At 60.0% G+C, this 228034-nt stretch carries 216 protein-coding genes, 1 tRNA gene, 5 pseudogenes and 1 riboswitch (2 of these 223 running past the window's edge); of the genes and pseudogenes, 119 read left to right on the top strand and 103 right to left on the bottom strand.

Annotated elements, in window-relative coordinates; translation table 11 throughout:
* The 5 genes from ACK83U_RS11445 to ACK83U_RS11425 form a co-directional block, all read right to left on the bottom strand.
* Positions 1-456: the start of an acyl-CoA dehydrogenase gene (locus ACK83U_RS11445; protein ID WP_112604358.1), read on the bottom strand. It extends 726 nt beyond the left edge of the window; the window shows 456 of its 1182 coding nt (coding positions 1-456); the start codon lies at positions 454-456; its stop codon lies off the left edge, out of view.
* Between the two features lie 113 nt (positions 457-569).
* On the bottom strand, positions 570-1748 hold the full coding sequence (locus ACK83U_RS11440; protein ID WP_112604360.1) for an acyl-CoA dehydrogenase family protein: 1179 nt from the start codon (positions 1746-1748) through the stop codon (positions 570-572).
* Between the two features lie 4 nt (positions 1749-1752).
* A complete protein-coding gene (locus ACK83U_RS11435) occupies positions 1753-2604 on the bottom strand; it encodes an enoyl-CoA hydratase family protein (RefSeq protein ID WP_412474595.1) in 852 nt (283 codons plus the stop codon).
* A 3-nt stretch (positions 2605-2607) separates the two neighbouring features.
* Positions 2608-3387 carry an SDR family oxidoreductase gene (locus ACK83U_RS11430; protein WP_112604364.1) on the bottom strand — a complete coding sequence of 260 codons (780 nt, stop codon included), beginning with the start codon at positions 3385-3387 and terminating at the stop codon, positions 2608-2610.
* 7 nt (positions 3388-3394) lie between these two features.
* Positions 3395-5713 carry a bifunctional salicylyl-CoA 5-hydroxylase/oxidoreductase gene (locus ACK83U_RS11425; RefSeq protein WP_112604366.1) on the bottom strand — a complete coding sequence of 773 codons (2319 nt, stop codon included), beginning with the start codon at positions 5711-5713 and terminating at the stop codon, positions 3395-3397.
* Between the two features lie 298 nt (positions 5714-6011).
* On the opposite strand from ACK83U_RS11425, the gene ACK83U_RS11420 reads away from it, so the two are divergent.
* Positions 6012-7625 carry an AMP-binding protein gene (locus ACK83U_RS11420; RefSeq protein ID WP_112604368.1) on the top strand — a complete coding sequence of 538 codons (1614 nt, stop codon included), beginning with the start codon at positions 6012-6014 and terminating at the stop codon, positions 7623-7625.
* A gap of 34 nt (positions 7626-7659) precedes the next feature.
* Here the strand turns inward: ACK83U_RS11420 and ACK83U_RS11415 are convergent, their stop codons facing one another.
* The 6 genes from ACK83U_RS11415 to ACK83U_RS11390 all read right to left on the bottom strand — a co-directional run bounded on the left by ACK83U_RS11415 (position 7660) and on the right by ACK83U_RS11390 (position 13671).
* Positions 7660-8223: a VOC family protein gene (locus ACK83U_RS11415; protein ID WP_112604370.1), complete on the bottom strand. Its 564-nt coding sequence runs from the start codon at positions 8221-8223 to the stop codon at positions 7660-7662.
* Positions 8224-8292: 69 nt separating this feature from the next.
* Positions 8293-9147, bottom strand: a complete 855-nt coding sequence (locus ACK83U_RS11410; protein WP_112604372.1) for an ABC transporter ATP-binding protein — start codon at positions 9145-9147, stop codon at positions 8293-8295.
* On the bottom strand, positions 9144-10016 hold the full coding sequence (locus ACK83U_RS11405) for an ABC transporter ATP-binding protein (protein ID WP_112604374.1): 873 nt from the start codon (positions 10014-10016) through the stop codon (positions 9144-9146). Before ACK83U_RS11405 ends, ACK83U_RS11410 begins: the two co-directional genes overlap by 4 nt.
* Complete coding sequence (locus ACK83U_RS11400) at positions 10013-10906, bottom strand: ABC transporter permease (RefSeq protein ID WP_112604376.1); 894 nt, start codon at positions 10904-10906, stop codon at positions 10013-10015. Before ACK83U_RS11400 ends, ACK83U_RS11405 begins: the two co-directional genes overlap by 4 nt.
* Complete coding sequence (locus ACK83U_RS11395; RefSeq protein WP_112604378.1) at positions 10899-11906, bottom strand: ABC transporter permease; 1008 nt, start codon at positions 11904-11906, stop codon at positions 10899-10901. The genes ACK83U_RS11400 and ACK83U_RS11395 overlap by 8 nt, the downstream gene beginning before the upstream one ends.
* Positions 11907-12135: 229 nt before the next feature.
* On the bottom strand, positions 12136-13671 hold the full coding sequence (locus ACK83U_RS11390) for an ABC transporter substrate-binding protein (protein ID WP_112604380.1): 1536 nt from the start codon (positions 13669-13671) through the stop codon (positions 12136-12138).
* A gap of 357 nt (positions 13672-14028) precedes the next feature.
* Here ACK83U_RS11390 and ACK83U_RS11385 point away from each other — a divergent pair, with 357 nt between their 5' ends.
* Together ACK83U_RS11385 and ACK83U_RS11380 are read left to right on the top strand one after the other, a co-directional pair.
* On the top strand, positions 14029-16182 hold the full coding sequence (locus ACK83U_RS11385) for an indolepyruvate ferredoxin oxidoreductase subunit alpha (protein WP_112604382.1): 2154 nt from the start codon (positions 14029-14031) through the stop codon (positions 16180-16182).
* 9 nt (positions 16183-16191) lie between these two features.
* Positions 16192-17751: an indolepyruvate oxidoreductase subunit beta family protein gene (locus ACK83U_RS11380; RefSeq protein ID WP_112604384.1), complete on the top strand. Its 1560-nt coding sequence runs from the start codon at positions 16192-16194 to the stop codon at positions 17749-17751.
* A gap of 49 nt (positions 17752-17800) precedes the next feature.
* Here ACK83U_RS11380 and ACK83U_RS11375 read toward each other — a convergent pair whose 3' ends face one another.
* From ACK83U_RS11375 to ACK83U_RS11365, 3 genes are all read right to left on the bottom strand, one after another.
* Positions 17801-18307, bottom strand: coding sequence for a MarR family winged helix-turn-helix transcriptional regulator (locus ACK83U_RS11375; protein ID WP_112334973.1), 507 nt, complete (start codon positions 18305-18307; stop codon positions 17801-17803).
* A 27-nt stretch (positions 18308-18334) separates the two neighbouring features.
* On the bottom strand, positions 18335-19924 hold the full coding sequence (locus tag ACK83U_RS11370) for a phytoene desaturase family protein (RefSeq protein WP_112604386.1): 1590 nt from the start codon (positions 19922-19924) through the stop codon (positions 18335-18337).
* 62 nt (positions 19925-19986) lie between these two features.
* Entirely contained in the window at positions 19987-20769 is a 783-nt protein-coding gene (locus tag ACK83U_RS11365; RefSeq protein WP_112334971.1) for a cyclase family protein, read from the bottom strand.
* Positions 20770-21163: 394 nt separating this feature from the next.
* On the opposite strand from ACK83U_RS11365, the gene ACK83U_RS11360 reads away from it, so the two are divergent.
* On the top strand, positions 21164-22735 hold the full coding sequence (locus ACK83U_RS11360) for a phytoene desaturase family protein (RefSeq protein WP_112604388.1): 1572 nt from the start codon (positions 21164-21166) through the stop codon (positions 22733-22735).
* Positions 22736-22832: 97 nt separating this feature from the next.
* The gene (locus tag ACK83U_RS11355; protein ID WP_112604390.1) at positions 22833-23348 is read left to right on the top strand and encodes a MarR family winged helix-turn-helix transcriptional regulator; all 516 of its coding nucleotides are present in this window, start codon (positions 22833-22835) and stop codon (positions 23346-23348) included.
* A gap of 64 nt (positions 23349-23412) precedes the next feature.
* On the opposite strand, the gene ACK83U_RS11350 is transcribed toward ACK83U_RS11355, so the two are convergent.
* The 7 genes and pseudogenes from ACK83U_RS11350 to ACK83U_RS11320 form a co-directional block, all read right to left on the bottom strand.
* Positions 23413-24087, bottom strand: coding sequence for an amino acid ABC transporter permease (locus ACK83U_RS11350; RefSeq protein ID WP_112334969.1), 675 nt, complete (start codon positions 24085-24087; stop codon positions 23413-23415).
* A gap of 92 nt (positions 24088-24179) precedes the next feature.
* Complete coding sequence (locus ACK83U_RS11345) at positions 24180-24977, bottom strand: ABC transporter substrate-binding protein (RefSeq protein WP_112399211.1); 798 nt, start codon at positions 24975-24977, stop codon at positions 24180-24182.
* Between the two features lie 79 nt (positions 24978-25056).
* On the bottom strand, positions 25057-26265 hold the full coding sequence (locus tag ACK83U_RS11340) for a pyridoxal phosphate-dependent aminotransferase (RefSeq protein ID WP_412474594.1): 1209 nt from the start codon (positions 26263-26265) through the stop codon (positions 25057-25059).
* 188 nt (positions 26266-26453) lie between these two features.
* Complete coding sequence (locus tag ACK83U_RS11335; RefSeq protein WP_112604392.1) at positions 26454-27236, bottom strand: aldolase/citrate lyase family protein; 783 nt, start codon at positions 27234-27236, stop codon at positions 26454-26456.
* A 169-nt stretch (positions 27237-27405) separates the two neighbouring features.
* Positions 27406-28685 (bottom strand): annotated as a pseudogene (locus ACK83U_RS11330) (cysteine desulfurase-like protein).
* Positions 28686-28778: 93 nt separating this feature from the next.
* Positions 28779-29507, bottom strand: coding sequence for an FCD domain-containing protein (locus ACK83U_RS11325; protein ID WP_112604396.1), 729 nt, complete (start codon positions 29505-29507; stop codon positions 28779-28781).
* Between the two features lie 83 nt (positions 29508-29590).
* Entirely contained in the window at positions 29591-30538 is a 948-nt protein-coding gene (locus ACK83U_RS11320; RefSeq protein WP_112604398.1) for a DMT family transporter, read from the bottom strand.
* Between the two features lie 139 nt (positions 30539-30677).
* Between ACK83U_RS11320 and ACK83U_RS11315 the strand changes: the two genes are divergently transcribed.
* Positions 30678-31439: an AraC family transcriptional regulator gene (locus ACK83U_RS11315; protein WP_112604400.1), complete on the top strand. Its 762-nt coding sequence runs from the start codon at positions 30678-30680 to the stop codon at positions 31437-31439.
* Between the two features lie 2 nt (positions 31440-31441).
* Here ACK83U_RS11315 and ACK83U_RS11310 read toward each other — a convergent pair whose 3' ends face one another.
* Complete coding sequence (locus ACK83U_RS11310; protein ID WP_112604402.1) at positions 31442-32326, bottom strand: sigma-70 family RNA polymerase sigma factor; 885 nt, start codon at positions 32324-32326, stop codon at positions 31442-31444.
* A 133-nt stretch (positions 32327-32459) separates the two neighbouring features.
* Here ACK83U_RS11310 and ACK83U_RS11305 point away from each other — a divergent pair, with 133 nt between their 5' ends.
* The gene (locus ACK83U_RS11305; protein WP_112605576.1) at positions 32460-32918 is read left to right on the top strand and encodes a carboxymuconolactone decarboxylase family protein; all 459 of its coding nucleotides are present in this window, start codon (positions 32460-32462) and stop codon (positions 32916-32918) included.
* Positions 32919-32979: 61 nt separating this feature from the next.
* Here the strand turns inward: ACK83U_RS11305 and ACK83U_RS11300 are convergent, their stop codons facing one another.
* Complete coding sequence (locus tag ACK83U_RS11300) at positions 32980-33891, bottom strand: LysR family transcriptional regulator (RefSeq protein WP_112604404.1); 912 nt, start codon at positions 33889-33891, stop codon at positions 32980-32982.
* A 233-nt stretch (positions 33892-34124) separates the two neighbouring features.
* Here ACK83U_RS11300 and ACK83U_RS11295 point away from each other — a divergent pair, with 233 nt between their 5' ends.
* The 6 genes from ACK83U_RS11295 (at position 34125) to ACK83U_RS11270 (ending at position 44534) form a co-directional block, all read left to right on the top strand.
* A complete protein-coding gene (locus ACK83U_RS11295) occupies positions 34125-34937 on the top strand; it encodes an alpha/beta hydrolase fold domain-containing protein (RefSeq protein ID WP_112399207.1) in 813 nt (270 codons plus the stop codon).
* A gap of 170 nt (positions 34938-35107) precedes the next feature.
* Positions 35108-36298 (top strand): efflux RND transporter periplasmic adaptor subunit, encoded by a 1191-nt coding sequence (locus ACK83U_RS11290; RefSeq protein WP_112334957.1) that lies wholly within the window; start codon positions 35108-35110, stop codon positions 36296-36298.
* A gap of 120 nt (positions 36299-36418) precedes the next feature.
* Complete coding sequence (locus tag ACK83U_RS11285) at positions 36419-39616, top strand: efflux RND transporter permease subunit (RefSeq protein ID WP_112399206.1); 3198 nt, start codon at positions 36419-36421, stop codon at positions 39614-39616.
* Between the two features lie 326 nt (positions 39617-39942).
* Complete coding sequence (locus tag ACK83U_RS11280; protein ID WP_112604406.1) at positions 39943-40827, top strand: NAD(P)-dependent oxidoreductase; 885 nt, start codon at positions 39943-39945, stop codon at positions 40825-40827.
* 7 nt (positions 40828-40834) lie between these two features.
* Positions 40835-42619, top strand: a complete 1785-nt coding sequence (locus ACK83U_RS11275; RefSeq protein ID WP_112605579.1) for an IlvD/Edd family dehydratase — start codon at positions 40835-40837, stop codon at positions 42617-42619.
* Positions 42620-42764: 145 nt separating this feature from the next.
* Entirely contained in the window at positions 42765-44534 is a 1770-nt protein-coding gene (locus ACK83U_RS11270) for a GGDEF domain-containing phosphodiesterase (RefSeq protein ID WP_112604408.1), read from the top strand.
* 25 nt (positions 44535-44559) lie between these two features.
* On the opposite strand, the gene ACK83U_RS11265 is transcribed toward ACK83U_RS11270, so the two are convergent.
* Positions 44560-45579 (bottom strand): YeiH family protein, encoded by a 1020-nt coding sequence (locus ACK83U_RS11265; RefSeq protein WP_112604410.1) that lies wholly within the window; start codon positions 45577-45579, stop codon positions 44560-44562.
* A 115-nt stretch (positions 45580-45694) separates the two neighbouring features.
* Here ACK83U_RS11265 and ACK83U_RS11260 point away from each other — a divergent pair, with 115 nt between their 5' ends.
* Complete coding sequence (locus ACK83U_RS11260) at positions 45695-46576, top strand: LysR substrate-binding domain-containing protein (RefSeq protein ID WP_112604412.1); 882 nt, start codon at positions 45695-45697, stop codon at positions 46574-46576.
* A 15-nt stretch (positions 46577-46591) separates the two neighbouring features.
* Here ACK83U_RS11260 and ACK83U_RS11255 read toward each other — a convergent pair whose 3' ends face one another.
* Positions 46592-47401 (bottom strand): DeoR/GlpR family DNA-binding transcription regulator, encoded by an 810-nt coding sequence (locus ACK83U_RS11255; RefSeq protein WP_112604414.1) that lies wholly within the window; start codon positions 47399-47401, stop codon positions 46592-46594.
* Positions 47402-47710: 309 nt separating this feature from the next.
* Here ACK83U_RS11255 and ACK83U_RS11250 point away from each other — a divergent pair, with 309 nt between their 5' ends.
* Both ACK83U_RS11250 and ACK83U_RS11245 read left to right on the top strand, forming a co-directional pair.
* Complete coding sequence (locus ACK83U_RS11250) at positions 47711-48589, top strand: choline/ethanolamine kinase family protein (protein WP_112604416.1); 879 nt, start codon at positions 47711-47713, stop codon at positions 48587-48589.
* Positions 48590-48598: 9 nt separating this feature from the next.
* Positions 48599-51046: an FAD-dependent oxidoreductase gene (locus tag ACK83U_RS11245; RefSeq protein ID WP_112604417.1), complete on the top strand. Its 2448-nt coding sequence runs from the start codon at positions 48599-48601 to the stop codon at positions 51044-51046.
* Positions 51047-51151: 105 nt separating this feature from the next.
* On the opposite strand, the gene ACK83U_RS11240 is transcribed toward ACK83U_RS11245, so the two are convergent.
* Positions 51152-51646 carry a hypothetical protein gene (locus ACK83U_RS11240; RefSeq protein ID WP_112604419.1) on the bottom strand — a complete coding sequence of 165 codons (495 nt, stop codon included), beginning with the start codon at positions 51644-51646 and terminating at the stop codon, positions 51152-51154.
* Between the two features lie 319 nt (positions 51647-51965).
* Here ACK83U_RS11240 and ung point away from each other — a divergent pair, with 319 nt between their 5' ends.
* From ung to ACK83U_RS11225, 3 genes are all read left to right on the top strand, one after another.
* On the top strand, positions 51966-52667 hold the full coding sequence (ung, locus tag ACK83U_RS11235; RefSeq protein WP_112604421.1) for a uracil-DNA glycosylase: 702 nt from the start codon (positions 51966-51968) through the stop codon (positions 52665-52667).
* Positions 52668-52834: 167 nt separating this feature from the next.
* Positions 52835-53767, top strand: coding sequence for a VOC family protein (locus ACK83U_RS11230; protein WP_112604423.1), 933 nt, complete (start codon positions 52835-52837; stop codon positions 53765-53767).
* A gap of 15 nt (positions 53768-53782) precedes the next feature.
* Entirely contained in the window at positions 53783-54394 is a 612-nt protein-coding gene (locus ACK83U_RS11225; protein WP_112604425.1) for an alpha/beta hydrolase, read from the top strand.
* A 51-nt stretch (positions 54395-54445) separates the two neighbouring features.
* Here the strand turns inward: ACK83U_RS11225 and ACK83U_RS11220 are convergent, their stop codons facing one another.
* Positions 54446-54871: a hypothetical protein gene (locus ACK83U_RS11220; protein WP_112604427.1), complete on the bottom strand. Its 426-nt coding sequence runs from the start codon at positions 54869-54871 to the stop codon at positions 54446-54448.
* 247 nt (positions 54872-55118) lie between these two features.
* On the opposite strand from ACK83U_RS11220, the gene ACK83U_RS11215 reads away from it, so the two are divergent.
* From ACK83U_RS11215 to rutF, 5 genes are all read left to right on the top strand, one after another.
* A complete protein-coding gene (locus ACK83U_RS11215) occupies positions 55119-56015 on the top strand; it encodes a DMT family transporter (protein WP_112411484.1) in 897 nt (298 codons plus the stop codon).
* Positions 56016-56076: 61 nt separating this feature from the next.
* Positions 56077-56466 (top strand): RidA family protein, encoded by a 390-nt coding sequence (locus ACK83U_RS11210; protein ID WP_112415422.1) that lies wholly within the window; start codon positions 56077-56079, stop codon positions 56464-56466.
* Positions 56466-56972 (top strand): VOC family protein, encoded by a 507-nt coding sequence (locus ACK83U_RS11205; protein ID WP_112604429.1) that lies wholly within the window; start codon positions 56466-56468, stop codon positions 56970-56972. Before ACK83U_RS11210 ends, ACK83U_RS11205 begins: the two co-directional genes overlap by 1 nt.
* 126 nt (positions 56973-57098) lie before the next feature.
* Positions 57099-57827, top strand: a complete 729-nt coding sequence (locus ACK83U_RS11200; RefSeq protein ID WP_112604431.1) for a class I SAM-dependent methyltransferase — start codon at positions 57099-57101, stop codon at positions 57825-57827.
* A 180-nt stretch (positions 57828-58007) separates the two neighbouring features.
* Positions 58008-58547: an NADH-dependent FMN reductase RutF gene (rutF, locus tag ACK83U_RS11195; protein ID WP_112604432.1), complete on the top strand. Its 540-nt coding sequence runs from the start codon at positions 58008-58010 to the stop codon at positions 58545-58547.
* An 18-nt stretch (positions 58548-58565) separates the two neighbouring features.
* Here rutF and ACK83U_RS11190 read toward each other — a convergent pair whose 3' ends face one another.
* The 3 genes and pseudogenes from ACK83U_RS11190 to ACK83U_RS11180 form a co-directional block, all read right to left on the bottom strand.
* A complete protein-coding gene (locus ACK83U_RS11190; RefSeq protein WP_412474847.1) occupies positions 58566-59339 on the bottom strand; it encodes an alpha/beta fold hydrolase in 774 nt (257 codons plus the stop codon).
* Positions 59340-59344: 5 nt separating this feature from the next.
* Positions 59345-60348 (bottom strand): annotated as a pseudogene (locus tag ACK83U_RS11185) (NAD-dependent epimerase).
* A 71-nt stretch (positions 60349-60419) separates the two neighbouring features.
* Positions 60420-61742, bottom strand: coding sequence for a UDP-glucose dehydrogenase family protein (locus ACK83U_RS11180; protein WP_112604438.1), 1323 nt, complete (start codon positions 61740-61742; stop codon positions 60420-60422).
* A 321-nt stretch (positions 61743-62063) separates the two neighbouring features.
* Here ACK83U_RS11180 and ACK83U_RS11175 point away from each other — a divergent pair, with 321 nt between their 5' ends.
* The 3 genes from ACK83U_RS11175 (at position 62064) to ACK83U_RS11165 (ending at position 66928) form a co-directional block, all read left to right on the top strand.
* Positions 62064-62921, top strand: coding sequence for a GNAT family N-acetyltransferase (locus tag ACK83U_RS11175; protein WP_112605582.1), 858 nt, complete (start codon positions 62064-62066; stop codon positions 62919-62921).
* 271 nt (positions 62922-63192) lie between these two features.
* A complete protein-coding gene (locus ACK83U_RS11170) occupies positions 63193-64488 on the top strand; it encodes an adenylosuccinate synthase (RefSeq protein ID WP_112604440.1) in 1296 nt (431 codons plus the stop codon).
* Positions 64489-64549: 61 nt separating this feature from the next.
* A complete protein-coding gene (locus ACK83U_RS11165; protein WP_112604442.1) occupies positions 64550-66928 on the top strand; it encodes a hypothetical protein in 2379 nt (792 codons plus the stop codon).
* 84 nt (positions 66929-67012) lie between these two features.
* Here the strand turns inward: ACK83U_RS11165 and rpoH are convergent, their stop codons facing one another.
* Positions 67013-67921 (bottom strand): RNA polymerase sigma factor RpoH, encoded by a 909-nt coding sequence (gene rpoH, locus ACK83U_RS11160; RefSeq protein WP_015340865.1) that lies wholly within the window; start codon positions 67919-67921, stop codon positions 67013-67015.
* A 366-nt stretch (positions 67922-68287) separates the two neighbouring features.
* Positions 68288-69313 (bottom strand): RluA family pseudouridine synthase, encoded by a 1026-nt coding sequence (locus ACK83U_RS11155; protein ID WP_112604444.1) that lies wholly within the window; start codon positions 69311-69313, stop codon positions 68288-68290.
* Positions 69314-69362: 49 nt separating this feature from the next.
* Here ACK83U_RS11155 and ACK83U_RS11150 point away from each other — a divergent pair, with 49 nt between their 5' ends.
* The gene (locus ACK83U_RS11150) at positions 69363-69740 is read left to right on the top strand and encodes a hypothetical protein (protein WP_112604446.1); all 378 of its coding nucleotides are present in this window, start codon (positions 69363-69365) and stop codon (positions 69738-69740) included.
* Positions 69741-69750: 10 nt separating this feature from the next.
* A complete protein-coding gene (locus ACK83U_RS11145; protein ID WP_112605585.1) occupies positions 69751-70581 on the top strand; it encodes a TrmH family RNA methyltransferase in 831 nt (276 codons plus the stop codon).
* A 121-nt stretch (positions 70582-70702) separates the two neighbouring features.
* Here the strand turns inward: ACK83U_RS11145 and ACK83U_RS11140 are convergent, their stop codons facing one another.
* Together ACK83U_RS11140 and ACK83U_RS11135 are read right to left on the bottom strand one after the other, a co-directional pair.
* The gene (locus ACK83U_RS11140) at positions 70703-71914 is read right to left on the bottom strand and encodes a hypothetical protein (protein ID WP_112604448.1); all 1212 of its coding nucleotides are present in this window, start codon (positions 71912-71914) and stop codon (positions 70703-70705) included.
* Positions 71915-72100: 186 nt separating this feature from the next.
* A complete protein-coding gene (locus tag ACK83U_RS11135) occupies positions 72101-72712 on the bottom strand; it encodes a DUF1134 domain-containing protein (protein WP_112334931.1) in 612 nt (203 codons plus the stop codon).
* Positions 72713-73012: 300 nt separating this feature from the next.
* Between ACK83U_RS11135 and chpT the strand changes: the two genes are divergently transcribed.
* A complete protein-coding gene (gene chpT / locus ACK83U_RS11130) occupies positions 73013-73669 on the top strand; it encodes a histidine phosphotransferase ChpT (protein ID WP_015340859.1) in 657 nt (218 codons plus the stop codon).
* A gap of 201 nt (positions 73670-73870) precedes the next feature.
* Positions 73871-74233, top strand: coding sequence for a response regulator (locus tag ACK83U_RS11125; protein ID WP_112334930.1), 363 nt, complete (start codon positions 73871-73873; stop codon positions 74231-74233).
* A gap of 144 nt (positions 74234-74377) precedes the next feature.
* On the opposite strand, the gene ctrA is transcribed toward ACK83U_RS11125, so the two are convergent.
* Positions 74378-75079 carry a response regulator transcription factor CtrA gene (gene ctrA, locus ACK83U_RS11120; protein WP_069611718.1) on the bottom strand — a complete coding sequence of 234 codons (702 nt, stop codon included), beginning with the start codon at positions 75077-75079 and terminating at the stop codon, positions 74378-74380.
* Positions 75080-75520: 441 nt separating this feature from the next.
* Between ctrA and ACK83U_RS11115 the strand changes: the two genes are divergently transcribed.
* On the top strand, positions 75521-75877 hold the full coding sequence (locus ACK83U_RS11115; RefSeq protein ID WP_075851407.1) for a flagellar export protein FliJ: 357 nt from the start codon (positions 75521-75523) through the stop codon (positions 75875-75877).
* Between the two features lie 186 nt (positions 75878-76063).
* Here the strand turns inward: ACK83U_RS11115 and ACK83U_RS11110 are convergent, their stop codons facing one another.
* The 3 genes from ACK83U_RS11110 to cysQ form a co-directional block, all read right to left on the bottom strand.
* Positions 76064-76345, bottom strand: a complete 282-nt coding sequence (locus tag ACK83U_RS11110; RefSeq protein ID WP_112604450.1) for a GNAT family N-acetyltransferase — start codon at positions 76343-76345, stop codon at positions 76064-76066.
* 240 nt (positions 76346-76585) lie between these two features.
* Positions 76586-76861, bottom strand: coding sequence for a DUF1153 domain-containing protein (locus ACK83U_RS11105; protein WP_004107124.1), 276 nt, complete (start codon positions 76859-76861; stop codon positions 76586-76588).
* Between the two features lie 300 nt (positions 76862-77161).
* On the bottom strand, positions 77162-77956 hold the full coding sequence (gene cysQ, locus ACK83U_RS11100; protein WP_112604452.1) for a 3'(2'),5'-bisphosphate nucleotidase CysQ: 795 nt from the start codon (positions 77954-77956) through the stop codon (positions 77162-77164).
* Between the two features lie 327 nt (positions 77957-78283).
* Between cysQ and ACK83U_RS11095 the strand changes: the two genes are divergently transcribed.
* The 24 genes and pseudogenes from ACK83U_RS11095 (at position 78284) to ureG (ending at position 101826) form a co-directional block, all read left to right on the top strand.
* On the top strand, positions 78284-79534 hold the full coding sequence (locus tag ACK83U_RS11095) for a sarcosine oxidase subunit beta family protein (RefSeq protein ID WP_112604454.1): 1251 nt from the start codon (positions 78284-78286) through the stop codon (positions 79532-79534).
* A gap of 13 nt (positions 79535-79547) precedes the next feature.
* On the top strand, positions 79548-79823 hold the full coding sequence (locus ACK83U_RS11090) for a sarcosine oxidase subunit delta (RefSeq protein ID WP_112604456.1): 276 nt from the start codon (positions 79548-79550) through the stop codon (positions 79821-79823).
* On the top strand, positions 79820-82777 hold the full coding sequence (locus ACK83U_RS11085) for a sarcosine oxidase subunit alpha family protein (RefSeq protein WP_112604458.1): 2958 nt from the start codon (positions 79820-79822) through the stop codon (positions 82775-82777). Before ACK83U_RS11090 ends, ACK83U_RS11085 begins: the two co-directional genes overlap by 4 nt.
* Before the next feature lie 7 nt (positions 82778-82784).
* Positions 82785-83339: a sarcosine oxidase subunit gamma family protein gene (locus ACK83U_RS11080; RefSeq protein ID WP_112604460.1), complete on the top strand. Its 555-nt coding sequence runs from the start codon at positions 82785-82787 to the stop codon at positions 83337-83339.
* A 218-nt stretch (positions 83340-83557) separates the two neighbouring features.
* Positions 83558-85984 carry a GcvT family protein gene (locus tag ACK83U_RS11075; protein ID WP_112604462.1) on the top strand — a complete coding sequence of 809 codons (2427 nt, stop codon included), beginning with the start codon at positions 83558-83560 and terminating at the stop codon, positions 85982-85984.
* 304 nt (positions 85985-86288) lie between these two features.
* Positions 86289-87191, top strand: a complete 903-nt coding sequence (locus tag ACK83U_RS11070) for a branched-chain amino acid ABC transporter permease (protein ID WP_112334922.1) — start codon at positions 86289-86291, stop codon at positions 87189-87191.
* Positions 87192-87195: 4 nt separating this feature from the next.
* On the top strand, positions 87196-88620 hold the full coding sequence (livM, locus tag ACK83U_RS11065) for a high-affinity branched-chain amino acid ABC transporter permease LivM (protein ID WP_112604464.1): 1425 nt from the start codon (positions 87196-87198) through the stop codon (positions 88618-88620).
* The gene (locus tag ACK83U_RS11060; RefSeq protein WP_112604466.1) at positions 88620-89492 is read left to right on the top strand and encodes an ABC transporter ATP-binding protein; all 873 of its coding nucleotides are present in this window, start codon (positions 88620-88622) and stop codon (positions 89490-89492) included. Before livM ends, ACK83U_RS11060 begins: the two co-directional genes overlap by 1 nt.
* Positions 89492-90220, top strand: coding sequence for an ABC transporter ATP-binding protein (locus ACK83U_RS11055; RefSeq protein ID WP_112334919.1), 729 nt, complete (start codon positions 89492-89494; stop codon positions 90218-90220). Before ACK83U_RS11060 ends, ACK83U_RS11055 begins: the two co-directional genes overlap by 1 nt.
* 24 nt (positions 90221-90244) lie before the next feature.
* Entirely contained in the window at positions 90245-90598 is a 354-nt protein-coding gene (locus ACK83U_RS11050; RefSeq protein WP_112604468.1) for a DUF6867 family protein, read from the top strand.
* 185 nt (positions 90599-90783) lie between these two features.
* Positions 90784-91905, top strand: a complete 1122-nt coding sequence (locus ACK83U_RS11045) for a branched-chain amino acid ABC transporter substrate-binding protein (RefSeq protein ID WP_112604470.1) — start codon at positions 90784-90786, stop codon at positions 91903-91905.
* Positions 91906-92052: 147 nt separating this feature from the next.
* Positions 92053-93023, top strand: a pseudogene (locus tag ACK83U_RS11040) (2-hydroxyacid dehydrogenase).
* 119 nt (positions 93024-93142) lie between these two features.
* On the top strand, positions 93143-93838 hold the full coding sequence (locus ACK83U_RS11035) for a class I SAM-dependent methyltransferase (RefSeq protein ID WP_112604474.1): 696 nt from the start codon (positions 93143-93145) through the stop codon (positions 93836-93838).
* 222 nt (positions 93839-94060) lie between these two features.
* On the top strand, positions 94061-94882 hold the full coding sequence (locus ACK83U_RS11030; protein WP_112604477.1) for an urease accessory protein UreD: 822 nt from the start codon (positions 94061-94063) through the stop codon (positions 94880-94882).
* Positions 94883-94913: 31 nt separating this feature from the next.
* Positions 94914-95216 carry an urease subunit gamma gene (locus ACK83U_RS11025; RefSeq protein ID WP_112604479.1) on the top strand — a complete coding sequence of 101 codons (303 nt, stop codon included), beginning with the start codon at positions 94914-94916 and terminating at the stop codon, positions 95214-95216.
* A 7-nt stretch (positions 95217-95223) separates the two neighbouring features.
* On the top strand, positions 95224-95478 hold the full coding sequence (locus ACK83U_RS11020) for a DUF1272 domain-containing protein (RefSeq protein ID WP_112334915.1): 255 nt from the start codon (positions 95224-95226) through the stop codon (positions 95476-95478).
* 10 nt (positions 95479-95488) lie between these two features.
* Complete coding sequence (locus ACK83U_RS11015; RefSeq protein WP_112604482.1) at positions 95489-95794, top strand: urease subunit beta; 306 nt, start codon at positions 95489-95491, stop codon at positions 95792-95794.
* 15 nt (positions 95795-95809) lie between these two features.
* Positions 95810-96244, top strand: a complete 435-nt coding sequence (locus tag ACK83U_RS11010; protein ID WP_112604485.1) for a lysozyme inhibitor LprI family protein — start codon at positions 95810-95812, stop codon at positions 96242-96244.
* Positions 96245-96261: 17 nt separating this feature from the next.
* The gene (locus ACK83U_RS11005) at positions 96262-96885 is read left to right on the top strand and encodes a Urease operon accessory protein (protein ID WP_112604488.1); all 624 of its coding nucleotides are present in this window, start codon (positions 96262-96264) and stop codon (positions 96883-96885) included.
* 3 nt (positions 96886-96888) lie between these two features.
* Entirely contained in the window at positions 96889-98601 is a 1713-nt protein-coding gene (ureC, locus tag ACK83U_RS11000; RefSeq protein WP_112604490.1) for an urease subunit alpha, read from the top strand.
* A 273-nt stretch (positions 98602-98874) separates the two neighbouring features.
* Positions 98875-99735 (top strand): GGDEF domain-containing protein, encoded by an 861-nt coding sequence (locus ACK83U_RS10995; RefSeq protein ID WP_112604493.1) that lies wholly within the window; start codon positions 98875-98877, stop codon positions 99733-99735.
* A 77-nt stretch (positions 99736-99812) separates the two neighbouring features.
* Complete coding sequence (ureE, locus tag ACK83U_RS10990) at positions 99813-100313, top strand: urease accessory protein UreE (protein WP_112604496.1); 501 nt, start codon at positions 99813-99815, stop codon at positions 100311-100313.
* A gap of 6 nt (positions 100314-100319) precedes the next feature.
* The gene (locus ACK83U_RS10985; RefSeq protein ID WP_112604499.1) at positions 100320-101006 is read left to right on the top strand and encodes an urease accessory protein UreF; all 687 of its coding nucleotides are present in this window, start codon (positions 100320-100322) and stop codon (positions 101004-101006) included.
* 208 nt (positions 101007-101214) lie between these two features.
* Positions 101215-101826 carry an urease accessory protein UreG gene (gene ureG, locus ACK83U_RS10980; protein WP_112604502.1) on the top strand — a complete coding sequence of 204 codons (612 nt, stop codon included), beginning with the start codon at positions 101215-101217 and terminating at the stop codon, positions 101824-101826.
* Positions 101827-101864: 38 nt separating this feature from the next.
* Here ureG and ACK83U_RS10975 read toward each other — a convergent pair whose 3' ends face one another.
* The 6 genes from ACK83U_RS10975 to ACK83U_RS10950 form a co-directional block, all read right to left on the bottom strand.
* Complete coding sequence (locus tag ACK83U_RS10975) at positions 101865-105185, bottom strand: efflux RND transporter permease subunit (RefSeq protein WP_112604504.1); 3321 nt, start codon at positions 105183-105185, stop codon at positions 101865-101867.
* A gap of 14 nt (positions 105186-105199) precedes the next feature.
* Positions 105200-106390 (bottom strand): efflux RND transporter periplasmic adaptor subunit, encoded by a 1191-nt coding sequence (locus tag ACK83U_RS10970; protein WP_112411498.1) that lies wholly within the window; start codon positions 106388-106390, stop codon positions 105200-105202.
* Positions 106391-106884: 494 nt separating this feature from the next.
* Entirely contained in the window at positions 106885-107853 is a 969-nt protein-coding gene (locus ACK83U_RS10965; protein ID WP_112604507.1) for an ABC transporter substrate-binding protein, read from the bottom strand.
* A gap of 55 nt (positions 107854-107908) precedes the next feature.
* Positions 107909-109042, bottom strand: a complete 1134-nt coding sequence (locus ACK83U_RS10960; protein WP_112604510.1) for an ABC transporter permease — start codon at positions 109040-109042, stop codon at positions 107909-107911.
* Complete coding sequence (locus ACK83U_RS10955) at positions 109039-109926, bottom strand: ABC transporter permease (RefSeq protein WP_112334903.1); 888 nt, start codon at positions 109924-109926, stop codon at positions 109039-109041. Before ACK83U_RS10955 ends, ACK83U_RS10960 begins: the two co-directional genes overlap by 4 nt.
* A gap of 72 nt (positions 109927-109998) precedes the next feature.
* Positions 109999-110790, bottom strand: coding sequence for an ABC transporter ATP-binding protein (locus tag ACK83U_RS10950; protein ID WP_112604513.1), 792 nt, complete (start codon positions 110788-110790; stop codon positions 109999-110001).
* Positions 110791-110914: 124 nt separating this feature from the next.
* Between ACK83U_RS10950 and ACK83U_RS10945 the strand changes: the two genes are divergently transcribed.
* Positions 110915-111328 (top strand): cupin domain-containing protein, encoded by a 414-nt coding sequence (locus ACK83U_RS10945; protein WP_015340823.1) that lies wholly within the window; start codon positions 110915-110917, stop codon positions 111326-111328.
* Between the two features lie 135 nt (positions 111329-111463).
* On the opposite strand, the gene hydA is transcribed toward ACK83U_RS10945, so the two are convergent.
* The 3 genes from hydA to ACK83U_RS10930 all read right to left on the bottom strand — a co-directional run bounded on the left by hydA (position 111464) and on the right by ACK83U_RS10930 (position 114731).
* Positions 111464-112918, bottom strand: a complete 1455-nt coding sequence (gene hydA, locus ACK83U_RS10940; RefSeq protein WP_112604516.1) for a dihydropyrimidinase — start codon at positions 112916-112918, stop codon at positions 111464-111466.
* A complete protein-coding gene (locus tag ACK83U_RS10935; RefSeq protein WP_162708019.1) occupies positions 112915-113262 on the bottom strand; it encodes a hypothetical protein in 348 nt (115 codons plus the stop codon). The genes hydA and ACK83U_RS10935 overlap by 4 nt, the downstream gene beginning before the upstream one ends.
* A gap of 215 nt (positions 113263-113477) precedes the next feature.
* Complete coding sequence (locus ACK83U_RS10930) at positions 113478-114731, bottom strand: Zn-dependent hydrolase (protein ID WP_112604522.1); 1254 nt, start codon at positions 114729-114731, stop codon at positions 113478-113480.
* A 308-nt stretch (positions 114732-115039) separates the two neighbouring features.
* On the opposite strand from ACK83U_RS10930, the gene ACK83U_RS10925 reads away from it, so the two are divergent.
* A complete protein-coding gene (locus tag ACK83U_RS10925) occupies positions 115040-115684 on the top strand; it encodes a TetR family transcriptional regulator C-terminal domain-containing protein (RefSeq protein WP_112415444.1) in 645 nt (214 codons plus the stop codon).
* A gap of 148 nt (positions 115685-115832) precedes the next feature.
* Here ACK83U_RS10925 and preA read toward each other — a convergent pair whose 3' ends face one another.
* From preA to ACK83U_RS10905, 4 genes are all read right to left on the bottom strand, one after another.
* Entirely contained in the window at positions 115833-117146 is a 1314-nt protein-coding gene (preA, locus tag ACK83U_RS10920; RefSeq protein ID WP_112604525.1) for an NAD-dependent dihydropyrimidine dehydrogenase subunit PreA, read from the bottom strand.
* Positions 117147-117159: 13 nt separating this feature from the next.
* Positions 117160-118518 (bottom strand): NAD(P)-dependent oxidoreductase, encoded by a 1359-nt coding sequence (locus ACK83U_RS10915; RefSeq protein ID WP_112415446.1) that lies wholly within the window; start codon positions 118516-118518, stop codon positions 117160-117162.
* 481 nt (positions 118519-118999) lie between these two features.
* Positions 119000-120031: a sensor histidine kinase gene (locus ACK83U_RS10910; protein ID WP_112604528.1), complete on the bottom strand. Its 1032-nt coding sequence runs from the start codon at positions 120029-120031 to the stop codon at positions 119000-119002.
* A 147-nt stretch (positions 120032-120178) separates the two neighbouring features.
* Entirely contained in the window at positions 120179-120973 is a 795-nt protein-coding gene (locus ACK83U_RS10905) for a response regulator (RefSeq protein WP_015340816.1), read from the bottom strand.
* 259 nt (positions 120974-121232) lie between these two features.
* Here ACK83U_RS10905 and ACK83U_RS10900 point away from each other — a divergent pair, with 259 nt between their 5' ends.
* Both ACK83U_RS10900 and ACK83U_RS10895 read left to right on the top strand, forming a co-directional pair.
* Positions 121233-121439, top strand: coding sequence for a NepR family anti-sigma factor (locus tag ACK83U_RS10900; protein WP_112334893.1), 207 nt, complete (start codon positions 121233-121235; stop codon positions 121437-121439).
* Between the two features lie 11 nt (positions 121440-121450).
* Positions 121451-122002, top strand: a complete 552-nt coding sequence (locus ACK83U_RS10895; RefSeq protein WP_112334892.1) for an RNA polymerase sigma factor — start codon at positions 121451-121453, stop codon at positions 122000-122002.
* A gap of 202 nt (positions 122003-122204) precedes the next feature.
* Here the strand turns inward: ACK83U_RS10895 and ACK83U_RS10890 are convergent, their stop codons facing one another.
* The 7 genes and pseudogenes from ACK83U_RS10890 to hemP form a co-directional block, all read right to left on the bottom strand.
* Complete coding sequence (locus ACK83U_RS10890) at positions 122205-122609, bottom strand: hypothetical protein (protein ID WP_112604531.1); 405 nt, start codon at positions 122607-122609, stop codon at positions 122205-122207.
* A gap of 9 nt (positions 122610-122618) precedes the next feature.
* Complete coding sequence (locus ACK83U_RS10885; protein ID WP_112604534.1) at positions 122619-122969, bottom strand: glycine zipper domain-containing protein; 351 nt, start codon at positions 122967-122969, stop codon at positions 122619-122621.
* Between the two features lie 163 nt (positions 122970-123132).
* Positions 123133-123924 carry a heme ABC transporter ATP-binding protein gene (locus tag ACK83U_RS10880; RefSeq protein ID WP_112334890.1) on the bottom strand — a complete coding sequence of 264 codons (792 nt, stop codon included), beginning with the start codon at positions 123922-123924 and terminating at the stop codon, positions 123133-123135.
* Between the two features lie 7 nt (positions 123925-123931).
* The gene (locus ACK83U_RS10875; protein ID WP_412474846.1) at positions 123932-125023 is read right to left on the bottom strand and encodes a FecCD family ABC transporter permease; all 1092 of its coding nucleotides are present in this window, start codon (positions 125021-125023) and stop codon (positions 123932-123934) included.
* Positions 125024-125042: 19 nt separating this feature from the next.
* Positions 125043-125977 (bottom strand): annotated as a pseudogene (locus ACK83U_RS10870) (heme/hemin ABC transporter substrate-binding protein).
* A 10-nt stretch (positions 125978-125987) separates the two neighbouring features.
* Entirely contained in the window at positions 125988-127043 is a 1056-nt protein-coding gene (locus ACK83U_RS10865) for a ChuX/HutX family heme-like substrate-binding protein (RefSeq protein ID WP_112604542.1), read from the bottom strand.
* Between the two features lie 9 nt (positions 127044-127052).
* Positions 127053-127226 (bottom strand): hemin uptake protein HemP, encoded by a 174-nt coding sequence (gene hemP / locus ACK83U_RS10860; protein WP_112604556.1) that lies wholly within the window; start codon positions 127224-127226, stop codon positions 127053-127055.
* A gap of 191 nt (positions 127227-127417) precedes the next feature.
* Between hemP and ACK83U_RS10855 the strand changes: the two genes are divergently transcribed.
* The 5 genes from ACK83U_RS10855 to ACK83U_RS10835 all read left to right on the top strand — a co-directional run bounded on the left by ACK83U_RS10855 (position 127418) and on the right by ACK83U_RS10835 (position 130247).
* A complete protein-coding gene (locus tag ACK83U_RS10855; RefSeq protein WP_112411514.1) occupies positions 127418-127870 on the top strand; it encodes a hypothetical protein in 453 nt (150 codons plus the stop codon).
* A 4-nt stretch (positions 127871-127874) separates the two neighbouring features.
* On the top strand, positions 127875-129110 hold the full coding sequence (locus tag ACK83U_RS10850) for a TonB family protein (RefSeq protein ID WP_412474593.1): 1236 nt from the start codon (positions 127875-127877) through the stop codon (positions 129108-129110).
* Positions 129111-129241: 131 nt separating this feature from the next.
* A complete protein-coding gene (locus tag ACK83U_RS10845; RefSeq protein ID WP_112604559.1) occupies positions 129242-129634 on the top strand; it encodes a DUF2325 domain-containing protein in 393 nt (130 codons plus the stop codon).
* Positions 129635-129662: 28 nt separating this feature from the next.
* Positions 129663-129914: a hypothetical protein gene (locus ACK83U_RS10840; RefSeq protein ID WP_112604562.1), complete on the top strand. Its 252-nt coding sequence runs from the start codon at positions 129663-129665 to the stop codon at positions 129912-129914.
* An 18-nt stretch (positions 129915-129932) separates the two neighbouring features.
* Positions 129933-130247: an antibiotic biosynthesis monooxygenase family protein gene (locus tag ACK83U_RS10835; RefSeq protein WP_112604565.1), complete on the top strand. Its 315-nt coding sequence runs from the start codon at positions 129933-129935 to the stop codon at positions 130245-130247.
* 35 nt (positions 130248-130282) lie between these two features.
* Here the strand turns inward: ACK83U_RS10835 and ACK83U_RS10830 are convergent, their stop codons facing one another.
* The 3 genes from ACK83U_RS10830 to ACK83U_RS10820 all read right to left on the bottom strand — a co-directional run bounded on the left by ACK83U_RS10830 (position 130283) and on the right by ACK83U_RS10820 (position 132189).
* Positions 130283-130660: a DUF423 domain-containing protein gene (locus ACK83U_RS10830; protein ID WP_112604569.1), complete on the bottom strand. Its 378-nt coding sequence runs from the start codon at positions 130658-130660 to the stop codon at positions 130283-130285.
* A 7-nt stretch (positions 130661-130667) separates the two neighbouring features.
* On the bottom strand, positions 130668-131057 hold the full coding sequence (locus ACK83U_RS10825; protein WP_112334881.1) for a group II truncated hemoglobin: 390 nt from the start codon (positions 131055-131057) through the stop codon (positions 130668-130670).
* Positions 131058-131145: 88 nt separating this feature from the next.
* The gene (locus ACK83U_RS10820; protein ID WP_112604572.1) at positions 131146-132189 is read right to left on the bottom strand and encodes a substrate-binding domain-containing protein; all 1044 of its coding nucleotides are present in this window, start codon (positions 132187-132189) and stop codon (positions 131146-131148) included.
* Positions 132190-132324: 135 nt separating this feature from the next.
* Here ACK83U_RS10820 and ACK83U_RS10815 point away from each other — a divergent pair, with 135 nt between their 5' ends.
* From ACK83U_RS10815 to ACK83U_RS10750, 14 genes are all read left to right on the top strand, one after another.
* Positions 132325-133368 (top strand): Gfo/Idh/MocA family protein, encoded by a 1044-nt coding sequence (locus ACK83U_RS10815; protein WP_112605591.1) that lies wholly within the window; start codon positions 132325-132327, stop codon positions 133366-133368.
* Positions 133369-133372: 4 nt separating this feature from the next.
* A complete protein-coding gene (locus ACK83U_RS10810) occupies positions 133373-134266 on the top strand; it encodes a sugar phosphate isomerase/epimerase family protein (RefSeq protein WP_112334879.1) in 894 nt (297 codons plus the stop codon).
* 234 nt (positions 134267-134500) lie between these two features.
* A complete protein-coding gene (locus ACK83U_RS10805; RefSeq protein ID WP_112604574.1) occupies positions 134501-135769 on the top strand; it encodes an ABC transporter substrate-binding protein in 1269 nt (422 codons plus the stop codon).
* 71 nt (positions 135770-135840) lie between these two features.
* The gene (locus tag ACK83U_RS10800; protein WP_015340796.1) at positions 135841-136746 is read left to right on the top strand and encodes a carbohydrate ABC transporter permease; all 906 of its coding nucleotides are present in this window, start codon (positions 135841-135843) and stop codon (positions 136744-136746) included.
* A gap of 1 nt (position 136747) precedes the next feature.
* A complete protein-coding gene (locus ACK83U_RS10795; protein ID WP_112604577.1) occupies positions 136748-137623 on the top strand; it encodes a carbohydrate ABC transporter permease in 876 nt (291 codons plus the stop codon).
* A 91-nt stretch (positions 137624-137714) separates the two neighbouring features.
* Positions 137715-138803 carry an ABC transporter ATP-binding protein gene (locus ACK83U_RS10790; RefSeq protein ID WP_112399191.1) on the top strand — a complete coding sequence of 363 codons (1089 nt, stop codon included), beginning with the start codon at positions 137715-137717 and terminating at the stop codon, positions 138801-138803.
* A gap of 95 nt (positions 138804-138898) precedes the next feature.
* Positions 138899-139462 carry a TetR/AcrR family transcriptional regulator gene (locus ACK83U_RS10785; protein ID WP_112411521.1) on the top strand — a complete coding sequence of 188 codons (564 nt, stop codon included), beginning with the start codon at positions 138899-138901 and terminating at the stop codon, positions 139460-139462.
* Positions 139463-139481: 19 nt separating this feature from the next.
* Positions 139482-139823 carry an SMR family transporter gene (locus ACK83U_RS10780; protein ID WP_112334874.1) on the top strand — a complete coding sequence of 114 codons (342 nt, stop codon included), beginning with the start codon at positions 139482-139484 and terminating at the stop codon, positions 139821-139823.
* A 164-nt stretch (positions 139824-139987) separates the two neighbouring features.
* Positions 139988-140773 (top strand): ThuA domain-containing protein, encoded by a 786-nt coding sequence (locus tag ACK83U_RS10775; RefSeq protein ID WP_112604580.1) that lies wholly within the window; start codon positions 139988-139990, stop codon positions 140771-140773.
* A gap of 8 nt (positions 140774-140781) precedes the next feature.
* A complete protein-coding gene (locus ACK83U_RS10770; RefSeq protein ID WP_112334872.1) occupies positions 140782-141825 on the top strand; it encodes a Gfo/Idh/MocA family protein in 1044 nt (347 codons plus the stop codon).
* Between the two features lie 41 nt (positions 141826-141866).
* Entirely contained in the window at positions 141867-142697 is an 831-nt protein-coding gene (locus tag ACK83U_RS10765; RefSeq protein ID WP_112604583.1) for a class I SAM-dependent methyltransferase, read from the top strand.
* A 43-nt stretch (positions 142698-142740) separates the two neighbouring features.
* Positions 142741-142829: riboswitch (Fluoride riboswitch) on the top strand.
* Between the two features lie 112 nt (positions 142830-142941).
* Complete coding sequence (locus ACK83U_RS10760) at positions 142942-144309, top strand: voltage-gated chloride channel family protein (protein WP_112604585.1); 1368 nt, start codon at positions 142942-142944, stop codon at positions 144307-144309.
* A gap of 23 nt (positions 144310-144332) precedes the next feature.
* Positions 144333-144725: a fluoride efflux transporter CrcB gene (crcB, locus tag ACK83U_RS10755; RefSeq protein WP_112605594.1), complete on the top strand. Its 393-nt coding sequence runs from the start codon at positions 144333-144335 to the stop codon at positions 144723-144725.
* 299 nt (positions 144726-145024) lie between these two features.
* On the top strand, positions 145025-145870 hold the full coding sequence (locus tag ACK83U_RS10750; protein ID WP_112334869.1) for an aspartyl/asparaginyl beta-hydroxylase domain-containing protein: 846 nt from the start codon (positions 145025-145027) through the stop codon (positions 145868-145870).
* A gap of 111 nt (positions 145871-145981) precedes the next feature.
* Here the strand turns inward: ACK83U_RS10750 and ACK83U_RS10745 are convergent, their stop codons facing one another.
* The gene (locus tag ACK83U_RS10745) at positions 145982-149305 is read right to left on the bottom strand and encodes a thiamine pyrophosphate-dependent enzyme (protein WP_112604588.1); all 3324 of its coding nucleotides are present in this window, start codon (positions 149303-149305) and stop codon (positions 145982-145984) included.
* 214 nt (positions 149306-149519) lie between these two features.
* Complete coding sequence (locus ACK83U_RS10740) at positions 149520-150515, bottom strand: sterol desaturase family protein (protein WP_112604591.1); 996 nt, start codon at positions 150513-150515, stop codon at positions 149520-149522.
* Between the two features lie 130 nt (positions 150516-150645).
* On the opposite strand from ACK83U_RS10740, the gene aac(6') reads away from it, so the two are divergent.
* Positions 150646-151086: an aminoglycoside 6'-N-acetyltransferase gene (aac(6'), locus tag ACK83U_RS10735; RefSeq protein WP_112604594.1), complete on the top strand. Its 441-nt coding sequence runs from the start codon at positions 150646-150648 to the stop codon at positions 151084-151086.
* Between the two features lie 21 nt (positions 151087-151107).
* On the opposite strand, the gene ACK83U_RS10730 is transcribed toward aac(6'), so the two are convergent.
* The gene (locus ACK83U_RS10730; protein ID WP_112604596.1) at positions 151108-151770 is read right to left on the bottom strand and encodes a GNAT family N-acetyltransferase; all 663 of its coding nucleotides are present in this window, start codon (positions 151768-151770) and stop codon (positions 151108-151110) included.
* A gap of 29 nt (positions 151771-151799) precedes the next feature.
* Positions 151800-152483: a pyridoxamine 5'-phosphate oxidase family protein gene (locus ACK83U_RS10725; protein WP_112604599.1), complete on the bottom strand. Its 684-nt coding sequence runs from the start codon at positions 152481-152483 to the stop codon at positions 151800-151802.
* A 94-nt stretch (positions 152484-152577) separates the two neighbouring features.
* On the opposite strand from ACK83U_RS10725, the gene ACK83U_RS10720 reads away from it, so the two are divergent.
* Positions 152578-154002: a PLP-dependent aminotransferase family protein gene (locus ACK83U_RS10720; protein WP_112604602.1), complete on the top strand. Its 1425-nt coding sequence runs from the start codon at positions 152578-152580 to the stop codon at positions 154000-154002.
* On the opposite strand, the gene ACK83U_RS10715 is transcribed toward ACK83U_RS10720, so the two are convergent.
* The gene (locus tag ACK83U_RS10715; RefSeq protein ID WP_112415463.1) at positions 153992-154855 is read right to left on the bottom strand and encodes an AraC family transcriptional regulator; all 864 of its coding nucleotides are present in this window, start codon (positions 154853-154855) and stop codon (positions 153992-153994) included. The genes ACK83U_RS10720 and ACK83U_RS10715 overlap by 11 nt on opposite strands.
* Positions 154856-154989: 134 nt before the next feature.
* On the opposite strand from ACK83U_RS10715, the gene ACK83U_RS10710 reads away from it, so the two are divergent.
* Entirely contained in the window at positions 154990-155925 is a 936-nt protein-coding gene (locus ACK83U_RS10710; protein WP_112604605.1) for a phytanoyl-CoA dioxygenase family protein, read from the top strand.
* Positions 155926-156013: 88 nt separating this feature from the next.
* Here ACK83U_RS10710 and ACK83U_RS10705 read toward each other — a convergent pair whose 3' ends face one another.
* The 6 genes from ACK83U_RS10705 to ACK83U_RS10680 form a co-directional block, all read right to left on the bottom strand.
* Positions 156014-156595: a histidine phosphatase family protein gene (locus ACK83U_RS10705; RefSeq protein WP_112604608.1), complete on the bottom strand. Its 582-nt coding sequence runs from the start codon at positions 156593-156595 to the stop codon at positions 156014-156016.
* A 233-nt stretch (positions 156596-156828) separates the two neighbouring features.
* Positions 156829-157035 (bottom strand): hypothetical protein, encoded by a 207-nt coding sequence (locus tag ACK83U_RS10700; protein ID WP_112415466.1) that lies wholly within the window; start codon positions 157033-157035, stop codon positions 156829-156831.
* Positions 157032-157778 (bottom strand): COG4280 domain-containing protein, encoded by a 747-nt coding sequence (locus ACK83U_RS10695; RefSeq protein WP_112604611.1) that lies wholly within the window; start codon positions 157776-157778, stop codon positions 157032-157034. The genes ACK83U_RS10700 and ACK83U_RS10695 overlap by 4 nt, the downstream gene beginning before the upstream one ends.
* 132 nt (positions 157779-157910) lie before the next feature.
* Positions 157911-158459, bottom strand: coding sequence for a MurR/RpiR family transcriptional regulator (locus ACK83U_RS10690; RefSeq protein ID WP_412474592.1), 549 nt, complete (start codon positions 158457-158459; stop codon positions 157911-157913).
* Positions 158426-158809, bottom strand: a complete 384-nt coding sequence (locus tag ACK83U_RS10685; RefSeq protein WP_412474591.1) for a MurR/RpiR family transcriptional regulator — start codon at positions 158807-158809, stop codon at positions 158426-158428. The genes ACK83U_RS10690 and ACK83U_RS10685 overlap by 34 nt, the downstream gene beginning before the upstream one ends.
* A 151-nt stretch (positions 158810-158960) precedes the next feature.
* On the bottom strand, positions 158961-159998 hold the full coding sequence (locus tag ACK83U_RS10680; RefSeq protein WP_112604617.1) for an LLM class flavin-dependent oxidoreductase: 1038 nt from the start codon (positions 159996-159998) through the stop codon (positions 158961-158963).
* A gap of 214 nt (positions 159999-160212) precedes the next feature.
* Between ACK83U_RS10680 and ACK83U_RS10675 the strand changes: the two genes are divergently transcribed.
* Positions 160213-160590 (top strand): cupin domain-containing protein, encoded by a 378-nt coding sequence (locus ACK83U_RS10675; RefSeq protein ID WP_112334855.1) that lies wholly within the window; start codon positions 160213-160215, stop codon positions 160588-160590.
* Positions 160591-160646: 56 nt separating this feature from the next.
* Here ACK83U_RS10675 and ACK83U_RS10670 read toward each other — a convergent pair whose 3' ends face one another.
* Positions 160647-162326: a phosphoethanolamine transferase gene (locus ACK83U_RS10670; protein WP_112604620.1), complete on the bottom strand. Its 1680-nt coding sequence runs from the start codon at positions 162324-162326 to the stop codon at positions 160647-160649.
* A gap of 229 nt (positions 162327-162555) precedes the next feature.
* Between ACK83U_RS10670 and ACK83U_RS10665 the strand changes: the two genes are divergently transcribed.
* On the top strand, positions 162556-162942 hold the full coding sequence (locus ACK83U_RS10665; protein WP_112415471.1) for a response regulator: 387 nt from the start codon (positions 162556-162558) through the stop codon (positions 162940-162942).
* 12 nt (positions 162943-162954) lie between these two features.
* On the opposite strand, the gene ACK83U_RS10660 is transcribed toward ACK83U_RS10665, so the two are convergent.
* Positions 162955-163662: a phosphatase PAP2 family protein gene (locus ACK83U_RS10660; RefSeq protein ID WP_348648112.1), complete on the bottom strand. Its 708-nt coding sequence runs from the start codon at positions 163660-163662 to the stop codon at positions 162955-162957.
* A 267-nt stretch (positions 163663-163929) separates the two neighbouring features.
* Entirely contained in the window at positions 163930-164307 is a 378-nt protein-coding gene (locus ACK83U_RS10655) for a VOC family protein (RefSeq protein WP_112415473.1), read from the bottom strand.
* Between the two features lie 358 nt (positions 164308-164665).
* Here ACK83U_RS10655 and ACK83U_RS10650 point away from each other — a divergent pair, with 358 nt between their 5' ends.
* Both ACK83U_RS10650 and ACK83U_RS10645 read left to right on the top strand, forming a co-directional pair.
* Complete coding sequence (locus tag ACK83U_RS10650) at positions 164666-165058, top strand: YciI family protein (RefSeq protein WP_112604625.1); 393 nt, start codon at positions 164666-164668, stop codon at positions 165056-165058.
* Positions 165059-165089: 31 nt separating this feature from the next.
* A complete protein-coding gene (locus ACK83U_RS10645; RefSeq protein ID WP_112605596.1) occupies positions 165090-166361 on the top strand; it encodes an RNA polymerase sigma factor in 1272 nt (423 codons plus the stop codon).
* Between the two features lie 32 nt (positions 166362-166393).
* Here ACK83U_RS10645 and ACK83U_RS10640 read toward each other — a convergent pair whose 3' ends face one another.
* Entirely contained in the window at positions 166394-167794 is a 1401-nt protein-coding gene (locus ACK83U_RS10640) for an MFS transporter (protein ID WP_112604628.1), read from the bottom strand.
* Positions 167795-167914: 120 nt separating this feature from the next.
* On the opposite strand from ACK83U_RS10640, the gene ACK83U_RS10635 reads away from it, so the two are divergent.
* Both ACK83U_RS10635 and ACK83U_RS10630 read left to right on the top strand, forming a co-directional pair.
* The gene (locus tag ACK83U_RS10635; protein WP_112604631.1) at positions 167915-168910 is read left to right on the top strand and encodes a LysR family transcriptional regulator; all 996 of its coding nucleotides are present in this window, start codon (positions 167915-167917) and stop codon (positions 168908-168910) included.
* Between the two features lie 19 nt (positions 168911-168929).
* Positions 168930-169448, top strand: a complete 519-nt coding sequence (locus ACK83U_RS10630) for a GNAT family N-acetyltransferase (protein WP_112604634.1) — start codon at positions 168930-168932, stop codon at positions 169446-169448.
* Here the strand turns inward: ACK83U_RS10630 and ACK83U_RS10625 are convergent.
* The 6 genes from ACK83U_RS10625 to xylF form a co-directional block, all read right to left on the bottom strand.
* Complete coding sequence (locus ACK83U_RS10625; protein WP_112604637.1) at positions 169445-169906, bottom strand: cupin domain-containing protein; 462 nt, start codon at positions 169904-169906, stop codon at positions 169445-169447. The genes ACK83U_RS10630 and ACK83U_RS10625 overlap by 4 nt on opposite strands.
* A gap of 555 nt (positions 169907-170461) precedes the next feature.
* The gene (locus ACK83U_RS10620) at positions 170462-171655 is read right to left on the bottom strand and encodes an SH3 domain-containing protein (RefSeq protein ID WP_162708020.1); all 1194 of its coding nucleotides are present in this window, start codon (positions 171653-171655) and stop codon (positions 170462-170464) included.
* Between the two features lie 278 nt (positions 171656-171933).
* Positions 171934-172010 (bottom strand) — tRNA-Arg (locus ACK83U_RS10615).
* Between the two features lie 161 nt (positions 172011-172171).
* A complete protein-coding gene (locus ACK83U_RS10610; RefSeq protein WP_015340760.1) occupies positions 172172-172954 on the bottom strand; it encodes an ATP-binding cassette domain-containing protein in 783 nt (260 codons plus the stop codon).
* A 15-nt stretch (positions 172955-172969) separates the two neighbouring features.
* The gene (locus ACK83U_RS10605; RefSeq protein ID WP_112604646.1) at positions 172970-174298 is read right to left on the bottom strand and encodes a sugar ABC transporter permease; all 1329 of its coding nucleotides are present in this window, start codon (positions 174296-174298) and stop codon (positions 172970-172972) included.
* 288 nt (positions 174299-174586) lie between these two features.
* The gene (gene xylF, locus ACK83U_RS10600; protein WP_112604649.1) at positions 174587-175627 is read right to left on the bottom strand and encodes a D-xylose ABC transporter substrate-binding protein; all 1041 of its coding nucleotides are present in this window, start codon (positions 175625-175627) and stop codon (positions 174587-174589) included.
* Positions 175628-175849: 222 nt separating this feature from the next.
* Here xylF and ACK83U_RS10595 point away from each other — a divergent pair, with 222 nt between their 5' ends.
* Entirely contained in the window at positions 175850-177091 is a 1242-nt protein-coding gene (locus ACK83U_RS10595) for an ROK family transcriptional regulator (RefSeq protein ID WP_112604652.1), read from the top strand.
* A gap of 57 nt (positions 177092-177148) precedes the next feature.
* Here the strand turns inward: ACK83U_RS10595 and ACK83U_RS10590 are convergent, their stop codons facing one another.
* The 4 genes from ACK83U_RS10590 to iolG all read right to left on the bottom strand — a co-directional run bounded on the left by ACK83U_RS10590 (position 177149) and on the right by iolG (position 179634).
* Positions 177149-177772 (bottom strand): ATP-dependent Clp protease proteolytic subunit, encoded by a 624-nt coding sequence (locus ACK83U_RS10590; protein WP_015340756.1) that lies wholly within the window; start codon positions 177770-177772, stop codon positions 177149-177151.
* 45 nt (positions 177773-177817) lie between these two features.
* Positions 177818-178177, bottom strand: coding sequence for an SRPBCC family protein (locus ACK83U_RS10585; protein WP_112604655.1), 360 nt, complete (start codon positions 178175-178177; stop codon positions 177818-177820).
* Positions 178174-178488: an ArsR/SmtB family transcription factor gene (locus ACK83U_RS10580; RefSeq protein WP_112334207.1), complete on the bottom strand. Its 315-nt coding sequence runs from the start codon at positions 178486-178488 to the stop codon at positions 178174-178176. Before ACK83U_RS10580 ends, ACK83U_RS10585 begins: the two co-directional genes overlap by 4 nt.
* A 153-nt stretch (positions 178489-178641) precedes the next feature.
* Complete coding sequence (gene iolG, locus ACK83U_RS10575) at positions 178642-179634, bottom strand: inositol 2-dehydrogenase (protein WP_112604658.1); 993 nt, start codon at positions 179632-179634, stop codon at positions 178642-178644.
* Positions 179635-179862: 228 nt separating this feature from the next.
* Between iolG and ACK83U_RS10570 the strand changes: the two genes are divergently transcribed.
* On the top strand, positions 179863-180126 hold the full coding sequence (locus tag ACK83U_RS10570) for a hypothetical protein (protein ID WP_112334209.1): 264 nt from the start codon (positions 179863-179865) through the stop codon (positions 180124-180126).
* Here ACK83U_RS10570 and ACK83U_RS10565 read toward each other — a convergent pair whose 3' ends face one another.
* The gene (locus tag ACK83U_RS10565; RefSeq protein WP_112399161.1) at positions 180127-180588 is read right to left on the bottom strand and encodes a hypothetical protein; all 462 of its coding nucleotides are present in this window, start codon (positions 180586-180588) and stop codon (positions 180127-180129) included.
* Positions 180589-180659: 71 nt separating this feature from the next.
* Entirely contained in the window at positions 180660-181667 is a 1008-nt protein-coding gene (locus ACK83U_RS10560) for a LysR family transcriptional regulator (protein ID WP_112334211.1), read from the bottom strand.
* A gap of 274 nt (positions 181668-181941) precedes the next feature.
* Here ACK83U_RS10560 and chvE point away from each other — a divergent pair, with 274 nt between their 5' ends.
* The 6 genes from chvE (at position 181942) to araD (ending at position 190277) form a co-directional block, all read left to right on the top strand.
* Positions 181942-183006: a multiple monosaccharide ABC transporter substrate-binding protein gene (gene chvE / locus ACK83U_RS10555; RefSeq protein ID WP_112334212.1), complete on the top strand. Its 1065-nt coding sequence runs from the start codon at positions 181942-181944 to the stop codon at positions 183004-183006.
* 104 nt (positions 183007-183110) lie between these two features.
* Complete coding sequence (gene mmsA, locus ACK83U_RS10550) at positions 183111-184649, top strand: multiple monosaccharide ABC transporter ATP-binding protein (protein WP_112334213.1); 1539 nt, start codon at positions 183111-183113, stop codon at positions 184647-184649.
* Positions 184646-185854, top strand: a complete 1209-nt coding sequence (gene mmsB / locus ACK83U_RS10545) for a multiple monosaccharide ABC transporter permease (protein ID WP_112334214.1) — start codon at positions 184646-184648, stop codon at positions 185852-185854. The genes mmsA and mmsB overlap by 4 nt, the downstream gene beginning before the upstream one ends.
* Positions 185855-185970: 116 nt before the next feature.
* Positions 185971-186969: an AraD1 family protein gene (gene araD1 / locus ACK83U_RS10540; protein WP_112605599.1), complete on the top strand. Its 999-nt coding sequence runs from the start codon at positions 185971-185973 to the stop codon at positions 186967-186969.
* A gap of 66 nt (positions 186970-187035) precedes the next feature.
* Positions 187036-188469, top strand: coding sequence for an aldehyde dehydrogenase family protein (locus ACK83U_RS10535; RefSeq protein ID WP_112604662.1), 1434 nt, complete (start codon positions 187036-187038; stop codon positions 188467-188469).
* 62 nt (positions 188470-188531) lie between these two features.
* A complete protein-coding gene (gene araD / locus ACK83U_RS10530; RefSeq protein WP_112411546.1) occupies positions 188532-190277 on the top strand; it encodes an L-arabinonate dehydratase in 1746 nt (581 codons plus the stop codon).
* 66 nt (positions 190278-190343) lie between these two features.
* On the opposite strand, the gene ACK83U_RS10525 is transcribed toward araD, so the two are convergent.
* The 3 genes and pseudogenes from ACK83U_RS10525 to ACK83U_RS10515 form a co-directional block, all read right to left on the bottom strand.
* Positions 190344-191168 (bottom strand): transglutaminase family protein, encoded by an 825-nt coding sequence (locus ACK83U_RS10525; RefSeq protein WP_112334217.1) that lies wholly within the window; start codon positions 191166-191168, stop codon positions 190344-190346.
* Positions 191169-191180: 12 nt separating this feature from the next.
* Positions 191181-192121: pseudogene (locus ACK83U_RS10520) on the bottom strand (alpha-E domain-containing protein).
* A gap of 6 nt (positions 192122-192127) precedes the next feature.
* Positions 192128-193537 (bottom strand): circularly permuted type 2 ATP-grasp protein, encoded by a 1410-nt coding sequence (locus ACK83U_RS10515; RefSeq protein ID WP_112604667.1) that lies wholly within the window; start codon positions 193535-193537, stop codon positions 192128-192130.
* Positions 193538-193935: 398 nt separating this feature from the next.
* On the opposite strand from ACK83U_RS10515, the gene ACK83U_RS10510 reads away from it, so the two are divergent.
* Complete coding sequence (locus ACK83U_RS10510; RefSeq protein ID WP_112604670.1) at positions 193936-194829, top strand: DMT family transporter; 894 nt, start codon at positions 193936-193938, stop codon at positions 194827-194829.
* A 51-nt stretch (positions 194830-194880) separates the two neighbouring features.
* Here the strand turns inward: ACK83U_RS10510 and ACK83U_RS10505 are convergent, their stop codons facing one another.
* From ACK83U_RS10505 to ACK83U_RS10495, 3 genes are all read right to left on the bottom strand, one after another.
* A complete protein-coding gene (locus tag ACK83U_RS10505; protein WP_112604673.1) occupies positions 194881-196527 on the bottom strand; it encodes a DEAD/DEAH box helicase in 1647 nt (548 codons plus the stop codon).
* A 375-nt stretch (positions 196528-196902) separates the two neighbouring features.
* A complete protein-coding gene (locus ACK83U_RS10500) occupies positions 196903-197217 on the bottom strand; it encodes a hypothetical protein (protein WP_015340735.1) in 315 nt (104 codons plus the stop codon).
* A gap of 146 nt (positions 197218-197363) precedes the next feature.
* Complete coding sequence (locus tag ACK83U_RS10495) at positions 197364-198950, bottom strand: trimethylamine methyltransferase family protein (protein WP_112604676.1); 1587 nt, start codon at positions 198948-198950, stop codon at positions 197364-197366.
* Positions 198951-199167: 217 nt separating this feature from the next.
* On the opposite strand from ACK83U_RS10495, the gene ACK83U_RS10490 reads away from it, so the two are divergent.
* Positions 199168-201981: a response regulator gene (locus ACK83U_RS10490; RefSeq protein ID WP_112604679.1), complete on the top strand. Its 2814-nt coding sequence runs from the start codon at positions 199168-199170 to the stop codon at positions 201979-201981.
* Between the two features lie 68 nt (positions 201982-202049).
* Here the strand turns inward: ACK83U_RS10490 and ACK83U_RS10485 are convergent, their stop codons facing one another.
* Positions 202050-202877: an oxidoreductase gene (locus ACK83U_RS10485; protein WP_112604682.1), complete on the bottom strand. Its 828-nt coding sequence runs from the start codon at positions 202875-202877 to the stop codon at positions 202050-202052.
* A gap of 82 nt (positions 202878-202959) precedes the next feature.
* Here ACK83U_RS10485 and ACK83U_RS10480 point away from each other — a divergent pair, with 82 nt between their 5' ends.
* On the top strand, positions 202960-203889 hold the full coding sequence (locus ACK83U_RS10480; RefSeq protein WP_112605602.1) for an AraC family transcriptional regulator: 930 nt from the start codon (positions 202960-202962) through the stop codon (positions 203887-203889).
* A gap of 39 nt (positions 203890-203928) precedes the next feature.
* Here the strand turns inward: ACK83U_RS10480 and mnmD are convergent, their stop codons facing one another.
* The gene (gene mnmD / locus ACK83U_RS10475; RefSeq protein WP_112604685.1) at positions 203929-204663 is read right to left on the bottom strand and encodes a tRNA (5-methylaminomethyl-2-thiouridine)(34)-methyltransferase MnmD; all 735 of its coding nucleotides are present in this window, start codon (positions 204661-204663) and stop codon (positions 203929-203931) included.
* Between mnmD and ACK83U_RS10470 the strand changes: the two genes are divergently transcribed.
* The 8 genes from ACK83U_RS10470 to ACK83U_RS10435 all read left to right on the top strand — a co-directional run bounded on the left by ACK83U_RS10470 (position 204662) and on the right by ACK83U_RS10435 (position 210395).
* Positions 204662-205846 carry an NAD(P)/FAD-dependent oxidoreductase gene (locus ACK83U_RS10470; RefSeq protein ID WP_112604688.1) on the top strand — a complete coding sequence of 395 codons (1185 nt, stop codon included), beginning with the start codon at positions 204662-204664 and terminating at the stop codon, positions 205844-205846. The genes mnmD and ACK83U_RS10470 overlap by 2 nt on opposite strands.
* Positions 205847-205949: 103 nt before the next feature.
* Positions 205950-206657, top strand: coding sequence for a DUF1045 domain-containing protein (locus ACK83U_RS10465; protein WP_112334229.1), 708 nt, complete (start codon positions 205950-205952; stop codon positions 206655-206657).
* Between the two features lie 118 nt (positions 206658-206775).
* Positions 206776-207699 (top strand): allantoinase PuuE, encoded by a 924-nt coding sequence (puuE, locus tag ACK83U_RS10460; RefSeq protein WP_112604691.1) that lies wholly within the window; start codon positions 206776-206778, stop codon positions 207697-207699.
* 1 nt (position 207700) lies between these two features.
* A complete protein-coding gene (gene uraD / locus ACK83U_RS10455; protein WP_112604694.1) occupies positions 207701-208198 on the top strand; it encodes a 2-oxo-4-hydroxy-4-carboxy-5-ureidoimidazoline decarboxylase in 498 nt (165 codons plus the stop codon).
* Between the two features lie 229 nt (positions 208199-208427).
* Positions 208428-208790, top strand: a complete 363-nt coding sequence (locus tag ACK83U_RS10450; protein WP_112604697.1) for a HepT-like ribonuclease domain-containing protein — start codon at positions 208428-208430, stop codon at positions 208788-208790.
* Positions 208791-208797: 7 nt separating this feature from the next.
* Entirely contained in the window at positions 208798-209298 is a 501-nt protein-coding gene (locus ACK83U_RS10445) for an ureidoglycolate lyase (RefSeq protein ID WP_112604699.1), read from the top strand.
* The gene (gene uraH / locus ACK83U_RS10440) at positions 209295-209651 is read left to right on the top strand and encodes a hydroxyisourate hydrolase (RefSeq protein ID WP_112604702.1); all 357 of its coding nucleotides are present in this window, start codon (positions 209295-209297) and stop codon (positions 209649-209651) included. Before ACK83U_RS10445 ends, uraH begins: the two co-directional genes overlap by 4 nt.
* A gap of 3 nt (positions 209652-209654) precedes the next feature.
* Positions 209655-210395 carry a metallophosphoesterase family protein gene (locus tag ACK83U_RS10435; protein ID WP_112604705.1) on the top strand — a complete coding sequence of 247 codons (741 nt, stop codon included), beginning with the start codon at positions 209655-209657 and terminating at the stop codon, positions 210393-210395.
* Here ACK83U_RS10435 and ACK83U_RS10430 read toward each other — a convergent pair.
* From ACK83U_RS10430 to puuD, 3 genes are read right to left on the bottom strand one after another with little or no spacing between them, the layout of a single operon-like run.
* Entirely contained in the window at positions 210392-211531 is a 1140-nt protein-coding gene (locus ACK83U_RS10430; RefSeq protein WP_112604708.1) for an alpha-hydroxy acid oxidase, read from the bottom strand. The genes ACK83U_RS10435 and ACK83U_RS10430 overlap by 4 nt on opposite strands.
* Positions 211532-211578: 47 nt before the next feature.
* A complete protein-coding gene (guaD, locus tag ACK83U_RS10425) occupies positions 211579-212886 on the bottom strand; it encodes a guanine deaminase (RefSeq protein ID WP_112604711.1) in 1308 nt (435 codons plus the stop codon).
* Positions 212883-214121: a urate hydroxylase PuuD gene (gene puuD / locus ACK83U_RS10420; protein WP_112604714.1), complete on the bottom strand. Its 1239-nt coding sequence runs from the start codon at positions 214119-214121 to the stop codon at positions 212883-212885. Before puuD ends, guaD begins: the two co-directional genes overlap by 4 nt.
* A 216-nt stretch (positions 214122-214337) precedes the next feature.
* Between puuD and ACK83U_RS10415 the strand changes: the two genes are divergently transcribed.
* Positions 214338-214673, top strand: a complete 336-nt coding sequence (locus ACK83U_RS10415; protein WP_015340716.1) for a hypothetical protein — start codon at positions 214338-214340, stop codon at positions 214671-214673.
* A gap of 3 nt (positions 214674-214676) precedes the next feature.
* Here the strand turns inward: ACK83U_RS10415 and ACK83U_RS10410 are convergent, their stop codons facing one another.
* Positions 214677-215573: a LysR substrate-binding domain-containing protein gene (locus ACK83U_RS10410; RefSeq protein ID WP_112604717.1), complete on the bottom strand. Its 897-nt coding sequence runs from the start codon at positions 215571-215573 to the stop codon at positions 214677-214679.
* 102 nt (positions 215574-215675) lie between these two features.
* Here ACK83U_RS10410 and ACK83U_RS10405 point away from each other — a divergent pair, with 102 nt between their 5' ends.
* Complete coding sequence (locus ACK83U_RS10405) at positions 215676-215879, top strand: hypothetical protein (RefSeq protein ID WP_112604720.1); 204 nt, start codon at positions 215676-215678, stop codon at positions 215877-215879.
* Positions 215880-215911: 32 nt separating this feature from the next.
* On the opposite strand, the gene xdhB is transcribed toward ACK83U_RS10405, so the two are convergent.
* The 3 genes from xdhB to ACK83U_RS10390 all read right to left on the bottom strand — a co-directional run bounded on the left by xdhB (position 215912) and on the right by ACK83U_RS10390 (position 220823).
* Positions 215912-218248, bottom strand: a complete 2337-nt coding sequence (gene xdhB / locus ACK83U_RS10400) for a xanthine dehydrogenase molybdopterin binding subunit (RefSeq protein WP_112604723.1) — start codon at positions 218246-218248, stop codon at positions 215912-215914.
* Positions 218249-218508: 260 nt separating this feature from the next.
* Entirely contained in the window at positions 218509-219975 is a 1467-nt protein-coding gene (gene xdhA / locus ACK83U_RS10395) for a xanthine dehydrogenase small subunit (protein WP_112604726.1), read from the bottom strand.
* A gap of 71 nt (positions 219976-220046) precedes the next feature.
* Positions 220047-220823 carry a 3-hydroxybutyrate dehydrogenase gene (locus ACK83U_RS10390; RefSeq protein ID WP_412474590.1) on the bottom strand — a complete coding sequence of 259 codons (777 nt, stop codon included), beginning with the start codon at positions 220821-220823 and terminating at the stop codon, positions 220047-220049.
* A gap of 222 nt (positions 220824-221045) precedes the next feature.
* Between ACK83U_RS10390 and glpK the strand changes: the two genes are divergently transcribed.
* The 10 genes from glpK to map form a co-directional block, all read left to right on the top strand.
* Entirely contained in the window at positions 221046-222542 is a 1497-nt protein-coding gene (gene glpK / locus ACK83U_RS10385) for a glycerol kinase GlpK (RefSeq protein ID WP_112604732.1), read from the top strand.
* A gap of 184 nt (positions 222543-222726) precedes the next feature.
* Positions 222727-223530, top strand: coding sequence for a membrane-anchored protein (locus tag ACK83U_RS10380; protein WP_112604735.1), 804 nt, complete (start codon positions 222727-222729; stop codon positions 223528-223530).
* A 99-nt stretch (positions 223531-223629) separates the two neighbouring features.
* Positions 223630-224085: a S66 peptidase family protein gene (locus ACK83U_RS10375; protein ID WP_412474589.1), complete on the top strand. Its 456-nt coding sequence runs from the start codon at positions 223630-223632 to the stop codon at positions 224083-224085.
* Positions 224085-224543, top strand: coding sequence for a hypothetical protein (locus ACK83U_RS10370; protein WP_412474588.1), 459 nt, complete (start codon positions 224085-224087; stop codon positions 224541-224543). The genes ACK83U_RS10375 and ACK83U_RS10370 overlap by 1 nt, the downstream gene beginning before the upstream one ends.
* Positions 224544-224623: 80 nt before the next feature.
* A complete protein-coding gene (locus ACK83U_RS10365; RefSeq protein WP_015340707.1) occupies positions 224624-224998 on the top strand; it encodes a YciI family protein in 375 nt (124 codons plus the stop codon).
* Positions 224995-226251, top strand: coding sequence for an RNA polymerase sigma factor (locus ACK83U_RS10360; protein WP_112604740.1), 1257 nt, complete (start codon positions 224995-224997; stop codon positions 226249-226251). Before ACK83U_RS10365 ends, ACK83U_RS10360 begins: the two co-directional genes overlap by 4 nt.
* A gap of 99 nt (positions 226252-226350) precedes the next feature.
* Entirely contained in the window at positions 226351-226821 is a 471-nt protein-coding gene (locus ACK83U_RS10355; protein ID WP_112334248.1) for an SRPBCC family protein, read from the top strand.
* A gap of 30 nt (positions 226822-226851) precedes the next feature.
* The gene (locus tag ACK83U_RS10350) at positions 226852-227280 is read left to right on the top strand and encodes a DoxX family protein (RefSeq protein WP_112604746.1); all 429 of its coding nucleotides are present in this window, start codon (positions 226852-226854) and stop codon (positions 227278-227280) included.
* A 51-nt stretch (positions 227281-227331) separates the two neighbouring features.
* A complete protein-coding gene (locus ACK83U_RS10345) occupies positions 227332-227844 on the top strand; it encodes a GNAT family N-acetyltransferase (protein ID WP_112604749.1) in 513 nt (170 codons plus the stop codon).
* Positions 227845-227993: 149 nt separating this feature from the next.
* A protein-coding gene (map, locus tag ACK83U_RS10340) for a type I methionyl aminopeptidase (RefSeq protein WP_112604752.1) crosses the window boundary here: on the top strand, positions 227994-228034 show its start. It continues 712 nt past the right edge of the window; 41 of the gene's 753 nt are visible here — the first part of the coding sequence; its start codon is at positions 227994-227996; its stop codon lies beyond the right edge, outside the window.

Raw genomic sequence — 228034 nt, 5'->3', positions numbered from 1 at the left:
TGTGACCATCGAGCCGGGATCGGAGCCGTGGTTCGGTTCGGTGAGGCCAAAGCAGCCGATCCATTCGCCGGTTGCAAGCTTCGGCAGATATTTCTGCTTCTGCGCTTCCGACCCGAAGGTTTCGATCGGCACCATGACCAAGGAAGACTGAACACTCATCATCGAGCGATAGCCGCTATCGACACGCTCGACTTCGCGGGCGATGAGACCATAGGCAACGTAGCTCAGGCCAGCGCCGCCATATTCCGGCGAGATTGTCGAGCCGAGCAGGCCGAGCTCACCCATTTCGCGGAAGATCGCCGGATCGGTTTTTTCGTGGCGGAAGGCTTCCAGCACGCGGGGCGCGAGCTTTTCCTGCGCGTAGGAATGCGCGGTATCCAACACCATGCGTTCGTCGTCGCTCAGCTGCTCCGTCAGCCGGAACGGGTCGGCCCAGTCGAAAATCTCGCGGCTCATGTGCTTATCTCCCATTGGAGCGGTTCAGTTTTACAGAGCGACTGAACCGCTCAATTTGTTTGTTCTACGCAATTCCGGACGGAAAACCGTTTCACACTTTTCCTGGAATTGCTCTATGCCTTCAAAAGTTCGCGCGCGACGATGAGTTTCTGAACTTCCGTCGCACCTTCATAGATGCGAAGCGCGCGGATCTCCCGATAGAGTTTTTCCGTTATCTCGCCCGATTTCACGCCGCGCCCGCCAAAGAGCTGAACGGCGCGGTCGATGACGCTCTGCGCGGTTTCCGTCGCCGTCATCTTCGCCATGGCCGCCTCGCGCGTCGTCGGCAACCGCTGCACGTCGCGGCGCCAAGCCGCCCGATAGGTGAGCAATGCCGCAGCGTCGATGCCGGTCGCCATATCGCCGAGGGCGGCCTGCGTCAACTGAAGGTCGGCAAGAGTGGCACCGAACATCGGGCGCGACCGCGCGTGGGCAAGCGATTCATCGAGCGCGCGGCGGGCAAAGCCGAGGCCGGCAGCCGCCACCGAGGCGCGGAAAATATCGAGCGTGCGCATGGCGATCTTGAAGCCTTCGCCCGGTGCGCCGAGGCGGCGCGAAGCAGGAATGCGGCAATTGTCGAAACGGATCGACGCCAGCGGATGCGGCGCGATCACCTCGATGCGTTCGGCAATCGAGAAGCCGGGATCGTCGGCAAAGACGATGAAGGCCGAGATGCCGCGTGTTCCAGGCGCTTCGCCGGTGCGCGCGAAGACGGTGTAGACGTCGGCTATGCCGCCATTGGAAATCCAGGTCTTCTCGCCGTCGAGAACATAGTGGTCACCATCGGAACGGGCAGCGCAGCTCATGGCGGCCACATCGGAGCCGGCGCCCTTTTCCGATAGCGCGAAGGCGGCGAGCCAGTCACCCGAGCGCACCTTGGGCAACACGGCGGCCCGCAATTCGGGCGAGCCAGAGAGGCCGATGGCGCCGGTGCCGAGCCCCTGCATGGCAAAGGCGAAATCGGCAAGGCCGTCATGCCAGGCCAGCGTTTCGCGGGCGAGGCAGACCATGCGGGAATCGATCAGCGGTTCGCTATCGGACGAACCGGTTGCGGCAGTCAGGAGCCCGGCTGCGCCCAGCGCCTTGACCAACTTGCGGCATGCGCCATCGACATCGGCGTGATCGATGGAAGCCATGACGCTGGACTTTGCGAAGGCATCGACCTCGGCGGCAAACCGGTAATGGCGCTCCTCGAAGAAAGGCCAATCCAGATGGTCGCGGGTCGGGCCGGGGAGGCTGCTTGCCGTGGACATGGCCTCAATACCCCTGGAATTCCGGCCGGCGCTTGGCCGCGAAGGCTTCGAAGGCGCGGCGGAAATCCTGCGTCGCCATGCAGATCGCCTGCGCCTGCGCTTCGGATTCGATCATTTCGTCGATGCCCATCGCCCATTCCTGGTTCAGCATGGTCTTGGTCATGCCATGAGCGAACCAGGGCCCGTCGGCAAGCGAACGGGCGAGCTTAACCGCTTCGCTCTCGAGGTCGGCGCTCGCGTGCAGTCCGTTATAGAAGCCCCAGGCCTGTCCTTCCGCTGCCGTCATCGAGCGGCCGGTAAGAAGAAGCTCGGCGGCACGGCCCTGGCCGATGATGCGGGGCAAGATGCCGCAAGCACCCATGTCCGCACCGGCAAGGCCGACACGGGTGAAGAGGAAGGCCGTCTTGGCTTCGGGCGTTGCGAGCCTCAGATCGGAGGCCATGGCAAGGATGGCGCCAGCGCCGGCGCAGATGCCGTCAACCGCCGTGATGATCGGTTGCGGGCATTTGCGCATCGCCTTGACGAGATCTCCGGTCATGCGCGTAAACGCAAGAAGCTCGGGCATTGCCATGCGCGTCAGCGGCTCGATGATCTCGAAGACGTCGCCGCCGGAGGAGAAATTGCCGCCGGCGCCGGTCAATACGATGGCGCGGATATCCGATGCATAGGTGAGATCGCGGAAGAGATCGCGCAGCTCGGCATAGCTGTCGAAGGTCAGCGGATTCTTACGTTCCGGGCGATTGAGGCGGATGGTGGCGACGCGGCCATCTTCACTGACATCCCAGAGGAAGTGCTCAGGCTTGTAATCCTTGAAGGGCTTCAAATGCCCCTTCATCGTCATGTCCCGATCGTTCATCCCTCAAATCTCCCCACCGGCAACCGCAATTGCCTGTCCATTGATCGATGCCGCGGCCGGCGAGGCCAGCCATAGCACGGTGTCGGCGACCTCTTCCGGCTTGACGAGGCACCCCTGCGGATTGGACTTCGTGAACTCGGCAAGCGCCTGTTCGGCCGTGCGCCCGGTCTTGGCGACGATCGTCTCAATCGAGCGCTGGATGATCGGCGTGTCGGTGAAGCCGGGGCAGACGGCGTTGACGGTGATACCGGTTTTCGCCAGTTCCAGCGCCAGCGAGCGGGTCAGGCCGACGACGCCATGCTTGGCAGCGACGTAAGCCGAGACGTAAGCGTAACCTTTCAGGCCGGCCGTCGAGGCGATGTTGATGATGCGTGCGCCGTGGCCACGAGCCTTTAGGTCGGGAAGGGCGGCCTGAGTCGCCAGGAAGACGCCGGTGAGGTCGACGGAGAGGACATGGTTCCAGGCCTCCAGCGTCGTCTTCTCGAAAGAGGCGCTCGGCGCTTCTCCGGCATTGTTGACGAGGATATCGACCGGGCCGAACTTCTCACGCACCTTGGCAAGGCCCTGGGCAACGGCGTCGAGGCTGGTGACATCGAAGCCATCGACGACAAAAGCGTGCACGCCGATTTCGGCGGCAACCGCTTCCAGCGGCTCTCGCCGGCGACCGGCGAGGCTGACGCGCGCACCCTCGGCGGCAAGCGCCTTGGCGATCGCGGCACCTATGCCGCTGCCGGCCCCGGTGACGAGGGCGTGACGGCCGCTGAGTTTGCCCAAAGTCGTCATATCTTCCTCACTTAGCCGGTGCTGCCGTGGCTGCGCGGGCAAGGTTGGTTTCATATTGCGTCTTGCCGGAAAGATATTGCTTCGGCCAGGGAATGGAAGTCAGCCCGATCTTGGCGGCTTCGTGCAGTGACCAGGCGGGGTCCGCCAGATGTGGGCGGGCAATGGCGCAAAGATCGGCGCGGCCCGCCGCAATGATCGAATTGGCGTGATCGGCCTCGGAGATTGCACCGACGGCGATCGTCGGGATGCCGATCTCATTGCGGATCTTGTCGGAGAAGGGCGTCTGGAACAGGCGGCCGTAAACCGGCTTTTCCTGTTTCGATACCTGGCCTGAGGAGCAGTCGATCAGGTCGGCGCCGGCTTCCTTGAACATGCGCGCGAAGATCGCCGCATCTTCCGGTGTGTTACCGCCGTCAGTCCAGTCATGGCAGGAGAGGCGGATCGAGATCGGCTTGCCCGCCGGCCAGATCGCGCGCATTGCACTGAATATCTCCAGGGGATAGCGGGCGCGGTTTTCATGGCTGCCGCCATACTCGTCGTCGCGCAGATTGGTCAGCGGCGACAGGAAACTCGACAGCAGATAGCCGTGGGCGCAATGGAGTTCCAGCCAATCGGCGCCGGTCTCGACCGCCAGTTCGGTCGAGCGGACGAAGTCGGCCTTGACGCGATCCATATCGGCGCGATCCATGGTCTTCGGCACCTGGCTGTTCTTGAGATAGGGAACTGCGGACGCCGAAATCAGCGGCCATTCGCCCTCTGGTAGCGGCTGGTCGATCCCTTCCCAGGCGAGCTTCGTCGCGCCCTTGCGGCCGGCATGGCCGAGCTGGATGCCGACTTTAGCGGCGCTGCTCGTATGGACGAAATCGACGAGCCGCTTCCATTGCGCGGCCTGCTCTTCGTTCCAGAGGCCCAGGCAGCCGGGGGTGATGCGCGCATCCGAGGTGACGCAGGTCATCTCTGCAAAGATCAGGCCAGCGCCGCCAAGCGCGCGCGAGCCGAGATGGACGATATGGAAATCGTTCATCACGCCGTCTTCAGCCGAGTACATGGCCATCGGCGAGACCACGATACGGTTGACGAGCTGGACCTCGCGCAGACGATAGGGCGTGAACATCGGCGGCAGGCAGCGGTCGTTACCGACCTCAAGGCCGGATTTTTCGGCAAACCAGCGCTCATAGCCTTCAAGCCAGGTCTTGTCGCGCAATCGAAGATTTTCGTGGCTGATGCGCTGGGAGCGCGTCAACATCGAATACATGAATTGCGGCGGCTCGAGCGTATCGGCATAGCGGCGGCCGACGACTTCGAACCATTCCATCGCATTGCGGGCGGCGTTCTGGATGCGGGCGACGTCGACGCGGCGGATTTCTTCATAGGTCTCAAGGACTGCCGGAATCTTGTCCTTCTCGTGCCCATGGATCTGGAACTGACGGGTCAGCTCGATGGCATCGTCAATGGCAAGCTTGGTGCCCGAGCCGATCGCGAAATGCGCGGTATGGGCGGCATCACCCATCAGCACGACATGAGAGTTGCCGTTGAAATGGCTCCATTTGCCGCAGATCAGGCGGTTGAAATTCAGCCAGGCCGAGCCGCGGATGTGGCGGGCATTGGTCATCAGCGAAGCGCCTTCGAGCACTTCGGAAAACAGGTTTTCGCAGAAGGCGATGGAGCCGTCCTGATCCATCTTGTCAAGGCCGTGGGCGAGATAGGCCTCTTCCGTCGTCTCGACGATGAAGGTCGAGGTCTTGTCGTCGAACTTGTAGATATGCGCCTGGAACCAGCCGTGATCGGTGCGGCGGAAATCGAAGGTGAAGGCGTCGAAAAGCTTGTTGGTGCCGAGCCAGATATAGCGGTTCGGCCGGGTGATCATATCCGGCTGGAAGACCTCCGGATAATGGTTGCGAATGCGCGAATTGAGGCCGTCCGAGCCGACGACCAGATCGGCATCCGGATAGTCGAGATCGGAATTGACGTCCGTTTCGAAGATAAGCTCCACGCCGAGCGCCTCGCAGCGGCGCTGCAGGATGTTCAAAAGCTTCTTGCGGCCGATACCGACGAAGCCGTGGCCCGAGGTGCGTTGGCGCGTCCCCTTGAACAGGACCTCGATATCGTCCCAATGGTTGAAGGCGTCCTCGATTTCGGCGGCACTTTCCGGGTCCCATTCCCGCATCGAAACCATGGTCGCATCGGAAAAGACAACACCCCAGCCGAAAGTATCATAGGGGCGGTTGCGCTCGACGACGCGGATGGAGTGCTCGGGATGGAGCTTCTTCATCAGAAGCGCGAAGTAGAGCCCTGCGGGGCCGCCGCCGATACAGACGATGCGCATCGCTTTTCCCTCCTCGTCAGACCGAAGCCGACCTCAAAATCATTTAAACTTAAAATATCTTGTCGATGCCATTCGTCAAGGCTTTTCCTGTTCGGATTTGCGGAGGGCTGATGGTCACAACATCGTGAAAATTGAGAATTTTCTTTCTAAATCAATGGGAATTTAAAAATAGTTTATGCTTAAAATTTCTTGCTTGAACATTGCGGGCTTCGGTGCGATCTTTTTTAGCAATGCCACATGCGCCGCGGGGAAACGGCTGTCGTGGCGATTTGATCGAGAAGAATGCGGGAGCAAGGCGATGCTGGGACCAACCGGTCATACCGATACATTCACGCGAGACAATCTGCCGCCTTTCGACGAATGGCCCGAGCTACGGATGGAGGGTTTCGACTATCCGGAATGGCTGAATGCCGGCTTCGAGCTGAGTGACCGGATGGTTGAGAAGGGTTTCGCCGATCACGTTGCCCTGATCGGCAACGGCCGCCGCCGCACCTACAAGGAGCTGGCGGACTGGACCAACCGCATCGCGCACGCGCTCGTCGAGAACTTCGGCGTCAAGCCCGGCAATCGCGTTCTCATCCGCTCCGGCAACAATCCCGCCATGATCGCCTGCTGGCTGGCGGTGACGAAGGTCGGCGCTGTTGCCGTCAATACCATGCCGATGCTGCGGGCAGGCGAGCTTTCGAAGATCATCGACAAGGCGGAAATCTCATTCGCGCTGTGCGATACAAGACTGCTGGAAGAGCTTGTCGCGGCGGCCAAGGACAGCCAGTTTTTGAAACAGGTTGTCGGCTTCGACGGCACCGCCAACCACGATGCGGAACTCGACCGCATTGCGCTCAACAAGCCCGTTCGCTTCGAGCCGGTGAAGACCGGGCGGGATGATGTGGCGCTGCTCGGTTTCACCTCCGGATCGACGGGCGTGCCCAAGGCGACCATGCATTTCCATCGCGATATCCTGATTATCGCCGATGCCTATGCCAAGGAAGTGCTGCAGGTGACGCCGGATGACGTCTTCATCGGCTCGCCACCGATTGCCTTCACCTTCGGACTCGGAGGTCTGGTCATCTTCCCCTTGCGCTTCGGCGCATCGACGGCGCTGCTGGAAAACGCTTCGCCGAAGAACATGGTCGAGATCATCCAGGAATATGGAGCGACCGTCAGCTTCACCGCACCGACGGCCTATCGTGCCATGCTGGCGGCGATGGAGGAGGGGGCGGATCTGTCTTCGCTTCGCATTGCCGTTTCCGCCGGTGAGACGCTGCCGGGGCCGATTTTCGAGGAATGGACGCGCAAGACCGGCAAGCCGATCCTCGACGGCATCGGCTCGACCGAGATGCTGCATATCTTCATCTCCAATCATCTCTCCGACGCCAAGCCGAATTGCACGGGCAAGCCGCTGAAGGGCTATGAGGCCCGTGTCGTCGATGACGGGATGAACGAGGTTCCGCGCGGGACCATCGGCAAACTCGTCGTTCGCGGGCCGATCGGCTGCCGCTATCTCGCCGACCACAGGCAGGCCGATTACGTGCGAGATGGCTGGAACCTGACGGGCGACAGCTTCATTCAGGATGAGGACGGCTATTTCCATTTCGCCGCCCGTTCCGACGACATCATTCTTTCGGCCGGTTACAATATTGCCGGGCCGGAAGTCGAGGCAGCCCTTCTTTCGCATGCCGACGTGCTCGAATGCGCTGTGATCGGCAAACCGGACGAGGAACGGGGTTATATCGTGCAGGCGCATGTCGTGCTGGTGCCTGGGGTCACAGGGTCGGATCTACTGGCTAAGGCGCTGCAGGATCACGTCAAGGCCGTCATCGCGCCTTATAAATATCCGCGCTCCATCGTCTTCGTCGACGCTTTGCCAAAGACAGAATCCGGCAAGATACAGCGCTTCCGCCTGCGGAACTAGGAATGCCGCAAGGCGAACGTCATGACGCGTTGATTTATTTGCCCGGATCTTTCGGGCTCCACAGCACGGTTTCGGCGTCCTTTTCGTAAGCCATGCCCTTGGGGTAGCTGATAGCCTCGAACTGCAGGCCCCAGGGTGCCTGGAAATAGAGGATCGAGTGGCCAGCTGCTGGACCGTCTGTAATGTGCAATGGCCCGAAGCGCGTCGCAACGTTTCTGCTGTCTAGATAAGCTTTTGCGGCGTCGATATCGTCGACATAAAGCGAGATGTGAAACGCGCCGATATCGCTGTTCTTCTGCTTGAGGTCCCGCTGATCGGGCGCCGAATATTCGAACAGTTCGATGTTCGATCCGAAACCGCATCGCACCTGGGTTATCTGCTTGATTTCAGCCTTGGGATCGACACCAAGCAAATCGGTCATGAATGTGCCCATATCATCGGCAAACGGGCCGAACGACATAACGACCTCGCAGCCGAGTACGTTTTCGAAGAAATCGACCGCCTGCTTCATATCTGGCACCGTCAGTCCTGTATGGTCGTGGCCACGAAGACCGGGTAAGCCCGTGGTTTTTGTTGCTGCTGAAACAGGATCCGTCATGGGGTCTTTCCTTTCCATATGCCGATGTTGTTGCAGTCTCGCTAACACCTGCAGCACAATTAATAACCTTTACGCAACGGGCGCTTCTTCCATCAGGTTTTCGCGACCAAGCCAGTGCGGGTCGACTTCCGGCAGGGGAATGGCGTCGAGCAGCATGCGGGTATAGGCGGAGGCGGGTGCGGTGAAGACGCGCTCGCAATCGCCTTCTTCTTCGACGCGACCGTGGCGCATGACATAGACGCGGTCGCAGACGGCGCGAATGACGGAAAGATCATGGCTGATGAAGGCCATCGAGAGGCCAAGATCGCGCGAAAGTTCCTTCAGCAGATTGAGAACCTGTGCCTGCGTCGACACATCGAGGCCGGAGACGATCTCGTCGGCGAGCACGAAATCCGGCTTCAGCAGAGCCGCGCGCGCGATGCCGATGCGCTGGCGCTGGCCGCCCGAGAGCTCATGCGGATTGCGGTCGAGGCAGGCCTGCGGCAGTGTCACGCGTTCGAGGATTTTGGCGACATGGCGCTCTGCCTCTTTTCTGTCCGAAGCCAGCCTGTGCAGCAGCAGTGGCTCGACGAGGATGCGGCGGATCGTGTGGCGCGGATTAAGCGAGGCCATCGGATCCTGAAAGATCATCTGCATGCGGCGGCGCAGCGGCCGCATCTCTGAATCGGGCAGATGCGTGATGTCTCGGCCGTCGAAATGAATGCTGCCTGCGGTCACATCGATCAGCCGCAGCAGGGCGCGGCCGAGCGTCGTCTTGCCCGAGCCGCTTTCGCCGACAATACCGATCGTTTCACCACGACGGATATCGATATCGACGCCGTGCAGCACTTTGATGCCAAGGCCTGGTGGTCCGAAAAGATGTCGCTTGGCACCATAAATGACTTCGATGCCCTTAGCGGACAGCAGATGATCGGAAATGCTCATCGGCCGCCCTCCGAAATGCCGATTTCGCGGCGCAGTTGTTCGAAGACTGCTTGCGGCACCGGCGTCAGCCCGGCATCCGGCCGATCGTAACGGGGGCCAGCGGCAAGGAGCGATTTCGTGTAGACGTGCCGTGGATGCGCCAGCACGTCGCTCGTGCGCCCCTCTTCGATCACCTTGCCGGCGTAAAGCAGGGTCACACTGTCGCAGATCTGGGCGACGACGCCGAGATCGTGCGTGACGAAGATAACTGCGGTGCCGTGCGCTTCCTGCAGGCCGCGGATCAGCCGCAGGATCTGCTTTTGCACCGTGACGTCGAGCGCCGTGGTCGGCTCGTCGGCGACGACCAGCTTCGGCTCCAGCGCGAAGGCGGCGGCGATCAAGATGCGTTGACGCATGCCGCCCGACAATTCGTGGGGATAGGCGCGCAATACACGCTCGGGATCGCGAATATGCACTTCTTCCAGCAGCTTCAGCGCTCGACGGTGGGCATCACTTGATGACATGCCCCGCTTCAACCGTAGTCCGTCGGTCAACTGAGCCTCGATGCGGCGACCGGGATTGAGTGCCGTCTGCGGGTCCTGCGGGATCAGCGAGATCTCGCTGCCCATGATGTCTCGCAATTCCTTGGCGGAAAGCGTGAGTAGATCGCGGTTTTCGAACAGGATCGAGCCGTTCGTGACGCGGACGCCGCGCGGCAGGATGCCGAGCAGGGCCTTGGCGATGGTCGATTTTCCGGCGCCACTTTCGCCGACCAGCCCGCGCACTTCGCCGCGTTCCAACGTCAGGGAAACATCGCGCAGGATCGGTGCGCCGCCGTCGCGGTCGGATACGGCGTTGAGGCCGGTAATGGAGAGGAGTGGAGATGTCATCGGCGCATCACCGGATCGAGGGCGCGGCGCAGGCCATCGCCGAGTTGATTGAAGGCAAGCACCGTCGCAAAGAGCGCGATCAGCGGCACGACCAGCACCCACCAACCTTGATAGATCATCTGACGCCCCTCGGCGATCATGCCGCCCCAGGTCGGCGTGTCGGAGGCAACCGAAAGGCCGACGAAGGACAGGATGGCTTCGACGATGACGGCGATGCCCATTTCCAGGCTAACGAGGGCGATCAGCACCGGCGTTACATTGGGCAGAATTTCGCTGAAGAGGATTCTCACTCGTGAAAAACCGATCGTGTGGGCTGCGGTCACATAATCCATCCGCGCCTGCGCCTGTGTTTCCGAGCGCACGACGCGACAGAAGCGTGTCCAGTCGATGATGACAATGGCCGCGATGACCGAATGCACACCGGAGCCGAAGACGGCGACGAGGAGGATCGACAGCAATACAGGCGGGAAGGCCATCCAGATATCGACAAGGCGGGAGATCACCTTGTCGATCCAGCCGCCGTACCAGCCGGCGAGAAGGCCGAGCAGCGTGCCGATCAGGGCCGCGAGCCCGGCGGCGACGAAGGCGACAGTAAGCGCGATGCGCGTGCCGAAGATGGCGCGGGAGAGCACGTCGCGGCCGAGATCGTCCGTGCCGAGCAGGAAGCCGGGATCGGCCCCCTCGATCCATGCCGGTGGCAGAGTGCCGGACATCAGATCCTGCTCCAGCGGATCTTTCGGCGCGATATAGGGCGCGAAGATCGCAAGGATGAGGAGGATGAGAATAAAGCCGCCGCCGAAGATCACCTTCGGCTCGGAAAGCAGCGCCTGAAAGCGTTTCGCCATTCTGGAGGGCGGCTGCGGCATGGCGGGCGAGGTGATGTCAGCCATGGGCAAGCCTCGGATTGAAGGCCGCGACGAGAAGGTCGACCGCCAGATTAACGAGGATGAAGAGGGCGCCGAAGACCAGTACCAGTCCCTGGATCAGCGGCAGGTCGCGGTTGATGACGGCATCGATCGCCATGTTGCCAATGCCAGGATAGGCGAAGATGCGCTCGACGATGACGCTGCCGCCGATCAGGAAGGTGAATTGCACGCCGGTGAGCGCGATCGTCGGGCCGACGGCATTGCGTAGCGCCTCCTGCAATACCAGTCGCAGCTCGGACATTCCTTTCAATTTGGCGAGCAGGATATAGTCCTGCACCATGGCCTCGGAGAGTGCGGCCTTGAGCACCCGGGCGATGATGGCCGCCAGCGGCAGGCCGAGCGCCAGGACTGGCATGACCATATGGGCGCAAATATCGACGAAGATCGCAAAGCGAAGCGTCACCAGGCTTTCGATCAGATAGAAGGGCGTTGTGAATTGCGCGTCGATGCTTGGGTCGATGCGGCCGGAGAGCGGAAAGAGTGGAAAAAGAACACCGAGGACGAGCACCAGCGCCAGCGCCCAGACGAAATCCGGAACGGCAAGAAAAAGGCCATTGAGGCTATCGATCACAGGCTCAAAAATCGTGCGACGGGCAAGGGTGCCGATGATGGCGACCGCGCCACCGAGAAGAATAGCCAACGCCAACGCAGCAAAGGCGAGTTCCAGCGTTGCAGGGAGGCGCTCTCCCAAGAGAGACAGCACGTCACGCTTTAGGGAAATCGATATCCCAAAATCGCCTGTCAGAACCGATTTCAGCCAGAGCCAGAATTGGGTCGTGAGGCTTGCATCGAGACCGTAATGGGCGCGCAGTGCGGCGATATCGGCAGGGCTAGCGCCCGGCGAGATCATCATCGCGATCGGATCTCCGGGTACGACGCGCAGTAGGACGAAGACGATCACCGCCACGCCGAAGAGGGTGATCGTGGCCATGATCAGCCGGTTGAGAATGGAGACTGCTATCATGCGTTATGAGTTCCGATCGCATGTGCTGACTGTAACATGGAGAGTACAGGCCCCTCATCCGGCCTATCGGCCACCTTCTCCCGTTTTGACGGGGAGAAGGGGATAGAAGCACCCGGAGCCTTCCTTCCGACCGTTTTTCCAGACGAGGGTACAGAGGTCGTCCCCTCTCCCCGTCAGAACGGGGAGAGGGCTAGGGTGAGGGGCAGCCACATACTCAAAGCCTGATGCATCAAGCCTTCGACACGAGCGTCGGCTGCAGGGCGCCGGAGACGTTCGGCGTGACCTTGAGGCTCGACTTGTAGACGATCGGCTGGGCATATTGCAGCAGCGGGATCACATAACCCTGCTCGGCAATATATTTGATCGCCGCCTTCCAGCCGGCAATGCGCTTCGTTTCGTCCTTTTCCACCCAGAGCGGTCCCAGCATGTCGTCGACATCCTTGGTCTTCCAGGCAGAGTGCGGCGAGGGTCCGAACATGGCGAAGCCGGTCGATGTCGTCGGATCGCCGATGGCGTTGCCCCAGTTGTAGAAGGCGGCCGGCCCGAGCTGATGGGCGGCACGCAGCTCGTAGTGCTTAGCGATTTCGTAGACTTCGATTTCAGCCTCAATGCCGACCTTGCGCCACATGCCGACGATCGCCTGGATCATCTCGTAATCCTTCGGCTTGAAGCCGCGGGTGGTCTTGATGGTGAATTTCACCGGCTTTTCCGGCGAATAGCCGCTGGCGGCCAGAAGCTTCTTGGCCTGTTCCGGATCGTAAGGGGTTTTGACGGAGGCGTCGTAGGCCTCATATTCCGGCGCTTCCAGCGTCGATAGCGGCTTGCCGTAGCCGCGCAGCAGCCGCTTAATGATCGCTTCCTTGTCGATCGCCATATTGGCGGCAAGACGGACGTTCTTATCGAGCATCGGGTCGACATTGCTGATGAAGATCATGCCGATGTCGGAGATGGGGGTGGCGACGCCGGCGAGACCTGACTTCTTCTTCAGCCGGTCGAAATCCTCATAGGGTATTTCCAGCGTCACGTCGGATGAACCGGACTCGATTTCGGCCACGCGGCTCGTCGTATCCGGCACGAACTTGAAGATGACAGTGTCGAAGGCGGGCTTGCCGCCGAAATAGTTCGGGTTTGCCTTCAGGCGCAGATAGGAATTGCCCTCATAGGCGTCGACCATATAGGGGCCAGTGCCGATCGGCTTCTTTTCGAAGCCCTGTGCGCCCACCTTGGTATAATAGTCCTTCGGCAGGACGTAGCCGGTGAGGAAGGCCATCCATTTGAAATAGGTCGGCTCGAAACGGACGACATCGCCGGTGATGCGGTTGCCTTCCACCTTGTAATTGTTGGCGGTCGACCAGATGAACTGAATGGGGTTGCCCGTGTCCTGCTGGGCGGCGCGCTCCAGCGACCAGACGACGTCGTCGGGCGTAAACTTGGAGCCGTCATGCCAGGTTACACCCTCGCGCACGTCCATCCAGACCTTGGTCTTGTCGTCGTTCCAGCCCCAGGCGGTCAACAGGCCCGGCTGGAATTTCAGGTCCGGTCCCTGGCCGATATACTGGTCGAAGATCGAGCGATAGATCGCCTGGATCGTCGGGTTGACGGCGGATGGGCCTGTCGTCGGATCGAAAGAGGGCAAATTGACGTTGAAGGCGATGATCAGCGTGCCGGCTTCCGCTGCTTCCACAGGCGTTCTGCCGGCTAAAATCCCAGTCATGAATGCGGCCGCGCCGAGGCTGAGTGCCTCGCGCCGAGTAAGCTTAGTCATGGTCACTCCGTTCCCCTGTTAAGCGGCAGAAAAGCACGGCGCTCAACTGTCGCTGGCGATTTATTGTCGGAATGTTTTAATCTTAAAATACATATTTTGGAGCGGCAAGCGCTTTCTCTGGTGCTTGTAAAGAATCTGATGCTTTTTTGGCATCCATATTAAATGCGTACGCATATATCTGCGCTGCAATCCGGGGAGCGAAGATTCCGATTTGGAAGAAGGAAGGCAATGGCTTGCCGCTTCGAACTTACTCCATCGAGCCGGATTTCATATTTGTTCGTTGACAGCTCAAGGAAGTTCAAAATATGATTTTGCAAATGATTTAAAACGAGCCCACAAGGGCAAAGGGGTAACGTCATGGCCGAGCGATCGTTTGCGCGCGAGGTCGAGGATCTGAAGCTCGGGGAAGGCGACATCTTCCGCGGCGAGGGTATTCTCGCGATCACCAAGGCACTTCTGCAATCCGGTGTTTCCTATGTCGGCGGCTATCAGGGCTCGCCGATCTCGCATCTCATGGACGTGCTGGCCGACGCCAAGGACGTGATGCAGGATCTGGGCGTCCATTTCGAGACATCGGCATCGGAAGCGGCAGCTGCCGCCATGCTCTCCGCCTCCGTCATGTATCCGGTGCGCGGCGCCGTCACCTGGAAATCGACGGCCGGTACCAATGTCGCCTCCGATGCGCTTTCCAACCTATCTTCGGGCGGGGTCACGGGCGGCGCACTCATCATTATCGGTGAGGATTACGGCGAAGGCTCCTCCATCATGCAGGAGCGCAGCCATGCCTATGCGATGAAATCGCAGATGTGGCTGCTCAATCCGCGCCCGAACCTGCCGTCGATCGTGCAGGCGGTCGAGGAGGGCTTCGAGCTTTCCGAGGCCTCCAATACGCCCGTCATGCTGCAGGTCGGCATCCGCAGCTGTCATGTGCACGGCCAGTTCGTCGCCAAGGATAACAAGCGACCGCCCTATACGCTGAAGCAGGCGCTGGAAAATCCTATTCGCGACGTCGACCGCATCGTGCTGCCGCCGGCATCCTTCCTGCATGAGAAGGAGAAGCTGGAGAAGCGTTGGCCTGCTGCGGTCGATTTCATCAGGAAGCGGCAGCTCAACGAGTATTTCGGACCCTCCGAGGGTGATGTCGGCATCATCCTGCTCGGCGGCATGTATAATGGCGTGCTGCGCGCACTGCAGCAGCTCGGACTTGCCGATGTCTACGGCAATTCCGCCGTGCCGCTTTACGTCCTCAACGTCGCCTATCCGCTTGTTGACGACCAGATCGCCGAATTCTGCGCCAGCAAGAAGGCGGTGCTGATGGTCGAGGAGGGGGCGCCCGAATATATCGAGCAGTCCCTGAACACCATCCTGCGCCGCCGCGATATTCAGACCAAGGTCGCGGGCAAGGACGTGCTGCCGATGGGCGGCGAATATACCGCGCCGGTGCTGATGAAGGGCATTAAGAATTTCCTCGAAGTCCATCAGCGCGTGCTGCTCGGCAACCAGCCGCCGCTGCCGGACCCGACACCTATCCTCAACGATCCCAAGATCAAGGCGCTCGCCGAAGTCGTGCCGCCGCGGCCGCCGGGTTTCTGCATCGGCTGTCCCGAGCGGCCGATCTTCGCTGCCATGAAGATGGTGGAGAGCGAACTCGGCCAGCATCACATATCAGGCGACATCGGTTGCCACCTCTTCTCGATCCTGCCGCCCTTCAATATCGGCAGCACGACCATGGGCTACGGGCTCGGGCCGGCGGCCGCTTCGGCCTTCAATGTCGCGGCGGATAAGCGCGTGATCTCCGTCATGGGCGATGGCGGCTTCTGGCACAACGGCCTGGCGACCTCTGTCGGTAATGCCGTCTTCAACAAGCAGGATGGTGTCATCCTCGTCGTCGACAACTATTATTCGGCAGCGACGGGCGGGCAGGACATACCGTCGTCGCGTGCGCTCAACCCACGCCGCAAGACCAACAATTCCATCGTCAATGCCGTCAAGGGCATTGGTGCGACCTGGGTGCGCCAGATCGACCGGACCTATGATGTCGCCAAGATGCGCGATACGCTGCGCGAGGCCCTGACCTCGAAGGAGCCGGGGCCGAAGATTATCGTCGCTTCCTCGGAGTGCATGCTCAACAAGCAGCGTCGCGTGAAGCCGCAATTCGCCAAGGCGGTGAAGGACGGCAAGCGTATGGTCAAGGAGCGCTTTGGCGTCGATGAGGATGTCTGCACCGGCGATCACGCCTGCATCCGCCTTTCCGGCTGTCCTTCACTGTCGGTCAAGCATACCGACGATCCGCTGAAGGACGATCCGGTGGCTGCGATCGATAATAATTGCGTCGGCTGCGGCAATTGCGGCGAGGTTTCCGAGGCGGCGGTGCTTTGTCCCTCCTTTTATCGTGCCGATATCATCCATAACCCTACGGGTTGGGATCGCTTCGTCGCTCGCATGCGCTCGAGCATCATCGGCTGGCTGCAGGCGCGTCGCCGCGCCGGCCGCATCGTCTTCGCAGATTGAGAGGGCGATATGAACGAGCATGTGAGCATGAGCGATCTCGGCGCCAACAGGCTTTCGACAGACAAACCGCTGTCGCTTGCCATCCTCGCCATGGGCGGGCAGGGCGGCGGCGTGCTGGCCGACTGGATCGTCGGCCTTGCGGAAGCCGAAGGCTGGATGGCGCAGACGACGTCTGTGCCGGGCGTTGCCCAGCGCACGGGCGCGACGATCTACTATATCGAAATGCTGCCGGCGAAGGATGGTCACGAGCCGATCTTCTCTCTGATGCCGACGCCGGGTGATGTCGATGTCGTCATGGCAGCGGAGCTGATGGAGGCTGGCCGTTCGGTGCTGCGCGGCCTCGTCACGCCGGACAAGACGCTGCTGATCGCCTCGACGCACCGCTCCTTTGCCGTTGCGGAAAAGGAAAAGCCGGGCGACGGCATCGGCAATGCCGAGGTGGTGGTCGATGCCACGGATTTTGCCGCCAAGCGCACCATCGCCTTCGACATGGAAACGATGGCCGTCAAGAATGGCAGCGTGATTTCGGCCTCCATGTTCGGCGCTTTGGCCGGCTCGGGTGCACTGCCGTTCGGCAAGCAGGCTTTCGAGGCGATGATCCGCGCCGGAGGCAAGGGTATCGAGCCCAGCCTGAAGGCGTTCAATGCCGCCTTCGACAGGGTCAAGGAAAAGCCGCGCGATGCGGTTTCCGCGACGCCGCCGAAGCATTTCGATGCGCTGCCTGAAACCGCCGGTCATCCGGCGCTGGACCGGCTGGTTAATCGCATCCGATCCGAATTTCCCGAAGTTGCCTGGCCGCTGCTGTTTGCCGGTGTCAAGAAGCTGACCGATTATCAGGATCCGGCCTATGCCGATGAATATCTGGGCCGTGTCGCGGCACTTCATGCGCTGGATCGAAAGGCTGGCGGCGCGAATAAGGATTTCGCCTTCATCGTGCAGGCGGCGAAATATGTCGCGGTCGCCATGGCTTACGATGATGTCATCCGCGTTGCCGATCTGAAGGTGCGTAGCTCGCGTTTCGAGCGCGTCCGTAAGGAAGTCGGCGCCAAGGACGACCAGATCGTTTACATGACCGAATACATGCATCCGCGCATGGATGAGGTCTGCGGCACGATGCCGAAGGCGATGGGCCTATGGATAGAAAACAGGCCGCGGCTGTTTGCCCGGCTGGACCGCTTCGTCAACAAGGGGCGGCGCGTTCAGACCGGCACGCTGTTCTGGTTCCTCGGCCTTTACATGGTCTCGGCGCTGCGCCGTATCCGTCGCGGCACGCTGCGGCACGCACGCGAGGTGGAACATCGCGAGGCCTGGCTTGCGGCGGCATCCAACCTGCTGGCCGCGAATTACGATCTCGCCGTCGAGGTGCTCGGCAACCGCCGCCTCGTGAAGGGCTATTCCGATACGCATGCGCGCGGGCTTTCCAAGTTCGATCGGGTCATGTCGGCGCTGCCGCTCCTGCGCGACCGCGAGGATGGAGCCGCCTGGATGCGGCGGCTGCGGCAGGCTGCATTGCTGGACGAGAAGGGCACGGCGCTCGATGGCGCTATGAAGACTGTGGAGACGCTGTGAGGTTGCTGAGAGCACGGTGGCTTATTTCGCCCTTGGGGGCATAAGCCGCTCAGATTTCATGCTTCCTGATATTGTGCAGCACCTTGTGCAGTGTCGAGATGAAGGTGCGGTATTCGGCCTCGTCGACGCCGTCGAACATTTGCAGGAAGAGGTCGTACATGGTCGGCCACACCTTCTCGAAGGCGGCGCGGCCTTCCTCGGTGATGGAGACATCGCGGATGCGCATGTCTTCGGCGCGGGGCTGGCGGCGGATGTAACCCTGTTGTTCGAGCGAGTCCAAAGTGCGGCTCATCGTCGATTGCTCGGTCACGGCGAAGACGGAGAGCTCGTTGATGGTGACGCTGGAGGAGACGCTGAGGACGGCAAGCGCACGCATCTTGGCGGTCGTCATATCGTATTCGCGCAGCTCTTCCGAAAGATTGGCGTTCCAACGCGCCATCAGCCGGTTCATGAGATAGGGCGCGAAGTGATTGAGGCCGATTTCGCCCATGGTCGGGCGCTTCGCGTTCTCATCCCGCGTGCGCCTCAAAACGGTGCCTGAAAACCGTTCCTCCATCGACGAAACTCCTCCTTCGGAAACGTGTTACTTCAGCGATGATGCGAGCAGGAAGCCGGAGCCCCCACCAAGGCCCGCACCGGGATGCGCCGAAGCGCCGATGTGGTAAAGGCCTGATATGTGGGTGCGGTGGTTAACAGATGACTTGAAGGGACGCCAGATGAAAAACTGGTCGAGGCCGCAATAGCCCCCGTAGGGGTCGCCACCGACGAGGTTCATGTTCATCGCTTCCAGATCCGCCGGAGAATAAGCGCAGCGCGCGAGCTTGATGTTTGCAAAATCCTCGATATGGCTCGCAAGCAGAGCTTCGATGCGGTCGGCGTAGCGCTCGCGCACCTCTTCCGTCCAGCGGCCGTCTTCAGGCGTTTCGATTTCGCCCGCGGCATCGCCCTTGATGCGGCGTGGTGCTTCGGGAAGTTGCAGCCAGAGGATCGATTTACCTTGCGGGGCGCGGGTGGGATCGAGTGCGACGGGCTGGCCCACACAGACGGTGGGTTCGGCGGGCAGAAGCCCGCGTTCACATTCATTGGCGGCGCGCGAGACGCCGTCGAGGCCAGGGGTCAGGTGCAGCAGCGCCACCTTGCCGAGTTCGGCATTGGCCTTCCAGCGCGGCGGCTCGGAAAGCGCGTAGTGGATCTGCATATCGCCCTTGCCGTAGCGGTAGCTGGCAACGCCTGATTTGATCTCCGGCGGCAGCGGATCCGGCCAATCCTTCATCAGCCGCTCGTAGAGCTGGTTGGGGGTTACCGAGCAGATCACGCCGGCTTTCGCCTTCAACGTTTCGCCGTTCGCAAGACGCACGCCGTCGGCGCTGCGATTGTGGTCCGGAATGATGGCCGCGACATCGGCACTCACACGAATTTCACCGCCATGATCGGCAATCAATCGTTCGAAGGCCTTCAGCAGCTTCTCGGCGCCGCCCTTGACGATCGGCGCGCCACCCAATTCCAATGCAAAGCCGATCACCTTCAGCATTTCGGCGGAATAGGCGCTTTCGGGCCCGAGGCCGCAATGGAGCACCCAAGGCGCCCAGAGCGCATGGATATCCTCGGACCTGTAACTGGTTTCGAGATAGCCGCGTGCCGGCGTCAAAGCATCGCCAAACCAGGCGGCGAGCTTGCGCAACCCGCGGTTCCAGCCCTGCTTTGCAACAGTCTTCAGGGTCGATCCTGACCATAGCGCACCGCCAAGCAGGGAAAACAGGAATGGCGCGTCGGCCGCAAGTGCTTCCATCTCACGGGAAAAGGTCTGCCCGTCGCCGGGCGACAGTTTGTCGAAAGCGGCGATATTTCGCTGTCTGTTCTTGGAAAAGATCACATGCGAACCGTCGGGACGGAGCACGCCCGTGGGGAGCTCGGCATGGGCGAATTCCAGGCCTCGCGCCTCGAGATCCTTGCCGATGGCGCCATAGGCCGGCGAGGTCAGGAACAGCACCATGGTCGTTGCCATGACGTCGTGGATGAAGCCGGGCTGGGTGATCTCCTCGGTGCGCAGGCAACCGCCGATGCGGTCGTTGCGCTCGAGGACGAGCACCTTGTGGCCCTTTTTGCCGAGCATGGCGGCTGCGACGAGCGCATTTATGCCGCTGCCGACGATGATGTAGTCATGATCGCCCATTGCTGCCGCCCCTCATTGGCAAGATGAACAGAAAGGAGGAGCCTGCCCCAGGCTCCAGCCTATCATGCGATCAATGCCAGTGCGCGAACCGGCGAGCCCGTGCCCTTGACGAACTTCAGCGGTGCGGCGATCAGCACTGCGCCCTTGGCCGGAAGCTGGTCGAGGTTGGAGAGGCTGGCGAGGCCATAGCGATTGGCCTTGTGCATAAGGTTGTGCGCCGGGAAGGGCGGGTTCATGCCACCAGCAGAACCGGCATCGGTGCCGATCGTTTCCGAACCCCAGCCGATGATACCCTTGGTGAGCAGATATTCGATCGCTTCTGCTGTCGGGCCGGGAGAATGCGGGCCGTTTTCATCAGCGTTCAGGAAGGTTTCGGTCGAACCGTTCCGCTTGTACCAGTCTGTGCGCAGCAGCACCCAGCTGCCGGGCTCGATCGCGCCGTTCTCAGCTTCCCATTCCTTGATGCTTTCGACCGTCAGCAGATAATCAGGATTGGCGGCGGCTTCCTTGGAGCGGTCGATGACATTGACCGGCGCCACGAAGTTCTGCGGCGGGATGGTGTCGGTCGTGTTGTTCGGATTATCCTTGCCGGTGATCCAGTGGCAGGGCGCATCGAAATGTGTGCCGGTGTGCTCGCCGAGCTCCAGCCAGTTCCAGGCCCAGAAGGGGCCGTCCTGATTGTATTCCGAGATCGTATGGACCTTGACGTTCGGCGTGTTCTTGCCGAACTGTGGCGGCAGGTAGAGCACCGGTGTGTCGGGTCCGAGCGGCGCGGTGAGATCGACGACCTTGACGGAGCCCGAAAGCAGGGCCGAGGCGAGGCTGGCGAGTGTGGTAGCGGTCATTTTTTTGCGTTCCCCTTGTTGTTGCAGGATCCCGTGCGAAGAGCCTTTTTGCAGGTCTTTTGTTCAGGATCAGGCATGAAATCGACATCGCCAGACGCGGGTGCCTTTCCTCCTGGCACCGGGTCCGCGTGGCGGCGGAATGAAGGGAGCCTATGTCACAATATATGATATTGCAAGCATTCGGCTGGGGTTCGCGGCGCCAATTTTGACATAAAATCGCCGGCCATCATGAGTTTGTAAGTTACTGAAGTAAAACGGCATTCCTCGGCGTAATTCGATGAAATGTTACCAATGGTTGCTTGCGTCCCCTGTGATTCGCGCCAACGGATACTTGAAGCTTAAAACTCAAAATGTATGCATGTGATAATAATAACCACAAATCAGAAAGGGGCTGATGATGAGCTATGATGCGATCATAGTGGGGGCCGGCCATAACGGTTTGGCGGCGGCAGTGCATCTGGCTTCCAAGGGCTGGAAGGTTGCCGTCATCGAGGGAAATTCGGAGCCCGGCGGTGCAGTCAAGACGCGTGAGGTGACGCTGCCCGGTTTTCGGCACGATCTGTGCGCCATGAACCTTTCGATGTTCGCCGGCTCGGCCTTCTTTGCGCAGTATAAGAACGAGCTTCTGGCCGAAGGGCTGGGCTTTGTGCCCGCCGCGGATTGCTTCGCCAGCGTCTTTCGCGACAACACCTATCTCGGCGTCAGCACCGATCTGGAAAAGACCGCGGGAGCCATCGCCGATATCTCGCCGCAGGACGCAGCTGCCTGGCGCAATATGCTCTCGCAGTTCGGTGCGGATGCGCCGCATATTTTCGGCCTGCTCGGCTCGCCCATGCCTTCGATGGCCGCCGCCAGGGTCGTTTGGAAGGCATGGCGCGAAAAGGGAATGGGTTGGATTTATGAGACCGCGCGCATGCTCTTTGCATCGCCGCGCGATTTTCTCGATGCCCGTTTCCAGAATACCAAGCTCAAGACGATGATGGCTGCCTGGGGGCTGCATCTCGACTTCGCGCCCGACGTCGCCGGCGGCGCGCTGTTTCCCTATCTCGAATCCATGGCCAATCAGGCATTCGGCATGGTGATCGGCAAGGGCGGTGCCGATACGATCATCAAGGCGATGGCGGCCGTGCTGAAAAGCAAGGGCGGCGAGCTGATGCTCGGCACGCGCGTGGACAAGATCACGACCTCGGGCGGCAAAGCGGCGGGCGTTGTGCTGGCCGATGGACGACGTTACGAAGCGAAGCGTGCGGTCATCGCCAATGTCCATCCGCAGATCCTGTTCGGCAAGCTTCTGGATCAGGATCCGTCACGGCAGGAGTTTGACGGCAGGATCAAGCGCTTCCGCGCCGGACCGGGCACGATGATGATCCATCTGGCGCTGTCGGGCCTTCCGGATTGGACTGCGGGTAAGGCGCTCCAGAATTTTGCCTATGTGCATATCGCGCCGGATCTCGAAATGATGTCGCGTGTCTATGCCGAGGCCATGGGCGGGCTGCTGCCGGCTGAACCTGCCCTGGTGGTAGGCCAGCCGACTGCCATCAATCCGTCGCGCGCGCCCGACGGGCAGCATGTGCTTTGGATACAGGTGCGCGTCCTGCCGGCGGAATTCCATGGCGATGCTGCCGGTCAAATCTGCGGCGCGGGTTGGGATGAGATCAAGGATATCTATGCCGAGCGCGTTTTCGATATCGTCGAACGTTATGCGCCCGGCTTGCGCGGCAAGATATTGGGGCGCTCGGTCTTTTCGCCCATCGACCTGGAGCGCGAGAACCCGAATCTCATCGGCGGCGACAACCTCTCTGGCAGTCATCATCTCGACCAGAATTTCCTGTTCCGCCCCGTTGCTGGCTATTCGCGATACAAGACGCCCGTGGCATCGCTCTACATGTGCGGGGCCTCGACATGGCCTGGCGCAGGAACGGGTGCAGGTTCCGGTTTCATGCTGGGGAAAATGCTGGCCAAGTGAGCGCCATATGACTTGACGTTCAAACCTTTGACATTTCAAATATCGTCCCCTAGATCGCTGGGATTAGCGATGCGGAACGATAGGCCGAGGCGACGTTATGACAGAGTCCGAGAGTGCAAGCGTTGATCTGGAGATCATCGTTCAGGGCGCGCAGGAAGGCAAGAAGCTCGAACTGCGGCTCTGGCTGCGGATGTTGTCGACGACCAAGCTGATTTCGCAGGAAATCCGCCGCCGGCTGCGCAATGAGTTCGGAGCGACTTTGCCGCAGTTCGACCTGATGGCGCAGCTCTATCGCGAGCGAGAGGGCTTGCGTCTTGGAGAGTTGTCGAAGCGCACCATGGTCACCAACGGCAACGTCACCGGTCTTGTCGAGAGGCTGGAGGCGGATGGCCTCGTGCTGCGTGTGACACCCGATGGCGACCGGCGCGTCACGGTCGCGAAGCTGACGGAAAAGGGCGAGACCCAGTTCAGCGCCATGGCCGCCGCCCATGAAGGCTGGCTGCGCGACATGATGGCGGATGTGGAGCCCGCGATCGTCAGTGAGCTGTGGCGGGATATCGGCGCGGTGAAGTCATCGGTCAGCAACCATCTTTCCGGCGCCGACTTCGATTGATGGTAAAGCATGTCACGCAAAAGTGTGTAGCGGTTTTGCGGTAACGACATGCGTCAACGAGGGACTATCTCGCCCGCTCGTCCTTGAACTTCTTTTCGAGCACGCTGACGAGGCGGACCATTGGCCAGAGCAGGATGATGTAGATCAACGCGGCCATGATGAGCGGGGAGGGGTTGGCGTAGAAGCCTTGAGCGTTCTGTCCTTCCTTGAGCAATTCGGGAAGGGCCACAGTCGAAGCGAGCGACGTATCCTTGAACATCGACACGCAGTTGCTCGTCGTCGGCGGGATGACGATACGCACCGCCTGCGGCAGCACAACCTTATAGAGGGTGATCAGGAAGGGGATGCCGAGGGCTGCGGCCGCCTCGAATTGCCCGCGCGGCACACTTTCGATCCCTGAGCGAAAGACTTCCGCCGAATAGGCGGCAAGCACGATCGAGAACCCGAGGATCGCCGACCACCACGCGGAAAAGCTGATGCCGACAAAGGGTAGCGCGTAATAGATCAGGATCAGCACGACCAGCATGGGCATGGCGCGCATGATGTCGATATAGGCAATCGTCAGGAGCTGCAAAGGTTTGGGAGCATAGAGGCGGATCAGGCTGATGACGAGGCCGCCGGTCACGCCGATCAGGATGCTGACGACGCCGAGCGCAATGGTCATCCAAAGCCCGCGCAGCAGCTGTGGGAAAGCCGAGATCATGACGTCGGAGTTAAGGAAGGTGTCGACGAAAGACATTGGCACTCCCGCGTGTGAAACGAAGACGAGGTTCTTGCAACCACGCCGGTCGTTGCGACCGGCGTGGTTTCATTTCGATAATGATCTTTTGATCACGCTTTGGGGATAGGCAGTTCGGTGACGGTCGAGGAGCCTGCCGGCGCCTTGCCGCCGAACCACTTCTCGTGGATCTTTTCCAGCGTGCCGTCCTTCTTCATCGCGGTGATGGCATCGTTGATCTTGGCGACGAGTGGCGAATCCTTGGTCATCATCAGGCCATACTGCTCGCCGGTCTTGATGCGATCCTTGATGGCGAAGCCCTTGGTCTTGACGAAGAGATATTGCATGCCGGGGATGTCGCTGACAACGGCATCGATGCGGCCGGCGCCGAGATCGAGGAACATATCCTGCTGCGAGTTGTAGCCCTTGACGTCGGCAAAGCCCTGGGCGGCCTTGTTGTCATTGACCCATTTTTCACCCGTCGAGCCCGACAGTACGCCGATGGTTTTGCCCTTGAGATCGGCAAGCGCCTTGATCGAGCTGCCGTCCTTGGCGGCGACGCCCATATCGGAGTCGTAATAGGGCTGGGTGAAAGACTGCGACTTCAGGCGTTCCGGCGTAATCGTGATGGACGAGATCGCCACGTCGATGCGCTTGGAACTGGTTGCGGCAAACAGGGCCTGAAAGCCGTAGTCGGCGATGTTCGTGGTCATGCCCGCGCGCTTGGCCGCTTCGTTGACGATATCGACCTCGAAGCCTTCGAAGCCGCCATTCGCGGTCTTATATTCGAAGGGCGGGTTGTTTGGATAAGAGCCGACGTTCAAGACATCGGCGGCATAGGCAAAATGGCTTCCGCCGGCGAGGCCGACGGCGGTCGCCAGGATTAGCAGACCGCGACGAGTAATGGACATTTTTTAGTCTCCCTCTGGTTATGGCCGCGGGCTTTTCCTCTCACCCGCGGTATTCCCGTCCGCCCGACCGGCGGCCGTATCATGTCATCGCGTTGACCATGCGATCGAGCGCGATGCGCATCTGTTCGGTTTCGCGGAAGGTGCACATGCGCAGGAATGCGCGAGACGCCTCGCCGAAGTGATATCCCGGCGCTAGGCCGACGCGGGCCGTTTCGAGAATGCGCTCGCAGAGCGCCGTCGCATCGGGTTCGCCCTGCAGCGCGAAGAAGGCATACATGCCGCCGCGCGGCTTTTCGGGCAGGATGATGCCCGGTATCTTCGGCAGCTTCTCATAGGCAAGATCGAGGCCGGCCTTGATCCGGCCGCGGATTTCTGAAACCAGCGGCTCGCCTTCGCGCAGAGCGGCGGCGGCACCCGCTTGAACCATGGCCGAGGTGCCGCTGTTGATATACTGCGTCATGGCGCCGAGCTGGTCGGCGACGGCCGATGGGTGCGTCAGCCAGCCGACCCGCCAGCCGGTCATAGCCCAGGCTTTCGAGAAGCTATTGATCGCGATGACGCGATCGCCGTCTTCGGCCACCTGCAGGATTGAAGGGGCGATGTCGCCATCGAAATAGAGGCGGGCATAGACCTCGTCGGAGATGATCCAGATGCCCGTGCGGCGGCTGAAATCGAGCAGCGCCTGCATCTCTTTGCGCGAGGCGGTCCAGCCCGTGGGATTGGAGGGCGTCGACAGGAAGATGGCTCGGGTGCGGGCATCGCAGCGGGCGAAGAGCTTGTCGAGGTCGAGGCGCCAGTCGGTATCGAAATCGAGTGACACGGCGCGCGGCTCGCCGCCGATGAGGTGGATGGCGTTATGGATATTCGGCCATTGCGGCGCGACATAGACAACATTGGTGCCGACATCGACGAGCAGTTCAAGCGCCATATAGAGCGCCTGCATGCCGCCGGGGGCGACTGTCGTGCGCTCGATCGGGATGGGGCGGCCATGCCAGTGTGTCTGATAGTCGGACAGCGCTTCGTTCAGCGTCGCCAATCCGCGCATATTCGGGACGTAGAAGGTTACCCCATCGTCGAGCGCCTTTTTCGCGGCATCCCGGATGAACTCCGGGGTCACGATATCCCCTTCGCCGAACCAGAGCGGAATGACGCCGCCGAGTTCGCGGGCGCGCTTGGCAAGCACGGCGATATTGTCGGTGTGCATGTCGCGGATCTGGGCGCGAATGCCTTCGAGAGCATCGCGGCCCGTCATCACGTTCGGCAGGTTATGCTGCGATAGAAGAGACAAGAAATTTCCCCTGGGAATTCTGCATTGGAGGGTTCAAACGGCTGCGGCAACTTTCGCTTTTGCAACCCCTCAATTTCGAATGGTTATCCAAAAACAACGGCATTTCAAGGACAAATTTTAAGCTTAAAAAGTCTACCTTCCTGCTCAATTTCGCTTTGCCCTTTGAAATGGTAACGCACTGATAGAAATCAGCTTTCCTTGTTCCATGGCGCATGCTTACCTTGTTTTGCGGCATCGACGCCGGCAGCCAGGCTGGCGCCCAGAAACATCGTATCGCTTGCCAGTATGAAGAAGCTGATGCCGGCTTCCGACCACGCGCCGACATCGTCTGCCGAAGGTCGAAAGACGCCGACCGCGCGACCGGCGGACAGTGCGGCTTGCGTGATGGTTCTGATCGCCGCATCGAGCCTGTCCTTGCCAGTAGGACCCATGGCGTCGATCGAAACGGAGAGATCGCCAGGACCGATGAAGATGAGGTCGACGCCATCGACGGCGGCGATCTCGGCGATATTGGCAAGCCCTTCGGCTGTTTCGACCTGGATGGCAAGCACGAGTTCGGCATTGGCCTTGGCGAGGTAATCCGGAATACGATAGCCATAGGCGGCCGCACGACCCGGACCGACGCCACGGGCGCCGAGCGGGGGATAGCGGGTGGCCTTGACGACTGAGCGCGCCTGCTCCGCCGTCGAAACACGGGGCACGAGAACGCCTGCCGCACCTGCATCCAGAACGGCTGCAATATCCTCCGCCGCATGTCCGGGCACGCGGACCATGGCCGGAACGCGATGGACATCGGCGGCGCGGATCAGATCCTCGATGCGCTCGCGGCTGATCTGCGAATGCTCCCAGTCGATGCAGAGGAAATCGACGCCTGAGGCTGCCGTGACTTCGATGGCGACGGGATGCGGAATGGCCGCAAATGTACCGATGAGCAGCTTCTGCTCGATACAGTTCCGGCGAAAATCGCTCATCGTCATCCTCATTTTAGCGGTCTCTCAACGAGGGGTAGGTCGAAAGATACAACTGCGAAACGGCTATTTGCTCCGTACTCAGAACAGTTTTCCGTACCGATCCGGCACCGGCACGGGGGCATTGCGGTGGCGGAGTTGTTCGGGCGCCGCCACCGCTCACAGGCACGGTCTACTTGCGCCGCGCCATGATCTCGGTCAGGACCGCGTCAAACCGGGCGATCTCCTGACCTTGTTATAATGCACCAGCGACACGCGGATGGCACCCGTTTCCATGGAAAGGCCAAGGCGTTTCATCAGGCGCGGTGCGAACATGTGGCCGTCGCGCAGGCCGATGCGCTGCTTGCCCATCTCATCGGCAAATTCCTGCGGCGTGATATCGGGCATGTTGAAGCAGATTGTGGGCACACGCTGTTCCAGGCGGTTTTCGTCGGAGATGCCGTATATGGTGGCGCCGTGGTGCTTCAAAACGGCAATCATCTCACGCGAGAGCATAAGTTCGTACTGACGGATCGCGCCCATGGCGGCGGCAAGCGCCTCGCGGCGACTATGGTCACCGGTCGGCATGAAACGGCGGCCAAGGCCTTCGAGATATTTGACCGCCGCGTTCATTCCGGCGACGTTCTCATAGGTGAAGGTGCCGACTTCGATCTTGTAGGGCGGCACGTCCGGAATGAAGTCTTCCTTGAAGGTGGGAAGCTTGACCAGCGCGTCATAGCGGCCCCAGAGGAAGCCCATATGCGGCGAGAAATTCTTGTAGCCGGAGCAGACGAGATAGTCGCAGCCCCAGGCCTGCACGTCGATCAGGCCATGCGGGCCGTAATGGACGCAATCGAGGAAGGTTTCGGCGCCGGCAGCTTGTGCCAGTTTGCAGACACGAGCGACATCGACGATCGTGCCAATGGAATGCGCGGTGACGGTGCAGGCGACAAGGCGGGTCTTGTCGTTAAGCAGCGGCTTCAGGTCTTCCACATGCAGCGTGCCGTCGTCGCGCATGCGCCACCAGACGATCTTGGCGCCATCAGCTTCCAGCGCCATCCAGGTGGCGATGTTGGCATCGTGATCCATGTCGGTGACGACGATCTCGTTGCGCTCGCCCAGCAGCTTGGCAATGCCGAGGCTGACAAGCCGAATGAAGGAGGTGGCGTTCTGGCCGAAGGAGATTTCTTCCGGGCGATAGGCGTTGACCAGCATGGCGACGCTTTCGCGCGCTTCTTCCAGATTGCGGTCGACGCCCTGGCTGTGCTGGTATTTCGCCATGCGCTGGACGTTGAAATCGATGAGGTGATTGGCAACCGCATCGACGACCGACTGCGGCACCTGTGCACCGCCCGCATTGTCGAGAAAGACGAAATCGCCAGCCTTCCGGATGGCGGGGAACATGGCGCGGATCTCGTCGACCGGGAAGCTGTTGTGGCCGGCGAATTGCGATGCGGAAGGGGCGGAGCTCATGGGATCTCGCTCTGAATATTGGGATTGAAATCTGATTTTGATCATTTGATCACAAAATACTTTAAGGTTCAACCAAATTCCTTGGTCTCTTGTTTAGGCCTGGCGGCGACCGGAGCTAGAGCCCTTGCGGGGCTCGTCCTGCGTGGCCGGGCAGTAATCCTGCAGGATTTCGTGGGTGCGGCTGATATCGGCGACAATACCGTCGCGGGCGGCGGCGAAGTCTCCGGCCTTCAAAGCATCGACGATGGCAACGTGCTCGCCGGCGGGATCGAGTTCGCCGCTGCGCATCAAAGGTTCTGCCGAGGCGGAGAGCATGCGCATATAGGGGCCGAAGCGCAGCCACAGGGTCTCGATCAATTGGAGCAGCACCTCGGAGCCCGAGGCGCGATAGATGGTGAAGTGGAACTGCTGGTTCCTGGCCATGAGATCATAGACATTAGCGCCTCGGCCGATCACATGCTGCTCCCCGGCGATGCGATCGAGCGTCGCTATGTCGCTGACAGTGAGGTTCGGAAAACCGAGCTCTGCGGCCAGACCTTCGACGGCAATGCGGGCACGGCAAAGATCGTTCAGCCGGGCAAGAGTAACGATCGGGATGCGGGCCGAGCCGTTGGCTGCGACCTCCAAAGCATTTTCAGCCGCCAGACGGCGCAGAGCCTCACGCACCGGCATATTGCTGGTTCCAAAGGTTTCAGCAAGCGAGGCGATGGTCAGCGTCTGACCGGGATCGAAATTGCCTACCATGAGCGCGTTCCGCAACTGCTGATAGACGCTCTCCTGGATCGTCGTTCTGGAGGACACCGGTTCCAGGGCTATGCGCACGCTTGCTTCCTCTCCGCTTCTCGGGACTCGTTCATGGTAGAACGAAGGGCGAGCGAAAGGAAAGGGGCCTCTCGGAGTGGCGGTCAGGCTTCCTCGGTTTCCCAGCTTTCGTCATCGGCCGGATCATTCTTCGCCCGAGGCTTGTGTAAGCCGAGCCCAACGCCGATGAGGGCAAGCGCACCGCCGATCGCATGATAGGAATGCAGCTGTTCTCCAAGCAGCGCCCAGGCCAGCGCTGCAACGACGATTGGCAGGAGATTGATCAACAGCGAGGTGCGGCTCGCGCCGAGCCTCTGGATACCGATCATCCAGCAAAGCGGCGCGAGGAGGGAGGTCGGGATTGCAGCATAAAGGATCAGCGGTAGGTTGGCGGTAGTGATTGGCGAGATATCGCCCATCAGGAAAATCGGGATCAGCAGCAAGGTTGAAAAGCCGATCTGCCAGAAAAGCTGCTGCCACATGGGAAGCGGCATCGCCCAGCGTCTCAGCATAACCCCATAGAGCGCATTTGAGAGAACGGCGATGATCATCAGGCCGTCGCCAATGTGGAAGCCGCCATTCACAAGGCGCATCGGATCACCCTGCGATGTCAAATAGACGAGCCCAATCAGCGAGATGGTGCCGCCTGCTAGGCTCGCCACGGTGAGCTTTTCGCCCGCCAGCAGGCCGGCTAGCACCGTCGAAAGAAGCGGCATTAGAGCGATCGTCACACCCATATTGACAGCTGATGTCGTCTTGGCCGCCTCGTAGGCGAGGCTCTGATAGATCACCATGCCGAGGGCACCGAGGGTGGCGAGCTTCAGCCAGTGCTGCCGTAGCAGGGAACGATTGCGCCATGCCGCGCGTCCGACAAAGGGCATGAGCACGAGAAAGGCCAGCAGCCAGCGATAGAAGGAAATCGAGCCCGGCGAAATCAAGCCCGCCGATGCCTTGGTGACGACGGTGTTACCGGACCAGATCAGCACCGTCAGTAAGGGCGCAAGGCCGGCCGTGCTGACGATGGATGCGGAAGCATTCTGCTCGGTGCTCATGTGAATGGTCTCTCGTCGTCTTGTGGCTTGGGGCGAAACGAAGGAGGGCGGATTGGGTTCGCCATCCCAAAGGCTTTGTACTGCCTGTCCGAATTCTGGTATATAGCGAGAATAAGACAGTCAGTAGCGAAATGAGGACATGTCCGGCAGGCCTCCACGCATCGAGGGTGATCCGCCCAACCCGGTTTCCTTCCGAACCGAGAATTACAGAGCGGGTACGGTTTTCCCCAAAAAGAGTCAGCCGTGGGGCGAGCTTAATTATGCGATTACCGGCATCTGTGAGTTCGATATCGAAGGCATGCGCTATCTCTCGCCGCCACATTATGCCATCTGGCTGCCGCCGCAGACGATGCACGGCGCCGCCATCCAGCACGATCTGCGCTATGCGACCGTCTATGTCGAACGCGCTCTTTGCGCGAACTTGCCTGACAAGCCATCGACGCTCAGCATCAGTCCGCTGCTTAAGGCAATCCTGGCGGATTTTGCTGCGCGTGATGTCACCATACCTGAAACAGCCGAAGATTTGCGGCTCGCACAGGTTCTGGTCGATCAGATTCGCCTGGCGCCGCGGTGCGAGAGCTACTTGCCGCTTTCCGACGATCCGTTGCTCGGCCCGTTACTGAGCGCCTTGCAAGCCGATCCCGGCGACCGGCACTCCCTTGCGGAATGGGCGCGCCGGATGGGGACGACCGAGCGCACGCTGTCGCGCCGGTGCCAGGATGATCTCGGCCTTTCCTTCAATGAGTGGCGGCTGCGACTGAAGCTTGTTGCTGCACTGTCGATGATCGAGGCCGGAGAGCCCGTGTACCGGATTGCAACGCAGCTGGGTTACAGCAACGCGTCGGCCTTCATTGCTATGTTCCGCCGGCTCACAGGCACGAGCCCGACGCAGATGCGCTAATCTCAGGTTTCAATCAAAACGATCTCCAGCTTGTGCAGTTCTTCCGGATCGGCCATCGCGTCGATGACGGCAATCATGCCATCTGCATTGAGGGTGCAACGAAGGGCGATGCGTAGCTGTCCGTCGATGACGACGATGGCACCGACCGCGCCGTTGATGACCGCCAGCCGGGCTCCCCGCGCACGGCCCTGGAAGGTCTTGGCGACATCCATGCGCCCGCGGATTTCGCCTGCCGCCCCCATGCGGGCGGCAACCGCATCCGGACGGAAGACGGCTTCGGGATCGAGGACGGCGAGCAGCGCCTGCAGATCGCCGTCACGCGAGGCGGTGAAGAAGGCGTCGACGACGTGGCGCTGGCGGGTAAGATCGGCCTCCGTCGTTGATGGCGTGTCCTGTACGCGGCGGCGGGCGCGGCTCGCAAGCTGGCGTGTCGCGACCGCCGTGCGCCCTAGAATCGGGGCAATGTCATCGAAAGGGACGTCGAACATATCGTGCAGGACGAAGGCCAGCCGTTCGGCCGGGTTCAGCTTTTCCAACACGACCAGAAGGGCGAGGCCGACGGAGTCCGCGAGCAAGGCATCCTGCTCCGGGTCGGTGCCGTTGCCAGCCTCATGCACCACGATCGGCTCTGGAACATGGATGGTCAGCGGCTCCTCGCGACGCGATTTGCGTGATCGCAGCAGATCAAGACAGATGCGCGCCGTGACAGTCGTCAGCCAGCCGCTTAGATTTTCGACGCCGGACGTATCGCTCCTTATCAGGCGCAGCCATGTCTCCTGCACCGCATCTTCGGCCTCAGCGCGCGAGCCGAGCATGCGGTAGGCGACGGCGCGCAGATGCGGCCGCTTCGCCTCGAATTTCTCTGCCTGCCACTTTTTTTCGTCCATCGGTCACATCTCCTCATCCTCATCCGTCAAACCCATGACGAACGAAATCCGGCCGGTGTGACATCGGATCGGCAGGAAAGTGCATCGTCGGGAAATGAGCCGCAACAGGCTCTGATAAATGGAGGAAAGAAACATGCAAGCTCGTATGAAGAACCCAGTCCTTGTTCTGCCTGAAACGCTGCAAGCGCTTCTGGCCGTCAGCAATTCGATCAAGGATCAGGGTCTCTCGGAAAATATCATGGACCTCGTGCATCTTCGCATCAGCCAGATCAACGGCTGCAGCGTCTGCACAGATATGGGCTTTCGCAAGCTCCAGAAGGCCGGCGAGACGATGGAACGAATCGTCGGCGTTACGGCGTGGCGCGAAATGCCCTATTTTTCGGATGCCGAGCGCGCGGCTCTGGCTCTCGGGGAAGCGGCCACCCGGCTTGCCGACCGGTCCGATGCCGTCAGCGACGAGATCTGGAACGAAGCAGCAAAGCATTTCGACGAAAAGGCTCTGTCGGCCCTGATCGTTTCGATCGCGATCGACAATGTCTGGAACCGGCTGAACGCCACGGTCCGGCAGCAGGCAGGCGCATCCTGGAACTGATCGTCCGCAATGAGCGCCACCGTCTTCCCACTGCATGGTCAGAAGACGGTGGTCCGCATTTTCAAGCCTCGCCCACTCGCGAGGTCACCAGCAATTTGGCCATCCAGTCCACGAAGACACGCACCTTGTTGCTCAGGTGCCGGTTGGGCGGATAGACGATATGCAAGGGCAGCGATGGTCGGGTCCAGCCGGAAAGAATGGGGACGAGCTCGCCGCGTGCAAGCGCATCGCGAGCCATGAAGCTCGGAACTTGCGCGATGCCGAGCCCCATCAAGGCCGCCTGGAGATAGCTGCGGCTGTCATTTACCGAAAGAATATAGCGCGGGCTGATTTCCAATGCCTCGTTGCCGTGTTCGAACAGAAACGGAATCGTACGGCCGGTTTGCGCGCGGAAATAGGCGACCGCATAGTGGTTGGTCTCAAGATCTTCCGGCCGTTCCGGCGTCCCATGCTTCTCGATATAAAGAGGGGCTGCGCAGGTGATGAGGTGGATCTCGCCGACGCGGCGGGCGATCAGCGACTGGTCGCTCGGCATGCCGGCGCGCAGCGCACAATCGACATTTTCGGCGAGATAATCGACAAGCCGGTCGCCGACACCGAGATCGATATGGATGTCGGGATAGCGCTGATGGAAATCGCAAAGCGCTGGCATGACGATTTTTTCGGCAAAGGCGCCGGCCATTTCCACGCGCAGGCGGCCGCTTGGCAGGCTCTGCGAATTGCTGATGCTGCCGTCCAGCTCCTCGATCTCCGAGAGGATCTGAATGGCGCGCTCGTAATAGAGCGCGCCATCGGTCGTCACCATGACGCGCCGTGTGGTACGATTGAGAAGCTTGGCGTGCAGATGCGCCTCAAGCGACTGGATGAGCGTCGTCACCGTCGCTTTCGGCATGGAAAGGGCTGCCGCGGCGCGGGTAAAGTTACCCGTCTCCACCACACGCGCGAATGCCCGCATTGCTGACAACTGGTCCATTCCATGACGCCCCTCGGCCGAAAATGAAGAGGCCGATTGTTTGTTATTCTGAATAGTCTGATCGAATGTAGGCTACTTATTCTCAGAGCGGAATAACAATATGTTGTTTCGTAAGTTGTTGCAATGCGGCATGGGGGCGCCAAAGACCGCATTTCGAGAATATGGTCACAAAGCGTGGTAAACCGCTTTTTGGATTGGGACATATTCGCTCGAGCAGACAGGGATTTGGGTTGATGAGTGCGCCGTGGAAAGATGTTGTGCTGGAAAACGTGCCTACAGGCCCGGTGGCAGCTCGGATCTACAACGGTGATGGTTTGAAGAAGGCGGCGCCGCTGGTGCTTTACCTGCACGGGGGAGCCTTTCTCGATACCGACCACGCGACCAACAGACCGGTGGCGGCAAGCCTTGCTGAGGCAGGCGCCATCGTGGTTGCAGCGGATTATACGAGCTGCAATCAGAATGCCTTTCCGAAGGTGCTGGAATGCGCCTACGGACTTCTCGCCTATCTCAGCAACAAGCGGAACATGCTTGCGCTGGGCGGGGCGAAAAAATCGCTGCTGTTTGTCGCCGGTGAGGAATCGGGTGGCAATGTCGCAGCGGGCGTCGCTTTAAAGGCGCGCGATCAGATGCCCGGTTCGTTGGACGGACAGGTGTTGATTTCGCCTTTGCTTGATCCGTTCATGGGATCGAAATCTTTCCTCCAGGCGGAGGAAAGCGGCATGCGCGAGCGCTGGACGGAGGGTTGGAACCGTTACCTGGGTTTCCTGGGCGGTGTCTGTCACCCCTATGCAGCGCCTCGATACTGTTCGCGGCTTTCGGGCCTCGCGCCGGCATTGGTGCTCACGGCCGAGGACGACCCGCTCCGCGACGAGAGCATGGAATACGGCAGTCGGCTGAAAGCGGCTGGCGTCCGTGTTCGCCAGCAAGTCCTTCCCGCCGGGACAGGCTGGCCCACCCTCTATGGCGGGCAGTCGAAGGACAAGCCTTCGTGGCAGCAGGATATCTGCTGTTGTTTCAAGGGTTTTGTCGAAGACGTGCAGGCTTGATCGACTAGGAGATCCCGTTCGCGAGGGATGAGCGCGGACTAGATCTATGTCGAAGGCATGAGACCGGAGCGATGGTCACGCGGATGCGCGGTGCTTCGGCCCCTGATTTTATTGAGACGATAGGAATTTGCGGTCCCGTATCCCAAGACGGGGCCAAAGGAGAGACTGACATGAAGTCCAACGATAAGCGCTGGGCCCTGTGGGGTGCTGGCATGGGTGTTGCTGCGGCTGTTGCAGGTGCGGCCTTCTATCTGGATTTGCCGCGCGGCGCCCAGGCGACCGAGGCGGCAAGCCAGGCTGCGAAGCCGGCGATCCCCGTTACGGTTGCCGCTGTCGAGCAGCGCGACGTAACCTCCTGGCAGGAATTTTCCGGCCGTCTGGAGGCTATCGACCGTGTCGAGATCCGTCCGCGTGTCGCCGGGGCGATTCAATCAGTGCATTTCCGCGAAGGCGCGCTGGTCAAGCAAGGCGATCTGCTTGTGACGATCGATCCGGCGCCCTATGAGGCGGTGGTTGCCCAAGCTCAGGCGCAGGTCGGGGCGGCAAAAGCCAAGCTCGATCTCGCCAAAGTGGAAATCGATCGCGGCCGGAAGCTCTTCGACAACAAGACGATTTCGCAGAGCGACATGGATACCCGCACCAGCAACTCTGCCGAGGCAGAAGCCAATCTGAAGGCAGCGCAAGCGGCCCTTCAGACTGCGCAGCTGAACCTCGACTATACGCAGGTCCGTGCCCCGATCGCCGGCCGGGTCGGCAAGATCGCCGTCACTGTCGGCAATCTCGTGGCGGCCGGCTCGACCTCGCCGGCATTGACGACGCTGGTTTCGGTCGATCCGATCTATGCGAGCTTCAGCGCCAACGAGCAGACCGTCACCCAGGCTCTGGCCGAACTGCCGACAACCGGAGGCGCTTTTCCACCGGTCGAGCAGATCCCGGTTCAGATCGGTACTGCAAGCGACAATGGCACGCCGATCAAGGGCAAATTGCAGTTGATCGACAACGAGGTCGATGCGGCGAGCGGCACCGTCAGCGTTCGCGCCGTCTTTGATAATCCGGGCGGCCGTCTTATCCCCGGTCAGTTCGTGCGGGTCCGTATGGGGCAGCCGAAGGCCGAGAATAAGATCGTCATCGATGATCGTGCAGTCGGCACCGACCAGGACAAGAAGTTCGTCTTCGTCGTGGATGGCGAGAACAAGGTCAATTACCGGCAGGTCCAGCTCGGATCGCTGGTCGACGGCCAGAGGGTGATCGAGAACGGCCTGAAAGCCGGCGAAAAGATCGTCGTCAACGGATTGCAGCGCATCCGTCCCGGTGCAGTCGTCGCGCCGCAGTTGGCCGAGAAGGTTGCGACCGCGCAGTAAGGCTTCGCCTTCTGCCCGTGGGCAGAAGGCTGACATTCCGAAATCACATGATCCGCCGGCGGCTCTCAAACCGTCGGACAGGAATTTTGCATCCGTTCTCACCCCAGAGGGGGCTTTGATATGAACATCTCCAGATTCTTTGTCGACCGTCCGGTTTTTGCCGGTGTTCTTTCGGTCCTCATCGTGGTCGCCGGCCTGATCGGCCTCAGAGCGCTGCCTATCTCCGAATATCCAGAGGTCGTGCCTCCCTCGATTGTCGTGCACGCCACCTATCCCGGCGCCAACCCGACCGTCATCGCCGAAACGGTGGCGACGCCGCTCGAAGAGCAGATCAACGGCGTCGAGGGCATGCTCTATATGTCCAGCCAGGCGACATCAGACGGCGCTCTCAACGTGACGGTCACCTTCAAGCTCGGCACCGATCCGGACAAGGCGCAGCAGCTCGTGCAGAACCGCGTTTCGCAGGCCGAGCCGCGCCTGCCCGCGGAAGTCCGTGCCCTCGGCATTACGACCATCAAGAGCTCGCCCAACTTCATCGTGGTCGTCAACCTCGTCTCGGACGGAGCCGACCACGACATCACCTATCTGCGAAACTATGCGACCCTGAACATCAAGGATCGCCTCGCCCGGATCGAAGGCGTCGGGCAGGTGCAGGTCTTCGGCGCCGGCGACTATTCCATGCGCGTGTGGATCGATCCGCAGAAGGCCGCCGAGCATAATCTTGCCGCCAGTGACATCAGCAATGCGATCAGCTCCCAGAACGTCCAGGCTGCGGCTGGCATCATCGGTGCCTCACCCAGTCGGCCGGGCGTGGATCTGCAGCTTAACGTCAATGCCCAGGGCCGCCTGCGCACACCTGAGGAGTTCGGCAACATCATCGTCAAGACGGGCGCCAATGGCGAAATCACCCGCCTTCGCGACGTCGCCCGCGTCGAGCTCGGCGCGGAAGACTATACGCTGCGTTCGCTGCTCGACGGCAAGCCGGCCGTCGCCGTCGCCGTTCTCCAGGCGCCTGGTTCGAACGCGATCGAGATCGCGAACAACGTGCGCTCGACCATGGACATGCTGCAGCAGGCCATGCCTGCGGGCGTTAAGTACGAGATCGTCTACGACACGACGAAATTCGTCCGCGCCTCGATCGAGAAGGTGATCGACACACTGCTCGAAGCCATCGCGCTCGTCGTCCTCGTCGTCATCCTGTTCCTGCAGACATGGCGTGCCTCGATCATCCCGCTGATCGCCGTTCCGGTCTCGATCATCGGCACGTTTGCGGTGATGTATGTCTTCGGTTTCTCGATCAACGCGCTTAGTCTGTTCGGCCTGGTGCTGGCGATCGGCATCGTCGTGGACGACGCGATCGTGGTGGTCGAGAACGTCGAACGCAATATCGAGAACGGGCTCAGTCCGCGAGACGCCACCTACAAGGCCATGAAGGAAGTCTCCGGTCCGATCATTGCGATCGCGCTGGTCCTCGTCGCGGTATTTGTGCCGCTCGCCTTCATCTCCGGCCTGTCCGGCCAGTTCTACCGCCAATTCGCGCTGACGATCGCCATCTCGACCGTCATCTCGGCCTTCAACTCGCTCACCCTGTCTCCGGCACTGGCATCCCTGCTCCTGAAGGGTCATCATGCGCCGAAGGATCGGTTGACGCGGATCATGGACGCGGTCTTCGGCTGGTTCTTCCGCGGCTTCAACCGGGCGTTCGGAGCCGGTTCGAAATACTACGGCAAGGGCGTCGGCGGCCTGCTGTCGCGCAAGAGCATCGTCATGGTGGTCTATCTCGCGCTGGTAGGAGCGACCTATAGCCTGTTCACAACGGTTCCAGGCGGTTTCGTGCCGTCGCAGGACAAGCAGTATCTGATCGGCTTCGCACAGTTGCCGGATGCCGCAAGCCTCGACCGTACGGAAGACGTGATTAAGCGCATGACGGACATTGCGCTGAAGCAGCCAGGCGTCGCCAATGCGATCGCCTTTCCGGGCCTATCGATCAACGGCTTCACCAATTCCTCGAATGCCGGCATCGTTTTCGTGACGCTGAAGGACTTCGAAGAACGCAAGACGCCCGACCTTTCGGGCGGGGCGATCGCCATGGCACTGAACCAGAAGTTCGGCGCCATCCAGGATGCCTTCATCGCCATGTTCCCGCCGCCGCCGGTCAACGGTCTCGGTACGACAGGCGGCTTCAAGCTGCAGATCGAGGATCGCGCCGGCCTCGGCAACCATGCGCTCGACCAGGCGGCCAAGGCGGTGATCGGCAAGGCCTACCAGACACCGGAACTCACCGGCATCTTCTCGAGCTTCCAGATCAACGTGCCGCAGCTCTTTGCTGATCTCGACCGCGCCAAGGCCGAGCAGCTCGGAGTCTCCGTCACCGACGTCTTCCAGACGCTGCAGATCTATCTCGGTTCGCTCTATGTGAACGACTTCAACGCCTTCGGCCGCACCTACAGCGTCCGCGTGCAGGCCGATGCCAAGTTCCGCGCTCAGCCGGAAGATATCGGCCAGTTGAAGGTTCGTTCGGCATCGGGTCAGATGATCCCGCTTTCAGCCCTGCTGAAGGTGGATGCCACGACCGGTCCGGAACGCACGAACCGCTATAACGGCTTCCTGGCGGCTGACATCAATGGCGGCCCGGCGCCCGGTTTCTCGTCCGGCCAGGCACAGGCGGCGATCGAGAAGATTCTGCATGAGACGTTGCCCCCCGGTATAGACTTCGAATGGACTGATTTGACCTACCAGCAGATCTTGGCCGGCAATTCCAGCGTCGTCGTCTTCCCGCTGGCGCTGCTCCTGGTCTTCCTCGTGCTGGCCGCCCAATATGAGAGCCTGACCTTGCCGCTCGCCATTGTCATGATCGTGCCGATGGGCGTCTTGGCGGCGCTGACCGGCGTCTGGCTCACGGGTGGAGACAACAACATCTTCACTCAGATCGGCCTGGTGGTGCTCGTCGGTCTATCAGCCAAGAACGCGATCCTGATCGTGGAATTCGCCCGCGAGCTGGAATTCGAGGGTCGCACGCCGGTTCAGGCTGCGATCGAAGCCAGCCGCCTGCGTCTGCGCCCGATCCTGATGACCTCCATGGCCTTCATCATGGGTGTCGTGCCGCTGGTCACCTCGACCGGTGCCGGTTCCGAAATGCGTGCCGCCATGGGTGTTGCGGTGTTCTCGGGCATGATTGGCGTCACCTTCTTCGGCATCTTCATGACGCCGGTCTTCTACGTGCTGATTCGCAGACTGACAGGCAACCGTCCTCTCAAGCAGCATCACCACAACGACAACGAACATTCGGCGGAGGTACTCCCGATCGCCGCCGAATAGGGGCCGTGCCGAGACTTAACTCCAGTACTCGACATGCCAGGGCGGGGCCGAAAGGTCCCGCCTTTTCTATGTTCATATTTTCGTTTTAGCTAATTTACCCTTATTTCGAAGAATTTGCTGGTGGTCGCTGATTTCCTTTGCATGATGGCACCAGAGGTTTATCAAGCTTTGGGAAGAGTTGATTGACGTACATCGGGCGTGGAGGCGCCCGTGGAATTTGGGAGTTGAGGCCACCGCAACCGGAAGACCGTCGCCGCATTCGCACGGCGAAAAGGCTCCCGTTATTCTGTTTCGGTGTCCGATGCGTTCCATTCGGAGGATAGTTTATGCACGGCAGGAAGATCGCTTTTCTCGGAACGGGATTGATGGGCGCACCGATGGCGCGGCGGCTGCTCGCTGCTGGTTTTGCGGTGACGGTCTGGAATCGCGACCGGAGCAAGGCCGAGCCTCTGGCTGCCGATGGTGCGACGGTCGCCGATACTGCCGTAGAGGCTGCTCGAGGAGCGTCCGTTCTTTTCACCATGCTGACCAACGGCGGCGCCGTTGGTGAAGTCCTGTTCGGCAGCGGTGTCGCCGATGTGCTGGAGGCCGGGACGATCGTAATCGACCATAGCTCGATATCGCCGACCGTTGCCCGCGAACACGCCTTCAAACTCGCCGAGCGCGGCGTCAGGCACATCGATGCGCCGGTCTCCGGCGGTGTGGTCGGGGCGGCTGCCGGGACGCTTGCGATCATGGCCGGCGGCGATGCTGCGGTCATCGACAGCGTCCGCGATATAATGGCGCCCCTCGGGCGTATAACCCGCGTTGGTCCGAGCGGAACAGGCCAGCTCGCAAAGCTCGGCAATCAGCAGATCGTTGCAGTAACCATCGGGGCCGTTGCGGAAGCGATGCTGCTGGTCGAGGCCGGCGGCGGTTCGCGTGAGGCGTTTCGGGATGCCATTCGCGGCGGCTTTGCGGAAAGCCGGATTCTGGAGCTCCATGGCCAGCGCATGATCGAGCGCAACTTCGAGCCGGGCGGCACCGCTCGCAACCAATTGAAAGATCTCGATACGGTCCTGGCGGCGGCGCAGAACCTGTCGCTTCATCTGCCGCTGACCGAAGCCGTCCGTGCCGAGTTTGCCGAATTCGTCGAGAATGGCGGCGGCGAGCAGGATCACAGCGGTTTGCTGCAGCATCTGGAAGACAAGAATGCCCGAGGAAAGGCTTGAGGAAGAGATGAGCGATAAGGGTGCATCCAAGCGTCGTCTGCGTTCGCAGGACTGGTTCGACAATCCCGATCATATCGATATGACGGCGCTTTATCTCGAACGCTTCATGAATTACGGGATCACGCCGGAGGAGCTGCGGTCGGGCAAGCCGATCATCGGCATTGCCCAGAGCGGTAGCGATCTTACGCCCTGTAACCGCCATCACCTCGATCTCGCCAAGCGCGTGCGTGACGGCATCCGCGATGCGGGCGGCATTCCGATCGAGTTTCCAACCCATCCGATCTTCGAGAACTGCAAGCGACCGACGGCGGCGCTCGACCGCAATCTCGCCTATCTCGGCCTGGTGGAAGTGCTCTATGGCTATCCGCTCGATGGCGTCGTGCTGACGACCGGCTGCGACAAGACTACGCCCTCGGCGCTGATGGCGGCTTCGACCGTCAATATTCCGGCGATCGTTCTGTCCGGCGGCCCGATGCTCGATGGCTGGCATGAGGGCGAGCTTGCCGGCTCCGGCACGGTGATCTGGCGTTCACGCCGCAAGCTGGCGGCGGGCGAGATCGACGAAGAGGAGTTCATGGAGGCGTCTCTCGCCTCGGCGCCCTCCATCGGCCATTGCAATACGATGGGAACAGCCTCGACCATGAACGCCATGGCCGAAGCGCTCGGCATGTCGCTCACCGGCTGTGCCGCCATTCCCGGCGCCTATCGTGAGCGTGGCCAGATGGCCTATCGCACGGGCCGGCGGGCCGTGGAACTGGTGCTGGAGGATATCAAGCCTTCGGATGTGCTGACGCGCGAGGCCTTCCTCAATGCCATCAGGGTCAATTCCGCCATCGGCGGCTCGACCAATGCGCAGCCGCACCTGGCCGCCATGGCGAAGCACGCCGGCGTCGAGCTTTATCCCGACGACTGGCAGGTGCACGGCTTCGACATTCCGCTGCTTGCCAATGTGCAGCCGGCAGGCGCCTATCTCGGCGAGCGTTTCCATCGCGCCGGCGGCGTTCCGGCTATCATGTGGGAGCTGCTGCAGGCCGGCAAGCTCGCTGGTAGTTGTCCGACGGTTACGGGTCGGACGATGGCGGAGAACCTGAAGGGCCGGGAGGCGACAGATCGCGAGGTCATCCGTCCCTTCGCCGAGCCGCTGAAGGAGCGCGCCGGTTTCCTGGTTCTTAAGGGCAATCTCTTCGACTTCGCCATCATGAAGATGAGCGTCGTCTCGGAAGAGTTCCGCAGCCGCTACCTGCAGGAGCCGGGGCACGAGGGCGTGTTCGAGGGCAGGGCGGTCGTCTTCGATGGCTCTGAGGATTATCACAAGCGCATCAACGATCCCGATCTCGATATCGACGAAAAGACCATTCTCGTCATTCGTGGCGCCGGGCCGATCGGCTGGCCGGGATCGGCGGAAGTCGTCAACATGCAGCCGCCCGATGCGCTTCTGAAGCGCGGCATCCGCAGCCTGCCGACGATCGGCGACGGACGTCAATCGGGCACGGCCGACAGCCCGTCGATCCTCAACGCCTCGCCGGAAAGTGCGGCCGGTGGCGGCCTTGCCTGGCTCAGGACCGGCGACATCATCCGCATCGATTTCAATCAAGGGCGGTGCGACATGCTGGTGGAAGAGGCGGAGATTGTGCGTCGCAAGGGCGATGGAATTCCGCCGGTGCCGCCGGATGCGACGCCGTGGCAGCGCATCTATCGTCGTTCAGTTACGCAGCTTTCCGATGGAGCGGTGCTCGATGGGGCCGCCGATTTCCGCGACATCGCCGCCAATCCGCCGCGGCATAATCATTGACGGGGCATGGCCGGCGGCAGGGATTGCGGCGTTGCTGTTAATTTGGGTAGCTTGCGCAGCCATTAAAGTTCGCGAAAGGGAGTAGTGCAACTATCATTGGCTGCGGTTAGCTAGTCTCTTCTATTTCCGAAGGGGGTGGAGCTCTTTGGCAGAGACGATATCAGGGCGAAGCGAAGAAGAGTTCCAGGACCTTTTGAGGAGGCTGGAGCTGGCGCTGGAGGCGTCTCAAATCGGCGTATGGCAGCATAACGTCAATGAGCAGCAACTGCTCTGGGACCAGCAGATGCATAAGCTCTACGAAACCGGGCTCCAAGAGCGCAAGGTTTCCTCCGACGTCTGGATGAATGCGTTGCATCCGGAGGATGTCGAAAGGGCCATCCAAGACTTCGATGCCGCGCTGGCCACGAAGGGTTTCTATAATTCCCAATTCCGCATCATTCTGCCAGGAGGCGAGGTGCGCCATCTGCGTTCGCGCGCGCATTACTATGAGGACGCCGAGGGGGCGCCTTCCTTCATCGGCGCGGAATGGGATGTCACTGCCGACGTACTGCTCAATCGCGAATTGTCCGGCCAAAAGGCTATCGCCGAAGCACGCGCCGTCGCCTTGGAGCACAGCCGTGCGCGAATAGAGCATGCCGCCGATCACGATTATCTTACGGGTCTTCCGAACCGCCGCTATTTCGACCGGCGTCTGGCCGAGCTGCGCAAAGACGCCTCTATCGAAACTTTGGCGATACTCCATATCGATCTCGATGGATTCAAGGAGATCAACGACAAATGGGGCCATGCGGCCGGTGATGCTACGCTGCAAAGCGCTGCCGCCCGCATTTCCGGAGCGATCACCGCCAACGATGTCGTTGCCCGCATCGGGGGCGACGAGTTCGTCGCCGTGCTGGTCAATATCAGCAGTATCGAACGGATCCAGGTGATCGCTGACGATATTTTATCGCGCTTACGCCGAGAAGTGCGTTTCGGCAACGAGATGCTGCGGATCCGTGCCTCCATCGGCGTGGCAGTAGGCAAGACGAGCGGCACCGGCAATCTTTTGGCAGAATCCGATGTCGCTCTTTTCCAGGCCAAGAAACTCGGCCGCAACCGGGTAGAGTTTTTCACACCGCAGCTCCAGTCCGATCTGCATGCGGAACGCCGTCTGGCCGACGAGCTGCGATTGGCGCCGATGCTGCGGCAGATCGAACCTTTCTATCAGATCCAAGTGAATGCGCAGACCCGGCACATCGTCGGACTGGAGGCGCTGGCACGCTGGCGCCACCCGGTGAGGGGATTGCTCAGTCCCGTCGCCTTCCTCAAGGTCGCAGACGAATATGGGATTACAGCAGAAATCGATGCGGCCGTGTTGAAACGGGCGCTGGCGGATCGGGCAGCTTGGGTTTCGCGGGGGCTTTCGCCGCCACGCATTGCCGTCAATATCTCCGGCCGTCGCCTTGCCGATCCCGATCTGATCGATGGATTGCGTGCGCTCAGAATACCGCGCGGCGCGATAGCCTTCGAGCTGGTGGAGACCATCTTCCTGGATGAGCCGGACGAGGTTGTGCTTGCCAATATCGCTGGTATCAAGGCGATGGGGATCGATATCGAGATCGACGACTTCGGCTCGGGTCACGCGTCGTTGATCGGGCTCGTCAAGCTGAAGCCGAAGCGGTTGAAGATAGACCGGCAACTGGTGACCGCCGTAACGGTATCCGAAGAGCAGCGGCGTCTTGTCGGCTCCATCGTTGAAATAGCACGCGCATTGAATGTCGAGGTGGTTGCCGAGGGGGTCGAGACCGAGGACCACGCGCGCGTTCTGGCCGAGGTCGGTTGCGATGAGCTTCAGGGCTATGCCATCGGCTATCCTTCTTGCGAAAGTGAGACCGCTGCTTGGCTGAAATCAGCCGAAGCATCAACCGCGAGCTGATCCTCTTTCAGGAATGCGTCCTATGCTACTGGATCTGCAGGGCGGCGATCAGACCATAACTGATGGCGCCGAGAGCTAAAAGCGATAGTGTCGCCGCAGCGATCACCTTGCCACCGGCATGGGCGACCGAGCGAATGTTCACCGACAGGCCTAGAGCCGCCATCGCAACGACAGTGAGAATGCCGGAAGCCGTTTGCATCGGGGCCACCAGCGCATCGGGAATGAGCCCGAAGGAGCGAAATGCCATCAGCCCGAGAAAGCCGCAGATGAACCAGGGAACCAGCGAATGATGGCCGCTGCGTCCATCCGGCACTGTCATCTCGGTCTTGGTGAGGATGCCGAGCAGAAAGATGACCGGGCCTAGCATCAGAACGCGGACGAGTTTGACGAGCGTGCCGGTCTGGACGGCGAGCATCCCGACAGGGGCTGTCGCCGCCAGCACCTGCGGTACGGCATAGACCGTCAGTCCGGCGAGGGTCCCATATTGCGGTACGCTCATGCCGAAGTGGAAATAGAAGAGCGGCAGGAGAAATACGGCGGCAATGCCAAGCACGGCGGTGAAGGCCAGTGCGGCGGCGATCTCCTGCGAGTCTGCTTCGATCACCGGCGCGACGGCGACGATGGCGGAATTGCCACAGATCGAGTTACCGCAGGCGATCAAGGTCGCGAGCTTCGGCGGCAGGCCGAGCGCCCGGCCGATGAGATAGGTGGCGGCGATCGACAGCACGACGACAATGGCAATACCGGCGATCAGCCAGACGCCGGCGCCGCGGATGGCCGAAAGGCTGATGGAGGCGCCGAGAAGCACGATGGCGATTTCCAGAAGGAACTTGGCGCTGAAATCGATGCCCGGCTTCATGGCCGGTTTTAGCGGCTTGATCGTGCAAACCGCAATGCCGAGGGCGATGGCAAGCACCAGGCTTTCGATCCACCGCCCACCGAGAAGACCGGTTTCCACATGCTCTGCAACAAAGGCCAGAAGGGCAACGGCCGAGCTAAGCGCGAGGCCGGGGAGAATTTCATTTGCGCGTTGAGCGAGAGACATCGCGTGCCGTCATTCGTTTCTGATGATTGCTGATAGCTGGAAAGTCTCATCTGTCGATGTCGACATCCATCGAATATTATCCTATGTTTCGTTCGATAAATTAGAATGATTTCCCATGACTTTCGAACAGCTCGCAATCTTCGTCGCCGTCGCCGAGCGAGAGCATCTGACCAATGCCGCGGAAGCCATCAACCTGACGCCTTCCGCCGTCAGCTCGGCGATCAAGAACCTGGAAGCCTATTATGGCGTGGAGCTATTTCATCGCGTCGGCCGGCGGATCGAGCTGACGGAGACGGGACGATCCTTCCTCGGAGAAGCCAGGGCGACCCTCGCACGCGTACGTGCGGCGGAACTCATGCTTTCGGAATTGGGCGGGCTGCAGCGCGGCCGCCTTGGCCTCTATGCCAGCCAGACCATCGCCAGCTACTGGCTACCGCCCTTGCTGATGCGGTTTCGTCGCGAATATCCCGGCATCGAGCTGGACCTTACGATCGGCAATACCAGAACCGTCACCGAGGCTGTTATCGACGGTGCGGCCGAGCTGGGTTTCATCGAGGGCGAGGTGGATGCGCCGGCATTGTCGATGAAGATCGTTGCGGAGGATGCGCTTGTCATCGTCGTCCCGCCACACCATCCCTGGGCGGACGGGCGACAGCTCACCGCCGCCGACCTCATAAGCAGGACATCCTGGGTAATGCGGGAAGAGGGGTCGGGTACGCGTTCCGAATTCGAAAATGCCGTCGCAAGGCTTGGTGCTTCACCGCGTGACCTCGACGTGACGCTGGTCCTTCCCTCGAATGAGGCAGTGCTCTCCGCAGTCTGCGAGGGGCGAAGTGCTGCCGCCATTTCGAATGCTGCGGCCAAAGCCTATCTCGGGCAAGGGCTGCTGGTTCAGGCAAAATTCGATCTGCCCGCCCGGAGTTTCCGGCTGCTTCGCCACAAGGAGCGCCATGCGAGCAAAGCCGCGCAGACGCTCGAGGCGATGTGTAAGGGCTGAGTATCGGCGAACCCGCTATCGCCGTTCGTCCCGTTGCCGGTTGGCGATGATGAGCTCGATCTCGTTGCGCTTCAGCATGGCGCGAATGTCTGCCGGCGGTTGTTCGTCCGTGACCAGAACGTTGAAGTTTTCCGGCTCGTTCAAAACGATCGGCGCGCTGCGGCCGAACTTGGCGCTGTCGGCAACGATGATGCAGTTTTCGGCGCGGCTGGCCGCCTCCCGCGAATATTCCGCTTCTTCGAGATCGTGCAGCATGAAGCCCGAGGCAGCGTTGATGGCGCCGACCGAAAGGATCGCGTGGCGCACATTGAAACGACGCAGGAAATTGGCCGCTTCCATGCCGAAGGTGCCGCCATCATGACCCCGCAGTTCGCCGCCCGCAAAGAAGACGCGATTGCCGTTGCGGGTGGCAAGCGCATGGGCGACCGCGACGGCGTTAGTGACGACGAAGAGGTTCTGATGCTTCTGCAGCGCGACGGCGATGAAGGCAGTCGTCGAGCCGACATCGAGGAACAGTGCATCGCCATCCTCGATCATGGCGGCGACCGAGGCGGCGATCATCCGCTTGGCTTCGGCATTCTCGTTCATCCGCAGATGCAGCGGCGGCTCGATCATCGAGTCCTTGATATGGACCCCGCCATGCACCTTGGTCACGATGCCGTTGGCCTCAAGGCTGCGGATGTTGCGGCGGATGGTTTCTTCGGAAACGCCGAGCCGTTCGGCCAGGAATTGTATGCGGCTGGCGCCGCCGGCTAACCGCAATTCCTCGAGAATCTCGCGCTCGCGATGGTTGGAGTGCTGCGGTGGCTGGGATGTGCCCGGCATGGTTCCTGATCCTGTTGTGGGTATTGATCCCAAACTTCTGTGGCTCCAACTGGCTGTCCTACCGCAGTTGGGGCCATAATGCGCGCAGCATCTATCCGGTTGCTTCGCGCCTGAGTTTTTAAGACAAATCTCACCTACGGTGAAGCGCAGTCTTTAGGATATCCATAGCTCATCCGATTGGAGACGGCCGTTCGCTTCCAACAAAAAACCAAATATTCGTTTCATTTTGTGGGCTGCTTCTTGACAGCTTAACGTTTGTGGGGAACCTTCCACATCTGAAAGATGCTCAGCAGCAGGACCGGAGGGGGAATGACTGCGACAGCGGAAGACAGGATACATTCTCTCAGCCTCTGGCGCGGACCGATCGACATCGAACCGCTTGTCGGCGGCATTACCAATCGCAACTATCTGGTCGGCAATGATGGTCGCCGCTTCGTCGTGCGGCTTGGATCGGACATTCCCGTTCATCACATCAGCCGCGCAAACGAGGTGGCTGCGAGCAGGGCTGCGCATGCCGCCGGTCTTTCGCCTGCCGTCATATATCACGAGCCCGGCATATTGGTGCTCGACTATATCGATGCAAAACCGCTATCGGCCGATGATATAAGAAAGCCGGCAATGGTGAGCCGCGTCGTGCCGCTCGTCCGGTCCTGTCATCGGGACGTCGCCCGGCATTTTCGCGGACCGGCAGCCATCTTTTGGGTCTTCCATGTGGTCAGGGACTATGCGGCCGTTCTCGAGGCTGGTGTTAGCCGGCACAAGTCGCGGCTGATTTCCTTCCTGGAAATTGCCGAGCGGCTCGAGCGTGAAGCCGGTCCTTTCGAGATTGCCTTCGGTCACAACGATTTGCTGGCGGCGAATTTCCTCGACGACGGCAAGCGGCTCTGGCTGATCGATTGGGATTATGCCGGGTTCAACACGCCGCTCTTCGATCTTGGCGGCCTTGCCTCCAACAATGAATTCTCCGAGGCGCAGGAAGAGGAGATGCTGGAGGCCTATTTCGAAGCTCCCGTCGCCGACGAACTGCGTCGGCGTTATCAGGCAATGAAATGTGCTTCGCTCCTGCGCGAGACGATGTGGAGCATGGTTTCGGAAATCCATTCCGACATCGAATTCGATTATTCTTCCTATACAGCTGAAAATCTGCGGCGCTTCGAGAGCGCCTGGCAGGATTTTCGCAATTCTTGAGGTGACACGATGAAGGAACTGCCGGCTACAGCAAAGACCGTCGTCATCGGCGGCGGCATCATCGGCTGCTCGACCGCATACCATCTCGGCAAGCTCGGTTTTACCGATACGGTGCTTCTGGAGCGAAAGAAGCTGACCTCGGGCACGACGTTTCATGCCGCCGGCCTCGTCGGCCAGCTGCGCACCAGCGCCAACATCACGCAGATGCTCGGCTATTCCGTCGATCTCTACAAGAAGCTCGAGGCGGAGACGGGGCTTGCTACCGGCTGGAAGATGAATGGCGGTTTGCGTCTCGCCTGCAATGAGGAGCGCTGGACGGAGGTGAAGCGCCAGGCGACGACGGCACAGTCCTTTGGCTTGCAGATGCATCTGCTGACGCCCAAGGAGGCTTTCGATCTCTGGCCGCTGATGGATATCGACGACCTCGTCGGCGCCGCCTTCTTACCGACCGATGGCCAGGCCAATCCTTCCGATATCACCCAGGCGCTGGCAAAGGGCGCCCGCATGAGCGGTGTGTCGATCTTCGAGGATACGGAAGTTCTCGATCTGGAGATCGACAAGGGGCGAATCCGCGCCGTCATCACCGAGAAGGGACGCATCGAATGCGAGCGCGTCGTCGTCTGCGCCGGGCAATGGACGCGGACCTTTGCCGGCCGCTTCGGTGTCAACGTGCCGCTTGTCTCCGTCGAGCATCAATATCTCATCACCGAATCCTTCGGCGTACCCTCCAACCTGCCGACACTGCGCGATCCCGACCGGCTGACCTATTACAAGGAGGAGGTCGGCGGGCTTGTCATGGGCGGCTATGAGCCCAATCCCATTCCCTGGGCGCTCGATGGCATTCCAAAAGATTTTCATTACACGCTGCTCGACAGTAATTTCGATCATTTCGAGCAGATCATGGAACAGGCGCTGGCGCGCGTGCCGGCGCTGCAAACGGCCGGTGTCAAGCAGCTGCTGTGCGGCCCGGAGAGTTTCACGCCGGACGGCAATTTCATTCTCGGCGAAGCGCCGGAACTGCGGAATTTCTTCGTCGGCGCCGGCTTCAACGCCTTCGGCATCGCGTCGGCCGGCGGGGCGGGCATGGCGCTTGCCGAATGGGTCGCCAAGGGCGAGCCGCCTTACGATCTCTGGCCCGTCGATATCAGGCGCTTCGGCCGTCCGCATTTCGACACCGACTGGGTGCGCACGCGCACGCTGGAAGCCTATGGTAAGCATTACACCATGGCCTGGCCGTTCGAGGAGCATTCCAGCGGCCGGCCGTGCCGCAAGTCGCCACTCTATGATAGGCTCAAGGCGCAGGGTGCCTGCTTCGGTGAAAAGCTCGGGTGGGAGCGGCCCAACTGGTTTGCCGATCTCTTTGCCGGCGAGGAGCCGAAGGACGAGTATACGTATGACCGGCAGAACTGGTTCGACGCCGTTGGCCGGGAGCATAAGGCTGTGCGCGAAGCGGCCGTCATCTTCGACCAGACATCCTTCGCCAAATTCGTGCTGAAGGGCAGGGATGCCGAGGCGGCGATCTCCTGGATCGCTTCCAACGACGTCGCCAAGCCCGTCGGTTCTTTGACCTATACCCAGATGCTGAACGACCGCGGTGGCATTGAATGCGACGTCACCGTTGCCCGCATCGCCGAGAACGAATTCTACATCACCACAGGCACCGGCTTTGCCACGCATGACTTCGACTGGATCGCCCGCAATATTCCGTCCGAGATACATGCGGAGCTGGTGGATATCACCTCGGCCTATTCCGTGCTGTCGCTGATGGGGCCGAAGTCGCGCGAGATATTGCAGGCCGTGACCTCGGCCGACGTTTCGAACGCCGCATTCCCCTTCGGCAAGGTGAGGACCGTCGGCATCGCCGGCTGCCCTGTACGGGCGCTACGCATCACCTATGTCGGCGAACTCGGTTATGAGCTGCATGTGCCGGTGGAATATGCCACCACGGTCTACGATGTGCTGATGGCGGCTGGGCGCGAGCACGGCCTTATCAATGCGGGCTATCGCGCCATCGAGAGCTGCCGGCTGGAGAAGGGCTATCGCGCTTGGGGCTCGGATATCGGGCCGGATCATACGCCGGTCGAGGCCGGGCTTGCCTGGGCTGTCAAGACGAGGAAGGATGTCGCGTTCCGCGGCAGGGAGGCGATCGAGCGGCAGCTGGCTTCCGGTGTGAAGAAGATGCTCGCCTGCTTCGTGCCCGACGATCCCGAAACCGTGCTTCTCGGCCGCGAGACGATTTATCGCGACGGGCAGCGCGTCGGCTGGCTGTCGAGCGGCGGCTACGGCTATACGATCGGCAAGGCCATCGGCTACGGCTATGTCCGCAATCCCGATGGCGTGACGGAGGCTTTCGTGCTTTCGGGGCGCTATGAGCTCGATGTCGCGCAGAGCCGCGTGCCGTGCCAGGTGTCGCTGAAGCCGCTTTATGATCCGCAGATGGAGCGGATCAAGGGGTGAGGTGGAAGGACTTGTTTCGACCGATGGTGACATTGGTTGGTGTGCGCCTGAAGTTGCCACTGGGATGCTAACAATGGGTTCTCATCGAGGACGAGGGGCTGTAGTTCAGACAGGGTCTTTGATATCTGGGCCGTACGTGTAAGTGACGTCACCTTCGACAAAGTCTTTTGGCCGAACCCACTTGAAATGGGATTTTATGGGTAACCCCGTATCAACTGATATCCAACTCTTAAAGTTATCCACCTGTTGGTACGATAAGTGGTGGTAGGACCAGATTTCGGTCTGGACGCCATCTATCGTTTCGCTGCCAAGATGTTCGCAGCTCTCGATATTACTGGGTTTTGAATATTGGCGTGGTTTTATGTGCCACGGTCCAGAATCATTATGCCACCACTGCTTGGTGTCAACATACAGCGTGGTGAAATGGGTCGTCCCGAGATAATCTGTGCCGACCACCCGGATTCGCGGTGTCGCATTAAATTTATCCACCATCGCCCTGATGGATGAGCATGCATCGTCTGCAGCAAAAGCGGGTGTCATTTTGGCGATGTGGGCGTATATCGCAAGTACCGCCATCAGAGCCAAAACGTGTTTTTTCATGAAAGTCTCTCTTAGCGTGAGCGTCGATCATGGAATACCAGAGGTAGTAAAAGCTGTCACGTGGCTGATGAGAATTGCCGTCGCCCGCAGCGTCGCCGTGCAATCCACTAGTTGCTGCCTTGATTGAGAATAAATAGCTAATATGCTGTCCGCTTGCGCCAAAGGTCACTGCTGATGGCAATTTGCTCCATCGGATCGGGATAAGTCACGTCACCCTTCTAAAACCTGTGATCTCCCCATCCCATCCCAGCCATTTTCTTGACACGCCGGCGCTTTCATCCTCAATCGACAGGCTGACAACTGACGGAGGCGAAGAGCGATGGCTGAGGCGAATATCAAGCTGGAGGAGAGCTGGAAAGAGGCGCTGTCTCCGGAGTTCGAAAGCCCCTACATGCAGCAGCTCAAGGCTTTTCTCGTCGAGGAAAAGCAGCGCGGCAAGGTGATATTTCCCCGTGGCAGCGAGTATTTCCGGGCTCTGGATCTGACGCCGCTTGACGAGGTGCAGGTCGTCATTCTTGGGCAAGACCCCTATCACGGCTTCGGGCAGGCGCATGGGCTCTGCTTCAGCGTACGCCCCGGCGTGCGCATTCCGCCATCTCTGGTCAATATCTACAAGGAACTGGAAACCGATCTCGGCATTCCGCCCGCTCGCCACGGCTTTCTGGAAAGCTGGGCGAAGCAGGGCGTGTTGCTGCTTAACAGCGTGCTGACGGTGGAGGAATCCCAGGCCGCGTCGCATCAGGGCAAGGGCTGGGAGCGCTTTACAGATGCGGTGATCCGCAGGGTTAACGACGAATGCGATGGCGTCGTCTTCATGCTCTGGGGCTCCTATGCGCAGAAGAAGGCCGCCTTTGTCGATACCGAGCGCCATCTGGTGCTCAAGGCTGCCCATCCGTCGCCGCTGTCGGCCCATAACGGCTTCCTCGGCTGCCGGCATTTTTCCAAGGCCAATGCCTATCTTGTCGAGCATGGAAGGGAGCCGATCGACTGGGCGCTGCCGAGCAATCCGGAGGCTCAGTGAGGCGCGGTCTTCTGGATTGCGCTTTACATCAGTGAACGATTGGAATTTATCGTTCACTCTTTGAAGACAATCCGTTTGGCACTTGAGGGCTATCGAAAGGCGGCCGACAAGACCATCTTCTGCCCATGAGAAACGCCTGCCGGTGCAGGCGAAACAAGGGGTTTAAGATGCTCAACCAGATCAAAGGTCTTCACCACGTCACCTCGATGGCCGAAGACGCCCGGACCAACAATAAGTTCTTCACCGATACGCTCGGCCTGCGCCGCGTCAAGAAGACGGTGAATTTCGACGCTCCCGATGTCTATCACCTCTACTATGGTGACGAGGTCGGCACGCCCGGCACGATCATGACCTACTTCCCGTTCCCGAAGATGGCGCGCGGCCGCCCGGGGACCGGCGAAGTCGGCAATACGGTCTATTCCGTTCCGGAAGGCGCCATCGGCTACTGGACCGAGCGGCTCGGCCAGCATGGTGTCGAGGGCTTGAAGGCCGACGAATCCTTTGGCCAGAAGCGCCTGCATTTTGCCGGTCCGGATGGCGACGGTTTCGCGCTCGTCGAGGTCAAGGATGACAAGCGTCAGCCCTGGACGCATAACGGGGTCGATGCCGAGCATGCCATCAGGGGCTTCCATTCCGTTGCTATGCGGCTCAGGGACGAAGGCGCTACTGCCGAGCTTTTGAAGTACATGGGCTACGAGGTGGTCGATACGCATGACTGCATCAAGCGGCTTGCCATTCCCGGCGGCAACGGTGCCGATTATGTCGACCTTGAGACGATGCCAAACATCAATCGCGCGCTTCCGGGTGCGGGCTCCGTCCACCATGTCGCCTTTGCCGTCGAGAATCGTGCAAAGCAGCTCGAAGTGCGCAAGGCGCTGATGGATACCGGCTATCAGGTCACCCCGGTCATCGACCGCGATTACTTCTGGGCGATCTACTTCCGCACGCCTGGCGGCGTGTTGTTCGAAGTCGCCACCAACGAGCCCGGCTTCGACCGCGACGAGGATACGGCCCATCTCGGCGAGGCGCTGAAACTGCCGGAACAGCATGCGCATCTGCGTGGCCTGATCGAGCAGCATCTCGAACCGCTGGAAGGCTAATCCAGGAGAAAGATCATGATGGATACCACTTATGTGCACCGGCTGAGGGCCGGTGCATCCGGAAAGCCTGTCTTCTTCACCTTCCATGGCACCGGCGGCGACGAGAACCAGTTCTTCGATTTCGCCACCCGCCTGTTGCCGGACGCCACCATCATCTCGCCGCGCGGCGATGTCTCGGAATATGGCGCGGCGCGTTTCTTCCGTCGGACGGGTGAGGGCGTCTATGACATGGCCGATCTTGCCAGGGCGACGGAAAAGATGGCGAAGTATGTCTCGGAACTGGCGGCCGAATATGGCACATCGCAGGTGCTGGGCCTCGGCTTTTCCAATGGCGCCAACATCCTTGCCAACGTGCTTATCGAGCATGGCGATCTGTTCGATGCGGCCGTGTTGATGCATCCGCTGATCCCCTTCCAGCCGAAGGACAATGCCAGGTTGGCTGGCAAGCGCGTGCTGATCACCGCGGGTGAGCGCGATCCGATCGCGCCGGCGCCGGTCACCAAGGCGCTCGCCGATTATTTTGCGCGACAGGATGCCGAGGTCACGCTCGAATGGCATCCGGGCGGTCACGATATTCGCCCCAACGAGATCGAGGCTATCGGCAAATTCCTTATGCCCTACGCGTAAGCTCCAAAAATGACCAAACCACGCGGCAGACAGCTCCTGCCGCGTGGCCGGCTATTTGCCGATGAGGCGCAGCATCGCCTTCGCTTGCGAGGCGGCTGCGAGTTTTCCGTTCTCGTCGAGGTAGCCAGTTCCGCAGAAGCGGTTGAGATTGGCGAAATCCATACTGTCCGGCAGCGCATGCCTTGTTTCAGCAATGACCATGCGCCAGGCGCAGCCGAGCATCTTGTCGGGTTGTATCGCCTCGTCGCAGCCGGTGCTGAGGCATAGGGCGACATGCTTCTGCGCGCGATACCCGCCTGCGATGGCTTCCTCATAATCGGCCTTCCAGCTGTCGCGTGTGTGTTCGCAGCGGGCGGGATTGCCGCTTTGGCTGCATTGCACCGTCTTGTCGACATAGGTTTGCGCCGGCGGCCAGAGCGGTCCGTCGACCAGGCTGACGCAGCCGCACGCAAACAAGGTGGCTGACAGCAGGCGCAATTGATTCTCCTTCGACAAAGCCGCCGAAACCGTAGAGCGATCGCAAATATGTGCAAGATCAATGTGATCTTGCCAACAGCAACGGCGAGAAGGCGCTCCCTCGACCACCCGCGGCAACGTGTGGCGTGACCTTCCTGCAACCTTTTCCATCTTCCGGCATCCGCGAGCTCCAGCGGCGCAAGCTTTGCTTGTGAGTATCATGCCCGCCCGCTAATGCTCTGCCACTATAGGGCGGGGGGATTCCATCGTGACGCTGGCGGAACAGCAGCAATACAGGCTCGGTGTGATTTATGTGGCCCTTTCGGCGCTCGCCTGGTCGACATCGGGCCTTTTCGTTCGGGCGATCCACGCCGATCTCATGACCATTCTGTTCTGCCGCGGCATCGTCTCCGGCCTCGGCGTTTTCGCGCTGTTCTTCTATATCGAGCGCCGCAACGCCTTTCGCATCCTGCGCTCCATGGGTGGTCCTTCGCTGGCGGCGACGATCTTTTCCACCGCGTCGATGATCAGCGGCATCGGCTCGATCTATTATACGTCGGTCGCCGATGCCATGGTCATCTATGCGACCGTGCCCTTTGTCACCGCGGGGGTCGCTTTTCTCTTCATCCGCGAACGTCCCAACATGAGGACGCTGATTGCCAGTGGCGTTGCCTTCATCGGCGTGCTCGTCATGCTTTCCGGCCATGCAAGTGATGGTGGCAGCTGGCTCGGCAAGGGGCTTGCCGCCGTCATGACGCTGACCGTCGCCTGTCTTGCCGTCGTCATGCGCCAGCATCGCAATGTGCCGATGCTGCCTGCCATGGCGCTTTCCGCCTGGTTGTGTTCCTCCATCACCTTCTGGTTCGCCTCGCCGCTTTCGATTTCCGGACAGGATCTCGGACTGATCATCGCCTTCGGCATTATCCAGAACGCCATGGGCCTCAGCCTCTATACCTTCGGCTCGCGGCTGGTTCCGGCGTCGGATGCCGCCCTGCTGACAGCGCTCGAAGTGCCGCTGACGCCCCTCTGGGTCTGGATGATTTTTGCCGAGCGCCCTTCGACGGCGACGCTCATCGGCGGGCCGATCGTGCTTGCAGCGCTTTTCGGACATATCCTGTTGGAAGTGCGGCGGAATCGAGCGGTGACATCGGCTCAGGCCCACTGACCGACTTGCCCCTTTCATCATAAAATGCTGGTATCGGCACGGTCATCAGGAGTCGGAATCGATGAAAAAGGTCTTCAATCCCGCATCTGTCCGCCGCCCTTTCGGCAATTACAATCACGGCCTGCTGGTGCCGCCCGGCGCCAGCATGCTGGTCACCTCCGGCCAGCTCGGCATCGGTATCGACGATCGCATTCCGGCTGACGTTACCGGCCAGGCCGAACTATGTTTCAAGGCGATCGGGGCTATCCTTGAGGAGGCTGGCATGGGTTTTGCTGACGTCATCCGCATCGGCGGTTTCGTGACTACGCGCGAGGATTTTCCCGCCTACATGGCCGTGCGCGATCGCTATGTCCAAAATCCCGCACCGGTCTCCACGTTGCTGATCGTCGGCGGGTTTACACGGTCCGAGTTTCTGGTCGAGGTCGAGGTTACGGCGGCGAAGGTGATGTGATGACGGCCGGTCATCCTGAGCGTCCGGCCGATCCGTCGATACCGCGCATTCAGGGGCTTTACGAGACGCATCTGACGGTTGCCGATCTCCAGCGCTCGATCGCCTTCTATCGCGATGTCCTGAAGCTCGAAGTCGGGACGGTCATCGAGAGCAGAAATGTTGCTTTCCTCTGGATCGACGATAAACGGATGGGCATGCTCGGCCTTTGGGAAACGGGCAGCTCCCCTCTCAAGATGCGTCTCCATATCGCGTTCAGAACGTCTCTCGCCGATGTAATCGGCTCCGCCGCCGCATTGAAGGCTCATGGTGTTCAGCCGAAGGGTTTCAATGGCGAGCCGCTCGATGAGCCGGTCGTTGTCGGTTGGATGCCGGCCGTCTCGCAATATTTTTCGGACCCCGACGGGCATTCGATCGAATTCATCCATGTGCTTGAAGAGGCGGCCGATCCGGATTTCGGCGTAAAGCCCTATTCACAGTGGCTATCGCGGCCAAAGCCGGCGGCTTGACCGGTACAGGCGGGACCTCCCTTTAACTGGCTTTTCGTCGGCTTGCTTATGGTCTAAGCGAAGAGGATACGAGCTATACCTGCGATACTGCCAGTTCCAGGGCGCGCAGAAGCGTGGAAGACCAACATGACGCAGAATATCTACGACAATCCGGGCTTTTTCGAAGGCTATAGTCGCCTACAGCGATCCATCGACGGGCTGGCGGGTGCGGCTGAATGGCCGGCCATCCGTGCCTTGATGCCGGACATGAAGGGTCTCGATGTCGTGGATCTCGGCTGCGGTTTCGGCTGGTTCTGCCGTTGGGCGGCCGAGCAGGGGGCGGCCAGTGTATTGGGGTTCGATGTCTCGGAAAAAATGCTGGAACGTGCGCGGGCGGAAACGGAGGATGCGCGGGTTCGCTACGATCGCGTTGACCTGGAGCAACTTCAGCTTCCGAAAGCGAGCTTCGATCTCGTCTACAGTTCACTCGCCTTCCATTATATCGAAGGCTTTGCCGGACTGCTGACGACGATCCGCCAGGCGCTGAAGCCGGGTGGTCGGCTGATCTTTTCAATCGAGCATCCGATCTATATGGCGCCCCGGCGGCCGGAATGGCTCGATGACTCCGACGGCGGCAAAATCTGGCCGCTCAGTGCCTATCAAATCGAGGGGCCACGCGTGACGAACTGGCTCGCCGAGGGCGTCGTCAAGCAGCATCGCACCATGGGTACGACGCTCAACCTGTTGATCGAGTCCGGCTTCATCATTGCCCATGTCGAAGAATGGTCGCCGAGCGATGAGGATCTTGCAGCCCATCCGGAATGGGCAATCGAGCGCGAGCGGCCGATGTTTCTCCTGATTTCCACTCGGACCTGAGGCATCCCCAGCATGCCATCGCAGCGTAGAAGCCCGAGGCGATCTGTTTTTCTTTTTATTGATAGATTTTATAGAAAATTAATTGCTCGCGAAGGGCTACTTCCGCAAAATGTCGTTTCTTGAGGCGCATGCTCGCCATCGATAATGTGAGGTTGTCTGCGCGAGTTAAGGAAGAGTGCGATGAACATGAAAACTTCCGTGGCAATCGAGAAGGCGGTGCCTGTCGCCGATCCCGACATTGCGCGCACCGAGTTTCGCAATGCCATGGCGCGGATGGCGGCGGCAGTGAACATCGTCACGACCAATGGCCCTGCGGGGATCGCCGGCTTTGCGGCGACCGCCGTCTGCAGCGTTACCGATAACCCGCCGACCCTGCTCGTTTGCCTCAATCGTGGCGCTTCCGTTCATCCCGCCGTCACGCAAAACGGCGTGCTCTGCGTCAACGTGCTGTCGGAAGCGCATCAGGACCTGTCGCGGCTTTTCGGCGGCAAGACCCCGGTTGCCGAACGCTTCGCCGGTGCCTCCTGGTCGGAACTATCGACAGGCGCGCCGGTGCTTGAGGATGCTCTTGTCTCCTTCGATTGCCGCATCGTCCGCCAGGCCGACGGCGGAACGCATGATATCTTGCTCTGTGAAGTCGATGCTATCCGTCAACGTGATGAGGGGCAGGGGCTTATCTACTTCGACCGGACCTATCATTCTGCGGGTCGAGCCGAGTAAGCCGGTTTTCTTGTCGTTTTACGCCAGAAAGTTTTCGATCGCCTGCAGGACCTGGGCGGGGTGTTCGCGATGCGGCGAATGTCCGGTATTCGGCAGGATATAAGCCGATCCGCGTCCGGCCGCGATCCGGTGGGGATGAGCCTCGGAGCCATACTCGTCACGCTCGCCGTGAATGGCAAGCACCGGGCAACGGAGTTTTTCGAGGGCCGGATCGAGCGACCAGCCGGCACGTTCGGGAGTAAGCCACGTATCGATCCATGCATGCAGCACCCAATCGGTCTTACCGCCGTGATATTTTTCAAGTCGGGCGAAGGTCTCGGCCGATCTGAAATTCTGCTGTGCGATCCTGATGCCTTGCAGGGTTCTCTCTTCCACGAAAGCCTGCGCTGCGATGGTGATAACGGCCTGGCAGCGGTCGCTAAAACGTGCTCCTGCTTCCACCGCCATGCCGCCGCCGACGCTATGCCCGAAGGCAACGAACTCTTGAACGGAAAACTGCTCGCATAGCAACGGAACGGCCTGCTCGGCCTCCAGGGCCACGAAGTTCTGCTGCAGAACGTCGGTGCGGGCATCGGAGCGACCGAAGCCTAAGCGATCATAGGCGATCACCTGACGGTTGAGGGAAAGGGCGAGCTGTCGCGGGAAATCCCTCCAGAGCGCGATGCATCCGAGGGAATCATGAAACAGGATGATCGGCGGCAGGAAGGTCTCGGCATGCGGTGTCCATGATTTGGCATAGAGGCGCCCGCCGGGGCTCTCGATCCAGTGTTCCATTTCGACGATGCCTGCCATTTCGCTCAATAGTTGTCCTGATACCACTCGACGAAGCGCTTCACGCCTTCATCGACTTCGATCTGCGGCCTGAAGCCAGTCAGCGCCACCAGCAGATCCGGGACGGCATAGGTATTGTGTACGTCGCCAGGCTGCATGGGCAGCATCTTGCGGATCGCCTTCTTGCCGAGCATCGTCTCGATGGTTTCGACAAAGCTCATCAGCCCGACGGGCTGGCCGCCGCCGATATTGACCACCCGGAAAGGGGCATTCTTCGAGAGAGTGTCGATGATCGTCTCCGACACGATCCGGTTTTCCTCCGACGGCACGACGCCGATGAGGCGCACGATGCCTTCGACGAGATCATCGATATAGGTGAAATCGCGGCTCATCTTGCCTTCGCCGTAGATCTCGATCGGCCTGTCGTTCTTGATGGCATCGACGAATTTGAACAGCGCCATATCCGGGCGCCCCCAGGGGCCGTAAACCGTGAAGAAGCGGAAAGCGGTCGTTGGTATGTTGAAGAGATGGGCGTAGCTGTGCGCCATCAGCTCCATGCTCTTCTTAGTCGCTGCATAGATCGTCATCTGCTCGTCGGCCTTGTCGCTTTCGGCAAAGGGAATCTTTTCGTTGGCGCCATAGACCGACGAGGTGGAGGCAAGGAGCAGGTGCTTCGGCTGCAGGTTTCTCGCCAATTCCAGGATGTTGAACGAACCGACAAGATTGGAATCGACGTAGGAACGTGGATTTTCGAGGCTATAGCGGACGCCGGCCTGTGCGGCGAGATGGACGATCACATCAGGTTCGGCGAGTTCGGCGGCGCGATCCAGCGCTGCCTTGTCTTCCAGCATGCCAGTGACGGCCTTGAAGCCGTTGGAGCGGGCGAGAATGGCTGTACGCTTTCTTTGAGGTTGACGTCGTAGTAGGGCGTCATGCCGTCGAAACCGACGACAAAATGTCCCTCGTCAAGCAGGCGCCTGGCAAGGTGGAATCCGATAAAGCCGGCGGTGCCGGTGATGAGATAACGCATTGATCGGCCTTTGCTTAAAGCATTTCGAGGAAAGGTGCGTAGGGGTTTTCCGTTCGGAATGCGTAGACGCTCTAAAGTGTGTCGTCGCTCGAGGGTCTGCCGACGCTTGTATAGGCAAAGCCGTGCTTTGCGACCTCGTCACGGCGATAGATGTTTCTGAGGTCGACGAGGACCGGAGCCTTCATGATGGATTTGAGCCGGGCAAAATCCAGCGCGCGGAACTGGTTCCATTCCGTCACGATGACGAGCGCATCGGCGCCGCGTGCGGCGCTATAGGCATCCTCGGCATAGGCGATGTTGTCGATCACCTGGCGGGCATTCTCCATGCCTTCGGGATCGTAGCCGGTCACCGTGGCGCCGGCATCCTGCAGCGTCTGGATGATCGAGATGGCCGGGCTGTCACGCATGTCGTCGGTATTCGGCTTGAAGGTCAGACCGAGGACGGCTACCGACTTGCCTCTGATATCGCCGCCCATGGCCGTGACGACCTTGCGCCCCATGGCGCGCTTGCGGTTGTCGTTGATCGATACGGTCGTTTCGATCAGGCGCACGGGGCTGTCGTAATCCTGAGCCGTCTTGGCGAGCGCCAGCGTATCTTTCGGGAAGCAGGAGCCGCCGTAGCCCGGGCCGGCATGCAGGAATTTTGAGCCGATGCGGCCGTCTAGGCCGATGCCGCGCGAGACTTCCTGCACATTGGCGCCGACCTTCTCGCAGAGATCGGCCATCTCGTTGATGAAGGTGATCTTCATGGCGAGAAAGGCGTTGGCGGCGTATTTGATCAGCTCCGACGTGCGGCGGGAGGTAAAGAGCAGCGGCGCCTGGTTGAGATAGAGGGGGCGGTAGACTTCGGTCATGACGCCACGGGCACGCTCGTCATTGAGCCCGATGACGATGCGGTCGGGACGCTTGAAATCCTCGATGGCCGCACCTTCGCGCAGGAATTCCGGATTGGAGACAACGGCGACATCGGCGCTGGGATTGGTTTCGCGCACGATACGCTCGACTTCGTCGCCGGTGCCGACCGGTACGGTCGACTTGGTGACGATGACGGTGAAGTCCTTGACGTGCTCGGCAATTTCGCGAGCAGCGGCATAGACATAGGAGAGGTCGGCATGGCCGTCGCCGCGCCGGGAAGGGGTGCCGACCGCAATGAAGACGACATCGCTTGCGGCAACGCTCGTCTCTACATCAGTAGTGAAGGAGAGGCGGCCGGCTCGCACATTGTCGGCAACGAGCTGTTCGAGGCCCGGCTCGAAGATCGGTATCTCGCCGCGTTGCAGCGCGTCGATCTTGTTGGCGTCCTTGTCGACGCAAATGACATCGTGTCCAAAATCGGCAAAGCAGACACCCGATACAAGCCCCACATAACCTGAGCCGATCATCGTGATGCGCATGAAACTTCAATCCTTTTGCTGGCGCCGGGCGTCGCGTTGAAATGCAACGGCGGCATGGGCGATCATCTGCGTATATACACAGGATCGCGAGCGGCGCCTATATGCGATGCCGGCTTTAAGAGGATTGCAACAGAAGTATCACGGAAGCTTCGTCGACCTCCGGCATGCGCGATCATCTTGTTTTTCAAGTGAAACGAAGCCTTTGCACTTTAAATCTATGATAGCCTATTGCTTGTGATTGGCAGCATGTTGCCACATGATGAATTGGGTGCGGTCGTGCGGCAGGGCGGCGGCGATATATGGGCGGTTCGGGACTTTTGCATGAAATCGACTTTTGCCGTGCGGACAATGCGGGCTGGCGAGCTGGAGCTTGCTCTGGAATGGGCTCGGCAAGAAGGCTGGAATCCCGGCATTGACGATGCACAGGCCTTCTGGGAGGCGGACCCGGCCGGCTTTCTGATCGGCGCCATCGGCGAGGTTCCCGTCGGTTGCATATCCGTCGTCCGCTATGGCGAGGCTTTCGCTTTCCTCGGTCTTTATATGCTTCATCCCGAGTTTCGCGGGAGGGGATATGGCAAGCAGCTCTGGAACAAGGGCATGACGCTTGCCGGCAATCGCGTCGTCGGGCTGGATGGGGTCGTCGCACAACAGGAAAATTACCGGCGGCACGGTTTCGAGATGGCTTATCGGACGCTGCGCTATGGCGGTATCCCCAAAGTACCTGAGGTGGATGAAGCGCAGGCAAGGCAGGTGACGCCCGTCGCGGACGGCAAGCTCGAGGCGCTGGTGCACTATGATGCTGAAATTTTCCCCGGCTTGCGTCACTCCTTCATCCGGGCCTGGTGCGGCGCTCCCCAAAGGCGGGCATCATTCATCGTTGGTGGTGGTAGCAGGGTTCGCGGTTACGGCACGATCCGCCGCTGTTTCGAGGGTTACAAGATCGGTCCGCTGTTTGCCAACAAGCCGGAGGTCGCGCTTGCATTGATGAGCAAACTGCTTGCCAAGACCAATGGGCAGTCGGTCTCTCTTGATGTGCCGGTCGATAATGTGCAGGCGATCAGGCTTGCGGAAGATTGCGGTCTGTCTCCGGTATTTGAGACGGCGCGCATGTATCGCGGCAAAGCACCGGAAATCCCGCTCGATCGCGTCTTCGGCGTCACCACGCTTGAGCTTGGTTAGCTGCTCTTGATCCAGCGCCGCGCGAGGCCTTAACGATGGCGTTGCCCTAGCGGTCAAGCCGAGTTTTGATGAGCAGGGATCGCCTTCGGAGAGGGCCGTTGAAAGGCCATCGGAACTGCGACAGGGGAAAAATCCTGTTGGAGGCGCTGATTCGTCATGCAAAAAGCCGAATCTCCTGAGACAACAGGGTCGCTTTCCCAAAAACAAAGCTTTATAGATGCGCGGGTTTGAGCAAGGCGCGCCGCCGCGCGCAGGAAGCGGGATTGGATAAATGACGAATGTTGTAGTGATCGGCTCGCAATGGGGTGACGAAGGCAAGGGCAAGATTGTCGACTGGCTTTCGGAACGCGCCGATGTGATTGTACGCTTTCAGGGCGGTCATAATGCCGGTCATACGCTTGTTGTCGATGGTGTCAGCTACAAGCTTGCGTTGCTGCCCTCCGGGCTCGTGCGCGGCAAGCTCAGCGTCATCGGCAACGGCGTGGTCGTCGATCCTCATCATTTCGTCGCGGAGGTCGAAAAGCTGCGCGCCCAGGGCGTTGCCGTTACCCCCGACGTGCTGCGTATCGCCGAGAACGCGCCGCTGATCCTGTCGCTACACCGCGATCTCGATGCCATGCGCGAAGACGCTGCTTCCAATAGCGGTACGAAGATCGGCACGACGCGCCGCGGCATTGGCCCGGCCTATGAGGACAAGGTCGGCCGCCGCGCCATTCGCGTCATCGACCTTGCCGAACCGGAAACGCTGCCTGCCAAGATCGACCGGCTGCTGACGCATCACAATGCGCTGCGCCGCGGCATGGGCGTCGACGAAATCTCCTTTGACGCCCTGCACGAGGAACTGAGCTCCGTAACGGAGCATATTCTTCCCTATATCGATCAGGTCTGGCGCTTGCTCGACGAGCAGCGCAAGGCTGGTGCCCGCATCCTTTTCGAAGGAGCGCAGGGCGCTCTCCTGGACAATGATCACGGCACCTATCCGTTCGTGACCTCGTCCAACACGGTCGCCGGTCAGGCCGCTGCCGGCTCGGGCCTCGGCCCGACGGCGCTCGGCTATGTGCTTGGTATCACCAAAGCCTATACGACCCGCGTCGGCGAGGGGCCTTTCCCTTGCGAATTGCATGACGAGATCGGCAACCATCTGTCGACCGTCGGCCGCGAAGTGGGCGTCAATACCGGCCGTCCGCGCCGCTGCGGTTGGTTCGATGCCGTACTGGTGCGCCAGACCGTCAAGACTTCCGGTATTACCGGCATTGCGCTTACCAAACTCGACGTGCTCGACGGTCTGGACGAGCTGAAGATCTGCGTCGGTTACAAGCTGGACGGCAAGGAAATCGATTATCTGCCGGCAAGCCAGGCAGCGCAGGCCCGCGTCGAGCCGGTCTACATCACGCTCGAGGGCTGGAAGGAATCGACTGTCGGCGCCCGCAAGTGGGCCGATCTGCCGGCGCAGGCGATCAAATATGTGCGTCAGGTGGAAGAGCTGATCGGCGCGCCTGTGGCGCTGCTTTCGACCAGTCCGGAGCGCGAGGACACCATACTTGTGACCGACCCCTTTGAGGGCTAGAGTTGCGCATCTATGACGAATCCCGGCCCGGCTGCACACCGGGCATCATGAGAAAGTACTGATGGCGGATTTTGTAGCAGTTATTCGACGGGCCGTTGACGGCCTGACGGACAATACTCCCGAAATGCGGGTCAAGGTTTACGATCGAGCTCGTGGTGCCGTGCAACGGCAGCTCGAGAGCATGAAGCCGCGCCCGCCCGAGGAAATGCTGCGTCGCCAGCTCGACAAGCTTGAGGCAGCCATCGTCGAGGTCGAGGCCGAACATGCCGAGGCTTTGCCGGGTAGCGAGGAGCCGCCGGTTGCGGAAGCGCCCGCGCCGCATGAAGAGGTCGCTTCCGAGCCCGCTCACGACCATCATGAGCCTGGGGAAGCCCATGCCGAGCCGCATGAGGAAGAGCCTGCGCCGGCACCGGCCGAGGTTCATGCCCATGAGGAGCCGGACGCTGTTGCTCCGATCGAGGAAGAGCCGGCTTATGAGGCGCCGGCCGCGCACGTCGAAGAGCGGCATGCGCAGGAACACGAGTCCATCGAGGAATGGAGCGAGCCGCAGCCGTCAGGCGAGCCTTTTGCTCCGGCTGCCGAGCATGTCGGCGCTGAACATCATGCCGAGGCTCGCGAGGAGCCGGCCCCTGAGCCGGTTTACCATGAGGAGCCGCAGAGACATTGGGAAGAGCCGCAACAGCATGCGGAGCTGCACCATGTGGAAGAAGCGCCGGCAGTCGCTGCAGCAACCGCGCAGCATGTGCCGCCAAGGCAGGTAGACGATGTCATAAGCCAGGTCGAGCAGATCTGGGCGGAAGTGGATGCGCCTGCCTCCCACACCGCGCCCGAACCGGAGACGGCCCGTCATACCGACCCGGTCATGCCGGCCGCAGCTTTTACGGAAGCGCCCTTTGGCCAACCGGTCGAAGGGCCGGTCAATTCCAAGGCACCCGCCGTCAACACGGGCTTTACCTGGGACGCGGATGTTTTCGAGGAAATGCAGCCGGCATCGGCGGTTTCCAAGCGCGCGCAGCAGCCAGCTCGGCAAATGCCCGAAAATGCCTTCGATGATGTTGATCTCTTTGCGGATGTGCATCCGTCCAGGAAAGCGGCGTCCGAAGCCGATGCAAACAATGACGGCTGGCGCGAACTCAAGGAGCTTGCCGGCTTCGACAAACGCGCTGAAGACGACCGTGGCGATGGCTCCGCCGTTCCGCCCGATCTCGATCAGGCGATGGCGGCGAAGCTGCAGGGCCGCAGCTTCCGCATGGAACCGAAGCGTCGCCGGATCAATGTTACCGGTATCATCGTCACGCTCGTCGGTCTTGCCGTCGTTGGAGGCGGTGGCTACGCAGCTTGGCTGAACCGGGACGCACTCAACAATATGGCGACGAAGCTCGTCAGTTCCGCACCGAAGAATGCGACGGCACCCTCGACGTCGGATACGGCCGGCAGCAATACGCCGAACAACGGCAATGCTGCAGCCCCTGCCCAGCCGACGACCGCGCCCCAGCAGACCAATACGGCCGCTCAGCAGCCGGGTGCCGCAGCATTGGCCAGCGATCCAAATACGGTCAATACGAAGTTCACGCAGCGTCTCCTGGCGAATGGTACCGAAGAGGATAAAGGTCCCGCTCCAACCGGGCAGCCCGGCCTCGTTGAAGGCAAGTCCGTCGCTGAACAGAATGTTGCCTCTGCGGCACCTGCAGCCACGGCAACGCCGCCGGCCGCCAACAATGCCGGCGCGGCTGCTCCACAGACCCAGGCGCCCGCAACCGCCACGTCGAATACGCCATCTGCCTCTACGGATCAGCAGGCACCTGCCGCCAACCAGCAGCAACAGGCGGCCGCCAACCAGCCGCCGCCCGTGACTCAGCAGACGGCTCCGGCAACCGACGGACAGAAGGTTTTCCTCTATGAGGAGCGCCTCGGCCAGACGTCGCCCACGGCCTTCCAGGGCACGGTCAGCTGGTCGCTGCAGGAAGGCAAGGGGGCCGACGGCCGACCGGAGCCTTCGGTGCAGGGTCTCATTACCGTTCCGGATCGCGGCCTGACCGCGACGATCACAGTTTCGCGGAACTCGGATTCCTCGCTGCCGGCGAGCCATCTGATCGAGCTTGCCTTCCAGGTGCCGCCGAATTTCGAAGGCGGCGCGATCGACAACGTTCAGCGCGTCGCACTGAAGGCGACCGAGCAGGATCGCGGCGATGCGTTGATCGCGGTTCCGGCCAAGGTTACCGACGATGTCTATATGGTGGCGCTCAACGATTTCCCGGATGCGCGCAAGACCAATCTCGATCTGTTGAAGAGCCGCAACTGGATCGATATTCCAGTGGTCTATCGTAACGGTCGCCGGGCGCTGTTGACCATGGAAAAAGGCCCGACCGGAACGGATGCCTTCAACAAGGCGATTTCGGAGTGGCAGGCGCTTGGCGGCGTCGCCTCGAGCGGCCAGTAAGCCAGCGGACATCTATGGATATGGAAAAGGCAGGCTTTTGGCCCGCCTTTCTTTTATCGGTCAAAATCTTCTGTGAAGGAAACGTTACGCAGTTGCTTCGACAACGCGCAGGGCCTTGGCACGTTCTAGCGCATCCTTCTGGACGGCTTCCTGCACCTTTTCGAAGGCGCGAACCTCGATCTGGCGCACGCGTTCGCGGCTAATGTCGAACTCGGACGACAGGTCCTCCAGCGTTACCGGTTCCTCGGCGAGGCGGCGTGCCTCGAAGATCCGGCGTTCACGGTCGTTCAGCACGCCCATGGCGCGCGCCAGCATGCGGCGGCGGGTATCAAGCTCGTCCTGTTCGATCAGCACGTCTTCCTGGCTGTCGTGATCATCGACGAGCCAATCCTGCCACTGGCCGGAATCACCTTCTGAAGCCTTGATCGGTGCGTTCAGCGAAGCGTCGCCGGACAGGCGGCGGTTCATCGAAACGACCTCTTCCTCCGAGACGTTCAGCTTCGTGGCGATCTCGGTGACATGCTCCGGCTTCAAATCGCCGTCATCGATGGCCTGGATGCGGCCCTTCAGGCGGCGCAGGTTGAAGAACAGGCGCTTCTGGTTGGCCGTCGTGCCCATCTTCACCAGCGACCACGAGCGCAGGATGTACTCCTGGATAGAGGCCTTGATCCACCACATGGCATAGGTTGCTAAACGGAAACCGCGTTCCGGGTCGAACTTCTTGACGGCCTGCATCAGGCCGACATTGCCTTCAGACACGACTTCGCCAATCGGCAGGCCATAGCCGCGATAGCCCATAGCAATCTTCGCCACGAGGCGCAGATGGCTGGTGACGAGCTTATGTGCAGCCTGACGGTCGGCATGTTCAGCGTAGCGCTTGGCGAGCATATACTCTTCCTGCGGCTCCAGCATCGGGAACTTGCGGATCTCGTCGAGATAACGATTGAGGCCGGCTTCTCCGGCAGCGATGGACGGTAAGGTATTACGGGCCATGATCTTGCACCCTCCTATTCGAGATTTGGTTCCTTCTGGGGGCGTATTTTGAGCGCCTTCTGCGAAGCGGACCAAGGCGTACGGGTCCTGCGACCCCGCACTTAACCAATGTAAAGATAAGTACGGCAAAACGGTGATTCAAGGATGTGGTCACGCAAGTGTTATCTCGGCGTGACCGCAGGTCTCGCCGGAACATCGCCCTTGGGATTATCCTCCCGAACAATCCAGCGCCATGCGGCATGACCATGTCGACCTCCCAAACGCAGTCGCGTTTTCGGTCAGCACAGGCGCTCGGACATCGGTCCTTCATACGCGATATTATAGGGCGGAAGGGGACGGACGTCCAGTCATTGTGATGTTCGGCGCCTATCCTCTGAGCGCCGCCGCCAGCTCTTCCATATCCTCAGGCAAAGGTGCCTCGAAATGCATGACTTCGCCGGTACGGGGATGCTCGAATTGCAGCATGTAGGCATGCAGTGCCTGGCGCGTGAAGCGATGGACGGCCTGTTTTGCGGCTTCCGGCAGGAGATTGGCCTTGGTCTTGAAGCCACCACCGTAAACGGCATCGCCGAGCAGCGGGTGGCCGATATGCGCCATATGCACACGGATCTGGTGCGTTCGGCCGGTTTCCAGATGGCATTCGATCAGTGAGGCAAGCGCGGTCGCGTCCGGTGTCTCGTGAAAGCGCTCCAGCACCTCGTAATGCGTGATCGCCTCGTCGGCATCCTGCGAATCCGGGCGCTTGACGGCGCGGCGCGTGCGGTCGCTGCTTGACCGGCCGAGAGGGGCATCGATGGTGCCGACGAGTTGGCGAGGGCGTCCCCAGACGATTGCCTGATAGGCACGCTCGAGCGAAGTCGTGCGGCCGTGATCGGCAAATTGTAAAGAGAGATGTCGGTGAGCCACGTCATTCTTGGCGACGACCATGACACCGGTTGTATCCTTGTCCAGCCTATGAACGATGCCCGGGCGGCGGACGCCGCCGATGCCGGAAAGGCTGTTGCCGCAATGATGGATCAGCGCGTTGACCAATGTTCCGGTCCAATTGCCTGCACCGGGATGAACAACCAATCCCGCGGGCTTGGAGATGACGATGACATCGTCGTCCTCGTAGAGCACGTCGAGCGGGATATCTTCGCCCTGCGGTGTCGGATCTTCAGGCTCGGGCAGCGTGATCTCATAGACGTCGCCGGGGCGCACCTTGCGTTTGGCGTCTGTCACCGCAGCGCCCTTGAGCGTAACGGCGCCGTCCTTGATGAGTCCTTGCACGCGGCTGCGGGAAAATTCCTCGCCGATCTCGGCCGTCAGCCAGGAATCGAGCCGTCCTTCAGCATTTTCATCGGCGGTTAGGACTTTTCTATTGTCCACGGCTTCTTTAAAGGGGTCGCTCAAACATATTCTCCGGCGCACAAAGCGCTCTACTGGAAGCAAGGACGCATCGATGACGAATCTCGAGCCAGACGATCAAGAGGAAAAGCCCCTCGATCCGGCCCTGGAGAAAGTCCGACGCAAGATGATCCGCCTGCAGATCGTCTCTGCGGCCGTCATGGTGGTGAGCCTTATGGCTGTCTTCGGCGCCGTTGTCTACAAGACGATGAAACCGGCGGCCAAGCCTGCGGGCCAGGCGGCGTCCAGCATCCCGTCCGATGCCCCGCTTGCTGTGACGGCTCTATTGCCGGCGGGCTTTACGGTGCAGTCCACGGCGCTGTCGGGCAATCAGGTGCTGTTCTACGGCACGCTTGCCAGCGGCCAGCGCCAGGCCATAGTCTTCGATTACGGTATCGGCCGCATCGTGGCGACCATATCGCTATCCAACTGACGGCTTCATGATGGCGAGTGAGCGGCTGATCGAGATTAGGCATCCCGACGATCCGCGTATCGCCGAATTCCGCAATATCCGCGAACGCGATCTGACGGGTCGAGAGAACCGCTTCATAGCGGAAGGGACTGTCGTGCTGCGGCTTCTCGCCGGCGTGCATGCGGCGGCCGGAGATTTCCTCGCTGAGAAAGTGCTGTTGCTCAAAAACCGCATAGCTGGCTTGAGCGATATCATCGACACCTTCCCATCGGATGTCCCGATCTATGTCGCCGAAGCTGAGGTGCTCGACGGTATTGTCGGCTTCCATCTCCATCGCGGTGTTCTGGCCCTGGGGCGTAGAACAGCGGAAGATGGGACGAGCGGTCTATTCGATCGCCTTCCAAAGCAATCGCTCGTGCTCGTCGGCTGCGGCATTTCCAATCATGACAATATGGGCTCGATGTTCCGCAATGCCGCGGCCTTCGGCGCCGCTGCCGTGCTGCTGGACGAAAGCTGTTGCGATCCGCTCTATCGCAAGGCTTTGCGGGTTTCGGTCGGCTCGATCCTGACCGTGCCCTATCGGCGGCAATCAGGCAGCGTTCAGCTGCTTGCGGGGCTTGCCGCGCGCGGATTTGCGATCTGGAGCCTGTCGCCGCGAGGTGCGGTCGATATTCGCAATGTCCCGGCTTCGGAGCGCATGGCGCTCGTGGTCGGCACGGAAGGGGATGGCTTGCCCGAAAGCATTCTCTCCGCATTCGGCAGCGTGCGGATTCCGCAGGCGCCGGGATTGGATAGCCTTAATGTCGCAACGGCGAGTGGTATCGCCCTTTTCGAGATGGCCGCGAAGAACGGGCGCATCTGAGCAGGTTGCTCTTTAGAGCATTTCCGCTTTTCTTCGAATCGCGAAAACGCTCTATCTTCTTGTTTTTACGCAGTTCCGGACGCAAAATCGCTTCGCACTTTTGCTGGAACTGCTCCAGAGCTCAGGGGTGCTTCGGCAGTATGGCGGCGACGCGGTCGGCGAGGCTGATGCGGGCGCCGGGTTCGGCGGGCTCCCGATCCTTGGGCAGCAGATTGAAGATCGGCGAACCATCTCCTTCCTTGAGCGCCGTCAGGGCGACCATGTTGGCGGCGATCTTGGCGATTTCCTCGCGCATGGCATCGTCATGGGCCGGCGTGCGGGCTTTCAGCAGGCGGTCGGACAAGGCGGCGGCTCGGTTGCGAACCTCTTCTGTCATCAGAGCGATTTCATCTTCCACTGTTCGTTCCGGTTCCATTGCCTGCGGCGGCTCGGTTATGGCACGCTGTTCATCTGCTTTGCTCTCGACTATCGATGCGGCAGCGAGTTTCGGTGTTTTTGCCGTCTTTCTCGGCGGCGCGAGGCCGGCGGAACGCAGCGCCTTGCCGGCTTCCTTCGATTCCTTGATGGCTGCTTCCAGCCGCTCCCTGAGGCGGACGACGTCCTGCGCGTGGCGCTCGATCGCGGTTTCCTTGTCGGCATTGCCGGCGATCTCGCGGTTGAGTCGTTCTTCGAGACGCTTGTTCTTGTCACTTTCCTGACGCAGCGATTGTTCGGCATCCGTAGCGCGCAGGTTTGCCGCATTCAGATCCTGGCGCAACGTATCGCGCTCGTCGCGCAATGTGTTGATGCGCAGCTTCAGGCTCTCGATTTCGGTTTCGCGGGCTGCCAGATCGATCCTGAGATTATCGGCATCGGCACCCATCTTCGTCATCCGTTTGCGCACGCTGTCGATATCCGCTTCTTTCTCCGCATTGGCCTGCTCGGCGGCGTGGATGCTCGATTTCAGCTGGCTGATATAGCTCTCTTCATGGCGCAGGCGCGAGCGCAGTTCGCCTGCCTCCACCTCCAGATCGTCGATGCGGGTCCGCAACTCCGAGCCTGCGGCGGAAAGACGGCTTGCTTCCTGCTGAAGCTTGCCGTTCTGAATCTGCAGGGCAACGATCTTATCGCGTTCCTGCGTCAGAGCATGTTCTGTCCGCGCGTTTTCGGCCGCGAAAAGCGCGCGTGCCATGTCCTTCTGCGCGCGCACTTCCTGCGGGCTCAAGGGCATGGTCGCCTTCAGACGTTTCTCGGTGAACCAGACGATGCGACGATGGATTGCCGGCGCTATGAGAAAGACCAGTAGAGCGGCCGTCAGAAAGCCCAATCCGAACAAGAGAGCAAATTGAATCACGACGCAGCCAGTATCCTGGAGTTATGTTCGATCTTGGTAAAATGATTAATCATGGGTTAGCCATGCGGGCAAGCATTTAACGCGGATATGGTTTATCGGCGCGGGGACGAATTTACGGAAAGAAAAGGCCCGCAACTGAAGCGGGCCAAGGCGTGCGCTGCTTGGGAGATCGTATCAAAGATCGGTTCAGAAAGGATTCCAGGTCGGGTTCGGCGTGACCTTCAGATAACCCATGTTGATGCCGAGGCGTGCGCCAAGGCCGGTGCGGATCGGAACGAGCACGATATTGTTGTTCTTGAGGACCGTCATGCCAAAGCCGGCAACCACGAAAGCCTGGCCGCTGACGCCGCCGAAGCGCGTATAAACGCTGTTGATGCTCGGCAGATCGTAGACCAGCATCATGACGCGGGTGCCCTGGCCGCCATAGTCGAAGCCGAGCGAAGGTCCCTGCCAGTAGAGCGGATGCTCGCCGGCATTTTTCGTGTTCAACTGGCCTTCGCCATAGGTGAGGCCAGCCAGGAACGCGCCTGAGCCTTCCTGGCCAAGGATGTAGCCGTTTGGCAGGCCATATTGCTGGAAGGCCCGCTCGACCACCTTTGCAAGGCCGCCGCTGGTGGAGCCGAAGAAGGAGTGGCCGGCATCGACGATTTCCTGGGCCGAATACTGATTGGTGGGCGCGGCCGCCGCCTGACGGACCGGCAATGCGAAACTCACGAATGCGACAATGGCCAGAATCAGGCCGAGGCCGAGCGTTCTGGTGCCGGGGCTTGGCATTCTCTTCAGGATTTCATAGCGCATGGAAGTCTTCCGTTCATCATGGTCGGTAGTCGGGGCAGGTAAGCACGACGCATTCGAAAAATTGCGCCAAGCACTGCGCACCCCTTATCTCAGACTTTCCACCCCTCCATCGCCGGACGATTCGCGTGCGAAAAAGTCTGATGGTGATGAATGCATTTTGCGTCGATGGTCTTAACAATCGGTTTACCAAATATGGTGTCATTATGGCGCGCGGTACACTGGCTGCGAAACCCTCGAGCAACCTTACCGTGGCAAGGTGGACCTATTCGCTTTGCCCTGTCAGCATTCAGGAGACAATGAATGTCGAAAAATCCCAATCTCGCTCTGACCGGACCGGATCTGGCCGCGCTGCTTTGCAGCCGCGTCTGCCATGATGTGATCTCGCCGGTCGGGGCGATCAACAATGGTCTGGAGCTGCTCGACGAGGGTGGTGCCGACGCCGATGCGATGGATCTGATCCGCACCAGTGCGCTCAACGCATCCGTCCGGCTCAAATTCGCCCGCCTTGCCTTCGGTGCGTCCGGTTCGGTCGGCGCCTCGATCGACACCGGCGAAGCGGAACGGGCCGCCAAGGATTTCGCCGCGGCCGAGAAGAAGACCGAGGTCACCTGGATCGGCCCGCGTGCGATCATCGCCAAGAACCGCGTGAAGCTGCTGCTCAATCTCTTCCTGGTTGCCTATGGCGCCATTCCGCGCGGCGGCAATATCGAGGTGACACTCGAAAATCCTGAGTTCGATGCCAAGTTCACGATCGCCGTCAAGGGCCGGCTGATGCGCGTGCCGCCGAAATTCGCCGAGATCTGCTCCGGCACGCTGGAGGAGGCGGTCGACGCACATTCGATCCAGCCCTACTACACGGTGCTTCTTGCCGAGGAGAGCGGCATGGAACTTTCCTATAATGCGACGCCGGAGGAACTGACCTTCGTTGCGACCATGGCTGCTCAAGCCGCGCAATAAGCGGGTCGATCCATCGACGTTTTCGCCCGCAGTCGGTCATCGGCTGCGGGTTTATTATTTCGTGTATCGAAAATTCTGTGCAATCTTGAGGTTGTTCGCGCAATTGATAATGTAACGGTAACGAATCCTTAGTTTGCTGCTCCTATCGTTTCAATTTGAAGCCGACATCGATGATGGCGGCTGATGCCAGGGAGCTCACACATGCAGCGGTTCATGATAACGGACACGTCGGATGTCGTACGCAAGGTCGGCAAACGAATTTTGTCCGAGCTGGATTTTCTCGTGAGCGAAGCCGGAGACGCGCGCGAAGCGCTGATGCGCTGCCAGGCCGAAATGCCTGACTATCTGATCGTCGATGCCGGCATGGAAGGGGCGCTTGAGCTCATCGCCAGCATCCGCGCCATGCCTGATGGCAAGGATGTGAAGATCTATTACTGCGTAATCGAGGCCGATCTTCGCAAGCTGATGGCCGGGAAGCGCGCGGGTGCGACGGATTTTCTGCTGAAGCCCTTCGATCGCAAGATTCTCACGGCCATCTTCGGCAATCGCGCCGCTGCCGCCTGATTTCAACGAGGCATATCACTGCAACGACCGATAGCCGTCCTTTCGAGGCGGCTATTTTTGCTTTTCATCGTGGGGGCGCGCATAAAAAATCCCGCCTCGAAGGGCGGGATTTTGCATATTCGGCGGTAAAGGTGGGGAGGCGGCTCAGGCGCTTTCGGCGAAATCGCTGCTGTCGGGCTCGCGCAGCACATAGCCGCGGCCCCAAACGGTTTCGATGTAGTTGGCGCCGCCGGCGGCGTTTGCGAGCTTCTTGCGGAGCTTGCAGATGAAGACGTCGATGATCTTCAGTTCCGGTTCGTCCATACCGCCATAAAGGTGGTTGAGGAACATTTCCTTGGTGAGCGTCGTGCCCTTGCGCAGCGAGAGCAGCTCCAGCATCTGATATTCCTTGCCGGTCAGATGCACGCGCTGGCCGCCGACTTCGACGGTCTTGGCGTCGAGGTTGACGATGAGTTCGCCAGTCATGATCACCGACTGGGCATGGCCCTTGGAGCGGCGGACGATGGCGTGAATACGGGCGACCAGTTCATCCTTATGGAATGGCTTGGTCATGTAGTCGTCGGCGCCGAAGCCGAGGCCGCGAACCTTGTCCTCGATGCCGGCCATGCCGGAGAGGATGAGGATCGGCGTCTTGACCTTCGAGAGGCGCAGCGTGCGCAGCACTTCGTAGCCAGACATATCGGGAAGATTGAGATCAAGAAGAATGATGTCGTAGTCGTAGAGCTTTCCGAGATCCACGCCTTCCTCACCGAGATCGGTGGTATAGACGTTGAAACTTTCGGATTTGAGCATCAGCTCGATGCTCTGCGCTGTCGCGCTATCGTCTTCAATGAGTAGAACCCGCATAATTGTCCCCTTTACCGCCGCCGAAAGGTCGTCAGCCCCTTAACGCGATACCGATCAAATCACTGCTTGATTTGGAAGCTGCCATGTAATGGTTAACAAATTCTGATTCACTCTGGCAAGTCGTATCGAATTTATTAAATAATTTTTCCATTGCACTGTTTTCCAACGACAATCAGTAAAATCGACTCCTAAAGTATCGCATTAACAACCGACGCCAAGTGATTCATCTGACTCACCAATGCCGACATGTCGAATTCCGACCACACCATTTACCGAGCCTTAAATCATTACGCCTATCATTAACGATGCCCGTAAACGAAAGGTTACCAGCGGTAGGCTTTTATTAAGATCGCTGGAAATTTTTTTAACCAAGCCGTCTCAAAGCGGTTCGGCGAACGGGAATATCGAGAGCCGGGGTCTCGCATCACGGGAGTAATGCGTATGAAGTCACGTGAGAGCCTTGTTCGCCTGAAAGAGTTTCAGGTGAACGAAAAACGCCGTCAGCTGCAGCAGCTGCAGATGATGATGGCGGAATTTGACCGCATGACGAAGGAGCTGGAAAGCCAGATCGTCGTCGAGGAGAAGAAGTCCGGCATTTCCGATCCGAGCCATTTTGCCTACCCGACCTTTGCCAAGGCTGCCCGCCAGCGTGCGGACAATCTGCAGGTATCGATCCGGGAACTGCAGGTTCAGGAAGAGGCGCTGGAAAATTCGCTCGAGGAAATGCAGGCCGAATATGCCAAGGCCGCAGCGCTCGAAGAGCGTGATGGTTCGGGTCCGGCGCGGGCACGCGCCTGAGATCGCAATTCCGTCGCTCCTTCGGATCAAGCATCAAGGTGTTGCGGTGCAGGTCCATCTTCGGAGTGTGAAGGTATAGCGGCGGTACTGAAAGCTGCGCATGACTGGCCGTGACGGGGCCGGCCATGCGCAGCTTTTGCGTTTTGAGGAGTAATCCGGCCGATTGGACGGATTATTGCCTGAGTGTCAGAGATTGACGACGTCGCGCCAGTCATCGTGGCGTTGTGCCTGCGCCTTGAAGAAGGGGCAGAGCGGGATGATCTTCCAGCCGCCGCGCCGTGCTTCCTCGACGGCGTGAAGCGACAGCGCCTGGCCGACCCCCTTGCCACGCAGGGCATCCGGCACGCCGGTATGATCGACGATGATCAGCTTGGGAGACGTGCGGGAAAAGGTCATTTCCGCCTCATGGCCTTCGACGGTTGCGACATAACGGCCGCCGGATGCGTTGTTTTCGTTGCGGATATCCATGATTTTCTCCCTTGTTGCGTCTTATGCAATAAGGATTGCATGTGCTCCGACATCTGCCAACCTTCGAGATTGTTAACGGATCGTCTTCGTTTAAGTCGATGTCGGAAATACGGATCCGGCGAGCCCATAGCGCTCCGCGGCCTGGACGCTAGGGGCGGCACTTCAACAAATAATTCGGGCCTCTTTCGCAACAAAAGAGGCCCGAACACAAATAGAATAAAGGTGGTGCTGTCGCTGCTGTCAGTGGCGATACTGCTGTATGCGGGTCGTCCGGAGGCCAGCGAGGCCATGGGTATTGATGGACGACTGCCAGGAGAGGAACTCTTCGACGGTCAACGTATAACGTTCGCAGGCTTCTTCCAAGCTCAGCAGACCACCACGCACGGCGGCGACAACCTCTGCCTTACGACGAATGACCCAGCGGCGCGTATTCGGCGGCGGAAGGTCTGCTATCGTCAGCGGGCTGCCATCGGGGCCGATGACATACTTCACTCGGGGACGTATCATTTCGGTCATTGGACTCTCTACACACACTCAAGACCACGTGTGGCACTCTAGCTTGCCACATTTAAAAATTGCCTAAGCACATGGTAAGACTTTGCTAATAATTTTAATCAATGTGGCGAAGTGCTGATTTGCGTATGTTTCGCCTGAGAAAAACGGGCAGAAGCCCCTGTTATTTCAGGGGAATTGCATTCATTCTATGATTTTTCGTCAGTGAAAACTTACGCTTTTAGGCCGAAATCTCGGCAGGCGCTCTACTGTTCTCCGGCTCGGAAGCGGGCTCCAGAACTGTTTTTACTTGCAAAAATAAACTTACGCCGAGACGCTGTGCTTCTGTCCGCCCCAGCAGATGAAGTGCGGATTGGCGAAATCGGCATCCTCGCTCTGGTCAGTCTTGCCGTAGGTCAAAAGGCGGCCTTCGATCGTGACCGTCTTGCCGCCCGCCGCCCGGAGCACGGCATCGCCGGCTGCCGTATCCCATTCCATGGTCCGGCCGAAGCGCGGATAGACATCGGCCTTGCCCTCGGCGAGGAGGCAGAATTTCAGCGACGAACCGATCGATGTGCAGCCGGAAACCGCATTGTCCGTGAGGAAGCCTTCGGTCTTGGCGTTGCTGTTGCAGCGGCTGGCGAGCGCGGTCAGCTTGGCCGGAGGTTCGCGCACGGCGATGGTCAAGCGGTCGGCAATGGAAAATTGCTCGTCGACGATCAGTTTGCGGGCACGGCCGGGTTCGCCGGTAAAAGCGACACCGAGCGCCGGCGCGTAGACGATGCCGATGATGGGGATGCCATCCTCGACATAGGCGATGTTGACGGTGAACTCGTCACGATGTTCGATGAATTCCCTGGTGCCGTCGAGCGGGTCCACCAGAAAGAAGGCGCGGCCGCGTACGTCCGGAATCTTGCCGGCGGCAACCTGTTCCTCGGCAATGGCGGGGATATGGGGAAAATCGCGTTCGAGGTGCCTGAGGATGATGTTTTCGGCGCGTTCGTCGGCCAGAGTGACGGGGCTCATGTCCTGCTTGAAGGCAACAGCATAGCCGGCACGATAGACCTCCAGAATGGCCTTTCCTGCTTCGAGCGCTGCCTTTTCAAATGTTGCGAGCATGTGCTTCTTCGTCTTCCGCGCGCGATCCGCGCCTGAATTCTCCGGACATTATATATAGGAAGTTGCGATTGCGAAGTTTAGATTTCCGATGCGCCGGCTCGTTTGCCTTAGCGCTTGCGCGAGGGCTTAGCAACAGCGCTCCATGTGGCGAGTTTCACATGCAGGCTTTTTCGCGGGTTGGCAGTGCATTCCTCTCAGAGCAGACACCGTCCATCACTGCGCATTCGGAAAAGAACATGTTCTGTTTGCGAAGCTTTTTCGTACTTTCGGGTCTTGTCGTTTTTATTGCATATGCGAATGTGCCGCCGGTAGTATCGGGATGAATGCATGCGTTATTCGGCTTATCAGCTTCTAAAACAGGCGTTTTCAGGCAATCGCCATTGGCAGCCGGTGTGGCGGACGCCGGAGCCGAAACCACATTATGACGTGATCATCGTCGGCGGCGGCGGGCATGGGCTGGCAACGGCCTATTACCTCGCCAAGGAATTCGGCATTACCAATGTCGCCGTGCTGGAAAAGAGCTACATCGGCTCCGGCAATGTCGGCCGCAACACGACGATCATCCGCTCCAACTATCTGCTGCCCGGCAACGAACCCTTCTACGAGTTTTCGATGAAGCTCTGGGAAGGGCTGGAGCAGGATTTCAATTACAATGCGATGGTGTCCCAGCGCGGTATCGTCAACCTGTTCCATTCCGATGGCCAGCGCGATGCCTATGCCCGGCGCGGCAATGCCATGCGCATGCACGGCGTCGATGCGGAACTGCTCAACCGCGAGCAGGTCCGCCGGATGATGCCTTACCTCAACTTCGACCATGCGCGCTTCCCGATCCTCGGAGGCCTCCTGCAGCGGCGCGGCGGTACGGCGCGGCACGATGCGGTCGCCTGGGGTTATGCACGCGGCGCCGACAGCCGCGGCGTCGATCTCATCCAGCAGTGCGAAGTGATCGGCATCCGCCGCGAAAACGGCGTCGTCACCGGCGTCGAGACCAATCGCGGCTTCATCGGCTGCAACAAGCTGGCGCTTGCGGCTGCCGGCCATACATCGATCCTCGGCAATATGGCCGATCTGGAATTGCCGATCGAAACGCATGTGCTGCAGGCCTTCGTTTCCGAAGGGCTGAAGCCTGTCATCGACAATGTCATCACCTACGGTGCCGGCCACTTCTATATCTCGCAATCCGACAAGGGCGGCTTGGTCTTCGGCGCCGATATCGACTATTACAGCTCCTATGCGCAGCGCGGCAATCTTGCGACCGTCGAGCACACGATGGAGGAGGGCGTGTCACTCATTCCCGGCCTGTCGCGCGTCCGCGTGCTGCGCACCTGGGGCGGCGTCATGGATATGAGCATGGACGGTTCGCCGATCATCGATCGCACGCCCATCGAAAATCTTTATCTGAACTGCGGCTGGAACTATGGCGGCTTCAAAGCGACGCCGGCCTCGGGCTTCTGCTTCGCGCATCTGATTGCCAAGGGCGAAAGCCACGATGTCAGCCGCCTTCTGCGTCTTGACCGCTTCGAGCGCGGCTTTGCGATCGACGAAGGCGGCAAGGGTCCGCAGCCGAACCTGCATTGAGGGCACAATACCAATGGCAAGCTTGATCAACTGCCCGCATTGCGGCGTGCGACCCAAGGAAGAGTTCTCCATTCGCGGTGCCTCCGTCGCGCGTCCCGCGCCGACGGCGCCGGACGAGGACTGGAACCGTTATGTCTTCATCCGCGACAACGAGCGCGGCCGGATTGAGGAATATTGGCATCATAGCGCCGGATGTCGCCGCTGGCTCGTCGTCGAGCGCAGCAATGTCACCCATGAGGTCTTTTCCGTTACCGATGCCGAGGGTAAGGCGAAGGAGGCGGCACGATGACCTCCTATCGTCTGTCGACCGGCGGCCTCGTCAATCGCAGCCGGCCGCTTTCCTTCCAATTCGACGGCAAGGAGATGAAGGGTCTGGAGGGCGACACACTTGCTGCCGCCCTGCTTGCCAACGATCAGCTGCTGGTCGGGCGCAGTTTCAAATATCACCGGCCGCGCGGTATTCTCACGGCAGGCTCGGCCGAGCCGAACGCGCTCGTCACCATCGGCAAGGATGGGCGTACAGAGCCGAATACGCGCGCCACTGTCGCCGAGCTTTATCAGGGCATGAGTGCGGTGAGTCAGAACCGCTGGCCGTCGCTGAAGTATGATTTTGGCTCGGTCAACAGCCTGCTCTCGCCCTTCCTGGGGGCCGGCTTCTACTACAAGACTTTCATGTGGCCGGCTGCCTTCTGGGAGAAGGTCTATGAGCCGATGATCCGCCGCGCTGCCGGCCTCGGCAAGGCGGTCATGCAGGCGGATCCGGATCGTTATGAAAAGGCCTGGGCTCATTGCGATCTGCTTGTGATCGGCTCCGGTCCGGCGGGGATCATGGCGGCTCTGACCGCTGCCCGCGCAGGCCTGCGTGTCGTATTGGCCGATGAAGGTTTTCGACTTGGCGGCTCGCTATTGTCGGAAAAGCTGACGATTGGCGGTGCTTCTGCCGACGTTTTCGTGCAGGCGACCCTTGAGGAATTACAGGGTTTAGAGAACGTCACCTTGATGCCGCGTACCACCGTGTTCGGCTGGTATGACGACAATGTCTTCGGCGCCGTCGAGAAGGTGCAGAAACATGTGGCGATGCCATCGGTCGACTTGCCGGCCGAGCGTCTGTGGCGGATCGCCGCCAAGCGCGCCATCCTCGCCTCCGGCGCCGAAGAGCGGCCGCTGGTGTTCGGCGGTAACGATCGTCCCGGCGTGATGATGGCGGGCGCCATGCGCAGCTATCTCAACCGCTATGGCGTGGTTGCCGGACAGAAGATAGCGGTCTTTACCAATGGTGGCTCCGGCTATCGGACTGCGGCCGATCTCGCCGCGGCAGGCGTCGAGATTTCGGCAATCCTCGATACGCGCGCTGCATCGGCCGATGCGGCTCCTCAGGGCGTGCGCGTGGTTCATGCGGCAAGCGTCCACGCGACCAAAGGCAAATATCGCATCAGCGGTGTCATTGCAGACCGCGGCGGCCTGGATGAGTTGATCACCTGCGACGCGCTGGCCATATCGGGCGGCTGGTCGCCGATCATCCATCTTGCCTGCCAGCGAGGCGCCAAGCCGGTCTGGTCGGACGAGAAGCAGGCCTTCATGGCGCCGATCGTCTCCGGCGAGCTGGAGATTGCCGGCTCGGCTGCGGGCATCGAGAGCGTTTCCGGTTGTCTTGCCGACGGGGCGGGAAAAGCGCGAAAAATCGTTGAAGGTTTCGGCCGCAAGGCTCATGGGGCCGAACTGCCCGAAGTGGAGGGCGAATATGACCCGTCTTTTGCGGCGATCTGGCATGTGCCGGGCGCGAAGGACAAGGCATTCGTCGACTTCCAGAACGACGTTCATGCCAAGGATCTTGGCCTCGCTTTGCGCGAAGGCTTCGGCCATGTGGAACATGCCAAGCGCTACACGACGAGCGGCATGGCGACGGATCAGGGCAAGCTCGGCAATGTCAATGCCGCGGGCATTATCGCCGGCATGCGCGGCGTCAGCCCGGCGGCCGTCGGCACGACGACATTCAGACCGTTCTATACGCCGGTGTCCTTTGGTGCACTGGCGGGAACCGCGCGCGACAAGCATGCGCAGCCGGTTCGGGAATCGCCGCTGCATGGATGGGCGAAGAAGAACGGCGCAAGTTTTGTCGAAGCCGGCCTCTGGTATCGATCGTCCTGGTTTGCCCGGCAGGGCGAAAAGGGCTGGCGCGACAGCGTGGACCGTGAGGTTCTGACCGTGCGCAACAATGTCGGGATCTGCGACGTGTCGACGCTCGGCAAGATCGAGATTTTCGGCAAGGATGCGGCGGAGTTTCTCAATCGCCTCTATTCCAACGCCTTCCTGAAACTGCCGATCGGCAAGGCGCGCTACGGCTTGATGCTGCGCGAAGACGGCATGGTCTTCGACGACGGCACGACGAGCCGGCTGACGCCTGATCATTTCTTCATGACGACCACGACGGCGATGGCCGGCGAGGTGATGACGCATATGGAATTCGCAGCCCAGACGCTTTGGCCGCAGCTGGACGTTCGCTTCGTGTCCTCGTCCGATCAATGGGCGCAGATGGCGATTGCCGGCCCGAAGGCGCGGCTGGTGCTGGAGCAGATCGTGGAAGACGATATTTCCGACGCGTTCTTTCCGTTCCTTGCCGCTGCCGAGGTCATGCTGAAGGGCGGCCTCAGGGCACGTCTGTTCCGCATCTCCTTCTCTGGCGAGCTGGCCTACGAACTTGCCGTCCCGGCCGGTTATGGCGAGGCGGTCGCCGATGCCATCATGGAGGCAGGCAAGGCGCATGGCATCTGCCCTTATGGCGTCGAAGCTCTGAACGTGCTGCGTATCGAGAAGGGCCACGTCACCCATAACGAGCTCGATGGACGAACGACCCCTGACGATGTCGGGCTTGGCCGCATGATGTCGACGCAGAAGCCGGATTTCATCGGCAAGCGGCTGTCGACCCGCTTCGGTCTGACTGCCGCCGACCGCGGCCAGCTTGTCGGCTTGAAGCCGATCGATACGGCTAAGGAAATTCTCGCCGGCGCACATATTTTGAAGGAGGGCGCGAGACCTTCGACCGTGAACGATCAGGGGCATGTCTCCTCGGCGTGCTTCTCGCCGACGCTCGGTCATTCCATCGCACTCGCTTTCCTGAAGTCGGGTCGGGAACGCATCGGCGAGCGCGTGGTCGTCTGGGACGGATTGCGCGGTGAAGAAGTGGCGGCAGAGGTCTGCAGTCCGGTCTTTGTCGATCCCGACAACAAGAAGCTTTTGGGGTGATGGATTGATGAGCGTCGCGTTTCAGAACAGGCATGTGCTGGAAGATCATATTTCCGGCTTCGAAGCTGCCGCAAATCCGAATCACCTTGCCGTCGTGCGTCGTCCGGCGATCTTCTCCGTGCTCGCAAGGGCCGGGGACCAAGACGGCGTTCTAGCGAGCCTGACGGCGCTGAAGGATGTATCGGTTCGCGATCTCGGGCCGAGGGAATGGTTCGTTGTGTCCGACACGCTCGGCACCGACAGTGTTGCGCGGGATCTTTTCATCCTCGATCCCGCCCGGGCTTCATTCTTCGAGCAGAGCGACGGCCGCGTACTGCTGCGCATTTCCGGCCCCAGCGTCCGCCGCATCCTCGCCAAATGCGTGGCCGTTGACCTGCATCCGCAGGTTTTTGCCGAGGGGCAGTCTGCCAGCATGCTGTGCTGCCATGTCAGCGCCAACGTTGCCCGCACCGGGCCCGATCACTTCGAAATCATCGTGCCGCGCTCCTATGCCGGCAGTGTCTTCGAGGAGATCATGGAGATGGGACGGGAGTTCGCGCTCACGGCCGGTTTCGCAGACTAAAAATCCTTCTATAGCCCGATGTCGGATGGCCTGCCAGCCGGCTTGCACCGCCAATCGTGGATGGCGCGATCCGAACAATTGCGATGGCGCAAACAGACATATCGGTTTCGCAGTTCGGGCTATTTGGCCTATCGGATAGTCTCTAGGTTTCCTCTCAAACAAGGTCGGTCGCACGGGAAGACACCCGGCGGCTTTGTGCCGAAAACAGGGGATTCCCAATGAAAAGCCATGCCAAAGTCGTCGTCATCGGTGGCGGTGTCGTCGGATGTTCGGTGCTCTATCACCTGACGAAATTCGGCTGGACCGATGTGGTGCTGCTCGAACGCTCCGAGCTGACATCCGGCTCGACCTGGCATGCAGCCGGCGGCATGCACACGATCAATGGCGATCCGAATGTCGCTAAGCTGCAAAAATATACGGTCGAGCTCTATAAGGAGATCGAGGAATATTCCGGCCAGGATATCGGCCTGCACCTGACTTCCGGCCTGATGCTGGCGGCAACCCCGCAGCGCTTCGACTGGCTGAAATCCATTCTCGCCAAGGGGCGCTACAACGGCCTGGAAGCGACGCTGCTGACGCCGAAGGAAGCGCACGAGATGATGCCGCTCCTCGATCCCGATCAGTTCGTCGGCGCGCTTTACGATCCCGTCGAAGGCCATCTCGACCCCTATGGCACGACGCATGCCTATGCCCGCTCCGCCAAGAAGAATGGCGCGGAAATCTACCTTCACACCAAGGTGGAAGAGCTGGTGCAGCGCGAAGACGGCTCCTGGCGCGTCATCACCAACCAGGGCGAGATCATCGCCGAGCATGTCGTCAACGCCGCTGGCCTCTGGGCGCGCGAAGTCGGCCGTATGGTAGGGCTGGAGCTGCCGGTGCTCGCCATGGAGCACATGTATCTCATCACCGAAGATATGCCCGAGGTCATCGACTTCAATAAGTCGACAGGCAAGGAGCTGATGCACTGCGTGGATTTCGACGGCGAGATCTATCTGCGCCAGGAGCGGCAGGGCATGCTGATGGGCACCTATGAAAAGGCCTGCCGTCCATGGTCGCCGCTAACGACACCTTGGGATTTCGGTCACGAACTGCTGGCCGAGGATATCGAGCGCATCACGCCGGAACTGGAAGTCGGCTTCCGCCATTTCCCGGCATTCAACAATGCGGGCATCAAGAAGATCATCAACGGTCCGTTCACCTTCTCGCCCGACGGCAACCCGCTTGTCGGCCCTGTCCGTGGCTTGAGGAACTATTGGTCGGCCTGTGCCGTCATGGCCGGCTTCAGCCAGGGCGGCGGCGTGGGGCTCGCGCTTGCCAATTGGATGATCTACGGCGATCCGGGCTTCGACGTCTTCGCCATGGACGTTTCCCGCTATGGCGACTACGCGACGCTCGCCTATACCAATGCCAAAGTGCGCGAGAACTATACCCGCCGCTTCTCGATCCGCTATCCGAACGAGGAACTGCCGGCTGCACGCCCGCTGCTGACGACTCCGATCTACGACAAGCTGAAGCAAGTCGGGGGCGTCTTCGGCGCTTACTATGGCCTTGAGCAGGCGCTGTGGTTTGCTCCGCAGGGCGAAGTGGATCAATTCTCGTGGCGGCGTTCCAACGATTTCGACGTCGTCGCCGCGGAAGCCAAGGCGGTGCGCGATAGCGTCGGCCTGATGGAAACGTCAGGTTTTGCCAAATATTCGGTCAAGGGGCCGGGAGCGGAAGCTTTCCTCGATACGCTGCTGACCTGCCGCATTCCGGCCGTGGGCCGAATGACACTGGCGCCGATGTTGAAACATGACGGCAAGCTGATCGGCGATTTCACGCTTGCCAAGCTCGGTGAGGAAGATTTCCTTCTCATCGGCTCCGGCATTGCCGAAGCCTATCACATGCGCTGGTTCGAAAGCCTCCTGCCGAAGGACGGTTCAGTCGAACTGAATGCACTCGGTCTTTCGCTTCTCGGCCTTTCGATCGCCGGCCCGAATGCTCGTAAACTGCTGCAGAAGCTGACCCATCAGGATATTTCCACTGCCGCCTTCCCCTTCATGTCGATCGGCCGCATGGATATCGGCATGGCGCCTGCCATCGTCGGCCGCGTCTCCTATACGGGCGATCTCGGCTATGAGATCTGGATGAAGCCGGAGTACCAGCGCTACATTTTCGACCTACTGATGCAGGAGGGTGCCGAGTTCGACATCCGGCTCTTTGGGTTGAGAGCGCTCAATGCACTGCGTCTCGACAAATCCTACGGCAGTTGGGCGCGCGAATACCGGCCGCTATATGGTCCGTTCGAGGCCGGGCTCAGCCGGTTCGTCGCGCTGTCCAAGGAAGCCGATTTCATTGGCAAGGCTGCGGCTGCCAAGGAAAAGGCGGAAGGCGGAACCTTGCGGCTGTGCACGTTCATTCTGAGCGCAAGGGATGCCGACGTCATCGGCGACGAGCCCATTTATCATGAGGGCGCGGTTTGCGGCTGGGTGACCTCGGGCGGCTATGCGCACGCTTCCGGTCTTTCCGTTGCAGTCGGCTATGTGCCGAAGGAGATCGCCGACGAGGCACAGGGCTGGGCGATCGAATTGCTTGGCGAGCTTTTGCCGGCAAGGCTTCAGGTCGAGCCGCTGTTTGACGCAGATGGAGGCCGCATGCGCGCCTGAAGGGCGCCTTCACAAGGCAGCGGTAGATCACGCACGACCTGCCGCTGACGAGAGCTTTTCAATTTGGGAGCGGCAGGAGGCGGCTTTGGCTAATTTTGAGCCACGGACTGCCGCTTTCGTGTCATTTTTGGTCGAATTCGCATCAGCGCACCGCGATTTGAAAAGAATTTGTCAATTTCTCGCCTTTTTGGCTTCACATTTCTTTCGAAACCAGTATGGAATCGCGGCCATAGGCCTCCAGAAGGAACCTAAAAAAGTAATAAGAGATGCGATCGTATGACGCCGCATCCAGGGGAAATGACATATGGATTATTTTATCCAGCAGCTCTTAAACGGGCTGACTCTCGGGTCGATCTACGGCCTGATCGCCATTGGTTACACCATGGTCTACGGCATCATCGGCATGATCAATTTTGCCCACGGTGATGTTTTCATGCTTGGCGGCTTTGCCGCTCTTATCACCTATCTCGTTCTGATTTCGCTGTTTGCCGGCCTGCCGGTTGCCATCCTGCTTTTGGTGATGTTGATCGTCGCCATGCTGATGACGAGTCTTTGGAACTGGGTGATCGAGCGCGTTGCCTATCGGCCGTTGCGCGGGTCGTTCCGGCTCGCGCCGCTGATCACGGCAATCGGTATGTCGATCGTTCTGTCGAACTTCATCCAGGTCGCACAGGGCCCGCGCAACAAGCCGATCCCGACGCTCGTGGGCGATGTCTACAATTTCGGCGGGATCTCGCTGTCCCTGAAGCAGATCATCATCTTCATCATCACCGTCGTGCTGCTCGCCGCATTCTGGTACATCGTCAACAAGACGGCGCTCGGGCGTGCTCAGCGCGCGACCGAGCAGGACCGCAAGATGGCGGCGCTGCTCGGCATCAATGTCGACCGGACCATTTCCATCACCTTCATCATGGGTGCGGCGCTCGCTGCCGTCGCCGGTACGATGTATCTGATGTATTATGGCGTTGCGAACTTCACGGATGGTTTCGTGCCGGGTGTCAAAGCCTTCACGGCGGCGGTTCTGGGTGGCATCGGCTCGCTGCCGGGCGCTGTTCTCGGCGGTCTGATGATCGGTTTCATCGAGTCGTTCTGGTCGGGCAATTTTCCCATCGCGTATAAGGATGTCGCGACATACGGTATCCTGGCCTACGTGCTGATCTTCAAGCCGACGGGTATTCTCGGCCGGCCGGAAGTCGAAAAGGTATAACGCCATGGCAAATTCAAACTTCGTTGCAGGCAAGACCGCACCCGGCCTTGTCCAGAAGGGGATTACGGACGCCCTCTGGACCGCGGTCATATCCTTCGGCATGTTCGTCCTCTATATCGGTCTCAAGACCGATCAGAATATTGACAATAAGCTGGTCATCGTGCAGCGCTGGGGTCTTCTTGCGACCATCGTTGCGATCGCTACCGTCGGCCGTTTCATCATGACGGTCTTCGTCCAGCCTTATCTGGCGGCGCGAAAGGCCGCCAAGGCCAAGATCGTGAGGGTTGAGGGCGAACAAAGTTTCGCCGCCAGGCATTTCAACACGATCGGGCTCCTGCTGCTGCTCATCTATCCTCTGGCGGCCGTTGCGATACTCGGTCCACAGGGATCGCTGACCTATGTCGACAATTTCGGCATCCAGATCCTCATCTACGTGATGCTTGCCTGGGGCCTGAATATCGTCGTTGGCCTCGCGGGCTTGCTTGACCTGGGATATGTCGCCTTCTATGCGGTCGGTGCTTACTCCTATGCACTGTTGTCGACGCATTTCGGCCTGTCCTTCTGGCTGCTGCTGCCGCTTTCGGGCATCCTTGCCGCACTTTGGGGGATGATCCTGGGCTTTCCGGTGCTGCGCCTCAGGGGTGACTACCTGGCGATCGTGACGCTCGCTTTCGGGGAAATCATCCGCATCGTACTGACCAACTGGACCGATGTGACGCAGGGAAGCTTCGGCATCTCCAATATCACCAAGGCATCGCTCTTTGGTCTTTATACCTTCGATACCAAGGATCCGCACAACTTCGTCCGTAGTTTCGGTCTGCCGATCTCGTCGGCGTGGTACAAGATCTTCCTGTTCTACGTGATCCTGCTGCTCTGCATGCTGACAGCTTATGTCACCATCCGGCTGCGCCGCATGCCGATCGGGCGTGCATGGGAAGCGTTGCGCGAGGATGAAATCGCCTGCCGCTCGCTCGGAATCAATACGGTGACGACGAAGTTGACGGCTTTTGCCACCGGCGCCATGTTCGGCGGCTTTGCCGGCTCTTTCTTCGCGGCGCGTCAGGGCTTCGTCTCGCCGGAATCCTTCGTCTTCCTGGAATCCGCGATCATTCTGGCGATTGTGGTCCTTGGCGGCATGGGGTCCCTGAAGGGCATCGCTATTGCGGCGATCGCCATGATCGGCGGCACCGAAGCGCTGCGTAATATGGGCTTCCTGAAGACCGGCCTGGTTTGGGGCGATACGACAATTATTCCCGGCTTCGGCCCGGATTTCACCCCGGAACTCTACCGCATGCTCATCTTCGGCCTCGCCATGGTGGTTGTCATGATCTTCAAGCCGCGCGGCTTTGTCGGTACGCGTGAGCCGACCGCCTTCCTCAAGGAGCGAAAAGCGGTCTCCGGCAGCTTTACCAAGGAGGGCCACGGCTGATGAGCGCTGTGACCGCAAACTCCAATGACGTTCTGCTGAAGGTCGATCATCTGTCGATGAAGTTCGGCGGCCTGATGGCGATCAACGACTTCTCCTTCGAGGCAAAGCGCGGCGACATCACCGCCTTGATCGGCCCGAACGGCGCCGGCAAGACAACGGTGTTCAATTGCATCACCGGCTTCTACAAGCCGACGATGGGTATGATCAGCCTGCATCAGAAGACCGGTAAGGAATATCTCCTGGAACGGCTTCCGGATTTCCGGATCACGCGTGAAGCCAAGGTGGCGCGCACCTTCCAGAATATCCGCCTGTTTTCGGGCCTCACCGTGCTGGAAAACCTGCTGGTGGCGCAGCACAACAAGCTGATGCGCGCCTCCGGCTATACGATCCTCGGTCTGCTCGGCATCGGTCCGTACCGTTCCGAGGCGAAGAATGCGATCGAACTTGCGCGTTTCTGGCTCGAGAAGGCCGATCTCATCGATCGCGCTGACGATCCGGCCGGCGATCTTCCCTACGGCGCGCAACGTCGCCTGGAAATCGCTCGCGCAATGTGCACGGGGCCGGAGCTGCTTTGCCTGGACGAGCCGGCTGCCGGTCTCAACCCTCGCGAATCCCTGGTTCTCAACGAATTCCTGCGCAGTATCCGCAAGGATACCGGCACGTCTATCCTGCTGATCGAGCACGATATGTCGGTGGTCATGGAAATTTCCGACCATGTCATCGTCCTCGAATATGGGCAGAAGATTGCCGACGGTACGCCGGATGAAGTCAAGAACGATCCTCGCGTGATCGCTGCCTATCTGGGCGTTGAGGATGAGGAAGTGGAAGAGGTGATTGCCGAAGTCGAACACCTCCAGGAAGGTGAACATTGATGACGGGGCAGCCACTTCTCAAAGTTGCGGGCGTGGAAACCTATTACGGCAATATCCGCGCCCTTGCCGGTGTCGACATCGAAGTCAACAGTGGTGAGATCGTCAGCCTGATCGGCGCCAACGGCGCCGGCAAGTCGACGCTGATGATGACGATCTGCGGCAGCCCTCAAGCTCGTACCGGATCGGTCACTTTCGACGGCCAGGATATTACGCGCATGCCGACGCACGAGATTGCGCGGCTTCGCATCGCGCAATCGCCGGAAGGGCGGCGCATCTTTCCGCGCATGACCGTCTACGAAAACCTGCAGATGGGCGCGAGCCTCGACAAGCTCAAATACTTCAACGAGGACGTCGAGAAGATCTTCACGCTTTTCCCGCGCCTGAAGGAGCGTCAGTCGCAGCGCGGCGGCACGCTTTCCGGCGGCGAGCAGCAGATGCTGTCGATCGGCCGTGCACTGATGGCGCGCCCAAAGCTGCTGCTCCTGGACGAGCCGTCGCTTGGCTTGGCACCGCTGATCGTGAAGGGCATCTTCGAAGCGATCAAGGTTCTGAACAAGAGCCAGGGGCTCACCGTCTTCCTCGTCGAGCAAAATGCCTTTGCGGCGCTGAAGCTTTCCGACCGCGCTTATGTGATGGTCAACGGCCGGGTGACGATGAGCGGTTCGGGCAAGGAACTGCTCGCCAATCCGGAAGTGCGCGCCGCCTATCTCGAAGGCGGACATCATTGAGTTTCGTTTCGCGGAGAATTTAAGATGCAGGGACTTCTCTTCGACAGCGATACCGGCGGCCGCATGGTCATCCGTGCCGTTATCGTCATCCTGGGTTTTTGGACTGCGTGGCGCGCAGGACGCGCCGTCGCTTCCGGCTGGGAAACCTATCCGATTGTCGTCGTCTACAGCTTTCTGATCGGCCTTGCGCTGCAGTTTCTGCACCATGCGCTGTTCAACGGCCCGGTATTCGACGTCACCATCTACATCATCGACGTCGTGCTTCTGCTCGTATTTGCGACCGCGGGATACCGGTATCGCCGTACCGATCAGATGGTGAATAACTACTACTGGCTTTATGAAAAGACCTCGGCCTTTTCTTGGAAGAAGAAGAATTGACACTGGGCCTAAACTAGGCACAGTCTGCGTACAACCAAGAGCGTCATCCAGCCCCATAAAAACAGACGGGAACGGGCAGGGTCATGCTTCCAGAGTTCGAAATGCAAGCGTTACCGGCGTGGTGATTGGTGGGTATCGCGCAGGGCAGATTAAACGGAACCCGCTTAAAAATTGGGAGTAATAATATGAAGAAGTATCTTCTGTCGGCGGTGGCTTTGTCGGCGATGATCGCTTTCGGCGGCGCTGCGAAGGCCGATATCATTGTTGGCGTTGGCGGTCCGTTGACGGGCCCGAATGCTGCGTTTGGCGCGCAGCTTCAGAAGGGTGCGGAACAGGCGGCAGCCGACATCAATGCTTCAGGCGGCATCAACGGGGAAAAGATCAAGATCGAACTCGGCGACGACGTCTCCGACGCCAAGCAGGGCGTTTCGGTCGCCAACAAGTTTGTTGCTGACGGTGTGAAGTTCGTCGTCGGTCACTTCAACTCGGGCGTTTCCATTCCGGCTTCGGAAGTCTACGCTGAAAACGGCATCCTGCAGATCACTCCCGCTTCGACGAACCCGAAGTTCACCGAACGCGGCCTGTGGAACACGTTCCGTACTTGCGGCCGTGACGACCAGCAGGGCGAAGTTGCCGGCAAGTACATCGCCGACAATTTCAAGGGCGCCAAGGTTGCCGTCGTTCACGACAAGACCCCTTATGGTCAGGGTCTGGCCGATGAAACCAAGAAGAACCTCAACGCCGCTGGCGTGACGGAAGTTGTTTATGAAGGCATCACCCCCGGCGATAAGGACTACTCGGCCCTGATCGCCAAGATGAAGCAGGCTGGCGTCGATTTCGTCTACTACGGCGGTCTGCACACGGAAGCTGGCCTCATCATGCGCCAGATGGCCGACCAGGGTGTGAAGGCTCACTTCATGTCGGGTGACGGTATCGTCTCGAACGAGCTCGCATCGATCGCCGGCGACGCCGTCGACGGCACGTTGATGACCTTCGCGCCGGATCCGCGCAAGAACCCGGCTTCCGCCGATCTCGTCGCCAAGTTCCGCGCTGCCGGCTACGAGCCGGAAGGCTACACGCTCTATTCCTACTCGGCTCTGCAGGTTATCGCTGCCGCCGCCAAGGCTGCCGGTTCCAACGATCCGATGGCTGTTGCCGATGCGCTGAAGGCAAAGGGTCCGTTCAAGACCGCTATCGGCGATCTGGGCTTCAACGCCAAGGGCGACATCACCCGTCCGGACTACGTCATGTACAAGTGGTCCAAGGGTTCCGACGGCAAGTACAACTACGACGAAATCTCGAAGTAAGCTTTGTGATGCCGGTTTTCCGGCATGGGCAAGATCTGAGAAGCCCGGCCACTGGCCGGGCTTTTTCATAATCGTGATATCGGTTCGCCATTTTCTTCAAGCCGAGGCTGCTTTAAATCTGCCTGATATCGGCAGGAGGATGACCGCATGAGCAAACCCCGTATTCTTGTGACCCGACGCTGGCCGGCCGCGGTCGAATCCGTGCTTTCCGAGCGTTTCGACGCAACGTTGAACAAGGATGACATCGCGCTCGACGCGGGGCAGCTGCGCGAGGCGCTGCTCGCCTATGATGCAGTCCTGCCGACCGTTTCCGACAAGCTTCCTGCAGCACTTTTCGAAGGTCAGGCGATCAGGACGAAGATCCTCGGCAATTTCGGCGTCGGCTTCAATCATATCGATATTGCCGCGGCAAAACAGAAGGGCGTGGTCGTCACCAACACGCCCGGTGTGCTGACTGATTGCACGGCCGATATCGCCATGCTGCTCCTTCTTTCCGTTGCGCGCCGTGGCGGCGAAGGCGAGCGTGAAGTCAGGGCCGGCGCCTGGAGCGGATGGCGGCCAACACATCTGGTCGGCACCAAAGTGACCGGCAAGACCGTCGGCATTATCGGCTTCGGCCGCATTGGCCGTGCCTTCGCGCAGCGCTGCCATTTTGGCTTCGGTATGGATGTCGTCTTCTACAATCGCTCCGCCATCGATCCCATGGAGGCGGCTCGCTATGGCGCCGTCCAGTTGCAGACCGTAGAAGATGTTCTGGAAGTCTCCGATTTCGTCTCCCTGCATTGTCCAGGCGGTGCCGAGAACCGGCACCTGATGAATGCGGCCCGTTTCGCGGCCATGAAACCGGAGGCCTTCCTGATCAATACCGCAAGAGGCGATGTCGTCGACGAGGCAGCGCTGATTTCGGCACTGGAGCGGAGGACGATCCGCGGCGCCGGCCTCGACGTTTATGAAGCTGAACCGCATGTTCCCGAGCGGTTGAGGGCGATGAACAACGTCGTGCTTCTGCCGCATCTCGGCAGCGCCACTGAAGAGACGCGCACCGCCATGGGGATGAAGGTGGTGGACAATGTCCCGCCTTCTTTGCCGGGCGCGAGCCACCGGATCGTGTGATCTAGGCAGAAATACAGAAACCCAGACTGCGATACGTCGTTGCAGGACAGGCGGCGCGTCCATGAGGTGGCGGCGTCAACCACTTGAAGCCGTCATGTGTGCCGTTTTCCGGCAAGGAGGAACAGTGTCTGATAATGACTATGATGCGTTCGCAGCCGCCTATCAGGCCGACAACGAGAACAATGCCTGGAATGCTTATTATGAGCGACCTGCAATTCTCTCGCTCGCCGGTGATGTTGCAGGCCTTTGCGTTCTTGATGCCGGTTGCGGAGGCGGGGCCCATGCCGCCGCCCTCGTCGATCGGGGAGCGGTCCTGACTGGCGTCGATGCGAGCGCGGGCTTGCTCGAAATCGCGCGACGCCGCCTGGAAGGGCGGGCGCGTTTGTTGCTAGCCGATTTGAACGAGCGGTTGCCTTTCGAAGACGGCGCCTTAGATTTAGTAATTGCCTCCTTGGTCATGCATTATCTGCACGATTGGTCGCGCCCTCTCTCGGAATTCAGGCGTGTCTTGTCAGATGGGGGCCGCCTGATTTTTTCGACACATCATCCTTTCATGGATCATGATCCGGCGAGCGGGGAAAGCTATTTCGAGACCTATAACTTCAGCGAGACGTGGCACCGCGGCGGCAAGGACATCACCATGCGATTTTGGCACCGGCCGCTTCATGCCATGTTCGATGCGCTGAAATCAGCCGGATTTCAGATCGATGTCGTGAGCGAGCCGCAGCCGGATCCCAGGGTCAGCACCCTTTTCCCGGAGGCATACCAGAACCTGACAACCAAGCCGCGCTTCCTCTTCTTCTCGGCAGTGAAGGGGTAGATGGTTTCGCAGGCGGAGCTTTCTGTAGATCTGCTTCCGATACCCGTTCGGTTCACTTAAATTTACTGCCTTTCTTTTCGGCGTTTGACGAAAAATGCAGCTGATGCGGCTGATATAAGACCAATATTGCACGGCGTCGAATAAGGCACAGGAATTGCTTGCGTTTATTGCTCGCCGGGCTTCAATGGCCGGACTTGGCATATGCGATGCGTGGAGAGGCTGATGGCAATGACGGTGGCAGGGACGAGACCGCAGAGGGCGCGGGGTCGCGGCCATCTTGCGGCGAAGTCGCTTGGCGGTCGCACGCGCCTTTCCGAGCTCTTTCAGGAGGGCGCGGCCAAGATCAGGCTGCCGGAAACTTTCGATCATTCCATGGAGGCCGTCATTATCAATACGGCCGGCGGCCTGACCGGCGGCGACCGTATGGATTGGAGCATTTCCGCGGCGCCGGGCACACGCATCGATGTGACCACGCAGGCCTGCGAGAAGATCTACAAGGCTTCGGCCGGTACGGCAGAGGTCGAGACGTCCATTAAGGTTGGCCACGGCGCCCGGGTCGATTGGCTGCCGCAGGAGACCATCCTCTTCGACCGCGCCTCGCTTTCGCGGACGTTGAATGTCGAGCTTGACGATGCGGCCGAGTTCCTTGCCGTCGAGGCGATCCTGCTTGGCCGCAAAGCCATGGGCGAGGCGATGGAGCAGGGACTGTTTCGCGATCGCTGGCGCATCCGCCGCGGCGGATGGCTGGTTCATGCCGAGGAGCTGCGTCTGGACGGCGATGTGGCTGCATTGACGGCGAAGATGGCTGTGCTGGACGGTCAGGTCGCTTTTGCGACCTTGCTTTATGTCGGGCCGCTGGCCGAGACTTATCTCGGCCGGATCAGGCCGCTCCTCGAAACCCATATGGGGGGTGCCAGCCACTGGGGTGAGAGGCTTGTCGTGCGGCTTGTTGCCGCCGATGGCTTCGCGCTCAGAAAAATCCTCATCCCGATCATTTCCGCCTTGCGCGACGGAGCGCCTGTGCCGAAAGTCTGGAATCTGTAAATTGAGCAAACAGCAATCACATAGGTAGGCGATGAACCTCACTCCGAGAGAAAAAGACAAGCTGCTGATTTCGATGGCGGCGATGGTGGCGAGGCGGCGGCTTGAGCGCGGCGTGAAGCTCAATCATCCCGAAGCCATCGCGCTGATTACCGATTTCGTGGTCGAAGGCGCACGCGATGGCCGCCCGGTCGCTGAATTGATGGAGACCGGCGCCCATGTCATCACGCGCGATCAGGTGATGGACGGTGTTGCCGAGATGATCCATGACGTTCAGGTCGAGGCGACTTTTCCCGACGGCACCAAGCTCGTCACGGTCCACGAACCCATCCGGTGAGGTTGCCATGCTGGAGCTGAGGCCAAATTGCGAATGCTGCGACAGGGATCTGCCGCCGGAAAGCCAAGAGGCTATGATCTGCACCTTCGAGTGCACCTTCTGTGTTGAGTGCGTCGATACCGTATTAGGCGGCATCTGCCCGAACTGCGGCGGTGACTTCGCGCAGCGTCCAATCCGCCCGGCGGCCTTGCTCGCCAAATATCCCGCTTCGACAAAACGTGTTCTGAAAGCTGAGGGATGTGCGCCCGTCCAGGCCGCATGAGGAGAGAACCATGATTCCAGGTGAAATTATTGCCGCAAGCGGCGACATCGAACTCAACATCGGAGCACCGACCACAACGCTTGAGGTTTCCAATACGGGCGATCGGCCGGTTCAGGTCGGCAGCCACTATCATTTCGCCGAGACCAATGCCGGGCTGTCTTTCGACCGCGACAAGGCAAGGGGCATGCGGCTCGATATTCCCGCCGGTACCGCCGTGCGCTTCGAGCCGGGGCAGACACGTTCGGTCACCTTGATCCCGCTGTCGGGCAAACGCGAAGTCTATGGCTTCCGTCAGCAGGTCATGGGCAAGCTCTAGCTTCCGGGGGTGTCGATGAAATTGCTTGCGCCCGCTGCCGTCGCTCTTGCTGCAGCCCTGATCTGCGGCCCTACCTTTGCGCAGAACAATCCGGATGAGCCGAAGATCGATTGCGCCAAAGCCGAGGCGCAGACGGACCTCAACATTTGCGCCGCTCTCGAGTTCGACGCGGCCGACAAGGCGTTGAACGCGCAATATAAGAAAACGCGCGCTGCGATGGTCGCCATCGATGCGGATCTCGATAACGACATGAAGGGCGCTGAAAAGGCGCTGGTTAAAGCCCAGCGCGCCTGGGTGGATTATCGCGACGGCGAGTGTGCGGCACAAGGGTTTGAGGCCCGCGGCGGCTCGATGGAGCCCATGCTCGTCTCCGGCTGCAAGGCGGAGCTGACCAAGACGCGGACCAAGGAATTGAAGGATCTCGCTGATGGGCCGGAGGGTGGTCAGTGAATTCCAGACGCCACGTGATGATCGTCGGCAATGGTGAGGTTGCGGCCGGTGCAGCCGCTGTCATCGATGCCGCCGATCTCGTGATCCGTTTCAACGATTGCCGATCGATGGGAGCCGGTGGCAGGCGAACCGATGTCGTCGCTGTCTGCAACACAGGCCGGCCGGCCCGCGCCATGCTCGGCTCGGCGGAGTGGCGCAAGAGCCCTGCTGTCGCTGCCGCATCGGAAATCTGGAGCGTGCGTGATCCAGACAAATTCTCTGAGCTGCGCGCATCTTTGGCGATCTCGCATCCCGAGCTCGACGATTTCTGCGATGATTATACCGATCAGTTCACCGCGTTCTGCCAGGCCACAGGTAAGCGGCATGTGGTGATCGACCGAGCCATTCACGAAGGCGTCGATACGGCGTTGGCGGATTACGATCCCGCCTCCTACGTCGTGCCGAGCAGCGGCATGATCGTGATCGCCGATGTGATGTCACGCCATCCTGACGACGATATTGCCATTACCGGTTTCAGCCACACAGGCTGGGAGGAACATCCGTTTGCCGCCGAGAAACAGCTGGTGGATGCCTATGTTTCCCTCGGTCGCCTCAGGCGCCTTGCCGCCACGAACCTTATCTCTGCCTCCGAAGGAGACTGAATCATGCCCTACAAGATTTCTCGTGCCGCCTATGCCAACATGTTCGGACCGACTGTTGGCGACAAGGTTCGTCTGGCAGACACCGAATTGTTCATCGAAGTGGAGAAGGATTTCACCACCTATGGCGAGGAGGTGAAGTTCGGCGGCGGCAAGGTCATCCGTGACGGCATGGGACAGAGCCAGGTGACGCGCGCCGGCGGCGCCGTCGATACAGTCATTACGAATGCGCTCATCCTTGATCATTGGGGAATCGTCAAGGCGGATATCGGTCTGAAGGACGGCCGCATTGTTGCAATCGGCAAGGCCGGAAATCCGGATATGCAGCCCAATGTCAATATCATCGTCGGACCCGGCACGGAGGCGATTGCCGGTGAGGGGAAGATCGTCACCGCCGGCGGCATGGACAGCCATATTCATTTCATCTGCCCGCAGCAGATCGAGGAAGCCCTGATGTCGGGCGTCACCACCATGCTTGGCGGAGGCACGGGGCCGGCGCATGGAACGCTGGCAACGACCTGCACGCCGGGACCGTGGCATTTGGCGCGCATGATCGAGTCCTTCGACGCCTTTCCGATGAATATCGGCCTCTCCGCCAAGGGCAATGCCTCCGTTCCCGCCGCACTGGAGGAAATGGTGCTTGGCGGCGCCTGTGCGCTCAAGCTGCATGAGGATTGGGGCACGACGCCGGCGGCGATCGACTGCTGCCTCAGCGTTGCGGACGAATATGATGTGCAGGTGATGATCCACACGGATACATTGAATGAAAGCGGCTTCGTGGAGGATACGATCGGTGCCATCAAGGGTCGCACCATTCACGCCTTCCATACGGAAGGCGCGGGCGGCGGCCATGCGCCAGATATCATCAAGATCTGCGGGCAGTCGAACGTCATCCCGTCCTCGACCAATCCGACGCGGCCCTATACGGTTAATACGATCGCCGAGCATCTGGACATGCTGATGGTCTGCCATCACTTGTCGCCGTCGATCCCGGAGGATATCGCCTTTGCCGAAAGCCGCATCCGCAAGGAGACCATCGCCGCTGAGGATATTCTGCACGACATCGGCGCCTTTTCGATCATCTCCTCCGACAGCCAGGCCATGGGCCGCGTCGGCGAGGTGGCGATCCGTACCTGGCAGACCGCCGACAAAATGAAGCGCCAGCGCGGCCGCCTGGCACAGGAGGTCGGCGACAACGATAATTTCCGCGCGAAGCGCTACATCGCCAAATATACGATCAACCCGGCGATCGCGCATGGCGTCAGCCATGAGGTCGGTTCGATCGAAGTCGGCAAGCGTGCCGATCTGGTGCTCTGGAACCCGGCTTTCTTCGGCGTGAAGCCGGAGATGGTGCTGATCGGCGGCTCGATCGCCGCAGCACCCATGGGCGACCCGAATGCCTCCATTCCGACGCCGCAGCCGATGCACTACCGGCCGATGTTCGGCGCTTATGGCAAGAATCGTACGAATTCGTCGGTGACCTTCGTTTCCCAGGCAGCGTTCGATGCCGGGCTTGCCGCCAAGCTTGGCGTCGCCAAGACGCTGCTGCCCGTTCGGAACACGCGCGGTGGCATTTCCAAAGCATCGATGATCCATAACAGCCTGACGCCGCATATCGAGGTGGATCCGGAAACTTATGAAGTGCGTGCCGATGGCGAGCTTCTGACCTGCGAGCCGGCGACGGTGCTGCCGATGGCGCAGCGCTATTTCCTTTTCTGAGGATATTTCGGACGCCGATCTTTGGCAGATATGAAAGCCCCGGCTTCCCGGGGTTTTCGTATGCTGCGTACTGGGCCTAGCAATATCAATGACATGATGTGGTTGTGCTGCCATCGCGCATTTCTATCGGCAAGCTGGATTTTCTGGATGTAGCTTCCCGGCTGTTCACAACTTGGGAAATACACCGCTTTTTAATCATTCCATTAAAGACCTGGAAGCGTCTTCACCCCTATCTCACATGATTGAAATAGTGGGCTGAGGAAGGTGAATCGCATGAAGCAATGGATTTCGCTGCAGGCCGAACTCGGTAATTTCCAGCAGCGACGTGCGATTTTTATTTTCGCGCTTAAGATGAGTTTTGTCGCGGTCATCATGTCGCTTGCCATCATCCTGGTGCTGATTTTTGTGATGCAATGGCTTGATCTTTTGCCATTGCCGATCTTCGAGGCGATGCGCTTTGGCGTTTTGTTGGCATGGATCATCGGCGGCACCGTGTCCGGCGCGCTTGCGGTGCTGGTAGGTTTTTCCATTCACAGGCTCGCGGTCTCCCGGGCCGAATTCGAGCGGTTGAGCCGCACCGATACGCTGTCCGGCCTGCTCAATCGCCGTGCCTTTACCGAGGTGTTGAATACGGCCAAGGACGGCGCATCATTGGTGATCTTCGATCTTGATCGGTTCAAGACGATCAATGATCGCTTTGGGCACGCATCCGGTGATGCGGTGATCGTTGCGGTGTCGCGGCTATTTTCCGATGCGTTCACTGGAGAAAACGTGATTGCGCGACTTGGCGGTGAGGAGTTCGGCGTCATCATCCATGGCGGCGATACGGCCGAGCGTATCGCGCGCGTTGAGGAGATCAAGGAGCAGATCGCCGAACAGTCGATCGCCATTGAAGGCGGGTCGGTGAAGGTCACCATTTCCGCTGGGATTGCCGACATCGGCGGCGATCGTAAGACGGAGGCCGTCTACGCTGCCGCCGATAAGGCGCTTTATCTTGCCAAGACGCTTGGCCGCAACCGCGTCATGCACGAGCGCGAGCGTCTGTCGCAGGTCTGGAATCGTTGCGCCTCCGAGCAGGAGCAGGAGGTAACGACGGATGTCAGGGAACTGCAACGCTATGTGCAGCAGATGTGAGGCTTCCACACGTCATTGATGCTTGCGCGGGCGGCGACAATTTTGCATGGTCTGCCAAAGTATAAATTGGAACAGCCATGCTACGCGTCACTTCCTATCTGCCGGCCGGCACCCCTTCCTCCAATCCGATCGATCGTGTCGTCCTGCCGCATGATCTCAGGCATCTGCGCCGCAAGCTCCTGCATCTTGAAAATGGCGAGATGGTCATGCTCGACCTCAAGGAGCCGGTGCTGTTTGCGAGCGGCGATCTGCTGGTGCGCGAGGATGGCGAGTTGATCGAGATCGTCGCCGCGGACGAAAAGCTTTTCGAAATCCGCCCACGCGATCGCCTGCATCTGATCGAACTTGCCTGGCATCTCGGCAACCGGCATCTTTCCGCTCAGATCGAGGAAGAGCGTATCCTGATCCTGCGCGATCATGTGATCCGCGCTATGCTTGAAGGGTTGGGTGCGACTGTGACGGAAGTCAGCGAGCCTTTCCAGCCGGCACGCGGCGCCTATCACCCCCACGGCAACCATTCGCATGGCCACGACCACCATCATCCTGGCCAGGATCATCACCACCATTCGCACGATTGAACCGTGATGACCAACACTGCGGTTTCGGACGATGGCGACCTGCAGGCGCTGCTACGGCTGATGGCATGGCTGTCGCCGGCGTTTCCCGTAGGATCGTTCGCCTATTCCGGCGGCCTGGAGCGTGCGGTACATGACGGCCTGGTGCGCGACAGCTCCGGCCTCAACCATTGGATTTCTGCACTCATTGAGCATGGTTCCGCGTGGAATGATGTGGTGCTGTTGGTCGAGGCGCATCGGGCTGACGCGGATGGGCCGCGGCTTGCGGCCGTTGCGGAGCTTGCCGAGGCACTGGCCGGTTCGAAGGAGCGCCATAACGAGACCATGCTGCTGGGAGATGCCTTTCTTTCGGCCGCCGCTGCCTGGCCGCATGCGATCTTTTCCATGCTCCCGGCAAAGACGGCCTATCCGGTTGCTGTTGGTGCCGTCGCAGGTGCGCATGGCATCGCCGCCGAGAAGGCGTCTGCTGCCTTCCTGCATGCGCTGGCCTCGCAGATGGTATCCGCCGGCATTCGCCTCGGCGTCAGCGGCCAGAAAGACGGCGTTGCCATTCTGGCGCGACTTGAAGGTCTCTTTGCGGATGTCGCGCGACGGGCCGCCCAATCCAGCCTTGACGATCTCGGAGCTGCGACCGTGCAAGCGGATATTGCGAGCCTGCGGCACGAAACCCAGAGCACGCGGCTCTTCCGGTCATGAGGGGCGTCTTCAGGAAAATATTGAGATCGAAACATCGCCTACGTCATTCGCCGCTGTGCGACGGCGGGACGCTTGGCTATGCTAGCGCCATTCCGCCCTTCTTCGAAGGGCGAAAACGCGCTATCCCTTTGTTTTCACGCAATTCCAAACGGAAAACCGCTACGCACTTTTCCTGGAATTGCTCTCTTGCTTTATCGGAGTTGCGAGTATGAAATCGAGACATGGACCCTTGCGCGTCGGCATCGGCGGCCCCGTCGGTTCCGGCAAGACGGCGTTGACGGAGAAGCTGTGCAAGGCGATGCGCGACGACTATTCCGTCGCCGTCGTCACCAATGACATCTACACGACCGAAGATGCGGAAGCACTGGTGCGCATGCAGGCGCTGCCTTCGGATCGCATCGTCGGCGTCGAAACGGGCGGCTGCCCGCACACGGCGATCCGCGAGGATGCGACGATCAATCTGCAGGCCATTGCCGGCCTGAACGAGCGGCTTCCTGATCTCGACGTGGTTTTCATCGAATCTGGCGGCGACAATCTGGCTGCAACCTTTTCACCCGATCTTGCCGATATCACCATCTACGTAATCTCGGTGTGTCAGGGAGAGGAGATTCCGCGCAAGGGCGGCCCCGGCATCACCAAATCCGACCTTCTGGTCATCAACAAGAAGGATCTGGCGCCCTTCGTCGACGTCGATCTCGAGGTGATGGATCGCGATGCCACCCACATGCGCCAGGCACGCCCCTTCGTCTTTTCCGACATGAAGCGCGGCGACGGGGTTAGCAAGATCGTCGATTTCCTAAAGGAACAGGGCGGCCTTTGAGCCGCCCCGTCCTTATTTCCATATTCGCTGAGACTGATTTATTCTGCCGCGAAGGGCGGCAGCTTTAGGACATTCGTACCCACGGATCTGCTTCTGCCGTCTTTGTTCTCGATAGTTTCAAGCCGCTCTTCCAGATTGGCAAGCGACTGGCGGTTTTCATTGACGGCGACGGCCAAGCCTTCCTTGGTGATGACCTCGTCATCCACATCCTTCCTTCCGACAAGTCTGCCGAAGAGATAGCCTAGCAGACGGGACAAGTCGTCCATGATGAGGAAGAAGGACGGCACGACCACCAGGCTGAGCACCGTGGAAACGATGATGCCGCCGATCACGGCAATCGCCATCGGTGCGCGGAAGGAGCCGCCTTCGCCTACGCCGAGAGCTGATGGCAGCATGCCGGCCGACATGGCGATCGAGGTCATGATGATCGGACGGGCGCGCTTGCGGCCGGCTTCGACCACCGCTTCCAGCCTCGGCATGCCCTGATGCATCATCTCGATGGCGAAATCGACCAGCAGAATAGCGTTCTTCGTCACAATGCCCATCAGCATCAGAATGCCGATCATGACGGGCATGGACAGCGCGTTGCCGGTTAGGATCAGGGCCAGCGCCACGCCGCCGATCGCCAATGGCAGCGAGAGCAGAATGGTGAAGGGCTGGATCACATCCTTGAACAGCAGGATCAGCACGGTCAGAACAAGCATGAGGCCGAGCAGCATGGCGTTGCCGAAGCTCTGCTGCATTTCCTTCTGGACCTTGGTATCGCCGCTTTCCGCCAGATGCACGGTTGCGGGAATCTTGGCGTTGTTGACGATTTCGAGGAAATGCTCGGATGCCGTATCCAATGCCACACCTTGCGGCAGGTCGGCGCCGATGGCGACCACGCGGAAGCGATTGTTGCGCTTGATGGACGACAGGCCTTCGGAATAGTCGATGTCGGCCACGCTCGATAGCGGCACGGTGTTGCCGGTGGCAGTCTTGATACGCAGAGCGCGGATCGCCGCCAGGTCTCGGCGCATGCCGAGCGAGGCCTGAACGCGGATCGGAATCTGGCGATCGTCGAGCGAGATCTTCGCGAGCGAAGCGTCGATGTCGCCGATGGTGGCAACGCGGATCGTGTCGGAAATCATCTGCGGCGTGATGCCGAGGCGCGCGGCCTCGTCTTTGCGCGGATAGATCTGCAGTTCCGGCCGCGGCAGGGCGCCGTCGGCGCTGACATTGGCGAGCGCCGGATCGGTACGCAGCTTGGCTTCCAGGATGCCGACGGCCTGGTTGAGATCCTTCTCGCTGCGCGAGAGGAAGTTATAGGTCAGGTCGCGATCGCCGCGGTCGTTCAGCTTGGTGATGCGGACGTCGGGAATGGAGCTCAGCTTTGCAAAGACTTCCTTCTCGATGTCCCATTGCGGGCGTACGCGCCCGTGGACGGTGACCTTCGGCAGGTGAGGGCCGATGACAGGGAGCGAGCCCAGGACGTCGTTCACCAGCTTCTTCGCCAGCGACTGATCGAGCTTGCCGAGCGTCAGCGTTACGGTGGCGCGGCGCAGTTCCAGATCGCCCTTCGGCGAGGCGCCGCCGAGCACGAAGACGCTTTCGACACCATCTATGCTTTTCACGCGCCGATAGATTTCGTTGGTCGCCTGTTCGGTATCATCGAGCCGGGCGTTCGGCGGCAGTTCCGCTGACAGAACGATGCGCGAGGCGTCTTCCGGCGGGATGAAGCTGCCGGGAACGAACATGATGAGAGCGAAGACCGATGCGATCGAGAAGGCGAAGGCGGCGAGCAGCGTCGGATAACGCGTGTACCACTTCTTCGTCGTCAGCCGCACCAGCCAGCTATAGCCACGCATGAAGCGGCCGTCATTGTCGTGATGATCGTCGACGCCATCTTCGGCGCGCATCAGATAGGCGGCCATCATCGGCGTGATCAGACGCGCCACCAGCAGCGAGAAGAACACCGAGAAGGCGACCGTCAGACCGAACTGAATGAAATACTGGCCCGGAATGCCGGGCATGAAGGAGACCGGCACAAAGACCGCGATGATGGTGAAGGTCGTCGCGATAACGGCCAGGCCGATTTCATCGGCGGCATCGATGGCAGCGCGATAGGGCGTCTTGCCCATCTTGATGTGGCGGGCGATGTTCTCGATTTCAACGATGGCGTCATCGACGAGAATACCGGTCGCCAGCGTCAATGCCAGGAAGCTGACGAGGTTCAGCGAGAAGCCGATCTGGTTCATGATCCAGAATGTCGGGATCGCGGAGAGCGGCAGGGCAACCGCCGATATCAGCGTTGCGCGCCAGTTCCGCAGGAACAGGAAGACGACGATGACGGCCAGTATGGCGCCTTCGATCAGCGTGTGCATCGCCGATTCGTAGTTGCCATAGGTGTAGTAGACGGAGTCGTCGATCATCTCGATCGAGACGTTCGGGTTCTCGGCACGCACCTTGTCGAGCGTGTCGGCGACCGTCTTGGCGACCGTCACTTCGCTCGCGCCCTTGGCGCGGAATACGCCGAAAGTGACGACAGGGGCGCTGTTGAAGCGCGAAAAGGACTTCGGTTCCTGATAGGTGTCCTTGATGGCGCCGAGATCGGAGAGCTTGACGAAGCGGCCGTTGGTCAGAGCGATCGTCGTATCGGCGAGCTGGGCGACGTTGCGGGCGTCGCCGAGCACGCGGATTGCCTGTTCGCTGCCGGCAACCTGGCCGCGGCCGGAGCCGAGATCGATATTGGTGCTGCGAAGCTGCTGGCTCACCGAAAGCGCTGTTATGCCATAGGCGTTCAGCTTGTTCGGATCGAGCTCGATGCGCACTTCACGATCGGCGCCGCCATAGCGGTCGACGCGGCCAATGCCTGCTTTGCCCTGCAGCGCGCGCTTGACCGTATCGTCCACGTACCAGGACAGCTCCTCGAGCGTCATGTTCGGCGAGGACACGGCAAAGCTCTGGATCGCCTGGCCGACGACATCGACTTTGGAGACGATCGGCTCGTCGATGGTCGACGGCAGATTGCCGCGGATGCGGTCGATCGCATCCTTGGTATCCTGAACGGCCTGCTCGGTCGGCACTTCCAGGCGGAAGACGACGACGGTCTGCGATTGGCCATCCGTGACGGTGGATTGGATTTCGTCGATGCCGTTGATGCTGGCGACGGCGTCTTCGATCTCCTTCGTCACCTGCATTTCGAGCTCGGCCGGCGAGGCGCCGCTCTGCGTCACGGTGACATTGACGATCGGCACGTCGATGTTCGGGAAGCGGGTGATGGGCAGATTGAAGAAGGCGTGCGCGCCCACCACCATCAGCAGGAAGAAGCCCAGGAGCGGGGCGACTGGATTTCGAATGGACCAGGCGGAGAAGTTCATCTTGCCGTTCTCGCTCAGTTGGAGGCTTGCGACGCGTCGCGCACAGGCGTGATATGGTCGCCATCGCGAACATAGGCACCGGCCTTGGCGACGACGTCATCGCCCGCTTTCAGGCCTTTGAGGATCTCGACATAGCCAGCGTCCTGAATGCCTGTCTCGACAGTCAGGAATTTGACCACGCCATTCTCGACCTTGCGGACGGACGAGCCGTTTTCCTCGCTATTGACGGCCGTCAGTGGCAGGGCGACGCCATCTTCCTGGCGAATGATGATCTCGGCGCTGCCATACATGCCGGCGCGCGCCTTCTCGCCATCGTCGATCGTGATATGCACCGCGCCGAGGCGGGTGACGGGATCAACGATCGGTGCGACGAGACGGACAGTTCCGGCAAGCTTCTCGCGGCTGCCGGAGAGCGCGATGGACGCTTTCTGACCGATCGTGATCTTGGTGATATCAGTCTCGGAGACATCGACCACCAGCTCGAGTTGGCTGTCGCGGATGATGGTGAAGAGCGGATCGCCATTGCCGTTCGCGATAGCCCCGACACGGGCATCGCGCGATGCGACGGTGCCTGCCACCGGGGTTTTGATGCCGGTGCGGGCAAGTTTCAGATCCGTATCGGCGATCTGGCTATCCGTGACCTTGAGATCGGCCTCCGCAACGGCGATTGCCTGTTCGGCGGAAACCACGCGCGCCTTGTTGGCGGCAGCCGAAGCATTGGCCTGTTCCACCGAGGAGGTCGACATGGTGCCCTTGGCACCCATGGCAACGGCGCGCACGCGCTGCAATTCGGCCTCTTCGGCATTGGCGCGGGCTTCGGCGAGCTGTGCGTGCAATTGCGCCAGGCTTGCCTCGCCCTTGGCCCGCGTCGCCTGCATCTGGCTCTTCTGCAGGATCAGCGCGTCGTCGTTCAGCGTGGCAAGCGTGCTGTTCGCGCTGACCTTGTCACCGACATCTGCATTGAGCGAACGGATGGAGAGACCGTCCACCTGCGGCTGGATGTAGACTTCTTCGACGGCCTTCACCGTGCCGTTCGCGACGACCTTGTCGGTCAGGTGGCGCATTGCGGCCGTGGTGATGACGATTGCGGGCAGGTTCTGTTTCGGCGTGGTGACGGCAGCCTGCTCTGCCATGGCAGCGGGAGCGGCCAGCAGGGAAAGCAGAATGGCAGTCGTGCTCAGAAGTCTAAACGGCGTGAAGGCCATGCGTCCGGTTCCAGTTCGGCATTGGTCAAAGGGATTTCGCGGTTTTCCGTCGCGAGCACGGGAGATCACTGCATGCGAGCCGGCTTCCCCGGCGGATGACTGCATAATTCCTTAAATCGAATCGATTCAAGGGTAAAATTACGCAGCAGATTTAAAGTGTTACAGCGACCTTTGCGCGTCATATTTGACGCGCGGCGCTGTAATATCCGTCTGTCATGCCTTGCAGGTCCTCATCCTAAAATCGCCCTTGTAGATGGGAGCGGTTTTCAATTCTCGCAAGATCACGAGAAAATGATTTCGCGGGCATTTCTATCGTCTACAACCATGCGAAGCAATCACGGCATTGTGATGTCAGCATTCGAATAATTGATAGGCGAAGGCTTTTCAGGCAATTCCTGCAAGAAAGCCAGCCTTTTGTGGCTGCTGTTACAAAATGAAAAAAAACGCGCGAGGCCGCAAACCTCGCGCGTTTTAGTCTCTGTGATTGCTTCAGCCTACTTCAGAGCAGCGTCCGTGATCTCATGCGTATAGGCGCCGGATGGCTTCTTGTTGATGATCTTCTGGTCGAGCAAGGCTTCGGCCGTACGGTCATAGGTCTTCATATCAAGTTTGCCGTTGCCGATAAGCTTGGCGACTTCGCCCGCCATGCGCTTCTGGTGGTTTTCATCCTGGCCGCCATTGTCCATGACGATTTCGGCGGCTTCGTCCGGATGCTCGACGGCATATTTCCAGCCCTTCATCGACGCGCGGACGAATTTCACCATATCAGCCTTGAACTTCGCATCCTTCAGCTTGTCTTCCTTGACGTAGAGGCCGTCTTCCAGAAGGTCGTTGCCGAGCTTGGTGTAGTTGAAGACGGTCAGGTCTTCGGCCTTGAAGCCGGCATCGATCGCCTGCCAGTACTCGTTATAGGTCATGACGGAGATGCAGTCGGCCTGCTTCTGGACGAGCGGCTGCACATCGAAGCTCTGCTTCAGAACGTTGACGCCATCCTTGCCGCCGTCGGTCTTCAGGCCGAGTTTGTGCATCCAGGCAAAGAAGGGATATTCGTTGCCATAGAACCAGACGCCGAGGGTGTGCCCCTTGAAATCCTTCTCAGTCTTGACCGGGCCGTCCTTCGGGCAGATCAGCTCCAGACCGGATTTTTCGAAGGGCTGCGCGATGTTGATGAGCGGCACGCCTTTTTCGCGGGCAACCAGCGCACCGCCCATCCAGTCGACGATCACATCGGCGCCGCCGCCGGCGATCACCTGTTCCGGAGCGATATCAGGGCCGCCAGCCTTGATATCGACATCGAGACCTTCTTCCTTGTAAAAGCCCTTGTCCTTGGCGACGAAATAGCCGCCGAACTGAGCCTGGGCCACCCATTTCAGCTGCAGCGTCAATTTATCCGCCGCCATCGCGCTCTGGGTGGCGGCAAGCGTCATGGCACTTGCCATCAATGCAAAGATTATTTTTTTCATGTCTTCACCCTTTCCCTCTGAAGTTATGCCTCGATCCCTTTGAAGAGATCCTGGATTACGCCTGCCCACCACGGATAGACGGATGCCAGAACGTCACCATTCGTTCGATGATGGCGACGATACCGTAAAAGACCGAGCCGGCGATCGCGGCAACCGCGATCTCGGCCCAGACCATATCGAGGTTCAACCGGCCATTTTCGGTTGAAATGCGAAAGCCCATGCCCGACATGGGCGTGCCAAAGAACTCCGCCACGATGGCACCAATCATCGCCAGGGTCGAGTTGATCTTCAGCGCATTGAAAATAAAGGGAGCGGCGGCCGGAAGCCGCAGCTTGAAGAGCGTCTGCCAGTAGCTCGACGCGTAGGTCCGCATCAGGTCGCGTTCCATATTGCCGGCGGCGGCAAGGCCCGTCACCGTATTCACCAGCATTGGGAAGAAAGTCATGATGACGACGACGGCGGCTTTCGATTGCCAATCGAAGCCGAACCACATGACCATAATCGGCGCGACGCCGATGATCGGCAGGGCCGAGACGAAATTGCCGATGGGCAGCAGACCGCGGCGCAGGAAGGCGAAGCGATCCGCGAGAATGGCGACGATGAAGCCGCTGGCGCAGCCGATGATGTAGCCGATCAGGACAGCGGTGAGGATCGTCTGGCGGACATCGATCCATAATGTTGGAATTGAATTGACGATCCTGGCGCCGATGGCACTCGGCGGCGGCAAAAGGACCAGAGAAACGCCGGCGCCGCGAGTGACGGCTTCCCAGATGATCAGTATCCATATGCCGAAGATCGCCGGGATCAGCAGCCGCAGCGTATAATTGCCGGCGGTCGAATGCGACCGCATCGACGATAGGACGGAAACGCAGCGCCAGGCCAGCAACCAGGCGGCGGCAATCAGAATGAAGAAGGACGCTTGCGCCTTGCCTTCATTGCCGGAAATTCCGGCAAGCAGCAGCCATGCCGCCGCATGCGCGCCGAAGAAGAGGGTCGCCGCGCTCAGGTCCGCGGATAGGCGCATGAAGTAGAGGGCGGCCGCTGCGGCAATTAGAATGAAGATGACGAAGGTCGTTCCGCTGCTGACGGGTGCCGCGGCATCCGCCGCAAGCATCGGCAACGCGGGGATCGCCAACAGACAGAGAAGAATGGCAAGCATGCCTTGCCAGGAGAAATGAAAGGATCTCATGCCGTTCTGCCTCCCATCGAACGGTCGACAATGCGGGCAGCGATGCTGACGATACCGACGAGGACCGCCGCGAGGACGGAGCCTGCGACGAGAGCTGCCCATATATCGATCGTCTGGCTGTAGTAGGAGCCGGCGAGCAGCTTTGCGCCGATGCCGGCGACCGCGCCCGTCGGCAGCTCGCCGACGATCGTTCCGACCAGGCTTGCGGCAATCGCAACCTTCATGGAGGTGAAGAGGAAGGGGACCGAAGCCGGCACGCGCAACTTCCAGAAGGTCTGCCAGCTGCTGGCATTATAGGTGCGCATCAGGTCGAGATGCATGATTTCCGGCGAACGAAGACCCTTTGTCATGCCGACGGTGACCGGGAAGAACGATAGATAGGTGGAAATCAGCGCTTTCGGGATCAATCCGTCTATGCCAAGGGCACTGAAGACGACGATGATCGTCGGCGCAATGGCGAGGATCGGGATGGTCTGCGACGCGATGATCCAGGGCATGAGACTGCGGTCGAGTGCGACGAGGTGAACGATGCCAACTGCAAAGAGGACGCCGAGGATTGTGCCGAATGCGAAGCCGACCGCCGTCGGCGCCAGCGTTATCCATGCATTGTAGACGAGGCTGCGATTGCTCGTAGGAACCCGCAGGAAAGTGTTTTCGAAGACATTCTGCGCTACCTGATGCGGCGCAGGCAGAGTCGGCTTCGGCTGCGCCAGCGTCTTGCCGATGAATTCCACCGTCGTCGGGGTGACATTACCGCGCCGGTCTAGATCGCGCTGGAATGGCGCGTTGAGGATGACGGCGAAGACGTACCAGAGCAGGATGATTGCCAGGACGATCGTCGTGACCGGCAGGAACTTGTGCTTGAAGAACTGTTCCTTTTCCATGCTTATGCCGTCCCCGTGCACGGGGGCAGGTCAAGGGTGAAGGGCTGTCGCGCGACGGAGCTATCCATCGTCCTATTCCTCATAGCTGTGCCCCGCTCTCAGTCCTTCCCGGACGCGGTGAGCGATTTCCAGGAATTCCGGCGTTTCGCGAATGTCGAGTGGTCGCTCTGCTGGAAGCGTCGATTCGATGACATCGGTGACGCGGCCCGGCCGCGGCGACATGACCACGATCTTGGTGGAGAGATAGACAGCTTCCGGGATGGAGTGGGTGACGAAGCAAATGGTCTTGTTCGTCTGCTTCCATAGCTTCAGAAGTTGTTCGTTCAGGTAGTCGCGGACGATTTCGTCCAGCGCGCCGAAGGGCTCGTCCATCAGCAGCAGATCGGCATCGAAGGCCAGCGCGCGGGCGATCGAGGCTCGCTGTTGCATGCCGCCTGAAAGCTGCCAGGGGAACTTGTGCTCGAAGCCATTGAGATTGACGAGGTCGAGGGTCCGCGCGATGCGCTTGGCCTGCTCTTGCCTGTCATAGCCCATGATCTCAAGCGGCAGGGCGATGTTCTTTTCGATCGTTCGCCAGGGATAGAGGGCTGCGGCCTGAAAGACGTAGCCGTAGGCGCGGGCCTTGCGGGCATCTTCCGGCGACATGCCGTTGACGGAGATGTCGCCTGATGTCTTTCGCTCAAGATCGGCAATCACCCGCAGAAAGGTGGTCTTGCCACAGCCGGAGGGGCCGATGAAGGAGACGAAATCGCCCTTGCGAACATCGAGATCCACATTGCTCAGCGCATTCACCGGCCCGTCGTTCGTATCGTAGGTGAGACAGAGATTCCGCGCGGAGACGACGGAGGAAGCGGATGACGTCATTAACACCTACCAGTCCTGTTTTCGCCGCATGGTTGGGGCGGATTGCGTGTTATCCTGTTTGGCATTGCCGCAGTCCGGAGAGGCGAGGGCGCCTTTTGGCTGCTGGACCGAGGGGAGCAATGCCATGAATGTCTCATCGAAGCCCACCTGCCGTGTTGTGCGGCCCGGCAGCGCCTATGCCGGAAAACAGGGCCTCAGCTATTTCGAAGGGATTGCCGCCGAGACGGTGGGCTCGACGGGGATCTGCATGCATCTTTTGACGATCCCGCCCGGCGCCCGCGCCAAGGCGCATCTTCACGCCTCGCATGAGACAGCGATCTATGCGATTTCCGGCGAGACGCATTGCTGGTTCGGCGACCGGCTGGAAGAACACGTCATCGTCCGCGAAGGCGAGATGTTCTATATTCCGGCCGGCGTTCCGCATCTTCCCGCGAATCTCAGCGACCGGCCGGCGACAGCGGTCATCGCCCGAACCGACCCGAACGAGCAGGAAAGCGTCGTCCTGCTGCCGGATCTGGAGCGGTATGTGCCGCGCTAGAGCATTTTCGCTTTTCTTCGAATCGCGAAAATGCTCTATCTCTTTGTTTTTACGCAATTTCGGACGGAAAACCGCTATGTACTTTTCCTGGAATTGCTCTAGGCGGCCGATGAGCCGAAGCGCCGTGCCCAAGCGTCATACCCCGCTGGCGGGGATGCCGCTGCGCTGCACCTTGCGCGGCGCTGTGACTTCTTTCCAGGTCGAAAGCGCGCGGTTGACGGCGGTGAAGGGATCACGCCTGACGAACTCGCCGTGGCCTTCCCGGGTCTTGACCGTGCCTTCCTCGATGGCCACCACGCCCCGCGTCAGCGTATAGCGTGGCAGGCCGGTGACTTCCTTGCCCTCGAAGACATTGTAGTCGATCGCCGATTGCTGCGTCTTGGCGGCGATGGTCTTAGAGCGCTTCGGATCCCAGACGACGATATCGGCATCGGCGCCGACAAGGATCGCGCCCTTCTTCGGATAGACGTTGAGGATCTTGGCGATGTTGGTCGATGTGACGGCGACGAATTCGTTCATCGTCAGGCGGCCGGTGTTGACGCCGTAGGTCCAGAGCATCGGCAGGCGATCCTCAAGGCCGCCGGTGCCATTCGGGATCTTGGTGAAGTCGTTGAGGCCGAAGCGCTTCTGCTCGGTGGTAAAGGCGCAGTGGTCGGTCGCGACCACCTGCAGCGAGCCGGAGGCAAGACCGGCCCAGAGGCTGTCCTGATGCTGCTTGTTACGGAAGGGCGGCGACATGACGCGGCGGGCGGCATGGTCCCAATCCGCGTTGGCATATTCGCTTTCGTCGAGCGTCAGGTGCTGGATCAGCGGCTCGCCGTAAACGCGCATGCCTTTCTGACGGGCGCGGCGGATGGCTTCGTGCGCCTGTTCGCAAGAGGTATGGACGATGTAGACGGGCGAACCGGCCATGTCGGCGATCATGATGGCCCGGTTCGTTGCCTCGCCTTCGACCTCGGCCGGGCGGGAGTAGGCATGCGCCTCCGGACCGTTATTGCCTTCGGCCAGCAGCTTTGCCTGCATCTGTGCGACCACATCGCCGTTTTCGGCGTGGACGAGCGGCAATGCGCCAAGCTCGGCGCAGCGCTGGAAGGAAGAGAACATCTCGTCGTCATCCACCATCAGCGCGCCCTTATAGGCCATGAAATGCTTGAAAGTGTTGATGCCCTTGTCGCGGACGATGGCTTCCATCTCGTTGAAGACCTGCTCGCCCCACCAGGTGATCGCCATGTGGAAGGAATAGTCGCAGGTGGCGCGAGTGGACTTGTTGTCCCACATGGTCAGCGCCTCGAGCAGCGACTGGCCGGGTGAGGGAAGTGCAAAATCCACCACCATGGTCGTGCCACCGGCAAGGGCAGCGCGGGTGCCGCTCTCGAAATCGTCGGAGGAATAAGTTCCCATGAACGGCATTTCGAGATGCGTGTGCGGATCGATGCCGCCGGGCATGACGTAACAGCCGGAGGCATCGAGCACTTCGTTGCCCGAGAGATTCTGCCCGATTTCGACGATCTTGCCGCCTTCGATCTTCACGTCCGCCTTATAGGTCAGGTCGGCCGTGACGATGGTTCCACCCTTGATGACTGTGCTCATTGTGTACTCCTGGTGTTGTCAGTCCCGTACCGGTCTTCCCAGGTCAGGTAACCAAGTCTTCTTGCGTCTTCCTCAACAGAGATGATTGCTTCCCAAACAATCAACGCCGCCGAACGCGACGCCTCCACGCTCAATTCGCCTAAACCGTTCGAAAAGCCTCTCGCGTCATATCTGTAGCTCTCCAAATATCCCCACAAGGCGTTTTTATTTCTGCCCTTGCCCAAAGAATAATCATCGAAGTGCTCCTCGTAATCCCGCAGATCTTTGAGGTTGGGAACTGCGCTATCAAAACGAGCGATAAAACTGCAATCTGGCTGGAGTGATGCCTCGATTTTCTGAAGCATCAACAGACACCTCCGAAGTCGACTTAGAAAAATTAATAACACTTCCCAGTCGTTCTTGAGAGTATAGTGAGAGTATCCAAGGTGGGTTTCCTCACTTCCTCTAAGTACCTCGCCCTCAGATTCTTGCAGCCTCTCAATTTGCCTTTCGACACCCCAGCAGTATCGACTTGCCAGTCGCCTGACCCTTGCATAATTCGAGACAGAGTCCTTCTGGCTCAAGCCACGATCTCCGCCGTCTCGACGACTGCGTGGAACAGCACATCCGCGCCGGCGGTCGCCCATTCCTTGGAGATTTCTTCCGCCTCGTTGTGGGAGAGGCCGCCGACGCAGGGGCACATGACCATGGTGGCGGGGGCGACCTTGGCAGCCCAGCAGGCATCGTGGCCGGCACCGGAGATGATGTTCATGTGGCTGTAGCCGAGTTTCTCGGCCGCGTTGCGCACGGAAGTGACGAGCTTCGGATCGAAAGTCACCGGCTCGAAATGGCCGATGGCTTCGACCGTGCAGCCGACGCCGAGGGCATCGGCGATCTTCTTGCCTTCGGCTTCGATCTTGGCACGCATGCGATCGAGCTTTTCCTTGTCGGGCGTGCGGATGTCGACAGTGAAGACCACCTTGCCCGGCAACACGTTGCGCGAATTCGGCGAGAAGAAAACCTGGCCGACGCCGCCGACGGCCCCCGGCTGGTTTTCCATCGCGACGCTCTGCACCATCTCGATGATACGCGACATGGCAAGGCCGGCGTTGACGCGGAGATTCATTGGCGTCGAACCAGTATGGGCCTCCTTGCCGGTCAGCGTGAATTCCAGCCACCAGAGGCCCTGACAGTGCGTGACGACGCCGATGGTCTTGTCCTCGGCTTCGAGGATCGGGCCCTGCTCGATGTGATATTCGAAATAGGCATGCATCTTGCGAGCGCCGACCTCTTCGTCACCAAGCCAGCCGATGCGCTTCAGCTCTTCGCCATAGGTCTTGCCGTCCGGATCCTTGCGGCCATAGGCATAGTCCAGTGTGTGCACGCCGGCAAAAACGCCGGAGGCGAGCATCGCGGGTGCGAAGCGCGCCCCTTCCTCGTTGGCCCAGTTGGTGACGACAATCGGGTGCTTGGTCTTGATGCCGAGGTCGTTCATCGTGCGGACAACTTCGAGCGCTGCGAGCACACCGAGGACGCCGTCATACTTGCCTCCGGTCGGCTGGGTGTCGAGATGCGAACCGACATAGACGGGGAGCGCAGCCGGGTCGGTGCCGGGGCGAGTGGCGAACATCGTACCCATCTTGTCGACGCCGACAGTCAGGCCGGCCTTGTCGCACCAGGTCTTGAAAAGGCTGCGTCCTTCGGCATCGGCATCGGTCAGCGTTTGGCGATTGTTGCCGCCGGCAATGCCTGGGCCGATCTTCGCCATGTCCATCAGCGTATCCCAAAGGCGATCGCCATTGATACGCATGTTTTCTCCTGGCGCTGCCACCATGATGCAATCCTCACCTGTTTGTCCTGGGGCACGCAAGGCGCATGCCCGAAATTGTTCCCGTTGGTCTTATTTCAAATTCCGGAGCGTCGTCTTGTTTTTCTTGCCCGGAAATCGCCAGTTGCCTTTAGGAGACATCTGACAGATAATTTGACCGATTGGTAAACATTACAACTTCCGTGGCGCGGCTCAAGACGAAAAGCACGAAAAATTCCGATAAAATTTCAGGCGATTGCCGAAATCCGATGCATCGACAAGGTGAATGAGGGAACGGCCGAAAGGCTTGGATTTCAAGGAGAAACAGAGCAGATATGGCCATCCCCAGAGCCGCCAGGACGCAGCGCCGCACCCGAATTCAGGAAGAGAAAGAGGAAATCATACTGGAAGCCGCGCTGGACGTGTTTTCTGTCAGCGGCTTTCGTGGCTCGACCATCGACCAGATCGCCGAAGTCGCCGGCATGTCGAAGCCCAATCTGCTTTACTATTTTCGCACCAAGGAGGCGATGCATCGGGCCTTGATCGACAGGGTGCTGTTTACCTGGTTGGAACCGCTACGCGCCTTCGATGCCAACGGCGATCCGGAAAGCGAGATTCGGTCCTATATCCGCCGCAAGCTCGAAATGGCCCGCGATTTTCCACGCGAAAGCCGTCTGTTTGCCAATGAGATGCTGCAGGGTGCGCCGCATGTGGAGGATGAGCTGCGCGGGCCGTTGAAAGCCCTTGTCGATGAGAAGGCGGAAGTCATCCGCACCTGGGCCCGGAACGGCAAGATCGCCAAATGCGACCCCTATCACCTGATCTTCTCGATCTGGTCGACCACGCAGCACTATGCGGATTTCGATGTACAAGTGCGTGCGGTCTTGGGACCGGAGCATTCAGGCGAGGGGCGCTTCGAGGATGCCGCCCGCTATCTGGAACAGCTTTTCGTCGACGGGCTTCGGATTCGCCATAGCTGAGCGGCGGTGCGATCCCGGAAGCATAGCGCTGCATATCGCAGGTGAACGAGTTAAAGTTCCCTAATTCGATCGTGCGGATCTCGGTTACGAAGAAGGCGGCCGCAGCAAGCTGCGACCGCCTTTTGAATGCTTGCCGATATTGCCGCAGTTATTCCGCCGCCTGCCGAGCCATCGGATTGTTCGGATGGGTCGTCCAGTTGGCGTAGTTCGGGTCGACGACCTTGCCGGTGCGCTTGTCGAGGCTGCCTGCCGGAAGCTCTTCCATGGTGATGCAGTTCTCGACGGGGCAGACGTTGACGCAAAGATTGCAGCCGACGCATTCCTCTTCCATCACCTCGAAGCGCCTGACGCCATCGACGAAGTTGGTGATCGCCTGGTGCGAGGTGTCCTCGCAGGCGATGTGACAGCGGCCGCACTTGATGCAGGCGTCCTGGTCGATCTTCGCCTTGGCGATGTAGTTGAGGTTCAGATATTGCCAGTCGGAGACATTCGGCACGGCGCGGGCGATGACGTCGTCCAGGCTGCGGTGACCCTTTTCGTCCATCCAGTCGGAAAGGCCCGTGATCATCTCCTCGACGATCTTGAAGCCGTAGGTCATGGCCGCCGTGCACACCTGCACGTTGCCGGCGCCGAGCACCAGGAATTCCGCCGCATCGCGCCAGGTGGTGATGCCGCCGATTCCCGATATCGGCAGGCCGTAGGTTTCCGGATCGCGGGCGATTTCTGCCACCATGTTGAGCGCGATCGGCTTGACGGCCGGGCCGCAATAGCCGCCATGGCTGCCCTTGCCGCCGACAGTCGGGTTCGGAGCGAAATTATCGAGGTCGACCGAGACGATCGAGTTGATCGTGTTGATCAGCGAGACCGCATCCGTGCCGCCGGCCCTGGCGGCGCGAGCGGGCTTGCGGATATCGGTGATATTCGGCGTCAGCTTGGTGATGACCGGCATGCGCGTGTATTGCTTGCACCAGCGCACGACCATTTCGATATATTCCGGCACCTGTCCGACCGCGGAGCCCATGCCGCGTTCGGACATGCCGTGGGGACAGCCGAAGTTGAGCTCGATGCCGTCTGCTTCCGTTTCCTCAACCAACGGCAGGATCGCCTTCCAAGCCTGCTCCTCGCAAGGCACCATGATCGAGGCAATCAGCGCGCGATCCGGCCAGTTCTTCTTCACCTGCTTCATTTCCCGCAGGTTGGTGTGGAGGTCGCGGTCCGTGATCAGTTCGATGTTATTGAGGCCGAGCAGACGGCGGTCGGCGCCCCAGATCGCGCCGTAGCGCGGGCCGTTGACGTTGACGACAGGCGGGCCTTCTTCGCCGAGCGTCTTCCAGACTACGCCGCCCCAGCCTGCCTTGAAAGCGCGCTCGACGTTATAGGCCTTGTCGGTCGGCGGCGCGGAGGCGAGCCAGAACGGGTTCGGAGACTTGATGCCAACGAAATTATTGCGGAGATCAGCCATGTCGGTTCCCCTTTCAGGCGACTGCAGCGGCCGCCTTGGCGGCAGCGAGCGCACGGTTGATGGATTCGGCCGCGTCGCGACCCTGTGCCACGGCCGAGACCGTCAGGTCATCGCCGCCAAGCACGCAGTCGCCGCCGGCCCATACGCCTTCGATCGAGGTTCGGCCTTCGCCATCAATGGCGATGCGGCCGGATTCCATGCGCAGCGCGCCGAGGCCCGATGCCTCGAACGTCTGGCCGATCGCCTTGAAGATCTGGTCGGCGGCGATGACGCCGACATCGCCCGTGCCAACGAGCTTGCCGTCGCGCAGCTCGGTATATTCGACCTCGATTCCAGCGACCTTGCCGTCCTTGTCGAGGATGCGCTTTGGGGCGAGCCAATGGCGGATGATGACGCCCTTGGAGGTAGCCAGATCCTGCTCGAATTCCGAGGCGTTCATGTGCTCCTTGCCGCGGCGATAGCAGATCGTCACCTCTTCGGCGCCAAGCAGTTTTGCCTGCACAGCCGCATCGATCGCGGTCATGCCACCGCCGAGAACGACGACGCGGCGGCCGATGGCGATATCGGCTTTGTTGCCGGCCTGGCGAAGGTCGGCGATATAGGCGACGGCATCGGCGACACCATCGAGATCCTCGCCTTCGGCGCGCAGCGCGTTGACGCCGGCAAGGCCGAGGCCGAGGAAGACGGCGTCATATTGCTGGGAGAGGTCGGAAAGGCTGAAATCGCGGCCGAGCGCCTGGCCGTTCTTGACCTCGATGCCGCCGATCGCAAGCACGTAATCGACTTCCTTCTGAGCGAAGTCGTCGACTGCCTTGTAGGTGGCGATGCCGTATTCGTTCAGGCCGCCGGCCTTTTCGCGGGCGTCGAAGATGGTGACGTCATGGCCGTTGACCGCGAGGCGATGGGCGCAGGCGAGGCCTGCTGGGCCGGCGCCGATGACGGCGATCTTCTTGCCGGTTGATGCGGCGCGCGAATAGAACTGCTTGTTCTCAGCCATCGCCGCGTCGGTCGCGTAGCGCTGCAGCCGGCCGATCTCGACGGGGCGCTCTTCGGCAGTGTTGCGTACGCAAGCCTGCTCGCAGAGCTGTTCGGTGGGACAGACGCGGGCGCACATGCCGCCGAGGATGTTCTGATCGAAGATCGTCTTGGCCGAGCCGATCGGATTACCCGTCGAGATCTGGCGGATGAACATCGGAATGTCGATGGAGGTGGGACAGGCCGTCATGCACGGCGCGTCGTAGCAGAAATAACAGCGGTCGGATGCGACCAGCGCCTCATGCTTGGTGAGGCGCGGGTGAAGATCGGAAAAGTTTGCATCATATTCGGCGGGCGTGAGCCTGCCTTTATGAATCCCAGTTTCCAGTCGTCCCATTGAAGTTCCCTCTTATAGTAAACGGCTAGTACTGGAACGGTAACTCAGCTTAAAAAATTTATCAAACGGTAAAATTTTGGAGGCAAAGCGTGCCGCTGGGCGTTCTTCAACCATGGAAGGACTAATTCAGGAGGGCGGCCGATCATTGCTTTAAGCATATGATTTAATTAGTTTTTTACTTTCTTAGAGCAAGGCCCCAAAGAGATCGGGGTGTGATGAGGATGGCGAGCACCCGCCTATGGGCCGATAAGCATCATCTCTGCGGTCGCGCTGAAATGTGAAAGACTGATGAATTTTTTTGGGTCTGCATGGAACCAAGGCCATGCAGCATCGTTATGTCGATGTCCTGACGATGATCGCATCTCCCGATGCACGCCCAATACGTCTCAGGACTTCTACTCACGGTCCCCTCCCGATGAGTGCAAAGCAGCCAGTGCGCCGCCCTCGCACTGGCTGTTTTATTTTGTCGCCGTTGTCAGCCTTAGCGGCGTCTCAGGATTTCATATTCAGTTTCGGGAATGGTGATCCGATAGCCGATGCTTCCGTCGTCAATGGCGAAGTCAGCGCGGCCGTTCATGGATGTCGGTACGACGCGCTCAAGCACCGTTCGGCTGAAGCTGTTGTCTTCGAACTCGTGATCGGAGGATGTGTAGAATCGTTCCGACCATGCCACTTCGATCGCCTTCTTGCCGTCGAGTTCGGCTTCCCTGCAGTTCAGCGTGATGCTGGTTGCGCCGGTCGAGATGGCGCCATGAGATGCGGAATTGACGATGAGCTCATGCAGAGCAAGGCCCAGATGCACGGCCGCATTGGGCGTCAGATGGGCATTGATGCCATAGATCGGCATGGGCACGCCGGCATCGGGCCAATAGGGTGCGAACTGCTTTTCCGCCAGTTCGAAGAGATAGGCGCCCCGCCAGCTGGAATCGGTGATGAGATCCTGCGAATTCGACAGGGATTGCAGGCGACCGCGGAACTTGATGAGGAAATTGTCGACGGAAAGCGTGTGGCGGGCCGTCTGCGTGGCGATGCCCTGAATGATGGCGAGCAGGTTCTTGGAGCGGTGCGACAATTCGCGCAGCAGCGACTTCAGCACTTTTTCGCGGTGGCGGCTTTCGGTGATTTCCGAGATGACCGACAGCACGCCCTGCGGCTTGCGCCCGCCGACTCGCTCTATTTTCAGTTCATAGATGCGTATGCCGTCGCCGCTGGCGATTTCGACCTCGGCGGTTGCCGGCCTGCCGCTGTCGAGCACGCCGCGCTTCAATCGGGAAAGATGCTCGCCGTCCTTTTCGCCGAAGAGATGTGAATCATTCCCGCCTATGACGACAGACGGCTGCAGATGATCCGGCAGATTGTCGGCATAACGGATCGAGAGATTTACATCCTGAAACAGAACGGACACACTGGCGCTCGCGAGCGCCCGCTCCATCAGAGCGGCCTTGCCTTCCAAACTCAAAGGCGCGCCGGGTAATGGTTCAGACGTATTCACCGGCTTGCCTTTCACACGCATTTTGGAAACCCCGCCGATAGGGCGTTCCCATTCGTAACAACTTGAACCGACCTATAGAATCGTCCCGGATAACAGTCGGTAAACCGGCCGTTTCGCACCCAAACGCCCGGTCATGGTCTTTGTTCCGCCGCAGGGTTTTCACTTGAATTAGGCAGCCACCTTTGTGGTTTCGTTAAAGAAGAGTGCCTGGCTGATGAGGGCCTTCACCATGTCTGGATTGAAAGGCTTGGTCACAAGGAAGGTCGGCTCCGGCCGTTCGCCCGTCAGCAGCCGCTCCGGGAAGGCAGTGATGAAGATCACCGGGATGCTGGCAGTCTTGAGGATGTCGTTGACGGCATCGATGCCGGAGCTGCCGTCGGCAAGCTGGATGTCGGCAAGCACCATGCTCGGTTTCGTCGCATTGTAGAGCGCGACCGCTTCCGCGTGTGTACGGGCGATGCCGGTGACGCGATGGCCGAGGCTTTCCACCATCTGCTCGATATCCATCGCGATCAGCGGTTCGTCCTCGATGATCATGATATCAGTCGCCACTTGGCGGGATATTTCCTGGGATGCAGTGTCAAGCAGGTGCATCGCGTCGCTTTCCGAAACGTCGAGGATATCGGCTATCTCGCCGAGGCGGAAACTTTCAACGGAGGCAAGCAGGAATGCCTGTCGAGCAAGCGGCGAAACCTTGGAAAGGTTCACAGTGGCGCGTTGTTCCCAGGCAAAGGGAGATGCCGGTTCAGTAATCTGAAGTGTTACGGAACCGAACAGCTTGGTGAACAGTTTATAGAGTGCGACACGGTCGCTGTCCGTGTCCGGAAAGATGGATATGTCGGCGATGATAGCTTCCAAAACCGCAGCAACATAGGCGTCCCCTGACGTCTGCGTTCCGGTCAAGGCACGTGAATAGCGCCGCAAGTAAGGAAGATGCGGCGCAATGCGTGTGGAAAGTGTCATCAATGGCTCCCGCCTTTTATAACATTCTAATTAAATACAGCCCAAAGGCCGCAACAACTAAGAAAACGTCAGTTGAGTAAAAAAGTTCCTCTTTGTCGGAACTTTTTTTAGGCAGTCGCATTACAATGCTTACAATCAGTGGACCTCAACCTTTACGATTCGTTAGGCATTGTTTTGATTGGGGGCGATCGGTCTTCCGGACGGGAGACTAGGGCGTCTTATTCATGAACGCGAGAAAAGTGAAAAGCGAGCGGGTTAAATGACTATCCAGAATCACGAGGACGCAGACAAGAAGACATCGGACCTGCGCGCGGTGGATATCCTCGATCCCAATAATCAGATCGGCAACCGATTGCGCTCGTTTTATGCCGCCGTGCAGGATGAGGCTATTCCCGATCGCTTTCTCGACCTCTTAGAGAAGCTCGATCGGGCGGAAAGCATGGCCTCGGCAAAGGTCTCCGAATAGGAGGGCGCGCCATGGAAACGCAAACGAGCTTCAAGCGCGAACTTCTCGCAGCCCTTCCGAGCCTCCGGGCCTTCGCCATTTCGCTGACCGGCCGTCACGACCGGGCGGATGATCTTGTCCAGGATACGATCATGAAGGCGTGGGCCAAGCAGGATCATTTCGAAATGGGCACCAACATGAAGGCCTGGCTCTTCACCATCCTGCGCAACGAGCTTTACAGCCAGATGCGCAAGAGCGGCCGTGAGGTGCAGGACAGCGACGGCGTGTTCACGGAATCGATGGCGACGCATCCGCCGCAATATGGCGCTGTCGACCTGCAGGACTTCCGCAAGGCCCTGGACCAGCTGCCGCCGGATCAGCGCGAAGCCATCATCCTTGTGGGGGCGTCGGGGTTTTCCTATGAGGAAGCTGCCGAGATCTGCGGCTGCGCGGTCGGCACCATCAAGAGCCGCGTCAATCGCGCGCGCCAGCGCCTGCAGGAATTGCTGGATATTTCCGGCGAGGCAGATTTTGGTCCGGACGCCACCTCGGCACCGTTGACATCAAAGGCATTCGCTTTCTAGAGCAGTTCCAGCAAAAGTGCGAAGCGGTTTTGCGTCCGGAACGGCGTAAAAACAAGAAAATGCTCTAAGAAAAGGCCCGGCGCTATAGACCGGGCCTTTTATCGTTACAACAATTTATTTATCGCTTCACGAGCTTCGCGCCAAATTCTCGGCAAGGCGACGATTTTGCTTTGCGGGCGTTTGTCGATTTGGAAATGCCGGATCAATCGTCTTCGTCGCGCGCGCCGAACAGATTTCCGAAGAGAAGAGCGGCGGCGATGGCCGCAGTCATCAGCGGTTGCTTGCGCACCAGGCCGAGCGCTGCTGCTGCCATCGATTCCATCGCCAGCAAACGTTCTCGGGCCTGCCGTTTCTCCTGCTGATTGATGATGGCCATAATGACGAGGACGATCAGCCCTAGCAACAGGGCACCTGCGGCAATCAGCAGGGCAGAAACCGCCGCGCCGTAGATCGTTGCCAGCCAGATGGCTGCCGCTATAAGCGCGAAGGCATAGGCCGTCAGCAGGAGGAGAGCCGCGATCACGATGAAAATACCGTTGCGCTTGGTTCGCGCAACGGTACGGTTGAATGTGCCTGACAGGAGCAGGCCGAGTATCGGGGCGATCATCCCGCCACCCTAGCGGCGAGACAGAAGCAGAGCGACGGCAAGGCCGAATGCGGCCGCCGCGCCGATCGTGGCGACGGGATGCTGGCGCACGGTCCTGCGCACTTCGCGCGAACCTCTCGTATAGCCGCGCTGCAGATCGCGCAGCAGCTCCTCACCGCGAACCGTCAGATCGTCCAAATTGGATTCGGCGGTCGCACGCAATTTCTTACTATGCCTCGTGCCGCTCTCACCGATCAGCTTGGCAAAGGCTGCAACTTCTTCGCGCAGCGACTCGATTTGATCTTCGATGCTTGCCTCGACATCGTGCAGGCTGCTGCCGTTACGCTTGCCGCGCGCCGAATGAAGGATGGATGTAGCCATGTTCAGCTCCCTTTCGCTTTGCCTCGGCGCCCGAAGGCACCTGTTATTCGCAATTATCGGAGGTCATTTGACACACCGTTGGTGGTCGCGACATTGATTTCGATCACCCGCTCTCAACGCGCGGATGCAACAAAAGGTTCCAGAAGCCCCCGGATCGAGGGCCTCAGCCGTCGAGCGCGCTATGAGCGAGGACGAATGGAGCACCATCGGCGGGAACCAGATTGACCCGCAAATTGCAGCCGAAGACGTCCTGAAGATGCCGATCGGTCAGCACATCTTCGACCGAACCCCTGGCCTGCAGCCGGCCACCCTTCAGCAGGACCATCCGGTCGGCAAAAAGCGCAGTGAGATTGAGGTCATGCATGACGGCGATAACGCCGCCGCCCCGCCGGCAGAATTGCCGGGCAAGCGTCATGATGGTGAGCTGATGACTGATGTCGAGGCTGGAGACCGGCTCATCGAGAAGCAGCCAGCACGGCCTGCCGTCTATGATGGGCTCGGAAATCTGACATAGCACCCGGGCGAGTTGCACGCGTTGCTGTTCGCCGCCGGAAAGCTCCTGATAGAAGCGCCCTTCGAAGCCGTCGAGATCGACGGCGGCGAGCGCCTCCGTCGCGGTGCGGTCAGCCTGCTCCGGATGACGGTTGCGCCCGCTTGTCAGGCCCATGCGGACAATCTCGCGGACCGTAAAGGGGAAGGAGATCGAGCTTGCCTGCGGCAGCACGCCCCGCATTTCGGCAAGTTGCCAGGCCTTGAGGCCGGCAATCTCAGTGCCGTTCATTCGGGCGCTGCCGCGATAGGCGAGTTCGCCGGAAATGGCTTTCATGGTCGTGGTCTTGCCGGAACCGTTCGGCCCGCAGATTGCCGTCAGCGTTCCGGCCTCGGCCGTGAAGGATATGTCCTCAACGACCGGTTTGCCGGCAAGCCGGACGCTCAGATTGGAAACGTCGATCATCGCAGGCTCATAGGCTGAGGCGCGAGCGCTGCCTGAGCAGCATCCACAGGAAGAACGGACCGCCGACGCCGGCCGTCAGAATGCCGATCGGCAGCTCGGCCGGAGAAACGAGGATGCGGGCAACGACATCGGCAATGACAAGCAGCGAGCCCCCGAGTAAGGCTGAAGCCGGAAGCAGGAAGCGATGGTCCGGCCCGATCACCATGCGCAGGATGTGAGGCACGACAATGCCGACGAAGCCGATGCCGCCGCTGACGGCGACGGAGGCACCGACCGCCGCGGCCACGCTGACGACCGCTATATTCTTCAGCCGTTGTACTGATATCCCCATGTGGAAAGCGGCCGCTTCGCCGAGCGTCAGCGCGTTCAGTCCGCGTGCCATGAAGGGAAGGGGCAGAAGCGAAAGGACGATGATCGGGCCGGCACCTGCGACCTTGCTCCAGGTCGAGCCCGCCAGTGATCCCATGCTCCAGAAGGTCAGGTCGCGCAATTGCCGGTCGTCGGCCACGTAGATGAGGATTCCGGTTGCCGCCAGCGCAAGCGAACCGAGCGCGATACCGGCCAGCAGCATGGTCGCGATGGAGGTCTGTCCGTACCGCGTCGCGACCTTATAAAGCAATATCGTCGTTGTCAGACCGCCGATGAAGGCGGCGATCGGCAGGGAAAAGATCCCGAAGAGATGTACGAGAGGGGCGAGCACGCCGCCACCGAGCACGATCATGGCGACCGCACCGAGGCTGGAGCCAGCAGATACGCCGATCAGGCCGGGATCGGCGAGCGGATTGCGGAAGAGGCCCTGCATGACCGCACCCGAAACCGCCAGCCCGCCGCCGATCAGGAAGCCGAGGACGGCGCGGGGCAGGCGGATATCGAAAATGACGATGCGGTCGCGGATGCTGAGGGTGCTTTCCGCGCTGCCGCTCAGCATGCCCGTTATCACGTCGATGACCGAAGCATTCGACGCGCCTGTCGTGATCGAAAAGAGAAAGGCAACGGCCGAAACCATGACCAAGCCGGCGATGACGAGGATCGCAAGTGCGGTGCGATCCCCTTGTCGGCGGTGTGCCGTGGCTTGCGACATCTGCTTCAGCCCTGCCATGGCATCGTTGAATGCCACGTCAGCCTCCGTAGATCGCCGCGTTCAGCTCGCGGATGGCGCTGGCCGTGCGCGGCCCGAAGCCGAGCAGATGCAAGCCGTCCATGCGCACGATCGCCTTGTGGCTCGCGGCCGGTGTCAGCGAAATGGCCGGCTGCTTCAGGAGGTCTTCGTTCGACATCGATAGCGGTCCCTCGCGATCCATGATCAGGATGACGTCGGGCTTGGCTTCGATGATCGCTTCGTCCGTCACCGACTTGTAGCCGGAGAAGTCGCTGATCGCATTGGTGGCGCCGGTCAGCTTGATGATGCCGTCGGCGGCCGTATTGGTGCCCGAAGCCATGATCTTGCCGTTCTGGTTGCTGAGCACGAAGAGGACGCGCTTGCGCTCGGCCTCCGGGCGCTTGTCGGAATCATTGATCGCGGCATCGAGATCGGCGGCGACCTTGGCTTCCAGGGTCTTGGCCTTGTCCGGCACCCCAAGCAGCGCGCCGACGACTTCGATCTTTTTCAGAATGCCGTCGCGATCGTAGGTCTGGGGCACGGTCTCGAAAGGGAGGCTGGCATTGCGCAGCACGGCCAAGGCTTCCGGCGGGCCGGAACCTTCCACCGCGATGATGGCTGTGGGATTGACGGCCAGGATACCTTCCGGCGATAGCGCGCGCATATAGCCGATATCGGGAAGCTTGGTCGCTTCCTTCGGATAAAGGCTGGTGGATCGCGGGCGATGAGCCGCTTCTCTTCGCCGAGCGCATAGACGATTTCGGTGACATCGCCGCCGATGGAGACGAGGCGAGACGTATCCGGCGTCTTGGCCGTTTCGGCGGCGTGCGCGTGACGCACGAAGCTCCCGAGCCCGGCGATCGGATTGGCCGGCACGAGCGGCAGGACCATCACCACCATGGTGAGCGCGATTTCCCATGGCCGAATGTGCTTGAGGTTCTTAAACATCATCATGCACCATCTCTTATGCGGCGACACTGGCGCCTGATCTCGTCAGGTTTTCCAGGATAGCGCGCCAATCACGGCGCTCATCGAAGCCTTCCTTCCGCTTGCCGAAGAACTGGATAATCATCTCGCCCTTGGCATTATAGGCCTCGAGCGAGGTGACGTGGCCGTCCTTGGTCGGCTTGCGCACGACCCATGCCTCGGCGATGTGGTCCTGACGCAAATGCAGATGGAAGGTCGGGTCCATGACGTTGATCCAGGGACCCATGGTCTGCACGTTGTGGATCGGGCCGGAATGAATCTGCACGGTGCCTTCGTTGGCGACGAAGCACATGATCGGCAGGCCCTCGCGCACGCAGGCATGCATCATTTCAGCGACGGCACCGGCATCCAGTTTCCATGCGTAATCATCGCCAACGGTGCGGATCGCGTTCTGGCGGCCGATCTTCAGCTTTTTCAGCATGCCGAAGAATTCGTGCGTATCGGTCATGCGGCTCCAATGGTCGCGCAGCTCGTCGCGGCTGACATCGCCGTCCGTCGCGCCATTGTCGTAACCTGAACGATCCTCGGCGAATTCCTGCGACTGGTCTTCGACGCGCAGTTCGGCGACCATGGTGTGATAGGCTTCGACATTCGAATCGGGGCGCAGATGCACCTTGTGGACGGCATCGCCGGCCTTGTCGAAGAACTGCAGGCTGAGCCTCATCTGATCGCCGTCGGTCTTGGTGACGGCAAAGCCATGAACCCAGCGCTTCGGAAAGATGCGCAGGTCGATATTCTCGCCAAGCACGATCGCCGCCTGCGCGCCGAATTTCATGTTCTCATAGACGCCGATTTTCTCATGCACGGCGCTTTCGTTGCGCGATAGCGCCATGATCTCGCCGAGCGAGGCGATCCGCTCCAGGAAGCGATCGACGCTGGCATCGATGCGGGTGGCCGAAATGCCGACTTCGGCCGCGACCAGCGCCGCTTCGGAAATCTCGAGGCGGGCAGCGATGTCGCGCTCGCGCATCTTCGGGTTCTCGGCGCGGAAAGCGCGAATTTCGGCGGGGGTCGGGCGGCTCATCTTATTCATCTGTCATGCCTATTTGTTGAGTATGAGTTTGCCTTGGCGCGTAATCTTCATGCGGTAGATGACGCCCTCGTGCTTGATCATGATTTCGGTCTGGCCCCGGAAAATATCCGTGCTCTCGACAATTCTTACCTGCGGTGCGGCCATGCATTGCACCGGCGGCGTAGGGGTCTTCTCAGCAATCATCCTGTTTAGTTTTGCCTGAAATTCATCTGGGGCCGAACCGTTGTGCGGCCAAATTTATCTTGACTCTCTTACTCATGGTTTCATAAACACACAATAGGATACCTATAGAGTCAAGTTTAAAATTTCGCCGATACACGCCAAGGCCGCGCTGGTCGGGCGAGCGGCGTCAAACACATACGGGAGACATGCCGATGCTGACGAAAACGATCTTGGCGCTCGCCGCCTCGGGGCTGTTTGCAGCGGCATCTTCTGTTTCTGCTTTCGCTCAGGATGCGAATTCCGCGGCACCCGCATCGGCTGCGCACAAGCTCACCGTCGAGCTCAATGCATTGGCTCCCTCGCAGAAGGGATGCATGATGACCTTCGTTGCCGAAAACGATATGGCGACACCGATCAACAAGATCTCTTTCGAGCTTGCCTTCTTCAACGACAAGAATGCCGTCGACCGGGTTACCGTGCTTGATTTCCGCGACCTGCCGCTCGGCAAGAAGCGGGTGCGGCAATTCGACATGCCAGGTGTCAAGTGCGAAACGGTCTCCCGAATCATCATCAATGATACGCCGGTCTGCGATGGTCCGGCCGCAGGTGAGTGCAAGGCCGCATTAACGACCCGCTCGCAGACCTCAGTTCTTTTCGAGGGCTGAAGCCATGGCAATGCGCTCGGCGAAAGTTTCCATCGCACGCCGCGCGGATGGCGGCATGAATGACAACTATCCGAGCGTGCTGCCCGGCCACGAACTGGCCGGCCTCGAAGGCGTGCCGCGACCGCCGGCCGGCGAAGCCGTGGCGCATTACAGCCGTTTCACGCAGATCAGCTCCTATCCGGACCATCCGAGCGAGGCTGCACCGATTGAGGTCGCGGAGCATCTGCCGATGGACGCGCTGCCTGAAAGGGCGCGAGAAACGGTTGCCGGGCGCAGGACGTCGCTGCTTTTCTCCGGCGTGGGATCCTGCCTGTTTCATGCCGCTATCGTTATCGCGCTGTTGTTTACCTTCGTCGCCACGCCTGAGGAAGCGCAGGAGGAGGCGGGCGATACCGTCAGTGTCATCATGATCGGCAATTCCGATGCCGATCAGATGGCTACGGGCGAGGAAAACCCGCAGACGGAGCCGGAGCAAGTGACCGCTGAGGCCGTGCAGCCGCAGCCGACCGAAGTCACGCCCGAACAGGCACAACCGCCCCAACCGGATGTCGTTCAACCGCAGACAGTAGAGACGCAGCAGCTTCAAACGGTTGAGCCCGTGGAGCAGACCCAGCCCACCGCAGTCGCGCCTGAGCAGCCGCAGATTTTGGCGACGCAGGTGCCGGCCGAGACGACGGTCATCCAGTCCGCCGAACCGGTGCAGCCTGTCGATAGTCAGGTTGCCGAAGCTCAGCCGACAGAGCCTCCGCCTGAGGTTGTGGCGCCGGTGGAGAAGCCGAAGCCGGTTGAACGGCCGAAGGAGGTGAAGAAGCCTGTTGCAAAGGTCGCTAAGGCAAAGTCAGGTTCACGCGGTGAGAGCGAGCAGGATTCCAAGCGGGGGTCCGCCGATGGCACCGAGGCAGCGCAATCCGATCAAAATTCTCAGTTGAATGCGCGTAAGACGGGCTCTGGCGATGCGGCAATTGCGAATTATACCGGCAAAGTGCAGGCCCGCATTAAACGCTACGTGCAACGCGTACCGTCGAAGTATGAAAAGGGCCTGACACTCGTCGTGCGTTTGACGATTGGTTCGAACGGCGAACTTCGGTCTCTTTCCGTGGCGCGCAGTTCCGGAGATTCCGGCTTGGATCAGGCTGTGATCGAGCAAGTGCGGAAGGCTGCCCCATTTCCCTCGCTGCCTTCCGAATGGGGTAAGCCGACTTGGCCGTTCACGCAGGCGGTTCAGGTCGGAGGGCGATAATAGCCGCTCTCTCGTCTAAAATATGATGAAAACTATCAACTTTATACTTTACTACAAAACTCATGTTTATTAAGGTCGCCTCACGCTCGGTGGAATCGAGCGTGGAAGAGCAACCAGCAAACGGGTGATGTATGGCGCGTAAGGGGAAGAGGGGTTCTGGCCGCGAGAGCCGCGAAGTGCAGACACCGCCGCAGGCTTCCGGGAAATCCACTCTCGATGGACGCAGCTTCCTCTATGTCGGCGGCCGCGATTGCCAGGTGGCGCATCTGCGCCAGATCGCCAGCAATTTTGGTGCCGAACTGATCCATCACGATGGCGGCCTGCGCGAGGCGGTTTCGCGCATCGACACCGTGCTGCCATCGGTCGACTGTGTGTTCTGCCCGATCGATTGCATCAGCCATGATGCCTGCCTGCGGGTTAAGACAGGCTGCAAGAAATTCGGCAAGGCATTCATCCCTTTGCGCAATGGCAGCAAGTCCAGCCTCGAGCGGGCGCTGCAGACCATGAACGAACGAGACGCTTGAAGATGATCGATCATGCCCTGACGGGTTCGTGCTGATCGGCCTGCACAAGCTGGCCGCACAGAATGGTGATGGGCTTGTGCCCGAACTCTATGAATTGTTGATGCGCCGCGACAATGACCAACGGCGGGCCGCCAATGTCGCGACATTTCCCGCCTGGAAGACGCGGCAGCCGGGACAGGCGCCGGAGCAACCGTTGGACGCGGCGAGCCGCAATGGCGCAAATGTCGTTGCCTTTGCGCCCGACGCGGATAAGACTGTCGCCCGTCGCAAGAAGGTCTGATCGTCGAACGAGGTTGCCATGTATATCGCCATGAACCGCTTCAAGGTCGTCATCGGTTTGGAGGGCGAATTCGAAGAGGTTTGGAGAGGGCGCGATTCCCGCCTATCGGACGTGCCGGGTTTTCTCGAATTTCGCCTTCTGCGCGGAAAATCGAGCGTGGAGGAGGGCTATGCGCTGTTTTCCTCGCACACGACCTGGCACAGCGAAGATGATTTCATCAACTGGACGAAATCCGAGCATTTTCGCACGGCGCACCGCAATGCGGCCGATAACAAACGGCTCTATTGGGGACCGCCGCAATTCGAAGGCTTCGCTGTCGTTCCGGGGATTTGAAGCAGCGTCGCCTACCTCGGCAAGATAGCTTTGTCTCAGGCCTTGGCCACACCGGTTCTGAAAAAGGCGCCGAGCGCTATTGCCGCCCAGCCGGCAATCATGCCCATTCCGCCCGTCGGAGCAGCCATTGGAAAGAGCGAGCCGCCGCCGAAATGCCTGTTGATGAGATCGCCGGCGAAGATCAGCGTTCCCAATCCGAGCAAGATTGCAGCAATAGGCGCTGTGCGGATACGGTCATAGCCGGCATAAAGCGCCAGTAGGGCAGGGGCGTGGGCGAGGCTCATAGTGGAGGCTGCGCCGAGGAAATGCGTGTCGCCGCCATGAGTTGCGGCTGCGGCCAGCGCGACACCGCCGCCCCCGAGAATGCCGGCGATAAACAGGGTGGCCGGACGGATTATGGCGCCGATGCTCATGTTTTCCTCATTCCCTGTTCTGCATGTGGAAAGCCAGACGTTCGACCGGCTCCCAGATGACGGCCCGCAGCTTTTCGTTTTCGATGGTCTCGTCCATGGCGCGGCGGAAGCAGAGCAGCCATTCGTCGCGCTCCTTTGGACCAATGGCGGCGACGAAATGCCGGCTGCGCAGGCGCGGGTGGCCGCGCTTTTCGATGTAGAGCTGCGGCCCGCCGAGATAACCGGTCAGATATTCGTAGAATTTCTCCTGCGAGCCTTCGAGACTCGGCGGGTGCACGGCGCGGCAATTTGCGGCCTCCGGCAGCGTATCCATCAATTCGTAAAAGCGTGATGTAAGCGCCCGCACGGTTCGGTCGCCGCCGATCGCTTCGTAGAGTGTGATGGTTTCTTCGCTCAAGCCCAGGCCCCTGTTTGCGATGTCCTAGATGGCAACTCAGGAGCGCTGTCGCAACTGTGCAAGCGGCCGGTGCGGCGTTTCGGCGCTACTATTTTTTGACAGTCAGCTGGAAAGCATCGCTTTCCCCAGGGATGAGCTCGAGCGGCCAAACGGTCTGGCGCGTCTTTCTTGGATACTCGTGGCTGTAGGCGGGCATGCTGGAGAGCAGGATTTCCGCCAACTCGACGCCAAGATCGTGCACGGACGTGCGAAAGCAGGTCAGCGCCGGCTGCAGGAATTTGGCGCGCGGCGCCTCGCGGAAGCTGACGACCGCTATATCGCGCCCAGGGATGATGCCGGCTTCCATCACGCGCCGATAGAAGCCGATCGCCATCAATTCATAGATCAAGATCACAGCCGTCGGCCCGTTTTCGAGGCGCAGCAACTCGTCGGCAACCTGATAGCCGCCTTGTTCGCTCGATTTGGCACGAATGACGAGCGCGGGATCATAGTCGATGCCATGCCGCTCCAGCGCCCGGCGATAGCCATCGACGAAGATGAAGCCGAGATTGATGTCGCTTGAGGGTGCGCTGACCGCGATGCGGCGATGTCCATGCGCGACGAGCCGGTCTACGGCGGCATTGGCGACGCCGTCAAAATCGAGGTCGGCCCAGGGGTGCTGCGTGCCCGACAGGCTGCGGCCAAGCGCTGCGAAGGGGATTTTCGCCTTGGCGAGCAGGTCGAAGCGCTTGTCGACGCGCTGCGTCTCCGAGATGATCAGCGCATCCACGATCCGTCTCGCGACCATGCGCTTCAGATATTCATAAGGGTCCTCGTCATGCGGGCAGGGGAGCATGATGAGATCGAGCTTGTGGCGGGAGAACACGCTCTGCAGCCCACCCGTCACCGTCAGAAAGAAATTGTCGCTGTTTTCAACCGTTTCCCGGCTGGATTGGATCATCAGCCCGATGACGTTCGTCGTGCCCTGCCGCAGGCTGCGGCCGGATTGGTTGGCGACATAGCCGAGCTGCTCGGCAGCGGCGAGCACGCGCTTGCGGGTCTCCTCGTTGACATCAGGCTTGCCGTTCAATGCGCGTGATACTGTGCCGATCGAGATATCGAGATGCTCGGCAAGCTGACGAATTCCCTTCATCGGCCGCGGTTTTCCTCCATGCGCCATTTTCCGTAGTCCTCCTCTATTGACACAGGAAAATCTTTTCGCATAGTATCGTAAACGTTTACGGAGCGCGTGTCATGAGGGGTAATGCACGGCCCGCAGGAGGATATCGTGAAATTTAATGCCATTTTTTGCGGGTGCGGAGCTATGTCCAAAGGCTGGCTCAGGGCTATCGCCTCGACGCCGGCGCTTGCCGAATCCATTCAGATTGTCGGCCTGGTCGATCTCAATCGGGCGACCGCTGAAAGCCTTGCGAAAGAATTCTCTCTCGACGGTGCCGTCATCGGCTCCGACCTCGCCGAGGTCATTGCTGCGACTAAGGCGGATCTGGTCTTCGATATCGTCATTCCGGCTGCGCGCTTCGGCGTGGTGTCGACGGCACTGAAGGCCGGCTGCCATGTGCTGAGCGAAAAGCCGATGGCGACGTCGCTGGCCGAAGGTACCGCTCTGATCAAGCTTGCGGCAGAGACGGGTAAAGTTCATGCCATCATCCAGAATCGCCGCTTCATCTCCGGCATCCGTCGCATGCGACGCTTTGTAGAGGAGGGGGCGATTGGCGAGCTGACGGGCGTCCATTGTGATTTCTTCCTCGGTCCGCATTTCGGCGGATTCCGCGAGGAGATGGACAATGTGCTGTTGCTCGACATGGCGATCCACACCTTCGATGCCGCTCGCTTCGTGTCCGGCAAGGTGCCGCTCTCGGTCTATTGCCTTGAAAAGAACCCGGTAGGCTCCTGGTACAAGCATGGCGCATCGGCGCATGCGCTCTTCGACTTTTCCGATGACGTCGTCTTCAGCTATCGCGGTTCCTGGTGCGCCGAGGGTCGTCGCACGAGCTGGGAAAGTGAGTGGCGGCTCACCGGCAGCAAGGGCATGCTGACCTGGGACGGCGAAGAGAATTTCGAAGCGGCCATTGCCGGCAACGAGCCAGGTCTGCTGCACGGCTTTACGCCGATCGAGGTCCCCGGACCGAAACATGAAGAGGAGACGCACGGCCACGCCAGCGTCATCGCATCCTTCATCGAAGCGATCAAAACGGGCAAGCCGCCCGAGACGGCGAGCTCTGACAACATTCGCAGCCTTGCCATGGTTCTAGGCGCCATTGAGAGCGCCAAGACCGGCCGGCGTGTCGACATTTCAGCACAAGGACAATGAGATCATGACAAATCCGGCAAAGGCCATCCGCATCGGCACGATGATCAGGGCGACGAACGAGGATGCTGCCCAGAACATCGCCAAGATCGCCGATCTCGGCTTCGAGAGCTTCGAGCCCTTCTTCTGGCAGAGCACCAACGGTCAGAATCTTGCGGAACTCGGCAAGCGCTGCCGCGAGGCCATCGGCGACCGCGACATCACGATCTCGACGCTCGGCATGTTCGGCAATCCGCTCGAGGAGCGTGAGATGGATCTGCAGACGTTGCAGGGCTGGAAGGATTGCATCGACAACGCCCATCATTTTGGCGCGACCTGCGTTGCCGGCTTCACCGGCCGTATCCGCAACCAGCCGCTCACAGACAGCCTGCCGCGTTACAAGCAGATCTGGAGCGAGCTTGCCAAGCGTGCGGCCGACAAGGGCATCAAGATCGCCTTCGAAAATTGTGCCATGGACGGCAACTGGGCGACCGGCGATTGGAACATCGCGCATAATCCGGATGCGTGGGAGCTGATGTTCAACGAGACCCCGGATGATAATCTCGGCCTCGAATGGGAACCGTGCCATCAGATGGTCTATCTGATCGAGCCGCTGCCGCAGATCCGCAAATGGGCGAAAAAGATTTTCCACGTCCACGGCAAGGATGCGACGATCCGCTGGGATGTCATCAAGGAGCACGGCATCTTTGGCAAGGAGAAGTTCGTCTTCATGCGCACGCCGGGCTTCGGCGACAGCAACTGGACCGACATCATCTCCGAACTGCGCTTGGCCGGCTGGTCCGGCTCCATCGACATCGAAGGCTGGCATGACCCGGTCTATCGCGATGCACTCGAAATGACTGGCCAGGTTCACGGCCTGAACTATCTCAAGGCAAGCAGGGGCGGGGACTTCGTCGAGTAATGCATGCATTTGCAGAACTGCATCGATTTAGAAGGCAAGTTGTGCGTTAATGAAATGCCCTGAGTGATCGACGCTTAGGGCATGACGGAAACCCGAACGGAGGAACCCGAGCGTCCGCACCTTGCCCCATGGGACAGGCGGGCGCTTGGCGCAGGTAAGAGGAAAACGCCGATGGCAGCGCGGGCCATGTCATCGGACAGATACCGTCACGGTTCGCATGGTGGAGGAGAATGTATGAATATTTTTTCGAAGCTGGCGATCTCCGCCGGCATGTCGCTTCTGCTTGCCGCCGGTGTGGCACAAGCGCAGGGCAAGACATTTAACGTCTGGTGGTTCGAACTGCCGGATACTTCGCAGGCCAAGGCATGGACCAAGGCGCTCGAAGAGCTGAAAGCCAAGCATCCCGACGTTACCATCAATTTCGAGCAGAAGACCTTCGAGCAATTGCAGAAGGCAGGCAGCCTCATCCTCAATTCGGATCAGGCCCCGGATGTTCTGGAGTACAACAAGGGCAATGCCACGGCTGGCCTCGTTGCCTCGCAGGGCCTGCTGACACCGCTCGACGATCAATTCAAATCGCGCGGCTGGGATAAAATCCTAAACGAAACCAACAGCCAGCTCAGCAAATACGATGGCAACGGCATCTATGGCTCTGGTCCGATTATCGGCATTCCCGTCTATGGCGAATTCGTTTCGGTTTTCTATAATATCGACATGTTCCAGGCCAATGGCGTGAAAGTGCCGACTACGCTCGACGAATTCGAAGCTGCGCTGGACACTTTCAAGAAGAAGGGCATTACGCCGCTTGCCTATGGTACGGTGGATTCCAACGCGCAGCACCTGGTCTATACGCTTGCACTGACGCAGGCTGACGATACCTGGGTCAAGAACTATCAGGGGCTGAAGGCACCGCTTGATACCAAGCCCTTCCTGTTTGCCGCCCAGAAGATCGCCGACTGGGTGAGCAAGGGTTATATTTCGAAGGATTCGACCGGCCTGAAGGGCACCGGCGGCGCCGACAATCTCTTCTCGTCGGGCACAGCGCCGATGTTTGTCAGCGGCACCTGGAACAACGGCAACTTCGCGAGCTCGATCAAGACCTTCAAGTGGAGCCAGTTCATCTTCCCGACCCCGAAATACAGCGTGGGTTCGACCGGCAACCTGTTCATGGTGCCGAAGAGCGCGAAGAACAAGGATCTCTCCTACGAGTTCATCGATCTTGTTCTGAGCAAGGAAAACCAGAACATGCAGGCCAATCTCGGTGGCGTTGCCATTGCCGCCGATCCGGCCTCGGTCACTGACGAAGTCGGCAAGCGCAACGTCGAGCTCTTCAACCAAATCTCCAGCAAGGGCGGCCTCGGCTTCTACCCGGACTGGCCGGTGCCTGGCTACTACGAACTGCTGATCCAGGCGACCACGGGTCTTGTCAACGGTTCGACCACACCTGATCAGTTCGCGGCGCGCCTGAAGAAGGCCTACGACGACGTGCAGGCAGCGCAGTAACACCATCGGCGACAATCACAACGGCAAGACGGCTTTGATGCCGCCTTGCCGTATCGGACTGGAGGATTTCGATGGATAAGTCGAAGAGCGCCGGCAGGGCGGGGTACTATTTCTACATGATCCCCGGCGTGCTCGGGTTTGTTCTCGTCGTGCTCGTTCCGCTGATTGCCAATTTCGTCATCAGCTTCACGACATGGAAGGGCGGCGTTATTCCGCCGCGATATGTTGGCTTTGAGAATTATCAGCGGCTGCTTCACGATGCGGCTTTCTGGGGTTCCATCCAGCACACGCTGCTGTTCATCATCTCGATGACGATCGTGCCCATCATATTGGGGCTGGTGCTGGCGGCGGTGCTATTCGACTATATCAGTGCGCAATTCAGCCAGACGTGGTCGAGCTTTTTTCGCGCAGGCTTCTACCTGCCGCAAATCCTGCCGCTGACAGCCGCCGGCGTGCTGTGGGCCTGGATTCTCAACCCCATCGGCATCATCAATGCAGTGCTGAAGGCGATCGGCCTGGATTTCATGGCGAAGAACTGGCTGGGCGACGCCACCTATGCGCTGTGGGCGGTTTCGGCCGTCATCGTCTGGGTGCAGGTGGGCTATTGCCTGGTCGTGTTCATGTCCGGATTGGCACGAGTCGATCCTTCGCTGTACGAGGCCGCCGAGCTCGACAATGCGAGCTGGTTCGCGCGTTTCCGCGCCATCACCATTCCGATGCTGATGCCTGAAATTTTCGTCGTCGCGCTGACGACGCTGATTGCGGCGCTCAAGGTCTTCGCGCCGATCTATGTTCTGACGTCGGGCGGACCGGACAATGCAACGACGGTCCCATCCTATCTGTCATACTATCATTTCTTCACGACGAACCGCGTCGGATATGCGGCAGCCATCGCGACGCTGCAGACGGTCATGACCATCATACTCGGCATCCTCTTCCTGCGTATGCAGTCGAAACAGGCCGAAGGAGGGCATTGAGATGGCAACGGCATCCTCGATTTCCACACACGTCGTTTCGACTGAACATCGCGCAAGAAGGGGTTTCGGCCGCTGGGTCGTTCTGGGCATCCTGCTGGTTTTCCTTGCAGGCACGCTCTTTCCGTTCTTTCTCGCGGCAGTCAACGCTATCAAGACGCCCTCCGACTATGCCGCCAATGGTCCGCTTGCTCTTCCGCACAGCTTCGATCTGACGGCTCTTAAGAACTTCTGGGCCACCGTCGATTTCCCCCGCAAGCTTTTCAACAGTATCCTTATCAGCGGATGCACCGCAATTCTGGCCGTCGTTCTCAGCTTGCTGAATGCCTATGCCATCGGCATAGGCCGCGTGCGTGGCGGGCAAGGGCTTCTCGTCCTGCTGTTGATATCCATCATGGCGCCGCAGGAGGCTTTGGTCTATCCGCTTTACTATATGTCGAAGCAGGTCGGACTGTTCGACTCGATGCTCTCGGTTATCCTGATCATCGGCGTGCTGCATACCGCGTTCGGGACCTATCTTCTGTCTTCCGTGCTGGCGACCTTTCCGCGCGAGATCATCGAGGCGGCGCAGATCGATAATGCCAGCCGCTGGCAAATCCTCTGGATGGTGATCGTGCCGGTGCTCAGACCGACGCTTGCTGTGCTTGCGACCTTCTTCTTCATCTGGACCTGGAACGAGTTTCTGATCCCGCTGGTATTCCTCGTTTCCAACAACAATCAGACGGTCTCGGTCGCCATGGGCGTGCTGTCGGGCGCCAATACACAGGATCCGACCGCGATTGCGGCGGCTTCGCTGCTCGGCATAACGCCGACGATTATCTTCTTCCTTATTTTCCAACGGACCCTGACGCGCGGTGTCGCGGTCGGTGCTGTCAAATAACCAATGCGGAAGCCCCGTTCGGCGAAAGCCGCCGGGCGGGGCGCGACGAATGGCAAGTTCGATAAATTCGATTTTCCGCAGGAGGCGTAAAGTGGCAGGTATCAATATTAAATCCCTCACCAAGCATTTCGGTGCCGTGCAGGTTCTGAACGACATCGATCTGACGATCGAGCGCGGCGAGTTCGTCGTCTTCCTCGGCGGCTCGGGCTGCGGCAAGTCGACCTTGCTGCGCATGATCGCTGGTCTCGAGACGATCACCAGCGGCGAGATCTGGATCGGTGGAAAGCGGGTCGACCAACTGCCGCCCGGCGAGCGCGGCGTGTCGATGGTCTTTCAATCCTACGCGCTCTATCCGCACATGACGGTTCGCGACAACATGTCCTTCGGCCTGAAAAACATCAAAACGCCCAAGCACGAGATTGCCAGGCGCATCGAAGAAGCCGCGAAGATCCTGGAAATGCCGCACCTTCTCGATCGCAAACCCTCGGCACTCTCCGGCGGCCAGCGCCAGCGTGTCGCGATTGGCCGCGCCATAGTGCGCGAGCCGGATGTGTTCCTTTTCGACGAGCCGCTTTCCAACCTCGATGCCGGTCTGCGCACACGTACGCGCGTGGAATTGGCGCAGCTGCATGAGCGGCTCGGCGCGACGATGGTGTTCGTGACGCACGACCAGGTGGAGGCGATGACACTCGCCGACCGTATCGTGTTGCTCAACAACAAGAAGATCGAGCAGGTGGCGACCCCCGTCGAGATCTACACGCGCCCGGCGACGCGCTATGTCGCCCAATTCGTCGGCTCACCCGGCATGAACTTTATCAATATAGCCGGCCTGAATGAAGCGGGCGGGCTGGCGACGGCAACGCTGCCGGATGGCTCTGTCATTAAGACAGCGGTCGCGCTCAATGGTCTCGCGAATTCCGGACTGACGCTCGGCATCCGTCCGGAGCATCTGGTGGTTACGGCGGCGGAGAAGGGTGATATCGGTGGTCAGGTCGAGACCATCGAACGCTTGGGCGACCGTTCGCTTGTTCACGTCCGGCTCAAGGATGGCTCGAAGATCATCGGCACGGATCCCGGCATGACGACGATCACGACCGGCTCGCCGATTGCCTTTACCGTTGACGCAGCAAAGGTGAGCATCTTCGATGAGAACGATGCCGCCCATCATTCCGTAAACTAAGGAGGGAGGACACAAAGATCAGCCATTTTCGATAAGCTTCAGAGGCGATCAAGTAGGTCGTTGACGAAACCGTCCAACTGGTATGTTATGCCATCATGTCCACCGCGCACCATAGAAAGAAGCAGCCCTTGTTCGTCCGCCAGCAGTTGCTGGAGGTCGCGGCGCGGCTTGCTTCGGAAAAGGGGATGACGGCGGTGACGCTGGACGCCGTTTCCGGCGCCTCCGGTGTCAGCAAGGGTGGATTGCTGCATCACTTCCCCAGCAAGCACATGTTGCTGGAAGCGCTGTTCGACAGCCTGCTGGAGCGGCTGGATGCTGCGATCGAGGAAGCGATGCGCGCCGATCCGCTGCCGCATGGCCGCTTTACCCGCGCTTATCTGCATGCCTGTCTGGCGCTGCGGGACCAGCCGCAGGGCGCCAAGGATTGGGCGCAGGTGACGATGGTGCTGCTCACCGAGCCGCAATTGCGGCAGCGGTGGCATGAGTGGGTGCGCGAGCGCAGCGAGGAATATGTCGGTACGGACTCCTCGGTGGATGCGGCAATCGTCAGATTGGCGGCCGACGGGATATGGCTCGCCGACCTGCTCGGCAGCCACGAGTTGGACGAGAGCGCCCGCCAAAGGCTGATCGACCGGTTGATCGAGCTGACGCAGCTCTAACCTTATCGGAGACAATGGAATGGCGAACGCATCGGTCTATGCAATGCTGCTGGTCGCGATCGTGCTGGAAGTGATCGGCACGACGGCGTTGCAGATGTCTCAGCAGTTCACCCGCCTCGGCCCGACAGTGGTTTTGGTGATCTGCTATACGGCCGCCTTCTATTGTCTCTCGGTGACGTTGCGGGTCATCCCGGTGGGTATCGCCTATGCTATCTGGAGCGCGCTCGGCATCGTGCTGATTTCGATGGTGGGGGTCGTGCTTTTCCGCCAGAAACTCGACCTTGCTGCCGTCATCGGCCTGGGTCTGATCATTGCCGGCGTGCTCGTCGTCAATCTCTTTTCAAAATCCGTGTCGCACTGAAAACACAGGTGTTGTTTATGGTCGTTTTTGTCTTTGTCAAATTCGCGGGGAGGCTTTATCTCTTGCCCCGAACGGGCTGATGGAAGCTTGAAGTACGGCGCTTTCCCAAAGCGCTTTGGATCGCGTAACCCATTCAATTTCAATGGTATAAGAGGAGTGCCGTAATGACTATTCGTGCCGTCGTTTGGGGCGAGAACATTCATGAGCAGACAAACAAGGTCGTCGCCGAGATCTATCCGGAGGGCATGCACAACACCATCGCCAAGGCACTGAATGCCGATGCGGGTATCGAGGCGACCACGGCGACGCTGCAGGAGCCGGAGCACGGTCTCAGCGAAGCCCGTCTGAAGGATACCGACGTCCTGTTGTGGTGGGGCCACAAGGATCACGGCGCCGTCAAGGACGAAATCGTCGAGCGCGTGGCAAAGCGCGTGTGGGAAGGCATGGGCCTCATCGTCCTGCATTCGGGCCATTTCTCCAAGGTCTTCAAGCGACTGATGGGCACGCCCTGCGCGCTGAAGTGGCGCGAAGCAGGCGAGCGCGAGCGCCTCTGGGTCATCAATCCCCGCCATCCGATCGCAGCCGGCCTCGGCGAGCATTTCGAGCTCGAGAATGAGGAAATGTACGGCGAACAGTTCTCCGTTCCGGAACCGCTGGAAACCGTGTTCATCTCCTGGTTCCAGGGGGGCGAAGTCTTCCGTTCGGGCATGACCTGGCGCCGTGGCGCCGGCAACATCTTCTACTTCCGTCCAGGCCACGAGACCTATCCGACCTATCACAACGGCACCATTCAGAAGGTTCTGATCAATTCCGTGAAGTGGGCCCATAACCCGCTCGGCACTCAGGTCAGCATCCATGATGCGCCGAATGTGCCGGTCGAAAAGGCACTGGAGCCGATCGTCGAACGTGGCCCGAAACTGCACCAGGCCGGCGAAGCCGGTTATCGCTGAGGTATCAGATGCGTCTCATAGTAGTTGGCACGGGCGGCATGGCGAAGAACCATGTGGAGCATTTCGCCCGCATTCCTGGCGTCGAAATCGTCGGCGCCGTCGATACGGATGCGACGAGGCTCACCGCCTTCTGCGACACGTTCGATATCAAGAAGCGCTTCTCGTCGCTCGACGAGGCGCTCACCTGGGGCGAGTTCGATGCGGCGACGAATGTCACGCCGGATAAGGCGCACCACCCGACGACCCTGCCGCTGCTTGCCGCCGGCAAGCATGTTCTCTGCGAAAAGCCGCTTGCGGAGAATTATGAAAAGGCGCTCGAGATGACGGAAGCTGCCGAAAGGGCGGGGGTCGTCAACATGGTCAACCTGACCTATCGCAATGTCGCGCAGCTGCAGAAGGCGCGCGAGATGGTGATTTCGGGCGAAATCGGTACCGTCAAGCATGTAGAGGCGTCTTACCTGCAGAGTTGGCTTGTCTCCAAGGCCTGGGGCGACTGGCGCAGCGAATCCAAGTGGCTGTGGCGTCTGTCGACCGGTCATGGCTCGAACGGCGTTCTCGGCGATATCGGCATCCATATCCTCGACTTCGCCGCCTATGGCGCCGCGACCGATATCGATCACGTCTTTGCCCGTCTCAAGACCTTCGCCAAGGCGCCGGGCGAGCGCATCGGCGAATATACGCTCGATGCAAATGACAGCTTCTCGATGTCGGTCGATTTCGCCAACGGCGCGCTTGGCGTCGTGCATGCAAGCCGCTGGGCGACGGGACATTTGAACGAGCTGAAGCTTCGCATCTATGGCGAGCGCGGCGGACTGGAAGTGAACCATAGCCCCAACGGTTCCGAACTGCGGGGTTGCCTGGGCGATGATACGGAAACGGCGACCTGGCGTGTTCTTGAAGTACCTCCGGTGCCGACCAACTACCAGCGCTTCGCCGAGGCTGTGATGACCGGCAGCAGCCAGGACCCGAGCTTCCGTCACGCAGCCAACTTGCAGCGCGTGCTGGATCTTGCCATGGTGACGGAAGTTGAACGGCGCGAACTGAAGGTCTGATATCACAGTCAGCCTTCAGGCAGGGCCTTGGGAGTGCACGCATGTCTACCGAGGAAAAAGTGGCCAGCCACTATACGCACGGATCGCTGGAAGCGGCGATCCTGCAAAGCCTTGCGGCCGACGGCAAGGATGTCGACAATCTTCGCATCCGCGATCTGGCTGATATCGATGAATTCCATCTGGGGCGACATGCGGCGACGGTGGATTTCGCGAGAGATCTGGATCTTTCCGCCGGCCTGCGCCTCGCCGATATCGGCTCCGGGCTCGGCGGGCCTGCCCGCCATTTTGCCGACTCGTACGGATGCATCGTATCGGGCATCGATCTCACCGAAGAATTCGTTCAGGTCGCCAATTCGCTGACGGTTCGCTGCGGTCTCGCGGACCAAGTCTCCTTCCGGCAAGGCAGCGCCTTGGCATTGCCCTTCGATAGCGGCAGTTTCGATCGGGCGACGCTCATTCATGTCGGCATGAATATCGAGGACAAGGCGAGACTGTTCTGGGAGATCAGGCGCATTCTCAAGCCGGGCGGCCGTTTCGGTCTCTATGAAATCATGCAGATGCGTGACGGCACACTCCCCTTTCCCATGCCCTGGGCTATGGAGCAGGAGACGAGCTTCGTCCGTAGCCCCGATGTCTATCGTCATCTGCTCGCCGAAGCCGGCTTCACGGTTGAGTTTGAGCAGGACCGCAGTGCTCTCGTAATCCGGCTGGCGCATGAAGCGCGAGCCAGGGCCGCTGCGGCTGGCGAGGTGCGAGACCAGGGTGTCCGTACGCTGATGGGTCCGCGGGCTGGCGAGCGCATGAGCAACGTCAACGTGTCGGTCGAGGGCGGCCTGCTTGCGCCGATCGAGATGATCGCCCGGGCGGTGTGACGGCTGCTGTCCGTTGACAGCGGCGGGCCTGTTTCTGTATGGAAAATACAACGGTAATGGATTTCTGCCGGGCCATGGTGGCCGAACCGCTGCTCTGATTTTTCCAGAGAAGCTGATGACTCCTACTCAGCGCGCCTGAAAGGCGAAGGAGTAGAGCCATGCCTGTTATCTTACCGTTATCCCACTGTTTCTTGTTCACCGTCCCCGGAAGACCGCATGCTGGCTTCGCGGGAGGGGCAAACTGATGTCCGTATCCGCCTATTTTCATCATCGTTTTCAGCAATTCCGCAGCCTGTTCAAATGGATCGTTCTCGTGGTGCCGATGGCTGTGGTCGTCGGCTCGCTCTGCGCGCTGTTCCTCTGGAGCTTGGACAAGGCGACAGCCGCGCGCTTCGATCATCCCTGGCTGATCTTTCTTATGCCGGTTGCCGGTTTCCTGATGGTGCTGGTTTACCAGCGCTTCGGCCGAGGCTCGGAGGGCGGCAACAATCTGATCGTTGACCAGATCCATGAGCCCGGCGGCGGCGTGCCGCTGCGCATGGCGCCCTTCATCCTGGTTTCGACGGTTCTGACGCATCTGGTCGGTGGTTCTGCGGGACGCGAAGGGACGGCGGTGCAGCTTGGCGGCAGCATTGCCAGCGCCTTTGCGAGAGTTTTTCGACTCAGCCATGGCGAGATCCGCATTCTCCTCATGGCGGGCATTGCCGCCGGCTTCGGTGCGGTCTTCGGCACACCGATCGCCGGCGCCGTCTTCGCTCTCGAAGTCCTGACGATCGGGCGGATGCAATATGAGGCGCTGATCCCGAGCCTCGCTGCGGCAATCGCGGCCGACTGGACCTGCCATGCCTGGGGCATCGAGCATATCCAGTACCACATCAGCTATCTCACCGGCACTCCGGCCAGCACCTTCCACCTCGATGCGCTGCTGCTCGCCAAGGTCGGACTTGCCGGCGTCATCTTCGGCTTGGCCGCACGTTGCTTCAGCGAGCTCTCTCATGCTGCGTCTGCGGCGTTCAAACGGTTCTGCGCCTACGCGCCGTTACGGCCTATCATCGCCAGTGCAATCTTGATCGGTCTCGTTTACCTGCTCGGCACGCGGCAATATCTCGGGCTTGGCGTCTGGTCGCCCAACCCAGACGATGCGACGATCCTCGGCTTCTTCGATCCGGCCCGCGTCGATTACTGGAGCTGGTTCTGGAAGGTAGTCTTCACCATCGTAACGCTGAGCGCCGGCTTCAAGGGCGGCGAGGTGACGCCGTTGTTCTTCATCGGTGCCGCGCTCGGCAATGCGCTTGCCGCCATTCTCGGTGCGCCGGCCGATCTTTTTGCCGCGTTGGGCTTTGTCGCCGTTTTCGCTGGCGCGACCAATACGCCGCTTGCCTGCATGATCATGGGCATCGAGCTCTTCGGCGCGACGCACACGGTCTACCTCGCTGTCGCGTGCTTCCTTGCCTATATCTGCAGCGGCCATACCAGCATCTATCTGTCCCAGCGTCTCGGCATAGCCAAAAGTGCTTCCGATAATATCCCAGCCGACATGCCGATTCGCCATATTCGCGAACACCGTGTGAAGACGCGGCGGGGAAATGCCGATAAGACCGAAGAGGTTTGACGCGAGGACGGTTGGAGGTTGTCGTGCTCTATCTTATCGTGTTTCTCGGTGCCGGATTAGGCGGTGCATTCCGTCTCGGTATCAACGAGCTTGCTGCCCGCCTGCTCGGGATCGAGTTTCCAGTCGGCACGTTGATCATCAATGTGCTTGGTGCCTTCATCATGGGGCTGCTGACGGAGTATTTCGCTTTTCGCGGCGGTATGTCGCAGGAGATGCGGTTGTTTCTGACAACAGGCCTTCTAGGTGGATTCACGACGTTTTCGACTTTTGCGCTGGAGAGCGTCGTGCTCTGGGAGCGCGGTCAATGGATGTCAGCCATCGCCTATATCGGCCTGTCCGTTTTCCTATCGATCGGGGCTCTGATGGCAGGGCTTGCAATTGTCCGGCTAATAATTCAGGCTCAAACGGCACAGTGATTGGAGATCGGCAGATTTCGCCGCATTTTTGCCGATTCTGAGGTGAATCCCTCTCGAGAATCGCGGAGATTTATTCCACGACAAACCACCGCTCGTTGCGAACGGACTCTCTTGCGAAATTCGACTAATCAACTCATATAATCGCCTATTAAGATCACCGCATAACACAAGGAGTCGGGCGTCGATCAGGATAAGCACCGGCAAAGCATTCCCAATGACAAGCCTGTTCTCGCTCCGGGATTCGCATGCGGATTCCCCGGGCAACTTCCTCCCGGACCGCACCGCCCCAAAAGACAGACATGACGGAGAGTCCCTTGAGCGCACCTGCTCCCACTTCCAACCAATCTCCTGCTCCGGAACAGACCTTCGGCACCGCCGGCATCGCGCCGATGGACCGCCCGAGCGCCATGACCCGCTTTTTCATGGGCATCGTTGCCTGGGCCGAAAGCCTCAACCTGAAATATGCCAAGCTCGGCAATCCGCCGGTCTATGACACCGCGACTTTCCCCTGGGCGGCCGAGATCGAGAAGGATTATCCGGCCATCCGCGCCGAGCTCGAAAAGGTTCTGCTGCGCCAGAGCGAGCTGCCGACCTTCCAGGACATCTCTACTGACGTGAAGACCATTTCCACCGATACGCGTTGGAAGACGTTCTTCCTTCTCGGTTTCGGCGTGAAATCCGAGCAGAACATCAAGGCGTGCCCGAATACCTGGGCGGCCGTGCAGAAGATTCCGGGGCTGACGACGGCGATGTTCTCGATCTTCGAGCCGGGCAAGCATCTCCCCGCGCATCGCGGCCCCTATAATGGCGTGCTACGCCTGCATCTCGGCCTCATCGTGCCGGAGCCGAATGACAAGCTCGCCATCCGCGTCGACAAGCAGGTTTGCCACTGGCAGGAAGGCAAGGCGCTGATTTTCGACGACGCCTATGAGCACGAAGCCTGGAACCACACCGACAAGACCCGCGTGGTGCTTTTCGTCGATTTCGTCAAGCCGCTGAAATTCCCAGCCCGTTTCGTCAACTGGGCCCTGATGAACCTGGCGATCTTCACGCCCTTCATCAAGGAAGGTCTCGATAATCACAAGGAATGGGAAAAGAAGTTCTACGCCGAAGCCGAGGCGTTCAGAAACCGTCCGAAGCCCTGATCGCGTCGACCGTTTAGCTTCATAAACCCCGATCTCTCTGAGGGAGGCCGGGGTTTTGTTTTATTCAGTTGCGCGCAGCCGCAGGGAGGCGTCCAGAGAGTGGGACCCTGCCTATTTCGCCGTTCGCACGATTGCAGCGCCTGCCGTCATGCCGCCACCGAAGGCCACGAGCCCAAGGTTCAATGGTTCGGAGCGCTCATTGGCGACATGCAGCATGGCAAGCGGAATGCTTGACGAGCTGGTGTTGCCATAGGTTTCAATGACGCTGAGGGCCGGGCGGCCGCTGCGCTTGGCGATCGTATCGATGATGCGCTGGTTGGCCTGGTGCGGCACCAGAAGATCGAGGTTGGCAAGCTCGATGCCCGCATCGACGCAGGCGTTTTCGATCGAGCGGGTCATCGAATGTACGGCTTCGGTGAAGACCGAGCGGCCGTTCATGGCAATGACGCCATCGTCCGGCAGCGGAACATAGAGCAGGTCCCCCGGTTCCGGTCGGCCGCTGACGATCGGGCGGCTTGCGGTGAAGAGTGGGTTGCGCGCCATGTCGCGGCTGGTCACGAGGCTGGCGGTCGCGGCGTCGCCGAAGAGGATCGCGGTGGAGAAATCATTCATGTCGAGCAGCGGCGACAGGACTTCCGAGGTGATGATGAGCACCTTGGCGTCGTTCTGCTGGGCAATGAAATCATAGGCTTGCTGCAGGGCGTAGAGATAGCCGGAGCAGGCCGCACCCATGTCATAGGCCGCAAGTGAAGGCCGCACGCCGTCTTCGGCGACGGCAACCGCGACGCGGCTTGCGAGCGACGGCGTGGCGATGTCAGGCGTGCCGGTGGCGGCGATCACCAGATCGACATCGTGAATCGACATCTGGTTCTGCCTGAGGAGATCGCGCGCCGCCTTGGTGGCAAGGCTCAACGTGCCTTCGTCGGGTCCGATCCAGAATCGGCTCTTGATGCCCGTCAGCGCCAGGATTTCGTCGGCCCGGCGGTTCGGCCAATTGTGGATGATTTCTTCGTTGGTGACGCGGCGGGCACCGGTCGCGATGCCAATGCCGTTGATGACGACTTCCGAGAAGCTGCCGGTATGGCGGCGCAGCGCCGGGATGACATGCGATTTCAGCCGCCGCAGCACGAATTTGTTTTGGATTTCAGAGGCGAGCGCGAAATTCTGCTCGCTCAGATCGCGATTGGCATCGACGGTCAGAAGCGGGCTGTCCGTGGCGATCTGGTCGCCGACCTTGGCGAAGACTTCCTGCACGACGCCGCCGATATTAGCGCAGATCTCGACCGAAGCTTTCGTCGCCTCGACGACGGCAACGAGCTGGCCGACTTCGATCTTGTCGCCGGGCTTGACGAGCATATCGGTCACCAGGACGTTTTCGTCGGCGGGGCCGGAGCCGATGGCCTTGATCGCTGCCGTCGGGCCGCTGTCATCCTCTTCGTGCCAGGTGACCTCGCATTCGAGAACCTCTGCCATCAGGTCCACCAGCTTGCGATAGGAGGGCAGGGTCTCGAGCTGATTGCGGAAATTGAAGGGAATGTGAGCGTCCGAGCGGGCAAGCCGGCGCACGACGACCGGGACATCGGTCTTTTCGGTGACGGTCGCGATGATTTCCGCGCCCATGCCGACTGTGCGGTTGTCTTCATGCACGACGATCAGGCGGCGGGTGCGCCGTGCACTCGCCAGCACTTCCTTCTCGTCCCAGGGCGAGATCGAGCGTAGATCGATCACCTCGACGGAGAAGCCCTGAGCCTCGAAAGCGCTTGCGGCATTGGCGCAGAGCGAAACGGTGTTGCCGTAGCTGACGAGGGTAATGTCGCGACCGCGGGTAACATGGCGCGACAGGCCGGGATGGACGAAATGCTTGTGCAGATCCTCGGAGGTGCGGCCGTCGGAATTGTTGAGTACGGCCTTCGGATAGAGGAAGACCGTCGGACGTCGCGACTCGAAGGCGGCATTCAGCAGACCGGCAGCATCGCCGGCGCTGGAGGGCATGACGACATCAATGCCGGGCGTATGCGCCAGCATTCCCTCGAAGCTCTGGGCATGGAAGGGGCCGAGACCGGGCTTGTAGCCGCCGCAGCTCACCATCAGGATGACGGGTGCTTCCCAGGCGCCATTGCTGCGCCAGAACATGCTGCCCATTTCCGAGACGATCTGGTTATAGGCAAGCGGCAGGAAATCTGCGAACTGCAGGAAGGCGACAGGGCGCTGGCCGGCCAATGCGCGGCCGACGGCGGTGCCGACGATTGTCGATTCGGTGAGGGCGGCGTTGTGCACGCGGTCGGGATATTTCGTGCTGAGGCCGCGTGTCACACCGAAAACGTCGCCCTTCGGATCCTCGATATCCTGGCCGAACAGGACGACGTCGGGATTTGCGGCCAGCTGCTTGTCGAGAACGACATTCAGCGCCTCGCGCATCGTCAGTGTCGATGCGGTCTCGTTGCCGCGATATTCCGCCTTGCCATTGAACGATGCGGGGTAGGGAGCCTTAGCTTCCGGCTCCACCTTCGGAGCGTCTTCTTTGCGGGCAAGGGCGGCTTCAGCCTGCACTTCCGCAATCAGTTCCTGTTCGATCTTCTGTAGCGCATCGGCGTCGACACCGGCTTTGTGCAGCATTGCCCGCAGGTTCGGCAGCGGATCGCGCGAAGAGCCTGCCTCGATTTCGAGCAGGGTGCGATAGGTCTTCTGATCGTCGGCGTTGGTATGATCGGAAAGGCGCTCGACGTTCAAAAGCACGATGCTGGGCGTGCGGCTGTTGCGGCTATGGCGCACGGCCTGGTGGAAGGCGTCGCGGGATGCTGTGAGATCGTCGCCATCCGTGCGGATGATATCGATGCCGTAGAAAGAGGAGGCGGGGCCGGCGGGCAAATCGAAGAAGGTCTGCTTGCCGGTGCGTGTCGAGATGGAGAAGCTGTTGTCCTCGATGATGAAGACGACAGGATATTGGCTGCGCACGGCTTCGGCGACGGCTTCGAGGAATTCGCCCTGCTGCGTGGTGCCGTCGCCAACGCAACAGATGGCGATCGGCATTCCCGGCTTGTGCTTCAGGGATGCTGCGACGCCAACGGCATGCAGAGCATTGTTGCCGACCGGTCCGACGATCGATGTGATATTGAGGGCGCGGGAGGAAAGATGCGCGCTCATCTGCCGGCCGGCGGAATGGGAATTGGCTGTCGCAAGCAGGCTGGAGAAGAACTCACGAATGGGCATGCCGCGTGCCAGCATGAGGGCTTTGTCGCGATAATGCAGATGCAGCCAATCGTCGTCCTGAAGGAATTCGTTGAGAAGCGCCGTGGACTCGTGTCCGGCGCCGGAAACATGGAAATGTGCTATGCCCTGCTTGATGAATTCTCTCTCAAGACGGTCTATTTCTCTGGAAACGAAAAATATTCTGTGAAGTTGCTTGAGGTATTCTGTTGTAAACCTCCCTTCCATCTCAATGATTTTCCTAATCTTTCGTCTAAAACCGCTGGAGGGACCTAGGTAGACCCCTAGGCTGCCTTTTTCAATACACGTTAAATGACAATATTTTCTCGGTTTGAAACGGAAATAAGTGAATTATCAGGCTGCAAATTTTCGCGATGTTTCTATCCGTGGTCACGCACCCGTCCGCGCGTGGCGCGATTGGCACCGTTTATCGAAAGCGATCCTAGCCTGATTTGCGGATTTTAGCGTTGGCGTTCCGCCCTGCCGCAGCGGCCTTTGCGGCCTGTTCTTCCTGAAGGATCAGTTCCTTCGGCTTCTTGCCGATGATCTCCTTGCGGCCTTTCCGGGAGAATGGCTGCGCGAGTTGAGCGAGGAAACCCTTGGCGACCTTGCCGGTGATGCCGATATCCGTGGAGGAGGGGCGCGGCGGGTTATGGAAGGTGCCGAGAAGCTGATCCCAGATCACGAGGTTTTCCCCATAATTCGTATTGCCTTCGGCAAGCACCTTGGAATGATGCCAGCGATGCAGGCGGGGAGTCGAGAATATGAGATCGAGCGGGCCGGTGCGCATATCGACATTGCAATGCGTCAAGAGGCCGATGAAGGCCGTGACCGCGCCGATCCAGAGGAAGACCGGTAACGGCGCACCGAGCAAATAAAGTGGGATCTGGCCGAGCGCGATCTTGAAGAGTGTATCGATGAAGTGGAAACGGCCGGTGTTGATGACCCAAAGACGCTCGACGCTGTGATGAAGGGCATGGAAGCGCCACAGCGACAGATGCTCATGCGCCAGGCGGTGCGCCATATAGAGACCGAACTCCGCAATTACGAGGCCGAGCACCACCTGGAAGGCCATAGGCCATTGATCCGGCCAGAAATGCGAATGGTAACTGAGCGCCGGCTGCGCGACCGTCGCGACGGCCATCGGAAAGGAGGTCCCGATCGCAGCGGCGATCTGCACGCCGCCCTTGCTTAGCAGCGTATGGGCGATATCGTTGAAGGTCTCGCCATCGCGCTTCTGCCAAGTCTTCTCGTAAGGCATCAACCGCTCGAAGAGGGCGATGATGGCTACCGTCGAAAGATAGACGACATTGAACCAGAGAAGATGCATATCCGACCGGAAGGCGAAATAGGCTCCCGTTAGTCCACCGCATAGGATGGCTGGCCACAACAGGGAGGAAACAGCAGCGTAAAGACGCGAACTGCTTTGAAATGTCATTCCATCATCCTCAGATTCTGATCGGCGAAATAGCGCGTGAATATGCGCGATATGTAGCGCGATGATTGTGGAGTCGAAAGCGAAATTTTTCCTGTGGTCGGCAACAGGCAGTTGGGTAGGAGATCGAGACATGCGCATAGAGCAGGCGGCAGGCGAACATCTGGAGGCGTGGGCTCGGTTGCGCTTCGAACTTTGGCCCCATAGTTCGCTCGAACATCATCGGGCGGAACTGGCGCAATTTCGCGCTCATGAAAATGCTTCTGCGTTTGTCGCGATCGATTCTGCCGGTCATGTCGTCGGTTTTGCCGAAGCGACATTGCGGCATGATTACGTCAATGGCTGCGAGACTTCGCCGGTCCTGTTTCTGGAGGGCATCTATGTGCGTCCCGAAGATCGGCGCGGAGGGGCGGCGCGGGCGCTTTGCCAGGCTGTCGCCGCATGGGGGCGGGAGGCTGGCTGCACTGAGTTTGCCTCGGATGCACTGATCGACAATCTTGCGAGCCACGCCTTTCATGGCGCGCTCGGTTTCGTCGAAACCAGGCGCGTGGTCTACTTCCGAAAGCTGCTTTAGGCCGAAGCCACAGGACTGTGCCTAGCCGAATGTCAATTTCGTCTTCTGCTGGCCAGCCTCGTCGAAATTCTCCGGGCTCAGCCAGCGCTCGTAGCCGGCCTTAAGGCGCGGCCAGTCGGCGTCGATCATGGCGAACCAGGCGGTGTCACGGTTCTGGCCCTTGGCGACCATGTGCTGTCGGAAAATGCCTTCGTAAACGAAGCCGAAACGCTCGGCTGCCCGCTTCGAAGGTTCATTGAGATTGTTGCATTTCCATTCAAAGCGGCGATAGCCGAGCGTGTCGAAGACGTAGGATGCGAACAGATAGAGCGTTTCGGTCGTCACGCGGCTGCGGGCAATGGCAGGTCCCCACAGGATGCTGCCGATTTCGATGACGCCATGCGCGTTGTCGATGCGCATCAATGCCTGTCGGCCCTCGGCGCGTCCGGTCCGCTTGTCGATTGTCGCGAAGAAGAGCGGATCGGCGCTGGATGCGGCTTTCTCGAGCCAGGGCGAAAAGGCGGCGCGATCGGCCGGGGCATCCTCGAAAAGATAGCGAAAGCGATCTTCCGCGCCGGGTGCGCGGGCCGAGGCAAGGAGATCGTCGCCATGACGGGCCGTGTCGAGCGGCTCGATCCGGGTGTAGTGGCCTTCAAGGGCGATGCGCTCGGGGCGGGCGACGCCCTTCCAGTTCGTCAGATCCATATCAAAGTCCTTTGGTCATTAAATGTAGTTCAGCGAAGCCGGCCGGATTGTATCAGGTCTGCTAGGGATTGTGGCAGTTCCATTCCGTCGGGCATGCCCGGTGCCGGTTGCGGTGGCACAAGTTGGCTTTCGATGGGCAGGATGCCGGCCCAGACGGGATGATCCGCTTCGTCCATATCGCCCGGCGGCCCATTGCGGATCTTGGCGGAGGCCTCGTCGATTTTCATCCGCATGACCGAAGTCGCCTTGACCTCCTGCTTGGTCATCGGTCTCAGGCTATCCCAGCGGCCGGGAAACAGGTCTTCGATCAGGCGGCGCAGTGCATCGGTCTTTTCCTCGATGTCATCGACGAGACGGGCCGTGCCGAAAACCATGGCCGAGCGATAGTTGACCGAATGGTTGAAGGCCGAGCGGGCCAGCACATAGCCGTCGATGATGCTGCAGGTCAGACAGACCGGCGTGTCTTCGGCGGCGCGCAGGAAGCGGCTGGCAGACGAGCCGTGCCAATAGACGTAATCGCCTTCGCGCCAGTGCAGGGTCGGCGTCACATAGGGCGCACCGTCGATGACATAGCCGACGTGACAGAGCGGGGAGGCATCCAGAATGGCGTGGACATCGGCATGGGCGTGGCTGCCGCGCTTCGGGCTGCGCCGCACGCGGGTGCGCTCGGTGGTCGGGTAGGTCTTGGCGTCGGGCGGATAGTGATCGGCCATGTCTTCCTCACAGATCGGACGTTGATCTCTGCCAGAAAAGAGGTAGGCTATAAACGGCCAGTTTTTTGATTTTTAGCAGACCAGTTGAGGTTTCATGACATCGGTGGCGCAGTGGCCGGCACTGGACCGGTCTTCGGGCGACCTAGAGGGGCAAGTCTACCGCTTGATGCGCGATCGTATCCTGCGCGGGCAGATGCCGGCAGGGCAACGGGTGCCGTCGACGCGGACGATGGCCCTCTCGTTCGGCGTTGCGCGCTCGACCGTGGTCAACGCCTATGATCGGCTCAAGGCGGAAGGCTATCTTCACGCGACATCTGGCGCGGCGACACGCGTCGCTGCGTTCCCGACGACGCCGTTGTCGGGTCAGGCTGCACCACCGCCCCCAAATTTGCCGCGTGTTACGGAATTCAAGACCGGGGGACTGTATGAACCCGGCGTGCCCGATGTCTCCACCTTTCCCCATGCCGCCTGGGCGCGTTGTCTCGGCGCTCGGGGTCGATCGTTGCGGGTGCATGATCTCGGCTACAGCGATCATGGCGGCATTCGCGAGTTGCGCGAGGCGATCCTCGAACACATCTCGGCGACGCGTGGCGTGGTCGCCCGGCCCGAGCAGATCGTGATCGTGCCGTCGACGGGTGCTGCAATCGGGCTGCTAGCGAGCGTGTTGCTTCAGCCCGATCATCGAGGCGACATCGTTTGGATGGAGGACCCGGGCTATGCCAGCGCGCAGGCGATCCTGCGGATGGCTGGGGCCAGCCTCGTGCCGGTGCCTTGCAATGCCGAGGGCATCGATATCGCGCAAGGGGCCGGGCCACCGCCGCGCCTGATCTATGTCACGCCCTCGCATCAATATCCGACCGGAGTCACCATGAGCCTGCCGCGTCGTCTCGCCTTGCTGGAGTTTGCACGCGCCAATGGCGCGATCGTGCTGGAAGACGACTATGACAGCGAGTTCCAATATGCGTCGCGTCCGATTGCCGCCCTGCAGGGCATCGATCACGGCGAGGTGGTCGCCTATATCGGCACCTTCTCGAAGACGCTCGCGCCCGGTCTGCGCGTCGCTTATGCCATCATTCCCTCGCGGCTTCTGGCGGCGACGGAAGCGGCGCAGCGGCTGAGGGGCGCCGTTGTGCCCGTTCACATTCAGGCGGCTCTTGCCGATTTCATGCGAGAAGGGCGGTTTCGCGCCCATTTGCGGCAGATGAACGGCATTTATGCCGAGCGCATGGCGGCAACCGTCGAAGCGCTTCGTCGCCATTGCGGCGATTGGCTTGATGTGGGCGAGGGTGGCGGCGGGCTGCAACTGGCAAGCTGGTTCCGCGACGGAAAGACCGATGATGTTGCCCTCGCGCGGATCATCAACGCCAGTGGTTTTGCAGTTCGGCCGATATCGGCGCTGTATCTTGGCCCTGCGCGACCCGGACTGCTGCTCGGCATTGCCCGTATGGAGGCCCAGGCTGCGGATGGGGCGGCTGCCAAAATTGCCAGACTGCTTGCAACGGTGCCTGTCAGCGCCTGAGAAACATCGCCCGATATTCGCGCGGTGTCATGCCTTTCAGCGCCTTGAACTGCCTGTTGAAATTGGCAAGCGAGGCATAGCCGACGGCATCGCTGATGTGCTGCACGGCCTGATCCGTGGAAGAGAGGCGGGCGCAGGCGTCGCCGATACGCATGCGCATGAGATAGTCCGATATCGTTCCGCCGGTATGGCGGCGAAACATGCGGTGCAGGCCGGAGACGCTGAGCGCCGCAATATCGGCCAGCTCATCGAGGCTGATCGCGCGGGCATAGTGCAGATGCATATGCGTGAGAACGCGGTCGATGCGCTCGCGGCTTTCCTTGAGATCCGGCGCCTGCGCCGGCGCGCTTGCGAGCGGTGTCGCGTGCCGGTCTTCCGCGACCCTCACCAGAATGCCGAGCAAAGCCAGAAGGCGCTCCACGGGAGGCTTTTCGAAAATGGTTTCGAAGGAGGAGCGGACGGCAGCGGAGGTTGTCTGCGAAAAGCGCAGGCCGTTATCTCCACGCTGCAGCATCGTTTCGATCGACCGGAATTCGACGGCGCCGCCTGTTATCTGCAATAGCCAGTCGCGATTGAACCAGAGAACCAAGGCAATATGCGGCTTTTCTTCCTCGATCTTGGCGCGCGAAACCCAGCTGTGCGGCAGATTGGGGCCGACGAGAACGAGATCGCCGTCACCGTAGTCGCCACTGTGATCGCCGATGAAGCGCTGGCCGATGGAATTCAGCGTCAGCGTCAGCTCGAATTCCGGATGGTGGTGCCACTGGAACGGAATGCAGTCGTCAAGCCTGCGGTTCAGCATGCTCCAGGAGGCTTCCGGCGAACGGGGCAGAACTTCGAGATAGGGCCTCATGGGGCGTCCATAATAAGAGGGAAGCCAGAATAGTATCAGAATTGGCCAGAGCCGAGCAACATCGCCGCGCCAACTAAAGTTACATCTGTCCCGTCACCCGAAACCAAAAGGGGTAGCCAAGATGGAGGAAACTTATGCAGCCTACCTTGAAACGAGACGCGCACCCGACCGCGTCAGCAGTCACAACGCAATTGAAAGATATCCAGAAGACATTGCCGCTCAGGGTGCTGTCGAAGGACGATTGGCAGCATTGGATCACGAAAGGCTATGTGATCGTGCGGCAGGCTGTGCCGGCAGCGAATGTCGAGCGGCTTGTCGACCTTTTGTGGCGTTTTGACGAGAAGGACCCGAACGATCCCTCCACCTGGTATGCGCCGCAGCGGCGCGAGCACAAGATGAAGGAGCTCAACAATACCGGCATGCTGGAGATCTACAATCACCAATATCTCTGGGACAACCGCATGGAAAGGCGCATCTACGATGTCTTTGTCGACATCTGGGATCGGGAGGATCTCTGGGTCACCATCGATCGTGCCAATCTCAATCCGCCGAAGAAGGTGAAGGGCAACCCAAATGGCTTCATTCATTGGGATGTCGACACTTCGATCCGGCCGCTGCCGATCGGCGTACAGGGTGTCTTAAGCCTGAAGAAGCAGGATGGCGATGTCGGTGGGTTTCAATGCGTGCCGGAACTCTTCGAGCATTTCGAGGAATGGGAAAAGACTCAGCCGGCCGATCGAGATCCGATGCATCCCGACATGACGGGCCTGTCGGTCGTCAACATCGACATGGAGCCGGGCGATCTGATGATCTTCAATTCGCTGCTCGCGCACGGCGTCCGCCCCAACCATTCGGATAACCGCGTTCGCATGGCACAATATATCTCCATGCATCCGGCGGAATACGACAATGTCGGCGAGCGCGAGGAACGTATCCGCCTATGGCGGGAGCTGGACTCTCCGAAGCGCGACGCCTTTCCTGGCGATCCCCGTGAATGGGAAAAGCACAACGCCACGACGGCCAAACTCACGCCGCTCGGTGAAAAGCTGCTGGGTCTCAAGCGCTGGTGAGCGACCGCGACTAACCTCTCAAAAAAATATCGAGCGGCTTGTGGCCGCTCGATTCAGTTATGCCGATGCGGGGATCAGCGCGTGGCCGTCAGATGTCGTTCCAGCGGCGGATGACCGGCTCGGTCAGGTCGTGCTCATAACCAAGCACGCTGATGCTCGTGGTATCGAGAACCAGATGCGCGCCACCTTCCGGCGGCAGGCCGACCCAGCGGGCGGCGAAGACGCGCAGGAAATGGGCGCTGGAAAAGATCAGAACGGAGCCGTCGATGTTGCGAAGTTCGCCGATGATCCGGTCGGCGCGGGCACCGACATCGGCGGCAGATTCGCCATTCGGGCAGCCGTCGCGAAAGACCTGCCAGCCGGGGCGTTCGGCAAGGATCGCCTTCGTGGTGATGCCCTCATAGGCGCCATAATCCCACTCCGCCAAATCGTCCTTGACGACGCGGCGGTCGCCGAAGCCGGCCAGCGCGCAGGTGTTTTGCGCGCGCTGCGAGGGGCTCGACCAGACGGCGGCGAAATCGATGAGGGGTAGGCGGCCCGCGAGTTTGCGGGCGGCTTCCTCGCCTGCAGCGGTCAGGGGAATATCGGTCCGGCCGGTATGCCTGCCGGAGAGGCTCCACTCCGTCTGTCCGTGGCGTACCAGATAGACTTCGGGATAGGCGCTGCTCATGCCGTTTCTCCTTTTCGCTACAGCATCGGCCCGAAAATCGGGATCGATTTTCGGAAAGCCCGATGCGTAGATTCAAACATTGAGAGCATCCTTTGTGCATCCGTACGGACGCACGGCGCTCTCGCGTGCGAAATTCTTCGCATCTGCGAAGGGTTCTGTCGAGAGTTAAGGCTGTTCGGTAAGTGTCGCGACAACCCTCTGCAAATCCAAGCTCTTGCAGAGGGTTGTGAATCTCATCGTTTCACGGCGCGGCGGACGCTGTAGAGCAGAATGGCGAGGCAGCCGATCAGCAGGAGAAGGCCGCCCGCGAGCGGTGGCATAGCGAAAAACTCCACCGCTCCGGCAATCACGAGAATGAGGATGAGGCAGAGCGTCGCGAGGCTGCCGTCATCGATGAACATGCCGATAAGCTCGGAGAGGGCGATGCGCAGGACGGTCATTGGGCTGCCTTTGCTGTTGGGTTGCCGCGCATGGCGCGGATGATGGCATAGGAGGCGAGCGAAACGATCGCGAAGATGGCGATCAGCGCGAGATCCTCGCCCGGCCAATGCGCGCCGATACCTTCACCGGTCCAGAAGATGCCGAAGCTTGTCAGCATCAGGCCGACCACGAATTTCAGGGTATTTTCCGGCACGGTGGCGAGCGGACGATGGACCAGCAGCCCGATTAGCATGACCAGCACGAAGGCGGCAAGGGCGCCGAGGCCGGCATAGAGCGTCAGGCCATGGGCACCGCCGACGGCAATCACGATGAAGACCACTTCGACACCTTCGAGCAGCACCGCCTTGAAGGCGGCAAGGCCGGCGAGATAATCGGCCCGGCGGTCCGTGGACTGCGCCTGCAAGGCGGCCGTCTCCTTCGAGAAGGCCGCTTCCTCGTCGTGCAGGGCGATGACGCCGAGCGACCGGAGGATGGCTTTGCGCAGCCAGCGCATGCCGAAGAGGATCAGCAGAATGCCAACTACGAATTGCAGCGTCTCAATCGGGATCAGCGCCAGCAGCGGTCCGAAGATGAGAACGAGGGCCGCCAGCACGGCAAGCGCAAGCGCGGCGCCGGTCAGTGCCGGGCGCCAGCTTCGCGTGACGCCGACGGCAAGAACGATGGTGAAGGCTTCCACGACTTCGACAAACGAGCCGAGGAAAGATGCCGTCACGGTGGAAAGAATGGGCGTGAGGCTGTTCATGAATTGATTCCCGAATGACGGTTAGGGCGTTGAATGCGAATGGTATTCTCCGGACGATTATTCTTCATGTCTTGGATGAGCCGAGGCTTGGCCATATGCCGATATTGCGTGTGCGTTGCACTTCGCCGTCGTTCACTTGCGTTTCCTCGTGCCGCGCTTGCTCCATGTCTTGTCGATCGCACCGCGCAGCTGGCTGAGCTGATCGAGGCTATTGATGGCGGAATCCTTGGCCTTCGCGGCAAGCGCGACGATCAAGGATTCGATTAGAACCAGCGTGCCGGCATGCATGGCGAGGTGACCGGCGTTGCCGCGCGGCACGGGCAGGACTTCGGCCACCTTGTCGGTCGTGAGCGGGCCGAGATCGTCGCTGATGAGGATGACCGGAACGCCATGTTTGCCCGCATGGTCGAGAAGCACTTCGACTTCACGATAGAGTGGCGCATAGGCCATAACCAGTACCGCATCACCTTTGCTGATCCAGAGCATGCGATCCGCAAGCGCTATGCCAGATGCCGAGAGCGCGCTGCTCGGCAGGCCGATGCGGTTGAACTGCAGGCTGGCATAATCCGCCATGGCGCCCGAGGGGCCGATGCCGAAGACATGACGTCGGGCTGCCTTGGCAAGAATATCGATACAGCGTTCGAAGCTTACGGCAAATTCCTTGCATCGCAGAACCTCCAAAGCCTGCTCGTGCATGCCGATGACATGGTGAAGCGCATGCTAGACTGGCCGCCGGTTTCAGCCAACGTGCGTTGCAGCCGCGTTCCGGGTGACGGCGTTCCGGTCAGCTCCTCAAGCAGGGCGGCCCGCAGCGTCGACAGGCTTTCGAAGCCGAGGTTGCGCGCCGTGCGGACGACCGTCGCGTCGCTGGTGCCGGCGAGCTGCGCGATCTGAGCGGCCGAATTCAACAGTGCGGCCTGCTTCTGATCGACGAAGAAACGCGCGATGCGTTGCTCGGCCGGTGCCAGCGTTTCGATTACATCGAGAACGCGATCTTCGAAAGCGCGAGGTTTCTGCGTCGTTTCTGCCATCGGGGACGTCTCTCGTAGTGAATACTACCAATTATATTATCTGTAGCATTTGCTGCAAGAGGATGACAGCGCAAAACAAAGGGCACTTCGCTGTATTGCGAAGCGCCCTTTTTGATCGCGTTGAAAGCCAAGCGCGCAGAGCTTGCTGTGACTATGCCGCCAACGCCGCGCGCACCGCCGGGATCACCTTCTGGCCGTAGAGTTCGATACAACGCAGCATCTTCTCGTGGCCGAGCGCGCCGGCGCTGTATTTCAGCTGGAAGCGGCTGATGCCGAGTGTCTTGACGACGGGGGCGAGCTTGGCGGCGACCGTTTCCGGTGAGCCGACATAGAGCGAGCCCTTTTCGATCTCATTGTCGAACTCAGCGCGCGTCATGGGCGGCCAGCCGCGCTCGCGGCCGATGCGGTCGCGCATCGCCTTGAAGCAGGGCCACAGCTCCTCGCGGGCCTGTTCGTCTGTTTCGGCGATATAGCCCGGAGAGTGGATGCCGATGGGCCGCACGGGCTTGCCGAGCTGTTCGAAGGCGCGGTGGTAGAGGTCGACATAGGGCTGGAAGCGATAGGGGCTTCCGCCGATGATCGCCAGCATCAGCGGCAGATCATAGTGAGCGGCACGCACCACCGATTCCGGGCTGCCGCCGACGCCGATCCAGGTCTTCAGCTGGCCGCTTTCGATGGTCGGGAAGACCTTCTGGTTGCGCAGCGGCGGGCGGATGCTGCCCTCCCAGTTCACAGGCTCGTTTTTAAGGAGAGCCGCGAACAGATCGAGCTTTTCCTCGAAGAGCTGCTCGTATTGCGACAGCTCGAACCCGAACAGTGGAAAGGACTCCGTAAACGAGCCACGGCCGAGAATGACCTCGGCGCGGCCGTTCGAAACCGCGTTCAGGCTGGAGAAGCGCTGAAACACACGGATCGGATCGTCCGAGCTCAGCACGGTAACGGCGGATCCCAGATGGATTTTTGATGTGCGGCTGGCGATGGCGGCCAGGATCGTCTCGGGCGAGGAGACGGCGAAATCCTCGCGGTGATGCTCGCCTATGCCGAAGAAGTCGATGCCGAGCTGATCGGCAAGGACGCCTTCCTCGACGACATTGCGCAGCACCTGCGCATGCGGCAGCGGCGTGCCCTTGTCGTCAAAGGTCACGTCGCCGAAAGTATCCAGGCCGAATTCGACATTGTTTGTCGTCATGATTTTTCCTGTCATGTGTCGAAATGATAATGTTGAGACAGCATGTAGTGCCGCTCCCGACCATCCACTACCCGGAAAGTTTCGGCTGAAATCTTCGAAGAATTCGATATGCCGATGGCAACCGACGATATTCGGCAACGCCGCCGTTGCGATCAGTGGCACTCAATCCGATATTACTTCGACGTCAGCACAGTCGGATCAGGAGAGGAAACACATGGTCGCACTGAAAAAGGTCAATCTTACCAAAGCTTTTGCCGCCTTCGATGAGACATGGAGTCCGCGCGTCGGCGGCGATATCAACGATTTCCAGGTGAAGCTCACGAAGCTGGAGGGTGCCTTCCATTGGCACCATCATGAAGAGGAGGACGAGCTCTTCCTGGTCGTCAAAGGCACGCTGCGCATGAAGCTGCGCGAGGAAAACGGCGGTGACGTCGTGCTCGGGCCGGGCGAATACATCATCGTTCCGCATGGGGTAGAACATTGTCCGGTCGCCGAGCCGACCTGCGAAGTCGTGTTGTTCGAGCGCAATACGACGCTCAATACCGGCAATGTCGAAAACGAGCGGACGATCCGCGAGCCCAAGCGTCTTTGAGCGATCCCGATGCTCCGGCGACCCTTAAAAAAGGCCGCCGGACATCATCTAGCCCATCATTTCAGCGCCAGCTTATTCGACGGCGTGCGGCAGGTGGCGAAAACATCCAGCTTCGGATCATAGACCTTCGTCGAGACGTCCATCATGCCGAGAATGCTGTGAAAGATGTTGTCGTGAGAGTAGGTACCCTCGGCGGCCTGCTTGGCGAGGCAGGCCATATCGAAGCCGGCGACCTTGGCGAGATCGTCAGCCATCCATACCAGCATCGGCACACGCGTCTGCTGTGAAGGGGCGATGATATAGGGCGTGCCGTGTAGATAGATGCCGTTTTCGCCGAGCGACTCGCCGTGATCGGAGAAATAGAGCACGGAGCCGGATATCGAGTTCGAGCGCTGCTTCAGCTTGTCGATAACCATGGCGACGATGTGATCCGTATAGAGGATCGTATTGTCATAGGCGTTGGCGATTTCCTCCTGCGAACAGGAGCTGAAGTCGTTGGAGCGGCAATCCGGCTGGAACCGGCGGAATTCTTCCGGGTAGCGCTGATAGTAGGCCGGGCCATGGCTGCCGAGCTGGTGCAGCACCAGCACGCTGTCGCCCTTCACCTTGTCCAACCAGCCGTCAACCTTATCGACGAGGATCTCGTCCTTGCATTCGCCGTCCTGGCAGAAGCGCGGATCGGCAGAGTGTGGCAGGAAGGTGTATGAAACGCGATTGGTGACGTCGTAGCTGCCTGTGTCGTTGTCGAGCCAGGTCACATCGACCTTGGCGTGGGTCAGCACATCGAGCAGGTTTTCCGTCTCCAGCCCCTTGCGATGGCTATATTGTTGGCGCGTGTAGACCGAGAACAGGCAAGGTATCGAGGTGGCCGTCGCGGTACCGCAGCTGCTCGTATTCGGGAAATAGACGACGTTGCGCTTTGCCAGCTCCGGATTGGTCATCTTGGCATAGCCGCCAAGCGAGAAGTTCTGCGCGCGGGCCGTCTCTCCGGCAACGATGATCGTCACACGCGGCTTGCCGTTGTTGACGGCGCCGACCCTGCGGGCATCCGTGCCCAGTGGCTCAGCCACGACATTTGCATTCCTTTGCGCATCGATGACGTATCGCACCGCGCTTGTGATCGGCATCACAGGATTGAGCGTATCCATCATGTCTCGGTGAGCGCGGCCGATGCCGGCATAGGTCTTGTAGAACGTCGTTCCGGCGGCGATGAAGATCGCCGAACAGGCAAGGATGACGGTGGTATTGTAGGCGAGCTTCTTGAGGATCGGGCGATGGACGATCCGAATCCACACGATGACCAGAGATGGCAAGACACCCGTCAGCAAAACATAGGTGATGAAGCGCGTCGTGATCAGATGGCTGCTTTCCGCGCCCGTCGAAACAGCCGCGTTGCGGATCATCTCCTTGTCGATAATGACGCCGAACTGGTCGTTGAACCAGGAAGATACCGAAGCCACCAGCACGAAGAAGATAAGAACCGGCTTCGTGACGTATTTGGCGGAGAAGAACGTGAAGAGCGCCATGATCGCCGCGGAGATACCAATGACGAAAGCGGCAAAGGCGGCCGGCTCGGCGATGAAATAGCCGTAAGCCTTGGTCCAGAACATCCGGTTTGTCACAAGAAGTACATAAAGCGTCGCTACAAGGCATAGCGTAATGCTGCCGATTGCTGGCGCGAACTTTTGTCGGCCAGGTGCTATTTTTTCGTTGGTCAATGATTGTCTCCGAGGCATGGGCTGGCGGCTGACGCAGAAAAGCCCATCACTACAGGTGTGCTTTGGCGGTCAAAGCACGCCACCATGGTGATCAATCCTGACATTTACCTGAACGGCGATTTGCCGCGCGGAGCCGGTTTGGCTCGAATTCAAGCTGTCTTTCCTTTTTGTCGATGTTGTGTCGAAAGTTCAGGTTGTCGTCAGAAATACGTCCCATAGGTTCCCGATTGCAATTGGGGATGCAATCGTGCGGCTTCTATTGGTCGAAGACAACACACTGATAGGCAATGCCGTGCAGGATCATCTGAATGCGGACGGCTGGTCGGTGGACTGGTCCGTGGATCTGGAATCCGCCAAGCTTGCCGCTGCAGCCGAAGCCCACGACGTCATGCTTCTCGATCTTCGATTGCCCGATGGCAGCGGCCTCGATCTGCTCAAGCTCATGGAAGCGCGCGGGGATAGAACCCCCATCATTGTCATGTCGGCCTATGATCAGCTGTCGGATCAGATGACGGCCATGAATATCGGTGCCGTCGATTATCTGGTGAAGCCTTTTGCACTGAGCGAAATGGCGGTTCGTGTTCGCAAGGCGGCAAGGCGCGGCCGCTTGATGCGGATGCGCACTGCCAGCTGAACCGACCCGGCTTCAGGATTTAGCCTGCGTTCCCGACCGCAGGAAATCGATGCTAGCCATCGCCGCGGCAAAGACCACCAGAGACAAGAGCCAGCCGAGCACCGCGTCGGACAGATAATGGGCTCCTGTCATTACGCGCATGACCGGCATCATGATCGAGATGATGGCGAGCGGGATACCCACGGAGAAGCGCAGCCGCGGCGGCAGAAGCAGCACAAGGCAAAGCAGCCAGCCGCCAGACGACGCTTCGCCCGAGACGAAGGAACAGTTTGCAAGACATCGACCGGCGAACGAACCTGCCTGAACGAAATCCAGCGAACCGCCGAAGAGATCCGTGGTGCGCGGTCTTGGCCTGCCGCCATAGGTTTTGAGCAGCGCGTTCACAATGAGGCCGCAGCCGACGCCGAGCGATATCAGTGCGGCGATATACCGATCCGCTTTCAATGTCCGCCAGCCTGCGCCGTCTTTATACCGAGATGAAATCAGGGCGGCGAACAGGACAAGAATGGCGATGTATGGCAGGGCGAGCGTCACGTTTCGCACCATGCGAAGGAGAGGATTTTTGGCGAGGGCAAAGGTACCGCAGACGTTGCCGACGGGGGAGGTCGATGCACAAGGCTCCGCCGTGAAGACGCTTTTTGCAACGGCGAGATCGATGCTTGGAAATCGATAGAAGACAAACAGCAGTGTCCACCAAAGCACGAACAGCGCGACAAACACAAAAAAGTATCTGCTTACCGGAGCGTTCCGTTTTGTGCAGGCAATGGAGTTGTCGTACATCTAAAAGTCGGCCGCTGTCTGAACACGTTCAAAGTGGATGCCCGCCCGCGTTGTGAAGGCGTCAGGAAACCACAATCGAGCGACTATTATGACAGAAGCCTTAAGCCAGGCTGAAAGGCAATGATCGGGAAGGCCTATCAAGGCCGCACAACCGCGCCGGATGCATGCGGCAAAGTGTTTGCGTTCTCTTTTGTCCCGGGCGGCGATCTATTCGCCGGTCTTGAAATAGGCTTCCAGCCGATAGCCGTCGGGATCGATGACGAAGGCGGCATAGTAGAATTGGCTATAGTCCGGCCTGATGCCCGGCTTGCCGTTGTCTTCGCCGCCATTGGCGATGCCTGCGGCATAGAAGGCGTCGACGGCTGCCTGGCTCGGGGCTACGAAACAGAAATGCAGCCCGGAGCCGCGATCGGCCGGCACGGGATGTTCCACCTCGCTCACCCAGAATTGCGCGCGTTCCGCGCCATATCCGACCGTACCGTCGAAGTTGGTGACGCGCTCATAGCCGAGAGGAGAAAGGGCCGCGTCATAAAATTTCTGCGCCCGCGCCAGATCTTTGACGCCGATCGAAATATGGTCGAACATGAAACAAGCTCCTGCCGTATTGTCTGCGAAGCTTTACGGAAGGCCCGCTCCTGGGGAAGCGTCGGCTTTCGAAACTCCGCGGATCGATTTCGTCTCACCATCTTGCAACGATCATGGGAAGTCAACAAAACGAAGGGAGGGTTTGTCTGGTCGCTTGATCCGGCTGCTTCTTCTATAAAGCGGTCCGGTGCCGCCGCGCCGCCGAGATAAACGGATGGGTGTCGAATTTACAGCTGTGCGGCTGCGATCTGATTTTTTGCAACGACTGTCGATTTCCAGAGCGCTGCTTCGTCGTCAATATGAGCGGGTTTGTTGAGCGGCAATGGTGCCGGCACCTCGCTTCCGGAGGACACTTTCGATGCGTTTCATGTCTATCGTCACTGCTAAGGATTTCATGCATCCGACGCCGGAGCTTGCCGAGGCCATTCACAAGATCGCCGATCGGGAAATCAAGGCCGGCCGTATGATCGATACGGCGGGGCTGATGCCGCTTGCGACGGGCGCCCGCGTCACGATCAAGGATGGCAAGTTGAGCGTGGTCGACGGCCCCTTCGTCGAGGCCAAGGAGGTTGTCGGCGGCTATGCCATCTTCGAGCTGCCAAGCAAGGAAGAGGCCGTAGCGCTCGCGGTCGAGTTCATGCAATTGCACAAGGATTTCATGCCAGGCTGGGAAGGCACATGTGAAGTACGTGCCTACTTCGAGCCAAATGCCGAGGGTGTATGCGACCCGCTCGCCGAAGCGAGGGCATAATGCTTTCGATCTGGCATCGGGGCGGGCGGCCTTGAAAGCCGCCGGCGCCCATCAGGCGATCCTGGCCGTCTGGCGGATCGAACAGCCGCGGCTGATCACCAGTCTCGCACGGTTGCTGCGCGACGTGCCGCTGGCTGAAGATCTGACGCAGGAAGCGTTGATTGTCGCCTTGGAACGGTGGCCGAAGACGGGCATCCCCGAGCGACCTGGCGCGTGGCTTATGACCATAGCTAAGCGCCGGGCGCTCGACCATTTGCGGCGGCGTCGGATGCTGGACCAGAAACACGAAATGATCGTTCGGGAGAGGGAGGAGGACGAGCAGATCATGCCCGATCTAGATACTCCTCTCGACGACGATATCGGCGATGAAATGCTGCGCTTGATCTTCACGGCATGCCATCCGCTGATCTCGCGCGAGGCACGGGTGGCGCTTGCCCTGCGAATGATCTGCGGCTTGACGACCGAGGAAATCGCCCGCGCGTTTCTGGTGTCTGAGGCAACGATCGCCCAGCGCATCGTCCGCGCCAAGAAGACCTTGTCGGAATCCGGGCTTTCCTACGAGACTCCGCACGGAGAGGAGCTGTCGCGGCGCCTCGCCTCGGTGCTGGAGGTCGTCTATCTGATCTTCAATGAGGGATATACGGCTGCGCGCGGCGAGAATTGGATGCGGCTGCAATTGTGCGGCGAGGCGCTGCGGCTCGGGCGAATATTGACGTCTGTGGCACCGCAGGAGCCGGAGGCACATGCTTTGCTGGCGCTGATGGAGATGAATGCGTCCCGAGCGGCGGCTAGGACGGACGCCGACGGTAATCCGATTTTGCTGCTCGATCAAAATCGTGACCGCTGGGATCGGCTGCAGATCCAGCGCGGCCTGAAAGCGCTGATGCGGGTGCATGAACTCGGCGGTGCCGGTGGAGTTTACGCGTTGCAAGCCGCGATCATCGCATGTCACGCAAAAGCGGGAACGGCCGATGAAACCGACTGGAGGCGGATCGCCGATCTCTATGCGGAGCTTGCCTTGCTTGTTCCTTCCCCGATCGTCGAACTCAATCGCGCTGTCGCGGTCGGCATGGCCGTAGGTCCCGAGATGGCATTGGAGATCATCGATGGTCTCCGCGATGAGCCTGCATTAAAGGATTATCATCTTCTGCCGAGCGTTCGCGGCGATCTTCTTTACAAGCTCGGCCGATATGATGAAGCGCGGCAAGCCTTCGAGACGGCAGCCGCGCTAGCTGAAAATCAGAGGGAGCGTGATCTCCTCCTGCGCCGCGCCGCCGAAGCCGCTGGCGTCGAGAAGAATTGACCCGCCGGCGAGGCGGGTCATCCTGCTTCGAGCTATTCCGCAGCCTGATAATTTGCGGCCTTGGCGGCGGACGAACGCGGGCCGACCGCTGCGAGCAGCGTGATGGCGGCAGCAAGGATCGTCACGAAACCGATGCCAGCGACATAGGGATTCCAACCGAAGTTCGGAGCTGCACTGAAGACGGCTGAGGCCGCCGCCAGGATGATGCCGCCGCCGATCTGGAAGGAGGCAAACAGCATGCCCGAAGCCAGGCCGGATTCGTCGTCGCCGACGTCAGAAAGGGCCGCGACCTGGATCGACGGATAGGTCATGGCATAACCGACGCCGAGCAGGAGCTGTGAGATGGCGACGAGCACTATCGTATCAATATGCCCGGCCGACAGCACCCAGAAGAGATAGCTGATGGCCTGCAGTCCCACGCCGAAGGTCATGAGAAGTGTCGTGCCGCGGTTCTGGCCTATCGTCGCAAAGCGTGGCGCCAGGAACATCACGCAGGTGCCGCCGATGGCGAAGGCAAAGCCTGTAGCGAAAGCCGACCAGCCGACGACGGTCTGATAATAGAGTGTCGCGATGAACTGGAAGCCGACATAGGCTCCCTGATACAGCGCAGCGATGGCATTGGCATGGCTGAGCTTGGTGCGGCGGAACATGGCAAGCGGGACCATCGGATCATGATGGCGCGATTCCACGATCAGGAACAGCACGATCAGGATCAACGCGGCGAGGAGCGAACCCCAGGTCGCGAAGGCCTGCCAGCCATCGGCGGCGGCATTGGTGACGCCGAAGACGAAGAGCAGCAGGCCGGGCGTGATCGTCAGGGCGCCGGCCCAATCGAAGCGGGCGCGTGGGCCGTTTCGCTTATGATCGGCAGGCAGGACGAGCGGGGCGATGATTAGCGCCAGGATGGCGACGGGAGCCCCCATGACGAGCGTCGCGCGCCAGCTGATGAGCGTTGCCGCTCCGCCCAGCACCATGCCGAGCACGAAGCCGGCAGCCCCGGTGGAGGAGAAGACGCCTAGGGCCTTCGCGCGAGCATTGCCTTCTCCAAAGACGGAGAGAAGGAGGGCCAGCGCCGCCGGCGCGGTGAAGGCCGCGGCAATGCCCTTGATCAGACGAGCGGCGATCAGGGCCGGGGCGCTGTCGACGAAACCGCCGGCAATACTGGCGGCGGCGAAGACGCCGAGCGACCAGAGGAAGACGCGGCGGTGGCCGAAGAGATCGGCAACACGGCCGCCGAGCAGCAGGAAGCCGCCATAGCCGAGCACATAGGCGCTGACGGCCCATTGCAGCGAGGTCGCCTGCATGCCTAGCTCTTTCTGGATTGCGGGCAGGGCCACGCCAATGGTGGAGACGTCCATGGCGTCGAGGAAATTGGCGGCGCATAGCAGCAGCAACGCCAATCCCGCCCCGCTTCGGGTTTGGGAAGAAGTCATTGGGATCGTTCCTTTCTAGGCTGCCACCTCTTGGGAGGGTGAAAGCGGCAGGGAACGAGAAAATGTACATCTTCCAACCCTATTGCAAATTGATAGTAACCATGTCAGGTATTACTCATAATGATGAATGATGCCACGCTTCGAAAAATCGATCTCAATCTGCTGCTCGCCTTCTCCGTGCTGATGCAGGAGCGGAATGTGAGCCGTGCGGCCGAGCGGCTGCTGCTCGGTCAGCCTGGTCTTTCCGCCGCACTTAAGCGCCTGCGCGAGACACTGGATGATGAATTGTTCGTGCGCGTCGGACGCGGCTTGCAGCCTACGCCGCGGGCGCTGTCCATCGCGCCGGCGATCGAGAATGCGCTCTCCGGCATCGAGCGCGCCATTCGCCCGCCGGCAGCCTTCGATCCGAAAAACTGGCATGGCGAGTTCCGCATCGGGCTCTGCGACAATCTCGAATCCTCCTTCTTCGGGCCGCTGGTGGCGCGGTTGCGTCAGCTTGCGCCGAATGCGCGGCTGACCAGCGTGGCGTTCGACCGGCGCGACGCCGTGCGTCTGTTGGACGAGGGCGTCTTCGACTTCAGCATCTCGGTGCATGACGAACCGGCCTCCTGGCATGTTCGCGCGCCGCTGTTCCAACAGGCGTCGCTCTGCATCTACGACGGCCGGCATCTGAAATGCGCTGCGCCGCTGAGCCTGAAGCATTTCGCCAACGCGCCGCATGTCACCGTTTCGCTTGAGGGTGCCATATCCACCAGTGTCGATGTCGCTCTCTCGCGGCTCGGCCATCGCCGGCAAGTCGTGGCGACCGTTCCTCGTTTTTCCGCACTGCCGTCGACGTTGCGAGCGATCCCGGCCATTGCGACGGTTCCGGAGGCCATCGCCCGCTGCATGGCGCAACTGCACGACTTGACGATTTCGGAGCCGCCGTTCGAACTGCCGGCCGACCCGGTAACGATGCTCTATCGCCGCGTCGATCAGGCCGACAGCCGTTCGGTATGGTTCCGCCGGCTTTTCGTTGAGGTCGTTAAGGAAGCGCTCGAGGCCAGCGGGTGCCGCATGGGCGTTTCCACGGATGCCTGCTGCTACGATCCGTCTGAACTCGCAGAAGCTGTGTGACCCTTCGAGCGGAGGCGCCATGATCCGTCGTACCTCACGCCTTTCCCTGCGGATGCCGGAAGAGCGGGACATCGACTTCCTCACAGCCTTGTTCCTGCGGCCGGAACTGGTCGCCCATAGGCCCGATCCGAGACCGGATTCTCCCGAAGAGAGTGCTCGACGTCTCGCCCGTGACCGGGCGCATTGGCGCCTGCATGGATTCGGGCGCTGGGCGATCGAAGCGGAGGGGCAGCTGATCGGTTTCGGAGGCGTTACCGTTTCAACGGAATTTGAGGGGCTCAATCTCTCCTATCATCTACATCCCGATCATTGGGGAAACGGCTATGCGACGGAGCTGGTGAGGGAGGCGCTGGTCTTCGCCGGCAACGATCTGCAGGCGAAGCGCGTCATCGGACTTGTGCGTCCCGTCAATACCGCCTCCCGGCGCGTGCTGGAAAACTGCGGTTTCGGTTTCGAGCGGGAAGTCATGCTCCATGGAGCGCCGACTCATCTGCTTTCCTATCGGATGGCAGCGGCTGACATCGACCGACCGGCTTAGCCGTCCGGATAGGGCATGCCATCCTTGTGCACGAAACGCCCATCCGTGCTCGAGCTCATCATATCGACATCGGAACAGGTGATGAGGTCGGTCGGAGAGCGCGTTCCGACCTCGAGATAAACAGCCGTCCTGGTGGATTTGTTGATCATATGATGCCCGTTACCCGAGCCTTTCGGGAAGGCGGCGCAATCGCCTGCACGCAGCACGGTTTCGCCGTCGTCTTCTATCAGCGTCAGTTCGCCCTCCAGCACATAGACGAACTCATCTTCCTCCGAATGCCAGTGCCGTTGGCTCGACCAGTTGCCCGGTGGCAGCCGCATGAGGTTGATACCGAAATCCTTGAGGCCTCCCGCATCACCCAGCCGCTGGCGTATGCGCTCGGCGCAGGGTTCGTTGAACGGCGCGGGATAACGTGTACCCTTGATCTTCGGGATGGCTGCGATGTCGATCTTCGGCATGAGGGTGTGCCTGCGATTTGTTGTGGGGGAGGTTGTTGGCGCCGAGGGGAATTTAGCAATGATTGCTGGTCATGGTCCAGTTAGGCGTCGCGAACACTTCTTTTTGGGTGCTGGATGGGCAAGCGGCAAAGGATGTACTCGGTGTTACCTTCACACCTTCAACCAACCATGATGTACGGCATCAGCATTAGAGGGCGGCAAATGCTTGGAGTCAGAGTACTAGTCGGGGCTTTAGCGGTTTTCGTGCAGGTCACGACGCTCGCCGCCGCATGCGATCAGACCATCATCATCTCCAACTGGAAATCCTGCGCCTTGGGCCCTCTTGGAACGACTGCTGGCATGTCTGACTGGAATGCAGTTCCTCAATGGGTACGAGACAACCAAATCAAGCCGTACTTCTTTGGAGATCCTCGGCTTCTCGCCGTACATGGTCTCTGCAATGCGAAATTCCATCGCGTGGTGCTGTGCTTGCCGGGATGGCAAGAGAGCAAAGATAAGGCTGCGTGCTGGTACATGATTTGCAGCGGGCACCAAGCTTCTCAAGGCTGATCGCAATCACTGCTTCGTGCAGCAAACCTTTCGAACGAACGCGTTACCCCAGGTCACGATGGCGTCATCCGGAATGGAACCGCTGGCCTTCAGTTTGGTCAACAGCGCCTCGGCGTCGTCAGGGGCAAACGTTCGGTCCAGCGTGATGGCAAACCAACCGTTACTTGCTAGGAACGCCGTGAGCGGAAGCGGCGAACCGCGAATGTATTGCTCGGTCTGGGGGTAATTGTTGAAGCTCTTCACCTGAACGAACTGCGAACCATAAGGCCCAGCACCAAACTCTGCGACCCAGACCCAAGAGCGCAACATGTAGCCGACCTTGTTTCCGATCCGGACATGGAACCACTTGCCGGTATCGTCCAGAATGGTAAGCGGGCTGCCATTCATGAAGGTCACAACGGTTTGCGAACCCGAAGAGGGGGCGGCCTTAAGCGGTGCTTGTCCTTTATAGTTCTGCACGCGGCCGCTCTTGGCAACTGGGATAGCGAGCGACGGCAATGGCTCTGCGGCGGTTGGCGGTAAGCTTGCCTGCGTTGATGGCTGTTGGGACGCAGCTTGGCCGGCTGGAGGCAGAGCGAGTGGTGCGATGCTTGGGAGAGGCGTGGTTGCGGTCTGAGCAGGAGGTGCTTCTCTCGGTTGCGCTCCGGTCATCGTAAGGTGATATTTCTCCATCTCGCTGCCGGAGAGATATCGGATGTCATCGCTGTTATAGGTAAGGGCGAGCTGGAGGATAGCAGGATCTACGCCCATCTCTGTCATGTAGGCCATGATATTGGCCGTCATCTGCTGAACGGCTGAAACGGCATCCGCAACATTCAGCGTTGTATCGTCTGAGAACGATGATTTATGGACACCTATGGCGCCCGGTTGGGCAAAACGTAGCGTGCCTCCCATGAAGGCGAGCGAACATGCCGAGGCGCATTCAAGGCCGCGAGCCTGCATGGTGATCAGATGCAGAGACCGAATAAGCCGGCCTAGCTCCATAGCTTTTGCGACGCTGCCACCGGAAGAATTGAAGGTCACTGCCTGCGTACTGCTAATCTGAGCAGAGGTAACGAACTTAGAAAGATCGTCCGTGCTCTCAAATTCACCATTCACTATGAGATAATGTAACCCGTTATCGGTCACCCCGGGCGTGTACGAAAGGGCTGCCAACGCTGGGCTGCCGTTCGCTGCCAATAAACTAAAAGCTGCCAGCAAGGCAGTGCCTCTATATTTTCCACCAGGCAAATTCGGCATAGCACTGAAGACCTAAGACTACCCGAGGCTATAGTGGGACATCGATAGGCGTTTCACAAGATGGGTGTGTTAACCAATTGGAATGATCGTTAAGGGCGAGTCCGGCTGATCTACCCCATCGAGACCTTCCTGCCATCTAATGTGTCCAACCCTTATGCTCTAGCTAGGTGAAGTGGCAGATTATTGCTAAGGTCCTGGAAGTCTAGATGTATTGAGCTTTCAATGCATTAGGAAAATAGTGGCGCACCCGACAGGATTCGAACCTGTGACCTTTGGAATCGGAATCCAACACTCTATCCAGCTGAGCTACGGGTGCATGCCGTGGCGGTTTGAATCGCCTGTCCGATGGCTGGTTCTTAGCCTAGGAAAGGCTTGGCTTCAATCGAGAAAATTCAGGAAAGCGTGAGATCGGACGTTTTGTTGGGATAAGGCCGCGGGCTTTGAGCGCGCGGCCTTGGTGTCATCGGCCGTTCCGGCTCATTCCTTCATCGCGCCGGGGCCGGGGATGGCTTTGGGCGGCACCTTGCCGAGGATGATCATGCCCAGCACCTCGTCCTTGGTGACGTCTTCGGTGCGGGCGTGGCCGACAACCTGGCCGTTCTTCATGACCGAGACGCGGTCGGCAAGGTCGAAGACGTCGTGGATGTCGTGGCTGATGAGGAAGATGCCGATGCCTTCCTTCTTCAGCTGCTTAATGAGCTCGCCGACCTGTGCGGTCTCCTGGGGGCCGAGTGCTGCGGTCGGCTCGTCCATGATCAGGATGCGGGCGTCGAAGAGAATGGCGCGGGCGATCGCCACCGACTGGCGCTGGCCGCCGGAAAGCGCCTTCACCGGCTCCTTGAAGCGCTTGAAGTTGGGGTTGAGGCGTCCCATCACTTCGCGTGCCTTGGCTTCCATCGCGACGTCGTCGAGCGTACCCCAACGGGTCTGCAGCTCGCGGCCAAGATAGAGGTTGGCGGCGGCGTCGACATTGTCGGCGACGGCGAGCGTCTGGTAGATCGTCTCGATGCCGTATTTCTTGGCGTCGCGCGGGGTGCGGATATCGGCGGGCTCGCCGTTGATCAGGATATCGCCGCTGTCGCGCTTGTAGGCGCCGGAGAGAATCTTGATCAGCGTCGATTTGCCGGCGCCGTTATGGCCGAGAAGGGCGACGACTTCGCCGGGGTAGAGGTCCACCGAGGCGTTGTCGACCGCGTGGATGCCGCCGAAGGAGATGGAAATGTTCTTCATTTCCACAAGCGGAGTGGTTTGATCCGTCATGGTTCAGAATTCCTTTTACTTGGCGCGCGAGCGGTAGACGATGTCGAGCCAGACGGCGACCACCAAGACCACCCCGACGACGACGTTTTGAATCGGTGTGTCGACATTGGCGAGCCCCATGCCCGATTGCAGCGACTGCATGACCAGCGCGCCAAGCATGGCGCCGGCGACCGTGCCGCTGCCGCCGGCGAGCGACGTGCCGCCGATGACTGCAGCAGCGATGGTGAAGAGTTCGTAGGTGGTTCCCTGTGAGTTCACAGCCGAATTGAGGCGAGCGGTCGAAATCGCGGCTGCGACGGCGGCGAGCAGGCCCATCAGCGCGAAGATCTTCACGATGACCCAGCGGGTCTTGATGCCGGCAAGCTCTGCCGCTTCCGGGTTGCCGCCGATCGCGAAGACATAACGGCCGAAGCGCAGGCGCGTCGCGATGAAAGTCATCACAATGCCGATGAGAACGGCGATGAGGACCGGCACCGCGATGCCATAGGGGATATCGAGGCCGTTCTCGGGCCACGTGATATTGTGCTCGGTGGCGTAGCGCTTGGCGATGCCGACCGGCCAGTCATAACTGTTGAAGAGATAGACGGTACCGAGGACGAGCAGGGAGCCGAGGCCGGCAAGGAAGTATTCCGCCCAGAGGGGGCGGCGCGGAAAGTGGAAGCGCTTTCTTTGCTGGCGTGAGCCGACGATGCCGACAATGATCAGCAGGCAGGAAATCACGCCGACCACCCAGCTCCAGGTGGCGCCGATCGAGCCGGTGGCGCCGCTGCCGCCCATGATGACGAAGGTGGAATCCATCGGCGCCACGGTCTGACCGCTGGTGACGTACCACGCAAGGCCGCGCCAGACGAGAAGGCCGCCAAGCGTCACGATGAAGGAGGGAACGTTCATGAAGGCGATGATCGCGCCCTGGAAGGTGCCGATGGCCGTGCCAATCGCCAGGCCGCAGAGGAGGGTGATGATCCACGTCCAGGAGCTGTCGAAGCCGAGATATTGCGGCAGCCATTTTGCCTGCATGACGCCCATGATCATGGCGACGAAACCGAGCACGGAGCCTACCGACAGGTCGATGTTGCGCGTGACGATGACCAGTACCATGCCCGTGGCGAGAACCGCGATTTCGCAGGTCTGCACCGAAAGGTTCCAAAGGTTTCTCGCCGTCAGAAATTCCCGACCGTCGAAGACCCTGAGATAGAGATCGAAGCCGATCCAGATGATCAGTAGCGCTCCTATCATGCCGAGCAGGCGGGTATCGATTTCCGTGGCGCGCAGAAACCGGGTGATCGCGCCGGCATCCGCGTTCCTAGGCCCGCTCGATGTGGTGGACTGTGTCATGTCGGCCATCGCTTTGCCGTTCTCCCTCTGTCGGGCGCGGCCGGCGACGCATTCTGGCAATCGCTGGCAATCGCGCCAATCTCAAAAATGTCTGCCATCGCCTGCAACCCGGCCTTTATCCCGGTCCCGCTGGCCGCCGTCCGACGGACCAAGGGATGCGGCTGCATACCACACTGCGGGGAAGCTCCGCCTCCAGCTGCAAGGGAGGGTTGTCTGCTTCCAATCCGCATTCGACGCCGCAACGGTGTGCCGCTGCGGCGTCGCTCTTTCGATGAGTAAGCTCGTTCTAAAGTCGGTTTATTTGCAGGCCGCGACAGCGCCTGCCTTGACACCCTGGCAGGCTTCAGCCTTGGAAATCCAGCCGGCGTCGATGACGACGTTCAGATTGTCCTTGGTGATAGCAACCGGGGTCAGGAAGACCGACTTCATGGCGACGTGCTTCGGGCCGCCGTTGAAGGTCTGAACGCCGGAGATCTCGTCGAGCTTCTTGCCCTTGGCGAGGTCGATGGCGATTTCAGCGGCGCGCTTGCCGAGTTCGCGCGAGTCCTTCCAGATGGAAACGGTCTGCGTGCCAAGCGCGATGCGGTTCAAGGCTGCCTTGTCGGCATCCTGGCCCGAAACCGGAACGGAACCGGCAAGGCCCTGGGCGTCGAGAGCGGCAACAGCGCCGCCGGCGGTGCCGTCGTTGGAGGCGACGACCGCGTCAACCTTGTTGTTGTTGGCGGTCAGGAACTGCTCCATGTTGCGCTGCGCATTCTGCGGCAGCCAGCCGTCCGTATAGGCTTCGCCGACGTTCTTGATCTTGCCGGCGTCGATGGAAGGCTTCAGCACTTCCATCTGGCCGGAGAAGAGGAAGTCGGCGTTCGGATCGGACGACGAGCCCTTGATGAAGACGTAGTTGCCAGCCGGCTTTGCCTTCAGGACTTCGCGAGCCTGCATGCGGCCCACTTCCTTGTTGTCGAAGGTGATGTAGAAGGCTGCCGGATTTTCGATCAGGCGGTCATAGCCGACAACCGGAATGCCTTCGTCGGCAGCCTTTTCGACGGCCGGGCCGATGGCATCGGAATCCTGGGCGAGAATGATGAGGGCGTTGGCACCCTGCGAAATCAGCGACTCGACGTCGGTCAGCTGCTTGGAAGCGGACGACTGGGCGTCGGCGGAAATGTATTTGGCCCCGACGGCTGCCAGAGCCTTCTTGATGGCTGCCTCATCGGTCTTCCAACGTTCTTCCTGGAAATTCGACCAGGAAACGCCGACGACGAGATCCTTGGCGAAGGCGGTCGTCTGCATGGTCAAAACGATGGCCGCGCCCGCAGCCAGCTTGATGAAAGCTTTCATGTGATCCTCCCGAGTGAATGCGACCGCACGTATCCTTAACTCCCGTCGGCCGCGGCGAAATGCTGACAAGAAAAGTCTTGGACTTTTTTCTCGACAGTCGAGAAATTTAGTGTCAGAGATTTTTTCAGCTGTCAACACCCGCGCCGCTAGGTTTAATCGGTCGTCCGAAAAAGCTATCAGGGGCTGCGCAGGAGGAGGGTTGAATGAGCAGGGAGTTTGCCGATGCTGGCCAAATCGAGCACCGAATTGGTCCGTCAGAAGAACAGCGCCTTGGTCTTGTCGGCGCTGCGCCGGCACGGCCCGCTCGCCCATACCGAGCTCTCTGATTTCACCAGGCTCTCTTCCGCGACCGTATCGGTCATCACTGCCGATCTCGAGCGGGCGCAGATCATCGAAAAGGCGGAGCAGCAGCCGACCAGCGGCCGCGGGCGGCCGCGTGTTTTGTTTTCGCAGCGGCGCGATTGCGGCTATCTCATCGTCGTCGTCATCTCGTCTGATGCCGTGCAATATTCTCTCGTCGATTATACCGGCCGCCTCATCGACCGCTTTACCGAGGATAGGCAGCAGAACGTTGCGGGCGTCGAGCGCTTCGTGGCAGCCTTGCGCGATGCCTTGAACCGCATTGTCTCCCGATCGCGATTGCCGCGCGACAAGGTGCTGATGATCTCGATCAGCAGCAAGGGGCTCGTCGATACTTCAGCGCCGGTGCTGCGCTGGTCTCCGATCTTCGGGCGCGACGAGATCGATTTCGCTGACGTGCTGCGCGATGAATGGCCTGCGCAAGTCATTCTCGGCAACGAAACCCTGCTTGTGGCTGCAGCGCTTGGGCGGCAGGAGGAAATCAACACCCGCGGCGACTTCCGCTCGCTGGCGGCGCTGTCGCTCGGCCATAGTATCGGGCTTGGCATCGTGCGCCGGGAACAGGAAGGCGGCCATCATATATCGGCGCCCAATTTCGGGCATATGATGCATGTGCCCGGCGGCGGTCTTTGTCGCTGCGGCGCGCGGGGATGTATCGAGGCTTATGCTGGTTTCTACGCGATGCTGCGGACGGCCTTCGACGTGCCGCTGGACACGATCCCGGCGAAGTTCGTGCCGATTGCCGAGCTCGACAAGATCGCTACGAGTGCGCGCCAGGGCGGGCGCCGCAACGTACTGGCCTTCCGCCAGGCGGGCCTGGCGCTCGGCAATGGCCTTTCGCGTGTCTTGAGTCTGCACGAGCGGATGCCGATCGTCATCACCGGTCCTGGCGTGAGGTACTACGATCTGCTGATCGAGGGCATAACCGAGGGCCTGGCGGAATCGCATGTCGTGCGCATGGAGGGCATGCCGGAGCTGCGCGTCATCGCCGACGAGCCGACGCTCGTTTTCGAAGGGCATCTGAACCGCGCATTTTCGATCATCGACAATGACATCGTGAAGAGGGGAGCCTCGGTCGTCGAGCTGCGCGACCAGGCGGGTTGAGAGGCGAGGGCGCCGCAAGCTGTGGCCCTGCGCTTGGCCGCAGGATTGTCATCTCAATCAATCCGCCAAGCCCAAAGGCTGTTCGTCTTCGCGGACCTGAAGAATACGGTCGATCAGCCCCCATTCCAGAGCCTCTTCCGCCGTCATGAAGTGATCGCGGTCCATGGCGCGTTCGAACTCCTCATAGGAGCGTCCGCAATGCTCGGCATAAAGCCGCGTCATGCGATGCTTCGTTCGCCTCATTTCTTCGGCGTGGATAAAGATGTCCGATGCCTGTCCTTGGAAACCGCCCAATGGCTGGTGAATATGGATGCTGGCATTTGGAAGCGCAGTGCGCTCACCCGGCTGACCAGACATCAAGAGGAAGGAGCCCATCGAACGGGCCGTTCCCATGCAAAGCGTATGCACCGGCGCACGAACGTAACGCATGGTGTCATACATCGCGAGACCGCTGGTTACGACGCCACCGGGCGAATTGATATAAAGGTGGATCGGTCTCTTGGGATTTTCGGCCTCGAGAAACAGCAGTTGCGCGCAGACGAGGGCCGAGACGTCGTCGTTCACCTCACCATTCAGGAAGATGATTCTCTCGCGTAGCAGGCGGGAGTAGATGTCGAAAGATCGCTCTCCTCTGCTAGACTGCTCAACGACCATAGGGACGAGTTGCATCGCTTCGCGCATCGGCGAACTCCCATATTCTTGAGATTTGATGTGTAGCCGATGCCGTCAGGCGGCGCGCATGATGGTCAGGCTGTTATTGTTTGCTGCAGTTCTTTCCGTTTCGCGAAGCCGAACGTCATCGAGCTCGTGGATGATCCGCAGGCTGGTGCCGCCGTTTGCATTCGAAGATATTTTGAAAGTCACGGTGCTTTCGAGGAAGGGCGCTGCATCGTCCCGCAGCCTGTAGGTGACTTCCTTGCCCGGCGTGACCGATATGGCCTCGGGATTGGCCAAGGCCTCCTGCGGCAGCCAGTTTTCACGAAGCTCAGGGGTGCTGATTGCACGCCAAACTTTTTGCGGCGGTTCGTCGAGCTGGTATTCCAGCTCGATGCCGTTCTTTCGCTCGGGGATCTTGGGATTGTTCATTGATCCATATCCTTCAGCAACACCTTGAGAGCTTCGATGCGGGCGGGCCAATATGCGCGGTATTTCGCCAGCCATTGGGCGATGAGGGCAAGCCCTTCCGGATCGACTTCGTAGTTCACGAAACGCCCCTGTCGTTCTTCCCTGACCAGCCCGGCGCTCCGCAGAACTGCGAGATGCTGGGACATGGCCGGCTGGCTGATGTCGATACCGTCTCGCAGGGCGCTGGCATTCATGCCGCCTGTCGCCAGCTTCTCGAAGATGGCGCGGCGGGTCGGATCGGCCAAAGCCCGGAATATCTCATTCTCTACCATGACAACAGATAAGCATGTACTTATGTGATTCGCAAGAGGTTTTTATCGAAGCCTCTTCGTGAGCTCTGGATCGCGCCAAAGAAAAAGTCCGCCGCGAATGGAGATCGCGGCGGACTTTTGGGAGGATCGCATTCCTGGAGGAATGGAGACGGCTCAGTTAATCTTGACGAGGCGGCCTTCCTTGACCGACTGCAAGGCGGCATCCGCCAGCTTCAGTGCAGCAAGACCATCGGCGCCCGATGGTGTGATGGTGGCGCCCTCTTCGATCGCGGCGATGAAGCTTGCGATCTCGTTGGCATAGGCTTCGGTGTAGCGCGTCATGAAGAAATCATGCAGCGGCGGGCGGGTGTAGCCATCGCCGTTGGCGACTTCGATGGAGAAGGGGCGTTGGTTTTCAGCCGAAACCAGACCCTTCGAGCCATGGATTTCGATCCGCTGATCGTAGCCGTAGGTGGCGCGGCGCGAATTGGAGATGATCGCCTGCTTGCCCGATGCCGTCTGGAGGATGACCGAAACGCTGTCGTAATCGCCGGCTTCGCCGATTGCCTTGTCGACCAGAACTGCGGCAGTTGCAGTGACGGCAACCGGTTCTTCGCCGAGCAGGAAGCGCGCCATGTCGAAATCATGGATCGTCATGTCGCGGAAGATGCCGCCGGAGCGCTTGATGTAATCGACCGGCGGGGCGCCCGGATCGCGCGAGGTGATCGTCACCATTTCGACCGTGCCGATGCGGCCTTCGTCGATGGCTTTCTTGACAGCCATGAAATGTGGGTCGAAGCGGCGGTTGAAGCCGACCATCAGCTTGCCCTTGGTCTCATTGACGACCTTGATGCAGGCCTGGACGCGCGCGACGTCGAGATCGACAGGCTTTTCGCAGAAGATGGCCTTACCGGCGCGGGAGAAGCGCTCGATCAGATCGGCATGGGTATCCGTCGGCGTGCAGATGACGACGGCATCGATATCCTTGGCGGCTTCGATCGCTTCGATGGTGCGGACTTCGCAGCCATAGGCGGACGCGATTGCTTCCGCAGCCGCCGGAAAGGCATCCGCGACGGCGACGAGCTTGGCGTTGGCATCGCCGCTGACGGCTTTCGCATGCACTTTGCCGATGCGTCCGGCGCCGAGCAGACCAAATCTGACAGTCATTATTACCTCCCTGAATTCGGAATAAATGGACCGAATATCAATTGCTATGGAATTTTCATTCCATCTTCCGGCGGCGGCGTCAAGCCGCCTGGACTTCACAATTCTGAAAAATTCCGGCTCTCGGCTTAGCCGAAATCCGGACGTGAAACCTTATTTTATGCGGACGACTTCACAATTTTCCTGAGGATGCGCTAAAGACATGTCTTCTTAAACAGGCAAAAGTGACCCATGCAACTGATCGATCCCAGCCATCCCATCTACAAGCCGCTTTGGGTGCGCATTCTCATCGTGGCTGTCTGCTTTGGCTGGGCAGCCGTCGAAACGCTGGGCTCGCAGCCGTTCTGGGCAATGCTGTCCGGGGCGCTCGGCGCCTATTCGGCGTGGATGCTGCTCTTGAATTTCAAGCCGCAACCGCCCGCGGCGACTAGCGATGCGCCAGTGCAGGACGATGCTGCCGAGGATGATGAGCCGCCCTCCGAAGACAAGAAATAATCATCGTCTGAGGCGGCGTATGGCTTCGTCGATCAGCTGATTGGCGAGCGTCATGCGGATTGTCGCCTGTTCGCGGAAGAGGGCTGCGACGCTGTCGGGGTGATTGGCCTTGGCAAAACTGCGGCGTTTTTCCTGCAGGGCTTCGCGCGTGAGGTCAGAGGTGATTGCGAGCTCAGTGGCGACTTCTTCCCGCGATGTTCGTGCCAGATGCTCGGGCATGACCGGCAGTACCGGTTCTTGCGGAGCGGGTTCGGGTTCCGGCAGAATGTTAGGGTCGCCGAGATTGTCGCGGTAGGCTTCGTCTGGCCGATGGGCGTCCGGCGTCTCACCGCCCAACACAGTTGCGGCAAAGCTGACGTTCAGGCCGCGGATGCGGTGCGCGGCTTCTTCCTGTTCCGCAGGCTCCTCTTCGCTATCGAGGCGATCGAGCACGGATTGAAACAATGATTGCTTGAACAGCATGCGTGGCCTCCACGCCAAGCTTCATAGGAGCGCAAGTTGGCGTGGAGCTTATGGCGGCAACGGTCCTTCGTTCATGTCGGCGAGAGATGCCGGCTCTCTTCCAGGATCATGTCATGCAGCAGCCGCGCGCTCGGCGGCATGGCGCGTTCGCGGGCGGTGATGAGACTGTAGGGCCTGACGTCGATATCGAAATCGATCGGCAGGATGGAGGATTCGCCTGCCTGGGACGTCTGCCCGCAGATGAATTGCGCCATGTCGAGCGCAATAGGCGCGATCGCGTCCGTCTTGCAGACCACCGCCAGCGTCAGCAGCAAGGATGAAGTGTTGACGACATTTTCCGGCAGGGGCACGCCAGCAGCGAGGAAAATGTCTTCCACCTTGCGGCGAAGCAATGTGCCCGGCGGTTGGAATACCCAGTCGTAACCGGCCAGATCGTGCAGGCTGGCTACACCTCTTTCAAGCAGTGGATGGCCGTTGCGGACCACCAGGCAGGCCTTTTCGACACCGATCTCATGGGCCGTGAACAGACGCGGATCGAGATCGTCCGGGATGCGGCTGATGATGAAGTCATGGCGGGCCGCCAGCAGCTCGCGCGCGAGCACATTGCTGTTCTCGACTTCGATATTGATCTCTATGCCGGGATAGGTGCGCGTCACGCGCTGGATCGCCGGGACGACAAGGCTGATTGCCGGCGCGGTCACCGCCCCCAGAAAGACCGAGCCACCCCTGCCGGTTCGCAAGGCGCCAAGCTCCCGGCCTGCCTCGCGCAGCTCCAGTAGGATCTTGCGTGCCCGCTTGGCCAAAGCGAGCCCGAAAGGGGTCAAAACGACGCCCCTGGCAACACGCTCGTAAAGCGGGCTTTTGACAATCGACTCCATTTCTGAGAGCATGCGTGAAGCCGCAGGTTGTGACATGTTCATGGACTCAGCGGCCGCGGAAATTTGCCCGTGATCCTCGATCGTGACGATCATCCGCAGGTGATTGAGCTTCAAACCGGCTTTCAACAACGCGTCGTCGCGAAAATTATCGGAATGAATCTCGATGCCTTCGCTCAAATAATCGTTATATATTTTCTCCATAACGGCCATTTTTCCCCTTCGCCGGCAAAAAAGTACTATTTTTTAACATTATACCAAAGTTGGTATATGTTTAGCCAGTTATTCTATTTGACAGTTATACGAAATCGTACGAGTTTGCCGATTGTGGGCTGGGTACAGCTCATAAACCGTGAGAGCGTGGAGGAGACCTACTTCGTTTCTCACAATTAGAAGTAAATCATTCCATCTACGGAACCTGCCGCAGTTTCGGGCGGGCATTTTTTGTCCGCCGCATTTAACAACAAGGGAGAGAGTAATGAAATCCATTATCTCATTGATGGCCGGCGCTGCGTTCGGCGTCGCTACGCTGGTGGTACCTGCCTTCGCGGCGGATAAGGGCACGGTAGGCATCGCCATGCCGACCAAGGCTTCGGCGCGCTGGATCGATGACGGCAACAACATCGTCAAGCAGCTCCAGGCTGCTGGTTACGGCACCGACCTTCAGTATGGCGACGACGATATCCCGAACCAGCTCTCGCAGATCGAGAACATGGTCACCAAGGGCGATAAGGTCCTCGTCATCGCTTCGATCGACGGCACCACGCTGTCCGACGTCCTGCAGAAGGCTCACGATGCCGGCATCAAGGTCATCGCCTATGACCGCCTAATCCGCAACAGCGGCAACGTCGACTATTATGCGACGTTCGACAACTTCAAGGTCGGCGTTCTGCAGGCAAACTCGATCGTCGACGCCCTCGGCCTCAAGGACGGCAAGGGCCCGTTCAACATCGAGCTGTTCGGCGGTTCTCCGGACGACAACAACGCCTTCTTCTTCTATGACGGCGCAATGTCGGTCCTGAAGCCCTACATCGACAGCGGCAAGCTGGTCGTAAAGTCCGGCCAGATGGGCATGGATAAGGTCGGTACGCTGCGTTGGGATCCGGCAACGGCCCAGGCCCGCATGGACAACCTGCTGTCGGCCTACTACACCGACAGCCACGTCGACGCCGTTCTGTCTCCGTATGACGGCCTATCGATCGGCATCCTCTCCGCGCTCAAGGGCGTCGGCTACGGTTCCGGCGGCGTAAAGCTCCCGATCGTTACCGGTCAGGACTCCGAAATCCCGTCGGTGAAGTCGATCATCGCTGGCGAGCAGCACTCGACGATCTTCAAGGACACCCGTGACCTCGCAAAGGTCACAGTCGGCATGGTCAACGCGCTGATGGAAGGCAAGACGCCCGAAGTCAACGACACGAAGACCTACGACAACGGTGTCAAGGTTGTTCCGTCCTACCTGCTGACCCCGGTCGCAGTCGACAAGACCAACTACGAGAAGGTTCTCGTCGAGGGCGGTTACTACAAGGCTGATCAGCTGAAGTAATCTTCCGACGTAGCGGTCAGGGCTCGCTCAATGCGAGCCCTGGCTTTGATATTTAAGACGATCGCGCGGTCTGCTATGTTTGATCGCGGCGTTGGATACGGACAATGGACAATACCATTCTCGAAATGCGGAACATAACCAAGTCGTTCCCCGGTGTGAACGCCTTGGAAAATGTGAATTTGAAAGTCCGTCAGGGCGAGATTCATGCTTTGGTCGGCGAAAACGGAGCCGGCAAATCCACCCTCATGAAGGTGCTGTCGGGCGTCTACCCGGCCGGCACGTACGACGGCGATATCTATTACGATGGCGCGGTTCGTCAGTTCAAGACCATCAGGGATTCCGAAGATATCGGCATCATCATCATTCACCAGGAGCTGGCGCTCGTTCCGCTTCTGTCGATCGCCGAAAACATCTTCCTCGGCAACGAGGTCGTCGCCAATGGCATGATCAATTGGCAGGAAACCTTCAGCCGAACCAAACAGCTTCTTTCCAAAGTGGGCCTCAAGGAATCTCCGAACACGCTCGTGACCGACATCGGTGTCGGCAAGCAGCAGCTCGTCGAGATCGCCAAGGCTCTATCGAAGAGCGTCAAGCTACTCATTCTCGACGAGCCGACGGCATCGCTGAACGAAAACGATTCCGATGCGCTGCTCAATCTCCTCATGGAGTTCCGCAATCAAGGCATCACCTCGATCATCATCACGCACAAGCTCAACGAAGTGCGGAAGGTGGCCGACCAGATCACTGTGTTGCGCGACGGCATGACGGTGAAGGCGCTGGACTGTCATGAGGAAGAGATCAGCGAAGACATCATCATTCGCAACATGGTCGGCCGTGAGCTGGCGGATCGCTATCCGCCGCGCTCGGTGCCGATCGGCGAGACGATCTTCCAAGTGAAGAACTGGAATGCCTTCCACCAGCAGCATCGCGATCGTCAGGTGCTGCACGATATCAACATCAATGTGCGCAAGGGCGAGGTGGTCGGCATTGCCGGCCTGATGGGCGCAGGCCGCACCGAGTTCGCCATGAGCGTCTTCGGCAAGTCCTATGGCCACAAGATCAGCGGCGAAGTCTTCCTTGACGGCAAGCTGGTCGATACCAGCACGGTGCGCAAGGCGATCGATGCCGGTCTTGCCTATGTGACCGAGGACCGCAAGCAGCTTGGCCTGGTTCTGACCAACAGCATCCTGCACAACACGACGCTTGCCAATCTGCTTGGCGTTTCCAAGGCGACCGTCATTGATGACGTCCGGGAACTGCAGGTGGCGACGAACTATCGTTCCAAGCTGCGCATCCGTTCGGCCGGCGTCTTCCAGGAAGCGGGCAATCTTTCCGGCGGCAACCAGCAGAAGGTAGTGCTGTCGAAATGGCTGTTCTCAGATCCGGAAGTGCTGATCCTCGATGAGCCGACGCGCGGTATCGACGTCGGCGCCAAATACGAAATCTATTCCATCATCAACCAGCTTGCCGCCGACGGAAAGGGCGTTCTGATGATTTCATCGGAAATGCCCGAGCTTCTCGGCACCTGCGACCGCATCTACGTCATGAACGAAGGTCGCATCGTCGCCGAACTGCCGAAGGCAGAGGCAAGCCAGGAGAGCATCATGCGCGCTATCATGCGCTCAGGGGAGAAACAACAATGAGTTCGGCCAACCCAGCCACAGAAAGCAGCCACGTGGTTTCCATCGGCGACCACATCCGCAACAACATCCGCGAATACGGCATGTTGATCGCGCTCGTGGTCATCATGTTGCTGTTCCAGTACCTGACGAACGGCGTTCTGTTCAGGCCGCAGAACCTGACCAACATCGTGCTGCAGAACTCGTTCATCGTCATCATGGCGCTCGGCATGCTGCTTGTTATTGTGGCCGGCCATATCGATCTTTCCGTCGGCTCCGTCGTCGGTTTCGTCGGCGCGGTCGCCGGCGTTCTTGTCGTGCAAATGCATATGAATCTCGCACTCGCGACGGTCATTTGTCTGCTGATGGGTGCCGCGGTCGGCGCCTGGCATGGATATTTCATCGCCTATCACCGCATTCCGTCATTCATCGTGACATTGTCGGGCATGCTGGTTTTCCGCGGCCTGACCTATACCATCATCAATACGACCGGCAACGGCAGCAGCATCGGTCCGTTCCCGCCGGCGTTCCAGATCGTCGCAACGGGCTTCATTCCGGATTTCGTCGATATGGGCGGTATCCATTCGACATCGATGTTGCTGACGGTCGCCATCCCGATCATCATGTTCTTCCTGTCATGGCGTCGCCGCAGTGTGAACGAGAAGCACGGTATCGATGTCGAGCCGTTCAGCTTCTTCGTCGCCCAGAATCTGGTGGTTGCTGCCGCCGCCATCTTTATCGGCTACCAGATCTCCTCCTACAGGGGCTTGCCGAACGTTCTGGTTCTCATGCTGCTTTTGATCGCGCTCTACAGCTTCGCCACACAGCGCACCACGATCGGCCGTCGCATCTATGCCATGGGCGGCAATGAGAAGGCGACGAAGCTTTCGGGTATCGATACCCGCCGTCTGACCTTCTACACCTTCATCAACATGGGCATCCTGGCGAGCATCGCCGGCATCATCATCGCGACGCGCCTGAATTCGGCAACCGCAAAGGGCGGTGACGGCCTCGAACTCGACGTCATCGCGGCCTGCTTCATCGGCGGCGCTTCGGCCTCCGGCGGCGTCGGCAAGGTAACGGGTGCCGTCATCGGCGCCTTGATCATGGGTGTCTTGAACCAGGGTATGTCAATCCTCGGCTACCAGACGGACTCCCAGAAGATGATCAAGGGTGCGGTGCTGCTCGCTGCCGTGTTCATCGACGTCTACAACAAGAACAAGGGTTGATCGTCTAGCGATCAACTCAGCTTTTAAAACCAAATCCATGACAGAGTCCGGCTCTCGCTGAGAGCCGGAACGGTAGAACGCATCCGATCTCTGTCTGTTAGGAAAGGATGAAAGACATGCTCATCTCGCAGATCAAGGGTTCGAACGGCGAGATCGTCGTTGCGGTCCGCAATGGACCCGGCGAAGCTGCCAAGGCCGTCGTCAATGGCGGCAGCGTCTACAAGCTTGCGATCGAAGCCGCCGATAGCGGCAAGTCGCTGGCATCGGTCATCGAGTCCCATGGTCTCGGCGAGTCAATCGATCTCGAAAAAGCCTATGCCGAAGGCCACTTCCTGCCGCCAATCACGCATCCCGACGCAGCTCATCTGCACCTGACAGGCACCGGCCTGACGCATCTTGGCTCCGCTGCCACGCGCGATTCCATGCACAAGAAGACGACGGAAGCTGCCGAGGAGACGCTGACCGACTCCATGAAGATGTTCAAGATGGGCATCGAGGGCGGCAAGCCGAAGGCGGGCGAGAAGGGCGTACAGCCAGAGTGGTTCTACAAGGGCAATGGCTACGGCGCTGCGGCCCCGGGTGCGGCACTCGTGTCTCCATCCTTCGCGCTCGACGGTGGCGAAGAGCCCGAAATGGCCGGTGTCTACGTCATTGCCAAGGATGGCACGCCGTTCCGTATCGGCTTTGCACTCTCGAACGAATTTTCCGATCACGTCACCGAGCGGATCAACTATCTCTATCTCGCCCATTCCAAGCTCCGTCCGGCAAGCTTCGGCCCGGAAATCCGCGTTGGTGTGGCGCCGGAAGATATTCGCGGCACGTCGCGCATCAAGCGCGGCGACAAGGTAATCTTCGAAAAGCCGTTCCTATCGGGCGAAGCGAACATGTCGCACACCTTTGCGAACCTTGAATATCACCACTTCAAGTACGGTATCTTCCGTGTTCCCGGCGATGTGCATGTGCACATGTTCGGCACGGCGACGCTTTCCTTCGCGGAAGGCATCAAGCCCGAAGTCGGCGACGTCTTTGAAATCGAAGTTGGCGAATTCGGCCTGCCGCTGCGCAATCCGCTGGCGATCGATGCCGAGGAAGAAGTGGCTGTTCGCCAGCTGTAATGCATCGAGCCCGGCCGCAAGGGATCGGCCGGGCATTTCCAATACGATCCAGGAAGGCATGACGCCATGACCATTCATCAGAACTTGATCGCCGGGGAGTGGACGGGGACGAACGGCACCGAGAACATCAACCCGTCGGATACGAACGAGGTCGTCGGCCTCTATGCGAGCGCAAGCGCGCAGGATGTCACGGATGCGATCGCTGCCGCCAAGGCCGCTTTTCCAGCATGGTCGCGTTCTGGTATTCTGGAGCGCCACACGATCCTGAAGAAGGCCGGCGACGAGATCCTGGCACGCAAGGATGAACTCGGCGCGCTGCTCGCCCGCGAAGAGGGCAAGACGCTGCCGGAAGCGATCGGTGAGACCATCCGCGCCGCGCAGATCTTCGAATTCTTCGCCGGCGAGGCGCTGCGCCTGGCAGGCGAGGTGCTTCCTTCCGTGCGCCCGAACATCGGCGTCGAGATCACCCGCGAGCCGCTCGGCGTCATCGGCGTTATCACCCCCTGGAACTTCCCGATCGCCATTCCTGCATGGAAGATCGCGCCGGCGCTCTGCTACGGCAACACCATCGTCTTCAAACCGGCCGATCTCGTGCCCGGCTGCTCGTGGGCAATCGTTGATATTCTGAACCGCGCCGGTCTGCCGAAGGGTGTGTTGAACCTCGTCATGGGCAAGGGCTCGGTCGTCGGTCAAGCTATGCTCGACAGCCCGGTTCTTTCGGGTATCACCTTCACCGGCTCGGTCGGCACCGGCAAGCGCGTCGCGCTTTCCTCCGTCGAGCACGGTCGTAAGTACCAGCTCGAAATGGGCGGCAAGAACCCGATGGTCGTGCTTGACGATGCTGATCTGACGGTCGCCGTCGAAGCGGCTGCCAATTCCGCCTTCTTCTCGACCGGCCAGCGCTGCACAGCCTCGTCGCGCCTGATCGTCACCGAAGGCATTCACGACAGGTTCGTGGCGGCGCTGACGGAAAAGCTGAAGACGCTCAACGTCGATAACGCCATGAAGTCCGGCACGCATATCGGCCCCGTCGTCGATGCCAAGCAGCTGAAGACGGATACGGATTATATCGAGATTGGGAAACAGGAAGGCGCCAAGCTTGCCTTCGGCGGCGAACTCGTCAGCCGCGACACACCCGGCTTCTATCTGCAGCCGACGCTGTTCACCGAAGCGACGAACCTGATGCGCATCAGCCGCGAAGAGATCTTCGGCCCGGTTGCTTCCGTCATCCGCGTCAAGGATTACGAAGAAGCTTTGGCAACAGCCAACGACACGCCGTTCGGCCTGTCCTCGGGCATTGCCACGACGAGCCTGAAGCATGCGACGCATTTCAAGCGCAATGCGGAAGCGGGTATGGTGATGGTCAACCTACCGACGGCCGGCGTCGACTTCCACGTGCCGTTCGGCGGCCGCAAGGGCTCGTCCTTCGGTCCGCGCGAGCAGGGCAAATATGCCGCTGAATTCTTCACCACCGTCAAGACGGCTTACACGCTCGCCTGATCATCGATTTCAAAGTCCAGGCGCGAACGAGGCGGCCTGGGCGACGCAAAGGGTACTGAGACATGAAAAAGAAAGCTGAATGGCCGCGCAAGCTGCGCTCCTACGATTGGTTCGGCGGCACCGGCAAGAATGCGATCATGCATCGCTCCTGGATGAAGAACCAGGGCCTGCCGGCCGATACGTTCGACGGACGTCCGATCATCGGCATCTGTAACACCTGGTCGGAACTGACGCCCTGCAACGCGCATCTGCGCGATCTTGCAGAGCGTGTGAAGCGCGGTGTCTACGAGGCGGGCGGTTTCCCCGTGGAATTCCCGGTCTTCTCCGTCGGCGAAAGCACGCTGCGCCCGACGGCCATGATGTTCCGTAACCTCGCTGCCATGGACGTCGAAGAAGCGATCCGCGGCAATCCGGTCGATGGCGTCGTGCTGCTCGGCGGTTGCGACAAGACCACGCCGAGCCTGCTGATGGGCGCCGCTTCCGTCGACATTCCGGTCATCCTCGTTTCCGGCGGCCCGATGCTGAACGGCAAGTGGCGCGGCAAGGATGTCGGCTCCGGCACGGCAATCTGGCAGTTCTCGGAAATGGTTAAATCCGGCGAGATGTCGCTGGATGAATTCATGGATGCGGAACAGGGCATGGCTCGCTCGGCCGGTAGCTGCATGACGATGGGTACGGCCTCCACCATGGCGTCTATGGCCGAAGCGCTCGGCATGACCTTGCCCGGCAATGCCGCCATTCCGGCTGTCGATGCGCGCCGTCGTGTTATCTCGCAACTGTCAGGCCGCCGCATCGTCGACATGGTCAAGGAAGACCTGAAACCATCGGACATTCTGACCAAGGAAGCATTCGAGAACGCGATCCGCGTCAACGGCGCCGTCGGCGGCTCGACCAACGCCGTTCTGCACCTCCTCGCGCTCGCGGGCCGCATCGGCGTCGACCTGTCGCTTGACGATTGGGATCGTCTGGGCCGCGAAGTGCCGACCATCGTCAACCTGCAGCCTTCGGGCAAGCACCTGATGGAAGAGTTCTACTATGCCGGCGGTCTGCCCGTCGTCATCAAGGCAGTCGGCGAGATGGGCCTGCTGCATAAGGACGCCATCACGGTCACGGGCGACACGATCTGGGCAGGCGTCAAGGATGTCGTCAACTACAATGACGACGTTATCGTTCCGCGCGAAAAGGCGCTGACGCAGTCGGGCGGTATCGCTGTCCTGCGTGGCAATCTCGCGCCGAAGGGTGCCGTCTTGAAGCCATCGGCCGCTTCGCCGCATCTGATGCAGCACAAGGGCCGCGCCGTTGTCTTCGAAAGCATCGAGGACTATCACGCCCGCATCAACCGTGACGATCTCGACATCGACGAGAACTGCATCATGGTGCTGAAGTATTGCGGTCCGAAGGGTTATCCGGGCATGGCCGAAGTCGGCAACATGGGCCTGCCGCCGAAGGTGCTGAAGAAGGGCATCACCGACATGATCCGCATCTCCGATGCGCGCATGTCCGGCACGGCCTACGGCACCGTCATCCTGCACACGGCTCCGGAAGCTGCCGATGGCGGCCCGCTGGCGCTGGTGCAGAACGGTGACATCATCGCCGTCGACGTTCCCGCCCGTACCATCCAGCTTGAGGTTTCGGATGAGGAACTGGCAAAGCGCCGCGCCGCCTGGGTTTCCCCGGTCAAGCCGCTCACCGGCGGTTACGGCGGTCTCTATGTGAAGTCGGTCATGCAGGCCGACACCGGCGCCGACCTGGACTTCCTCGTCGGCCCGCGCGGCTCGGAAATCCCGAACAATCGCGACAGCCACTAAGATTTGTGTTTTGAATTAAGAAAGGGGGCGGGGCGAAAGTTCCGCCCCTTTTTCTTCTGTGAGCCGCTAACTCTGGCTCTGGCTTTGACTCTGCCCTTGGGTCGCGACTGTTACCTTGACCATAAGGGTTTCGCCCGGCGTGCCGATCCGCATGCCGGACACGGGAGCCGCGTCGCGATAGCAGAGGCCGGTTGCGATGCGGACGTAGCGGGCGTCGGGGCAGACGTCGTTGGCCGGATCGAAGCCGACCCAGCCAAGGCCGGCAATATGCGCCTCTGCCCAGGCATGGGTAGCAGCCTGCTCGTTCTTGCCTTCCATCATCAGGTAGCCGGAGACGTAACGGGCAGGGATCTGCAATGCACGGGCGCCGGCTAGAAAGATGTGCGCATGGTCCTGGCAGACGCCGCTCTTTGCCTCCAGTGCCTGTTCCGCCGTTGTCTCCGTATTGCTGGTGCCTGGCTTGTATTCCACGGTCTCGTGGATCGCTTTCATCAGCGCATGCATCTTGCCGAGTTCGTTGTCGCCTGAAACGCTGCGCAGCAGTTCCTTCGTCAGCTTACCCGCCTTGGTGCGCGGCGATTCCCGCAGGAAGAGCCAGAGTGGGCTGAAGCCCTGATGCGGCCCGACAACGCCGTTGAGGTCCTGCGTCTCGACTTCGCCTGAGGCAATGATCTTCGTTGCGTCCTGCTGCCCGTCGAGGGAAACCAGCGTGGCGCGATTGCCGAACTGGTCGTCATATTCCACTTCCGGCTTGGCGCCTTCGACCGAGAGCTTCCAGTCGATAACCGTCTGTCCCACGCCCGTCAGCGGCGTCAGGTGAAGCCGCTGCAGGGAAAACTGCGCCGGCTCGTCGTAGCGATATTCCGTGATATGGCTGATCGTCAGTCTCATGATATCGCCCGCCTATTCGTAGAACCGGTAGCCGTCGGAGATCTCGGCGCCCAGCTTGTTGTTGTGGGCGACGAAATCCTCGAGGAACCATGCAGGCCCTGGTCCATGATGCGCTTGATCGTCAGCTTCTGCAGCGACTGGCGGATGGCCTCCGCGGTATCGTGCGCGGGTAGCCGTTTTTCATGTTCGGCGCTGAGATAGCCGATATTGCTGACGATCTTCTCATAGCAATAGGCAAGCGAGCGCGGCATTTGCCCGTTGAGGATCAGGAAGTCGGCAATGTTGGCCGGCTTATATTCGGGATCGTAAGCCCATTTATAGGCCCGGTGCGCGGAGACCGATCTGAGGATCGACTCCCATTGCGCATTGTCGAGCGAGGAGCCGACATGCGAGACGGATGGCAGCAGCACGTAATATTTGACATCGAGGATGCGGGCCGTGTTATCGGCGCGCTCGATGAAGGTGCCGATGCGGGCGAAATTATACAGTTCGTTGCGCAGCATCGAGCCGTGGAAGGCGCCGCGGATCAAGCCGGCGCGCCGCTTGATGACGTCGATCGTCTCCGGTAGCTCTGCCGTCTTCAGCTTCTTGCCGAGCAGCGACTTCAGCTCGATCCAGCATTCGTTGGTCGCTTCCCAGGTGTCGCGGGTCAGCGCCGTACGCACCATGCGGGCATTGTTGCGGCCATATTCGATGCAGGACATGACGCTCGATGGATTGGAGCGGTCGCGCATCAGATAATCGATCGCGTCGGTCCCGGTCAGCTTGTCGTGCACCTCATCGTAGGCTTCGCGCACGCCGGCGCTTTGCAGGACGCCGTCCCAGTCATCATCGACGGCGTCGCTGCGGGTCAGCGACATGCGCTGGCCGGCGTCGACCAGGCGGGCTATGTTTTCGGCGCGCTCGATGTAACGGAACATCCAGTAGAGGCCATTCGCGGTTCTTCCCAGCATGTCCGATCAGTCCTCCAAAACCCAGGTGTCTTTGGTGCCGCCGCCCTGGCTGGAGTTGACCACCAGCGAGCCTTCCTTCAGCGCCACGCGGGTCAGCCCGCCGGGAATGATCCGCACCTTGTCGGAGACGAGGACATAGGGCCGCAAATCGACATGCCGCGGCGCAATGCCCTTGTTGACCAGGATCGGCACGGTCGAGAGCGAAAGGGTCGGCTGCGCGATGTAGTTGTTCGGCTTGCTCTTGAGCTTTTCGGCAAAGGCCGTCCGCTCCTTCTTGCTGGCCGTCGGTCCCACAAGCATGCCATAGCCGCCGGAGCCGTGAACTTCCTTGACGACGAGATCGGCAAGGTTATCGAGCACATATTGCAGGCTGTCGGGCTCAGAACAACGCCATGTCGGCACGTTCTCGAGGATCGGCTTGCGGCCGGTGTAGAATTCGACGATTTCAGGCATGTAGGAGTAGATCGCCTTGTCGTCGGAAATGCCGGTGCCGGGCGCATTGGCGATGGTGATGTTGCCCGCGCGGTAGACGTCCATGATGCCGGGAATACCGAGCGCGGAATCCGGACGGAAGGTGAGGGGATCGAGGAAATCGTCGTCGACGCGGCGGTAGAGCACGTCGATCGCCTCATAGCCACGCGTCGTGCGCATCTTCACCTTGCCGTCGATGACGCGCAGATCGGAGCCTTCCACCAGCTCCACGCCCATCATGTCGGCGAGGAAGGAATGCTCGTAATAGGCGGAGTTATAGATGCCCGGCGTCAGCACGGCGACGCGAGGCTTGCCCTTGCATCCGGGAGGGGCGAGCGATGCCAGGCTCTGGCGGAGCAGCAGCGGATAGTCCTCGACGCGCTGCACCTTGTTCTGGTGAAACAGTTCGGGGAACATCTGCATCATCGTTTCGCGGTTTTCCAGCATGTAGCTGACGCCGGAAGGCGTGCGGGCGTTGTCCTCGAGCACATAGAATTGGTCTTCGCCGGTGCGCACGATGTCGGTGCCGACGATATGGGTGTAGACACCGCCCGGCGGACGAAAGCCGATCATTTCGGGCAGGAAGGCGTCGTTCTTTTCGATCAGCTCGCGCGGGATGCGGCCGGCGCGGATGATTTCCTGCTTGTGGTAGATGTCGTCGAGGAAGGCGTTGAGGGCGACGACCCGCTGTTCGATGCCCTGGGCGAGCTTGCGCCATTCGCGGCCTGATATGATGCGGGGGATGATGTCGAAGGGAATGAGCTTTTCGGAGGAGTCTGCGTGTCCGTAGACCGCGAAGGTAATGCCCGTCTTCCGGAAGATGGTTTCCGCATCGCGGGATTTGGCAATGAGGTGGCCCCTGTCCTGGCCTGAGTACCACTCGAAGTATTTCTCGTAAGGCGCGCGCGGACTTTCATCCGCAGTAATCATTTCATCAAATGCCAAAGGTGCGGTCCCCGTGTTTTTACCCATTTGAATACAACGGTTTTTACAATGCAAGAACTATGCGCAGTTGCCATCGCGAATTTCTGAATATCGAAAAATGCCGTATTTACAGGCATTTAAGAGTAATGGCGCTGTTGCCTGCCGGCTCTTGTCGCAATGTTCGGATCAAAATTTAAGCATCTGCTTCTTTTGCGGACTGAGCGTCTGGGTAGTGGCTGAGGCTTCTGAAGCCAGGACGGTAGCTTGCCGGACGTGAAGAAAAATTGATTGCTGTGTTCAGCAGATCGATTTTGACCGCTCAACCGCCATCGGCTATCAGCCTTCAACCCCTCCGCGCGACACCCTGAGTTCGACCAGGATTCCGGCTCCGAAGCGCCAAATATATTGGTCCGATTTTCATGTCCCTCGATAAACTCGCGCCGGCGATTTTTGTCCTTCTCTGGTCCACTGGCTGGATCGTCGCAAAATATGCCTCGCAGCATGCAGGCCCCTTCACCTTCCTGATGATCCGCTACAGCCTGTCGGCGCTTGCCTTCGTGCTGCTTTGTTCGATTGTCGGCGCCCGGTGGCCGCGTGACTGGACGAGGGTGTTTCGCGCCATCTATTCCGGAATTTTTCTGCATGGCATCTATCTGGCGGGCCTTTGGTGGGCGATTGCCGAGGGCGTGCCGGCCGGCATTGCCGGCGTCATTGCGGCGCTGCAGCCGCTGATGACCGCCATGGCCGCACCGCTTCTCGTCGGTGAGCGGCTGGGGCCGATCCAGAAGGTCGGCCTGCTGCTCGGCTTCTTCGGCATTGCCATCGCGATCTCGCCGAAACTTCTAGCGACGGACACGGCCAATCTCTGGCAATCGGCGGTGCCACTCGTCGTCAATCTGTTGGCTATGGTTTCTGTGACTTACGGTACGCTCTACCAGAAGCGGCACCTGCAGACCGGCGACCTCAGAACCATCGCGACGTTGCAATATGTCGGCGCGCTGATCGTCACCGTGCCGCTCGCCTTCATTTTCGAAGGCCTGCGCTTCGACGGCACACAGACGGCGATCCTGTCGCTGCTCTGGTCGGTCTTCGGCCTGTCCATGGGCGCCGTCGGTCTGCTGCTCTATCTCATCCGCCGCGGGCAGGTGTCGCGCGCCGCATCGCTGATCTACCTGATGCCGCCCGCTGTCGCCATCGAGGCGGCAATCGCCTTCGGCGAGCCACTGACACTGCCGATTATCGTTGGCACGGTGATTGTGGTGATCGGTGTTTACCTCACCAACCGGCGTCAGGTGGAAATCGTGCCGGAATAGATCTGCATCATTCCGAAAAAAAAGGGGGCCGGTAGGCCCCCTTGAACTTTGTCAAGCACGTTCGCGGCGCTGGCCGCCATTGCCTGGGCTACGACGCTTCATGCGGCCGTTGCCGCCATTGCGCTGTTCGCCCTGGGCGCCGCGCTCTTCGTTGTGGCGGCCTGCGGGACGGCCATGGGAATGGCGCTGGCCGCGATGTGCTCCGCCCTCATGCGCGGCACCGTTGCCGTTGGACTGGCCGTTGTGCTGCTTGCGAGCGGGACGGAAGTCCGAGGTCGAGGCGAGGTCGTTGTCGGGTTCCGGACGCGGCGTCGGTTCGTTGCGACGCTGGCCACGGAAATCGGCATTGCGATTGTTTTCTCGCTGCGGGCGATCGTTGCGCGGGCGGCGATCCTGGCGATCGCCAGCCTCAGCACGAGCCTCGCCGTTTTCCTTGTCGAAGAACGGACGGCGGGCGGGACGAGCCGGGCGACCTTCGGCGCGACCCTGGCCTGCGCCACGGCCTTGGCCCTGACTCTGACCTTGGCCACCGCGACCCTTACCGCGAACGGGGCGACCGCGATCGGCGGGCGCTTCGCCACTGGCAACGGCGATTTCGATGCCCATCAGGCGCTCGATGTCGCGCAGCAGGCGGATTTCATCGGGCGCGCAGAAGGCGATGGCGATGCCGTCGCGACCAGCACGGGCGGTACGGCCGATGCGGTGAACGTAGGCGTCGGGCACTTCGGGCAGATCGAAGTTGTAGACATGGGAAACGCCGGGAATGTCGATGCCGCGGGCGGCGACGTCGGTTGCGACGAGAACGCGGACGTCACCATCACGGAAGCCCTTGAGCGCTCGCTCGCGCTGGCCCTGGCTCTTGTTGCCGTGAATGGAGGCAGCTGCAAAGCCGACGTGATCGAGGTGCTTCATCAGCTTCTCGGCGCCATGCTTGGTGCGCAGGAAGACGATGGCGCGGCCATCCGGATTGGCCGAGATCGTTTCCTTGAGGATTTCGGTCTTGTGGTTCTGGCCGGCAACGAAGTGGACATATTGCTCCACCTTGTCGGCCGCCTTGCCCGGAGGGGAGACTTCGACCTTGACCGGATTGGTCAGGTAGTCGGATGCGAGGTCAGCGATCGCCTTCGGCATGGTGGCCGAAAACAGCAAGGTCTGGCGCTTGGCCGGAACCATCTTGGCGATCTTGCGCAGGTCGTGGATGAAGCCGAGATCGAGCATCTGGTCGGCTTCGTCGAGGACGAGGTGGGTGACATGGCCGAGCGAGAGGGCGCGGCGATTGATGAGATCGAGGAGGCGGCCAGGCGTTGCGACCAGAATATCGGTGCCGCGCTCGAGTTGAAGCTGCTGTTTGTTGATCGACGCGCCGCCGACCACGAGGTTGATCCGCAGCTGCGTCTTGCGCATGAAGAGACGGAGGTTGTCAGCGATCTGGTTTACCAGTTCGCGGGTCGGAGCGAGGATCAGCGTGCGGACGGTGCGGTTGTCGGGACGCTTGGCTTCCTTCAGCAGCATCTCGATGATCGGGAGGCCGAAAGCGGCCGTCTTGCCGGTGCCGGTCTGGGCGAGGCCGATGAGATCACGGCCCTGGAGAACGAGCGGGATGGCCTGAGCCTGGATGGGCGTTGGCGTCGCAAAGTTGTTCTGCGACAGTGTATCGACGATCTGCTTGGAGAGACCAAGCGAGTGAAAATCGGTCAATTCAATACCTTTCGGGGCGCCAAAGCAAATAGGCCGGATCGCACCATGCGGTCCGGTCTGTCTCTAGCGTCAAGAACCCCGCGTGAAGTGGGAACTTGTAAGTTGGAAATAGCTTTCCCAGCGCATCGGCCGCAGCGCTTGGCGCGGCCTCATTCATAAAAGCGCTTTTGTCCTTCTCTTGCGTACAGATTGTCCCGCAGGGCACGCTCACGCGGCGGCCGGAAGGTGAAAGCTGAGGCGCATTTGGTCTTAAATGCGAGGAATGTCAAGAGGTGTAAGCGAAAGCTTTTCATCAGGCGTACAAAAATGCCGCCGAAATCCGGCGGCATCCGAGATCCGATAAGGGCGATGCGCTCAATGCAGAGATTGCTGATCCTAGCGGCAAACCTCGACGCGATAAGGACGGCCCCAGCCATCGTGACGCCATGCCCAGTAGCAGCTGGGATAGGGGCGTACATACACGCGCTCGTAAACCGGGCCGTCGTAGTAGGCCGGATATGCTGGATAATATGCGGGGTAGGCGGGTCGCGCAGCCCCGGCTATCAAGGCGCCGCCCACAACACCGGCGGCAAGACCACCGAAGAAGGCGCCGCGGCCGGACGCGTTGGCGGAAGTGGCGGTTGCGGTGGCGGCGCTGCCAAGCGTCAGCGCGATCAAACCGGCCGTCGTTAATGTGCGAAGCACAGACATTGACATCCCTTTCCCAAAACACAGGCTGGCTCCTAGCCTAAGCCGAGTTTGACGTTGTGCAGGAAAGGGGGCGAAGTCGCGGCCAAAAAGAGGTTCGCGACATTAAATTTCGTCCATGATTTGAGGCGTAAAGCCTTTGTTTTCAATCAGAAATCTGTGGGAACGCCGCCCTCTGCCTTGCGCTTAGCGACAAAGGCATCGAGTTCCTCCTCGATTGCGGGATCGAGCGGGGGCCGTTCATAACGCTCGAGCGTTTCCTTATAGACGCGGTTGGCGTGATCGTAAGTCGTAGGGCTCCCGGCTTCCGTCCACGTCTCGTTGTTTCGCCAGTCCGACAGGATCGGAGAATAGAAGGCGGTTTCGTAGCGGGCAAGCGTGTGCGCCGTGCCGAAATAGTGGCCGCCGGGGCCGACATCGCGCACGGCATCCAGCGCCAGGGCGTCGGCACTGACATCGAGCGGCTTCAGGAATTCCGCGACCATCTGCAGCATGTCGACATCGAGGATGAATTTCTCGAAGGAGGCGGTCAGCCCGCCCTCGCTCCAGCCGGCCGCATGCAGCACGAAATTGCCGCCGCCCTGGGTCAATGCCCACAATGACAGCGCTGATTCGTAGGCGGCCTGCGCATCGAGCGTGTTCGAGGCGTTGGTGTTCGAAGTGCGGTAGGGGATGCCGTAGCGGCGGGCGAGCTGGCCGCCCGCGATGACCGCCTTCATATATTCCGGCGTGCCGAAGGCGGGTGCGCCCGTCTTCATGTCGACGTTCGAGGTGAAGCCGCCATACATGACCGGCGCGCCCTTGCGCACCATCTGGGTGAAGGCGAGGCCGCAGAGCGCCTCGGCATTCTGCTGCACCAGCGCACCGGCGATGGTCACTGGCGCCATGGCGCCCGCCAGCGTGAACGGCGTCACCACGACCACCTGGCCGCGCGAGGACATTTCGATGATCCCCTGCAGCATCGGGCCGTCGAGACGCAGCGGCGAGGAGGAGTTGATGATGGTAAAGAGCGAGGGTTCGCGCTCCATCTGTTCCATGCTGATGCCGCGGCCGATGCGGGCGATCTCGATCGCGTCGAGATTGCGCTGCTGGCCGAGCGAATAGCAGTGAAAGGCCTTGTCGGTGAGCTTCACGATGTCGGAAAGGCAATCGAGATGGCGCACCGAGGCATGGATATCGATGGGTTCGACCGGATAGCCGCCGGTCATATGGATGATATCGAAGGACTGTGCGAGCTTGATGAGCTTGCGGAAATCCTCCTGATTGCCGGCTCTCCTGCCGCCGTCGCGGTCGGCGACGAAGGGGGCGGAGGCAACCTGCGCGAAGACGAGATTGCGGCCGCCGATCTCTACGTTTCTCATTGGGTTGCGGGCATGCAACGTGAAGTTCGAGGGGATCGAAGCGATCAGCTCCATGATCATGTTGCGGTCGAAACGAACGCGTTCCCTGCCGGGCGTAACGTCCGCGCCGGCGGCCTTCATGCGCTCGCGCGCTTCCGGCAGAATGATATCCATGCCGATCTCTTCGAGAATGGTCAGCGATGCCTCGTGGATATCGTCGAGCGCTTCGGGCGACAGCAGTTCCGTGCGAGCGAGATTGTTGACGAGGTTGAGGTATTTCGTGCCGCTCGGTTTGCGGCTGCGCTCGGCCCCGCGTCCTCCAGCCCGCCGCCGCCGTTCGCCCGTTGCCGTTGCGATCTGCGCTTCGTTCAAGGTCAGGCTTTCTTCGTCGCTCATGGCGCTCGCTCCCAATGATCCGTTGACGGATTCTTGGCAGAGTTTCCCCCGGTATGCCGCCGTCGTTTGCGACCAAGGCATGACCGTTATAGGACAGTGCATGGTCTGAACGCGACGTCGGTGCGATGGTTTAAACATGGTTAACGCCTTGTTAAAGCCAATTGTGCTAGAGCGTCGTTCCATGAACTATCATGCGCGGTGAAAAGAGAGGCTCCGTTTGACTTTGGACGGTGAACTGCTCGACATAGCGTGCCGCCGGATCGCCAGTCTGGACAGGCCCGCCTACATCAAGAACAGCGAGCTTCGTTACGTCGCCGTCAACGATGCCTATGCGCGGTTCTTCGGGCACGATATCTCTGATTTCATCGGCAATCGCAGTCACGATCTTCTCGATGCCGGGGAGAGCGCCGACAGGGAAGATAGGGAGCGCCGGGCACTGGTCTTCGGTTCGGAAGAGGTGGCACTGTGCTTCGACGCATCCGGCCGTGAGCGATCGCGCATTCAGATCGAGAGTTTTTCTCCTTCGGAAGACCGCGTCTATATTTTCGGTGTGTTTCTGGAAGCGCCTGCGAGGAGACTGCATCAGGATCTCGACAATATTCTTCGCTCGATGCCGATCGGTGTTCTGATCCATGACAGCGGCTACGTCGTCGAATACGTGAATGACGCCTTCTATGACATTTTCGAATTCTCGAAGGACGAGCGCTTCGAAGGCCGCCCCTATCGGGATCTCATCGCCAAACATTATGAGCTGGCGCGTTTCGATTCCGACGGTCGCAGCATCGACGACATTTATCAGGCGCGCCTGGCGGCACTGCACAAGGCTGGCGAGCATCTGCAAACGGAAGTGAATTTTACCGACGGCAAATCCGTCATCATCGATGCGCGCCGCATCGCCAATGGGCGGACGCTGATGTCTTATACGGACATCTCCGCCGTCAAGCAGCAATTCCGCGAGATCACCGAAGCCCGGCTGGCGCTGGAGCGCCTCGGCGAGCTGATGGCGGATGCCATGCAGGCCATGTCCCAAGGCCTGCTGATCGTTCAGGACGGGACGATCATGCTGGCCAACGACCGGCTGAAGGATATGTTGAAGCTGCCAGCCGATCTCCTCGACGTCGGTAAAAACTGGTCTGCGGCCTTCGATTATTGCGCGCAACGCGGGGACTTCGGTGAGGATGCCGAGACTTTGCGGGCGTCCTGGGGGGAGAGCATTGCCGTCGGCAAGCCGATCTCCTGTGTATTCCAGATCAAAGGCGACCGCTGGATGCAACTGGACGCCGCTCTCGGCGAGCATCGCCGCTGGACCGTGGCGCTGACCGATGTCACCGAGATGAAGGAACGCGAGGCGGATTTGCAGCTGCTCCTGGCGCGCAGCAATGCCGCCGATCGCGCGAAATCCGAATTCCTGACCCATATGAGCCATGAAATCCGCACGCCGATGAACGGCGTTCTCGGCATGGCGGAACTGCTTGGCAAGACTGATCTCGATGCGAGGCAGAAGACCTTCGTCGATATCATCGTCAAGTCGGGCAATGCGCTGCTGACCATCATCAACGACATTCTCGATTTTTCCCGCATCGATACCGGCGAAATGCATCTGCGCAAGATGGCATTCGATCCCGCCGAGGCTGTCGAAGATATCGCGACCCTGTTGGCTGCGGCCGCATCGGAGAAGAATATCGAGCTGATGGTGCGCATCGCTCCCGGTGTGCCGGCGGCGATACTCGGCGATGCCGGTCGTTTTCGGCAGATCGTGACCAATCTCGTCGGCAATGCGATCAAGTTCACAGAGCGCGGCCATGTGCTGGTCGAACTGGATAGCCAGCCCTCATCGGACGACAACATATTGCTCATGCTGCGTGTCGAAGATACCGGGATCGGCATACCGGAAGAAAAGCTCGATACGATCTTCGACAAATTTTCATTGGCGGATTCGTCTTTTGCGCGGCGGCTTGAGGGCTCGGGTCTTGGTCTCGCCATCACGGCCGGTCTCGTCGATCTGTTCGGCGGTTCGCTGTCGGTGGAGAGCGAATGGGGCAAGGGATCGGTTTTTACCGTCCATCTGCCGATGCCGCTGGTTGCCGCGCGCGGCAAAGTCGCGGAGCTGCCGGCCAATGTCAGGGATGCCCGCGTCCTGATCGTGGAAGACGACGCGATCCATCGGCGCATCTTGAGCGAACAGTTGCTGCAATGGGGTTTCGACGGGCATGTCGCCGAGGATGGCAGGACCGCGCTCGCCATTCTGGAAGCTGCCTTCGATATGGGCGTGTCGGTCGATGCGATTATCGTCGACTACAGCATGCCCGGCATGAATGGCTATCAGATCGCGAGCGCATTGCGCGCCGATCCGCGTTTTTGCGCTCTGCCGATCGTGTTCCTGACGTCGATGGGCGTCGCCGGTAGCGATAGGGAATTCGCCGCCGTCAACGGCCAGGCACATCTTATGAAGCCTGTGAGGGCCAATGTGCTGCGCGGCACAATCATCGATGTCGTGCGCGCGTCGCGGCGGAAGAAACTGGGGGAGCGATTGGCTCCGGTTGAACGTCGGCTACCGATAGAGACGGAAGCCGCGGCCGCGATTGAGGCCACCGATCGGATGACGTCGGCCAAGTCAGGCAATGCCATCGACGTCCTTGTCGCCGAGGACAATGAGGTGAACCAGATCGTCTTCACGCAGATCCTGCAGGCGACCGGCCTGCGGTTTCTCGTCGTGGAGAATGGCCAGGCGGCCGTGGACGCATGGCGCCAGCTCCGGCCGTCGCTGATCCTCATGGATGTGTCCATGCCGGTCATGAATGGTCATCAGGCGACCCGCACGATCCGGCAGTTCGAGACGCAGGCCGGGCAGGGATGGCATGTTCCCATCGTCGGGGTGACCGCGCAGGCCCTGGATGTCGATCGCATGATGTGCATGCAGTCGGGCATGGACGATTGCATATCCAAGCCGATCAGCCCCGAACTCCTTGAGACGAAGATCCAGCAATATCTCGGTGATATCGTTTTCCGGGAGGATCGGTCCAAGAACTAGGGTTCCGATCTTTAGACTTGAGCGCATGGCTGAATGCGGCCTTTGTGCAATCGCAACCGTCGCAGCCATCAGCCATCGGTGGAAACGGTAACGGCCTTCCAGGCTTCGATCTCCTGCTTGAGGCGCTCGATCCTATCAGTCACAAGTCCAAGAGCATCGCTGCCCAGCAGGAGTTGCGGTGGGGGCGTGTCGGACTCGATCAAGTCCAGAACGGCAGCCGCAAGCTTGTCGGGATCGCCGAGCTGCTTACCGCTTTTGGATTGCCGCGCCTGCCGAATCGGATCGAACAGCGCATCATAGTCCGCGATTGATCGCTCGGTCCGGACCATCGAGCGCCCGGCCCAGTCGGTCCGGAAGGAGCCGGGGCAAAGGGCGGTCACCCGAACGCCGAATGGTGCCATCTCCGCTCGCATGACCTCCGAGATGCCCTGAAGGGCGAACTTGCTTCCGCAATAATAGGCGATGCCGGGCATGGTGATCATGCCGCCCATGGAGGTGACGTTGACGATGAAGCCGCTGCGCCTTTCGCGGAAGCGCGGAAGGAAGGCCTTCGCGACCGCAACGGCACCGAAGACGTTCACGTCGAACTGGCGCCGCATCTCCTCAATGGGCGACTCTTCAAGAATTCCCTCGTGGCCGTAGCCGGCATTGTTGATTAGCACGTCTACCAATCCATGATCTTCCTCCGCCTGCCGAACGACATCCGCTATGCGGTCGAACTCCGTCACATCGCACAGGACGGGTCGTACTGCCGGCAAGCGTTCTGCCAGGGCTGCCCGCGACTGTTCCGAGCGGATGGTGCCGATAACCTTGTGGCCATTCCGGATCGCGGCGGCTGCAATTGCGAAGCCGAAGCCCGAATTCGCTCCGGTGATGAAAAAAGTCTTCTGTGACATGGTCGAAATCTCGTCTTGATTGCTTGATGCCTATGACAGATAATCTTCGAAATCATCGCCTGCGATTGCAAAAACTATGGATATCTTGCCAAATCCTATGAAACAGAGCGATGAGGGTTCAAAGCGCCGGGAGTTGGTAGAGCTGGCAGGCCGTCTTGCGCCCGGCCAGGGATACAATCCAACGGCGCTTGCCGGTGTCCGCATTCTCAGGACCGAAGCGATCCTTCATGATGTTCCCGTGCTCTACAAACCTGGCGCGGTCTTCGTCCTGCAGGGCCGAAAGCAGGGCATGCTTGAAGGCGAGGTCTATCTCTACGATGAGCAGCATTATCTGGCCGTGTCGGTGCCCGTTCCGTTCCGGATGGAATCGTCAGCCAGCGTCGAACGCCCTTTGCTTGCTGTTTATCTCGAGTTCGATATGCTTCTCGCTGCGGAGATCGCCTCGGACGTAGGGGCGAGACAGTCCGGAGCAGCGACCGGCAAAGTGAGAAGCCTGATATCGAGCAGAATGGAGCCGATAATCGAGGATGTCTTGCTGCGTTTGCTGCGGGCGCTCAGCGATCCTGTTGAGCTCGCGGTTCTGGGAACAGGCATCCTGCGTGAGCTGCACTACCGGGTTCTGGTCGGCCCGCAAGGCGGAGCGATGATCTCAGCTCTTCAGCAACAGGGCATTTCCGGGAAGATCGTGCGAAGTCTGACCCGATTGCGCGAAGCCTATAATTCCGAGATTTCGGTTGCCGCGCTGGCGCGTGAGGTGGGGATGAGCGTTCCCTCCTACCACGTCCATTTCAAAGCCCTGACGGGCAGCAGTCCGATGCAATATGTGAAGGCGATGCGGCTCCACGAGGCGCGGTTGATGATCGCGCGTCGGGACAAGACGATCGCGGAGGTGGCGGCATCGGTCGGCTATGCCAGTCCTGCTCAGTTCAGCCGAGACTTCAAACGGCACTTCCGGCGGACGGCCTCGGAAGAGGCCAAGTGGGTTCGCCAGCATCTTGGCGAGCTCATCTGAATCTCACGAGATGGTTGCCGCCTGGCCTGTACATCGGCCTCAGGCCGGCTTGATGCCGCAGAGCATTTCGCGCTTGCCGGCGAAGCCTTGGCGTCGTTCCACCACAAATCCTGCCGCCTGCAGGTTTCGTCGTACGAAGCCAGCCGCCGCATAGGTGGCGAAGGTGCCGTTCGAAACCGTCTTATCGTGAAGCGTCTGCATCAGTTCCGGCGACCACATGTCGGCATTGCGAGAGGGTGCGAAACCGTCGAGATACCAGGCGTCAAAGCCCTGTTCGGCGCGGCTGACACCTTCGAGAGCCGGACCGCAGACGACGCTGAGGCATGTATGCGCATCGAGCCTCAGGGACACGACACCCTGCGGCTTGTCCGGCCACGCGGCGGCAAGCGCCTGGCGCTCCCTGTCAATCTCGGGCCAGTGCGACAAGGCACGGTCGATTTCCTCGGCCCGCATCGGATAGAGTTCGAAGGACATGAAGTGCAGGTTTGAACCGGGGGCAGCCTTCTGCCGCCACTGGCGCCAGGTTTCGCAGAAATTCAGGCCGGTGCCGAAACCGAGTTCACCGATGAGAAAATCCTGCCGTCCCTGCCAGCGGCCGGGAAGGCCATTGCCGGCCAGGAAGACATGGCCGCATTCCAGCCGGCCGTCGGTCTGGCAATAAAAATGGTCGCCAAATGCGGTCGAATAGGGCATATCGCCGTCGCGCCATTCGAGCTCCGCGCTTGCTGCAGACGTTTCGGACGCCTTGGTCCGATCGGAAACTGGATTTGTCATGGAAAGAGCCGATAATCCTCCAAGACCTGCCGGTCAATCGTTCGTCGATCTGCTGATCGTCGGCGGCGGGATCATGGGGCTATGGGCGGCCGTTCACGCCGAGCGTCTTGGTATCCAAGCGCTGCTCGTCGAAGCTGGCCGTCTCGGGCAGGGGGCGAGCGGTGGCCTGCTTGGCGCGCTGATGCCGCACATGCCGGATAAATGGTCGGACAAGAAGCAGTTTCAGTTCGATGCGCTTGTCGCACTTGAGGAAGAGATCTCGGCCCTGGAAGCGGAGACCGGTCTTTCGGCTGGCTATCGCCGCGCCGGCCGGTTGATTCCGCTGCCGAAACCGCATCTTAGGCAGATCGCGCTTGGCCATTCCCATGATGCGGAAACGCATTGGCACCATGGGGATCGGCAGTTTCACTGGCATGTGCTGGATGCGGCGCCCGTCGAAGGCTGGGTCGAACCTTCAGCCGGAGAAAGCGGATTTGTCCACGATACACTGGCGGCCCGCGTCGCGCCGCGCGCGTTTCTGGAGGTCCTGCGGAGGTTTCTCGCAGCGGCACGACATGTTCGGCTTTGCGAGGGCGTTACCGTCGAGAATATCGATCCGGAGCGGGGCATTGCGCGTTCAAGCGATGGCGACATTCGCTTCGGCCGTTGCATCCTTTCTGCCGGTTTTCGCTCGTTTCCGATCCTTGATGAATTGACGGAGGGACGCAAAGCCTCGCTCGGCCAACCGGTCAAAGGGCAAGCGGCGATGCTGAAGGCCGATGTCGACGGCGACATGCCTGTTATCTTCCGCGATGGCCTCTACATCGTTCCGCATGAGAATGGATTGGTCGCGGTCGGCAGCACGAGCGAGAACCGATTTGACGATCCCTTATCGACGGACGGGCAGCTCGATAACTTGCTCAATGCGGCGCGCATCATGGCGCCGGTGCTGGCTGGCGCGGACGTCGTTGAGCGTTGGGCGGGCTTGCGTCCGAAGGCTGTGGATCGTGATCCGATGGTGGGGGCGCATCCCGATCATCCCTCGCTGATTGCCCTGACTGGTGGCTTCAAGGTGAGCTTTGGGCTGGCGCATAGGCTCGCGGAGGCGGCGGTGCGTGAGGGGGTGGGCACACCCGGTTGCTTCAACTTGCCGCCGAGTTTCACTTTAGCGAGTCATATTTCAGTCATATCACATAAAACGTGAATTCAAGCCTCTTTCGGGTCGTCAATCTGTCACGCAAATCACCTATCTCCTTGGCGATCGGTGCCGGTTCGGTCTGCCTGACGTTACGCCCTGGAGGAATTTTATGCGGTATGCCATTTGCTTCACACCGTCTGCGAGCGATCCGCTGACGCTTGTGGCGGCGAATTGGCTCGGCCGCAACGTCTATTCCGGCGAGATGGTCGATCCGCCGGCGGTCCGTGGGCTTGGTATCCATGAGATCGCCTTCTACACCGCGGTTCCGCGCCGCTACGGCTTCATGGGAATTTTAAAGGCGCCGTTCCGGTTGGCCGAGGATATGTCCGAGGCGGGGCTGCTGCGCGATCTGATGCGGTTCTCCGGCACGGTCGCGCCCTTCGAAATCCCGAGGCTTGAGGTCGCGCGGCTCGGCGGCGCGCTGGGCCTCGTTCCCTCCGCTCCAAGCCAGCAGATGCATTTCCTGGCGGCATCGCTGGTGCAGACCTTCGATCAATACAGGGCTCCCTTGAGCGAAGCCGAAATAGAGCGCATCGATCCGGATGGCCTGTCGGCGACGCAATTTGCCAATCTGCATCGCTGGGGGCATCCCCACGTCATGGACGAGTTCCGCTTTCAGATGATGCTGACGGGTACGGTAAGCCCCGCCGACATGGCGCGCATCGAGCGTGCGCTGCGCGATTTCTTCGAGCCTGCCTTGGCTGCGCCCATCCCCGTTTCCAACATCGCGCTCATGATGGAAGAAGGCGCCGGCGGTCCCTTCCGGGTACACTCGCTGCATCCGATGGGAAAGGTCAGCGCCCGCAAGATCGCCTAGATTAGCGGATGGCGTTCACGCCAATACCCCCGCTTTGAAGCGAAAGTGATTTTCCCACTTTCCGTCTCGACTTTCGCGGCGTGGATGCTACCGTTCCGCGATCAGAGAAGGTGCTTCAATGTCGGAAATCTATCCCCGTAATCTTATCGGCTACGGCCGCCACACGCCGGATCCGAAATGGCCTGGCGATGCCCGCATCGCGGTGCAGTTTGTGATCAATTATGAGGAGGGCGGGGAAAGCTGCATTCTCGACGGTGATCCTGGGTCGGAAAACCTGCTGTCCGAGATCGTTGGCGCGGCCTCCTGGCCGAACCAGCGCAATCTCAATATGGAATCGATCTACGAATATGGCTCGCGTGCCGGCTTCTGGCGGCTGTGGCGCATGTTCAACGAACTCAAGGTTCAGGCGACGGTCTATGGCGTGACGCTGGCCATGGCGCGCAATCCGGAAGCGGTTGCCGCGATGAAGGAAGCCGGCTGGGAAATCGCCAGCCACGGCTATCGCTGGCTGGAATACAAGGATTTCTCCGAGGATCTGGAGCGCAAGCACATTCTCGAAGCCGTACGGCTGCATACCGAACTCACCGGCGAGCGGCCCTACGGCATGTACCAGGGCAAGCCGTCCGACAATACGCTGCGGCTCGTCATGGAGGAGGGCGGTTTCCTCTATTCCTCCGATTCCTATGCCGACGATCTGCCCTTCTGGGTCGATGGTCTCAACGGCAAGCCGTTCCTGATCATCCCCTATACGCTTGAGACCAACGACATGCGCTTTGCGACGCCGCAGGGCTTCAATTCCGGTGACCAGTTCTTCACCTATCTCAAGGATGCCTTCGACACGCTCTATGAAGAGGGCAAGCATGGTAGCCCGAAGATGATGTCTGTTGGTCTGCACTGCCGTCTCGTTGGCCGCCCCGGTCGCGCCGCCGCCCTGCGCCGATTCATCGAATATGTGCAGAAGCACGACAAGGTCTGGATCCCCAAGCGCATCGAGATCGCCAACCACTGGTATGAAAATCACCTTCCCGGGGGCGCGCGCTGATATGATCTCCCGGGACGATTTTGTCGGCCGCTTCGGCGGTGTCTTCGAACATTCGCCTTTCGTTGCCGAGCGCGCCTATGATGCCGGCGCCATAGTCGAGCCGCTGACCTCCGGCGGCGTGCACGCTGCGCTGATTCGGGCCTTCCGTGCCGCCAGCGAAGCGGAGCGACTTGGCGTGCTGCGGGCACACCCCGATCTCGCCGGCCGGCTGGCGATTGCCGGTCAGCTGACCGAGGATAGCCGCAAGGAGCAGGCCGGTGCCGGGCTCGACCGGCTGACCTCCGAGGAACACGCCCGGTTTACCGAACTCAATGCTGCCTATGTGACGAAATTCGGCTTTCCGTTCATCATCGCGGTCAAGGGGCTTGGCAAGGACGATATTCTTGCCGCCTTCGAGACGCGTGTAGATAATAGCAGGGATGCGGAGTTTGCGACCGCAGCAGCTCAGGTCGAAAAGATCGCCTTACTGCGTCTGCAATCCATGCTGCCTGAAGCCTGACGTATAGCCTCAGGGCTGCGTCCTTCCTGCGTCTGTCCCAGCGCGGGTTTTCCCATTGAGGTACGCGCTATTTTTCGATCTACTCATGGCTTAGTATCCGCTTGGCAGGATACTAAGCCATGGGGCCACGGAACGCATTGGACAGAGATAGAAGCGGATGGATGATTGGTGACGCCAAGAGGCGCGTCATCGTACCGGAATCGGGTATTGCTGGCGGAGGAAAGCCAGCATGAGCCTGGATCGACTGATTACCTACCTCGAACGCATGCAGGAGGCTGCATCCGAAACCGGCCATTTCCTTAGGGAAATCAATCAAGTGACATTCTCCAAGAATGTCGAGAAGCAGCGCGCCGTCGGCATGAATCTTCTGTTGATCGGCGAGGTTGCTACACGCATTGCCGAGGACCATCCGGAGTTTGTTGTTGACCATCCGGAGCTGCCTTGGCATTTGATGCAGGACTTCCGGAATCGGATTGCGCAAGGGTATGTCGACATCGAGTTGGCGGCCCTGTGGGATATCGCTCACAAATCTCTTCCGGAGTTGCTCCTGCAACTGGACTCCATTCGCCACTGGCGAGCGGAGGGCGAATAATCATTCAATGACACAGCATCTCGATATCAATCCTTTGACAAAGGCCGCATTCGCGCCGTTCGGCGATGTCATCGAGGCCGATCCAGCAACCATGCGGTACATCAATGGCGGCACGACCGAGCGTTTTCATGCTTTGTCCAGCGCCGAGGCTATCGGAGAGGGTGCGCGGGTTATCCTGAACCTCTTTCACGGCCAGCCGCGGGCTTTTCCCTTCTCGATCGACATGATGGAGCGCCATCCGTTCGGCAGCCAATGTTTCGTGCCGCTGAACGGCCGTCCGTTCCTCGTCGTCGTCGCAGAGGATGAGGGCGGCAAGCCCGGCAGGCCGAGGGTTTTCCTGGCGCGCGGCGATCAGGGCGTGAATTACCGGGTCAATGCCTGGCATTATCCGCTGATGGCACTCGACGAGCCAAGCGATTTCCTTATCGTGGATCGCGATGGGCCTGGAAACAATTTGGAAGAGTACTTCTTCGACACGCCCTTCATCATCGGAGCACCGACGCTATGACCGGACTGACCACCCATGTGCTCGATACCGCTCTCGGCAAGCCGGCCGAAGGCTTGGTGATAGATCTCTTCAGGATCGACGGCGATGCCCGCAGGCATTTGAAGACGGTTACGACCAACTCGGACGGTCGCGTGGATGGTGGTCCAATTCTGATTGGTGACAGCTTCGTTGCAGGCACTTACGAGTTGCTGTTTCGGGCCGGGGACTATCTGCGTGCCAGCGGCAACAAGTTGCCGGAGCCGGCTTTCCTCGATCTCGTGCCGATCCGCTTCGGCATCGCCGATACGACGGCGCATTATCATGTGCCGCTGTTGATCTCGCCCTACGGTTATTCCACCTATCGCGGGAGCTGAGACATGCGCTTTGCAGCCATTGCGGACATCCACGGCAATCATTTAGCGCTCGAGACAGTGCTTGCCGATATCCGCCGGCAGGGCATCACCAATATCGTCAATCTGGGCGATTGCTTCAGCGGCCCGCTTACCGCGGGCAAGACGGCGGACATGCTGCTGGAATTGAATGCGCCGACGGTGCGCGGCAATCACGACCGCTATCTGATCGAACTGGCGCCGGAGGCGATGCATGTTTCAGATCGGGCAGCGCATTCTGAATTGACGGAACGTCACCTTGAATGGCTGCGCGCCTTGCCGGTCAGCACAGTTTATCTGGATGAGGCTTATCTCTGCCACGCGACACCGGCTGATGACAATGTCTATTGGCTCGAATCCGTCTCTACGGACGGTCAGGTCTATCTGAAGCCGCTGGAAGAGATCGAGGCGCTGGCTGCCGGCATCGATTTTCCGCTTATCCTGTGCGGGCATACCCATATTCCGCGTGCCGTCAGGCTTTCCGATAGGCGCCTGATCGTCAATCCCGGCAGCGTCGGCTGCCCGGCCTATGACGATGATCTGCCCTATTTTCATAAGGTGGAAGCCGGCCATCCCTTTGCTTCTTACGCCATTCTGGAAAAGACTGGTGATCATTGGCTGCCGGTCTTCCGGCAGGTCGTCTATGATCACTTGGCGATGGCGAAGCTCGCGGCGCAGAACGGCCGCGAGGAGTGGGCGAGCGGTCTTGCGACGGGCTGGTTGCGTTAGAAATCAGCCAGAATCGACCGATCCACGGCCTTGATGTCCCGCTTGCCGCAGAGGGCCATGGAAATATCCAGCTCCTTGCGGATGATCTCGAGTGCGAGCGTCACCCCTTCCTTGCCCATGGCGCCGAGGCCATAGAGGAAGGGGCGGCCGATGAAGGTGCCCTTGGCGCCGAGTGCTACGGCCTTGAGCACGTCCTGACCTGAGCGTACGCCGCCATCCATATGCACCTCGATCTTGTCGCCGACGGCATCGACGATCCGCGGCAGCATGCTGATGGAGGAATGGGCGCCGTCAAGTTGCCGGCCGCCGTGATTGGAGACGATGATGGCATCGGCGCCAGTATCGACGGCCGCTTTTGCATCCTCGACATCGAGAATGCCCTTGATGATCAGCGGGCCACCCCATTGCTCCTTGATCCAGGCGACGTCGCTCCAGGAGAGCTTGGGGTCGAACTGCGAATGCGTCCAGTGCGACAGCGTCGTCATGTCGGAAATATCCTTGGCATGGCCGATGATATTGCCGAAGGAGCGGCGCTTCGTCTTCAGCATGCCCATGCACCAACCCGGTCGCATCGCCATCTGCCAAAGGTTTTTCGCCGTCATTTTCGGTGGAGCCGACAATCCGTTACGAATATCGTTGTGGCGCTGGCCGAGGATCTGTAGGTCGGCGGTCAGCACCAGCGCCGAGCATTTTGCCGCCTTGGCGCGATGGATGAGATCGAGGACGAAATCGCGATCCTTCATCACGTAGAGCTGGAACCAGAAGGGCTGCTTCGTCACCGAGGCGATGTCCTCGATCGAGCAGATGCTCATGGTCGACAGTGTAAAGGGTATGCCGAATTCCTCGGCCGCGCGCGCGGCCAGAATCTCGCCATCGGCGTGCTGCATGCCAGTCATCCCTGTCGGCGCCAGCGCCACCGGCATCGAGGCCTTTTGGCCGACCATCGTGGCCGCCAGCGACCGGTCGGAAATGTCGACGAGGACGCGCTGGCGCAGCTTGATCTTGGCGAAATCCGCCTCGTTCGCCTCATAAGTCGACTCCGTCCACGAACCGGAATCGGCATATTGGAAGAACATTTTCGGCACGCGCCGCTGCGCGAGCGTCTTCAGTTCGGCGATGGTCAGCGGCGCGGTCATGGCTCTTTGCCTTCTGAATAGTTATACGGAGGTGGGTTCGGATTGCCTCATTGCAGGGTCGATTTCATCGGCTGTCCGGCGACATAGGTCTCGACGACGGCGCGGTCGTCACCCATGGTCTGCAACAGGAACAGTTCTTCGGTGAGGCTTTTCGTCACCTCCATCTTCAGCGCCATGGCCGGGGTTGCGGCTGCGTTGAGGACGATGAGATCGGCTTCGGTTCCGGAGTCGAGCGTGCCGATCTTATCGACGAGGGAGAGAGACTCGGCATTCCCACGGGTCATGTAATAAAAGCTCTCCAACGGGTTCAGCCGCTCGCCGAGCAGCTGCTGGATCTTGTAGGCCTCGTCCATGGTGCGCAGCATGGAATAGCTGGAGCCGCCGCCGATATCGGTGGCGACACCGATGCGAATGGGTTTCTCGCGGCGAGCCAGCGCCTTCAGCGGGAAGAGGCCGGAACCGAGGAAGAGGTTTGAGGTCGGGCAATGCACGGCGACGGCACCGGCTTCGCTCATCGCGTCGGCTTCGCGCTCGGAAAGATGGATCGCATGGCCGAACAGGCTTTTCGGTCCAAGTAGACCGTAATGCGCGTAGATATCGGTGTAGTCGATCGCGTCCGGATAAAGCTCGCAGGTAAACTTGATCTCGTCGTGGTTCTCGGAAAGATGTGTCTGGATATGCAGATCCGGGAATTCGCGGGCGAGCGCGGCCGTTGCCTCCATCTGCGCCGGCGTGGAGGTGATGGCGAAGCGTGGGGTGATGGCGACATGGTTGCGGCCCTTGCCGTGCCAGTCAGCGATCACCTGCCGGGTCTCGTCATAGCCCATCTCGGGCGTATCGAGCAGGCCCTGCGGGGCATGGCGATCCATCATCACCTTGCCGCCCACCATGCGCATGTTGCGGCGCATGGCTTCGGCAAAATAGGCGTCGGCGGAGGTCTTGTGCACAGAGCAGTAGGCGACGGCCGTTGTTGTGCCGTGGCGGATCATCTCGTCATAGAAATGCGTGGCGATACGCTCCGCATGCGCACTTTCCACGAAGCGGCATTCCTCGGGGAATGTATAGGTGTTCAGCCATTCCAGAAGGTTGGCGGCGTAGGAGGCGATTACCTGCATCTGCGGGAAATGTAGGTGCATGTCGATGAAACCCGGCAGGATCAGATGCGGCCGATGGTCGATTTCGGTTGCACCTTCCGGCGCCTGCGCTTTGATTTCGGCATAGCGGCCCGTCGCGACGATCAAGCCGTTTTCGATCAGTAGCCCGCCATCGCTTTCATAAGCGTAGCTGTCGGTATCATCGAGGCTTTGCGGCAGGCGCTTGAAGGAAAGCAGGCGGCCGCGCAGAAGGGTGGTCATTGGCTCTTTTCTCCGATGGAGCTTTCGAACCAGGCGACCAGTAGCTTGCGTTCCTCCGGCGTGACGTCGGTGACGTTGCCGGGCGGCATGGCATGGCTGCGGCCGGCCTGGATATAGATCTCCCGGGCATGCATAGCGATTTCCGCGTCATTTTCCAGCGTTACGCCCTTCGGCGGGCGGACAATCCCCTCATAGACGGGTTCGGCCGCATGGCACATGGAACAGCGCGTCGAGACCATCTGCTTGACCGCTGGGAAATGGGCGTCGGAGGCGAATTGCTGGAAGGCGGGAGCGACTGCGTTCGCTTCCTTCTCGCCAGTCAGCACCTTGGGAACGGTGGAGAGCCACATGATGACGATGAAAAGGACTATCGTGACGATCCAGGTCCAGGTCGGGCGGCCTTTGCGCGCATGCGTGGTGTTGAACCAGTGACGGATGGTGACGCCCATCAGGAACACCAGCGCTGCGATTATCCAGTTGAACTGCGTGCCGAAGGCCAGCGGATAGTGGTTCGACAACATGAAGAAGATGACGGGCAGCGTCAGGTAGTTGTTATGGAGTGAGCGCTGCTTAGCGATGCGGCCATATTTCGGGTCCGGCGTGCGGCCGGCGATGAGGTCGGCGACGACGATCTTCTGGTTGGGGATGATGATCATGAAGACGTTGGCAGACATGATCGTCGCGGTAAAAGCACCGAGATGCAGGAAGGCGGCGCGGCCTGTGAAGAGATGCGTATAGCCCCAGGCCATGAAGACTAGGACGGCATAAAGCACGGTCATCAGCCCCCAGGTGTTGTTGCCGAGCGGCGACTTACACAGCAGGTCGTAGATGATCCAGCCGATGGCGAGCGACGCCAGCGAAATCAGGATCGCGACGGGAACGCTGACATCGAGCACGTGGCGATCGATGAGGAAGAGGTTGGCGCCGCCGTAATAGACGATGCACAGCATCAGGAAGCCGGATAGCCAGGTAAAATAGCTCTCATATTTGAACCAGGTCAGGTGCTCCGGCATCTGCGCGGGAGCCACGAGATATTTCTGGATGTGATAGAAACCGCCGCCGTGAACCTGCCATTCCTCGCCATAGGCGCCGGGCGGAAGATGCGGGCGCTTCACCAGTCCGAGATCGAGCGCGATGAAGTAGAAGGACGAACCGATCCAGGCAATGGCGGTTATGACGTGGAACCAGCGGGCGGCAAAGGCCAGCCATTCCCACGCTATGGCGTATTCATACATTCAGTTCCCCTTTTTCTTCCTCCGACTCGATACCTTGCAGAATGTTGAGAGCGGATGGAAGAGGGGTGTTTGATGTGCCGGTAAAAAGCAGCGGTCTTGTCTAGTGTCCGGGGCGCATTAGATCAGATTATGGCAGTTATTTAATAGAATGCCATTGGCTGCTTGGAGCGGGCCGTGTCCGCGGCGGCCGTCTATTTTTTCGACGGAGAATTGCCCATGCGTGGTATTCTGGCGTTCGTATTTTTTCTTCTCTCCGCAGCCTTTGCTCTGGCGCACGAGGCGCCCTCCGGCTGGTCCTACGACCCTTATTGCTGCAATGGCGACAGCAAGACGGGCGATTGCGAGATGATTCCGTCGCGCACCGTCACCATCGTGCCCGGCGGCTATCGAGTGACGCTCAATCCTGGCGACCATCGCTATGTAACGCACGCGCATATCTTCAATCTGCCGCAGGGTAAGACGATGCGCTCCCCGGACGGAGCCTATCATCTCTGTCTGTTTCCGGACGAGAACACCCCGCGTTGCTTTTATGCGCCTGACATGGATTACTGAGCGCTATTCCAGCGGCATGCCGAATTCGCAGAGGAGCCAATCCCTGAAGGCGCGGATTCGCGGCGTATGACGCCTGTTTTCCGGATAGGCGATCCAGTAGTCCGTATTGTCGGACGAAAGAATATCAAAGGGTTGGATCAGCCGGCCAGAAGCGAGATCATCCGCATAGAATTCCGGGGTCAGGATGGCGACGCCCTGACCGGCCAATGCCGCGCTCGCCTCGAAGGACTGGGCGCCGAGCCTGCTGCGCGGCCGGCCCTGAAGGCCAGGGTCTGGAACACCGGCTTCCTGAAACCATTGAGCCCACCATGGGTCGCCTGCGTCGATGATGCGGAGCTTCAGAAGGTCTGCCGGTTCGTGTATGCCGCCGATCGTCTCCGCAAGCGCCGGGCTTAGCATCGGCGTAAAATAAACCTTCATCAGCAGGTGCGCACGTAGTCCCGGCCATTCGCCACGCCCGTGGCGGATGGCGATGTCGGCGGACTCCCGGGCGAAGTCTATGATCGAGCCCGAGGTATCCAGCCGGACAGCGATATTGGGATGCTTCAGCTGAAACGAACCGAGATGACGGGCCAGCCATTGCGAGGCGAAGGTGGGGGTCGAATGGATGCATAGCGTCGTTTCGACTTCGCCTCTGATCGAAGTCATGGCCTCCTGCACCATGGCAAAGGCTTCCGACACTTTCGGTGCAAGCTGTTCTCCGGCCTTGGTCAACAGAATCTGCCGCGGGCGGCGCAGGAATAGCGGCTCGCCCAAAGTCTCTTCCAGCAGCTTGATCTGATAGCTGACCGCCGTCTGTGTCATGCCAAGCTCTTCGCCGGCCCGCGTGAAACTGCCGTGCCGGGCGGCGGCCTCAAAGACGCGGAGCGCATTCAGCGGAAAGCGCATGGACAATTTCATGGATAAGTTCTCTTTATGTATGCAGACGATAGTTCGATTGGAATTTCAGCATTTTTCGCGCCAGACTGCAATTCATATCATTGATCTAACTGAGGTATCGTCATGGATTGCTATGTCGTGGAACAGGTGGAAACCGCAAGGCCAAGCATTCTGGCTCGTCTTCTGGAATCGGTGACGCAGGCCTTTGTCAGCCACGCGGAGCCGTCGCCGCATCTCGATCTTGATGAGATGTCGGACCGCCTGAAGCGGGACCTTGGATTTCTTGATGGGCGGGAGCCGCGTTATGAAGACTGCCGACTGTTGTAGGGGGTAGGGAGTGAAAGCCCAGAGAAGGACAATCACATCCCCTTCAGCCGCTCGACCGCCATGAGCACCCGTTCCGGTGTCGCCGGCGCATCGAGGCGCGGGCAGATGCGATAATCCGCGACGCTGGCGACCGCCATCGATAGTGCCTCCAGCACCGAGATCGGCAGCATGAAAGGTGGCTCGCCCACGGCCTTCGAGCGGCCGATGGTGGCCTCGGTATTTTCGGACCATTCCGCCAGCCGCACATTGAAAATCTTCGGACGGTCGGAAGCGAGCGGGATCTTGTAGGTGGACGGCGCGTGGGTGCGCAGCCGGCCCTTCGCATCCCACCAGAGCTCCTCCGTCGTCAGCCAGCCCATGCCCTGCACGAAGGCACCTTCGACCTGGCCGATATCGATCGCGGGGTTGAGGGAGCGACCGACGTCATGAAGGACATCGGCGCGGTCGATCAGGTATTCGCCCGTCAACGTATCGATCGACACTTCCGAGCAGGCGGCGCCATAGGAGAAATAATAGAAGGGCGTGCCGCGGCCGGCCTTGCGATCCCAATGGATCTTCGGCGTCTTGTAGAAGCCGGCAGCCGAGAGCTGGACGCGGGCGAAATAGGCCTGCTTGACGAAATCGGGGAAGGGGATTTCGTCTTCGCCGACACGCACGCGGTTTGGCAGAAACCGTACCTCCTCGGCACCGACACCCCATTTTTCGGCCGCGAAGGCGACGAGCCTTTCCTTGATCTGCCGGGCAGCGTCATAGGCTGCCATGCCATTCAGGTCGGAGCCGGAGGAGGCCGCTGTCGCCGATGTATTCGGCACCTTGCCTGTAGTCGTCGCGGTGATCTTCACGCGGTCGATATCGACCTGGAAACTATCGGCCAGAACCTGCGCCACCTTCACATAGAGGCCCTGGCCCATTTCAGTGCCGCCATGGTTCAGGTGGATCGAGCCATCCTGATAGATATGCACCAGCGCGCCTGCCTGGTTGAAGGCGGTCATGGTGAAGGAGATGCCGAATTTCACCGGCGTCAGCGCGATGCCCTTGCGGATGAAGCGGCTGGAACGGTTGAACTCGATGATGGCCTTGCGCCGCGCCTGATAGTCGGAACTCTGTTCCAGCTCGTCGACGATGCGGTTGATGATGTTGTCCGTGACCTCCTGATGATAGGGGGTCAGCGTCCGGCCCGAGCCCGGCTGGCCGTAGAAATTGGCGCGGCGGATTTCGAGCGGGTCCTTGCCGAGCGCGTAGGCGATCTCCTCGATCATGCGCTCGCCGCCGACCATCCCTTGCGGGCCGCCGAAGCCGCGGAAAGCGGTGTTGGAGACGGTATGCGTCTTCAGTGGCTTCGAGACCAGATGCACATGCGGGTAGAAATAGCTGGAATCCGCATGGAACAGCGCGCGGTCGGTGACGGGGCCGGAAAGGTCGGAGGAAAAGCCACAGCGCGCGGCATAGGTGGCGTCGACGGCGTGGATGCGGCCCTCGTCATCGAAGCCGACTTCGTAGTCCACGAGGAAATCGTGGCGCTTGCCGGTGGCGCTCATGTCCTCGTCGCGGTCCGGCCGGAATTTCACGGCGCAGCCGAGTTTCTTGGCGGCGACGGCGGCCAGCGCCGCAAACTGGTTGCCCTGCGTTTCCTTGCCGCCGAAGCCGCCACCCATGCGGCGCACATTGACGGTGACGGCGTTGGACGGGATGTTCAGCACATGGCCGACGATATGCTGGATTTCGCTCGGATGCTGCGTCGATGACCAGACGGCGACTTCATCGTCCTCGCCGGGGATCGCCATGGCGATATGGCTTTCGAGATAGAAGTGCTCCTGACCGCCGATGCGCATCTGCGCCTTGATGCGATGCTTTGCATTCGCCATCTCGGTTTCGGGCTCGCCGCGCTTCAGGGTCATCGGCTCGTAGACGAGCGGTGCGCCATTGGCGAGCGCGCCATCGATATCGCTCCAATGCGGCAGGTCGCGATAATCGATCTTGGCAAGACGCGCGGCACGCCGGGCGGCATCGCGGGTCTCGGCGATGACAGCGAAGATCGGCTGTCCGTGGAATTCGACCTTGGTCTCGGCAAGCAGCGGCTCATCATGCAATCCGTTGGAGCTGGTGTCGTTGACGCCGGGAATATCGACCCCCGTGAAGACCCAGACGACGCCCGGATAGGCTTTTACCGCCGAGAGATCGATGCCGGCGATCTCGGCATGAGCGCGATCGGAGAGGCCGAGCGCGCCATGCAGCAGCCCTGCGGGTTCGGGAATATCGTCGATATAATCGGCGGCTCCGGTCACATGCTTATGTGCCGAATCATGCTTCAACGACCCATGCATCGAGCCGTTGATGACCTTGCGCTCCTCGAAGGTGGATTTGTCCATGGCTCAGGCCTCCAGGGTTCCCCTTCTCCCCAGTGGGGAGAAGGTGGCCGACAGGCCGGATGAGGGGGATGCATCGCGAAGCGATGCGTGTCCTGAGACTGGATAAAAGGAAGCTTGCTCTTTGCCGTGTAACCCCCTCATCCGCCCTTCGGGCACCTTCTCCCCGAGGGGAGAAGGTGGAAGGAAGCGGCTGCCGTCATCCGGCGAAAAGTGCCGTGCCGTGCCTGAGAAATACGGTCGAATAAACCCGAAATCCGTCATCATGCCAGCACCTCGAAGCGTCTCAATTCCTGCGGCGCGCCTGATGTCTCAAGATAGAAGCGGATGAGAAGGTTCTTGGCGGTCAGCTGGCGATACTCGGCCGAGGCGCGCCAATCGGTGAGCGGCGTGTAATCGGCGTCGAAGGCGTTGCGTGCGGCCATAACGGTTGCTTCCGTCCACGGCTTACCGATCAATTCCGCCTCGACCGTGCGAGCGCGCTTCGGCGTACCGGCCATGCCGCCGAAGGCGATGCTGATATCTGCGACATTACCGGCTGAATCCAGTGACAGATGGAAGGCGCCGCAGGCGGCCGAAATATCCTCGTCGCGGCGCTTGGAGATCTTGTAGACGGCGAAATGCGCATCCTTGGCCGGATAGGGCACGAAGATGCTCTCGACGAACTCGCCGGGATTGCGGTCCTGCTTGCCGTAATCGATGAAAAAATCTTCGAGCGGCAGGCTGCGCGCCCCCGCCGCCGAGCGCAGCTTGACCGTTGCGCCGAGGGCGATCAGCGGCGGCGGCGTGTCGCCGATCGGCGAGCCGTTGGCGATATTGCCGCCGATCGTGCCCATGTTGCGCACCTGCTCGCCGCCGATACGGTTGATGAGGTTGGCAAAAGCGGGGATCTTTTCGGCGATAACAGCAAAGGCGCGGCTGTAGGTGACGCCGGCGCCGATGGTCAGACCTGCATCTTCAACGGTAATTTTCTGCAGATCGGTCAGATGGTTGATGAAGACGACCGGGTTCAGCCGGCGCATCTGCTTGGTTACCCAGAGGCCGACATCGGTCGAGCCGGCAACGACGGTCGCGGTCGGCTCGTCGGCAAGCACCTGCGCCAGTGCCGATACTGAACCGGGCACGATGAGGCGATCCTCGCCCTCGGAAATCTCGATGGTATCGCCACCCTGCATTGCCCAGAGGCGGGCGATGATATCGGCCCTGGTCTTTTCGAGCGGGTCGAAGAGCGCGCTCGGCCGCTTCTGGCTGACCTGTTCGGCGGCCTTGACGATCGGTTCGTAGCCTGTGCAACGACAGAGATTGCCCTGCAGCGACTTTTCGATCTGCGCCCGGCTCGGCTTTTCCGTCGTCAGCCAGAGGCCATAGAGCGACATGACGAAGCCCGGCGTGCAGAAACCGCATTGCGAGCCGTGGCAATCGACCAGCGCCTGCTGCACAGGGTGAAGCGTGCCATTTTGAGCTGCAAGATGCTCGACTGTGACGACGTGGGTCGCATGCAGCGAGCCGACGAAACGGATGCAGGCATTGACGGATTCATAGTACAGCCCGCCATCGATCAGCCGTCCCACAAGCACCGTGCAGGCGCCGCAATCGCCCTCGGCGCATCCTTCCTTCGTTCCCGTCAGCCGCCGGTTGAGACGCAGAAAGTCGAGCAGCGTCTCGGTGGGGCGCAGGCTGGATAGAATGATATCCTCGCCGTTGAGGATAAAGCGGATGCTGTCGCTCATGTCGTTCCCGTTTATTGTCCATTTTGCGGGGCCGGAGGCGCTCACGCGAATCCGGCCCTAACCGTCAATGGTTATTCCGCGGTCCAGCCACCGTCAATCGAGACATGCGTGCCGGTCACCTGGCGCGCCTCGTCGCTCGCAAGGTAGAGCGACAGGGCACCGATTTCCTCGGCCTTGACGAACTCATGCGTGGGCTGGGCCTTGAGGATGACTTCGTTCTTGACCTGCTCCTCGGTCATGCCGCGTGCCTTGGCCGTGTCCGGGATCTGCTTTTCCACAAGCGGGGTCAGGACGTAGCCAGGGCAAATGGCGTTCACCGTCACGCCGAATTCGGCAAGCTCGAGCGCTGCGGTCTTGGTCAGGCCTAATATACCATGTTTTGCCGCGACATAGGCGGATTTGAAGGGCGAGGCGACCAAGCCGTGCGCCGAGGCAATGTTGATGATGCGCCCGTATTTCTTCGCCTTCATCAGCGGAATGGCGGCGCGGATGGTGTGGAAGGAACTGGAGAGATTGATCGCGATGATCTGATCCCATTTCTCGATCGGGAAATCCTCGATTTTCTCCACATGCTGGACACCGGCATTGTTGACGAGAACATCGACGCTGCCGAAGGTGGAGTTGGCAGTCGCGATCAGATCGGCGATCTCGGCGGGCTTCGTCATGTCAGCCGGATGATAGATCACCTTGCCGCCGCCGGAAGCTTCGAGCTTCGCCTTGATCGCATCGATTTCCTCGGGCTTTCCGAAGCCGTTGATGACGACGTTATCGCCCTTGGCGGCGAAGGCGGCCGCGATGGCGAGGCCGATACCGCTTGTGGAACCGGTGACGACAACTGTTCTTGCCATGATCTTCTCCTTGGACAACGCAGCTTCCTGCTGCAGTGCAAAACCGTTTCAGCCTAGTCCCAAACCCGCGGATATGGCAATCGTAATGCTGCCAGCCCTTTGGCCACGATGCCGTGAACCGGAAAGTGTAGCCTTCAGCGAAAAAATTTCGTTTTGCTTTCTTTTCACATTCGTTTTGCTCGCGTATCTGTTGCTTCGGGATGCAACAGGCGGGAGGAATGCATGAGCGGTTATGTCTTGGCGATCGATCAGGGAACGACGTCGACGCGGGCTATCGTTTTCGACGGCAAGATGAAGGTTGCCGGCGTCGGACAGAAGGAATTCACCCAGTATTATCCGAAGCCCGGCTGGGTGGAGCACGATCCGGAAGAAATCTGGTCCTCCGTCCTCGTCACCGTCCGCAAGGCGATCGAGGCTGCCGGCATCACCGCCAAGGATATTGCCGCACTTGGCATCACCAATCAGCGCGAGACCGTCGTCGTATGGGAGCGCGAGACCGGCAAGCCAATCCATAATGCCATCGTGTGGCAGGATCGCCGCACGGCGGGTTATTGCGAAAAGCTCAAGCGCCAGGACCTAGAAAAGCTATTCACTCGCCGCACGGGCCTGCTGCTCGACCCTTATTTCTCCGGCACCAAACTGTCCTGGCTGCTCTCCAACGTGAAGGGCGCGCGTGCCCGCGCCGCCAAGGGCGAGCTTTGCTTCGGCACCGTCGATACTTTCCTGATCTGGCGTCTGACTGGCGGCAGGAGCTTCGTCACCGACGCCACCAATGCCTCGCGGACGCTGATGTATAATATCGGCGCGAACGAATGGGACGAGGAGCTGCTGGATATCCTGCGTGTTCCCGCTGCCATGCTGCCTGAAGTGAAGGATTGTGCCGCTGATTTCGGCGTCACGGAGGCCACGCATTTCGGGGCTGCAATCCCAATCCTCGGCGTTGCCGGCGATCAGCAGGCGGCGACGATCGGCCAGGCTTGCTTCGAACGCGGCATGATGAAATCCACCTATGGCACCGGCTGCTTCGCGTTGCTCAACACCGGCGCGGACATGGTGCGCTCGAAGAATCGCCTTTTGACCACCATCGCCTATCGGCTGAATGGCGAGACGACCTATGCCCTCGAAGGCTCGATCTTCATTGCTGGCGCTGCGGTACAGTGGCTGCGCGATGGGCTGAAGGCCATCCAGCGCGCTTCGGATTCCGGCGAACTGGCGGCCAAAGCCGATCCGCTGCAGGAGGTCTATCTGGTGCCGGCCTTTACCGGCCTCGGCGCACCGCATTGGGACCCGGATGCGCGCGGCGCGATCTTCGGGCTGACGCGCAATACCGGACCTGAGGAAATCGTCCGAGCGGCGCTGGAGGCCGTCTGCTATCAGTCGCGCGATCTCCTGGATGCCATGCATAGGGATTGGCGCAACGGCAACGGGGAAGGGACAGTATTGCGCGTCGACGGGGGCATGGTCGCCTCCGACTGGACCATGCAGCGGCTTGCCGATCTGCTGGACGCACCGGTCGATCGCCCGACGATCCTCGAGACGACCGCGCTGGGCGCCGCCTGGCTTGCTGGCAGCCGCGCCGGCGTCTGGCCGGATCGCGCCGGTTTCGCCAAGGCCTGGGCACGCGACAAGCGCTTCGAGCCTGATATGGACGCCAAGACCCGAAATGCGAAGCTCAAAGGCTGGAAGAACGCGGTCTCGCGCACCTTGAGTACACGGTAGAGGTGATCGGTACTCATCGACTGCTCACCCCAGGTTATGCCGTGTAAGATTTCTTTATTTTGCTTATATAAGTGCGCGCAGCGATACTCGTCTTGTTCGTGGCTCGGGGAAGATTGCGGGCCACGTTTCGCCGGACCGCGCCTTTTAAGGGCGGACGCCTTCTCGAGAGACGATAAAGCGAATAATGGCTGCTCAATTTTCTGAACTGAAAAAACATTACTATCGGCAGATCAAATATCATCTGACCCGGCCGAAGCCGCCGATGCTCGCCGAGCGGTTCGATGGGCCTGTTCTGGTGGTCGGCTCGGCGCCGGTTTCGAACAAGCCGGTGGATTTCGATGAAAGCTTCAAGGTTATCACCATCAACGGTTCGCAGATGGTGACGAAGGCCTGGGGGATCGAGGCGCCCGACGTGACGCTCGTCCAGTTCAACCAGATCGAAGGCACGAACACCAATGCCGTCGAGGTGCGCCGCGTTTTGAACGGCGAACGGACCAAGATGCTCTACGTCCTGCTCTGGCGGAAGGAGCGCGAGCGGCTGGAAGAGGGGTTGCGGAAGTTCAATTACAGCTACGACAAGCTGGAGATCGTCGATCGCTACAAGCGCATGGCGCTGCTCGACCGCGTCGGCGGGGTGAAATGCAGCGAGCTCGGTGCGGACGACAAATGCTCGAACGGTATAAATGCCGTGCTCTTCGCGATCTATAACGGCGCGACCGAAGTCATCATCACCGGCATCAATCCCGATTCCGGCGGGCACGTCTATAATCAGGAAAATCTGGCGCGGCTGCATGTGCGCAAGGACCGAGAGGTTCTCGAGCGGCTTCTCGAGCGCGGCTATCCGGTATTTACAAGCGACCCAGCCGTGTCGCAATCGATCGGTCTACCTTTATGGAAGGGCAAAACGGGGGCCGGCCGGACGGTGGAAGCCGATGCCCAGGGCAAGCGGCCGGCACCGCTAACGGCTGCGGCCGTCATCAATTCTTGAGATAAGGGCTCGCCAACGGTCAATCTGCGGCTGACGTTGGTCGTGATTCCGTGCCAAGATCGCAGCTTAGAATCACTCGATTGCGCAGAGGTCAGTCCAATGCTGATGCCGCCGCCACTACGGCCGGGCGACAAGGTGCGCTTTGTCTCGCCCGCAAGTTCGCCCGACAGAGATATGGTTCTGAGGCATGCCGAAATCCTGAAAGGCTGGGGGCTGAACGTCGATTTCGGCGAACATGCCTTTAGCAAGTGGAGTTATCTTGCCGGTACCGATGAGGAGCGGCTGGCGGATCTCAACGCTGCATTTCGCGATCCCAAAGTTCGGGCGATCTTCACCACGCGTGGCGGCAAAGGATCATACCGCATTGCTGATCAAGTAGATTTTGCTGCAGTTCGACGTGATCCGAAGTTCGTTATCGGCTTCAGCGACATCACAGCATTGCATTTGAGCCTGCTGAAACATTGTCATCAGGTCGGCATTCACGGGCATTTTCCATGGGGCCGAATGAAGATGGTGTCAGTTCCTATACGCATGACGCGTTGCGTCAGGCATTGATGACAACCGAGGATGTCGTCATCGCCGCGCGCCCGGAAGAGCCGACATCGCGATTGACGACAAGCGGAACGGCCGAGGGTCGGCTGATTGGCGGCAATCTCGATATGGTGGCGGCGTCGGCCGGCTGGGCGTTGCCGGATATGCACGGTGCCATCCTGCTGCTTGAGGCCATCGGTCTGTACCCCGGCCAGGTGGACCGGCAGATGACCATGCTGCGAAAGGCGGGGCATCTGTACGGCCTGCTGGGGGTCGCAATCGGCCAGTTTACTAACTTCGAGTTCGATCGCTCTTATTCGGTGATCGATATTCTGCGCGAACATCTGGCCGAACTGAAGGTGCCGATCCTTGGCGGCTTGCCGCTCGGGCACGGCGATCGCCCGGCAAGCGCTTTTATCGGAGCCATTGCGGAGCTTGATGCCAAGGCCGGTATCCTGGCGATCCGGTGCGGAAACACCTGACGCCCTCTTCCATATTTTTTTGACGTAGCCTGTCGGTGCAGGTGATATTCCTTCGTCTTTAAAGGGAGAAGGGAATCTCAATGCTTTACGCGATCCTATGCTACAACGACGAAGACACCGTGTTTGCCTGGTCTAAGGAACAGGAAGACGCGACAATGGCACGGTTGATTGCCGTGCAGGAGCCGCTGGCAAAGGCTGGCAAGCTGGGGCCCGTGGCACGGCTGATGCCGACGACGGCAGCAACGACCCTGCGCAAGGGCAAGAACGAGCCGATCGTGATCGACGGTCCCTTTGCAGAAACGAAGGAGCAGTTGCTCGGTTTCTACGTGGTCGATTTCGAAACCCTCGACGAAGCCATCGGTTTTTCGAAGGAGCTTGCCGCGGCCAATCCCGGCGTCGGCTCCTATGAAATCCGTCCGCTTTACGTCTTTCGGCCGGGAGCTGTTGCAACATGACCGACATTGCCTGGATCGATATCGCGCTTACCAATGCCCGGCCACAGGTGATGGGCGCGCTCTTGCGCTATTTCCGCAATCTCGATACCGCCGAGGAGGCCTTTCAGGAGGCCTGCCTCAGGGCCTTGAAGACCTGGCCCGATAAGGGACCGCCGCGCGATCCCGTCGCCTGGCTGATTTTCGTCGGCCGCAATAGCGGTATCGATACCGTGCGAAAGAAGGCCAAATTGCAGAGCCTGCCGGATGAGGAGGCGATCTCCGATACGAGTGATGTGGAGAGCGATCTGGCCGAGCGGCTCGATGGCTCGGGATATCGCGACGATATTCTCCGGCTGCTGTTCATCTGCTGCCATCCGGATCTGCCGGCAACGCAACAGATCGCGTTGGCGTTGCGCATCGTTTCCGGCCTTTCGGTGCAGCAGATTGCCCGCGCCTTCCTCGTCAGCGAAAGCGCGATGGAGCAGCGCATTACAAGGGCTAAGGCGCGCGTCGCCGCAGCAGGTGTTCCCTTTGAGACGCCGGGCGCGGTGGAGCGGAGCGAAAGGCTGACGCTCGTCAGCGCCATGATCTACCTCATCTACAACGAAGGCTATTCGGCCGGCGGAACGCATCGCGAGGCGGCCGCCTTCGCCGACGAGGCGATCCGGCTTGGCCGGCTGCTGTTGCGGATCTTTCCCTCCGAGCCGGAAACCATGGCGCTGCTGGCGCTGATGCTCCTGCAGCAATCGCGCAAGGCGGCGCGGTTCGATGCCAATGGACAGATCGTCCTTCTGGAAGATCAGGATCGTTTGCTCTGGGATCGCACGTCAATTGATGAGGCGCTGGCCCTCCTCGACAAGGCGATCCGCCATCGCCGGCCCGGCCCCTATCAGGTTCAGGCGGCAATCGCAGCGCTGCATTCCCGGGCAAAGCGGGCTGAGGATACGGACTGGGAAGAGATCGACCTTCTCTACCAGATGCTGGAGCGGCTGACGCCTTCTCCCGTCGTCACGCTCAATCGGTCGGTTGCGCTCTCGAAGCTCAATGGGCCGGAGGCCGCTCTGACGCTGATCGCGACGCTGGAAGCACAGCTCGACAGCTATTTCTACTTTCATGGCGTCAGGGGTGGCCTGCTTGCACAACTGGGCCGTTCGCAGGAGGCACGCGTCGCCTTCGACAGGGCGATCGCGCTCGCCCGTTCTCCCGCTGAAGCAGCTCATATTCGTTATCAGCTCGATCGTCTGAGCGCGGATGCTCTTGCGGCTGCAAAATAATCAAAAAATTTACGTCTGTGCTGTCGGCAAACGGCAGTCTCGAACGTCATTAAGGTATAGGCCGAACAGGCCGCGTCAAACAGCAGGGAGAAACAAGACATGACTGAGCAGCCCCAGCGCCACGAGCTTTCCCTGACCCGCGTCATCGATGCGCCGCGCGAGAAGATTTTCCGTTGTTGGACCGAAGTGGAGCTTCTGAAGCAATGGTTCGCGCCGCTGCCATGGACAGTGTCGGCCGCCAGCGTCGACGTTCGAGCCGGGGGCTCAAGCTCGATTACCATGCGCAGCCCCGAGGGGGAGGATTATCCGGGCAACGGCGTTTATCTGGAAGTCGTTCCGAATGAGCGGATCGTCTTCACCGACGCCTTCGCCAGCGCCTGGGTGCCGTCGGCCAAGCCTTTCATGGTGGTGACGATCCAACTCGACGATCTCGGTGGCGGCAAGACCCGTTACACCGCGACTGTCCTGCATTGGTCGGCTGAAGATCGCGAAGCGCATGAGAAGATGGGCTTCCATCAGGGATGGGGCCAGTGCGCCGAGCAGCTCGCGGCACTGGCAGCCAGAATCTGAATTTCTGATTCAATTCCGGGGGATACGACAATGTCTTATGCAGTCGATTCATCTTTGCCTTCGGTCACGCGGGCTCAGCGCGTGGCGGGCACGATCCTTAGCGGACTGGTCATTGCCTTCCTGCTGTTCGATGGCGTGATCAAGCTCGTTCCGCTGCCGGTGGTGACGGAGACGATGGCGGGGCTTGGTTATTCGGCCGATCCGGCGCTCGCCCGGCTGCTTGGCGTCATCACGCTCGGTTGCGCCATCCTCTATGCGATCCCGAGAACGTCGGTCCTCGGCGCAATCCTGCTGACAGGTCTGCTCGGTGGGGCGATTGCGACGCATCTGAGGGTCGGCAGTCCGATCTTCTCGCATCTGCTGTTCGGCGTTTATCTCGGCATGATCGCCTGGGGCGGACTTTATCTTCGCTATGAAGCGGTTCGGAAAATGATTCCGCTCTTTCAGCGAAGCTTTTGATTTCGGATTCGATTTGCTAAGGCTCGCTCCCGAACAAGGACGGAGCGAACCATGCCGCAAGTGATCATCGCGCCTGTCAGGCAATCGGATGCGGACGAGCTGATCGCCGCCAATATCGCCAGCCGCGCCCATCATGTGCCCTGGGCCTATCCGTTCCTCGATCGCGACGGTTTCGACGCATGGTTCGGCCAGACGGTGACAGGCCCGAATATAGGCCTCGTAGCGCGCGATCCGGGCTCCGGCGGGATTGTCGGTGTCGTCAATATCAGCCAGATGGTGTGGGGCGGCTTCCGCAGCGCCTTTCTCGGCTATCATGGCATGGTCGGATTTGCTGGCCAGGGCTTCATGACCGAGGCCGTTCGGCTGGCGGTCGCCCACGCCTTCGACGCGGTCGGCCTGCATCGGCTGGAGGCCAATATCCAACCGGGCAATCATCTCTCGATCGCGCTGGTCAAGCGGCTGGGTTTCCGCAAGGAAGGGTTCTCGCCGAAATATCTGAAGATCGGCGGCGTCTGGTGCGACCACGAGCGCTGGGCATTGCTGTCGGACGATCCGCGCTCCTGAGCTCTTTCGGAATCGGAAAGTCGCGCTATCTGGCAGAAAGCCTGAGAACACCTCAGAAAAACGTTGACTGCCGGGAGGGAAGGGGCGAAAGCCACCTTGAGCCTCTCGCCGAACCGCTGCTGAGAGAGCGGGAGTGCCGGAAGCCGTAGATGATCGTTTCGACCGAAGAAGAACTGACCAAGCTCAAGGA

The organism is Rhizobium sp. WW22 (assembly GCF_047041135.1).
In the GTDB taxonomy this organism is placed as follows: Bacteria; Pseudomonadota; Alphaproteobacteria; order Rhizobiales; family Rhizobiaceae; genus Rhizobium.
This window is presented reverse-complemented; position numbering and strand designations above follow the sequence as displayed.

Coding starts and splice junctions, on each gene's coding strand:
- ACK83U_RS11440 (WP_112604360.1), bottom strand. CDS start 1,748: ATGTCCACGGCAAGCAGCCTCCCCGGCCCGACCCGCGACCATCTGGAT.
- ACK83U_RS11435 (WP_412474595.1), bottom strand. CDS start 2,604: ATGAACGATCGGGACATGACGATGAAGGGGCATTTGAAGCCCTTCAAG.
- ACK83U_RS11430 (WP_112604364.1), bottom strand. CDS start 3,387: ATGACGACTTTGGGCAAACTCAGCGGCCGTCACGCCCTCGTCACCGGG.
- ACK83U_RS11425 (WP_112604366.1), bottom strand. CDS start 5,713: ATGCGCATCGTCTGTATCGGCGGCGGCCCCGCAGGGCTCTACTTCGCG.
- ACK83U_RS11420 (WP_112604368.1), top strand. CDS start 6,012: ATGCTGGGACCAACCGGTCATACCGATACATTCACGCGAGACAATCTG.
- ACK83U_RS11415 (WP_112604370.1), bottom strand. CDS start 8,223: ATGACGGATCCTGTTTCAGCAGCAACAAAAACCACGGGCTTACCCGGT.
- ACK83U_RS11410 (WP_112604372.1), bottom strand. CDS start 9,147: ATGAGCATTTCCGATCATCTGCTGTCCGCTAAGGGCATCGAAGTCATT.
- ACK83U_RS11405 (WP_112604374.1), bottom strand. CDS start 10,016: ATGACATCTCCACTCCTCTCCATTACCGGCCTCAACGCCGTATCCGAC.
- ACK83U_RS11400 (WP_112604376.1), bottom strand. CDS start 10,906: ATGGCTGACATCACCTCGCCCGCCATGCCGCAGCCGCCCTCCAGAATG.
- ACK83U_RS11395 (WP_112604378.1), bottom strand. CDS start 11,906: ATGATAGCAGTCTCCATTCTCAACCGGCTGATCATGGCCACGATCACC.
- ACK83U_RS11390 (WP_112604380.1), bottom strand. CDS start 13,671: ATGACTAAGCTTACTCGGCGCGAGGCACTCAGCCTCGGCGCGGCCGCA.
- ACK83U_RS11385 (WP_112604382.1), top strand. CDS start 14,029: ATGGCCGAGCGATCGTTTGCGCGCGAGGTCGAGGATCTGAAGCTCGGG.
- ACK83U_RS11380 (WP_112604384.1), top strand. CDS start 16,192: ATGAACGAGCATGTGAGCATGAGCGATCTCGGCGCCAACAGGCTTTCG.
- ACK83U_RS11375 (WP_112334973.1), bottom strand. CDS start 18,307: ATGGAGGAACGGTTTTCAGGCACCGTTTTGAGGCGCACGCGGGATGAG.
- ACK83U_RS11370 (WP_112604386.1), bottom strand. CDS start 19,924: ATGGGCGATCATGACTACATCATCGTCGGCAGCGGCATAAATGCGCTC.
- ACK83U_RS11365 (WP_112334971.1), bottom strand. CDS start 20,769: ATGACCGCTACCACACTCGCCAGCCTCGCCTCGGCCCTGCTTTCGGGC.
- ACK83U_RS11360 (WP_112604388.1), top strand. CDS start 21,164: ATGATGAGCTATGATGCGATCATAGTGGGGGCCGGCCATAACGGTTTG.
- ACK83U_RS11355 (WP_112604390.1), top strand. CDS start 22,833: ATGACAGAGTCCGAGAGTGCAAGCGTTGATCTGGAGATCATCGTTCAG.
- ACK83U_RS11350 (WP_112334969.1), bottom strand. CDS start 24,087: ATGTCTTTCGTCGACACCTTCCTTAACTCCGACGTCATGATCTCGGCT.
- ACK83U_RS11345 (WP_112399211.1), bottom strand. CDS start 24,977: ATGTCCATTACTCGTCGCGGTCTGCTAATCCTGGCGACCGCCGTCGGC.
- ACK83U_RS11335 (WP_112604392.1), bottom strand. CDS start 27,236: ATGAGCGATTTTCGCCGGAACTGTATCGAGCAGAAGCTGCTCATCGGT.
- ACK83U_RS11320 (WP_112604398.1), bottom strand. CDS start 30,538: ATGAGCACCGAGCAGAATGCTTCCGCATCCATCGTCAGCACGGCCGGC.
- ACK83U_RS11315 (WP_112604400.1), top strand. CDS start 30,678: ATGTCCGGCAGGCCTCCACGCATCGAGGGTGATCCGCCCAACCCGGTT.
- ACK83U_RS11310 (WP_112604402.1), bottom strand. CDS start 32,326: ATGGACGAAAAAAAGTGGCAGGCAGAGAAATTCGAGGCGAAGCGGCCG.
- ACK83U_RS11305 (WP_112605576.1), top strand. CDS start 32,460: ATGCAAGCTCGTATGAAGAACCCAGTCCTTGTTCTGCCTGAAACGCTG.
- ACK83U_RS11300 (WP_112604404.1), bottom strand. CDS start 33,891: ATGGACCAGTTGTCAGCAATGCGGGCATTCGCGCGTGTGGTGGAGACG.
- ACK83U_RS11295 (WP_112399207.1), top strand. CDS start 34,125: ATGAGTGCGCCGTGGAAAGATGTTGTGCTGGAAAACGTGCCTACAGGC.
- ACK83U_RS11290 (WP_112334957.1), top strand. CDS start 35,108: ATGAAGTCCAACGATAAGCGCTGGGCCCTGTGGGGTGCTGGCATGGGT.
- ACK83U_RS11285 (WP_112399206.1), top strand. CDS start 36,419: ATGAACATCTCCAGATTCTTTGTCGACCGTCCGGTTTTTGCCGGTGTT.
- ACK83U_RS11280 (WP_112604406.1), top strand. CDS start 39,943: ATGCACGGCAGGAAGATCGCTTTTCTCGGAACGGGATTGATGGGCGCA.
- ACK83U_RS11275 (WP_112605579.1), top strand. CDS start 40,835: ATGAGCGATAAGGGTGCATCCAAGCGTCGTCTGCGTTCGCAGGACTGG.
- ACK83U_RS11265 (WP_112604410.1), bottom strand. CDS start 45,579: ATGTCTCTCGCTCAACGCGCAAATGAAATTCTCCCCGGCCTCGCGCTT.
- ACK83U_RS11260 (WP_112604412.1), top strand. CDS start 45,695: ATGACTTTCGAACAGCTCGCAATCTTCGTCGCCGTCGCCGAGCGAGAG.
- ACK83U_RS11255 (WP_112604414.1), bottom strand. CDS start 47,401: ATGCCGGGCACATCCCAGCCACCGCAGCACTCCAACCATCGCGAGCGC.
- ACK83U_RS11250 (WP_112604416.1), top strand. CDS start 47,711: ATGACTGCGACAGCGGAAGACAGGATACATTCTCTCAGCCTCTGGCGC.
- ACK83U_RS11245 (WP_112604417.1), top strand. CDS start 48,599: ATGAAGGAACTGCCGGCTACAGCAAAGACCGTCGTCATCGGCGGCGGC.
- ACK83U_RS11240 (WP_112604419.1), bottom strand. CDS start 51,646: ATGAAAAAACACGTTTTGGCTCTGATGGCGGTACTTGCGATATACGCC.
- ung (WP_112604421.1), top strand. CDS start 51,966: ATGGCTGAGGCGAATATCAAGCTGGAGGAGAGCTGGAAAGAGGCGCTG.
- ACK83U_RS11230 (WP_112604423.1), top strand. CDS start 52,835: ATGCTCAACCAGATCAAAGGTCTTCACCACGTCACCTCGATGGCCGAA.
- ACK83U_RS11225 (WP_112604425.1), top strand. CDS start 53,783: ATGATGGATACCACTTATGTGCACCGGCTGAGGGCCGGTGCATCCGGA.
- ACK83U_RS11210 (WP_112415422.1), top strand. CDS start 56,077: ATGAAAAAGGTCTTCAATCCCGCATCTGTCCGCCGCCCTTTCGGCAAT.
- ACK83U_RS11205 (WP_112604429.1), top strand. CDS start 56,466: ATGACGGCCGGTCATCCTGAGCGTCCGGCCGATCCGTCGATACCGCGC.
- ACK83U_RS11200 (WP_112604431.1), top strand. CDS start 57,099: ATGACGCAGAATATCTACGACAATCCGGGCTTTTTCGAAGGCTATAGT.
- rutF (WP_112604432.1), top strand. CDS start 58,008: ATGAACATGAAAACTTCCGTGGCAATCGAGAAGGCGGTGCCTGTCGCC.
- ACK83U_RS11190 (WP_412474847.1), bottom strand. CDS start 59,339: ATGGCAGGCATCGTCGAAATGGAACACTGGATCGAGAGCCCCGGCGGG.
- ACK83U_RS11180 (WP_112604438.1), bottom strand. CDS start 61,742: ATGCGCATCACGATGATCGGCTCAGGTTATGTGGGGCTTGTATCGGGT.
- ACK83U_RS11175 (WP_112605582.1), top strand. CDS start 62,064: ATGAAATCGACTTTTGCCGTGCGGACAATGCGGGCTGGCGAGCTGGAG.
- ACK83U_RS11170 (WP_112604440.1), top strand. CDS start 63,193: ATGACGAATGTTGTAGTGATCGGCTCGCAATGGGGTGACGAAGGCAAG.
- ACK83U_RS11165 (WP_112604442.1), top strand. CDS start 64,550: ATGGCGGATTTTGTAGCAGTTATTCGACGGGCCGTTGACGGCCTGACG.
- rpoH (WP_015340865.1), bottom strand. CDS start 67,921: ATGGCCCGTAATACCTTACCGTCCATCGCTGCCGGAGAAGCCGGCCTC.
- ACK83U_RS11150 (WP_112604446.1), top strand. CDS start 69,363: ATGACGAATCTCGAGCCAGACGATCAAGAGGAAAAGCCCCTCGATCCG.
- ACK83U_RS11145 (WP_112605585.1), top strand. CDS start 69,751: ATGGCGAGTGAGCGGCTGATCGAGATTAGGCATCCCGACGATCCGCGT.
- ACK83U_RS11135 (WP_112334931.1), bottom strand. CDS start 72,712: ATGCGCTATGAAATCCTGAAGAGAATGCCAAGCCCCGGCACCAGAACG.
- chpT (WP_015340859.1), top strand. CDS start 73,013: ATGTCGAAAAATCCCAATCTCGCTCTGACCGGACCGGATCTGGCCGCG.
- ACK83U_RS11125 (WP_112334930.1), top strand. CDS start 73,871: ATGCAGCGGTTCATGATAACGGACACGTCGGATGTCGTACGCAAGGTC.
- ctrA (WP_069611718.1), bottom strand. CDS start 75,079: ATGCGGGTTCTACTCATTGAAGACGATAGCGCGACAGCGCAGAGCATC.
- ACK83U_RS11115 (WP_075851407.1), top strand. CDS start 75,521: ATGAAGTCACGTGAGAGCCTTGTTCGCCTGAAAGAGTTTCAGGTGAAC.
- ACK83U_RS11110 (WP_112604450.1), bottom strand. CDS start 76,345: ATGGATATCCGCAACGAAAACAACGCATCCGGCGGCCGTTATGTCGCA.
- ACK83U_RS11105 (WP_004107124.1), bottom strand. CDS start 76,861: ATGACCGAAATGATACGTCCCCGAGTGAAGTATGTCATCGGCCCCGAT.
- cysQ (WP_112604452.1), bottom strand. CDS start 77,956: ATGCTCGCAACATTTGAAAAGGCAGCGCTCGAAGCAGGAAAGGCCATT.
- ACK83U_RS11095 (WP_112604454.1), top strand. CDS start 78,284: ATGCGTTATTCGGCTTATCAGCTTCTAAAACAGGCGTTTTCAGGCAAT.
- ACK83U_RS11090 (WP_112604456.1), top strand. CDS start 79,548: ATGGCAAGCTTGATCAACTGCCCGCATTGCGGCGTGCGACCCAAGGAA.
- ACK83U_RS11085 (WP_112604458.1), top strand. CDS start 79,820: ATGACCTCCTATCGTCTGTCGACCGGCGGCCTCGTCAATCGCAGCCGG.
- ACK83U_RS11080 (WP_112604460.1), top strand. CDS start 82,785: ATGAGCGTCGCGTTTCAGAACAGGCATGTGCTGGAAGATCATATTTCC.
- ACK83U_RS11075 (WP_112604462.1), top strand. CDS start 83,558: ATGAAAAGCCATGCCAAAGTCGTCGTCATCGGTGGCGGTGTCGTCGGA.
- ACK83U_RS11070 (WP_112334922.1), top strand. CDS start 86,289: ATGGATTATTTTATCCAGCAGCTCTTAAACGGGCTGACTCTCGGGTCG.
- livM (WP_112604464.1), top strand. CDS start 87,196: ATGGCAAATTCAAACTTCGTTGCAGGCAAGACCGCACCCGGCCTTGTC.
- ACK83U_RS11060 (WP_112604466.1), top strand. CDS start 88,620: ATGAGCGCTGTGACCGCAAACTCCAATGACGTTCTGCTGAAGGTCGAT.
- ACK83U_RS11055 (WP_112334919.1), top strand. CDS start 89,492: ATGACGGGGCAGCCACTTCTCAAAGTTGCGGGCGTGGAAACCTATTAC.
- ACK83U_RS11050 (WP_112604468.1), top strand. CDS start 90,245: ATGCAGGGACTTCTCTTCGACAGCGATACCGGCGGCCGCATGGTCATC.
- ACK83U_RS11045 (WP_112604470.1), top strand. CDS start 90,784: ATGAAGAAGTATCTTCTGTCGGCGGTGGCTTTGTCGGCGATGATCGCT.
- ACK83U_RS11030 (WP_112604477.1), top strand. CDS start 94,061: ATGGCAATGACGGTGGCAGGGACGAGACCGCAGAGGGCGCGGGGTCGC.
- ACK83U_RS11025 (WP_112604479.1), top strand. CDS start 94,914: ATGAACCTCACTCCGAGAGAAAAAGACAAGCTGCTGATTTCGATGGCG.
- ACK83U_RS11020 (WP_112334915.1), top strand. CDS start 95,224: ATGCTGGAGCTGAGGCCAAATTGCGAATGCTGCGACAGGGATCTGCCG.
- ACK83U_RS11015 (WP_112604482.1), top strand. CDS start 95,489: ATGATTCCAGGTGAAATTATTGCCGCAAGCGGCGACATCGAACTCAAC.
- ACK83U_RS11010 (WP_112604485.1), top strand. CDS start 95,810: ATGAAATTGCTTGCGCCCGCTGCCGTCGCTCTTGCTGCAGCCCTGATC.
- ACK83U_RS11005 (WP_112604488.1), top strand. CDS start 96,262: ATGATCGTCGGCAATGGTGAGGTTGCGGCCGGTGCAGCCGCTGTCATC.
- ureC (WP_112604490.1), top strand. CDS start 96,889: ATGCCCTACAAGATTTCTCGTGCCGCCTATGCCAACATGTTCGGACCG.
- ACK83U_RS10995 (WP_112604493.1), top strand. CDS start 98,875: ATGAAGCAATGGATTTCGCTGCAGGCCGAACTCGGTAATTTCCAGCAG.
- ureE (WP_112604496.1), top strand. CDS start 99,813: ATGCTACGCGTCACTTCCTATCTGCCGGCCGGCACCCCTTCCTCCAAT.
- ACK83U_RS10985 (WP_112604499.1), top strand. CDS start 100,320: ATGACCAACACTGCGGTTTCGGACGATGGCGACCTGCAGGCGCTGCTA.
- ureG (WP_112604502.1), top strand. CDS start 101,215: ATGAAATCGAGACATGGACCCTTGCGCGTCGGCATCGGCGGCCCCGTC.
- ACK83U_RS10975 (WP_112604504.1), bottom strand. CDS start 105,185: ATGAACTTCTCCGCCTGGTCCATTCGAAATCCAGTCGCCCCGCTCCTG.
- ACK83U_RS10970 (WP_112411498.1), bottom strand. CDS start 106,390: ATGGCCTTCACGCCGTTTAGACTTCTGAGCACGACTGCCATTCTGCTT.
- ACK83U_RS10965 (WP_112604507.1), bottom strand. CDS start 107,853: ATGAAAAAAATAATCTTTGCATTGATGGCAAGTGCCATGACGCTTGCC.
- ACK83U_RS10960 (WP_112604510.1), bottom strand. CDS start 109,042: ATGAGATCCTTTCATTTCTCCTGGCAAGGCATGCTTGCCATTCTTCTC.
- ACK83U_RS10955 (WP_112334903.1), bottom strand. CDS start 109,926: ATGGAAAAGGAACAGTTCTTCAAGCACAAGTTCCTGCCGGTCACGACG.
- ACK83U_RS10950 (WP_112604513.1), bottom strand. CDS start 110,790: ATGACGTCATCCGCTTCCTCCGTCGTCTCCGCGCGGAATCTCTGTCTC.
- ACK83U_RS10945 (WP_015340823.1), top strand. CDS start 110,915: ATGAATGTCTCATCGAAGCCCACCTGCCGTGTTGTGCGGCCCGGCAGC.
- hydA (WP_112604516.1), bottom strand. CDS start 112,918: ATGAGCACAGTCATCAAGGGTGGAACCATCGTCACGGCCGACCTGACC.
- ACK83U_RS10935 (WP_162708019.1), bottom strand. CDS start 113,262: ATGCTTCAGAAAATCGAGGCATCACTCCAGCCAGATTGCAGTTTTATC.
- ACK83U_RS10930 (WP_112604522.1), bottom strand. CDS start 114,731: ATGGTGGCAGCGCCAGGAGAAAACATGCGTATCAATGGCGATCGCCTT.
- ACK83U_RS10925 (WP_112415444.1), top strand. CDS start 115,040: ATGGCCATCCCCAGAGCCGCCAGGACGCAGCGCCGCACCCGAATTCAG.
- preA (WP_112604525.1), bottom strand. CDS start 117,146: ATGGCTGATCTCCGCAATAATTTCGTTGGCATCAAGTCTCCGAACCCG.
- ACK83U_RS10915 (WP_112415446.1), bottom strand. CDS start 118,518: ATGGGACGACTGGAAACTGGGATTCATAAAGGCAGGCTCACGCCCGCC.
- ACK83U_RS10910 (WP_112604528.1), bottom strand. CDS start 120,031: ATGCGTGTGAAAGGCAAGCCGGTGAATACGTCTGAACCATTACCCGGC.
- ACK83U_RS10905 (WP_015340816.1), bottom strand. CDS start 120,973: ATGACACTTTCCACACGCATTGCGCCGCATCTTCCTTACTTGCGGCGC.
- ACK83U_RS10900 (WP_112334893.1), top strand. CDS start 121,233: ATGACTATCCAGAATCACGAGGACGCAGACAAGAAGACATCGGACCTG.
- ACK83U_RS10895 (WP_112334892.1), top strand. CDS start 121,451: ATGGAAACGCAAACGAGCTTCAAGCGCGAACTTCTCGCAGCCCTTCCG.
- ACK83U_RS10890 (WP_112604531.1), bottom strand. CDS start 122,609: ATGATCGCCCCGATACTCGGCCTGCTCCTGTCAGGCACATTCAACCGT.
- ACK83U_RS10885 (WP_112604534.1), bottom strand. CDS start 122,969: ATGGCTACATCCATCCTTCATTCGGCGCGCGGCAAGCGTAACGGCAGC.
- ACK83U_RS10880 (WP_112334890.1), bottom strand. CDS start 123,924: ATGATCGACGTTTCCAATCTGAGCGTCCGGCTTGCCGGCAAACCGGTC.
- ACK83U_RS10875 (WP_412474846.1), bottom strand. CDS start 125,023: ATGGCAGGGCTGAAGCAGATGTCGCAAGCCACGGCACACCGCCGACAA.
- ACK83U_RS10865 (WP_112604542.1), bottom strand. CDS start 127,043: ATGAATAAGATGAGCCGCCCGACCCCCGCCGAAATTCGCGCTTTCCGC.
- hemP (WP_112604556.1), bottom strand. CDS start 127,226: ATGATTGCTGAGAAGACCCCTACGCCGCCGGTGCAATGCATGGCCGCA.
- ACK83U_RS10855 (WP_112411514.1), top strand. CDS start 127,418: ATGCTGACGAAAACGATCTTGGCGCTCGCCGCCTCGGGGCTGTTTGCA.
- ACK83U_RS10850 (WP_412474593.1), top strand. CDS start 127,875: ATGGCAATGCGCTCGGCGAAAGTTTCCATCGCACGCCGCGCGGATGGC.
- ACK83U_RS10845 (WP_112604559.1), top strand. CDS start 129,242: ATGGCGCGTAAGGGGAAGAGGGGTTCTGGCCGCGAGAGCCGCGAAGTG.
- ACK83U_RS10835 (WP_112604565.1), top strand. CDS start 129,933: ATGTATATCGCCATGAACCGCTTCAAGGTCGTCATCGGTTTGGAGGGC.
- ACK83U_RS10830 (WP_112604569.1), bottom strand. CDS start 130,660: ATGAGCATCGGCGCCATAATCCGTCCGGCCACCCTGTTTATCGCCGGC.
- ACK83U_RS10820 (WP_112604572.1), bottom strand. CDS start 132,189: ATGAAGGGAATTCGTCAGCTTGCCGAGCATCTCGATATCTCGATCGGC.
- ACK83U_RS10810 (WP_112334879.1), top strand. CDS start 133,373: ATGACAAATCCGGCAAAGGCCATCCGCATCGGCACGATGATCAGGGCG.
- ACK83U_RS10805 (WP_112604574.1), top strand. CDS start 134,501: ATGAATATTTTTTCGAAGCTGGCGATCTCCGCCGGCATGTCGCTTCTG.
- ACK83U_RS10800 (WP_015340796.1), top strand. CDS start 135,841: ATGGATAAGTCGAAGAGCGCCGGCAGGGCGGGGTACTATTTCTACATG.
- ACK83U_RS10795 (WP_112604577.1), top strand. CDS start 136,748: ATGGCAACGGCATCCTCGATTTCCACACACGTCGTTTCGACTGAACAT.
- ACK83U_RS10785 (WP_112411521.1), top strand. CDS start 138,899: ATGTCCACCGCGCACCATAGAAAGAAGCAGCCCTTGTTCGTCCGCCAG.
- ACK83U_RS10780 (WP_112334874.1), top strand. CDS start 139,482: ATGGCGAACGCATCGGTCTATGCAATGCTGCTGGTCGCGATCGTGCTG.
- ACK83U_RS10775 (WP_112604580.1), top strand. CDS start 139,988: ATGACTATTCGTGCCGTCGTTTGGGGCGAGAACATTCATGAGCAGACA.
- ACK83U_RS10770 (WP_112334872.1), top strand. CDS start 140,782: ATGCGTCTCATAGTAGTTGGCACGGGCGGCATGGCGAAGAACCATGTG.
- ACK83U_RS10765 (WP_112604583.1), top strand. CDS start 141,867: ATGTCTACCGAGGAAAAAGTGGCCAGCCACTATACGCACGGATCGCTG.
- ACK83U_RS10760 (WP_112604585.1), top strand. CDS start 142,942: ATGTCCGTATCCGCCTATTTTCATCATCGTTTTCAGCAATTCCGCAGC.
- ACK83U_RS10750 (WP_112334869.1), top strand. CDS start 145,025: ATGACGGAGAGTCCCTTGAGCGCACCTGCTCCCACTTCCAACCAATCT.
- ACK83U_RS10745 (WP_112604588.1), bottom strand. CDS start 149,305: ATGGAAGGGAGGTTTACAACAGAATACCTCAAGCAACTTCACAGAATA.
- ACK83U_RS10740 (WP_112604591.1), bottom strand. CDS start 150,515: ATGACATTTCAAAGCAGTTCGCGTCTTTACGCTGCTGTTTCCTCCCTG.
- ACK83U_RS10730 (WP_112604596.1), bottom strand. CDS start 151,770: ATGGATCTGACGAACTGGAAGGGCGTCGCCCGCCCCGAGCGCATCGCC.
- ACK83U_RS10725 (WP_112604599.1), bottom strand. CDS start 152,483: ATGGCCGATCACTATCCGCCCGACGCCAAGACCTACCCGACCACCGAG.
- ACK83U_RS10720 (WP_112604602.1), top strand. CDS start 152,578: ATGACATCGGTGGCGCAGTGGCCGGCACTGGACCGGTCTTCGGGCGAC.
- ACK83U_RS10715 (WP_112415463.1), bottom strand. CDS start 154,855: ATGAGGCCCTATCTCGAAGTTCTGCCCCGTTCGCCGGAAGCCTCCTGG.
- ACK83U_RS10710 (WP_112604605.1), top strand. CDS start 154,990: ATGCAGCCTACCTTGAAACGAGACGCGCACCCGACCGCGTCAGCAGTC.
- ACK83U_RS10705 (WP_112604608.1), bottom strand. CDS start 156,595: ATGAGCAGCGCCTATCCCGAAGTCTATCTGGTACGCCACGGACAGACG.
- ACK83U_RS10700 (WP_112415466.1), bottom strand. CDS start 157,035: ATGACCGTCCTGCGCATCGCCCTCTCCGAGCTTATCGGCATGTTCATC.
- ACK83U_RS10695 (WP_112604611.1), bottom strand. CDS start 157,778: ATGAACAGCCTCACGCCCATTCTTTCCACCGTGACGGCATCTTTCCTC.
- ACK83U_RS10685 (WP_412474591.1), bottom strand. CDS start 158,809: ATGGCAGAAACGACGCAGAAACCTCGCGCTTTCGAAGATCGCGTTCTC.
- ACK83U_RS10680 (WP_112604617.1), bottom strand. CDS start 159,998: ATGACGACAAACAATGTCGAATTCGGCCTGGATACTTTCGGCGACGTG.
- ACK83U_RS10675 (WP_112334855.1), top strand. CDS start 160,213: ATGGTCGCACTGAAAAAGGTCAATCTTACCAAAGCTTTTGCCGCCTTC.
- ACK83U_RS10670 (WP_112604620.1), bottom strand. CDS start 162,326: ATGCCTCGGAGACAATCATTGACCAACGAAAAAATAGCACCTGGCCGA.
- ACK83U_RS10655 (WP_112415473.1), bottom strand. CDS start 164,307: ATGTTCGACCATATTTCGATCGGCGTCAAAGATCTGGCGCGGGCGCAG.
- ACK83U_RS10650 (WP_112604625.1), top strand. CDS start 164,666: ATGCGTTTCATGTCTATCGTCACTGCTAAGGATTTCATGCATCCGACG.
- ACK83U_RS10640 (WP_112604628.1), bottom strand. CDS start 167,794: ATGACTTCTTCCCAAACCCGAAGCGGGGCGGGATTGGCGTTGCTGCTG.
- ACK83U_RS10635 (WP_112604631.1), top strand. CDS start 167,915: ATGATGAATGATGCCACGCTTCGAAAAATCGATCTCAATCTGCTGCTC.
- ACK83U_RS10630 (WP_112604634.1), top strand. CDS start 168,930: ATGATCCGTCGTACCTCACGCCTTTCCCTGCGGATGCCGGAAGAGCGG.
- ACK83U_RS10625 (WP_112604637.1), bottom strand. CDS start 169,906: ATGCCGAAGATCGACATCGCAGCCATCCCGAAGATCAAGGGTACACGT.
- ACK83U_RS10610 (WP_015340760.1), bottom strand. CDS start 172,954: ATGACGGATCAAACCACTCCGCTTGTGGAAATGAAGAACATTTCCATC.
- ACK83U_RS10605 (WP_112604646.1), bottom strand. CDS start 174,298: ATGGCCGACATGACACAGTCCACCACATCGAGCGGGCCTAGGAACGCG.
- xylF (WP_112604649.1), bottom strand. CDS start 175,627: ATGAAAGCTTTCATCAAGCTGGCTGCGGGCGCGGCCATCGTTTTGACC.
- ACK83U_RS10595 (WP_112604652.1), top strand. CDS start 175,850: ATGCTGGCCAAATCGAGCACCGAATTGGTCCGTCAGAAGAACAGCGCC.
- ACK83U_RS10590 (WP_015340756.1), bottom strand. CDS start 177,772: ATGCGCGAAGCGATGCAACTCGTCCCTATGGTCGTTGAGCAGTCTAGC.
- ACK83U_RS10585 (WP_112604655.1), bottom strand. CDS start 178,177: ATGAACAATCCCAAGATCCCCGAGCGAAAGAACGGCATCGAGCTGGAA.
- ACK83U_RS10580 (WP_112334207.1), bottom strand. CDS start 178,488: ATGGTAGAGAATGAGATATTCCGGGCTTTGGCCGATCCGACCCGCCGC.
- iolG (WP_112604658.1), bottom strand. CDS start 179,634: ATGACTGTCAGATTTGGTCTGCTCGGCGCCGGACGCATCGGCAAAGTG.
- ACK83U_RS10570 (WP_112334209.1), top strand. CDS start 179,863: ATGCAACTGATCGATCCCAGCCATCCCATCTACAAGCCGCTTTGGGTG.
- ACK83U_RS10565 (WP_112399161.1), bottom strand. CDS start 180,588: ATGCTGTTCAAGCAATCATTGTTTCAATCCGTGCTCGATCGCCTCGAT.
- ACK83U_RS10560 (WP_112334211.1), bottom strand. CDS start 181,667: ATGGAGAAAATATATAACGATTATTTGAGCGAAGGCATCGAGATTCAT.
- chvE (WP_112334212.1), top strand. CDS start 181,942: ATGAAATCCATTATCTCATTGATGGCCGGCGCTGCGTTCGGCGTCGCT.
- mmsA (WP_112334213.1), top strand. CDS start 183,111: ATGGACAATACCATTCTCGAAATGCGGAACATAACCAAGTCGTTCCCC.
- mmsB (WP_112334214.1), top strand. CDS start 184,646: ATGAGTTCGGCCAACCCAGCCACAGAAAGCAGCCACGTGGTTTCCATC.
- araD1 (WP_112605599.1), top strand. CDS start 185,971: ATGCTCATCTCGCAGATCAAGGGTTCGAACGGCGAGATCGTCGTTGCG.
- ACK83U_RS10535 (WP_112604662.1), top strand. CDS start 187,036: ATGACCATTCATCAGAACTTGATCGCCGGGGAGTGGACGGGGACGAAC.
- araD (WP_112411546.1), top strand. CDS start 188,532: ATGAAAAAGAAAGCTGAATGGCCGCGCAAGCTGCGCTCCTACGATTGG.
- ACK83U_RS10525 (WP_112334217.1), bottom strand. CDS start 191,168: ATGAGACTGACGATCAGCCATATCACGGAATATCGCTACGACGAGCCG.
- ACK83U_RS10510 (WP_112604670.1), top strand. CDS start 193,936: ATGTCCCTCGATAAACTCGCGCCGGCGATTTTTGTCCTTCTCTGGTCC.
- ACK83U_RS10500 (WP_015340735.1), bottom strand. CDS start 197,217: ATGTCTGTGCTTCGCACATTAACGACGGCCGGTTTGATCGCGCTGACG.
- ACK83U_RS10495 (WP_112604676.1), bottom strand. CDS start 198,950: ATGAGCGACGAAGAAAGCCTGACCTTGAACGAAGCGCAGATCGCAACG.
- ACK83U_RS10485 (WP_112604682.1), bottom strand. CDS start 202,877: ATGTCACAGAAGACTTTTTTCATCACCGGAGCGAATTCGGGCTTCGGC.
- ACK83U_RS10470 (WP_112604688.1), top strand. CDS start 204,662: ATGGAAAGAGCCGATAATCCTCCAAGACCTGCCGGTCAATCGTTCGTC.
- mnmD (WP_112604685.1), bottom strand. CDS start 204,663: ATGACAAATCCAGTTTCCGATCGGACCAAGGCGTCCGAAACGTCTGCA.
- ACK83U_RS10465 (WP_112334229.1), top strand. CDS start 205,950: ATGCGGTATGCCATTTGCTTCACACCGTCTGCGAGCGATCCGCTGACG.
- puuE (WP_112604691.1), top strand. CDS start 206,776: ATGTCGGAAATCTATCCCCGTAATCTTATCGGCTACGGCCGCCACACG.
- uraD (WP_112604694.1), top strand. CDS start 207,701: ATGATCTCCCGGGACGATTTTGTCGGCCGCTTCGGCGGTGTCTTCGAA.
- ACK83U_RS10450 (WP_112604697.1), top strand. CDS start 208,428: ATGAGCCTGGATCGACTGATTACCTACCTCGAACGCATGCAGGAGGCT.
- ACK83U_RS10445 (WP_112604699.1), top strand. CDS start 208,798: ATGACACAGCATCTCGATATCAATCCTTTGACAAAGGCCGCATTCGCG.
- uraH (WP_112604702.1), top strand. CDS start 209,295: ATGACCGGACTGACCACCCATGTGCTCGATACCGCTCTCGGCAAGCCG.
- ACK83U_RS10435 (WP_112604705.1), top strand. CDS start 209,655: ATGCGCTTTGCAGCCATTGCGGACATCCACGGCAATCATTTAGCGCTC.
- ACK83U_RS10430 (WP_112604708.1), bottom strand. CDS start 211,531: ATGACCGCGCCGCTGACCATCGCCGAACTGAAGACGCTCGCGCAGCGG.
- guaD (WP_112604711.1), bottom strand. CDS start 212,886: ATGACCACCCTTCTGCGCGGCCGCCTGCTTTCCTTCAAGCGCCTGCCG.
- puuD (WP_112604714.1), bottom strand. CDS start 214,121: ATGTATGAATACGCCATAGCGTGGGAATGGCTGGCCTTTGCCGCCCGC.
- ACK83U_RS10415 (WP_015340716.1), top strand. CDS start 214,338: ATGCGTGGTATTCTGGCGTTCGTATTTTTTCTTCTCTCCGCAGCCTTT.
- ACK83U_RS10410 (WP_112604717.1), bottom strand. CDS start 215,573: ATGAAATTGTCCATGCGCTTTCCGCTGAATGCGCTCCGCGTCTTTGAG.
- ACK83U_RS10405 (WP_112604720.1), top strand. CDS start 215,676: ATGGATTGCTATGTCGTGGAACAGGTGGAAACCGCAAGGCCAAGCATT.
- xdhB (WP_112604723.1), bottom strand. CDS start 218,248: ATGGACAAATCCACCTTCGAGGAGCGCAAGGTCATCAACGGCTCGATG.
- xdhA (WP_112604726.1), bottom strand. CDS start 219,975: ATGAGCGACAGCATCCGCTTTATCCTCAACGGCGAGGATATCATTCTA.
- ACK83U_RS10390 (WP_412474590.1), bottom strand. CDS start 220,823: ATGGCAAGAACAGTTGTCGTCACCGGTTCCACAAGCGGTATCGGCCTC.
- glpK (WP_112604732.1), top strand. CDS start 221,046: ATGAGCGGTTATGTCTTGGCGATCGATCAGGGAACGACGTCGACGCGG.
- ACK83U_RS10380 (WP_112604735.1), top strand. CDS start 222,727: ATGGCTGCTCAATTTTCTGAACTGAAAAAACATTACTATCGGCAGATC.
- ACK83U_RS10375 (WP_412474589.1), top strand. CDS start 223,630: ATGCTGATGCCGCCGCCACTACGGCCGGGCGACAAGGTGCGCTTTGTC.
- ACK83U_RS10370 (WP_412474588.1), top strand. CDS start 224,085: ATGACAACCGAGGATGTCGTCATCGCCGCGCGCCCGGAAGAGCCGACA.
- ACK83U_RS10365 (WP_015340707.1), top strand. CDS start 224,624: ATGCTTTACGCGATCCTATGCTACAACGACGAAGACACCGTGTTTGCC.
- ACK83U_RS10360 (WP_112604740.1), top strand. CDS start 224,995: ATGACCGACATTGCCTGGATCGATATCGCGCTTACCAATGCCCGGCCA.
- ACK83U_RS10355 (WP_112334248.1), top strand. CDS start 226,351: ATGACTGAGCAGCCCCAGCGCCACGAGCTTTCCCTGACCCGCGTCATC.
- ACK83U_RS10350 (WP_112604746.1), top strand. CDS start 226,852: ATGTCTTATGCAGTCGATTCATCTTTGCCTTCGGTCACGCGGGCTCAG.
- ACK83U_RS10345 (WP_112604749.1), top strand. CDS start 227,332: ATGCCGCAAGTGATCATCGCGCCTGTCAGGCAATCGGATGCGGACGAG.